Origin of the sequence: Cryobacterium ruanii, assembly GCF_004404055.1 — a bacterium.
Lineage (GTDB): Bacteria > Actinomycetota > Actinomycetes > Actinomycetales > Microbacteriaceae > Cryobacterium > Cryobacterium ruanii.
Genome location: NZ_SOHK01000009.1, coordinates 1 through 229,874, shown reverse-complemented (window position 1 = coordinate 229,874; position 229,874 = coordinate 1). Strand labels below are relative to the sequence as shown.

Below are 229,874 nucleotides of genomic sequence, written 5' to 3'. Positions count from 1 at the left end.
AAGCTGGGCCTTGCCATTCAGAAGCTTGCCGAAGAAGACCCCACCTTCCGTACCGAGCAGAACCAGGAAACTGGCCAGACGGTAATCAAGGGAATGGGTGAACTTCACCTGGACATCCTCGTCGACCGCATGAAGCGTGAATTCAACGTTGAGGCGAACGTCGGCAAGCCCCAGGTGGCGTACCGCGAAACGATCCGCAAGGCCGTTGAGCGTCACGACTACACGCACAAGAAGCAGACCGGTGGATCTGGCCAGTTCGCGAAGATTCAGATCGCGATCGAGCCGATGGAAATCACTGCTGAGAAGTCGTACGAGTTTCTCAATAAGGTCACCGGTGGCCGCATCCCGCGTGAATACATCCCCTCGGTGGATGCTGGAATTCAGGATGCGCTGCGCGTTGGCGTCCTGGCCGGCTACCCGATGGTGGGCGTTCGAGCCAGCCTGCTTGACGGTGCTGCGCACGACGTTGACTCCTCGGAGATGGCCTTCAAGATTGCCGGCTCGATGGGCTTCAAGGAAGCCGTTCGTAAGGCGAACCCCGTTCTGCTCGAGCCGCTGATGGCGGTCGAAGTTCGTACCCCTGAGGAATACATGGGTGACGTAATCGGAGACCTCAACTCGCGTCGTGGGCAGATCCAGACCATGGAGGATGCGCAGGGCGTGAAGGTAATTCGCGCCCACGTTCCACTGTCGGAGATGTTCGGATACATCGGTGACCTGCGGTCGAAGACCTCAGGCCGTGCGGTGTACTCGATGACGTTCGAGAGCTATGCGGAGGTCCCGAAGGCAGTTGCCGACGAGATCATCAACAAGAACAAGGGCGAATAGTCCTCTATTCTGGCCTTCGGGCCGAATCGCTTCGGCCACCTGGCCCGAGTACCATAAATAGACACATCCAGCGCATACCGGCCGCTCATAACGGCGGCCGTGCATTTGCAAGCGAGTCCTGAGGAGGACCCACAGTGGCCAAGGCCAAGTTCGAGCGGACAAAGCCGCACGTAAACATCGGAACGATCGGTCACGTTGACCACGGAAAGACCACGCTGACTGCAGCGATCTCCAAGGTTCTTGCCGATAAGTTCCCGTCCAAGATCAACGTTCAGCGCGACTTCGCGTCGATTGACTCGGCTCCGGAAGAACGCCAGCGCGGCATTACGATCAACATTTCGCATGTTGAGTACGAGACCGACAAGCGTCACTATGCGCACGTCGATGCTCCGGGCCACGCTGACTACATCAAGAACATGATCACCGGTGCTGCTCAGATGGACGGTGCAATCCTCGTGGTTGCCGCTACTGACGGCCCGATGGCTCAGACCCGTGAGCACGTTCTTCTCGCCAAGCAGGTCGGCGTTCCGACCCTGCTCGTCGCGCTGAACAAGGCCGACATGGTTGACGATGAAGAGATCATGGAGCTCGTTGAGCTCGAAGTTCGTGAACTTCTCTCCAGCCAGGGCTTCGATGGCGACAACGCCCCCGTCGTTCCGGTTTCTGCACTCAAGGCGCTCGAGGGCGACGAGAAGTGGACCGCCAACATCCTGACTCTCATGCAGGCCGTTGACGACTTCATCCCGGACCCGATCCGCGACAAGGACAAGCCGTTCTTGATGCCGATCGAGGACGTCTTCACGATCACCGGTCGTGGCACCGTTGTCACGGGCCGCGCCGAGCGTGGAACCCTCAAGATCAACTCCGAGATCGAGATCGTCGGCATCCGCCCGACGCAGAAGACCACGGTTACCGGTATTGAGATGTTCCACAAGCAGCTCGACGAGGCGTGGGCCGGCGAGAACTGTGGACTTCTTCTTCGTGGCACCAAGCGCGAAGACGTTGAGCGCGGCCAGGTCGTCGTCAAGCCGGGTTCGGTCACGCCGCACACCGACTTCGAGGGCACCGCGTACATCCTCAGCAAGAACGAGGGTGGCCGTCACAACCCGTTCTACGCGAACTACCGCCCGCAGTTCTACTTCCGCACCACGGACGTCACTGGCGTCATCACGTTGCCCGAGGGCACCGAGATGGTCATGCCTGGCGACACCACCGACCTGACTGTCGCGCTGATCCAGCCGATCGCCATGGAAGAGGGCCTCGGCTTCGCTATCCGTGAAGGTGGCCGCACCGTTGGCGCCGGCACGGTGACCAAGATCATCAAGTAGTCTTCTTGACCTACTGATCTCCTGAAAGGGGGTCGGGCCTTCGGGCTCGGCCCCCTTTTTTTTTACACCGCGGCCTGCCCGAGATTTCAAGCGAATGTCGATTGCTCGCCTCCCGGGGCGAGAATCGCAATATCCGGTTATGGTCTGCGCATGCAGATATCGAAACTGGAATTGCGCATCCTGATGGTGATCGCGGTCGTTGTGGTTGGCATCCTCGCCTTGGTGATCGTGCCGCGCCTGACCGGGTCCGCTCCCGCTGCCCAAACCGCCCCCACCAGCGTGAATGCGACCCCGACCCCGTTACCAGCCGTCACTCCCACACCGGCGTCGTCGCCCACCGCCCAGTCCGAGCAGCAGATTCTCGACAGCATCGTGGCCAGCACCGTGAGTGTCTACAGCGTGCTGGTCTGCGACAGCCTGATGGAATACGCCACCCTGTCGATTCCAGAGATCATCACCAAGGTGCTCGCCGAATACCCGACCACCGGCCTGTCCGATCAATCCCGCCAGATCATGGCCCACCGCGTCCTGACGGAATCCACCGCGAAGAGCTGCCCCGACCAGAGCCCCCGGGTCGCGGCCGGTATCACCCAGGGCTAGCCGCGCCAGCACCAGGAAAGTGGATGCCCGCGGCCCGTCGGCTGCGGGCATCCGTCTAAAAACCCGCGACACGTACTGGCCGATCGGGTGCGTGCGACACGCCCGGGTTGCATGTAGTGGCAAGTGTATGGCAGACTCTTCTAGTTCAACATTTTCGGCATGCGCTTGCGCAGTCGGAATCACTGCCAGGCAGTGCATAGTCGCGTCACACTCTACGAGGAACACTCGTCGCAAGAGTGCAGATCGCAGGCTAGGCCGCAGGGAGCAGAGCGCAGCGTAAATCAACGATCTGTTGGCGTGGGTAAAACCACGCCGTCCCCAGGTTCTGCTTCTGGGAGTCGACGTTGACGACGAGCGTCGGTTATTCGGCGTGAAATCGAAATTGACATATGAACAGTGGTGCTAACAGCAGCAGTGCTACTACGGCGTCCAATGCAACCTCGGCAAATCCTGCCGTTGTCTGTAAGACGCCTCGACAGAGAGAGAGTTCGACATGGCGGGACAGAAGATCCGCATTCGACTTAAGTCGTATGACCACGAGGTCATCGACATTTCGGCGCGCAAGATCGTCGACACAGTGACCCGTGCGGGCGCTACAGTCGTCGGCCCGGTGCCGCTTCCGACCGAGAAGAACGTGGTGTGTGTCATCCGTTCCCCTCACAAGTACAAGGACAGCCGGGAGCACTTTGAAATGCGCACCCACAAGCGTCTGATCGACATCATTGACCCGACCCCGAAGGCCGTCGACTCGCTCATGCGCCTCGACCTTCCGGCCGACGTCAACATCGAGATCAAGCTCTAGGGCCCGCGATGTCTTACTCCGATACCAAGACCACCAAGGGTCTCCTCGGCAAGAAGCTCGGCATGACCCAGGTGTGGGACGAGAACAACAAGCTTGTTCCCGTTACCGTCATCGAGATCGCGCCGAACGTTGTCACGCAGATCCGCACGAAGGCCGTCGACGGCTACAACGGTGTTCAGATCGCCGCTGGCCCCATCGACCCGCGCAAGGTCAACAAGCCCCTTGCCGGTCACTTCGACAAGGCCGGCGTTACGCCGCGTCGCCACATCACCGAGCTCCGCACCGCGGATGCCGCTGATTACAGCCTGGGCCAGGAGCTCACCGTTGACGGTGTCTTCGCTGCCGGCACCAAGGTTGACGTCATGGGCACCAGCAAGGGTAAGGGTTTCGCCGGTGTTATGAAGCGTCACAACTTCAAGGGTGTCTCCTCCTCTCACGGTTCGCACCGCAACCACCGCAAGCCCGGTTCCATCGGTGCTTCCTCGACCCCGAGCCGTGTCTTCAAGGGCATGCGCATGGCCGGTCGTATGGGTGGCGAGCGCGTGACCGTGCTGAACCTTAAGGTGCACGCCATTGACGCCGACAAGGGCCTCATGCTCGTCAAGGGTGCCGTTCCCGGTGCCCGTGGCCGCCTCGTATTCGTTCGCAACGCAGTGAAGGGAGCGTAGTCCTGATGGCTACAGCACTCGACATCATTGACGCCAAGGGCAAGAAGGCAGGCTCTGCCGAGCTTCCCGACGACCTCTTCGACGTTCCAGCCAACATTCCCCTCATCCACCAGGTCGTTGTCGCGCAGCTTGCTGCCGCACGCCAGGGAACGAGCAAGGTCAAGCGCCGTGGAGAAGTTTCCGGTGCCGGCCGCAAGCCGTTCAAGCAGAAAGGAACCGGTCGCGCTCGTCAGGGCTCTATCCGCGCTCCCCAGATGACCGGTGGTGGAATCGTCCACGGACCGACCCCGCGCAGCTATGACCAGCGCACCCCGAAAAAGATGATCGCCGCAGCCCTCAAGGGTGCACTGAGCGACCGCGCCCGCGGTGGCCGCCTGCACATCGTCGAGGCACTGTTCACGGCTGAGACCCCTAACACGAAGATTGCCCTGGAACTGCTCACGCAGATCGCCACAAGCAAGCACGTGCTGGTTGTTCTCGAGCGTACCGACGAGACCACGTTGCGCAGCATTCGCAACATCCCGACGGTGCACATCCTCTCGTGGGATCAGCTCAACGCCTATGACGTGCTCGTCAGCGACGACATCGTCTTCACCACCGGCGCGTTCAACGCGTTCGTGGAGAGCAAGACCAAGAAGGAAGAGGTGGCCGCATAATGACTATCGCGACCAACAAGGACCCCCGCGACATCATCATCTCTCCGGTTGTCTCTGAGAAGAGCTACGGCCTGATCGACGAGGGTAAGTACACCTTCATCGTTGACCCCCGCTCGAACAAGACGGAGATCAAGCTCGCGATCGAAAAGATCTTCAAGGTGCAGGTCGCTTCGATCAACACCCTGAACCGCGTGGGCAAGACTCGCCGCACCAAGTTCGGCATGGGCAAGCGCAAGGACACCAAGCGTGCCATTGTCACGCTCAAGTCTGGCTCCATCGACATCTTCACGGCCGTCGGCTAAGCGACAGGCAGAGGGATAACTAATGGCTATTCGTAAGTACAAGCCCACGACCCCGGGTCGACGCGGTTCATCCGTTGCTGACTTCGCGGAGATCACACGTTCCACTCCGGAGAAGTCGCTTCTGCGCCCGCTCCACAAGACCGGTGGACGTAACAACCAGGGCCGCATCACGACGCGTCACATCGGTGGTGGCCACAAGCGCCAGTACCGCGTGATCGACTTCAAGCGCAACGACAAGGACGGCGTCAACGCCCGCGTCGCTGAAATTGAATACGACCCGAACCGCACGGCGCGCATCGCGCTCCTTCACTTCATTGACGGCACGAAGCGTTACATCATCGCGCCGAACAAGCTGGCACAGGGCGACATCATCGAGTCGGGAGCCGGGGCTGACATCAAGCCCGGCAACAACCTGCCGTTGAAGAACATCCCCACCGGTACCATCATTCACGCGATCGAGCTGCGTCCGGGTGGTGGCGCCAAGATGGCCCGCTCCGCCGGTTCGTCGGTTCGCCTCGTTGCGAAGGAGGGCGTCTACGCCCAGCTTCGTCTGCCGTCTGGTGAAATCCGCAACGTGGATGCTCGCTGCCGCGCGACGATCGGCGAGGTCGGCAATGCCGAGCAGTCGAACATCAACTGGGGTAAGGCCGGGCGTATGCGCTGGAAAGGCGTTCGCCCGACCGTTCGTGGTGTTGCCATGAACCCGGTCGATCACCCGCACGGTGGTGGTGAGGGAAAGACGTCCGGTGGACGTCACCCCGTCAGCCCCTGGGGCCAGAAGGAAGGGCGCACCCGCCACCCGAATAAGGAAAGCGACAAGCTCATTGTTCGTCGCCGCACCGTCGGCAAGAAGCGTAAGTAGGAGTAGACGATGCCAAGAAGTCTTAAGAAAGGCCCTTTCGTTGACGACCACCTGCTTCGCAAGGTGTTCGCGGCGAACGAAGCCAAGAGCAAGAACGTAATCAAGACCTGGTCGCGCCGCTCGATGATCATCCCCGACATGCTCGGACACACCATCGCAGTGCACGACGGACGCAAGCACATCCCGGTGTTCGTCACCGAGAGCATGGTCGGCCACAAGCTCGGCGAGTTTGCGCCCACCCGCACCTTCCGTGGACACGTGAAGGACGACAAGAAGGGCCGTCGCCGCTAACGCGGGGACGTGAAGGAGGAGAAGAAATGGTGGAGTCGATCGCACGCGTGCGTCACATCCGCGTCACCCCCCAGAAGGCTCGTCGCGTTGTCAACATGATCCGCGGCAAGCAGGCGCACGAAGCGCTGGGAATTCTGAAGTTCGCGCCCCAGGGCGCGAGCGATCCGGTATACAAGCTGGTGGCCTCGGCCATCGCCAACGCCCGGGTCAAGGCAGATGCAGCCAACACGTATCTGGACGAGCAGGACCTGTTCATCAGCCGGGCATTCGTTGACGAGGGTACGACCCTCAAGCGTTTCCAGGCTCGTGCCCAGGGTCGCGCATTCGAAATCAAGAAGCGCACCAGCCACATCACGGTTGTGCTCACCACTCCTGAGGAGGGTACGAAGTAATGGGTCAGAAAGTAAATCCCTATGGCTTTCGTCTGGGAATCACCACCGATCACGTATCGCGTTGGTTCTCTGACTCGACCAAGCCGGGTCAGCGTTACGCTGACTTCGTCGCAGAAGACGTCAAGATCCGTCGCCTGCTGAGCACCAGCCTCGACCGTGCCGGCGTCAGCCGCATCGAGATCGAGCGCACTCGTGACCGTGTTCGCGTTGACATTCATACCGCCCGTCCGGGCATTGTGATCGGTCGCCGCGGCGCGGAGGCCGAGCGCATCCGCTCTGACCTCGAAAAGCTCACCGCCAAGCAGATCCAGCTGAACATCCTCGAGGTCAAAAACCCCGAGCAGGATGCCCAGCTGGTCGCGCAGGGTATCGCCGAGCAGCTCTCTGCTCGTGTGGCTTTTCGCCGCGCGATGCGTAAGGGCCTGCAGGGTGCACAGCGCGCCGGCGCCAAGGGTGTTCGCATCCAGGTGTCCGGTCGTCTGGGTGGCGCCGAGATGAGCCGCAGCGAGTTCTACCGCGAAGGCCGTGTGCCCCTGCACACCCTGCGCGCGAACATCGACTACGGCTTCTACGAAGCCAAGACCACCTTCGGCCGTATCGGCGTGAAGGTCTGGATCTACAAGGGCGACATCACCAACAAGGAACTCGCTCGCGAGCAGGCCAACGCTAAGTCGTCCCGCCCCGAGCGTCGTGACGATCGACCGCGCCGTGCACCTCGTGCAGATGCTCCGGCAGCGGCACCGGTCGCAGCAGGAGTTGAGGCTAAATAATGTTGATTCCACGTAGAGTCAAGCACCGCAAGCAGCACCACCCGGGTCGCACCGGCCACGCTACCGGTGGCACCACGGTGTCCTTCGGTGAGTACGGCATTCAGGCGCTGACCCCCGCATATGTGACCAACCGTCAGATCGAGTCCGCTCGTATCGCCATGACGCGTCACATCAAGCGTGGCGGGAAGGTGTGGATCAACATCTACCCCGACCGCCCGCTGACCAAGAAGCCTGCCGAAACCCGCATGGGTTCCGGTAAGGGTTCGGTCGAGTGGTGGGTTGCCAACGTCAAGCCGGGTCGCGTTCTGTTCGAGCTCAGCGGTGTCACCGACGCCGTTGCGAAAGAGGCGCTGACCCGAGCTATTCACAAGCTGCCCCTCAAGGCACGCATCATCAAGCGCGAGGAGGGCGACGCATAATGGCGATCGGAACCAAGGAGCTCGCCCCAGTCGAGCTCGATACTTTTGACAATGAAAAGCTGTTCGAAGAGCTGAAGAAGGCCAAGGAAGAGCTGTTCAACCTGCGCTTCCAGTCGGCCACCGGTCAGCTTGAGAGCCATGGTCGCCTCCGCGCGGTCAAGCGCGACATTGCTCGCATCTACACGGTCCTCCGTGAGCGCGAGCTGGGCATTCGTGCCACCCCGGTTGCAGTGGAGGCCCCGGCCAAGGCTGAGAAGGCCGAAAAGAAGACCAAGAAGGCCAAGGCCGTAGTGGAGTCCAACGACGATGCTGCAGCTGAGACCGTCGAGACGAAGGAGGCCTAGTCATGGCGAAGACTGACGAAACGGTCGTCGCGGGCGAAGCCACCGAGCTCGTACGCGGTTACCGCAAGACGCTGCGTGGTTACGTGACCAGCGACAAGATGAACAAAACCATCATTGTCGTGGTCGAAGACCGCGTGAAGCACCCGTTGTACGGCAAGGTCATCCGCCGTACATCCAAGCTGAAGGCGCACGACGAGGCGAACTCCGCCGGCATCGGCGACCTCGTCCTGATCAGTGAGACCCGTCCGCTCAGCGCTTCCAAGCGCTGGCGCCTGGTCGAGATTCTTGAGAAGGCCAAGTAAGCCTCGCGCTTACTTGACGTAAAGGAGTTATAAAGTGCTTCAGCAAGAATCACGAGTCAAGGTTGCCGACAACACCGGTGCCAAGGAACTCTTGACCATCCGCGTTCTCGGTGGCTCCGGCCGTCGCTACGCAGGCCTGGGCGACGTCATCGTCGCCACGGTCAAGGATGCAATCCCGGGCGGCAACGTCAAGAAGGGTGACATCGTCAAAGCTGTCATCGTTCGCACTAAGAAGGAGACCCGTCGTCCAGACGGCTCCTACATCAAGTTCGATGAGAACGCTGCAGTGATCTTGAAGGCAGACGGTGACCCCCGCGGCACCCGAATCTTCGGACCGGTCGGTCGCGAGCTTCGCGACAAGAAGTTCATGAAGATCATCTCGCTGGCACCGGAGGTTATTTAATCATGGCCAGAATCAAAAAGGGTGACCTCGTTCAGGTCATCAGCGGCCGCAGTCAGGCTCGCGGCGGAGACCGTGGCAAGCAGGGCAAGATCATCTCCGTCGACGCCCCGAAGAACCGTGTCCTCGTTGAGGGCATCAACTTCGTGACCAAGCACGTTCGCGTCGGTCAGACCCAGCGCGGTACCAAGACGGGCGGCATCGAAACCTTCGAAGCTCCCATCCACGTGTCCAACGTTGCAATCGTCGACCCGGAGACCAAGAAGCCGACCCGCGTCGGCTTCCGCCAGGAAGAGGTAACGAAGGACGGCGTCACCAAGACGGTCCGCATCCGTTACGCCAAGAAGTCAGGGAAGGACCTCTAATGACTGACACCATTACGGGCGCCGCGCCCGTCAAGGCCTTGCCGCGTCTGAAGCAGAAGTACCGCGATGAGATCAGTGCCAAGCTCTCCGAGGAACTCGGCTTCACCAACGTGCACCGCATCCCCACCCTGACGAAGATCGTCGTCAACATGGGTGTCGGCGAAGCAGCACGCGACGGCAAGGTGATGGACGGTGCGGTTTCTGACCTCACCAAGATCACCGGGCAGAAGCCGCAGGTCACCAAGGCCCGCAAGTCCATCGCGCAGTTCAAACTTCGTGAGGGACAGCCCATCGGCGCCCACGTCACACTTCGTGGCGACCGCATGTGGGAGTTCCTGGACCGGCTGCTCAGCCTGGCCCTTCCTCGTATCCGTGACTTCCGCGGTCTGTCCGACAAGCAGTTCGACGGTGCGGGCAACTACACCTTCGGTCTGACCGAGCAGGTCATGTTCCACGAGATCGACCAGGACCGCATCGACCGCGTTCGCGGCATGGACATCACGGTCGTCACGACCGCGAAAACCAACGACGAGGGTCGCGCGCTGCTCAAGGCGCTCGGCTTCCCGTTCAAGACGGACGACGCCAAGTAGCAAATTCAACTAGAGTTGGGAGCTTGCGCCTAGCAGGCTCCCAACCCAGGTTGGTCCCGCCCGACTGTCAACGCCGGGCGCACATAGATTTTCACCCCGGAAGCCGATCAACCGATCGGTTTCCTCACCACCACAGGTCGTCATTCGTGTAACGGATGGGCGAAACCAGGCGAGAAAGGCACCACAAAATGACAATGACAGATCCGGTCGCAGACATGCTGACCAGACTGCGCAACGCGAACTCGGCGTACCACGACACCGTGTCAATGCCGCATAGCAAATTGAAAGCGCACATCGCTGACATCCTCAAGGCCCAGGGTTACATCTCCGCCTGGACCGTCAAGGATGCAACCGTAGGCAAGACCCTCACCCTGGACCTCAAGTTCGGTCCGAACCGTGAGCGTTCCATCGTTGGAATCAAGCGGGTTTCTAAGCCCGGCCTTCGCGTGTACGCAAAGTCGACAGAGATCCCCACGGTTCTCGGCGGCCTCGGCGTTGCCATCCTGTCCACCTCCAGCGGTCTGCTCACCGACCGCCAGGCTGAGAAGAAGGGCGTAGGCGGAGAAGTTCTCGCCTACGTGTGGTAACTGAGAATGTCACGTATTGGAAGACTCCCCATCCCGATCCCTGCTGGGGTCACGGTTGTGGCTGACGGCCAGGCCGTCTCCGTCAAGGGCCCGAAGGGCGAGCTCGCGCTCGTCGTTTCCAACCCCATCTCGGTGTCGATCGAGGACGGTCACGTTCTCGTCACCCGTCCGAACGACGAGCGCCAGTCGCGTTCGCTGCACGGTCTGACCCGCACCCTGATCAACAACCAGATCATCGGCGTAACCGTTGGTTACACCAAGGGTCTTGAAATCGTCGGTACCGGTTACCGCGCGGCGCAGAAGGGCACCTCCGTTGAGTTCGCCCTCGGCTTCTCGCACCCGGTCGTCGTCGAGCCGCCCGTCGGCATCGTTCTGACCGTGGAGAGCGTCAACAAGCTCACGGTCAGCGGAATCGACAAGCAGGCCGTCGGCGAGGTTGCCGCCAACATCCGTAAGATTCGCAAGCCAGAGCCCTACAAGGGCAAGGGTGTGCGTTACGCCGGCGAGATTGTTCGCCGCAAGGCCGGAAAGAGCGGTAAGTAACCATGGGACTCGGAACTAGAGGCAAGAGCAAGGCCGCAGCCCGCGGACGTCGACACACACGTCTTCGCAAGAAGATCGAGGGAACGGCACTTCGCCCGCGCCTCGTTGTCACGCGCTCGGCTCGCCACGTATTCGTGCAGGTCGTCGACGACAGCAAGGGTTTCACCCTTGCGTCGGCATCCACGCTCGAAACGGATTTGCGCACCTTCGATGGTGACAAGACCGCCAAGGCCCGCAAGGTCGGTGAGCTTGTAGCTGAGCGTGCGAAAGCCGCCGGCATCGAAGCCGTTGTATTTGACCGTGGTGGCAGCAAGTACGCAGGACGCGTCGCAGCCATCGCCGAGGGAGCTCGAGAGGGTGGATTGAACCTGTGAGCACTGAAAAGATCGAAACCACAGCACCTGTTGCTGCCGTTGCCGAGGCGCCGGTTGAAACCGCTGCCTCCACGACCCCGCCGCAGAACGAGCCCCGCGAGGCTCGTCGTGGTGGCCGTGAGCGCAACCCGAACAAGGACCGCGGAAGCCGCGATGCCGACAAGAGCCAGTTCCTGGAGCGCGTCGTCACCATCAACCGGGTGTCGAAGGTCGTCAAGGGTGGTCGTCGCTTCAGCTTCACCGCCCTCGTCGTCGTCGGCGACGGTAACGGCCTCGTCGGCGTTGGATACGGTAAGGCCCGCGAGGTCCCGACCGCTATCTCCAAGGGCGTTGAAGAAGCGAAGAAGAACTTCTTCCGCGTTCCTCGCGTTGGCCTGACCATCCCGCACCCCGTGCAGGGTGAGGCCGCAGCCGGCGTCGTTCTGCTCCGTCCGGCAGCAGCAGGTACCGGCGTTATCGCCGGTGGCCCGGTGCGCGCCGTACTCGAATGTGCTGGCATCCACGACGTGCTGAGCAAGTCGCTCGGTTCGTCGAACACCATCAACATCGTGCACGCCACGGTCGAGGCCCTGCACCAGCTCGAAGAGCCGCGTGCGGTTGCGGCTCGTCGCGGCCTCGCCTATGAAGACGTGGCTCCGGCCCGTTTTCTTCGTGCCGACGCTGCTGCAGCTGCAGCGGCCGCAACCGCGAAGGCAGGTGCCTGATGGCCCAGCTGAAGATCACACAGATCAAGTCCAAAATTAGTGAGAAGCAGAACCAGCGCGACACTCTTCGCAGCCTGGGTCTGCGACGCATTGGCGCCGTCACGATCCGCGAGGACAACTCGCAGAACCGTGGCTACGTCAACACCGTCGCTCACCTCGTAAAGGTCGAGGAGATTGACTAATGGCTGACGAGAAGGAAGCTACCCAGGTAGCCGACAAGCCCGACGCGAAAAAGGCTGCCGCCCCCAAAAAGGCTGCAGCACCCAAGAAGGCTGCTGCCCCCAAAAAGGTAGCCGTTGCAGCAGAACCCACTGAGCCCCGCGAGCACGTGCTGAAGGTACACCACCTTCGCCCGGCCCCCGGAGCGAAGAAGGCCCGCCAACGCGTTGGCCGTGGTGAAGGATCCAAGGGTAAGACCGCGGGTCGAGGCACCAAGGGCACGAAGGCACGCTACAGCGTGCGCGTCGGCTTCGAAGGTGGGCAGATGCCTCTGCACATGCGCACCCCGAAACTGCGTGGGTTCAAGAACCCGTTCCGCGTCGAGTACCAGGTTGTCAACCTGGAAAAGCTCGAACTGCTTTACCCGAAGGGTGGCGATGTCACCATCGCCAGCCTGATCGCCAAGGGTGCGGTTCGTGACAACGAAAAAGTCAAGGTTCTCGGTACGGGTGAGATTACCGTTAAGCTGAACGTGACGGTCGACAAGGTCTCTGCTTCAGCAGCGCAGAAAATTGTCGCCGCGGGTGGATCTGTAAAGTAAGTCCGTAGACGCTCAATCGAGCTTGTCGAATCCGTCAACGAGTGAATCGTTTGGTGTGATTCGACAAGCTCGATCGCTTTAAGACGACCTGTGCGGGTCGATCTGCGTAAAAATCTGGAGGCCTTCTTGTTCAGCGCCATTGCGCGGATTTTCCGCACACCCGACCTTCGTAAGAAGATCGGCTTCACCCTGGGCATCATTGCTCTGTTCCGTCTGGGCTCCTTCATTCCCGCCCCGTTCGTGGACTTCGGCAATGTGCAGCTGTGTCTCGCAGCCAACCAGGGAACGAGCGGCCTCTATGAGCTCGTCAACCTTTTCAGCGGTGGCGCCCTACTGCAGTTGAGCGTGTTCGCGCTTGGCATCATGCCGTACATCACGGCCTCGATCATCGTGCAGCTGCTGCGCGTGGTCATCCCCCACTTCGACACCCTCTACAAGGAGGGTGCCGCCGGTCAGAGTACTCTGACCCAGTACACCCGCTACCTCACCATCGCGCTCGGCATCCTGCAGTCCACGACCCTGATCACGGTGGCCCGCAGCGGCGCCCTGTTCGGCACCTCCGCGAGCACCGAGTGCACGCAGTTGATCACCAACGATGCCTGGTACGCGATCATGCTCATGGTCATCACTATGACTGCCGGTACCGGCGTCATCATGTGGATGGGCGAGCTCGTCACCGAACGCGGCGTCGGCAACGGCATGTCGCTCATGATCTTCGTCTCGATCGCCGCCCTGTTCCCCGGTTCGCTCAGTGCCATCGGCCAGCAGCAGGGCTTCGACACCCTCGTCATCGTGCTGATCGTCGGGATATTGGTGGTCGCCGGCGTGGTCTTCGTTGAACAATCGCAGCGGCGAATCCCGGTGCAGTACGCCAAACGCATGGTCGGGCGGCGCACCTACGGTGGCAACAACACCTACATTCCGATCAAGGTCAACATGGCCGGCGTGATCCCCGTGATCTTCGCCTCCTCGTTGCTGTACCTGCCAGCCCTGCTCGCGCAGTTCAACCAGCCCGGTGCCGGCACGGAAGCCCCGGCCTGGGTGGTCTGGATCTCCAACAACCTCACCGGTGGCGACCAGCCGCTGTACATGGCCATGTACTTTCTGCTCATCATCGGTTTCACCTACTTCTACGTGGCCATCACGTTCAACCCCGAAGAGGTCGCCGACAACATGAAGAAGTACGGCGGGTTCATTCCCGGCATCCGTGCCGGCCGCCCGACCGCCGAGTACCTCGACTTCGTCCTGACCCGCATCACGCTCCCCGGCTCGATCTACCTGGGTCTGATCGCGCTGATCCCGCTCATCGCTTTCTCGGTCATCGGTGCTGACCAGAACTTCCCGTTCGGCGGCGCGAGCATTCTCATCGTCGTCGGTGTGGGGCTTGAGACGGTCAAGCAGATCGACTCCCAACTGCAACAGCGACACTATGAGGGGCTTCTTAAATGACGCGCTTACTACTGATCGGCCCGCCCGGTGCGGGCAAGGGTACCCAGGCGGAGCGCCTCGCGCTCGCCTTCGACGTTCCCGCCATCTCCACCGGTGACATTTTTCGTTACAACGTGACCACCAACACCCCGCTCGGGCTCGAGGTCAAGTCGTTCATGAACGCCGGCGCCTACGTGCCAGACACCCTCACCAACGCGATCGTCGCCGATCGGTTGAAAGAAGCGGATGCCGCCACCGGCTTTCTGCTCGACGGCTACCCGCGCACGACCGACCAGGTCGCTGAGCTCGACCGCCTGCTGGGCGCCGAGGGCACCCAGCTCGATGTTGTCGTTCTGATCACCGCCGACACCGACGAGGTTGTCGCCCGACTGCTCAAGCGTGCCGCCGAGCAGGGCCGCGCGGATGACACGGCCGAGGTCATCCGTCACCGACTCGACGTTTACACCGAGCAGACCGCTCCACTCATCGATGTGTACAGCGCCCGCGGCCTCGTCGTCACGATCGACGGCCTCGGTGCCGTTGAGGTCGTCACCGACCGCATTCTCGTCGCGCTGGCCGAACGCGGCCTTCGCGCCAGCACCACCACGCTCTAAACCCGCTCTACCCTCGGGCCGGGCCTTGCGGCCCGGCCCGACACCATGTGAACAATCATAAAAATATCGCTCCCCTCTACGGAGCTAGTTTGTAGGAAATCAGTGAGTCTTCGACGTTCGATCTATAAGAATCCGGCCCAGCTGCGCCTCATGGTGGCACCGGGCCTCGCCACCGCGGCATCCCTGGCAGCTGCCCGCGCGGCCATGGTCATCGGCGCGACGACCCTCGAACTCGACGCCGCTGCGGAAGCTGCCATCATCGCGCTCGGCGGTAAGCCCAATTTCAAGCTCGAAGAGGGCTACCACCACACCGTGTGCGCGTCGGTCAACGACGACGTCGTGCACGGGATTCCCTCCGCTCGCCGCCTCGGTGCCGGAGACATCGTCTCCATCGACAGCGGAGCGATCATCGAAGGCTGGAACGGCGACGCTGCGTTCAGCTACGTGATTGCCGACGCGACCCGGCCCGAGCTCGTCGCCGAACGCCAGAAACTGTCGGACGTGACCGAGCAGTCACTCTGGCACGGCATTGCCCGCCTGCACACGGCGCGCCACCTCAACGAGGTCGGCGAGGCTATTGAAGACTACGTGGAGTCGCAGGGCACCTACGGAATTCTCACCGACTATGTCGGCCACGGCATCGGTCGTTCCATGCACGAAGCCCCGCCGGTGTTCAACTATCGGGTGCGCCAGAAAGGCCCCGACGTGAAGCCGGGCTTGGTCGTCGCCATCGAGCCGATGGTCGTGCTCGGATCGATCGACACCTACACCCGCGACGACGACTGGACCGTAGCCACGAGCGACGGCAAGGCGGCCGCCCACTGGGAACACAGCATCGCCGTGCATAAGGACGGCATCTGGGTGCTCACCGCCGAAGACGGTGGAGCGGCCGGGCTCGCCCAGTTCGGCATCGTGCCCGTTCCTATTCCCTAACTACTGGTCCATCAGATGCACGAGCGCGTCGTCGAGCGCAGCCCCGATGGGTTCGCGCGGCACCGCCCGCGGGTCGTAGTAGTCCGCGCAGACCAACACCGTGCGCACGGGTTGCTCAAACCGTTGCTGCTGCACGAGGCCGCATCGCGGATCGCGGAGGTCGTCTGCGGGCTGGTGGCGGGGCATCCGCTCTTTGAAGCGGTCAACGGCGAAAGCACCGCGGCCCAGGGGGTGAGCCGCTGTGCCGGATCCTGTTGAGGCTGCTGTTGCGCGGGTGATTATAGGACTGAATTGCTAAAAGGCAATCTCATACCATAGACTTGATCCTTGGTGTCTGGTGTCGTCTTTTGTGGCGTGTCCGGCATCAACCCAGCAATGACCAGCAATCAATACAGAGCGACAGTGAGGGTATGGCCAAAAAAGACGGTGTCATCGAAATCGAGGGCGCAGTAGTCGAAGCTCTGCCCAACGCGATGTTTCGCGTTGAGCTGTCAAACGGCCACCGAGTTCTTGCCCACATCTCGGGCAAGATGCGTCAGCACTACATCCGCATCCTCCCGGAGGACCGCGTGATCGTCGAGTTGAGTCCTTACGATCTGACCCGAGGCCGGATCGTCTACCGCTACAAGTAACGGCTGCTGTAAGTAACGGCCCCCGGCATCCCGGGGGTACGAAGACAGCGAAAAACAAGGAATCACCATGAAGGTCAAGCCCAGCGTCAAAAAGATCTGTGACAAGTGCAAGGTCATCCGCCGTAACGGCAACGTGATGGTCATCTGCGAGAACCCGCGTCACAAGCAGCGCCAGGGTTAAATCTTCGTTGCGTTCAGCGCAGTGAGATTTACCTGAATAACTGAATATACATAGCAGTTCTGGGAGCCCTTCGGGGTGACACCATCGGTTGGAGGCCGGTGTACAGGAACTGTTACAGACCTCTATCACTAACAGGAGACACAATGGCACGTCTAGCCGGCGTCGACATCCCGCGCGATAAGCGCGTGGAAGTTGCATTGACTTACATTTACGGTGTTGGCCGTACGAGGGCCCTCAAGACCCTCGCCGATACTGGAATCGACGGAAACATCCGCGTCAAGGATTTGAGCGACGACCAGCTCGTCCTTCTCCGCGACTACGTCGAAGGTACCTTCAAGGTTGAGGGTGACCTCCGCCGTGAGGTTGCCGCTGACATCCGCCGCAAGGTTGAGATTGGCAGCTACGAGGGCATTCGCCACCGCAAGGGCCTGCCCGTTCGCGGTCAGCGCACCAAGACCAACGCTCGCACCCGCAAGGGCCCGAAGCGCACCGTAGCCGGCAAGAAGAAGGCGCGCTAGGCCCCCGGCCTAGCCCGCTAACGCCTTTAGGATTCAGGAGAAATTCATGGCACAACCCAAGTCGGCCGTACGGAAGCCGCGTAAGAAAGAAAAGAAGAACATTGCTGTGGGCCAGGCCCACATCAAGAGCACCTTCAACAACACGATCGTGTCGATCACCGACACGACCGGCGCCGTCATCAGCTGGGCCTCGTCTGGCCAGGTTGGTTTCAAGGGTTCGCGCAAGTCGACCCCCTTCGCCGCACAGCTGGCCGCCGAATCGGCCGCCCGCCAGGCGCAGGAACACGGCATGAAGAAGGTCGACGTCTTCGTCAAGGGACCCGGCTCAGGCCGCGAGACCGCGATCCGTTCCCTGCAGGCCGCCGGCCTCGAGGTCGGTTCGATCAACGACGTGACGCCCCAGGCTCACAACGGATGCCGTCCGCCGAAGCGCCGCCGCGTCTAAAGCACTCGCTGTCATCTTGACGGGCTCGGCGCTTGATTGGTGCCGAGCCCCGTCGGGACTCTTTTCTTTCAACTTTTCACTCTCTCGTCATTGCAAGTGTCATATAGCGGACACTTAGCCGAAAGGAATCAACAGTGCTTATTGCACAGCGTCCAACGCTCACCGAAGAGAACATCTCGGAGTTCCGTTCACGGTTCATCATCGAGCCGCTCGAACCTGGCTTCGGCTACACCCTCGGCAACTCGCTTCGCCGTACCCTGCTCTCCTCGATTCCGGGCGCTGCAGTAACCAGCATCCGTATCGACGGCGTGCTGCACGAGTTCAGCACCGTCCCCGGGGTGAAGGAAGATGTCACCGAGATCATCCTGAACATCAAGGGCCTCGTCGTTTCGAGCGAGCACGACGAGCCCATCACCGCGTACCTGCGCAAGCAGGGTGCCGGCCAGGTTACCGCCGCTGACATTTCGGCCCCGGCCGGCGTCGAGGTGCACAACCCGGAGCTGGTCATCGCAACCCTCAACGACAAGGCGAAGTTCGAACTCGAACTGACCATTGAGCGTGGCCGTGGTTACGTGTCCAGCACCCAGAACCGCAATGAGTTCTCCGAAGCCGGGCAGATTCCGGTCGACTCGATCTACTCGCCCGTGCTCAAGGTGACCTACCGTGTCGAGGCAACTCGTGCCGGTGAGCGCACCGACTTCGACCGCCTCGTCGTTGACGTGGAGACCAAGTCGGCTATCTCGCCTCGCGACGCCATCGCATCCTCTGGTCGCACTCTGACCGAGCTGTTCGGCCTGGCCCGCGAGCTCAACACCGCCGCTGAGGGCATCGAGATCGGCCCCGCGCCGGTTGACGCTGTGCTCTCGACCGAGCTTTCGATTCCGATCGAAGACCTCGACCTGTCGGTGCGCTCGTACAACTGCCTCAAGCGCGAAGGCATCAACAACGTCAGCGAACTGGTCGCCCTTTCGGAGACCCAGCTGATGAACATCCGCAACTTCGGGCAGAAGTCGGTTGACGAAGTGAAGGACAAGCTCGTTGAGCTCGGCCTGTCCCTGAAGGATTCGGTTCCCGGATTCGACGGCGCGCACTTCTACAGCGGCTACGAAGAAGAGACCATCTAAGGCTCGGCTTCCCGCTGCCTTTCGATTTTTTAATACTGGAGATTACCAATGCCAAAGCCCACGAAGGGCCCCCGTCTCGGTGGCGGCCCGGCGCACGAGCGCCTCATGCTTGCGAACCTGGCCGCGGCCCTGTTCACCCACAAGTCGATCAAGACGACCGAGACCCGTGCCAAGCGCCTGCGTCCGCTCGCCGAACGCATGGTGCAGTTCGCCAAGCGCGGCGACCTGCACGCCCGTCGTCGCGTTCTCGCGACGATCACCGACAAGACCGTCGTGCACGAGCTGTTCACGGTCATCGCCCCGCAGGTCAACGAGCGTCAGGGCGGTTACACCCGCATCACGAAGCTTGGTTTTCGCAAGGGTGACAACGCGTCCATGGTACAGATGGAGCTCGTTCTCGAGCCCCTGACCCCCAAGGTCAAGCGCTCCAAGACCGCGACCGTTGCCGCGACTCCCGTCGGGTCCGAGAACGTCGTAGTCGAAGACGTCGTCGCTGACGATGTCGTCGTCGAAGAGACCGTCGTTGCTGAAGACGTCGTTGCTGAAGATGCAGCCGTCGAAGACGCTGCAGTCGAGGCCGACAAGAAGTAGCACCACCACCATCTGAGGGGGGCCCAACGAAAGTTGGCTCCCCTTTTTTGTACCCTCCCTTACATTCCGCGAGAGCGCAAAGGTGCCCGATTGGACACCTCAAGCGGGCACTTTTTGTGCTCTCGACGAAAGATAGGGTTGATGGATGGATCAACTTGAAACTCCGTTGTCAGAACGCGTTGGGGATGCCCCGGTTCCGGTGGTTCCGGTGCACCCGGACGTCACCCAATGGCGCCCCGCCACGACCGATGACATCGACAGCATCTGGGAACTGCGCCAATCCATGGGCCAGGTCGACCACCCCAACTACCTCACGGCGCGCGGCGCGATTGCCGCCGACTTCGGCTTCTCACACTTTCACCCCGAACTCGACTCCCTCGTGGGCCTTGACGCAACCGGACGCGTCGTGGCGGTCGGCATGGTCATGTTCCCCCCGCGCCAGGTGAGTCTCGTGCGTTCGATGCCGATCGGCGGAGTGCACCCGTTGCTGCGCGGTCGCGGTATTGGGCGCCAGCTGCTGGCGTGGCAGCTGGCCCGGGCGGAGCAGCAGCTCGCTTCCTCGACCCGGGCGCTGCCCGGCTGGATCCTGGCCTACGCCGACGAACGTTCCCCGCAGAACGCGGCCCTGTTCGAGCACGCCGGGCTCAGCCTCACCCGCTACTTCCTCACCCTCGAACGACCGTTGGACGCCCCGGTGCGCGTCGTCGACGCGGCCGCCGGCATCCGCATTGCCGGGTATACCCCCGCCGTCTCGGCCCAGGTACACGCCACCCGCGACGACGCATTCATGGACCACTGGGGCAGCCAGCCGATGAGCGATGAAAACTGGAACGCCTTCGTCGGTGGAACGTGGTTTCGTGCCGACCTCTCGTTCGTGGCCTACGGTACAGACGCAACCGGCACCGAGCAGGTCGTCGGTTTTGTGCTGTCCACGGCGAACGAGAACGTCTGGGCCACTCAGGGTTTCACCGGCAGCTACATCGACCTGGTCGGCGTCTTGAGCGGATGGCGCGGCCGCCACATTGCGCAATCGCTGCTGGCGGCCCAGCTCGCCGCCGGGCAAGCACTGGGACACGAGCGGGTGACCCTCGCGGTTGACTCCGACAGCCCCACGGGAGCCCTCGGCCTCTACACCGGGATGGGTTTCGTGCCCACCCACCGCAAGATGGCCTACACCCTCGAGTTCTAGCGCTGGCCCCGTTCGGGGCTGCGCGGATAGGGTGAAGCATGACCGTCCCCACGACTCCGCTCTCGTCGCGCCTGACCGCGCCCGCGCAGCTGCCCGTTCCCGAGCATGCCGATATCGCCCGGTGGCGCCCGGCGACGGCCGACGATATCGACGCCATCTGGCAGCTCGAGAAAGCGATCGGCCGCGCCGATCACCCCAACTACGTTCTCGAACGGGAGGAAGTGGGCAAGGCGTTCGGGTTCTCCTTCGTGAACGCTGACACCGACACCCTCGTCGCCCTGGGCGCCGACGGAAGGCTGGTGGCCCACGGCATCGTGGTTCTTCAGGTCGGGCAACAGACGCTCGTGAAATGCAACCTCGGCGGTGGCGTTCTGCCGGAAATGCGTGGCCGCGGTCTCGGGCGAGCGCTGCTGAACTGGCAGGTCGCCCGTGCCCGGCAGCAACTGGCGACCTCCGACAAGCAGCTGCCCGGCTGGATCACAGCCTCCTGCGATGAGCGTGCCCCACAGAACGGCCGCCTGTACGAACGCTTCGGCCTGGTTGCCACCCGCTATTTCCTGACGTTGGACCGCATGCTCGCCGACCCTATTCGTGCGGTCGAACTGGGCGACGGCATCCGCTTGACCGGTTACACGCCTGAGCTGTCGGCCGCGGTGCACGCCGCGCGCGACGTGGCGTTCATGGATCATTGGTCGAGCCAGCCCATTCCCGACGAGAGCTGGATCGCCTACGTCACGGGCCCGACGTTCGTCGACGAGCTCTCCTTCGTGGCCTTCGCCACCGAGCCAGATGGCAGCGAGGAGGTCGTGGGCTTCATCATGTCGAGCGTCAACGAAGAAGACTGGGCCGTCGCCGGCTTCCGCAGCAGCTATATCGGCCTCGTCGGCGTGCTGAGCGGATGGCGCGGCCGCCACATCGCGCAGGCCCTGTTGGCTGCGCAGCTGGCCGCGAGCCGCGAAGCCGGGCACGAGCGCGCGACCCTCGACGTGGATTCAGCGAGCCCGACCGGCGCGCTCGACCTGTACACGGGCATGGGCTTCTTCGCCACGAACCGCGAGCTGGCCTACGTGCTCGAGTTTTGACTATCAGCGGAACGGCGTGCGGGGCGCATCGGGATCGCGCAGCAGCCAGCTGCTGTCGGGCAGCGGCGGCACCGCGGCGAGACGGTCGAGTGCCGCTCGCACTTCGTCGGCGTAGAGCTGGCCGCCGGTCGGTCCGGGGTGCACGTGATCGCCGGCCAGCAGGTCGAGTCGCCCCGCTATCGTGTCGTGCCAGTTAGCGAGTTCAACCCGGCGATTTCCCTCCGCGAACTCGGCGAGGGCGGCGTTGACGCCGGCGGTCCAATCGCGCTCGGCGTAGGCATTGACCAGTACCAGCTTCCGATCCGGCCCCAGGATGCGCAGAATCGTGGTGAGTTCCCCGGCGGTGATCGGTCCGTTGGTGCCGAGCCCGATCACCACGACGGGATGCAACTGGCCGGCAGCCTTCAGCGCCAGCAGGAGGTCGTCCGCGGAATGCATCCCGCGGGAGACCGAGGCGTCCACGGTCATGCCCGTAAAGGTGGCCTGCAATTCGGGAGCTGAGGCAAGCATGACCGAGTCGCCGACGGCCGTGATCGGGCCGTCGGCCAGGGACGTGGCTGTCGTGGCTTCGGTGGCCTGGCGGGCCGCCTCGGCGGCCGCGGCCTGCGCGGCGGCGCGCGCTGCGGCATCCATTGCCCGTTGACCGCGTTCGATGCGCAACTGCGCCGAGGTCTGCGCGGGCGCGGCAACGACGGCGGCCGTGGTGCCGCCGACCAGCAGCAGAGACAGAGCGGCCGTTGCTGCGACCAGACGACGGCGACGGGTGGGTCCGGTCCACAGTGCGCCGACCGAGCGGATGCTGCCGCGCACGCCGCCCCGTCGGATCGGCAGTTCCAGCCAACGGTACGAGACGCCGGCCAGGGCGAGCGTGATGACGGTGGCGAGCAGCCCGATGGGCAGCAAGCTGCCCGACGGCGACGAGGCCGGCCAGAGCAATTGCAGCAGCACGAGTACCGGCCAGTGCCAGAGGTAGATGCCGTAGGAGCGTTCACCGAGATAGCGCATCGGGGCCACGTCGAGCAGAAGCCCGAACCGGCCGCCGCGCACGCCCGCCCAGATGGCGACGGCGGTGGCGAGGCTCACCGCGACGAGGCCGCCGCGGTAGGTCGCGGCGCCGTCCTCGGGCAGCCAAAACGCGAACGCGACGATCGTCAGCACCGCGGCCCCGCCGAGCCAGGGGCGCAGTCGGGGCAGCTCATTGCGGTGTCCGCTCGGGCGACGCAGCAGCAGGGCTAGGGCGGCGCCGGCGAACAACCCGAAACTGTGCGTGTCGGAGCCGTAATACACCCGGGTCGGGTCGCTACCGGGCTGGTAGAGCACCCCCATCCACAGGGCCGAGGCCACGAACAGTGTGATGACGAGGGCCAGGCGCACCGGCGGGCGGCGAATCAGCAACACGGCCAGCAGTAGCAGCGGCCAGACCAGATAGAACTGCTCCTCCACGGCGAGCGACCACAGGTTGCGCAGTAATTCGGGCTCGTTGACGCTGAAATAGCTTGCGTCGCCCGCGATCGACACCCAGTTGTAGCCGAAGGTCGTGGCACCGAGCAGCTGGGCGCCGAGACCGACCAGAACATCGCCGTCAATCAGAAATGCGAGGGTGCAGCTGATCAGAATAACCGGGATCAGCGGGGGAACGAGGCGTCGGGCCCGCCGCTGCCAGAACCGGCGAAGTGAGATGCGCCCGGTGCGCGTGTGCTCTGAGACGAGCAACCCGGTGATCAGAAAGCCGCTGATCACAAAGAAGACATCGACGCCGATGAAACCACCGGGCAGTATCGCCGGGAAGAGATGGTAGAGCACGACGGCAATGACGGCGAGGGCACGCAAGCCGTCGAGGCCGGCCAGACGACCGCCACTGGGCGCAATAGCGGGGGCGTCGCGGGGCCCGAGCACGGGGGCATTTTCGGGCCCGATGGCGGCGGTCGTCGACCGAGTCCTCCCGGTGAACGGGAACGACAGGGGGGAACGAGGCATGGGGAACGAGATTTCTTTGGCACTCATCTTCGGGGTGGACCAAAGGGCGCCATCAACGATAACCCGCGCGTGCCACCTAGGCTTACCCTCGTGAATCTTTTTGTGCCCCGCGCCGCTCATGCAGCGCTCGGCTCCACACGCATCCGGCTCGACCTCGCCTACGACGGCACCGATTTCACCGGCTGGGCCCGCCAGCCGGGCTTTCGCTCCGTGCAGGCCGACATCGAAAACGGGCTCGCCGGCATCCTGCAAAGCTTTCCCCCGCACCCCACCCTGATCGTCGCCGGCCGAACGGATGCCGGGGTGCACGCCCGCGGGCAGGTCGCCCATTTCGACCTCACCGCCGAACAAGCCCACTCCCTGGTGCGCATCCAGCGCGGCACCGGAAATCGCCCCCCGGTCGATCTCGGCACCGCCATCCTGCGTCGCCTCGGCGGGATCCTCGTGACCAAGCCCGACATCGTGTTGCGCCGGGCCACGGTCGTACCCGGCGGTTTCGACGCCCGGTTCTCGGCCATGTGGCGCCGCTATGAGTACCGCATCGCTGATCCGCTCGCCCTGCGCGACCCGCAGCAGCGCCTGCGCACCACGTGGCATCCGTTCAAACTCGATCTTCCCGCGATGCAGGCGGCTGCGGCGACCCTGGTCGGCCTGCACGACTTTGCGGCCTACTGCAAGCCGCGCCCGGGCGCGACGACCATTCGCACCGTGCAGGACTTTCGCTGGCACCGCGACGACGACGGCCTTCTTATCGCCAGCATTAGAGCGGATGCCTTCTGCCACAGCATGGTGCGCGCCATGGTCGGCGCCTGCGTGGCTGTGGGGGAGGGGCGCCTCGACGGCAGCACCCTCGCCACCCTGCACTTTGACAATCACCGCATCAGCGAGTTCAAGGTGATGCAGGCGCACGGCCTCACGCTGATCGACGTGGGCTACCCCGACGACGCCGCACTGGCGCAGCGCGCCATTGATACCCGCAACCGGCGCTCACTGCCGGTCGTTGTCGCGGAGTGAACTCTGGCCCAGGTTGCGTCCGCGGTCGGGGCCGACTATCGTTGACCCTTGGTGTCTGTGCGTTGCAGCGCGGCACCCGAACGTGAGCCCTCCATCGACAGTGTTCTCCTCACGAGAACACGCCCGGAGCGGGATTCACGAACACCTCCGTTCGAAAAAGAAGAAAGCAGCACAACAGTGACGCGCACTTACACCCCCAAGGCAAGCGAACTCCAGCACGACTGGGTTGTCATCGATGCCACCGATATCGTTCTCGGACGTCTGGCCAGCCACGCGGCAATCCTGCTGCGCGGCAAGCACAAGGCCACCTTCTCCCCGCACATGGACGGTGGCGACTTCGTCATCATCGTCAATGCCGAGAAAGTTGCCCTCACCGGCAAGAAGCTCGACCTGAAGATCGCTTACCGCCACTCGGGTTACCCGGGCGGCCTCACGGCGACCAACTACTCCGAGATGCTCGAGAAGCACCCGACCCGTGCGGTTGAAAAGGCGATTCGCGGCATGCTGCCGAAGAACTCGCTCGGTCGCGCCCAGCTCACCAAGCTGAAGGTTTACGCCGGCCCTGAGCACCCGCATTCCGCTCAGCAGCCCACGCCGTACACCCTCAGCCAGGTCGCGCAGTAGCGCCGGCAACCAGACTTCTCGACTCTTAGATAAAAAGGATTCCCATCATCGTGGCGAAGATCGCAGACCAGATTGACCAGGCTCCGGAGAGCTACTCCACCGAGACTCCGGCCGAAACCGTAACCAAGGCGCCCCGCGCCGTCCTCAACGTTCCCGGCGCAGCCGTCGGCCGTCGCAAGCAGGCCATCGCCCGCGTGCGCATCGTCCCCGGCTCCGGCACGATCGTTGTCAACGGCCGCGAGTTCGCCGACTACTTCCCGAACAAGCTGCACCAGCAGCTGATCAACGACCCGTTCAAGGTTCTCGACCTGCTCGGCTCGTACGACGTCATCGCCCGCATCACCGGCGGTGGCCCGTCCGGCCAGGCCGGCGCGCTTCGCCTCGGCATTGCACGCTGCCTCAACCTGATCGACGAAGAGAACAACCGCGCCATCCTGAAGAAGAACGGCTTCCTCAGCCGCGACGCTCGCGTCAAGGAGCGTAAGAAGGCCGGACTCAAGAAGGCCCGTAAGGCACCTCAGTTCAGCAAGCGCTAACCGGATAGCCGACGACGATATGACTCGTCTGTTCGGCACGGACGGCGTTCGGGGCCTGGCCAACCGTGATCTCACGGCTGGCCTGGCCCTGAGCCTTGCCCAGGCCAGCGCCGCAGTGCTGACCCGTGGCCGTCGTGCCCAAGCACGCCTTGAAGCGGGTCGCCGGCCCGTCGCCGTGGTTGCCCGCGACCCGCGAATCTCTGGTGAATTCCTCACGGCTGCCGTCTCGGCCGGACTGGCCTCTAGCGGTGTCGATGTTCTCGATGCCGGGGTCATCCCTACGCCCGCCGCAGCCTTCCTGGTCAACGACATCGGTGCCGACTTCGGTGTGATGATTTCTGCCTCACATAACGCGGCGCCCGACAACGGCATAAAGATCTTCGCCTACGGCGGAACCAAACTTCCCGACGACGTCGAGGACCGCATTGAGTCCTACATCGGTCGCGACACGCTCATGCCGATCGCTGGGGACGTCGGACGCATCCGCCGCTTCGCAGACGCCGAAGACCGTTACGTTGTGCATCTGCTCACCACGCTGCCGCACCGTCTCGACGGCATCCACGTCGTGCTCGACTGCGCCCACGGCGCCGCCGCTGGCGTCTCGCCGCAGGTATTCACGGATGCCGGCGCTCGCCTCACCGTGATCGGCGCCGACCCCGACGGACTCAACATCAACGATGGTGTGGGGTCGACCCACCTCGACAACCTCGCCCGTGCCGTGCTCGAGCATGGTGCCGACATCGGCATCGCTCACGACGGTGACGCCGACCGGTGCCTCGCCGTGGATAAGGACGGCAAGATCGTCGACGGCGACCAGATCATGGCTATTCTCGCCGTGTCGATGGCCGAACGCGGTGTGCTCAAGGATCGCACCCTCGTCGCGACCGTCATGAGCAACCTCGGCCTGCGCAAGGCGATGGCGGATAATGACATCACCATGGTGCAGACCAAGGTCGGCGACCGGTACGTACTCGAAGAGCTCAACGCCCACGGGTATTCGCTCGGCGGCGAGCAGAGTGGCCACGTCATCATGACCAAGTTCGCCACGACCGGCGACGGCATCCTCACCGGCCTCCACCTCGTGGCCGAGATGGCGCGCACCGGTAAAACGCTCGCCGCACTCGCATCCGTGATGACGGTCTACCCGCAGATCCTCGTGAACGTGCGCGGAGTGGACCACAAGGCGCTCGGCGCCGACGCGGTCATCGCCGAGGCCGTTATCGCCGCCGAGGCCGAACTCGGCGACACGGGCCGGGTGCTGCTGCGCCCCTCCGGCACCGAGCCGATGGTGCGCGTCATGGTGGAAGCCGCCGACCAGCCCACCGCCGACCGCCTGGCGCACGCCCTGGCTGACGTCGTGCGTGCTCGACTGACCCTCTAGCCCGATCGGACGGGCCCGGGCCCCGTCCCTGTCACACCGCGCCTGTCCGCAGAGCGCGTGAGTGTGCGCGGGTCAGACCTTACGCAGCAGCACCTTGGACACGGCGTGCGTGGGGTCCTTGCGTAGAACCAGGGTGGCACGCGAACGGGTGGGGCGGATGTTCTGCAACAGATTGGGCTGGTTGATGCTGGTCCAAATGCTGCGCGCCTTGCCGCGCGCCTCATCTTCGGTGAGCGTCGCGTAGCGGTGGAAGAACGAGTTGGGGTTTGCGAATGCCCCGCGCTGCAGCTTGAGAAAACGTTCCTCGTACCAGCGGGCGATGTCCTGGGTCCGGGCATCCACGTAGATCGTAAAGTCGAACAGGTCGCTGACCGCGAGGCCGTGGCCCGGCCCGGGAGGCTGCAGCACGTTGAGACCCTCGACGATGAGAATGTCGGGCTGGCGTACGACGATCTGCGCGTCGGGCACGATGTCGTAGCTCAGGTGCGAGTAGAACGGTGACCGTACCTCGGGGGCGCCGCTCTTGACCGCGCTCACGAACCGCAGCAGGGCACGACGATCGTACGATTCCGGAAATCCCTTACGCTCCATCAGGCCACGCCGGTTCAATTCGGCGTTGGGAAACAGAAAGCCGTCGGTCGTGACGAGTTCGACCCGGGGAGTGTCGTCCCAGCGGGCGAGCATCTCGCGCAGTAACCGGGCGGTGGTCGATTTGCCGACCGCGACCGAGCCGGCCACACCGATCACGAACGGTGTGGGGCGGGCGCGTTCGCCCAGAAAACCACTGGTCGCACGGTGCAGCGTGCGGGCATTCGCCGCGTAGAGGTTGAGCAGCCGGCTGAGCGGAAGGTAAACATCCGTTACCTCGTTGATGTCGAGCGGCTCCCCAATTCCGCGCAACTGCACGATCTCTGTCTCTTTCAGCGGCAGCAGGGTCGTCGGCGCGAGCGTTGCCCAGTCGGCTCGGTCGAGCTCCACGAAAGGGGTGCCGTGACCGTTCATTGCGGAGGCCAGCACCGGATCGGACATTCCCCCAAGCTTAGTCCGACTAAAATCGACTTCCATGTGCGGAATCGTAGGTTATGTCGGAAGCAACAAAACCGTCGACGTTCTGATGGGAGGACTCCGGCGGCTCGAATATCGCGGGTATGACTCCGCGGGAATAGCCGTCATCGACTCGCGGGGCGTGCTCAACACGGCCAAGAAGGCCGGCAAGCTTTCGGCCCTGGTCGAGGAGTTGAAGGCCCGCCCGATCAACGACGGTCAAACCGGTATCGGGCATACGCGTTGGGCCACCCACGGCGCACCCACCAATGCAAATTCCCACCCGCACCTTGCTGACAATGGTCGCTTGGCATTGATTCACAACGGCATCATCGAGAACTTTGCGCCGCTCAAAGCCGAATTGATCGCCGAGGGCTTCTCTTTCGAGAGCGAAACCGATACCGAGGTGGCCGCGGTGTTGCTCGGCCGCGAATACCAGCGAGTCGGTGACCTGGCCGAAGCGTTCCGCACCATCGTCGCTCGCCTTGACGGTGCCTTCACGCTCCTCGCCGTGCACCAGGACCAGCCTGGCGTCGTGGTCGGTGCCCGTCGCAACTCCCCGCTCGTGATCGGCCTCGGCGAGGGTGAGAATTTTCTCGGTTCCGACGTGGCGGCGTTCGTCGAGTACACCCGCCGCGCTGTCGCGATCGGACAGGACCAGATCGTCACCATCACAGCGGATGCCGTCACCGTCACCGATTTCGACGGTCACTCCGTCGAGACGGAAGAGTTCGACATCGCCTGGGACGCTTCGGCCAGTGAGAAGGGCGGCTGGTCCAGCTTCATGGCCAAGGAAGTCTCCGAGCAGCCCGATGCCGTCGCCAACACCCTGCGTGGCCGTATCACCGACGGGCGGGTGGTCGTTCCCGAACTGACCGAATTCGGTGATGACGTGCTCGCGGGCATCCGTCGTATCGTCATCGTCGCCTGCGGAACCGCCGCCTACGCCGGCCAGACCGCCAAGTACGCCATTGAAAAGTGGGCGCAGGTGCCGGTGGACGTCGAGCTCAGCCACGAGTTCCGTTACCGCGACCCGGTGCTCAGCGCCGATACCCTGGTGATCTCGATCAGCCAGTCCGGCGAGACCATGGACACGCTCATGGCCGTCAAATATGCCATGTCGCTCGGCGCCAAGGCGATCTCCATCTGCAATACGCAGGGCGCGACCATTCCGCGCGAGAGTGACGCCGTGATCTACACCCACGCCGGCCCCGAGGTCGCCGTCGCGTCGACGAAGGCGTTCGTGGCGCAGATCACCGCGCTCTACCTGTTCGCCCTGCACCTCGCCCGGGTGCGTGGCAGCCTCCCCGAGGCCGAGCAGGCCGCACAGGTCGCCGAACTGCAGGCCGTCCCGGAGAAGATCGCCACCGTGCTCGGCGTCGAAGACGAGGTGCGTCAGCTGGCCCGCTGGATGAGCGACACCCGCGCGGTGCTGTTCCTCGGCCGACACGTCGGGTTTCCGATCGCGCTCGAGGGTGCCCTCAAGCTCAAGGAACTCGCCTACATCCACGCCGAAGGCTTCGCGGCCGGCGAGCTCAAGCACGGCCCGATCGCGTTGATCGAGCCCGGGCAGCCGGTGTTCGTCGTCGTGCCGAGCCCGCGCGGCTCAGCCCACCTGCACCCGAAGGTCGTCTCCAACATTCAGGAGATCCGCGCCCGCGGTGCCCGCATCATCGCCATCGCCGAGGTCGGCGATGCCGCCGTGCTGCCATTCGCCGACACCGTCATTCACATTCCGCTCGCGGCGCCTTTGTTCGAACCACTGCTGGCCGTGGTGCCGTTGCAGATGTTCGCCATGGAACTCGCCCGCGCCAAGGGCCTCGACGTCGACCAGCCGCGCAACCTGGCGAAGTCCGTCACCGTCGAATAGGACCAGATGATCAAGGGCATCGGGGTCGATGTGGTCGACCTGGCGCGGTTCACCCGCCAGGTCGAGCGCACGCCGCGCCTCGTGCCGCGGCTGTTCGCCGAAAGCGAACGCGGCCTGCCGGTGCACTCCCTTGCGGCGCGTTTCGCCGCGAAGGAGGCCCTGATCAAGGCCCTCGGCGATAGTGCAGGCGCCACCTGGCACGAGATGGAAATTGTGAACGACTCCCACGGCAACCCCGAATTCAAACTCAGCGGGGCAGCCCTGAAAGCAGCGGATGATCGCGGCATCAAGCGAATACACGTCACCATGACGCACGATGCCGGGGTGGCCTGCGCGTTCGTCGTCACCGAGGGGGAGTCATGACCGAGTTTCGCGAGGCCGTGATCGACCTCGCCGCGATCCGCCACAATATGGCCCACCTGCGCCAACTCGTAGGCACCCCGCACGCGATGGCCGTCGTCAAAGCCAACGCCTACGGTCATGGGGCCGTGCCGGTGGCGCGCGCCGCTCTCGCCAGCGGGGCCGACTGGCTCGGCGTCGCCGACATCGACGAGGCACTCGCGCTGCGTGACGCCGGCATCGACGCGCCGATCCTGGCCTGGCTGCACGACCCCGATGCCGATTTCAGCGCCGCCATCGACGATGACGTCACCGTCGGGCTCTCCTCGGCGCGGCAGCTGCAACAGGTAGCGGATGCCGCGGCGAAACTCGGCAGGGCCGCATCCGTTCACCTGAAACTTGATACCGGGCTCAGTCGCAATGGCGTGCACGAGAACGACTGGGCCGAGGTGTTCGCGCTCGCCGCCGCGCTCGAGCGGGTCGGACTGCTGCGCGTTGACGGTGTCATGAGCCACCTCGCTAACGCCTCGGCGTTCGAGGACCAGCAGGCGCTGGAGTGCTTCGAACGCGGCGTCACCGCCGCCCGCGCGGCCGGCCTGACCCCGACGCTCGTGCACCTGGCGTCGTCGGCGGCGGCTCTACGAATGCCGGCCGCCCGCTTCTCCATGGTGCGCTTCGGCATCACCGTCTACGGTCTGTCGCCGTTCGACGATGCCGCCAGCGCCGACCTCGGGCTGATTCCTGCCATGACGCTGCGCGGCCGAGTGGCCCTCGTGCGCCGGGTGAATGCGGGCGCCGGAGTATCCTACGACTACCTGTGGCGGGCGCCGCACGATTCCACCCTCGCTCTCGTGCCGCTCGGCTATGCCGACGGCATACCGCGGCAGGCGTCGGGCGCGGCGCTCGTGCACATTCACGGCGAGAACTATCCCCTGGTCGGGCGGGTGGCGATGGACCAGTTCGTCGTGAACCTCGGCGCCGATAATCCGGGCGTGGCCGTCGGCGATGAAGTCGTCTTGTTCGGCGATCCGGCCACCGGAGCGCCGAGCGCGACCGACTGGGCCAACGCAGCGGGCACGATCAACTATGAGATCGTGACCCGCATCGGGCACCGTGTGGCGCGGCGACACACCAATGGCTGAGCTCTCCCGCACGATAGCCGATGCGGCGGCGATGCACCGATTCGGTGTCGATCTCGCACGGACCCTGCAGGCCGGCGACCTGGTCGTACTCACCGGACCGCTCGGCGCCGGAAAGACCACCCTCACGCGCGGCCTCGGCGAGGGACTACAGGTGCGCGGGGCCGTTACGAGCCCGACCTTCGTGCTCGCGCGCACCCATCCGAGCCTCGTCGGGGGGCCGCCGTTCGTGCACGTCGACGCCTACCGCCTCGGCAGCGCCCTGGAGCTCGACGACCTCGACATCGATTTCGCCCGTTCCATCGTGGTGGTGGAGTGGGGCCGCGGCCTGCTCGACGGCGTGACCGAGTCCTGGCTCGACATCGAGATCGAGCGGCCGCACGGCCGGTCGCTGGCCGCAGGCGAAACGGATGCCGCGGCATCCGTTATCGATCTGGATCACGATCTCGATGAACCGCGTACCCTCACCATCAGCGGCCACGGGCCGCGCTGGTCCTGCCTGCCGCAATCGCTGCCGTCGCAACCCGCCTAGGCTGAACCCATGCCTGTTCACCGCTTCGTCGTCAGCACGCACTCGTGACGCCTGATTCGGGCGTCCGCGTGGCGAGTGTTCGGTACTGGCTCGTCCTCGCCCTGATCGGCGTGATCGGCGGGTTCCTTTCTGGCCTGTTCGGCGTCGGTGGCGGCATCGTCATGGTGCCGCTGCTCGCGGGCCTGGCCCAAATGGACCAGCGCCGCGCCGCCGCGACCTCACTCGTCGCGATCGTGCCGGCCTCAGCGGTCGGTGCCACCACCTATTTTCTCAACGGGCAAACCGACCTCGTTGCCGCCGGGTTCATCGTCATCGGTGCCGTGGTCGGTGCAGTGATCGGCACCAAACTGCTGCGGCGCATCCCGCTGGTTTGGCTGCGTTGGATGTTCATCGGCTTGCTCGTTCTGGTCGCCGCTCGTCTGTTGCTCGTCGCCCCGATTCGCGGCGAGGCCATCGACCTCACCTGGTACGTTGCCGTCGGCTACATCGTGCTCGGCCTGTTCATGGGCATCGCGTCCGGCCTGTTCGGCATCGGAGGCGGCGTGATCGCCGTGCCCGGCCTGATCGCGCTATTCGGCGCCAGCGACCTGATCGCTAAGGGCACCTCACTGCTCGTGATGCTGCCGACGGGCATTGTGGGCACCGTGTCAAACATTCGCGGCCGGCTCGTCGACGTGCGCGCCGGACTCGTGGTCGGCGTCGCGGCAACCCTCGTCTCCGCCCCGGGAGTTGCGCTCGCGCTCATTATTCCGCCGCAACTGTCGGGCATCCTCTTCGCCGGACTGCTCATCCTGGCCGCGGTGCAGCTGAGCATCAAGGCCGTGCGCGCCCAGCGCGCGCCGGGGCTCACCGCGAACTAAACCAGCAGCGAGCGCCTAGGCTGAATAAGTGCTACTCGCCATCGATACCTCCGCCGGCACGAGCGTCGCCGTCGTCGACCTGAAACGCGGGGTCATCGCCGAACGCAGCGAAGCCGACACGATGCGCCACGCCGAAATCGTCGGTCCCTTCACCGTGCAGTGCCTCCTTGAAGCGAACATCGTTCCGGCCGACCTCTCCGGCGTCGTCGGCGGCATGGGCCCCGGCCCGTTCACCGGACTGCGCGTCGGCATCGCCTCCGCCCGTGTATTCGCCCTCGGCGCCGGCACACCGCTCGTACCGGTGATCAGCCACGACGCCATCGCGTACGGCCACTATCGCCGCGGCCACGTGGGCCCGCTCGTCGTCGTCACCGACGCCCGCCGCCGCGAAATCTATTGGAGCGCCTACAGCGCTGCGGACGCCGTCGGCCTGCCCGTGCGCGTCGGCCCGCCCGGCCTCGCCAAACCCGCCGATCTCGATGATCCGAGCTGGCGACACGCGGGCTGGAGACGACTCGAAGCCGCCACGGTCTCGGCGGGCGAGCTCGGTATGGTCGCCGAATTGAGCTACGCGCACCAGCGCCCGTTCGCGGCGAATGAGCCGCTCTACCTGCGCTCGCCCGACGTGACACTCTCGAATGGTCCTAAGCGGGTCAGCCGATGACGTGGCAGCTGCGCCGCGCGCATGAAGAAGACCTCGCGGCCATCATGGCGCTGGAGACCAGCATCTTCGAGAACGATGCCTGGTCGGCGCCGATGATGGTGCGCGATCTCGGTGACCCGACCTGCTACTACCTCGTGGCCTTTCCGCCCGACGACCCCACCAACATCGAGGCCTACGCCGGGCTGCTCGCCCCGCAGGGAGCTACCGAGGGCGACATCCAGACCATCGCCGTCACCGAATCAGCCCGCGGCCGCGGCCTTGGTCGCACGATCATGCAGGCACTCATCAGCGAGGCTCGCAAACGCGGCGCCCGGCTGATCTTTCTCGAGGTACGCGCCGACAACCCAGGCGCCCAGCACCTGTACGAACGACTCGGGTTCATCGAAGTCGGGGTGCGCCGTGGCTACTACCAGCCCGACAACGTGGATGCCCTCGTTATGCGCCTGGATATTCCCGAACTGGAATCTATGCTCGTGACCGTGGAGACCCTGTGACGGCCATGAACCGCATCGCCCTGAATAGATCAGCACCCCTCGTGCTCGGCATCGAGACCTCCTGCGACGAGACCGGCATCGGCATCGTGCGGGGCACAACGCTGCTCTCCAACACCATCGCCAGCTCGATGGACGAGCACGCGCGCTACGGCGGCGTCGTGCCCGAAATTGCGGCCCGGGCCCACCTCGACGAGCTCGTGCCGGCCATCAGCGCGGCCGTCACCGAGGCCGGCATCCGCTTGACCGATCTCGACGCCATCGCCGTCACCTGCGGTCCGGGGCTCTCCGGCGCCCTCATGGTCGGGGTCGGCGCCGCGAAGGCGCTCGCCGTCGCGCTCGACAAACCGATCTACGCGGTCAACCACCTCGTCGGCCACGTCGGTGCCGACCTGCTGCACAGCGACATTGACACCCGCGACACCGCGCCGCTCGACTACCCAACGATTGCGCTGCTCGTCTCGGGCGGGCACACTTCGCTGCTGCTGGTGCGCGACCTGGTCAGCGACGTCGAACTGCTCGGCGAGACCATCGACGACGCCGCCGGCGAGGCCTTCGACAAGGTCGCCCGGCTGCTCTCGCTGCCCTATCCGGGCGGGCCGCAGATCGACAGGGTCGCTGCTTCCGGCAACCCGAAGGCCATTCGATTTCCGCGCGGGCTCAGCCAGCCCAAAGACATGGCCGCGCACCGCTACGACTTCTCGTTCTCCGGGCTGAAAACCTCGGTCGCCCGCTTCGTCGAACAGCGCCAGGATGCCGGCGAACCGGTACCGATCAGCGATGTCGCGGCCAGTTTTCGAGAGGCGGTCGTCGACATCCTTCTCACCAAAGCCCTCGCCGCGTGCGCCGACTACGACGTGCCGCGCCTGCTGCTCGGCGGCGGTGTCATCGCCAACGCCAGACTGCGTCAGGTCGCCACCGAGAGAACGGATGCCGCGGGCGTGGCCTTGCGTATCCCGCCGCTCTCCCTGTGCACCGACAACGGTGCCATGATCGCCGCCCTCGGCGCGCAACTCATCATGGCCGGGCACGAGCCATCGACGCTGGAATTCGGCGCTGATTCCACCCTGCCGGTCGGTCAGATCCAGGTCTCGGACTCAGCCCAGTCGCCCGGCGCGCCGTAACGCGATAATCTGGCCCTGCGACCACCGAACGAAATTATGAAGGAGACCGCAGATGTCTGATCCCACCCAGCCGCCCGTCGACCCCACCAGAAACGACCCGACGAACGCGAAACCCGCCGACTCCAGTGGGCCGCCGGCCTACCCGAGCTACCCGGCACCGGGCGCCCCGGTAGCATCCGATGGTCAGGATCCCGCTTATGCCCAGGCTCCGGCCTACGGCCAGCCGCCCGCCTACGGCCAGAACCCCTACGGGCAGCAGAACGCGCAGGACAAGTACAACGTTTTGGCGATCATCTCGCTCGTGAGTGTATTCTTCATCTCCCTGGTGGCCGTCATCACCGGACACATGGCGATGAGCCAGATCAAGAAAACCGGTGAGAAGGGTTACGGCCTGGCCCTATGGGGCCTGATCCTGGGCTACCTCGGCATCGTCGTCTATATCATCATCGGCATCGTCTTCGTCGCGATCCTCGTCACTGGGGCTGCCAGCACCACGAGCTTCAACTCCTAACCAGCACCCGATCCACCGCGGTCAGAAACGACCGGCCGACCTGAGCGATTGCGGCTTCAGGCCAGAGGACAGCCATGAGCACACCCCACCAGCAGGACGACGCCTCAGCGCAGCTGGGCTACACGCGTGCCCCGGCGCCGCCCGGCAGCCAGCTGGATTGGTCATCGACCGTCACCGCTCCTACCGAGTTCGTGCCGTATGCCTACACCGAGGCGGAGGTGGAGCGCATCACCGGCCGCCGTCGCCTCGCCGTCGCCTCCGTGGTCTGCGGCCTGGTCGGGCTGGCCCTCGGTGTGATCGGAGTCTTTGGACTGCCGCTCGCATTCATCGCGATCACCCTTGCGCTGATCGCGCGCACCACCGAGAACCGGGCACGTACGCTCTGGATGAATGGCCTTGTGAGCGGAATCATCGGAGTTCTGCTCGCGGCCGGCTGGATCGTTTACATCAGCCAGATCGTGCTGCCGCTGCTCTAGCCGACCAGCTAGCGCACGCGTTCCACGAGCAGTGCCACCCGATGCCCGGCGGCGCGCGTCAGAATCAGGGTCGCCGATTCCGGTCCCGTGAGCTTCAGCCGGGTGCGTAGCGTCGCCGGGTCGACGTCGACGCCGCGCTTCTTGATCTCGAGCGTTCCGATGCGACGCTCGAGCAACGCCAGCCGCAGCTTCTTCTCATCGAACGGCAGCGTCTCAAGCACCCGGAACGCGCTCGCGAACGGCGTCGACGTGAGCGTGTCGTTGGTCAGGTAGGCGATGCCGTCGCTCAGCATGCGGGCATCCAACGAGCGGGCCAGGTCGCCGATGAGGCGTGCCCGAATGACCGCGCCGTCTGGTTCGTAGACGTAATGGCCCAGCTCGCCCACGGGAGTGTCGGCGCTGTCGGCGGCAGCGGTCAGTTCCTGCACACCACCTGCGGTTAGGAGTAATGCCGACCGACGGATGCCCGGGCGCGCGAGCGCGCCAAACCACAGCCCCATCTCCACGAGCTGGCCGTCCACCGACACCCACTGGGCCTCGGCATCGACCGGTATCTGGGCGCGATCGTGACCGGGCCCCAGCTTCATACCGAGCGGCAGCCGTGTTGCGAGCAGGTAGGCGAAGTCAAGCGAGGGGGAATAGTCCTCGGAGCGGGTCAGCCGGGTCGTGTTGCTGTGGCCGCTCGTGCGGCGGGCCGGGTCGAGCCAGACAGCATCAAAATCGGTCAGATCCACGGTCTCCGCATCGGCCTGCAGCGCCGAGGCGTTGGGAAACGGCGCGAGGTTGAAACTTGCGACGGTGGCCGTGACCTCGTCGGCGTCGACGGCGACGACCGGCAGATCCATCGCCGCGAGGGCCATCGCGTCGCCGCCGATGCCGCAGCCGAGGTCGGCGACCCGCGGCGGGCGGCCGAGGGCGGCACCAAGACCGGCGAACCGGCCGGCGTGCAGGGCGGCGACCCGCAGCCGCGTCGCCTGCTCGAGGCCGGCGTCGGTGAACAGCATCCGCTCGGCGAATTCACCGAACTTGGCCGAAGCCTTCGCCCGCAGCCGGGACTGGCTGAGCACGGCCGACACGAGCCCCGGCGCGTGTCCGGCTTTGCGCAGCTCGCTCACGAGCGCCAGCACGTTGCCCTTGTTGTCATAGGGCGGCAGGGAGTCGAGTAGCCGCAAACTCGCGGGGGAAAGCAGCTCAACGAGTTCGGTTCGATCCATGCTGCAACGCTACCAAAATGACCCCCTTCTGGCACTCACGTTGCGTGAGTGCCAGAAGCCCCCTAAACTTCACTTGGCACTCTCGCTGTGAGTCTGCTAACCCAAGTCTTAGAAAGAGGTCAACCGTGTCGGTCTCCATCAAGCCGCTCGAGGATCGCATCGTCATCAAGCAGGTCGACGCGGAGCAGACCACCGCATCAGGTCTGGTCATTCCTGACACCGCGAAGGAAAAGCCCCAAGAGGGCGAAGTTGTTGCAGTCGGCCCCGGCCGTATTGACGACAACGGCAACCGCGTTCCCCTGGACATCGCCGTCGGCGACAAGGTCATCTACTCCAAGTACGGCGGAACCGAGGTCAAGTTCGGTGGCGATGACCTCCTGGTCCTCTCCGCTCGCGACGTGCTCGCCGTGGTCGTTCGCTAAGTAGGTGCTCACTACCTGGTCTTTAGACTGAAACTGGTCTTTAGACTGAAACTCCCGGATGGCTTCGCTGTCCGGGAGTTTTTGTTTGCGCATTTTCTGTTTTGCAGGAGAGAAGAATCATGACGGATGCCGAAGCACCGGCCGAGACGGCGGCTCGCAGAACCCACCGCACCGGGCTGATCTTCGGCGGCCTCGCCTACGCCCTCTGGGGTGTGCTGCCGCTCTACTTTCTGCTGCTCGCCCCCTCGGGTGCCTTTGAAATCGTGGCTTGGCGGGTGCTGTTCTCGCTCGTTTTCTGCGCCCTGATCATAACGCTCACCCGCAGCTGGACCGTGCTCGGGCGGGCGCTCAAGCAGCCGCGCCTGGTCTGGACCATGGGCCTGGCCGGGGTGTTCATCTTCATCAATTGGCAGACCTACGTGATCGCCGCGACCACCGGCCACGTCGTCGAAGCGGCCCTCGGCTATTTCATCAACCCGATCGTCACCGTGCTGCTCGGCGTCTTCGTGCTGCGCGAACACCTGCGCCGGCTGCAATGGGTAGCCATCGGCATCAGCTTTCTCGCCGTGGTCGTTCTCGCGTTCGGGTACGGCTCGCTGCCCTGGATCTCGCTGATTCTCGCGTTCTCTTTCGGGTTATACGGCCTGATCAAGAAACGCGTCGGACCGAATGTCGACGCCGTGACCGGCCTCACCCTCGAAACGGCCTGGCTCGCCCCGGTCGCCGTCGTCCAACTTTTCGTCGTGTCGGGCATTTCCGGCCTCACCTTCGGCACGGTCTCCGGCTGGCACACCGCGGGCCTGCTCGCGGCCGGTGCCATCACCGCGGTGCCGCTACTGTTGTTCGCGGCAGCCGCGCGGCGGCTGCCGCTTTCCGTGCTCGGGCTCATCCAGTTCGTCGCGCCCGTCATCCAGTTTCTCGTCGGCGTGTTCATCCTGAACGAGGCGATGCCGTTCGAACGCTGGGTGGGCTTCGGGCTGGTCTGGGTGGCCCTGATCATTTTGACGGTTGACATGATCGCCTCCGGTCGTGCTCCGCGCCGCCGTGCCTTTGAACCGGCCTGAGCATCGATACTCTAAAACCAACAGCCCGCGCACCAAAAGGAACCAGATGCCCCGTCGCCCGCTCATCGTCGCCGTACTGCTTGGTGCCCTCACCCTCACGGGCTGCACGAGCACACCGGCTGCCGCACCGAGTCCCACTCCGACGACAGCACCCACCGTCGCACATTCCGGCGACGGAACGATGGTCATTGGCACCCTGTTTCCCATGACCGGTGACAACGCCGGGAGTGGCGCTGCCCAGGTTGCCGGCACCGAACTCGCCGTGCGTGACATCCTCGCCGAACAGGCCATTCCGACCCAGCCCGTGCAGCTCATTCATCGCAACTCAGCCGGCGACCTCGCCACCGCCTACGCCGACCTGGTTGCGCGCGGAGTTGACCTCGTACTGTGGGACGCAACGACGGTGTTGCCAGCGGATGCTGAAGGCTTTGTTGGCAGCGCGGCCGTCGTCGCCCTCGGCGACTTCGCCAACGGCGGTTCGCCGCTCGCCGCCGATGAGGCATTTACCGCCCGGCTGAAGACCGCCGACCCCGGCCTGGCCAGCACCGACGGCGGCGCGGAGGCCTACGACGGAGTGATGACGGCCGCTCTCGCGGCCGTCATCACCGGCGACGATGGCGGTGCATCGCTCGAAGCGGGCTGGCCGCAGGTGATTTCCGGACGCGCCGTGTGCGCCTCCTGGGGAGAGTGTGTGTTCGCACTGAGTGAGAAGCAGATCGTTGATTATCAGGGGATCACCGGCGCCCGTTCGTAACGATTTGGTCGCTTTACACGGTTGCGACACGCACAGGTAGGTTTCGAGGCAATTGATTGCCTACTCTGACACCACGGCAGTCAATCGACTGACCAGACTTACCTCTTTATCAATCAAGGAGCAACATGAGCGTATTTGCGAAGGCCTCGGCCTCCCGCTCAGTTCGTACACTCGTTACCGGTATCGCACTGGTCGGAGTGAGCGCACTCGTGCTCACCGGCTGCAGCAACGGCGCGGCGACCGAGACTAGTGATTCTGCAGCGCCCTCGGCGGATGCCGCGGACTTCCAAACTGTGGAGGCCGGTGATCGCGATCTGTCCCTGAAGATCGGCACCATCCTTCCCCAGAGTGGTGGATTGGCCTTCCTCGGCCCGCCCGAAGAAGCCGGCGTACAGCTCGCTGTCAACGACATCAATGCCGCCGGCCTCGGTATCACCGTCGATGCCATCTTCCGGGACTCGGGCGACACCACGACCGACACCGCCACCGTCTCCGTGACCGACCTGCTCTCGCAGGACGTCACGGCCATCATCGGTGCGGCCTCCTCGGGTGTCTCCAAGACCGTGATCGACCAGATCACCGGTGCCGGCGTCGTGCAGTTCTCCCCGGCCAACACCTCGGACGCGTTCACCACCTATGCCGATAACGGTCTGTACTGGCGTACGGCCCCGTCCGACGTACTGCAGGGCGAAGTGCTCGGCACCCAGATCGCTGACGATGGCAACGCCACCCTCGGCTTGATCGTGCTGAACGACGCCTACGGAACCGGCCTGGCCAAGTACACCAGTGACGCGTTTACAGCAGCTGGCGGCGAGGTCGTTGCGACCGCGCTGTTCAATGAGGGTGACCCGAACTTCACCGCTCAGATCGCCGAAGTCACCGCAGCCGATCCCGACGCGATCGCCCTGGTCACGTTCGACCAGGCCAAGGTCATCGTTCCCGACCTCGTCGCTTCCGGCTTTCCGGGTGACAAGCTCTATTTCGTCGATGGTAACGTCTCCGACTACAGCGCCGACTTCGCACCCGGCCTCATCGAGGGCTCCAAGGGCACGCTACCCGGCCTCGACACGGCTTCGCTCGGCGACTTCACCAAACGTCTGCTCGAGATCAACCCGGATCTGACCGACTACAGCTACGCAGCGGAGTCATATGACGCCGTCATCTTGACCGCCCTGGCCGCCTATGCGGGCAACGACACATCGGGCAAATCAATCGCGAGCTACCTGCGTCAGGTCTCCGGCGGAACCGGCGATGGCAGTAAAGTCACCGACTTCGTCAAGGCTGCTGCAGCCTTGAAAGCTGGCGAGCAGATCGACTACGACGGTTTCTCCGGTCCGATCACGTTCGACGAGAACGGCGACCCGACCGGCGCCAGCATCGGGATCTACCAGTTCGGTGCCGACAACAAGTACACGCGCATCAACTAGCAATACTGCTCGGCTGAATGATTGAAGGGCCCCGGCTTCGGTCGGGGCCCTTCTGCGTACCCCCGGCGATTCACCTAGGCGGATGCGGCGAGCCGGCCGCCAGTATCCACTCAGCAAACACACACACAGAAGCGGCGCCCGAGAGAGTCTCGGACGCCGCCACGGGCTGGCAGGGGTGTTTTCGGTTGCTAATCCTGCCCGAGGGTGCCGAGGTAGAGACCGATCACCTTGGGATCGTTCAAAAGCTCACGTCCGGTGCCGGTGTAGGCGTCGCGGCCCTGGTCGAGCACATAACCGCGGTCACAGATCTGCAGGCAACGACGGGCGTTCTGCTCGACCATGATCGTGGTCACGCCGGCTTTGTTGATCTCCTTCACGCGCAAAAAGGCTTCGTCCTGGCGCACCGGGGAGAGACCGGCGCTCGGCTCATCGAGCAACAGCACGTGCGGGCCCATCATGAGCGCGCGGCTCATGGCGACCATCTGTCGTTCGCCGCCGGAGAGCGACCCCGCGCGCTGCGACATCCGCTTGCTCAGCTCAGGAAAAATCTCGGTCACGAACTCGAGCCTCTCGATGAGTCCCTTGGGTTTCTGGAAGATGCCCATCTCCAGGTTCTCGCGAATGGTCAGGGTGGGGAAAACGTTATTGTTCTGCGGCACGAAACCCACTCCCTGCGCGACGAGCTTGTTCGCTTTGAGGTTGGTGATGTTCTTGCCGCGCAATAAAATCTCGCCGTCGCGTACCTTGACCTGGCCGAAGATCGACTTGAGCAGCGTCGACTTGCCGGCACCGTTCGGGCCGATGATGCCGATCAGTTCGCCCGCGTAAGCGGTCAGCGAGCAGGAGTTGAGAATGTTTACGCCGGTGACGTAACCGGCTGTCACGTTCTTGACCTCGACGACCGCCTCTCGGGTTTCGGTCGACGCCGGCGCGGTCATGGGATTAGCGTTCGTCATCGAGCAACTCCTTAATGGCTGACACGTGCTCGGTCTCGGTGCCCAGGTCTTCCCCGATATCTTCGTCGTGATGCTGCCCCAGGTAGGCGTCGATCACGGCCGGGTTCTTCATGACCTCGTGCGGATCGCCCTCGGCGACCACCTTGCCCTCGGCCATCACGATCACCCAGTCCGCGATGTGGCGCACCATGTGCATGTCGTGCTCCACGAACAGAACGGTCATGCCCTGCGACTTGAGATTGAGAATATGGTCGAGCAGCGATTGCGTAAGGGCCGGGTTGACCCCGGCCATCGGCTCGTCGAGCATCACCAGGGTCGGGTCGCTCATGAGCGCCCGCGCCATTTCGAGCAGCTTGCGCTGCCCGCCGGACAGGCTCGCCGCGTAGTCGTCCTTCTTGGTGTCGAGCTTGAACCGGGTGAGCAGGTCGAGCGCTTTGGCCCGGTTCTCCTCCTCCTGATTGCGCCAGAGAAACGGCATCAGGGCGCGGAATATGTTCTCGCCGGTCTGGCCCTTGGCCCCGAGCAGCATGTTGTCCATCACGGTGAGCAGCCCGAGTGCCTTGGTCAGCTGGAACGTGCGAATCTGGCCCATCCGAGCCACGCGGTACGCGGGAACACCGGCGAGCGAGCGCCCGTCGAAGGTCCACTTGCCGTCGTCGGGCTTGTCGAAGCCCGTCAGCAGGTTGAACAGGGTGGTCTTGCCGGCCCCGTTCGGACCGATGAGCGCCGTGATCGCACCGCGTGGAACTTCAACGTGGGCGACATCGACGGCGGTGAGACCGCCGAAGGTACGACGCACATTATCGACGATCAGAATCGGGTCGACCTTGGCGCAGCCCGGTTCGGCTTCACCGACGTGCAAGCCGGTCGTCTTGACCGGTTTATTGGTGGGTACGGGCGGCTCCAGCGGAGCCGCAGGATCGAGAGGACCAGCGTTAGCGGACAAAGGCCAACTCCTTCTTATTGCCGAAGATGCCTTGCGGTCTGAAAATGACGATCAACATAATCGCCACTCCTACCAGGATGAAGCGCAGCTGACCGCCCTGGATGGCCGACATGAACGGCAACCAGCCCGCTTCGACGGCCCGGGCGACAAAGCCCGAGAAGAACGACAAGAGCACCCAGAAGAGCATGGACCCGATGATCGGGCCGAGGACCGTCGCGGCCCCGCCCAGCAGCAGAATGGCGTAGATGAAAAAGGTCAGCGTCGTCTGATAGTTCGATGGAACGACCGCCCGCGGCAGGGCAAAGATCATGCCGGCGATGGTACCTAAGACGCCACCGAGAATCAGCGACTGCATTTTGTACGCGTAGACGTTCTTGCCGAGCGCACGCACGGCGTCTTCGTCTTCGCGGATGCCCTTGATGACGCGACCCCAGGGGCTGCGCATGATCTGCCAGATCAGCAACGCCGCGACTATGACGATCGACCAGGCCACGATACGCAGCCAGGTGTCGTAGGCGTTGTTGGTGAACGGGCCGAAGCCGTAGGTGCCATCGGCAAGCGGGTTGAGCGCCGCGAATTCGTTCTTGTAGCCGCTGAGACCGTTGGCCGAGCCGGTGACGGAGGCGAAGGTGTTCGTCGTGAACAACAGCCTGACAATTTCGGCGGCGGCAATCGTGACGATCGCAAGATAGTCAGCGCGTAATCGCAGGGTGGGGATACCCAGGATCAACGCGAAGAGAACGGATGCACCGACGCCGACCAGAAAAGCACCCCAGACTGGAAACCCGAAGGTCAGGATCGAGATCGCGTAGCCGTAAGCCCCGAGGGCCATGAATCCGGCCTGGCCGAAGTTCAACAGGCCGGTGTAACCGAAGTGCACGGCGAGCCCGAGTGCGGCGAGTGCGTAGGCGGCCGTCGTCGGGCTGATCAGCTCGACGGCGGCATTATTGAAGATTGCTCCCCAGTCCATGTGAACCCCTAACCAATTCTCTCTTTACGACCCAGAATGCCCTGCGGTCGAAACAGCAGCACCAGGATCAAAATAACAAGGGCGCCGACGACCTTCATGTCGGACGGAAGCCAGAGCGTCGATAGCTCAACGAAAAGCCCGACGATGAGGGAACCGACGAGGGCTCCGAAGGCCGTACCGAGACCGCCGAGGGTCACCGCGGCGAAAACCAGAAGCAACATCTGAAAACCCATGTCCCAGCTGACGCCCGGGCGAAAGTACGCCCAGAGTACGCCGCTGAGTCCGGCCAGCGCAGCGCCGACCACCCAGACGATGCGAATGACGTTGTCGACGTCGATGCCGCTCGCCGAAGCCAGGCTTGGGTTGTCGGACACGGCGCGGGTGGCTTTGCCGATGCGGGTACGCAGCAGAAAATAGGCCACAGCGAGCAGCACCACGATGCTGATGCCCATACTCGCGAGGTCGATCGGGGAGAGCGAGATCGCGCCGAATTTGAGGTCGGCCATGCCGGCGCCTGGAAGCTGGCTCGTGCTGCCGCCGAAAAAGTACTGGTACAGATAACGCAGCGCGAGGGAGAGCCCGATGCTCACGATCATGAGCGGGATTACCGCCACGCCCTTGCGGCGCAGCGGTTTCCACAGCACCGCATCGAGGCTGTACCCGAGCGCGCCGCTGAGCACTATGGCAATCAAAATGGCCAGCCAGATGGGCAGGCCGAGTTGCACCGAGAAGACCAGCGTCATCAGCGCGCCAAAGGTGATCAACTCTGCGTGGGCGAAGTTGCTCAACCCGGTCGTGCCAAAAATCAGTGATACCCCGATTGCCGCCAGGGCCAGCAGCAGGCCAAAATTCAAGCCGTTGACGAAACGATTGACGAACTGGTCGAAGAAGCTCACCGTGTTGCGGGTGCCCTCGCCGAGGAAGAAGTTGACCGAGCGCCGGTCGGTCAGCCCGAACTCCGCATCGATGACATTGCCACCTTTAGCGACGACGACGCCCTTCGGTAGGGTTTCTTCGTCGAGGGTGACCTCGTAGGTGCCCTTTTCGGGTACCCCGATCGACCATTTTCCCTCGGCATCCGTCACGGTGTCGGCCTGGTAGCCGTTGCCGTCCACGGCGACGGCTACGCCATCGAGGGCCTCGCCGTTGAACTTCACGTTGCCCGAGAGGGTGAAGTCGTATTCGGTGCCCACTTCATCGGCCTGCGCACTGCTCACCGAGAAGGTCGCCATGGTAAGGGCTGTGAGAAGTGTGACGAACAGAATGGCGAGCATTCTGGGTATGTATCTCTGAGCCGTAAGAGTGGACTTCACGGGACCTCCATGTTGGTGCCGACCGGGGGGTGACCGGGCGGGCGCCGGGTAACAACTGCCAACGACATTGTTGGGAGTACCTGCCGATTATGTCCTATATGTTGCGAAACTCCGCACTGGCTCACAATTCGTGGGCGGAATGTGATGAGCCCAAACACGCTTAACATTGAAGGACCGGTAAATACACGCGTTTTGCCGGATAATTTACTGTTCTTCGCTACAGGTAAGGGGTTTCATGGATCAGCCAGATCCGTTCGGATTCACCGGGCTCACCTACGACGACGTCCTGCTCCTGCCGGGGCACACCGACGTCATTCCGAGTGAGGCGGTCACCAAATCCCGCTTGACCAGGCGCATCGACGTGTCGCTGCCGCTGCTCTCCAGCGCCATGGACACCGTCACCGAGACTCGCATGGCGATCGCTATGGCCCGCGAGGGCGGACTCGGGATTCTGCACCGCAACCTCTCGATCAATGACCAGGCCGAACAGGTGGATCTGGTCAAGCGCAGCGAATCCGGCATGATTACCAACCCGGTCACCACGTCGCCCGACGCGACCGTGGCCGAGGTCGATGCCCTCTGTGGACAGTTCCGCGTGAGTGGGCTGCCCGTCATCGACGCCGACGGCATCCTCGTGGGAATCATCACCAACCGGGACATGCGCTTTGTGCCGCACGCCAGGAAGGCGCTCACGCGGGTGAGCGAGGTCATGACCAGGTCCCCGCTGATTACCGGCAAGGTTGGCATGGCCCCCGAGGACGCGCTCGCGATTTTCGCGAAGCATAAAATTGAAAAGCTTCCCCTGATCGACGCCAACGGCAAGCTCACCGGTCTGATCACCGTGAAGGACTTCGACAAAAGCGAGGAATACCCCCTCGCCACCAAGGATGACGCCGGCCGCCTGCGCGTCGGTGCGGCCATCGGCTTCTTCGGTGATGCCTGGCAGCGCGCGAGTGCCCTGCTCGAATCGGGGGTGGACGTGCTCGTGGTCGACACCGCGAACGGCGACAGCGCCGGTGTGCTCGACATCATTCGTCGGCTGAAATCCGACAAGGCCTTCGCTGACGTTGACGTGATCGGTGGAAACGTGGCCACCCGCTCCGGCGCCCAGGCGCTCATCGACGCGGGCGCCGACGCCATCAAGGTGGGCGTAGGCCCCGGCTCGATCTGCACCACCCGCATCGTGGCCGGTGTGGGTGTTCCCCAGATCACCGCCGTCTACCAGGCTTCCCTCGCCGCCCGCGAAACCGGCATTCCGGTGATCGCCGACGGCGGACTGCAGTATTCCGGTGACATCGCCAAGGCGCTCGTAGCAGGTGCTGACACCGTCATGCTCGGCTCCCTGCTCGCCGGCTGCACCGAAAGCCCCGGCGAACTCGTGTTCGTCAATGGCAAGCAGTTCAAGACCTACCGCGGCATGGGGTCGCTCGGCGCGCTGCAGACCCGCGGCTCGAAGACGTCGTACTCGAAGGACCGCTACTTTCAGAGTGACGTTCCGAGCGACGAGAAGCTCATCCCCGAGGGCATCGAAGGCCAGGTTCCGTTCCGTGGCCCGCTCGCGGCCGTGGCTTACCAGCTTGTCGGCGGCCTGCGGCAATCGATGTTCTATGTGGGAGCGCGTACTATTGCCGAGCTCAAGCAGAAGGGCAAGTTCGTGCGCATCACGCCGGCTGGCCTGAAGGAATCACACCCGCACGACGTGCAGATCGTGGTCGAGGCCCCGAACTACCGTCGCTAAGAGCAGAGGGAGGGACCGCTGGCGATCGTGCCGGCGGTCCCTCCCTCTTTAAGGAACGGTGACCCGGGTTTAGGGAACGGTGACCCGGGCGCTCACCGTCGACGTGTTCCCGCCGTAGTCGACCACGCCCAGTTCGATGTACAGCTCGGTCCCCGATTCGAGCGCCACAAAATCGTATTGCAGGTACGGCAGATCGGCGTACAGGCCATAATCGCTCGTGGCCAGCCATTCCTCGGAACCGTCAGCGAGCACGTTGAGCACTTCGGGAACGATAATGCCCGCGGGGTCCGCCGTGAGTTCGCCGTAAGTGCCGAGGTCAGCGTTGAAGGCGTAGTAGGTCTCGGTGAGCACGTCCTGCGTCTCGGCATCCGTCGTGATGGTGAGCAGCACGTCCTGGTACGTCTCGCCGTCCAGATCCTCCGGCGAGTAATACGCCATGGGAACATTAATCGTCGTCACCCCCGCATCTTCGTCGGTGTCGAGCTGCAGGTACGCGTTCACGGTGTCTTCGTCGTCGCTGATCTGCAGGGTGGTCAGGTCGAAGAAGCCCTCGGCCACGCCGGAGCCATCGCTGCTGAAGGAGGCCTCTTCCTGCCCCAGGAAGGTGATCGAGCCATCCGCTTCGATCAGGCCATAGCGGATGCTGGCTTTCGCCAGATTCTCGGCGGAGGCGAACGGCCCCGAGATATACAGGCCGTCGTCAGCGAAGGAAACCTCACCCTCGGTGGCCGTGAATTGCGCCCGTTCACCGGCGGGGATGCTCGCGCCGGCTGCGTAATAGGAGGAGAGAAAGTCGCTCCAGCCCCCAGTGGGGTCAAGGCTCAGGTAATCCGCGGAGAAATACTCCTGCTGCGGCGGAAAGTAGATTGACAGCCCGGTGGCACCTAGGGTCGCCAGGCCATCGACCTTGTCGAGCACGGCGTCGTTGATCACGCGAACGAGGTCGTCGGCGGCATCCGAGACGTCAAGGGCTTCCACGCCGATTTCTCCGGCCAGAATGCCCAGGTCGGTCATGTGGGTGTCTTCAAGTGGGTCGGGGCTGCGCCCGAATCCCAGCGTGCCGGCCAGGCTCACGCCGACGACCGGTGCCACGGCGGCTGCGCGGTCGACCAGGGCCGCGCTGAATGTTGCGAGGGCGTCGTCGACGGCGGTCATCCGGGTCAGGTCAACGAGCGAGAGCGTGATCCCCGACTCGTTGCCCTCGTCGGCGGCCTGCGCGGCGAAGCCGGCCAACAGGGCGCTGCCGAGCGTCTGGCCGTTCACGGGGACGCTCGCCGCGTCGAGCGCGGTGTAGTCCCAGCCGTGGCCGGGTTCGAGCTCCTGCGAGGCGAGCAGCAGGTCGGCGCGCGGCGCGAGGGTGCTCGCGACCTCATAGGTGGCCATGAGGCAGGCATCGAACCCGAGCAGGTCGAGCTTGTCGACGCCGACCGCGTTGAGGCCGGTGGCCAGGGCCGTGTCGATTTCCGCGAGGCTTAGCGAGTCGTTGTCGCTCGACTCATCGCCGCCGACACCCGGCCAGGAGGCTCCGTGATCGGAGATGATCAGGGCGTAATTGTCGGCGGGGTATTCTTCGATGCCTCGCCTGACGAACTCGGCCAGAACAGCGGGATCGCCGGTGTTTACATCACCAAGATCCTCCACTTCGGTGGCGGAACCCTCGTTGATTTCGAGGAGCTTGCCGCCGGTCCAGTCATCGAGGCCCAGAACGGGGTCAGAACTGTAGTCCGCAGCGCGGTCGACGAGGGCGACGATGCTCAGGTTCTCGCTTGAACCGACCTGGCCCATCTCGTCGACGTCGACCATCATGTACGGCTCGAGATCGGTATCGGCGATGGAGTAGGTGAGCACCGTCCAGCTGCCGGCGCCTGCGGAGGAGGCGTCGGCATCCGCTTCGAAGCTGCACGCGCTCGCGCCGAGCAGAAGGACGCCGAACAGGAGCCCGGCAGCGCTACGGCGCCCGAGCGAACGGGTACTGCCGCGCTCCATCACAGCCCGACGAAGGGGATGCCGGCGGTCAGCACGCCAGCGACGAGGAAGATGGCCATTCCGGTACCCATGAGCACGAGCTGCACGCGAGCCAGGCGAACCACGGCGGCAACACCGAGGAGGAACAGGGAGATGGCCATGAGCACGGTGTTGAGGGTGAGGCGGTCGCTGAGGCTGTTGAACGTGTCACCCTCGGCGATCATGGCATCGGCCTCGGCTTTCGTATCGGACCAGCCGGAGAAGAGAAAGTCCCGATAGTCTTCGTTGTCCTGCGGGTTGTGATAGAACTCAGCGTCGGACACGTCCTCGGCCTCGCCCCAGGCGATAGCGGCACCGAACTCCTCGGAGACCGACATGAAGGTGAGTTCGTCGATTTTGTCGCTTGCGTCGAGGGCCAGGGTCTCGTTGGCACTGTTGGTCTCGATGGTCAGTTCACTCAGCCGGTTCAGAACCTGGGTGTCCTGGATGAACTGCTGGTTGCCCTCGAGGTAGAGCGACTCCGCTTCCGTGGAGAGGTTGGAGCCTTTCGTGTAGTTACCGGCCATCTGGCTGTCGTAGAGGGCGGCTTGAAAGGACGCGTACGCGGTCACGATCGACACCAAGCCGAGCAGCACCGCGATCACGAGCTCAAGGTTGCTGAATATGAGGTTGAGCCGCGGTTTCTTTGCGCTGGCGACAATATTTTCAGAAATGGTGTTCCCCCGGGTTGCCGTGTATATCCATTCGGAGCCTAGGGGGCCGGATCGCAGCGTGTCGCAATCGTCGAACACCCAGTTGTGGGGGGGAAACATTCCTGGGGAATGCTGTATCCGTGCGCGTAAAACTGCGGGTTCGGTCAGGATTACACCCATTAATTTGCCGACGAAAATTGCCCACCAGCCAGCTTTTTCGTGCGGTTACACTTCGGGCGGGGTGAACCGTGTTGGGGGCGCCCAGGAAACCTGCTAACAAGGAGCGTCACATGACCGAAACCATCTCATCACCCGGACTGGGTACCTCGCCGATCGGTGCAAACCCCGGCAAGAAGCTCGGCCTGATCGGCCTCATCCTTGCCTTTCCGTTCAACGTGATCGGCCTTATCGTCAGCATCGTCGCGCTGCGCAAATCCAAGAAAGCTGGCTTCAAGAACCCGCTGGCGGTCGGGGGTATCGTCGTCGGCCTCATCGGCACCATCGGCATCGCGATTCTCATCATCGTCTCCGTCGGTACCCTCGCCGCGACCGCATCGTTCTGTGCCGAAAACGGTGACGGCATCTTCGAGAACAACGGCATCACCATCACCTGCGGCGAGTAGTCTGCCGCCGGTGCCGTCGCATCCGCTGGCCCTGAACTGCCACAGTGCAGCGAAGCGGATGCGACGCCCCGCGCCGGTCGAGTCAATAGCTTGCGTCTAAACTGAAGCCATGGAAATCGAGATCGGCCGTTCCAAGCGCGCTCGCCGCGTGTACGCCTTCGACGACATCGCGGTGGTGCCGAGTCGGCGCACCCGCGACCCGGAGGACGTATCGGTCGGTTGGACCATCGACGCATACCAGTTCGCCATTCCGGTGCTTGCCGCGCCGATGGACTCCGTCGTATCGCCCACCACGGCCATCATGATGGGTCAGCTGGGCGGCGTCGGCGTGCTCGACCTCGAAGGGCTGTGGACCCGGCACGATAACCCGGAGCCACTGCTGGCCGAAATCCGCAGCCTGCCCGCCGATAGGGCGACCGCGCGCATGCAGGAGATGTACTCCGCCCCAATCCAGCCGGCGCTCGTCACCGCCCGCCTCGCCGAGGTTCGCGCGGGTGGCGTCACCGTGGCTGGTGCCCTCTCTCCCCAGCGCACGCAAGAACTTTACGAAACCGTCGTTGCGGCCGGCGTCGACCTGTTCGTGATTCGCGGCACGACCGTGTCGGCCGAGCACGTCTCGCAGAACCAGGAACCGCTCAACCTCAAGAAGTTCATCTACGAACTCGACGTCCCGGTCATCGTCGGCGGTGCGGCCACCTACACCGCAGCGCTGCACCTCATGCGCACCGGCGCCGCCGGCGTTCTGGTCGGTTTCGGCGGGGGCGCCGCGTCGACGACACGCGCGACCCTCGGCATCCACGCCCCGATGGCCACCGCCGTAGCGGATGTCGCCGGCGCGCGCCGCGACTATATGGATGAATCCGGCGGGCGCTACGTGCACGTCATCGCCGACGGCGGACTCGGCACCTCGGGCGACATCGTCAAGGCCGTGGCCTGCGGCGCCGACGCCGTCATGCTCGGCACGGCCCTGGCCCGGGCAACGGATGCCCCCGGTGGCGGATTCCATTGGGGCGCCGAGGCGCACCACCCCCAGCTTCCGCGCGGCAAGCGGGTCGAGGTCGGTACCGTGGCTCCGCTCGAAGAGATTCTCTACGGCCCGGCACCGGTCGCCGACGGCACCGCCAACCTCATCGGCGCGCTGCGTCGGTCGATGGCGACCACCGGTTACTCCGATCTCAAAGAATTTCAACGGGTTGAAGTGGTTGTCGCGCCGTACCGAGTGAACTAGCGTCAGAGGCAGAAGCGTTCGCGCGCTTCATCGTTGAAACTCAACCTCTTGTGCTCCCTAGATGCACACGAGTGTTTTAGATACACACGAGTCTGAACAGGAGTATTCATGGCCTCCCACAATGCGGTCACCCGATCCACGAAATTAGGGCCTGAGGAGCGGGTCTCCGCTCTCGCCAAGCTCAAAGGCAAAGAACTCGACATTCTCGTCGTCGGCGGCGGAATCGTCGGGGCCGGTGCCGCCCTCGATGCCGTCACCCGCGGACTGAGCGTGGGCATCCTCGAGGCGCGAGATTGGGCGTCGGGAACGTCGAGCCGGTCGTCCAAGCTCGTGCATGGCGGAATCCGTTATCTGGAGCAGCTCGACTTTCGCCTTGTGCGCGAAGCCCTCACCGAGCGGGGCCTGCTGTTGCAGCGCATCGCGCCGCACCTCGTAAAGCCGGTGCGATTCCTGTACCCGCTGAAGAAGCGTTTCACCGAACGGTTCTATATCGGCGCGGGCATGCTGCTCTACGACATCTTCTCCTACACCGGCGGGCGCCCGCCCGGCGTACCGCATCACCGCCACCTGTCCAAGAGCCAGGTGCAGAAGCTCATTCCGAGCCTCGCCAACGACGCCCTGATCGGCGGAATCACGTACTACGACGCTCAGGTCGATGATGCCCGCTACGTGTCGTCACTCGTGCGCACCGCCTCGTTTTACGGTGCCCACGCGGCCAGCCGGGTGCGGGTCGAAGGCTTCATCAAGGTGGGGGAGCGCGTTGTCGGCGTGCGTGCCCACGACCTGCAGACCGACGAACACTTCGACGTGCGGGCCAAGCAGGTCGTGAACGCGACCGGCGTCTGGACCGACGACACGCAGCGCATGGTCGGCGAACGCGGCACCTTCAAGGTGCGTGCCTCGAAGGGCGTGCATCTCGTGGTGCCGCGCGATCGGTTCCAGAGCGCCATGGGACTGTTACTGCGCACCGAGAAAAGCGTTCTGTTCGTGATTCCGTGGGGCCGGCACTGGCTCATCGGCACGACCGACACCGACTGGTACCTCGACAAGGCGCATCCGGCCGCGACGGCAGCCGACATCGACTACATCCTCGAACACATCAACTCCGTGCTCAGCGTGCCGCTCACCCGAGAAGATGTCGAGGGTGTCTACGCCGGGCTTCGTCCGTTGCTGGCCGGCGAGAGCGACCAGACTTCCAAGCTGTCCCGCGAACACCTCGTCGGGCACTCGGTTCCCGGCCTGGTCGTGATAGCCGGCGGCAAGTGGACCACCTACCGCATCATGGCCAAGGACGCAGTGGATGCCGCGGCCTCGGCCCTCGACGGACGCATTCCCGCGTCGACGACCCAGGACATTCCCTTGCTGGGAGCTGAGGGCTACCAGGCCGCGTGGAACAAGCGCGGCAAGATCGCCCGGGCGTTCGCGCTGCACACCGTGCGGGTCGAGCACCTGCTCAACCGCTACGGAACCCTCACCGATGAACTGCTCGACCTGATTCGAGCCAATCCGGAGCTCGCCGATCCGTTGCCCGGCGCTGACGACTACATCGGGGCCGAGGTCGTCTACGCGGCGTCGCACGAGGGTGCGCTGCACCTGGAAGACGTGCTGGCCCGCCGCACCCGCATCTCGATCGAGGCGTGGGACCGTGGGGTTTCGGCTGCCCCGGTCGCCGCCGCGCTCATGGCCGGGGTGCTCGGCTGGGATCAGGAGCGCATCGACCGTGAGGTGGGCTTCTACCTCACCAGGGTCGCCGCCGAGAGGGCGTCACAGGAAGAGCCCGATGACGAATCCGCCGACCGGGTGCGCCTCGAGGCCCCCGACACCGTCGTCACGAACTAAGCCCGCTCGCGGCGGCAAAAACGGCTCCGATAGAATAGGGGGACTGCCCCTAAACCTCAGGAGTCATGACAATGGTTGATGTTCGGCGGGTCAAACTTCCCGGCGTGGGTGTGCTGCACACCTTCATCACGGATGACGGCGGCAAGGTCGGCGTCATCGCCCACCGTTCCGGCCACAGCGACCTCATCACATTCGCCGACGATGAGGGCGGCCCCGACGCGAGCAAGGTCTCGTTGCGGCTCAACGAAGACGAGGCGCACACCCTGGCCGAACTGCTCGGCGGAACCCAGATCACCGAGTCGCTCAGCGCCCTCGACCAGATTCCCGGCCTCAGCATCGACTGGTTCACCGTGGACTATGAAGACCACATCGCCGGCCAGGCGCTCGGAAACCCCGCCGACCGCGGCATCGCCGGACTCACCGTGGTCGCCGTCGTGCGCGGCGAATCCGCCAACCCGGCCCCCGCCGCCGACTTCAAGGTCTTCCCCGGTGACACCCTCGTCGTTGCTGGCTCGCCTGAAAAGGTCGTCAAGGCCTTCGCGTTCTTTCGCACCGGTGAAGTGAAGGCGAAGACCGTCGACGCTCCACCCGGGGGGTGAACCATGCACCTGGGCGAAGACCTTCTCGTTCTCGGCACCCTGCTCGTCGTCGCCTACGTTCTCGGCCGCCTGGGCAAGCTGATCGGGCTCCCTACCATCCCGATCTACATGATCGTGGGCGTCTTGGCCAGTCCGAACACGGACTTCTTCCCCCTCGATTTTAATTCCGCTGATATCGAACTCATCGCCGTCTTCGGTCTGATTCTGCTGCTGTTCAGCCTCGGACTCGAGTTCGACCAGGAAGAATTCTTCGGCAACGCCAGGACCCTGATCGTCTCGGGCGGATCTTGGATACTCATCAATATGAGTGCCGGCTTCATCTTCGGCCTGCTCGTGGGCTGGGGTCCTCGCGAAGCTCTTGTCATCGCCGGCATGACCGGAACCTCCTCGAGCGCGATCATCACCAAACTGCTCATCGAACTGCGCCGTCTGGCCAACAAAGAGACCCCGATGATCCTCGGCGTGACCGTGGTCGGCGATATCTTCATCGCCATCTACCTCTCGATCGTCTCCGTCGTGCTCAGCGGCAAGACCGAGGTCTGGCCCATCGTGCTGCAGCTCTCGATCGCGTTCTTGTTTCTGGTGGCGATGTTCTCGCTGGCCCGTTGGGGTGGGCGGGTGGTGTCGCGTCTGATGCGCACCAAAGACGACGAACTGTTCACCATCCTGTTCTTCGGCCTCGTGGTGCTGTTCGCCGGCATCGGTGAGATCATCGGCGTCACCGATGCCATCGGCGCCTTCCTGATCGGCGTCGTGCTCGGCGCGAGCAGCTACCGCGCCAGGATCGAGCGCGTAGCCGTACCCCTGCGCGATATTTTCGCGGCGTTCTTCTTTCTCAACTTCGGCCTCGCCCTCGACGTGGCCCAGTTTGGGTCGGTGATCGGCGTGGTGCTCATCGCCATCGGGATGACCTTCGTGCTCAGTCTGCTCTCCGGCGCCCTGCTGGCCTGGCTGCACAAAATGGGGTCACGGGAAGCGCTCAACACCGCCGCGATTTTCGTCAATCGCGGCGAGTTCACGCTGATCCTCGCGACCCTGTCGGTGTCGGCCGGGCTCGATCCGCGGCTGCAACCGTTTGCGGGCCTCTACGTTCTCGTCATGGCCATCCTCGGCCCCCTGTTCGCGGCGAATTCCGAGAAGATCGGGGCGGCTCCGCGTCGCCGTGTGCCGGTATCCGTTTCTACACGAGCACTGCGCAACCCGATGCTCGACGAAGAGATCGCGCTCGTCGAAGCCGCGACGGCCGCCCAGGCCGCTGATGCCGACGAGTACGCCCGTCGTGCGGGTAAAGACAAGCCAGCGCGGATGGTTGACTCGGCCAATTCTCACCCGGCGCCCGATACGGTTGAACCACAGAAACGCTCGCATTCAGCTGATTCTGGGCTGGACTCGATGGCTGGCTTCGCTCTCGGCCAGCACTCCCCAGAACCCGACGATGATGCGGCCGACAATCCGGCAAGCAAACCCGGGCGAGAAACCCACACAGGTGACTATTCGTGATCAAAATGATGGTGCGCCCCCGCTGGGTGGCCGCACTGCTGCTGGCCCTCGGCGTGGCCGCGGCCTTCGCCCTGCTCGGGCACTGGCAGCTGGAACGCGCTATCGAGTCCGGCGTTGTCGTGGAGCGAAGCACCGAGCAGGCGCAGCCGCTCGCCGAGGTGGCGCAGCCCGACGGCGGCGTGACACAGGTTGCAACCGGCCAGATGGTCACCGCCGACGGCACCTGGGTGGCCGGTGACGAAACACTCATCACAACGCGCATCAACGGCGGCATCCAAGGTTTCTGGGTGGTCAGCCATTTTCAGACGGAGGCCTCCGCCAGCATCGCTGTGGCTCGTGGCTGGGCCCCCGACCAGGCCGCCGCCGAGGCCGTTATCGCCGCACTCCAAGACGCGCCCGAGACCGGCCCGGTCACCCTGACCGGACGCTTTCTCACCGGCGAGGCCCCGGAGCTGCCCGACCCCGACGGCGACTCAATGGAGCTGACCAAGGTGGCACCATCGGCTCTGATCAATCTGTGGGCTGATTTCACCGACGGATCAGTATATTCCGCCTATATCGTCGACGCGGCGGCCCCGGCCGGGCTTGACGTGATCGACTCCCCGGTGCCCGAAGTCGACCAGTCACTGAACTGGCTGAACATCTTCTATGCGATCGAGTGGGTCGTCTTCGCCGGGTTCGCCGTGTTCCTTTGGTACCGCCTGGTGCGCGACGCCCTCGAACGCGAGCAGGAAGACGCCGAGGCAGCGGAAGCTGTCAGTGTGCACACGTAGAATTGGTCACATGCCTCGTCAACCCAAGCCCGCCGATATCTCCAGAATTCCCGGTGCGCTCCGGCTGTACCAGGTGTCGTCGACCGTCACCGGCGTCTTCCTGCTGCTGCTCTGCATCGAAATGGTCATCAAGTACGGCTTCGGCCACGAGATCGAACTCGGCGGCGCGCAGGGGTTCCTCGCCCTCGTCCCGACCGACACGGTCGCGGCCGTCAACCTGAGCACCGGCATCCTGATCGCGCACGGCTGGTTCTACGTGTTGTACCTGTTCGCCGATTTCCGCTTGTGGAGCCTTATGCGCTGGCCGTTCTGGCGCTTCGTACTCATCGCCCTCGGCGGCGTCGTTCCCACCCTGTCGTTCATCGTCGAAGTTCCCGTTGCCCGCACGGTGAAGCGCTTCCTCACCGAGAACTCCGACAAAACTGCGGCAGTTGCCGAGAAGGCCCAGGCCCAAGCATGACCACTCCCACAACGGATGCCGCCCTCGCCGATTCCGGGCTCGGTCGCCCCGTTCTCGTCGTCGACTTCGGTGCGCAGTACGCGCAGCTGATCGCCCGGCGCGTGCGGGAGGCATCCGTTTATTCGGAGATTGTGCCGCACACGATCACCGCCGCCGAAGTGCTCGCGAAGAACCCGCGCGGAATCGTACTCAGCGGTGGCCCGTCGAGTGTTTACGCTGAGGGCGCGCCCGCGTTCGACGCGGCGATCTTTGAGCTCGGCGTACCCGTGCTCGGCATTTGCTACGGCTTCCAGGTGATGGCGACCGCCCTCGGCGGCATCGTCGCCCACACCGGCGCCCGCGAATACGGCTCGACCCCGGTCGCCGTGAGCAATGGCGACAACGTGCTGCTCGCCGACCAGCCCGACAGCCAGACCGTGTGGATGAGCCACGGCGACTCGGTCGCGACCGCTCCCGAAGGTTTCACCGTGCTCGCCTCTTCGGTCTCGACCCCGGTGGCCGCGTTCGCCAACGACGAGAAGCGGCTCTACGGCGTGCAGTGGCACCCCGAGGTCAAGCACTCCCAAAACGGCCAGCACGTGCTCGAGAACTTTCTGCACCGCGCCGCCGGCATCGCTGCCGATTGGAACAGCGGCAACGTCATCGCCGAGCAGGTCGCGAAGATTCGAGCCCAGGTCGGCAGCGGCAAGGTCATCTGCGGCCTCTCCGGCGGAGTCGACTCCGCCGTGGCCGCGGCCCTCGTGCACAAGGCCATCGGTGACCAGCTGGTCTGCGTATTCGTCGACCACGGACTGCTGCGCGAAGACGAGCGTCGGCAGGTTGAAGAGGATTACGTCAAGGCCACCGGCATTCGCTTGGTCACCGTGGATGTGCGCGAGCAGTTCCTCGATGCGCTAAAAGGTGTGAGCGACCCGGAGACCAAGCGCAAGATCATCGGCCGTGAGTTCATTCGCACCTTCGAGCAGGCCCAGGCTGAACTGATCGAAGAGGCCAAGGAAATCGACGGCGACCCGATCCGCTTCCTCGTGCAGGGCACGCTCTACCCCGACGTCGTCGAATCCGGCGGCGGTAGTGGCACCGCCAACATCAAGAGCCACCACAACGTGGGCGGACTGCCCGACGACCTCAAGTTCGAATTAGTCGAACCGCTGCGCACCCTCTTCAAAGACGAGGTGCGCGCGATCGGTGCCGAACTCGGCCTGCCGGCGGAGATCGTGCAGCGCCAGCCTTTCCCCGGCCCCGGCCTGGGCATTCGCATCGTCGGTTCGATCACCCAGGAACGTCTCGACCTGTTGCGCAAAGCGGATGCGATCGTGCGCTTCGAACTGACCGCCGCCGGCCTCGACCGCGAGATCTGGCAGTGCCCGGTCGTGCTGCTCGCCGACGTGCGGTCGGTGGGCGTGCAGGGCGACGGGCGCACCTACGGCCACCCCATCGTGCTGCGCCCGGTGTCGTCGGAAGATGCCATGACCGCCGACTGGACTCGCCTTCCCTACGACCTGCTGGCCAAAATTTCTAATCGCATCACCAACGAGGTCGACGGAGTGAACCGCGTGGTGCTCGACGTCACGTCGAAGCCGCCGGGAACCATCGAGTGGGAGTGATCCCCCGGTAGCGTGACTGAAGGGTTGGCTTTAAGAGAGCCGGTCCCGCGCTCCATCGCCCGTTACTCGTCCGGCCTGTCCGGGAGTCTCCTGGTTGGCCTCGTGGCCTTCCAACTTGCTCTGGCGTCCCGCGCTCCGTGGGGTCGCGCAGCCTATGGCGGCGCAGCAGCAGCAGCAGCAGCAGCAGCTCGCCCGCCGGCCAGGCTGCGCATGGGCAGCGCCGTCGCCTCCGTTGTGTGGGCAGTGATTTCACTCGTAATCCTGCGCCGAGGCGGCCACCCAGTTCCTCGGGTGCTGCCCGCGCGGGCCGTTCCGGTGGTCATGTGGGTGGCCGCTACGGTAACCGGCATGGCGGCTATCGAGATCGGGCGCGGGTTTTCCGTTGGGTCAGTCTTTGGGGGCCTTGAGGTAGCGGCGAATGGCGAGCACGACCACCCAAGCGAGACCGAGGAGCACGATGGCGCTTCCGATGAAGCCGAATGTGGTGTTCAAGTCGGTCGTTTCGAACGGGAGCAGCGTGCGCAGGTCAGTGGAACTCATTGTTTAAGCCAACCACAGTGTGGTGTGCCTGGGGTGCAAAAAAACTGGCGGGTTCACGAGATCAAGGACGCTCTGTGGATGCACGACCGCGCGCACGTGGAGCTTCACCCGGCACGGAGTTCATGGGGGGTGATGTGGCTTCCGTCATATCCAAATCCCAGGCACGCAGGCGCCGCAGCAGGCTGCGCTTCTTATCGGTGTGCCCTTGCATGCGCCTCAGGATTCCGGCGAGCATGGATATGGCCTCGGCGATGAACGGGCCCTTGTTGAGCATCACGCACTCGGCGCGTTCGGCCATGGCGGCGTCGGTCACTTCGGCGCGCGATGGCAACCCCGTGCGGGCGAGGGTATCGAGCACCTGCGTCGCCCAGATCACCGGCACGTGGGCGGCTTCACACAACCAGAGGATCTCTTCCTGCACTTCGGCGAGTCGCTCGAAACCAACCTCCACCGCAAGGTCGCCGCGGGCGATCATGACGCCGACATTCTGCCACCGCATGGCTTCGAGCAGAATCTGCGGGAGGGCTTCGAACGCCGCGACGGTCTCAATCTTGAGCACGATGCCGAGCTCGGGGTTGCCCTCGAGGTGCGAGAGCAGATCTCGCACGTCGTCGGCGCTTCGCACAAAAGACATGTTGACGATATCGGCGTGTGCCCGGACGAAATCGAGGTCGGCCGCATCCTGGTCGGTGAGCGCCGAGATGGAGAGCAGCGTATCGGGCAGATTGATACCCTTTTCGGCTCGCAGTTTCGTGCCGTCGATGCCGGCACGGTGCACCACAATCGTTATCTCTGTGGATGTCACGGCAATGATGACCCCGTCGATCTTGCCGTCATCGAGCATGACGCGCTCACCGGGGTGCGCTTCCTGAAAAGCGACCGGCAGGGTGCAGCCGATACGGTGTGTCCCGTCGGTCGTGGCGTTCGCAGGGCTGAGGTCCGCGGTGAGGATCAGCGTGTCGCCTCGGTGCACGAGCAGGAATTGCTCGGTGGGATTCAGGGTGCCCACGAACGCGCCCACCGCACGCTCGTCTCGCGCGCCGGCCACAGCCAACCCGGGAGCGAAGTACACGGTTTGTGGGAGTGAGACGAGGCATCCGCCAGAAAAGGTTTGCTCGACGGTGAGGGTGCGGTGGGCCCCGCGCGTATCGACGAGACGGATTTCATCGCCGACCCGGCGCCGATCCACCCAACTCAAATCGGTGATGGGAATAACGGGTGCCCCGAGCGCGACGGCGTTGTCGGGTCGGGTGCCGAGCCAGACCACCCCTCGTTTGAGAACGGTGCCGGTCGGCGATCGGAGCGGCTTGACCTTGATCACCTCGGGGCCGGCTTTGATGGGGCCAGTGCGCAGCTTCGGGCCGCCAAGATCCATCGCAACGAGGCATCGCCGGCCGGTCGACGCCTCTGCGGAGCGAATGTTGGCGATCATCGCGGCCCAGACGGTTGGCCCGTCGTGCGCGCAGTTTATGCGGGCAAGGTCCATCCCGCTCTCGAGCATGGACTGCACCATGGCCTTATCTGTTGCTGTTTCACTCGGCAGGGTCACCATGATGCGCGTTGAGCGGTGCTCGGGCCGTGAACCGAGCAACAGTGCGGAATTCCGGGTGAGGAGCACGCCACCGTCGGGTGGCTGTGAGGCCGCCGGCGAGAAAGCGTCCACTGCGCCGGGGCCCACATCGCCGACAGGAGATATCAGTAGGGTCAGCGTACGGAGCAACCCGTCGATACTCGCGAGAACATGAGATTCGGTGCGGCCCAGAGAGGTGAGACCGCGGCGGGCGAGTCGCGCCTGAAGATCGCGCAGATCGTGGGTTCGCAGCTCGACATAGTGCACGAGATTCGTCGCACTGTGGGCGTGCCGTGGCTGTACTGCAGAAATCTCGTCTGCCTGGCGCAGCTCGGCGAGGAGCAGGTCCGCCCGCAACGATTCAACGTCGGCCCGGAGAGAAATCAGGTCAGTGAGCTCGAGCGATGTCATGCCGTCCCTTCCGTGGCCAACGGACTCAGTATGGCGTGCAAGGGTGAACGGCCGGGGTCATCGCCCGCACGGTGACGCGCTTCATTCACCGAGAAAGCTGACATCGCGAAAACGCGCGCAGTTTCGGCTCCGCGGCGACGGCAGGATTGGTCCCCGCCGCTTTAGACGATCGTCGTGAATGGCTTTCCGGTCAGCCGCCACCAACGTGGATCCCCGGCCTCTGCGCCGGGTCTGGCTCACTCTCCCGCAGGATCTCCCGCACGACCGGGGCCGTATCTCCTCGCCCCAGCAAGAGGTATCGGAGGAGATGCCCGAGCGGGTTGCCTTCCGACCATTCGAAGAAGGCCTGCGGTCGCACGCCCGTGGCGTCTCGGAGGGCCAGAAGTATCGCGGCAATCGCGTTTGGCGCTGCCGGGCTCTGCGCGCGGAGCACTCGATGCCTACGTGGTCGACCAGGCTGCTCGCCGCACCCGCGCAGCCAAACGTTCTGCCGCAGAATCGGAACTCCTCGCCACCATCTCAGGTAGCGTCCTTCGGGGACAAGGCGCCTTGCAGGCGCTCATCGGACGGACCCGGGGAGCATTCAATCTCAACATGGTCGTCCTGGTGGAGGAGGGGCTCGTGCTGGTGCGCGATGGTGAACCCGCGCCGCGCGCGAAACTGACGACCGTGCCCATCGGCACCCGTGCCACTCTCGAACTCTATGGCGGCGATCTGCAGGCCTCCGAACGGCGTCTGCTGGCCGTGATTGCCGCACAGATCGACGCGGCCATGGAACACTCCGTCCTCTCCGAGACGGCGAGCGAGGTCGGACCGCTCGCCGAAACCGACCGCGTTCGGAGTGCCCTACTCTCCGCCGTCAGCCACGACCTCCGCCGCCCGCTCGCTGCTGCCGTCGCTGCCGTCAGCGGACTGCGCGCCACCGACGTGACGTGGTCCGCGGCCGATCGAGAAGAGCTCCTCGCCACCGCCGACGAGAGTCTGGAGACGCTCACCTCACTCGTCACCAACCTTCTCGACGTCAGCCGGGTACAGGCCGGCGTCCTCGGTGTGTCGCTGGGCGTCGTGGATGCTGGAGACGTCATTCTCGCCGCCTTCGATGAACTGCATCTCGGCCCGGGAGCCATCGAACTCGACCTCGACCCGGATCTGCCCCGACTCCTGGCCGATCAAGGCCTGCTCCAGCGCGTTGTTGTCAACCTACTCGCCAACGCGACCCGTTTTGCTCCATCGGGGACGCGCGTGCGCATCGCCACCAGCAGCTTCGGCGGCACCGTGGAGATTCGCGTCATCGACCACGGCCCCGGTATCGCCCTCGAACGGCGTGACGACGTCTTCGTTCCCTTCCAACGCCTCGGCGACACCGATAACCGCTCGGGTCTTGGACTTGGCCTCGCCCTGTCCAAGGGCTTCTCTGAGGGCATGGGCGGTACCCTCGACGCGGAAACCACCCCCGGCGGCGGCCTGACGATGGTCATCGCTCTGCCGGTGGCGGGACATATCGCAGCTCAGTCGGGTGCATCGTCCCAGGGGGACATCAATGCGCGTCCTTCTCGTAACCCTGCGGCACCTTTCAACCAGGAGAACCCATGAAGATCCTCATCGCTGACGATGATCCTCAGATCCTCCGAGCCCTCCGTGTCACTCTCGGAGCACGCGGATACGAGATCATCACCGCGGCCAACGGAACTGAAGCGGTGAATGCGGCCATCGACCATCGGCCCGATATTTTCATGCTCGACCTCGGAATGCCCGAACTCGACGGTATCCAGGTCATCCAGGGACTTCGCGGGTGGACTCAAGCCCCTGTCCTCGTCGTTTCCGGCCGTACCGGTGCGGCCGACAAGGTCGAGGCGCTCGATGCCGGGGCTGACGACTACGTCACCAAACCGTTCTCGATTGACGAGCTTTTGGCTCGCATTCGCGCCCTTACACGGCGTGTCCCTAACCAGGAAACGGCACCCATCACACGAATCGCGGACATCGCCATCGATCTCGCCGCTAAGAGCATAACCAGGTCAACACCGGGCGGGCCAGAACTCGTCCGGTTGACCCCGACCGAATGGCAAGTCCTCGATATCCTGGTGCGAAACGCGGGAAAACTCGTCACCCGCCAAAGTCTCCTCACCGAAATCTGGGGATCTGAACACGTCACCGACACCGGATATCTCCGCCTGTACATTGCTCAACTTCGCAAGAAAATCGAACCCGATCCCCGAAACCCGCGCTATCTGTTGACCGAATCCGGAATGGGATATCGATTCAGACCTGACATGGACCAAGGTTGAGATATTGCGCCAGGAGGAAGAACGGCAAAGCGCCCGTGTTCCTGAGAACACGGGCGCTTGTCAATACCGAATACTGTTATTCGCGAGTTAGTGCGAAGATGCGCAGCATCTCGACGTAGAGCCAGACTACGGTCATCATGATGCCGAACGCGCCGGTCCAGCCGTACTTGCGCGGCAGGCGGTTGTCGACGCCCTTCTGGATGAAGTCGAAGTCGAGCACGAGCGAGTACGCGGCCAGGAGCACCGCGAGGAGGCCGATGATGACGCCGAGCTTGATGTCGAAGCCGAGCAGGCTGATGCTCGCGCTGCGCATGCCGAAGGCTTGGTCGGTGCCACCGAAGATCATCATGCCCACGTTGATGAGAGAGAAGGCGGCATAGCCGATCATGGCGATCAGGAAGACCTTGGTGGCCTTCTTCGAGGCGCGGATCTTGCCGCTTTTGAACAGTGCCAGGGTGACGGCGACGACGACGAGCGTCGCGAGAACCGCTTGCGTCACGATCCCCGGGTAGAGCACCTCGAAGACGCTTGAGATGCCGCCGACGAACAGGCCCTGCGCCGCGCCGAAGGCGAGGATGAGGGGAGCCGACGGCTCCTTCTTGAAGGTGTTGACCAGGCCGAGCACGAAACCGACGATGGCACCCAGGATAAACAGGAACGGCAACACCGGCGTGGCAACCCAGGAGATCGCAGCGGCCACGAGCAAGAGCGCGAAGCCGAGGCCGGTCTTGGTGATGGTGTCTTCGTAGGTCATGCGTTCGGTGTCTTGCGCACCGGCCGAGGGCCGGCTGTACATCGACTGCAGATCGTTGTCAGAGAGGGCCTGCGACGACGCCACTGCGCCACGAGCGCCGAACGCTTCGTTGCGGGAGAAAGCGGGGTTGGAGGATGCCATGTGTTGCTGTACTCACAATCAGCTGGTTGAGTATGGGTGCGCGCAAGCTAGCCAGCACGCAGCGCCTGGTGCGGCACTTCCTCAACGGTACCTGAGAGCGCCTGCGAATGCGCGGGGGATCAGCGGATTTGCAGCATTTCAAGCGGGATTGCGCACAGGTTACGCTGCGAGCGTCGGCGGCCCCCAGCATCCGTTCTGGTGGCGCGGTTAGCCTGTACGCATGCAGCAGATCGTCATTGGCCACCGCGGGGCGAGCGGCCACCGGCCTGAGCATACCCGCAGCGCGTTCGAACTGGCTTTTGCGCTCGGCGCCGACGCCGTCGAACCCGACCTGGTCGCGACGCGCGACGGCGTACTCGTCATTCGCCACGAGAATGAAATCTCCGGCACAACGGATGTCGCAACTCGCGCCGAATTCGCCGGTCGCCGCACCGAGAAGCACGTTGACGGCAAGAAGGTCACCGGCTGGTTCACGGAGGACTTCACCTGGCCCGAACTGAGCACCCTGCGCGCGCGGGAACGCCTGCCCGCCCTACGGCAGAGCAACACGACCTTCGACGACCAACAACCGATTCTTCGCCTGCGCGACCTGTTCGACCTCGTTGATGCGGTTGCCGAGCGAACCGATCGCGTGCTCGGCATCGTCGCGGAGATTAAACACGCCAGCTATTTCGCCGCATTCGACCTGCCGCTGGCCGAACTGTTCGCGGACGAGGTCTCCGCGGCCGGCTGGAACACCGACCGACTCACCGTTGAGAGCTTCGAACCGAGCGTGCTCGCCCAAGTGCAAGCCCAAGGCGTACGCGGCAAGCGCATCTTTCTGCTCGAAGTTCAGGGACACCCGGCCGACCAGGTGGCGGAGTACGGTGCTCGCGCCGTACCCTACGCCGATCACCTCACGGCCGACGGGCTCGCAAACCTGGCCGCGGGTTCTGATGGGATCGACGGCATCAGCGTTTCCAAATCGCTCATTCTCGAAACGGATGCCGCGGGGGAGGTGATCGGGGCATCCGCTCTGGTCGACGAAGCTCACGCTGCGGGACTCGAGATCTACTGCTGGTCCCTGCGCCCGGAAAACAAATTTCTGGCGAAATCCTTTCGCAGCGGTGCCCGCAAGGCAGACTTTGGCCACTGGCAGTCGGAGTTTCGGGTCATTCTGGGCTCGGGCGTTGACGGAGTGTTCGCCGACCATCCGGATCTGGCCGTGCACGTGCGGGGCGCGTTCTGACCATGCTGACCGGCCTGCCTGTCAGGGGCCTCGCCTACACTGGAAACCGATATGACCACACCCCTGAACGCGGGATCCGCGCCCGCAACCGCCACTCGTTCGGCCACGCCGATCATTCTCGATTCCAACGGGCACGCGGGCACGGGCGATAACCGCCAGAGCCCCCTGCTCGACGGGCTCAACCCGCAGCAGAAAGAGGCCGTCGAATATCGCGGGCAGGCGCTGCTGATCATCGCCGGTGCCGGCTCGGGCAAGACCAGCGTGCTCACCCGTCGGGTCGCGAGCCTGCTCGAAACCCGCGATGCCTGGCCGAGTCAGATTCTCGCGATCACCTTCACCAACAAGGCCGCCGCCGAAATGCGCGAGCGGGTACACGCGATCCTCGGCCAGGCCTCCGACGGCATGTGGATCAGCACGTTCCACTCCTCCTGCGTGCGCATCCTGCGCCGGGAAGCCGAGAAGATCGGCCTGTCGAGTACGTTCAGCATCTACGACTCGGCCGACACCAAAGTCACCCTTAAACGCATCATCAAGGGGCTCGACGCCGACACCTACGGGTTCACACCAGGGTCGGCCGGCGCCAAAATCTCCAAGCTCAAGAATGAGCTCGCCGATGCCGACTCGTACGCGCGCAACGCGAATATGAGCGACCCGCAAGAGGTCATGTTCGTCGAGATTTTCCGGCAGTACTCGGCCCGGTTGCGCGCCGCGAGCGCCCTCGACTTCGATGACCTCATCGGTGAGACCGTCTATCTGTTTCGGGCGTTCCCCAAGGTTGCCGCGCTCTACCGGCGGCGGTTTCGGCACCTGCTGGTCGATGAATACCAAGACACCAACCACGCCCAGTACGCCCTCGTGCACGAGCTCACCCGGCCGGTCACGGCCGAGCTCGCCCAGGAGATGGAAAACGACGGCGTGCACGTGCGCAACCTGCGCGACGCCACCGGAGCCATTCCGGGGGCGTCGCTCACCGTGGTCGGCGACTCCGACCAGTCGATCTACGCTTTCCGCGGGGCGGACACCCGCAATATCAGCGGGTTCGAGCGGGACTATGCGGGCGCGAAGGTGATTCTGCTCGAGCAGAACTACCGGTCGACGCAGAATATCCTTTCGGCGGCGAACGCGGTGATCGGGCACAACTTCGACCGCACCGATAAGAAGCTGTGGAGTGCGGGAGGCGACGGCGAGAAAATCGTCGGTTTCACGGCGTATTCCGGCCACGACGAAGCCCAGTTCGTCTCGGACGAGATCCAGGTGCTTCACGCGGCAGGCATGGCCTACCGCGACATGGCGGTGTTCTATCGCACCAACGCGCAGACGCGAGCGTTGGAAGAGATTTTGGTGCGCTCGGCCACGCCGTACCGGGTGGTCGGCGGCACCAAGTTCTACGAGCGGGCCGAGATCAAGGATGCCCTGGCCTACCTCATCGCCGTCGCCAACCCGGTCGACGAACTCGCCCTGCGCCGCATTCTGAACACCCCCAAGCGCGGCATTGGCCCAGCCACCGAGACCGGACTGTCGAGTTTCGCCGACGACAACGAGCTCACCTTTCGCCAGGCCATGCGAAATTCCGCCGCGCTCGGCCTCGGCCCCAAAGTGACCGGCGCCATCCTCAAACTCGCCGAGCTGCTCGATGCCGCCGCACTCATGCTCGTGCCCACTTCGGTCACCGATGACGGTGTGCCGGTCGGCGGCTCGAATGTCTCTGAAGTGCTCGAGTTTCTCCTGAACGGCAGCGGGCTGCTCGCCATACTGCGAAACAGCCGCGACCCGCAAGACGAGGTACGGGCCGAGAACATTGAAGAGCTCGTCGCTCAAACCAAGGACTTCAATAAAGAGAACCCCGACGGCGGTCTCGTCGACTTTCTTACCCAGGTGTCGCTCGTGGCCGCGGCCGACGACCTCGACGACGCCTCGGGCACGGTCTCACTGATGACCCTGCACACCGCGAAAGGCCTCGAATACGAGGCCGTGTTTCTTACCGGCGTCGAAGAAGGGCTCCTACCGCACCAGATGTCGGCGAATGAGCCCGGCGGCCCGGCCGAGGAACGCCGCTTGTTCTATGTGGGCATCACCCGGGCCCGCAAACGGCTCTACCTCTCGCTCGCCATGACCCGCGCCCAGTTCGGCGACATCAACGTGGCCATGCCCAGCCGATACCTGCAGGAGATTCCGGCCGAGCTCATCGACTGGAAGCAGTCACCTGGCATGGCCAACTCCCGTGGCGGCACGCAGCCGCGCGCGCTCAACGCACGCCGCGACGGCGGCTTCGGCGGGTTCGGTAACGCGCTCGGTACGTCCAAGGATGGCTTCGGCGGTCGCAGCAGTGGCAGCAACAGCGCAAAGCAGGCCGGCCTGCCGCCGGGCAAACCGAAGACCGAGTGGGCCAATAAGATCACCGGAACGGTGCGCGACAATGGCAGCCTCGAGCTCGCTGCGGGCGACCGCATCCGTCACCACGACTTCGGCGAGGGCCGGGTGAACCAGGTCACCGGTGAGGGCACCAAGCGCATCGCGCACGTGCAGTTCGACACGGCGGGCGCCAAAAAGCTGTTGATCAAGATCGCCCCGATCGAAAAGATCTAGGGTGCTTGTTGCGGCAGCGCTCGAGGCAGTGCTCAAGGCATTGGTGACACACAGACTGTTCACAGGCTTTCGATAGCTGTTCGAGGGGCGCCCGCCCGATGCTCTACTCATGAGCCTCGACACGCGCACCACTCAAACCGGCACCGCGCTCGCGAACACCCCGCGGGTGACCTCGCCGCACCCCGCTTATAAGAAGCGGATGCGTCTCGCCGACAGCCTGCAGATTCTCTGTGTCGCCTCGGTCGCCATCGTGGTCGCCATCTTTCTCGCGGATGGGGGAGCAGCCAAGTTCGGCACCCCCGCCGACGCGTTCACGTCTCTTGGAATCGTCGCGGGTCTGGTTGGAACTGATCTGCTGCTCGTGATGCTCGTGCTGGCCGCTCGGCTTCCCCCGATCGACCGTGCCTTCGGGCACGATCAGGCTATGGCCGTGCACCAGTCGCTCGGCAAGCCGGCCCTGTACCTCATCCTCGGCCACGCTGCACTGCTCATCACCGGCTACGCGCTCGCCGAAAACGTCAACGTGGTTGCCGAGACCTGGAACATGTTCACAGGCCTGCCCGACATGCCGCTCGCCTTTCTCGGCCTCGCGCTCATGATCGGTGTCGTCATCACCTCGCTCGTGGTGGTGCGCCGTAAGTTTCGCTACGAGGCGTGGCACGCCGTGCATCTGCTCGCTTACCTCTCGGTGCTCGTCGCCATCCCGCACCAGCTGAGCGTTGGTGGTCTACTCAGTGAGGGCGCCATCGCCCGGTATTACTGGCTCGCCCTGTACGCGGCGGTCGCCGGCGCCATCATCGTGTTCCGATTCCTGCTGCCGGTCACCCGGTCGTTGCGCCACCGCCTGGTCGTGGACCGAGTGGACGCTGTCGCTCCGGGCGTCGTCTCAATCACCCTGACCGGCCGGAAGCTGGACAAACTCCGGGCGACCTCCGGACAGTTCTTCGTCTGGCGGTTCTGGACCGATGGACTTTGGTGGCAGGCGCATCCCTTCTCCCTGTCGTCAGCGCCGAGTGAGCGCGGACTGCGCATCACCGTTCGCGGCCTAGGCGATGCCTCGAAGCAGCTTCCCCAAATGAAACGCGGCACCCGGGTCAGCTTCGAAGGCCCCTATGGACTTTTCACCGAGAACGCGCGAACCTCGCCCCGGGTGGTGCTGATCGCCGCCGGCATTGGCGTTGCGCCCATTCGCTCCCTACTCGAAACGGTGTCGTTCGCGCCGGGCAACGCCACCGTGCTGATTCGCTCGCACTCTTTGGGCGATACCTATCTGGTCGACGAACTCACCGACCTGTGCCGGGTACGCGGCGTGGAGCTGCGCATTATCGCCGGTAAACGTCCAAGTGGAGTGAGCACCTGGCTTCCAGCGGACGCCGTCCGGGACGGGATTTCCCTGAGCACGATCGTGCCCGAGCTCGAAAGCTCCGACATCTACATCTGCGGCCCCCGACCCTGGACCGACGCCGTCGTGCGCGACGCCCGCTCCGGCGGGGTGCCCAAGAAGCAGATCCACTACGAAAGGTTTGACTGGTGAGAGTACGCGCGGTAGCCCTGGCCACCCTGGCCTCCGTTTCGATAGTCGGTATCGGGTGGCAGTTGGGATCCCAGGCGATTGACGCGTCGCAGAGCCTGACTGCAGCAGCCGATACCGGCGCATCCGCTGCTGCCACCGCAGCAACCGAGACCGCGGCAACCGCCTCAGCTCACTCCGGAACCTTCACCGGCTCGGTGGTGCAGACCCAATACGGCAACGTGCAGGTGTCAGTGACCGTCGCCAACGGCGCGATCACCGAGGTCACCCCGCTGCAGCTGACCAACCGTGGCGGTCGGTCGGTCGGTATCAGCAACCAGGCCGCGCCGATTCTGCGCTCCGAGGTGCTCGCCGCGCAGTCCGCGAAGGTGAAAAACGTCAGCGGTGCTACGTACACGAGCGAGGGTTACCGGCGGTCGCTGCAATCGGCGCTCGATACGGCCGGATTCTAGGGCGCCGACTGTGGGCGGGGACTGTGAGCAGATGCCGGCGCTCACCTTTGCAATGATGGGAACGGTTGTGAGTCTGCGCCTGGAAGATGCTGATGCCGTTGACCTGGTCGAGACGGTGTTTCACCGCTGGGACGAGCAGTTCAGCCTGTACCGGGAGGACTCGGAACTGAGTCGCATCGCGCGCGGGGACATCCGTTTGACTGAGGCTAGTCAGAGTCTGCGCACCTGCTACGCCCTCGCGTTGGACTGGCGGGAACGCACCCAGGGTGTGTTCACACCACATCGTACCGACGGCGTCATCGACCTCTCGGGCGTGGTCAAGGCGCTCGCTATCGCCGAAGCCGGAGCAGCCCTGACGGCGCGCGGCCCGGCCAATTGGTCGATCAACGCTGGCGGTGATGTCCTGGTCAGTGGGGATGCCGGGCACCCCGAATGGGTCGTGGGGATCGTCGATCCATCCGATCGTGGTGAGCTGATTGCGAGCGTGCCGCTGCGGCATCCGCTTCGTGCCGTGGCCACCTCGGGCAGCGCGGAACGGGGCGAACACATTTGGACCGCCCTGGACGGTGAACCGTCACCGTTTCAACAGGTGAGTGTGTTCGCGGCCGATATCGTCACTGCCGACGTACTCGCGACGGCGATCGTGGCAGGCGGAGAGACGACGCTGAACGAAATGACCGAGCGCTTCGCCATCGACGTACTCGCGGTGCGGCGTGACGGACAGTTGCTCGCGACTCCGGGACTGAAGCGGGCCGTATAGGCGATTCTGCATGGCGGTCAGCATGGCGCTCAGCGTGGCGCTCAGTCGGTCCGTGGCGTTTAGTCGTCTCGTGACGCGGCGGCACTGCGGCTGTGAATCGACCGCGCTCGCGTGCGGGACGGGCTGATCCTGAAATCAGCCCGCGGCGGGCATCCGCTGGCGGGCGGGGCGGCGCAGGAGCGCGGCGAGGGCACGCCGGCCGAGGAGAAACAGGCCGAGCACGATGGTCGTGACGATCGCAAAACTGAGTTGAACGCCTTGGCCACTGGCGAAACGCAGCAGGAGGCCACCCGCTACGGTGGCGATCCAGATGCCGACGCCGGTCCAGACGATACGGTGCGGGTGTCGCCAGGCACGCAGCAGGAGCCAGCCGATAATCAGGCCGCCGAGGAACGGCCAATAGGTCACGCCGAGCCCGGCCAGACTTTCACCGTGGCTCAACCGGCCGATCGCAGCGAAAGCCAGCACGAGGGCCGCGTCGAGAGCGCCCGCCGTACTGATCGATGATCGCGATATGGGGCCAGCTCCGATGCGCAGTGATGCCATACTTTTAGCCTATCTACCCGGTCGGTACGGACCCCGGAATTGGCTGTGAGCCCAGCTCGATCAGACGCTGCCGCCGATGAGGGCGCCGATCACATAGGTCACGGCGAGAGCGAGGATTCCACCGATGACGATGCGGGCGATAGCCTGCGGCTTGGGGCTGTTGCCGAGGTGAGCGCTGAGCCAGCCGGTGATGACGAGCGCAATCAGGACCGCGACGAACGTGGCACCGATGCGGTACTGGGCCGGCGGCAGCAGCACGGCAAGCAGGGGGAGCGCGGCACCGACGGTGAAAGCGATAGCGGATGCGTAGGCCGCATGCCAGGGGTTCGACACATCCTGCTCGGTGATGTGCAACTCAACCTCGAGGTGCGCTGCGAGGGCGTCGTGCTTGGTGAGCTCGATCGCCACCTGCTGGGCAGTCTCGCTGGAGAGCCCCTTGGCTTCATAGAACCCAGCCAGTTCGGCGAGTTCCTCGTCGGGCTCGTTCTCAAGTTCCCAGGTTTCCTTGGCGATGAGGGCCCGTTCGGAGTCGCGCTGGCTGCTCACCGACACGTACTCGCCGAGGGCCATCGAAATCGCGCCGGCGAGCAGGCTCGCGACACCGGCGATGAGGATGACGTGGGAGTCCGTCGTGGCGGCGGCAACACCGACGACGAGGGCGGCGACGGAGACGATGCCGTCGTTCGCGCCCAGAACGCCGGCGCGCAGCCAGTTCAGCCGGGAGGCGAGGCCGGCGGCGTGCGGTTCCACCGCTAGGGCAAGTTCGGTCATGTTACAAGATAAGCACTCGGCGCCAAAGTCGTCCAGCAAGGTGTGGCTAGCCTTCGGCCGGGCTGGCGGCCCGGTCAGCGCGGTCGCGGAGTGCGCCTTGCCGCTCGATTCACGCGATAGAGTTTTCCCGGGCCGGTATGTCTTGATGTCGAGCTAATTTACGGCTGGACTGCTGTTACCAACAACCTCATATATCTTCACCGGCGGTTTGATCGCCAAGACGCGGATTGGAAGAGCAGCGTGGACCTTTACGAGTACCAAGCGAGAGACCTCTTTGAGGAATATGGTGTGCCGGTTCTTCCGGGCATCATCGCGGACACCCCCGCCGACGTGCGTGCAGCGGCCGAGAAGCTCGGTGGCGTCGTCGTCGTCAAGGCGCAGGTCAAGGTCGGCGGCCGCGGCAAGGCCGGCGGCGTCAAGGTAGCCAAGACCCCGGATGACGCCGAGGCGGCCGGCCGCGACATCCTGGGCCTCGACATCAAGGGCCACACCGTGCACCGCGTCATGGTGGCCGGCGGAGCGCGCATCAAGGCGGAGTTCTACTTCTCCGTGCTGCTGGACCGGTCCAACCGGTCCTACCTGTCGCTCGCCAGCTACGAGGGCGGCGTGGAAATCGAAGTACTCGCCGTCGAGAAGCCCGAAGCGCTCGCCTACACGGCCGTCGACCCGACGGTCGGCATCGACCTCGCGGTGGCAAAGCAGATCGCGATCGACGCGAAGTTCCCCGCCGAGCTCGTCGATAAGGTCGCCCCGGTCTTCGTCAAGCTGTACAACGTGTTCAAGGGTGAAGACGCGACCCTGGTTGAGGTCAACCCGCTCGTGCTCACCGAAGAGGGCGACATCATCGCCCTCGACGGCAAGGTTACCCTCGACGAGAACGCCGACTTCCGTCACCCCAAGCACGCCCTCCTCGAGGACGCTGCCGCAGCTGATCCGCTCGAAGCCAAGGCCAAGGCTGCTGGCCTCAACTACGTCAAGCTCGACGGTGAAGTCGGCATCATCGGCAACGGCGCGGGACTCGTCATGAGCACCCTCGACGTCGTCGCGTACGCCGGAGAGAACTTCGGCAGCGTAAAGCCGGCCAACTTCCTCGACATCGGGGGCGGAGCGTCCGCCGAGGTCATGGCCGCGGGCCTCGACGTCATCCTCGGCGACCCGCAGGTCAAAAGCGTGTTCGTCAACGTCTTCGGCGGCATCACCGCCTGTGACGCCGTCGCCAAGGGCATCGTCGGAGCGCTCGCCGAGCTCGGCGCCAGCGCCAACAAGCCGCTCGTGGTGCGCCTCGACGGCAACAACGTCGAGGAGGGTCGTCGCATTCTCGCCGAGGCCAACCACCAGCTCGTAACACTGGCCGCCACCATGGACGAGGGCGCCGCCAAGGCCGCCGAGCTCGCCCACGCAGCGAAGTAAGGGACAACCACGCATGTCAATCTTCCTCAACAAAGACTCCAAGGTCATCGTTCAGGGCATCACCGGAGGTGAGGGCACCAAGCACACCGCCCTCATGCTCAAGGCCGGTACCCAGGTCGTCGGTGGCGTCAACGCCCGCAAGGCCGGCACCACCGTCGTACACGGCAGCGTCGAGCTGCCCGTGTTCAAAACGGTCGCCGAGGCCGTCGCGAAGACGGGCGCCGACGTGTCGATCATCTTCGTGCCGCCGGTGTTCACCAAGGACGCCGTCATCGAAGCGATCGACGCCGAGATTCCGCTGCTCGTCATCATCACCGAGGGTGTCCCCGTGCAGGACTCGGCCGAGTTCTGGGCCTACGCCATCGCCAAGGGCAACAAGACCCGCATCATCGGCCCGAACTGCCCCGGCATCATCACGCCCGGCGAGGCACTCGTCGGCATCACACCGGCGAACATCACCGTCAAGGGCCCCGTCGGACTCGTCTCCAAGTCAGGCACCCTGACCTACCAGATGATGTACGAACTGCGCGACCTGGGATTCTCCACCGCGATCGGTATCGGCGGCGACCCCATCATCGGCACCACGCACATCGATGCGCTCGAGGCCTTCGAGAACGACCCGGAGACCAAGGCGATCGTCATGATCGGCGAAATCGGCGGCGACGCCGAAGAGAAAGCCGCCGAATACATCAAGGCGCACGTCACGAAGCCGGTCATCGGCTACGTGGCCGGTTTCACCGCGCCCGAGGGTAAGACCATGGGGCACGCCGGCGCCATCGTCTCCGACGGAGCCGGAACCGCCCAGGGCAAGAAAGAGGCCCTCGAAGCCGCCGGAGTCAAGGTCGGCAAGACTCCGAGCGAGGCTGCGACCCTGCTGCGCGAGGCACTCGCCGCACTGTAACTCGCTCAGCGAAGGGGCCCGCCGGAATGTCGGCGGGCCCCTTCTGCGTGGGTGGGTGCGGCTGGGCGCATAACTGCGGAGAATTCGAGCGGATGCCCGGTGTGCCCCGGAACGATACGCCAGTTCGCGCTCCGCGGCCCGGAATCTCCGCAGTTTCGTACGTCGAGTTGCCAACAATGAAGGGGCTGAGCACCGAGCAGCGGCAGCTGGCGCGTGGTGGCGGGTATTGTCGGCCCGGCCAGATAGGCTCGCAACGGATGAATCGCATAACGACCGCCCTGCTCGCCGCTCTCGAGGCCCTACTTGTTGTCGCCATCGGCATCGGCATCGCCATGGTGCCGCTCACCGTACTCTGGGCCGCCCACTTCGGCCTGTCGGTGGAGTGGTTCGTCTTCTGGCGGGCCGCCGCCGATATCTGGCTGCTCGGCAACGGAGTCGACCTCACGGTGCAGCTCGGCTCCGACGTAGCCGCCGCGCTCGGCCTGGCCGGAGCGGACACCCCCTTCCTGATCTCGGTCGTGCCGCTCGGTTTCGCCATGCTCTCGGTGCTCATGGGCGTGCATACCGGCCGTCGCGCTGCGGAGACCCCACACCGCTGGACCGGCGTCGGCGTTGCCGTAGGCACCTACGCGGTCCTGGCCACGCTGGTGACCCTGTCCGCCGTGTCGGAAACGGTCCGGCCCGACCGGCTGCAGGGGCTCGTGCTGCCGACGCTCATCTATGCCGCCGGGGTTCTGGTGGGGGCGGAACTGGGTCGGCGCAAGATTGCGGGAGCCGTGGACGGCCTCGATGGGGTGAGCCGCAGCATCCGCTCGTGGTACCGGCAGATGCCGCAGACCGCTCGCGGTGTCATCGAAGGCGCGTTGCGTGGTGGAACAGCGGCTGCCGCCGGGGTGCTGATCGTGTCGGCCGTGGCCGTGGCCGTGCTCATCGCGGTCAACTACGCGACCATCATCGGGCTGTACGAGGCGGTGCAGGCCGGCGTTTTCGGCGGCGCCACCATCACCCTCGCCCAGCTTGCCCTCATTCCCAACCTCGTCATCTGGGCAGCCGCGTGGTTCGTCGGGCCGGGCATCGCGCTCGGTGTGGGAAGCACCGTCTCACCGATCGGCACCGCCGTCGGCACACTGCCCGGCCTGCCTCTGTTCGGCGCGCTACCACAGGGCACCCCTGCCTACGGCTTTGTCGGCCTGCTCGTGCCCGTGCTCGTGGGTTTTGTCTTCGCCGTCGTGACCCGGCAGTTTCTGGCGCAACCGGGAATACCCGAGCGCACCACCCTCGAACACGTCCTCACCGGCCTCGGCATGGGTGTGGTCGGCGGTGCCCTCCTCGGCCTGCTCGCCTGGTGGTCGGCCGGCGCGATGGGCCCCGGCCGACTCGTCGAGGTCGGGCCGAATCCGGTGCTGGTCGGTGCGCTCGCCGCCGCTGAAATCGGTGTCGCGGCGGTCCTCGGCATGCTGGCCGGCCGGGTGCGACTCCCGTCGGTGCGCCGCGTCAAACGGTAAGCTCAGACCGTGCTGTCTATTGTCGTGTTAATTTCCGGCGGAGGATCCAATCTGCGGGCCCTGCTGGAGGCGTCGGAAGACGCCGAGTTTCCGGCCAGAGTAGTGGCGATCGGCGCCGACCGTGATGCCGACGGGCTCGAGCTCGGGGTCGAATTCGGCATCCCCGCGTTCTCCGTGCCGTTCTCCTCGTTCGCCGACCGCGCCACCTGGGGCGACGAACTGCTCGCGCAAATTCAACAGTGGCAGCCCGACCTAGTCGTGCTCAGTGGCATGATGCGCCTGCTGCCGCCACGCGTGGTCGCCGCCCTATCGCCGAATCTGATCAACACGCATCCGGCCTACCTGCCCGAGTTTCCCGGGGCCCACGCCGTGCGTGACGCCCTCGCCGTCGGGGCCGTGCAAACCGGCGCGAGCATCATCGTGGTCGACAACGGTGTCGACGAAGGCCCCATCCTGGTGCAGGAACGCGTCGAGATTCTGCTCGATGACACCGAGACTTCCCTGCAGAATCGCATCAAGATCGTCGAACGGCGCCTGCTGATCCAGGCCGTGCTCGACATCGCCAACGGACACATGAACCTCAAGGAGTACTCCAACGCATGAGTGGACACACCAACGCACCCAGCTCGTACCGTGACCGTGACCAGGTCGTCATCGAGCGCGCACTCATCTCTGTGAGCGACAAGACCGGCCTGCTGGGGCTTGCCGCCTCGCTGAAAGCGGATGGCGTCGAGATCGTCTCCACCGGATCCACTGCGGCCACCATTCGCGCCGCCGGCTATGACGTGACCGACGTCTCGGCGGTCACCGGCTTTCCTGAATCGCTCGACGGCCGCGTCAAGACCCTGCACCCCGGCGTGCACGCCGGTATCCTCGCCGACCTGCGCCTCGAATCGCACGAAGCGCAGCTGCATGAGCTCGGTATCAAAGCGTTCCAGCTCGTCGTCGTCAACCTGTATCCCTTCGTTGAGACCGTCGAAAGTGGTGCCGAGCCGGCCGACGTGATCGAGCAGATCGACATCGGCGGACCGGCGTTGGTGCGGGCATCCGCTAAAAACCATGCCAACGTGGCCATCGTCGTCGACCCGGCCAGCTACGGCGAGATCATCGAAGCCGTCGCCGCCGGCGGCTCCACCCTCAAGCTGCGCCAGAAACTCGCCTCGCTCGCCTTCGAGCACACCGCCGACTACGACCTGAGCGTCTCGGCCTGGTTCACCGAGAACGTCTACGACCAGTGGCAGGACGACGTGGAGGCGCTCGGCGAAGACGTCACGTTCGAGGCCGCCGACGACGAGGAGGAAGATGAGTCGCCGTTCCCCGCGGGACTCGGCATCGAGGTCACCCGCGACGCGATTCTGCGCTACGGCGAGAACTCGCACCAGGCCGCCGCACTCTATGTGGGCGAGGGCGGCCGCGGCATCGCCCAGGCCCGGCAACTGCACGGCAAAGACATGTCGTACAACAACTACGTCGACGCGGACGCCGCAGTGCGCGCCGCCTTCGACTTCAGCGAACCGGCCGTCGCCATCGTCAAGCACGCCAACCCCTGCGGCATCGCCATCGCCAAGCCGAACGCGCCGGATGCCATCGCGTCCGCCCACCTGCGCGCCCACGCCTGCGACCCGATCTCCGCGTTCGGCGGTGTGATCGCCGCGAACCGCGTCGTCACGTTCGACATGGCCCAGACCATCAGCGAGATCTTCACCGAGGTGCTCGTTGCGCCCGGCTTCGAGCCGGCCGCGGTGGAACTGCTCACCAAGAAGAAGAACATTCGCCTGCTCGAGCTGCCCGCCGACTACGAGCGTTCCTCGCTCGAACTGCACCAGATCTCGGGAGGCCTGCTCGTTCAGGAGACCGACAGCTTCGAAGACTTCAGCTCGGCCGGCTGGACGCTCGTGGCGGGCCCCGAAGTGGATGACTTCATGCGCGCCGACCTCGAATTCGCGTGGAAGTCCTGCCGTTCCGTAAAGTCGAACGCCATTCTGCTCGCGCACGCCGGGGCATCCGTCGGCGTGGGCATGGGCCAGGTCAACCGGGTCGATTCCTGCCACCTCGCCGTGAGCCGCGCCGGCGAACGCGCCGAGGGTTCGGTCGCCGCGTCGGACGCGTTCTTCCCCTTCGCCGACGGCCTCGAGGTACTTCTCGAAGCCGGAATCGCGGCCGTCGTGCAGCCCGGTGGATCGGTGCGCGACCCTGAGGTCATCGCCGCGGCCACCGCGGCCGGTGTCTCGATGTACTTCACGGGAGAGCGCCACTTCTTCCACTAGCCACAAACGCAAGAAAAGCACCGTCGATGTTGAATCGAGGGTGCTTTTTGCATACCCGGTGGCTGGTCTTGCCCGCGGAATGCTCGACGAACTGTTTCTTCCGGTGCTGACTCCAGATATTCTGGTAACGGCGATGCCACACACCGGCGCCGTCGCATCCGGCCCACAATGCCCGAAACAATGGAGTCTCCATGACCCTCACCCACCCCGCTGCCGCCCTTGATTCTCTCGCGCAGAGCACCCTGTCCCATGAAAAAGTGCTGATCACGACCGGGGAACGCTCCGGTCTGATGATCACGGTGGCCGTCCACTCCACCCGCCTCGGCCAAGCCCTCGGCGGTGCCCGCCTCTGGCAATACGCGAGCTGGACCGACGCGGTCGCCGACGCCCTGCGCCTGTCGGCCGCCATGACCCTGAAGAACGCGACCGCCGGCCTGAACCGTGGCGGCGGTAAGTCGGTGATCTACCTGCCCCTCGGTACGGTGCTGACGGATGCGCAGAAGCGCCTGGCGATGCTCGACCTCGGCGACGCCATCGACAGCCTGAACGGCGCCTACATGACCGCCGAAGACGTCGGCACGAGTGCCGACCTCATGGCCATCGTCGCCGAACAAACCGGTTACGTCTGCGGACTGCCCGCCGCGAGCGGCGGCGTCGGCGAGCCGGCGGAGGCGACCGCGGCCGGCGTATACGCGAGCATCGAATCTACCCTGGAGGCCCTGTTCGGCAGCCGCGAGGTACGCGGTCGTCACCTGGTGATCTCGGGCCTCGGTCAAGTCGGCGGTCGCCTCGCCGCCACACTCGCCGCCGCCGGCGCCACCCTCACCGTCACCGACATCAACCCCGAGAAGCGCGCACTGGCCGATGCGCTCGGCGCGAGCTGGGTATCAGTCGCCGACGCACACCGGGTGCATGCCGATCTGTTCGTGCCGTGCGGGCTCGGCGGGGTGCTGACCGCGGCCGTGATTGCCCAGTTGAACGTGCTCGGCGTCTGCGGCGCAGCCAACAACCAGCTCGCGAATCCGGCCGGTGCGGCCCAGCTGGACGCACGGGGCATCCTCTGGGCACCGGATTTCGTCGTCAACGCCGGCGGTGTCGTCTACCTCGACCTGGCGAGCGAGCCGAACGCCGACCTCGAGCAGATCACCGCGCGCGTCGCTGCGATCGGTTTGGTGCTCACCCAGATTTTCACTGATGCCCGCGCGAACGAGATCACGACGCTCGCGGCCGCCGAGTTGCTCGCCGCGACCCGCCTGAACGCCGTCCGGTAGCGCAGGGCTTATTCGCGCAGGTCGGCCGGGATCGTCGGCTGAACGCGGGCGGCCGCTCGGCGGTCCCTGAGCGTCGTGCGTGCGGCCTTGGTCAGCTCGGTGAGAATCGGAATCCCGGAGAGCAAGATGATGCCGATGATAAAGAATTCGGAGTATTTGGCGACGAATTCGAACTGGCCCAGAAAGAACCCGACGAGGGTGAGGCCGACGCCCCAGGCGAAGGCGCCGATCGCGTTGTAGGCCACAAAACTGCGGTAGCGCATTTTGCCGACTCCGGCGGCGACCGGCACGAATGCCCGAAAAATCGGCAGAAAACGCGCCAGAATAATGGATTTGCCACCGTGCTTGGCGAAGAAGGCGTTGGTGCGTTCGACGTTCTTCGGGTTGAAGAACCGATTCTTCTCCCGTGAGAACACGGCAGGCCCCGCCTTTCGGCCGATGGCGTAGGCGAGCTGGTCGCCGGCGAACGCGGCGATGAACACGACCAGGCAGGTCATCCAGATTGGCAGCGGCACCACGCCGGTCGCGGTGAGCAGGCCAACGGTGAACAAAAGCGAATCACCCGGCAGGAACGACAGAACGATGAACCCGGTCTCGACGAACACGACCACGGCGACGCCCAGCAGCACGAACGATCCAAACGAGTGGATCAGCCACTCAGAGTTGAGAAAATCGATTCCGAACAGGGTGGGCAGCATGAAGAATCCTTCCAACGGGGCGAGCGCGCGGGGCATGGCCATGCCGACTAGACGCGCAGAGCCCAGACTACGTGACGCCTGCCTGTGAAAGGCCGGGACCACGACACGCGACGAACGCGGTCAGCGGGCCTGGCCTAAGCGAGCGGATGCTGCCACGCCAGAAAAACCTTGCGTTCTGCCCCAGTTTTCCCATATTCTGGAAGGCTGCGTGATCCGGGGGGCAAACGACACGTATCTTGAGGCGCCCAGGAGGCAGACATGACGAAGACAGCACCGATCACGCTCGCAACGACTGCGATCGACGGCGCTTCCTTTGGCGCGTTCACCTCGGCCATTGCAGCCAGGGGCCGTGCCACCGCCTCCCTCGCTGGCTAAACGACTCCTTCTGCCCGAGGGTCAGGCTTCGCACGCGTCCGGCGTGACCTCGCCCGTTAGTATCCGCTTGCACGCATCGACCGCCGCACCGCTGACGGTGCTCGTTCGCCAACGCGTCACGACGCATTCATGACACGTTTTCCGTCATCGGTACCGTTTGGTATCGGTGACAACAGGTACCCGCTGCACCCCGCAGGGTGCGGCCGCACCACCATCAGGACTGGACCATGACCGCCACCGATCCACCCGCACCACCCCCTTCGGACACCATCGCAGCACGCGCTAACACCTTTCGCAGCCTGCAACGGCTCTACCCCTATGCCAAACCGGCCCTGCCCCGCATCTATCTCGGTATGGTCGCCGCGCTGCTCGCCGGGCTCGTTGCCCTGGTTATCCCGCAGGTGCTCGCCTGGCTGGTCGACGGCCCGCTCAGCGGGGTGGGTGGCAGCGACAGCGCCGCCCAGATCTGGCCGGCCGTCTGGATCGTGCTCGCCCTCGGCGTGGTCGAGGCGATCATGATCGCCCTCCGCCGCTGGTTCGTGCTCACTCCCGGCACCCACATCGAGGCGCGAATGCGCAACCACCTCTACGCCCGGCTGCAGGACCTGCCGGTGAGCTTCCATGACCGGTGGCCGAGCGGACAGCTGCTCTCCCGTGCGGTAAGCGATCTCAACCTCATTCGCCGCTGGGTATCGTTCGGTCTTGTGCTGCTCGTGGTCAACTTTCTCACCATCGTGGTCGGTGTGGCCATTCTGCTGTGGATGCACTGGCTGCTCGGTGTGATCTTCGTCGTCTGCTCCATTCCGATCTGGATCTACGGCTACGTCTTCGAGGAGAAGTACTCGGTAATCGCCCGCCGCAGCCAGGACCAGGCCGGCGACCTCGCGACCGCCGTCGAGGAATCTGTGCACGGCATCCGCGTGCTCAAGGCGTTCGGCCGCGGCTCGTTCGCGCTCAAGAACTTTGCCTCGCAGGCGGAGAGCCTGCGTGGCACCGAAATCGAGAAGGCACGCGCCATCGCCGGCATCTGGCTCTGGCTGTTGCTCGTGCCTGACGTCGCGTTCGCGCTGTGCCTCGTTACCGGCGTCTGGCTCACCAACCAGGGCGACCTGAGCGGCGGCGAGTTGCTGGCGTTCTTCGCGACCGCCACCGTTCTACGGTTTCCAGTGGAGTCGATTGGGTTCCTGCTGTCGATGACCTTCGACGCGCGCACCGCCACCGACCGGTTCTTCGACATTCTCGACACCCCGAACGAGATCACCGACCCGGCAGATCCGACCACCCTGGTCGCACCGCTCGGCCGGCTCGCGTTCGACAACGTACACTTTCGCTACCCGGACTCGCCCGAGCGTTTTCCCGACCTGCTCGACGGCATCGACCTCGTACTCGAACCGGGGGAGACCATGGCGCTCGTCGGCCTCACCGGCTCGGGAAAGTCCACGCTCACTGCGCTCACCACCCGCCTCTACGACGTGACCGAGGGCGCGGTGACCCTCGATGGCGTGGATGTGCGGTCGCTCAGCCGCGAGGAACTGCGCCGGCACCTCGCGATGGCGTTCGAGGATGCGACCCTGTTCTCGGCATCCGTTCGCGACAATGTGCTGCTCGGTCGCGCCGATTTAGCCGAAGCGAGCCCCGAAGCGGATGCCGAGCTTGCGCAGGCCCTGCAGATCGCGCAGGCCGGGTTCGTGCACGACCTGCCGCTTGGGGTCGACACCCTCGTCGGTGAGGAAGGCATGAGCCTTTCCGGTGGGCAGCGGCAGCGACTCGCGCTCGCCCGCGCCGTCGCGTCGCGGCCATCCGTTTTGATTTTGGACGACCCGTTGTCGGCCCTCGACGTGAACACCGAATCGCTCGTCGAGAACGCGCTGCGTGAGGTACTCGTCGACACGACCGCCCTCATCGTGGCGCACCGCCCTTCGACGGTCATGCTCGCCGACCGGGTGGCGCTGCTTGAAAAGGGCCGCATCACCGCCGTTGGCACCCACTCTGAGCTACTGCGGACCAGCCCGCACTACACCTTCGTCATCTCCAGCCTCGAAGACGAAGAACGCCGAGAATCGAACCGAGCGGAGGAAGTACTGTGAGCGTTACCGGCGTCGAGGGCGAAGAACGCCACGACTTCACCAAGGCCGAGAGCAAGCAGATTCGGGCCCGCTCCTTGCGTCTGCTCGGGTCACTGCTGCTGCCGGTGCGCGCCAAAGTGGTGCTCACCATGATCGTGGTGGTCGTCTCGACCGCCGCACAGGTTGCCGGCCCCGCGCTCATCGCCTTCGGGATCGACCGCGGACTGCCCGCATTGCTCCGACAAGACTGGATGCCGCTCGCAGCGACCGGCGCGATCTACCTCGTCGCCGGGGTGCTCGGAGCGCTCCTTATCGCCTGGTACACCGTTTTGAGCGCCCGGGTGAGCCAGGCCGTGCTGATCGACCTGCGCAAGCGCGTGTTCCTGCACACGCAGAAGCTGAGCTTGGAGTTTCACGAGTCCTACACCTCGGGACGCATCATCTCCCGCCAGACCAGCGACCTCGATGCCATTCGCGAATTGCTCGACTCCGGCATCAACCAACTCGTGCAGGGCATGCTCTATATGTCATTCACAGCGATCGCACTCGTGCTGCTCGACGGCACGAGCGGACTCGTGCTGCTCGGCGCCCTGGTTCCGCTGGCTATTCTCACCCGCTGGTTCCAGGTGCGGTCGCAGAGCTTGTTCCGACAGTCGCGCGTGGCGTCGGCGAGCCTGATCGTGCGTTTCGTCGAAACGATGACCGGTATTCGTGCCGTGAAGGCTTTTCGCACCGAAAAGCACAACGAGACGGTGTTCGGCGCGCTCGTCGAAAGCTACCGTACGGTCAACGCGCGCGTGATCCAGCTGTTCGGCGTCTTCGACCCGGGACTCGTGCTCATCGGCAACGTCACGGTCGCAGCCGTGCTGCTGGTCGGCGGTTTTCGGGTGGCCGACGGTCAGCTCGCCATCGGCGCACTGCTCGCGACGCTGCTCTACACCCGCCGGTTCTTCGACCCGATGGAGGAGATGGCGATGTTCTACAACTCCTACCAGTCAGCAGCGGCTGCGCTTGAAAAGATCTCGGGTGTGCTCGAGGAACGCCCCGGCGTGCCCGATCCGGTCGCCCCGGTGGATCTCTGGGAGGCCCGCGGGCGGGTTCGATTCGAGAACGTGCAGTTCGCATACCAGGCCGATCGGGAGATTCTGCCGCACTTCGACCTCGACATACCGGCCGGGCAGACCATCGCGCTGGTCGGGTCGACCGGAGCGGGTAAATCGACGCTCGCCAAGCTTATGAGCCGGTTCTACGACCCGACAGAGGGCCGGGTGCGGCTTGACGATGTCGATTTGCGTGATCTGCACCCTAAGGACCTGCGGCGAGCGATCGTCATGGTCACCCAGGAGGCATACCTGTTCAGCGGCTCGGTCGCTGAGAACATCGCCATTGGTAAACCGGATGCCTCGGCCCACGAGATCCGCACCGCCGCGGTCGCCGTCGGGGCCCATGACTTCATCGAGAGCCTGCCGAACGGCTACGACACCGACGTGAACAAGCGTGGCGGGCGGGTGTCGGCCGGGCAACGCCAGCTGATCTCGTTCGCGCGCGCATTCCTCGCCAACCCGGCGGTGCTCATACTTGACGAGGCCACGTCGTCGCTCGACATTCCGAGCGAACGGCTCGTGCAGGAGGCGCTGCAGACCCTGCTTGCCGACCGCACGGCTGTGATAATTGCGCACCGCCTGTCAACGGTGGCAATCGCCGACCGGGTGCTCGTGATGGAACACGGCCGCATCGTGGAAGACGGCACCCCAAACGACCTCATCTCGGGAACCGGCCGCTTCGCGACCATGCACGCCGCCTGGCGTGACTCCCTGGTCTAGACGCGGGGGATTGCCAGTGCGTGTCCGGCCGGTACTCCAGGTTCCGCGCATCGCGAATCAGCGAAAAGCGGACTAGATAGGCAGGGGACCGAGTGGCTCAGCCGAGCTGGAGGCGAGCAAATTCGGGGCAGGCTCCTTGAGTTCCACAAAAATGGTGTGCGTGGCCGTCCCGCCAATGTTCGCCCCGGAATGCTCCTGGGCGGGGAGCCACCGCGCCTCCCCCTCGGGCAGGTCGACGTCGATGGAGTGGCCGCCGGTAGAGAGGCGCCGCTGGAAGGCGGTGAGGGTGAACATGACACTGTCGGGGTGCCGATGCGGCGTGGTTTCGTCGCCGGGCCGGTCGAGATATTCAAGAACCCGCACCCGCTCGTTTTCGAAGATCACCCGGTAGAACTGAAGGTTGGTGACGACCGGATCGCTCTGCATGCCAGTACGGTAGCACGGGCCGACACCGTGCACAGGCGCTGGCACCGGCCGGCCAGACAAGTCGCACAGGCGCTGGCACCGGCCGGCCAGACAAGTCGCACAGCCGCAGCTGGACAACTTATCGGGTCTTTGGTCACTAGTGCGATCCAAGGAGGTGCGGGATGCTTGCATCGCAACTTCGGTCCTTCGGTCTGTACCGCACCAGAAAGGCTGCTACGCGATGAGCAGTGTCACGCCACCCCGTCAGACTCCGCCCGCAACATCCCAACCCAACGTGTCACCGCCTGCACGCTCCGGAGCACGACCCGGAGCGATCATCATGCTGATTCTGGGCACCGTGCTGGGGCTGGTCGGAGCCGGCATGCTCACCGGTGGAACGGCGCTCGCTGTAGTGACGGCCGCTCAGCAGGATGATGGCTACTTCACGTCTCAGGCTGAGACCTTCGCCGTCGATTCCTATGCGATCACCTCGCCGAACTTCGATGTCGGAAGCGACTTCAAAGTACCGACCGGTGTCGGATTCGACATTGCCACGCTGCGGCTGCAGGCGACCGCGGTCGACTCCGGCCGGGACGTGTTCATCGGTATCGCGCCCCAAAGTGACGTCGATGCCTACCTCGCCGACGTCAACCACAGCGAACTGCGCGACGTGCAGACGACACCATTTCGGGTCGACTACCTGAACGTTCCTGGAAATCAAACACCGGGCGCTCCCGTCGACGAAGGTTTCTGGACCCAATCTGCCTCGGGCAGCGGCACCCAGGAGATCATCTGGAAGCCCGCTGCGGGCGACTGGTCCGTCGTCGTCATGAACGCAGACGCAAGCCCGGGAGTCGCAGTGGATCTCGCCGCCGGCGTGCACACCGACCTGCTCGGACCGATCGCGGTGGGACTTCTCGTGGGTGGCGGTATCCTCTTTCTGATCGGTGTCTTCCTGGTCGTCGTTGGTGCCATCGGCCTCGGCCGGCAGCTCGCGCCGGCGCCGCGCACGCCCGGCGACGCAGCCGCGTCACCGCAGCCGCCCGCCTTTGGCCGAGTGAATGCGACAGCCCCGATCACCCCGCCGATGGGCGCAGTGGCGGTGACCAGAGCACCGGCATCCGTTTCGATGGCTGAGTCGCTCAAGCCGATCTATCCGGCGGCGCTGACTGGCCACCTCGACCCCGTGCTCTCGCGCGGCCTGTGGCTGGTCAAGTGGCTGCTGGCCATTCCGCACTTCGTGCTGCTGGCCTGCTTGTGGTTCGCGTTCATCGTGACGACGATCGTGGCAGCGTTTGCGATCCTGTTCACCGGTCGCTACCCGCGCTCGATCTTTCACTTCAACGTGGGCGTGCTGCGCTGGAGCTGGCGGGTGTCGTTCTACGCCTACTCCGCAATCGGCACCGACCGCTACCCGCCGTTCACGCTCGCGCGCACCGACTATCCGGCCGACTTCGACGTCGTGTATCCCGAGCGCCTCTCGCGCGGCCTCGTGCTGGTAAAGTCCTGGCTCCTCGCCATCCCACACCTGCTGCTGCTCACGGCGCTTGTCGGCGGTATGTCGACCTGGGCCTACCCGTGGCGCGGAGATGACGGAGCAGGCTCGGGCGGCGACGGGGTGTCGCTGCTCGGCGTGCTCGTGGTGGTGGCCGGGGTCATCCTGCTGTTCACCGGCCGGTACCAGCGACCGCTGTTCGATTTCATCATGGGAGTCAACCGTTGGGTCTTCCGCGTCGTGACGTACACGGCGCTGATGCGCGACGAATACCCGCCGTTTCGGCTCGACCAGGGTGCGATCGAACCGGCCTCGGTCGAAGCGAACCAGGGCTGATCCGCGCAGGGTCAGGGTCAGAGCGATGAATCGGTGCCGGGCAGGTTGAGCCCGGCACCGTTACGTGGGCGGTGACCAGCGGGCGGCAGCGTAGTCGACGCGGTACGCGGCATCCGCTTTTGGGGCGACCAACGGCGTGTTCTCGGCGCGATAGTGCGGCAGTGCCTGGGCTTCATGCCCGATCGGCGGATGCCCGCCGGCGCGAATCACCCGCCACCACGCCACGTCGGAGCCGTACCGGGCTAAGACCAGCCCGACCGCGCGAGCGGCTCGGGAGCCGAGCTGCGCGGCCACGCCGCCGTAGGTCATCACCCGACCCGGTGGGATGGAATCGACCACGCGGAGCACCCGCGACACGAAATCGTCGGGCTCACTCATCGGAAAGATTACAGCTGCAGCGAGCCGATGACCTCGCCGTACTGGGTTTCGCCGACATCGACGAAACCGAGGCGGTGAAAGAAAGCCTCCGGGCCATCGGCGCCGGGCTCCCAAATGACGTTGACGTGACCGAAGCCACGGTCGCGAGCTTCAGCGGCCAGCGCCTCGGCGGCGAACTTGCCGACGCCCTGCCCCTGGGTTTCCGCGTTGACATTGATGCGCCAGATGCAGGCGCGAAATTCTTCGTGCTCGGAGTTCGGATCGAAATTACCGTGGATGAAACCCGCGACGACACCGTCGAGGAGAACCACGCGCTGCCATGAGGTGGCCGGGTTGATCACCGACGCGGCGACCGAATACGACACCGGCGCAATGAATTGCTCCTGGCCCGGTTTCAGGCTGAGGTTGTTGGCCGCAACGATGTTACGTGCGGATAATTCTTCCAGCGTCAACTCACCCATGTGTTCAGGCTAACGTGCGCCCGGGGTCGCTGGTAGTCGAGCAACGCTTCGACACTCGCAATTCACTTGAGAATTTATCTCGATGTCAAGATAGTTGTGCACCTCTAGTAGGGTTGTCGATGGTCGTGACGGCCACACGGAATATAGAGGAGAAATTTTTGTCGAAGATCAAGGTTGAGGGAACAGTCGTCGAGCTCGATGGCGACGAGATGACCCGCATCATCTGGCACGCCATCAAGGAAACCCTCATTCACCCGTACCTCGATATCGACCTCGAGTACTACGACCTCTCCATCCAGAAGCGCGACGAAACCAACGACCAGGTCACGGTCGACGCGGCCCATGCCATCCAGAAGCATGGCGTCGGCGTGAAGTGCGCGACCATCACCCCCGACGAAGCCCGGGTGGAAGAGTTCGGCCTGAAGAAGATGTGGCTCTCGCCGAACGGCACCATCCGCAACATCCTCGGCGGCACCATCTTTCGCGAGCCCATCGTCATCTCCAACATTCCGCGACTGGTCCCCGGCTGGAACAAGCCGATCATCATCAGCCGCCACGCCTACGGCGACCAGTACAAGGCCACCAATTTTCGTTTCAAGGGCAAGGGCACGCTCAGCATGACCTTCACGCCGCAGGACGGCAGCGAGCCGTCGACGTTCGAGGTGTTCGAGGCTCCCGGCGACGGAGTCGCCATGGGCATGTACAACCTGGACTCGTCGATCACCGACTTCGCCCGCGCCACCCTGGCCTACGGCCTCGAGCGCAACGTGCCGGTCTTCCTCTCGACCAAGAACACCATCCTCAAGGCTTACGACGGTCGCTTCAAGGACATCTTTCAGGACATCTTCGACGCCGAGTTCAAGACCGCCTACGAAGCGGCCGGCCTCAGCTACGAGCACCGCCTGATCGACGATATGGTCGCCTCCGCCATGAAGTGGGAGGGCGGTTATCTCTGGGCCTGCAAGAACTATGACGGCGACGTCCAGTCCGACACCGTCGCCCAGGGCTTCGGCTCGCTCGGCCTTATGACCAGCGTGCTCTCCACCCCCGACGGCAAGATCGTCGAAGCGGAGGCCGCCCACGGCACCGTAACGCGTCACTACCGCCAGCACCAGCTCGGCAAGCCCACGTCGACCAACCCGATCGCGTCGATCTACGCCTGGACCCGCGGCCTGTCGCACCGCGCGAAGCTCGACAACAACCCGGCACTGGCCGAGTTCGCGTTGACCCTCGAAGACGTCGTCATCAAGACCGTCGAAAGCGGCAAGATGACCAAGGACCTCGCGCTTTTGGTTGGCCCCGACCAGGGCTACCAGACCACCGAAGAGTTCCTCGCCTCGCTCGCCGAGAACCTGCAGACCCGCCTGGCGTAGTTTGCACTAGCCGGACCACGAAGGCCTCGACCGATCCTGGTCGGGGCCTTCGTGCGTTCACAAGCGGATGCCGGTGCGCTGCGCCCCGCACGGCTGGACTGCGCTCAGGCCGAGTAGCGGCCTGAGCGCGCAGAGGCCAGACTCAGTGCATGACCCGCATCCCGGCATTCGCCCTGAGGTATCCCATCGTGGCGGCGACGATCGCGGTTGGGCTCCTCGGCCTGGCACTCTGGGCCTTCGACGCACCGGCAGCGGTGCAGTGGCTGTTCAGCGGTTACGGGCTCGTCATCGCCCTGATCGAATTCGTCGGGATGTTGCGCCGGCTGCGTCGGGGCAGCCTGGGCATCGACCTGCTCGCGATCATCGCGATCGTCGCGACCATCCTGGTGGGCGAATACGTGGCGACCCTGCTCATCGGGCTCATGCTCACCGGCGGGGCGGCCCTCGAAGATTTCGCCGCTGGACGTGCCGCGCGGGAACTCGACGCGCTGCTGAAACGAGCCCCGCAAATAGCGCATCGACTCGACCCTGACTCGGGCGAGACCACGGATGTGTCCGCCACCGAGGTGCGGGTCGGGGATCTGCTGCTCGTGCGTCCCTCCGAGATCGTTCCCGTCGACGGTAACCTGCACAGCGCCAGCGCAGCGTTCGACGAATCGTCCCTCACGGGTGAGAGCCTTCCGGTTGAGCGAGCAGCCGGGGACGGGGTGCTCAGCGGCTCGATCAACGGGCAGACGGCGGCCCGTATCGTCGCCACGGCGACCGCCGCGAACAGCCAGTACCAGCGCATCATCGCCCTTGTGCATGAGGCGTCGACGAGCAAGGCCCCGGTGGTGCGGCTCGCCGACCGCTACGCTATACCGTTCACGGCTGGCTCGCTCGCTCTCGCGGGGCTGGCTTGGGCGCTCTCCGGTGACCCGGTGCGTTTCGCCGAGGTGCTCGTGGTGGCGACACCGTGCCCGCTGCTGCTCGCCGCACCCGTCGCGTTCATGGGCGGAATGAGCCGCGCCGCTCGCAACGGCATCATCGTGAAGGGAGCGGGAGTGCTCGAGGCGCTCTCCCGCGCCCAAACTGTCGTCTTCGACAAGACCGGAACGCTCACCTACGGCACGCCCGCGATCACCGAGGTGCGCCCCGAAGCGGGCTTCACCGCCGATGAGCTACTGACCCTCGCGGCGTCGGCCGAGCAATATTCGAGTCACGTGCTGGCGGCATCCGTTATTGCGACCGCTCACGAGCGCGGTCTCGAGTTGCACGTGGCGGAATCGGCGAGCGAGGCCGCAACCTTCGGCGTCGAGGCCCGACTCGGGGCCGGCACGGTGCGGGTCGGCAAGCTCGCCTTCATTAGCGACGGCGCCGCAGATGCCACGGCCACCCACCTCGCCGGCGGTGAGCTGGCCATATACGTATCCGTCGACGGTCGGTTTGCCGGCAGCATCGTGGCGAGCGACCGGGTGCGCGACAATGCCCGCCAGACAGTCGCTGACCTTGCCCGCCTCGGCGTGCGGGAAAACCTCATGCTCACCGGCGATGCGCGCGCCACCGCCCAGCACGTGGCAGCCCAGGTGGGTATCGTGCACGTGCGGGCGGACTGCCTGCCGAGCGACAAGGTCGAGGCGGTGCGGGCGCTCACCCGGCGGCCGGTGATCATGGTCGGCGACGGTGTGAATGACGCACCGGTGCTGGCCGTCGCCGACGTGGGCATCGCGATGGGCGCGAAGGGCTCGACGGCGGCGAGCGAATCGGCCGATGTGGTCATTCTGCTCGACGATATCTCCCGCACCGTGCGGGCCGTCCGTATCGGAAAAGACACCGTGCGGGTGGCCCTGCAGAGCATCTGGCTCGGCATCGTTCTGAGCGTGCTACTCATGGTGGTCGCGGCGTTCGGGCTGATCCCGGCGACCGCGGGCGCGATCAGCCAGGAGGCCGTCGACCTCGTGACCATCCTGAACGCGCTGCGGGCGATCGGTGGTCGACGGGACGTGGAGGCGGCGCGGCGGGTGCGAGTCGGCGCGGCACCGATCGAAACGGCAGCGGTCGAAACGGCAGCGGTCGAAACGGCAGCGGTCGAAACGTTGGGAAAGACGGACAGACCGGTACACCCAGTAGGAGACAGGCCGGTCTGATTTGAGCGGAAAGGACGCGCCAGATTGTGCACTCGCCCAGGTAACAATCGTGTTACCGGGCAATCTGCATTCTGTGCGGGGGAGGGCGTCGTGCGATACGTTCCCGATCACGTTGTGCCCCGAACTAGGGCAGAGCGGCTAGCGCACTCCGATCGGATTGGACCCGCACGTGAAATCAGACTTCAGGCGAAACACACTCATGCCCGAAAGCCCGCATTTCGCTCCTCGCTTCGCCCCCCACCAGAGGCTCACGTGGTCCGCGGTACCTACGTGGTCCGCGGTACCTACGTGGTCACCGCGCAGTACGCGGGCACCGACCTGATCGCTGGGGCGACGAGCAAGCCGCGCACACTGAACGTGCGGTAGCGGGCCGGGCACGCGCCGCAGCATCCGTTTGACACCGGATGTTGCGGCGCGTTTGCGCGTGCGCCCGACCCGGAGAATGCCCCTATCCGGGGGGCGGCGAGCGCGCTACGGTCACGAGCGAACTGTCCCGCGCATCGGAACAGCGAAACGTTCCTGCTGTGGAACGAGACCTCCTCGCACCCTTATCGAATTGGACACCCACGTGAGTTCTTTCTTCAGGCGCACGATGTCTGCGCCGAGTTCAGCGCTAAACCCGGCGCCGACATCCCGCACACGCCGCGGCGCCGTAATCGCGGCCACCGTCACCCTCGCCCTGGTAAGCGCTTCTGCACTCGTCGGCGGAACGCTTCCCGCCAGCGCTGCCCCTGCCGCTGCGACCGGACTCGCCGGCGGTATCAGCGCGCCCGGCGGCACCCGCATGGACTTCACCGCCGGTCGCTACATCGTGACGCTCAGTGACGAGGCTGTCGCACTGTACCAGGGCGGGGTCAACGGATTCTCGGCGACGATGCCGGGTGCCGGGGCCAAACTCGACGCGCAGAGCCGCGCGGCGGAGACTTACCAGGACTATCTCACCCGGGTGCAACAGGAGGTGGCAGCATCCGTTGATGCGACCGTGGGGTATTCCTATACGCTCGCGGTCAACGGGTTCGCCGCGCAGCTGACCGCAAAGCAGGCCGCGGCGCTCGCCGTGAGGAAGAACGTGGTGTCGGTCGTACCCGACGCCCTCCGGCACGTGACGGCCGAGTCGTCGACCGACTTTCTGCGACTGAGCGGGCCGACCGGACTGTGGTCCAAGCTGGGTGGATCGAGCGAGGCCGGCAAGGGCGTCGTTATCGGCGTGCTCGACACCGGTATCGCCCCAGAGAACCCCTCTTTTGCCGGCTCAGCACTCGGCACGACGCCCGGCGCCGAGCCGTGGCTCGACGGTGACACGATCACCATGAACAAGGCCGACGGAACCACCTTCACCGGAACCTGCCAGAACGGCGAACAGTTCACAGCGACGGCCTGCAGCACCAAGGTGATCGGCGCGCGCTACTACCTCGACGGATTTGGTGCCGACCAGATCGGCACGGCATCAACGGGTGAATATGTCTCCCCGCGCGACGGTGACGGTCACGGTTCGCACACCGCGAGCACCGCCGGCGGAAACGTCGACGTCGCCGCAAACGTGAACGGCGTCGACTTCGGCGTCATTTCGGGCGTGGCTCCGGCCGCCAAGATCTCTGCCTACAAGGTGTGCTGGTCGGGTCCCGACAACTCGGTCACGACCGATGACGGCTGCACGGACACCGACATTCTGCGGGCCATCGACCAGGCCATCTCCGACGGCGTCGACGTGATTAACTACTCGATCGGCGGTGGCCCGGCCCAGACCACGTTCTCGCCCACCGACCAGGCCTTCCTCGGCGCGGCGGCAGCGGGCATTTTCGTGGCCGCCTCCGCCGGAAACGACGGCCCCGCTGAGTCGACCGTGGAGAACGCCGCCCCGTGGATCACCACGGTCGCCGCGAGCACGATCCCCTCGTACGAGGCCACCGCCACCCTCGGTGACGGCTCGCAGTACGCCGGCGCCTCGATCACCGTTGACCGCACGCCCGGCGCCACCCCGCTGTCGGGCGACCTGCTGCGGGCCGACCTCGTATCGGTGGACGGCTTCGATGCGGTCGACGCGCTGTTGTGCGCGCCGGGCGCCCTCGACCCGAACAAAGTGGCCGGCGGGATCGTCTTCTGCCAACGCGGAGTGTACGACCGGGTGGCCAAGTCGGCCGAGGTGCTACGGGCGGGCGGCAGCGGCATGCTGCTGGTCAACCGCACACCGGCCGACGTCGACACCGACGAGCACTCGGTGCCGAGCATCCACCTCGACGCTCTCGCCTTCGACCCGGTCTTCGCCTACGCGGCGACGGATGCTGCAACGGTCACGTTCACGCCCGACAACACCACCGGCACGCAGACTCCGTTGCCCCAGATAGCCGGATTCTCCTCTCGCGGGCCGGTGATCGCCGACGGCGGCGACCTGCTCAAGCCCGATATCGCCGCGCCCGGCGTCAGCATCCTGGCGGACGGCCCCAACGCGGCCGGGGCCGACCCGTCGTTCGAGTTTCTGTCGGGTACCTCGATGGCCAGCCCGCACATCGCCGGTCTCGCCGCGCTCATTCTGGGCTTTAGGCCGCTCGCGACCCCATCCGAGATCAAATCCGTCATGATGACGACCGCAAAGGACACGGTCGACGCCAACGGTGACCGGGTGACCGACCCGTTCGCGCAGGGTGCAGGGCAGGTCAATCCCTCGTCCTTCGATTATCCGGGCCTGGTCTACCAGAGCGGCCCGGCCGACTGGCTGGCATACCTGCAGGGGATCGGGTTCGATGCCGGCGTGGAGCCGATCGACGCCAGCAACCTGAACCTGCCATCGATTCAGATCGGAACCCTGACGGCGCCCGAGACGATCACCCGCACGGTCACCGCCGTTCGGGAGGGCACCTACACCGCCACTCCGATCGAGATTCCCGGCATCGATGCGGTCGTTTCCCCGGCCGAAATGACGTTCAATGCCGTCGGTGAGCAGCAGAGTTACACCGTGACGTTCACCCGAACGGATGCCCCGCTCGACGTGTACGCAACCGGCTCGCTCGACTGGGGCTTCGGCAACGGTGGTTCGGGTGACCCTGGCGATTTCTTCGACGTGGTGCACAGCCCGATCGCTATTCGACCGGTCACGGTCGTCGCCCCCGCCGAGGTGGCCGGCACCGGCACGGACGGTACTGTCAACGTGACGGTGGTCCCCGGCGGCTCAGAGCCGGTGGCACTGAACCTCAGTGGCCTGGCCAACGGGGTGCACCAGAACAACGCCGAGGACCCGTTCAGCCCGCACACCGATGCGGGCACGACCGGCGATCAATTCACCTACGAAGTGGAGATCCAGGACGGTCGGCTGGCCCGGTTCGACCTGGACGCCGTCGATGATTCGACCGACCTCGACCTGTTCGTGCTGTTGCTCGACGGCGCGGGCGGCAACCCGGTTGCCGGCTGGCAGTCGGCTACCGGTTCGGCCGACGAACACGTCGACCTGGACGACCCGGAGGCCGGTTTCTACCAGGTCATCGTTGACGTGTTCTCCGGCACGACGGCGTTCGATGTGAACACCTTCTCGGTCTCGTCGGGCGAGTCCGGCAACGGGTTCACGGCGACCCCGCCGGCGGTCCTGGGGCCCCAGGGTGTTCCGATCACGTACACGCTGAGCTGGGCCGGCCTTGTGCCGAACACGCCGTACCTCGGTGTGGTCGACTACGGCGACAGCGCCGCGTCGACGATCCTCACCGTGGCGGCGAGCGAGGGCGGCGAAGCGGATGCCCCGGTGAACACGGTGGCGCCGAGCGTGTCCGGCACCCCGGAGATCGGATCGCTGTTGACGGCTGATCCCGGCCAGTGGAACACCGAGGGCCTCGCCTTCGGCTACCGGTGGCAGAGCGACGGCGTCGACATCGACGGCGCGAACTCGGCGAGCTTCACACCGACCGCAGCGCTCGCCGGAACGACGCTGACCGTGGTGGTGACCGCTTCGGTATCGGGCGGGCCGCGCGCTACCGCCACCTCGGCCGGGGTCGTCGTGAAGTATGCCGCAACGGTGGCGGTGAGCCTCAACCATCGGGTCGTCTTCTTCTCCAGCCGAGTCACCGCGTCGGTCACGGTGACCAGCAAGGGTGAGGTCGGCGACACGGCCACAGTGACGGTCGACAAGCGCCGGTTCATCGTGGCGCTTGACGCTAACGGGCACGGCAGCGTCACGCTGCCGAGGCTCGGTCGTGGCCTGTACAAGGTCGTCGGGCACTACGGTGGCACCGACACTGTCGCAGCGGCGGACAGCCCGCCGCGTTCCCTGCTGGTCGTGCGGTAGCCCGCGCCGCTGGATGGGTTCGGGCTCGGTCTCTTTCTGCACGGGCCCGGGCCCGGAACGTGGGCCTGGTTGAGAAACTGGGCCCACGTTCCTCAGGTGGGCCCGGGCGGGGCGCGGTCGGGTCGGGGCCGGGCGAAAGTGTGTTTCCGCCCGGCGCGGCAGCTTAGGCTAAAGGGATGCGAGTGGCGGGATGGATGCGGGGGCGACCCCGGGCATCCGTTGTACCTGAAGTGAACCCAGCCAACCCGAAGCCGCGGTTGAACCGCGACGTGATCGTGCTCGGCGTCATCGCCTTCTTCGTGATGGTGGGGTTCGGCGTTGTCGTTCCAGTGCTGCCGGTGTACGTGCAGAGCTTCGGGGTGGGCAACCTCGAGGTCGGGGCGGTCGTCTCGGCCTTCGCGCTCATGCGTTTTGTGTTCAGCCCGGCCTGCGGCCGCCTGATTGACTGGGCGGGGGAGCGCACCGTGCTCGCCGTCGGCATCGGCATCGTGGCGCTCTCGAGCGGACTCGTCGGCGCCGCCGATAGCTATCTGCAGTTGTTGCTGCTGCGCGGCGCGGGCGGCATCGGCTCGGCCATGTTCTCGGTGTCGGCGATGACGCTGCTGCTGCGCACGGCCGAGCCCGGCCGTCGGGCCCGCGCGATCGGCTTCTATCAGGGCGGGTTTCTGATCGGCGGCATGGCGGGCCCCGCGATCGGCAGCCTGCTCGCGACCATCTCCCTCACCGCTCCGTTCTTCTTCTACGCCGGCACCCTGACGGTGGCCGGCCTGGTCGGGCTGTTCCTGTTGCGCTCGGGTGGGCGTGGCAGCGCGCTGGCCGGCGCCGACGCATCCGCTGTGCGCACGCCGTTTCGCGCCGTGCTGCGTGACGAGCGTTTTCGCGCGGCCTGTCTGGCCAACTTCGCCCAGGGCTGGACCTCGCTCGGGGTACGCACGACGCTCATTCCGCTGTTCGTCGTCGTGGTGCTCGGCGGCACGAGTTCATGGACTGGAATCGCCCTCGCTGCGGCGGCGGTTGCGCAGGCGCTTGCACTCGCTCCGGCTGCCCGCTTTGTCGATACAGTCGGCCGCAAACCGGCCATCATCGGGGCTTTCGCTGTGGCTGGCCTGACCATTGTGGCCATCTCGTTCGCACCGAACATCTGGGTGCTCGGTGCCCTGCTCTGCGTCTACGGGGTCGCCGCCGCGTTCATGGGCACCGCGCCGGCGGCCGCGGTGGGCGATGCCGCTGGCGCACGCGGGGGGCGCCCGGTGTCGGTGTTCTCGATGTGCGCGGATGCCGGCGCGATCGTCGGCCCGCTGGTTGCCGGCCTGCTCGTTGACACCTTCTCGTTCTCGGCCGGGTTCGCCGTAGGCGGGTTTTTTTTGCTCATTGCGGGCGCCTACGCGCTGCGGATGCCGTCGGAGCGTCGCGTCTGAGAATTCGGGAATGAAATCCGATGTACATGCGTTTGCATGAATATCGAACGATCGAATTGCCGAACAATCGAATTGCCAAGGAGAAGACCCATGACCGTCCAGACCAGCGGACTGCACCACGTCACCGCGATTGCGGGCGCCCCGCAGCGCAACATTGACTTCTACGTGACCGGGTTGGGCCTGCGCCTCGTCAAGAGAACCGTCAATTTCGACGATCCGGGCACGTATCACCTCTACTATGGCGACGATTCCGGTCGCCCGGGATCACTGCTCACCTTCTTTCCGTGGACCGGCATTCGCAGCGGACGTATCGGGGCCGGCCAGTCGACCACGACCGCGTTCTCCGTTCCGGCCGGCAGCCTCGGCTGGTGGAAGGACCACTTCGCGAAGATCGGCGTGGAATCCGCGATCACGGGCCGCTCCTCGCACGAGGAACGACTCTCGCTGCGCGACCCCGACGGGCTGCAGATTGACCTCGTGGCGTCCTCAACGGTGGATTCGCGCAATCCCTGGGATTCCGCATCCGTTCCTGCCGAGTTCGCGGTGCGCGGGCAGCACTCCTCGGTGCTCTCCGTTCTCGACCCGGCGAAGACCGTGCAGGTGCTCACGGCCGACCTCGGCATGCACGTCATCAGTGAAACGGATGGTCGCATTCGAGTCGGTGCGGGCGATGGTGCAGCTGGAAACCTCGTCGACGTGCTCGCCGACCCCACCGGGGAGCCGGGACTGACCGCCGGCGGCTCTGTGCACCACGTGGCATTCCGGGTGCCCGACCGGGCCACCCAGGAAGTGTGGCGCGAGCAGCTCGTCGATCGCGGCTACGGCGTGACGGCGATTCTTGACCGCGACTACTTCACCTCGATCTATTTTCGTGAGCCCGGCGGCGTTCTGTTCGAGATTGCCACCGACACCCCCGGATTCGACATTGACGAGCCGCTCCTCGAGCTCGGCCGGTCTCTCAAGCTTCCGCCGTGGCTCGAGCCGAGCCGTGAGGCCATCGAGAATTCCGTTCTGCCCTTCAATCTGCCCGCCGAGAACAACCCGGGCGTAGCGGATGTTGCGGCGCCAGTTGCCGTCGCGGTCACCGAATGAGTGCCGCGAATGCCCAGTGGCCGCACCTGTTTCGGCCTGGTTCTGTCGACGCGCCCGTGCTGCTCATGCTGCACGGTACCGGCGGCGACGAGCAGCAGATCAGCGGCCTGGCCGGAGCGCTCGACCCCAGAGCCGCTGTGCTCGCCCCGCGCGGGCGGGCAGTGGAGAACGGCATGAACCGCTGGTTCCGACGCCTGTCGGAGGGGGTTTTCGACACTGACGATGTGGCTCGCCGGGCCGACGACCTCGCCGGGTTTCTGGTCTGGGCGCGTGAACACTATGAGTTGGGCGATCGCCCGATGATCGCCGTCGGATTCTCAAACGGCGCCAACATCGCCCTCGCGACGGCGCTATTGCACCCCGAGGTGGTGGCGCGGGTGATCGCGTTCTCCGGCATGCATCCGCTCGAGCGTGCTGCAGCGAGTGCCGGACCGGACGCGATCGGCGCACGGGTCGCTGCCAGCGACCTGGCGGCATCCGCTCTGGTGCTGTTGAACGGTGAAAGTGACCCGATGGCGCCGCTGCCGAGCGTGCAGAGGCTCATCACCGTGCTCGAACAGCGCGGTGCGAGGGTTGAGCAGGTGCTGCGGCCCGGAGGCCACGGGATCGCCGAAACGGATGTAGCCGCCGCCGTGAGGTGGTTGGCCTAGCTCGCGAGAGCGCAGAAAGTGCCCGTTTGAACGTGTCAAACGGGCACTTTTTGCGCTCTCGGGGCGTTCTAGCGGAGCTCTTTGCGCCCCGAGATGACGCCGCTCACGGTGGCGACGATGGCGAAGATTACGGTGATGATGGGAAAGCCGAGGTCCCACCAGGCGATCGCGGCCGAGCCGAAGATGGCGATCTCTATGAAGGCCTTCCCGAAGGGGTCGAGGCGAAAAACGGCCTTCGGCGACCGGAACAAGGCCCAGACCAGGATCGCGAAGGCGGGGGTGGCCAGGCCGACGAGTACACCTGGCCAGGGGAGCGGCCAGGCGACGAAACCCCAGGCGCCGAGGCTGACGAATGCGAAGAGTTCGAGCACGAACCGGAGCATGTCGTTGGGGCCGATTTTCGGCAGTTCGCGAGTATCTGTCACCCATCAATCCTAGCGATGCCCCGTGCCTGTTCGTTCCGGGTCCGAGCCCGGAACGCGGGCCCATGATACAAACTGGGCCCGCGTTTATAAGGTGGTCCCGGGAACCCGACCGGGCGCTACTTGAATATGATGGTGCGTGCTCCGTCGAGCAGCACCCGGTTCTCGGCGAACCACTTCACCGCCTGGGTGAGAGTGCGACTCTCTTCATCCTGACCGATCGAGACGAGCTCGGCCGGGGTGCGCGAGTGGTCGACCCGCACCACGTTCTGCTCGATGATCGGGCCCTCGTCGAGGTCGCCGGTCACAAAGTGCGCGGTCGCCCCGATGAGCTTCACGCCGCGTGCGTGCGCCTGGCGATAGGGGTTAGCGCCCTTGAACCCCGGCAGGAACGAGTGGTGAATGTTGATCGCCCGCCCGCTGAGCCGGGCGCACAGTTCCGGCGAGAGAATCTGCATGTAGCGGGCTAAAACGACGAGTTCGATATCGAGTTCGTCGACTGCCTCGAGCACGCGCGTTTCGAAATCGGCCTTACTCGCGGCATCCGTGATCGGCAGCGACTCGAACGGCACCCCGTAGAACCCCACGAGGTCGCGCAGCGTGCCGTGGTTGCTCAGCACGAGGGGAATTTCGACGGGAATCTGCCCGCCGCGCTGACGAAACAACAGGTCATTCACGCAGTGTCCGGCCGTGGACGCGAGCACGAGCGTGCGCAGCGGACGCCCGACGACGTCGATGACCGATGCCATCGCATACCGTTCGATCACGGGTGCGAGTGCTGCCTCGAGCTCGGGCCGGGTCGCCGGTGACTGCACCTGCAAGCGCATGAAAAAACGCCCGGTGTCATCGCTCGAGAACTGCTGGCTCTCCGAGATATTGCCCTGCGCCTGAACGATCGCGCCACTGACCGCGTGCACGATGCCCGGCTGGTCGGAACAAACGAGCGTGATTACCCAGTGATGCGGGGTCGAAGAAGTCATTGGCCCAGAATACCCGGCGCGCAAGCGGATGCCCCGGCCGCCCACCTTGCCGCGTCACCGGGTTTGGGTAGACTACGTGTTGGTCGCACTGAACAAGTCGGCCCCGGGCGCGCACGTCGGCGCGTAGTCGAGTGGCTTCGATCTCGGTGTGAATGGTCCCACCGGTCGACCCCGACTTGCCAGTGCGAATGCAACCATGACCAACACCGCCAATATCTTTCTGCCCACCGGGTCGGTCCCGGCTGTGTCCGCCGCGAAAACCGAACCCACCTCTCCGTTCCCCTGGGTGGGGCTGATCACCCTGTCCGCGGCCGTTTTTCTCTCCGTCACGAGTGAGATGCTGCCGACCGGGCTGCTCCCCGAGATGAGCCGCAGTCTGGGCGTCGGGCAGTCGCAGATCGGGCTGCTCGTTTCCTGGTTCGCGTTCACGGTCGTGCTCACGAGCGCGCCGGTCGCCATCTGGACCCGGCGCTTTCCTCGGCACGGCCTAATCATCGTCGTGCTCATCATCTTCGCGGTGAGCAACATCCTCACCGCCATCGCGCCGACCTATGAGTTCGTCGTCGCCGCACGAGTTCTTGGCGGCGTCGCGCATGGCCTGTTCTGGTCGGTTGTGGGGGCCTACGCCGGGCACCTCGTGCCGAGAGCCCAAATCGGTCGCGCCGTCTCCATCACGGTCGCGGGCGGCACGCTCGCCTTCGTGTTTGGTGTGCCGCTCGGCACCGCGGGTGGGCACCTTCTCGGCTGGCGGCTCTCCTTTGTCGTCCTCGCCGCCCTGATGCTCGTCGGCGCGGTGTTGGTATGGAAATTTCTGCCCCCGGTGGCGCGGTATTCGAGCGGCGCACCGGCATCTGCTGCCGGGGCGAAGACCAGGCAACCGCGCGACGCGACGGTGCCGGCGGTGGTGTTGATCTGCATCATCACCGGAATCACCATGATCGGTCACTATAGCTTTTACACCTACATTGCGCCGTTCCTGCTCGAAGGGCTCGGTGTTGGCCTCGGTCTCGTCGCCCCGCTGCTTTTCGCCTACGGTGTGGCCGGCGCGGTCGGACTGCTGCTCGTCGGCACGGTCTTCGGCCAGCGCCCGAGCCTCGGTTTGATTCTGGGCCTCGCCGTGAGCGCCCTCAGTGTGACGCTCCTGGCGCTGTTCACGGCGACACTTGCCATCGCGATTGTCGCGTTCATACTGTGGGGCATGGCCTTCGGCATGCTCCCCCCGCTTATGCAGACACGGATGCTGCATGCTGCTTCCCCGGGAATCCGCGACACGGCTGCCGCCTTCTACACCACCGCATTCAACGCCGGAATCGGCGGCGGCGCACTGCTCGGGGCGGTGCTGATCGAGAGGGTCGGCCTCGATTTGGTGCCGATCGTCTACGTGGGCCTGTTGGCCGTGGTGCTCGTGATCGTGATCGTCAGCGACCGACTGGCCGCTGTCGCGCTCCTGCCTGACCGGGTTAGCCGCAGCCGCCCGGACCGCTCTCGCGAGTAGGTGCGGCGGGCTAGCGGCGGGGGCGGTCGGAAAGCGGACGGTTGGCCACGACCGGCAGGTGGCCGGAAAAGCCGTCTCGGGCCGCCGCGATCTCAAGGATGCGGCCGCGGCAGGCGTACCAGCCGATCATCAGCCCGGGAACGATCAGCACGAGCGAGCTGATCGTCAGCGTGCCGACGGGCCAGTCGAATGCCATCAACACGAGCACACCGACGAGGAAAACCAGGGTGAGGTAGCCCGAGTATGGTGCCCACGGCATGCGGAACACCGGGCGCACGACGATGCCGCGCTTGGCCCAGGCCTGCAACCGTAGCTGGCACAGCACGATCATGCCCCAGGCACTCACGATGCCGATCGCAGCCATGTTGAGCACGATCTCAAAGGCCTCGTTGGGCACGATGGCGTTGAGCCCGACGCCGAGCAGCGTCACGGCCCCCGTTAGCAGAATGCCGCCGAACGGCACCCCGTTGCGGCTGATCTTGCCCGCAAAGCGCGGTGCCGAACCGGCAAGCGACATGGAACGAAGGATGCGTCCGGTGGAATAGAGGCCGGCATTCAGCGAAGACAACGCCGCGGTGAGCACGACGAGGTTCATGATCACGTCGACCCCGTCCACCCCGATCGTGCCGAAGAAGGTAACGAAGGGGCTTTCGCCGGCCGTGTATGCCGTGTACGGCAACAACAGCGAGAGCAGCAGAATCGATCCGACGTAGAACACCGCAATGCGAATGATGACCGTGTTGATCGCCTTCGGCATGACCTTTTCGGGGTTCTTCGTCTCGCCGGCGGTCGTGCCAACGAGCTCGATTGAGGCGTACGCGAACACGACGCCCTGCACCACGAGAACGGATGCGATCAGCCCGTTCGGCAGCCAGCCTCCGTTTTCACCAATCAGCGCAAACCCGGTGGTGGCCCCGTCCAGTGGCGTGCCGAAGATCACCATCCAGGTGCCGACGATCAGGAACGCCACGATCGCGAGCACCTTGATCAGCGCGAACCAGAATTCCATCTCCCCGAACACCTTGACCGAGAGCAGGTTGAGCAACATGACCAGGCCCAGCGCGGCGAGGGCGTACAACCACTGCGGTATCGAGCCGAACGGCGCCCAGTAGGTGGCGAAGAAGTTCATGTAAAGGGCAACGGCGGTCACGTCGACGATCGCCGTCATGGCCCAGTTGAGCCAGTACAGCCAGCCGGTCACGAACGCCGTCTTCTCGCCGAAGAACTCGCGCGCGTACGACACGAAGGAGCCGGAGCTCGGGCGGTGCAGCACCAGTTCGCCGAGCGCCCGCAGAATGAGAAAGGCAAAGAAACCGCAGATCGCGTAGACCAACACCAGGGCGGGACCGGCGCTGGCGAGGCGTGCTCCGGCACCGAGGAACAACCCGGTGCCGATTGCGCCGCCGATCGCGATCATCTGTACGTGGCGGGACTTGAGGCCCTTATGCAGGGCATCGTCCTCGTGCACGCTCAGCGCGTCTTCAATGTGCTCGAGCGGGGTCTCTCTTCGCGGGTTCGCGTGGTCGTGGTGCCCGTGCGTCGCGTTACCCAGTGGGGGAGTGGGAGAGGGCTGCTGGCCGTGGGTGGGACTCAAAACGGTACTCGATTTCGCTGGCCGGTCGCTCCAGAACAGCTTCTCGGTTACGAATGGCGGTACGACGCAAATAAGCGACGCGACGCCAAAGGCGGCTCGAAAGTGACGCGGGAAGTGGCCGGAAACTGCGCGCGAGCGCCCTTCTGGCGGCTCGCGGCGTTGGCCGGGGGTAGCGCAACCCTACTCCGCGGCCCTGTTCGTATGCCCAAATGAGTTGGCGCTGTGAGCCGATCGAACCAACGAGACACGCGCCCACGGGAGGGATCGACCGCCGAAACTGGAGTCGGGGGCTGCCCGTCGGCGGGTAGGCTAAACCTAGACACCCCGACCTGACAAGCCTGGAGGACGCATGGTTGCATTCCTCCTCGCATTCATCGTCTTGTCGGTGCTCACGCCGTGGCTCACCCGGTATCTGGGCACCCGCGTTTTCTACCTGATCGCGCTACTGCCGGCCGGTGCCTTCGCGTACACGCTCACCCAGACGGCGACGGTCACCGCTGGCGGGGCTGTGACCCAGTCGATCCCGTGGATTCCGCAGCTCGGCATCAGTCTTTCCTTTCGGGTCGACACCCTGGCCTGGCTGCTCGCCCTCGTCGTAACGGGTATCGGCGCCCTGGTTCTCGTCTATTGCGCCCGCTATTTCACCGACGACGAACCGAGCCTCGGCCGATTCGCGTCCCTGCTGCTCGCGTTCGCCGGCACCATGTACGGCCTGGTCACCGCCGACGACCTCGTGATCATGTTCATGTTCTGGGAGATCACGAGCGTGCTCTCGTACCTGCTGATCGGGCATTACACCCACAAACGGGAGAGCCGTGGCGCTGCCCTGCAGGCCCTGATCGTGACGACATTCGGCGGTCTGGTCATGCTCGTGGGCGTCGTGATAATCTCGGTCGCAGCCGGCACGACAAGCCTCTCCTACATCGTCGCCAACCCGGTGACCGGCCCGTTGGGCACCTGGGCGGTGCTGCTCATCCTGGTTGGGGCGCTCTCGAAGTCGGCGCTCGTGCCGTTCCACTTCTGGCTGCCCGCTGCCATGGCGGCGCCGACCCCGGTCAGTGCGTACCTGCACGCCGCCGCCATGGTCAAAGCCGGCATCTACATCGTCGCCCGTCTCGCCCCCGGTTATGCCGACAGCGACGGTTGGCTGCCGGTGCTGGTGACCCTCGGCGTCTGGACCATGATTGTCGGAGCCTGGCGGGCCTTGCGCCAGTACGACCTCAAGTTGCTGCTGGCCTACGGCACAGTCAGCCAACTCGGCTTTCTCATGATCGCGATCGGGTTCAACACCCGCGACACCGCGCTCGCCGGCGCCGCCCTGCTGCTCGCCCACGCCCTCTACAAGGCCACGCTGTTCCTCGTCGTCGGGGTCATCGACCATCGGGCAGGCACCCGAGACTGGCGCAAGCTCAGCGGCGTCGGTCGCAGCGCCCCGGCGCTCGCCGTCATCGCGCTCGTGGCGGTCGCGTCGATGGCGGGCCTGCCGCCGCTCTTCGGTTTCGTCGCCAAGGAGGCCGTGTTCACCTCACTGCTCGACGCCGGCGTCGGGGGATCCGGCTGGGGCTACGCGGCGCTCATCGGCACGGCCGTGGGATCCGTACTCACGGTGGCGTACAGCATCCGTTTTTTTTGGGGTGCATTCGGAACGCGCAAGAAACAGGCGGGCACCGTTCTGCACGCGAGCGCGTGGGACACATTGTTCGCCCCCGGTGTGCTCACCGCCCTGACCATTGGCCTCGGACTGTTCGCCTCCGTGCTCGACCCGCTGCTCGCGCCCTACGCCGATACCGTGCCGGGCGCCGGCAGTCGCACCGAAGCGCCGTATCACCTGGCGCTATGGCACGGGCTGGAGCCGGCCTTCTACCTCAGCGTGGTCGTGCTGCTGCTGGGCGCCCTCCTGTTCCGTTCCCGACGCGGGGTCTCGCGGCTGCAGGCCAAGGTGCCCGACTACATCGACGCCGGCCGCGGCTACGGCAAGGCCATTCGCGGCGTCGATCGCCTCGCAGCACGGGTCACCCACTTCGCCCAGCGTGGCGGGCTGCCGCAGTACCTCGGCACCATCCTCATCGTCTTCGTGCTCGTCCTCGGCTTCGCGGCCTTCGCCAACCGCACCTGGCCCGACACAATCGTGTTGTGGGACTACCCCGGCCAGGTGCTCATTGCACTGATCATGGCCATCTGCGCGGTCATGGCGGCGCGCGTTGCACAGCGGATGACCGCGGTCATCCTTGCCGGCGTCACCGGTTACGGACTCGTCGCCCTGTTCGCTTTTCACGGCGCGCCCGACCTTGCCCTCACCCAGGCGCTGGTCGAATCGATCACTCTCGTGATCTTTGTGCTCGTGCTGCGCCGCCTGCCCGCGAACATCGCGCACCACAACAAACCGGTGCGCCCCAAGCGACGCCTGCTGATCGGCAGCCTCGTGGGCCTGGTCATGGGAACCATCGGCTTCATCGCGCTTGGCGCCCGCCAGTTCGAGAGCATTGCCGGCGCCCTGCCCCGATTGGCGGTCGAAGACGGTCACGGCGACAACATCGTCAACGTAATGCTCGTAGATATTCGTGCCTGGGACACCATGGGCGAGGTATCCGTGCTCATCGTCGTGGCCACCGGCGTCGCAAGCCTGCTGTTCGTCTCGGGTCGCAATGCGGTCGTGCCGCGGCTGAAGGAATCTCGCAGCCTGCGCTCGGCAGCCAACCGTCGCCGCGTCGTCGCCGACCCTGAACTCTCGAGCGATGGCCACGCCGTCACCCGGCAGGCGTTCCTCCTCGCCGGGCGCAAGAACGCTCCGCGCAGCCGGTCGATTCTCATCGAAGTGCTCGTGCGGTTGCTCTTTCATCCCGCCATGATCGTGTCGATCTACCTGCTCTTCGCCGGCCACAACCTACCCGGCGGCGGTTTCGCCGGTGGACTCCTCGCCGGCCTGGCCCTCGTGGCCCGTTATCTGGCCGGCGGACGCTACGAACTCGGCGAAGCTGCCCCGATCGACCCGGGCAAGATTCTCGGACTCGGCGTGATTCTCGCCGTCGGTATGAGCGTCATCTCACTCTTCTTCGACGGGATTCCGCTCCAATCGGCGTACTTCACGGCGACGGTTCCCGTGCTCGGCAACCTATCGTTTGGCACCTCGACCATCTTCGATGTCGGCGTCTACCTCGTCGTCATCGGCCTGACCTACGACATTCTGCGCAGCCTCGGCAGCGAAATCGACCGGCAGAGCGAGGCCGCCGAGATCGGCCAACGACCAGGTCCAGCGCCCGAGGGCGCATCTACGACAACTCCCGAGGAGGTCGCCCGATGAGCGCCTCCCTCACCCTCGTCATCCTGATGGCCGTCATGTACGCGGCCGGCGTCTACGTGATGCTCGAACGCAGCCTCACCCGGGTGCTGATCGGCCTTCTGCTGGTCGGCAACGCCACCAACCTGCTCATCTTCATCATGAGCGGCCGCCCCGGCAGCTCACCGATTGTCACCGGTACGAGCGTCGAAGACATGGTCGACCCGATCCCGCAGGTACTCATGCTCACCGCGATCGTGATCAATTTCGGCATCACCGCGCTGCTGCTCGCCCTCATCTATCGGTCGTGGTGGCTCGCCCAACTCGGCGACGAGGGCGACACTCTCACCGACGAGCACGCCACCGAGAGCGCCGGCGAGGCCGATGTCACCTTCCTCTCCTCGTCCGACGATGACGACGCGATCGCGCAATCCCTCGACGAGTTCGAGCGGGGTGACGGCGCCACGAGCGACGAAGACAGCACGACTCACACCGGCACGCACTCAAAGCATTCTGCCGGCCGCGGCGCATCCGCGTCAGCCGAGGGGGACGCGCGATGACCGCCCTGGTTCCCCTCATCGTGTGCCTGCCGCTGCTCGGTGCGGCGGTCACCCTGATGCTCGGCCTGCGCCGTCGCCTGCAGGTGCTGGTGAGCGTGGCGAGCCTAACCGCAGCGACCGTGATGAGCGCGGCATTGCTGGTGCTCGTCGACCGGACTGGGCCTGCCGTGGTGCAGGTCGGCGGCTGGCAGGCCCCGTGGGGAATCGTGCTCGTCGTCGACCGGCTATCGGCAATCATGCTGCTCATCTCGGCGCTTATGCTCCTCGGAGTTCTGCTGTTCGCGGTCGGCCAAGGCATCGTCGACGGCGACACCGAAACGCCGGTGTCGATCTTTCACCCGACCTATCTCGTGCTGGCCGCCGGACTCTTCAACGCCTTCGTCGCGGGTGACCTGTTCTCGATGTATGTCGGCTTCGAGATGCTGCTCTCGGCGAGCTATGTGCTGCTCACCCTTGGCGGCACCGGCGCCCGCATTCAAGTGGGCATCACCTATATCGTCGTGAGCCTGGTGTCGTCGCTGCTGTTCCTCAGCGCAATCGCGCTCATCTACGGCGCCACCGGCACGGTGACCCTGGCCTTGATCGCCGAGCGGATACCCGATCTGCCCGCCGACATCCAGTTGATTCTCGGGCTGTTGCTGCTGATCGCCTTCGGGGTGAAAGCGGCCGTGTTCCCAATGTCGTTCTGGTTGCCGGACTCCTATCCGACCGCGCCCGCACCGGTCACCGCGGTGTTCGCCGGGCTGCTCACCAAGGTCGGCGTCTACGCGATTCTGCGCACCCAGACCCTGTTCTTTCCCGACAATCAGTTCTCGATGCCGCTCATGATCGTTGCGGCGCTGACCCTGCTCGTGGGCATTTTGGGAGCGCTCGCCCAGGCCGACATTAAACGGCTGCTCTCGTTCACCCTGGTCAGTCATATCGGGTACATGCTGTTCGGCATTGCGATCGGAACTCCACTCGCCATCGCCGCGACCGTTTTCTACGTCGTACACCACATCACCGTGCAGACGACCCTGTTTCTAGTTGCGGGGCTGATCGACCGCGTCGGTGGGACCACGTCGCTGTCGCGCCTCGGAGGGTTGCTCAAATCGTCACCGCTCGTGGCCATTCTGTTCTTTCTAGGTGCCCTCAACCTTGGAGGGATCCCGCCATTTTCCGGTTTTCTTGGCAAGATCGCACTCTTTCAGGCCGGCACGATCGTTGGCGACCCGATCATCTACGTGCTGATCGGGGTCGGTGCGCTAACCTCGCTCCTCACCCTGTACGCTTTCGCTCGGGTGTGGAGCATGGCGTTCTGGCGGCCCAAGCAACAGGTCAAGGATTACACCTCGTCGATGTCGGCCTCGCTCGTGGAAGACCCACAAGACGTTGGGCTCGTACTCAAGAAGACGATTTCACCGCTCATGGTCGGCGCGACGACCTCCATGCTCGTGTTCACCCTGTGCCTGACCGTTTTTGCCGGGCCGATCTTCGACCTGACCACCCGGGCCGCGGGCAACATCAGCTCGCCATCAACCTACATCGACGCCGTGTTTCCGAACGGTACCGGAGCGATCGAATACAGCAACGAGGGCACGAACTTCGAGGGGGGCGCCCGATGACCACGCCACGCGAGCGCCTCGCAGCCGTCGGTAACCAGATCCCACCGCTGATTGCGCTGATCGTGCTGTGGATGCTGCTGTGGGGCGAGTTTTCCTGGCTGAACCTGCTCGTCGGGTTCGTCGTGGGCATGGTGGTGACCGTGGGGTTTTATCTGGTGCCGGTGCAGTTGAGCGGGCGCGTGCATCCGCTGCGCACCGTGGTGTTCTTCGTACGGCTGATTGTTGACATTGTGTGGGCGTCGATCGACGTGGCCTGGCTGGCGGTCAAGCCGAGGCTGGTCACGAGCAACGCAATTCTGGCGATTCGCCTGCACACCCGCAGCGACCTCATTCTCACCTGGACCGCCGTGGCCACGTCGATCGTGCCCGGCTCGATCGTGGTGGACATCGACCGGGAATCGTCGATTCTGTACCTGCACGTACTCAATATGCACAGCGCCGGTGATATCGAGAGCTTCCGACGACGCGTGCAGAACACCGAGCGGCGCATCGTGCGTGGGTTCGGTTCGCGCGAAGAAGTCGAGCGGATGCGCGGGGTGCGGCCGGAGAACCGCCGCGCCGCCCGCCGCGCCAAGCGAATGAATGAAAAGGGAACCTCATGATGTTGCAGGTTGTGGCGGTGGTCGCCGGGTTCATGTTCGGGATCGGGGCGTTGCTCGCGGTGTACCGCATCGTCGTCGGACCGAGCGTGCTCGACCGGGTCATCGCCTCGGACGTGCTCGTCGCCACGGTCATCTGTGCTCTCGGCGCCGAGATGGCCCTGAACCGGCACACCGACACCCTGCCCGTGCTGCTCGTACTGGCCCTGTTCGCGGTGCTCGGATCGCTCAGCGTCGCCCGCTTTTTGCCCACCAGGGACAGCGCATGAACGCCACTATGCACGACGTGCTCACGGCGATTCTCGTGCTCGCCGGCGCCACCATGTGCCTCGCCGCCGGAATTGGGCTCATCCGCTTTCCCGACGTGTTGTCGCGCCTGCACGCCGCGACCAAGCCGCAGATTTTCGGTCTCATGGCCGTGACAGCGGATGTCGCGATCAACAATTTCTCGGTCGGCACCGTGACCCTCGTTGTCGCGATCGTCGTCTTCCAGGCTCTGACCGCGCCGATGGCCGCGCACCTCGTGGGCCGGGCCGCCTACGATACCGAGCATTTGCGCCCCGACCTGCTCATTGTGGACGAACTTCAGGAGCACCGGGCGGATCGCTAATCGACGGCATCGCTCGCAGCACTGATCAGGGATGACGGCACCCCTACCTAGGGGTGCCGGCTCCCTCAACGAGTGTCGCGGGCCCTACTCGCCGCCGGCCGGGTTGAGCTCGTCGTGGATCACGGCGGTGGTGGCATCCATCACCCGGGTGGTGGCGTCGGCGGCGATCACCAAGGACTCGTGGGTCGGGGCCTCCGGCACGTCGGCCGGACGGTTCTTCGCGAACTCGCGGCGGAGCACGGGCACGACCTGTTCGCCCAGAATGTCGAGTTGCTCGAGCACGGTCTTCAGCGGAAGGCCAGCATGATCCATCAGCCAGAGCTGGCGCTGATAGTTGCCGACGTAGTCCCGAAATCCGAGGGTACGGTCGATGACTTCCTGCGGGCTGCCCACGGTGAGCGGGGTCTGAGAGGTGAAGTCCTCCATGCTCGGTCCATTGCCGTAGACCGGGGCGTTGTCGAAGTAGGGTCGGAAGTCGCGCTTGGCATCCTGGGAGTTCTTGTTCATGAACACTTGGCCGCCGAGCCCGACGATGGCCTCTGCGGCGGTGCCGTGGCCGTAGTGCTCGAAGCGTTGGCGGTAGAACTGCACCATCTTCGCGGTGTGCGAGGCCGGCCAGAAGATGTGATTCGAAAAGAACCCGTCACCGTAGTACGCGGCCTGTTCGGCAATTTCCGGGCTGCGGATGCTTCCGTGCCAGACGAACGGCGGCACTCCGTCAAGCGGCCGCGGGGTGGACTGAAAGCCCTGCAGTGCAGTGCGGAATTGGCCCTCCCAGTCGATGACTTCTTCGCGCCAGAGCCGGCGCAGCAAGGCATAGTTTTCGAGCGCCAGCGGGATCCCCTCGCGGATGTCCTTACCGAACCACGGATAGACCGGGCCGGTGTTGCCGCGGCCCAGGGTGAGGTCCACCCGGCCGTCGGCGAGGTGTTGCAGCATCGCGAAGTCCTCGGCAATTTTCACCGGGTCGTTCGTGGTGATCAGCGTCGTTGCGGTCGAGAGGATGATCCGGGAGGTCTGCGCCGCTATATAACCGAGCATGGTGGTCGGCGACGAAGGCACGAACGGCGGGTTGTGGTGCTCGCCGGTGGCGAAAACGTCGAGGCCCACCTCCTCGACCTTCAGCGCGATGGCGACCATGGCCTTGATGCGGGTGTGCTCGGACGGCGTTTCGCCCGTGGTGGGATCGGTGGTCATATCCCCGACCGTGAAGATTCCAAACTGCATACCAGCCTCCAAATTTCAATGCGTGTGCATGTATATGCAGGGTAACGGTTGATCACCCCGGGCTATTCCCTCGCCGAATGGCTCGGTGTCGACGCGCAAACGGATGCCCGGATCGCGGCCGGCAGCATCCGCTGATATGCTGGTTAGGTCGCAACTGGCGTAGCATGAAGATGGGTCACCATCGGGGAGCGACTGACACGGTTAGTGGCCGCACGCCTGGGCCGCAACATCCATATATAAGGAGAACTCCGTGCCTGATTCCGCCACCACTGTGCAGTCTAATTACGCTGTGAAGTCGACCTTCAACGATCCGCTCTCGGTCGTTGACCCCGAGATCGCCGCCGTGCTCGAGCAGGAGCTCGGCCGCCAGCGCGACTACCTCGAAATGATCGCCAGCGAGAACTTCGTTCCACGCGCCGTGCTGCAGTCGCAGGGCTCGGTGCTCACCAACAAGTACGCCGAGGGTTACCCGGGGCGCCGTTACTACGGCGGCTGCGAGTACGTCGACGTCGCCGAGCAGCTCGCCATCGACCGCGCGAAGTCACTGTTCGGTGCCGCCTACGCGAACGTGCAGCCGCACTCCGGCGCCACCGCCAACGCTGCCGTGCTCTCCGCCATCGCCACCCCCGGCGACACCATCCTCGGCCTCGAGCTGGCCCACGGTGGCCACCTCACCCACGGCATGAAGCTCAACTTCTCGGGCAAGCTGTACAACCCGGTCGCCTACGGCGTCGATCCAGAGACGTTCCGCGTCGACATGGACGTCGTTCGCGACAAGGCCCTCGAGAGCAAGCCGAAGGTCATCATCGCCGGCTGGTCGGCCTACCCACGCCACCTCGACTTCGAAGCCTTCCGCGCCATCGCCGACGAGGTCGGTGCGCTGCTCTGGGTGGACATGGCCCATTTCGCCGGCCTCGTCGCCGCCGGCCTGCACCCCTCACCCGTGCCCTACGCCGACGTCGTGTCGAGCACCGTGCACAAGACACTCGCCGGTCCGCGCTCGGGCATCATTCTCTCGCGGGACATGGCCCTGGCCAAGAAGCTCAACAGCAACGTGTTCCCCGGCCAGCAGGGCGGACCGCTCATGCACGTGATCGCCGCTAAGGCGACCGCGTTCAAGCTCGCCGCAGAGCCCGAATTCAAGGAACGCCAGGAGCGCACCCTGCGCGGTGCCAGCATCCTCGCCGACCGCCTTACCGCCGACGACTCGCGCGCCCACGGCATCGACGTGCTCACCGGCGGAACCGACGTGCACCTCGTGCTCGCCGACCTGCGCCACTCCGAGATCAACGGCCAGCAGGCCGAAGATGCCCTGCACGAGGTGGGCATCACCGTGAACCGCAACTCGGTTCCGTTCGACCCGCGTCCGCCGATGGTCACCAGCGGCCTGCGCATCGGCACGCCCGCCCTGGCCACCCGCGGATTCGGCGACGCCGAGTTCACCGAGGTCGCCGACGTTATCGCCGAGGCCCTCAAGCCCAAAGCCGACATCGTCGCGCTCCGCGCTCGGGTCGGCGCGCTCACGCAAGCGTTCCCGCTGTATTCAGGCCTGCAGCAGTAGCTTTTTCGAAAGCGGATGCCGCTGGCCGGCCCGGCCAGCGGCATCCGTTCGTGCGTGCCTGCGCGTAAGCCGCGCATGTACCCAGTTCTCACCAGCGGACGAGGCCCGGGCCTCGTCCAAGCGAACTAGACGACAACGGTAGGGAACCATGATGACGGCAATCACACTCGACGGGGTCAAGACCGCGTCAGACATCAAGGCCGAGCTGCGGGACCGCATCGCCGCCCTGCGCTCGCACGGCGTCGTTCCCGGCCTGGCCACCCTGCTCGTGGGCAACGACCCCGGTTCGGAGACCTATGTCGCGGGCAAGCACCGCGACTGCGCCGAGGTCGGCATCGAATCGCTGCGCATCGACCTGCCCGGCTCGGCGACCAGCGCCGACGTGCGTGCGGCCATCAACGACCTCAACAACACCCGTGAGGTGACCGGGTACATCATCCAGCTGCCGCTGCCGGTCGGCCACAACGAGAACGCCATGCTCGAGCTGATCGACCCGTCGAAGGACGCCGACGGCCTGCACCCGACCAACCTTGGGCGTCTCGTGCTCGGTATCGAGGGCGAATTGCGCTCACCGCTGCCGTGCACCCCGGCCGGAATCGTCGAGCTGCTGCGCCGCTACGACGTGCCGATCGTGGGCAAGAAGGTTGTCGTGGTGGGCCGCGGCCTCACCGTCGGGCGCCCGCTCGGCCTGTTGTTCACCCGCAAGGGCCTCGATGCGACGGTCACCTTGACCCATTCGCGCACGGTCGACCTCGCCGGCGAGGTGCGCCGCGCCGACATCGTCGTGGCCGCCGTCGGCGTGCCCCACCTGATCCAGGCCGACTGGATCAAACCCGGTGCCGCCGTGCTCGACGTGGGAATCACCCGAGTGGCCGACGAGGTCACTGGAAAGGGCCGCCTGATCGGCGACGTGCACCCCGACGTTGTATCGGTCGCTGGGCACCTGTCGCCGAACCCGCGCGGCGTCGGGCCGATGACCCGCGCCATGCTGCTCTCCAACGTGGTCAAGGCTGCCGAGCGGTCCCTGCTGGCGTAGCGAGCAGATTCCGAACGGCGCGCTCGCCCCGCCAGACCAACTCAGCCGAGTCGTGAGAGCTCTGTGGTGGCTGCGTTCGCGACATACCGGGCGATCTCGAGGGCGCTTGTGGCGGCCGGTGACGGCGCGTTGAGCACATGGATTTGGCGCGGCGCCTGCTGGATGATGAAGTCGTCGGCGAGTGAGCCGTCTGGTCGGATGGCCTGTGCTCGCACTCCAGCACCGGCCCGCACGATATCGGCGCGGGTGATTTGCGGCACGAGGCGGGCCAGGCTGGCGGCAAACAACAGTTTCGAGAATGATCGGGCGACCTCCTGCGCGCCGGTCCGAACGTTACGCCGTGCGAGATTCATAAAGCCCGGGTAGGTGATCGCATCGAGGGTGTCGCGCAGATTCATTTGGCCCCAGGTATAGCCCTCACGAGCCAGGGCCAGTACGGCGTTGGGCCCGGCGTGTACGGACCCGTCGACCATTCGAGTGAGATGAACGCCCAGAAAAGGCAGCGAAGGATCGGGAACCGGGTATATCAGCCCGTTCACCAGGTGGCGTCGCGGTGCACGAAGCTCATAGTATTCCCCGCGAAACGGAATGATTCGTACCTCGGGGATCAGCCCGGCGAGCAGCGCGATGCGGTCGCTGTGTAGTCCGGCGCAATTGATCAGCAGGTCTGCCCCCACGGCGCCAGAGGGATGCTGCACAATGACGTTCCGGGCGGTGACCGTGATATCGGTAACGGGAGTGTCGAGCAGTAGCTCGGCATCGTTGGTTTGCGCCAGTCGGGCAAGAGCATTTGCGACGGCGACGTAGTCGATGATCCCGGTACCTTCGATGCGCAAGGCAGCGATGGCGCGAACATGGGGTTCATAGTCGAGCGCTTCCTCTGCCGTGATGAGGCGGGCCACGACACCGTTGGCAAGCGCCGTCTGGTGCAGGGCGTGCAGACGAGGCAGGTCGTGAGCGGTGACGGCGACGATGAGTTTTCCCGTTCGTCGGTGCGCGATGCCGTTGTCAGCGGCGAACTGCAGCATCGACCTATTTCCGGCTTGGCACATGCGCGCTTTCATCGAGCCCGGTAGGTAGTACGGGCCGGCATGCACGACGCCGGAGTTATGACCGGTCTGATGTGTCGCCCAGCGCGACTCCTTCTCAAAGAGCGTGACCTGGGCTCCTAGCCGGGCCAGCCGTTCCGCAACAGCCAAACCGACGATACCTCCACCGACGATCGCAACGCGACGGTTGAACATGATGCCTCTTTCGCGCGTCGGGCAGCGCAGCCAGGAGACCCCAGAGGAGCCGATCCGGAGGCGTCCGGATCATCGGCTGTAACTGACGAACACTTGAGTGTGTCATGTCTCGGTGAACTTCGACGCACCCCTGTTCGGGGGTATGCGCTCATGCGGGGCACTATGCCAAAGTTCATAAGTGAGTAATGTTCGACTTGTCGCCAACTGCATGCGGCGGTTGCCCACGCGTCACAGTCATGAGGTTGTTCCCGCGTAACGAAGCGACGGGGCCGCTGCTCCAACTTCCCCGCACACAACTCGACAAGGTGGCACTTATCATCGCAAAGCTTCGAATCGCCGTGATTGGCGCCGGATACTGGGGTCCGAATCTGGCCCGAAATTTCGATGCCAGCCCGGACTGGGACCTGGTCGCCGTGTGCGACCGTGATCGGGAGAGAGCCCAGCTCGTTGCGGATCGACATGGCGGTGTTCGGATCGTCACCGCGCTCCCTGAACTTCTTGCCGCCGACGATATCGATGCGGTGGCGATCGCCACACCGGCGGCTACACATCATGAGATCGCCTGTGCCGCTCTCGCGGCGGGAAAGCACGTCATGGTGGAAAAGCCGCTGGCTGACACCTCTGAACGCGGCGAAGACATGGTGCGGACGGCCGCTGCCGCGGGTCTGATTCTTATGGCTGACCACACGTACTGCTACACGCCGGCGGTGCTGAAAATGCGGGAACTCGTGAGCGAAGGCGCCCTCGGGGATATTCTCTTCGTCGACTCGGTTCGGGTGAACCTGGGGCTGATTCAGCCCGACGTCGATGTGTTCTGGGACCTCGCCCCGCATGACCTGTCGATCATGGACTTTGTGCTTCCCGGCGGGTTGCGGCCACTTTCGGTGACCGCGCACGGAGCAGATCCGCTCGGCGCGGGCAAATCCTGCGTCGGATACTTGATTCTTCCGCTCGAGGGTGGTGCGATCGCGCACGTGCACGTCAACTGGTTGAGCCCGACGAAGATTCGCCAGATGATTATCGGCGGCACGAGACGCACCCTGATCTGGGACGATCTGAATCCGCAACAGCGCATCAGCGTCTACGACCGCGGTGTCGACCTGAACCTGCAAGCCCTGCATGACGACAACCGAACGGCCTCGACGGTCTCCTACCGACTCGGTGACACCTGGTCTCCCGCCCTGCCGGAGCGCGAAGCCCTCGGGGCGATGGCGGCCGAGTTCGCTGCCTGCATCCGGGAGAGGCGGGCACCGATCACCGACGGGGAGTCCGGTTTGCGGGTGCTTGCGGTGCTTGAGGCTGCGAGTCGCAGTCTGGCCGGCTCGGCTGCCGCAGAATCTCTAGCTCCAAAGAAGCGGGAATTGATTGGAGAAGCACTGTGACCGAGCTGACCGGGGCGAATGTGCTCGTAACTGGCGGTGCCGGCACAATCGGCTCATCCATCGTCGACCAATTATTGCTTACGGAGGTAGCGCACATCGACGTGCTCGACAACCTCGTTCGCGGTCGAGCGGCGAACCTCGCGCGCGCGCTCGCATCCGGTCGGGTCACGTTGATCGAAGGGGATTTGCGGGATCGCACACTCGTACAGGAGGTTACGGCGGGAAAACGCCTGGTCTTTCACGAAGCTGCCATTCGTATCACCCAGTGCGCCGAGGAGCCGCGACTCGCGCTGGAAGTGCTCGTCGACGGAACGTTCAACGTATTGGAGGCCGCGGCAGCGTGCGGCGTGGAAAAAGTCGTCGCAGCGTCCAGCGCGTCCGTGTACGGTCTTGCCGACCAGTTCCCCACCCCGGAACTGCACCACCACGAGAATAACGACACCTTCTACGGCGCTGCCAAGTCGTTCAATGAAGGCATGCTGCGCAGCTTCAAAGCCATGAACGGGTTGGACTACGTAAGCCTGCGCTACTTCAACGTGTACGGTCCGCGGATGGACGTGCACGGGGTGTATACCGAGGTGCTCGTGCGGTGGATGGAACGGATTCAGGACGGCCGCTCGCCCCTGGTGTTCGGGGACGGCGCCCAGACCATGGACTTCATCTTTACGACGGATATCGCCCGCGCCAACCTGCTCGCGGCGACGAGCGAAATCGGTGAAGGCGTCTATAACATCGCCAGCGGAACGGAAACCAGCCTGTTGGAACTGGCTCACGGGCTGCTCACAGTCATGGGCTCGGATCAGGGTGTGGAGCACGGACCGGACCGGGCGGTCAACGGTGTGTCGCGACGACTGGCTGATGTCTCCGCTGCCCGCGCCGACTTCGGCTTTGTAGCAGAAGTCGAGCTCGCAAAGGGGCTTCGCGAGCTCGTCGACTGGTGGACGCCGTTGCGGGAAGAGATCGCCGCGAGCCGTACCCTGGTGCGATCATGAGTCGGATCAACGTCATGAAACCCTGGTTGGGCTCCGAAGAAGTGCTTGCCGTGACCGAGGTCATCGAGTCGGGATGGGTGGCGCAGGGCCCGCGGGTGGCCCGCTTTGAAATCGAGTTCGCCGCACAGATGCAGGCCGGTTTCGCCGTGGCAACTTCAAGCTGCACGAGCGCGCTGCACCTGGCTCTCATCGTCGCCGGCATCGGCGCAGGCGACGAAGTCATCGTTCCGTCCTTCTCCTTCATCGCCACCGCGAACGCTCCCACCTACGTGGGTGCCCGACCCGTCTTTGCCGATGTCGACCTGACGACCGGCAACGTGACGGCGCAGACGGTGGCGGCGGCGGTCTCCGCCCGGACCAGGGCCATCATCATCGTCGATCAGGGCGGTGTGCCGGTTGATCTCGTTCCACTGCGGGAACTGTGCGACCGGCTAAACATTGTGATGATCGAAGACGCGGCGTGCGGCGCCGGATCCACCTACCACGGGCGTTCCGTCGGTGCGGGCGCCGATATCGCCACATGGTCGTTTCACCCGCGGAAGCTGCTGACCACCGGCGAGGGCGGAATGCTCACCACGAACAATCGGGATTGGGCGGCCCGCGCGCGTCGGTTGCGGGAACACTCGATGAGCGTATCAGCGAGCGACCGCCAGGGGAGTCTGCTGGCGTCGGCGGAAGTCTATGCGGAGGTCGGTTACAACTATCGGATGACCGACCTGCAGGCGGCCGTGGGAATCGTGCAGCTAGGAAAGCTATCCGAGATAGTGCGCCGCCGCCGTGAACTCGCCGAACGGTATGCGGACGTTATCGCCGGCATCCCGGGCCTGCGCGCTGTCGCCGATCCAGAGTGGGGAACAAGTAACTTCCAGTCGTTCTGGATCGACGTCCAGCCGGATTTCGCCCTAGACAGGGAGGGGGTTCTTGTCGCGCTGGCAAACGCTGAGGTCTCGGCACGCCGGGGCATCATGGCAGCGCACCGCCAGCCGGCCTACCGTGACCGGCACGACCGCGACGTTCTGCTTCCGGTGACCGAGTACCTCACGGATCACACCCTGATCCTTCCGCTCTATCACGACCTGACCCTCGCGGATCAAGACCGGGTCATCGACACGCTCATGGTCGCGGCATCCGCTCAGAAGAGTGGCGCAGCATGAACGCGAGGTGGCATGCCTGAGCTGCTGCTCATCGGGGCCAGCGGGCTTGCCCACGAGGTTCTGAGCGTGCTGCACGAGAACGGCGACCCGCGTTCCGTGTTCGTCGTAGACGACCAGGCGGCACTCACTGGGACATCGCTCGCTGGCGCGCTCGTCGTCGGTGGTTTGGCGCAGGTTGCGCACCATCCCACTGCCCAGCTGCTGGTGTGCGTAGGAAACGGCGCGGCCCGTTCCGACCTCGTCGAACGACTGACCGGCCTGGGTATCACGCCGGATCGGTATACGACAGTCATTCACCCCAGAGCGACGGTACCCGCCTCCTGCCGGGTAGGTGTGGGTAGCATTCTGCTTGCCGGCGTCGCGCTCACCGCTGACGTGCTTGTGGGCGACCACGTCGTGGTCATGCCCAACGTCACGCTCACCCATGGAAACCGCGTGGAATCGTTCGCGACTCTGTGCGCCGGCGTCGCCGTTGGTGGCGACGTGCACATCGGCGTCGGCGCCTACATCGGCATGAACGCCAGCATCAGGGAGCGAATCAGGATTGGTGCAGCCGCCGTGATCGGTATGGGGGCTGCGGTGCTAGCAGACGTGCCTTTCCAGGAGACCTGGATTGGAGTCCCGGCACAACCGATGCTCGCGACCGCGCGGCTGGCCCGTTCGGGAGCCGGCGTACGGGGACAACGTGGCTAGCGACGCGCCGGACGATATCCATCGACGTCCGCTCAGTCACGGGGTTAGCTGGAGCTTCGGGAACACCCTAGTGACGAAGATCGCCGGGATGATGATCACCATCTTCGTAGTGCGCATCGTCTCGCCGTACGACTTCGGCGTCTTCGCTGTGGCCCTGGTCGTCTACGTCATCGTCTCCGCGCTGTGCGAACTCGGATTGTCGTCCTGTATCGCGCGGCGTGACGTGGAACTGGCAGACGCCGCATCGGTCGTGACGGCCTTGTCAATGATGAGCTCATTCACCCTGGCTACAGCGATGTTCTTTGCCTCCGCTCCGATCGCGGCAGCTCTCGGAGCTCCAGAAGCTCAGACGGCCATTCAGATTCTCGCGATACCCATTCTGCTCAGTTCGTTCACCGCGGTGTCGTCGGCAATCCTGGTGCGGGACTTCCGTCAGGGGCGGCTCTTCGCTGCGACCGCAATCGCGTTCATCCCCTCCAACGCCGTGCTGATCATCCTCGCCCTGCACGGCGACGGCGCGCTGGCCTTCGCCTGGTCCCGAGTGGTTGGTGTGGTCATTTCGGGTGCGGTGGTCATAGCCAGCACTCGTCCCTGGTACGGGCCGCGCTGGAACAGCGCGCAGGCTGCCAAGGTGCTTAAATTCGGCGTTCCGCTCGCTGGCGCAAACTTTTTGAACTATATGTTACTGAATGCGGACGCCGCCTTTATCGCTGCTTTGGCCGGGCCCGCCCTTCTCGGCATATACACCCTGGCTTTCAGCGTCGCGTCCTGGTCGACGTCGATTCTCGGCGGGACGATTAACAGTGTCGCCATGCCCGCCTTCTCGGCATTGCGACGGGATCCTGAGCAGTTGAGAGAGGCGCTGCTGCGGTGGTCGCGGGTGGTGGCCCTCGCAGCTCTTCCGGTTAGCGCCCTGACCGTGGCGCTGTCGGCTGAAATCGTTGAAGTGCTCTACGGGGCGAAGTGGTCTCCTGCGGCGCCCGTATTGGCGATTCTGGCGGTGTACGGAGGAATCTTTGTCCTGACCTTGCTGCTGTCAAATCTTTTGGTGGGGATCGGCCGGACCGGTCGTGTTTTCCTTATTCAGGCGGTGTGGCTGTTGGCCCTGCTGCCGGCCATTGCGGCGGGTGTTGCCGTGCTGGGTGTTCGGGGCGCGGCGATAGCGCACGTCGTGGTGATCGTCGTCGTCGTCATCCCCATGTATATGTGGGCGCTGGGCCCCGTGCTGGATTCCGTGCCCCGGATACTGGGCAAGGCCGTCGGTGCACCCCTGCTGGCCGCAACCCTCGCGGCCGGAACAGCATATTTAGCCATGGCCTCGTTTGAGGGACACCTGCTGCGACTAGCCGTGGGCGGAACTACTGGGCTGGCCGTCTATCTGGTTGCCGCTCTGCCGATGATGCGGAGTTACCTACCAGCAGGAATACTGGCTCGCCTCTCGCTCTATCTCGCCTTTCACAGCTGGGTGCTTCGGGGTTTACAGGGAAAGTGGGCCAAATCGTGAGCGGAATGCCAGCTTTTCGACCGGAGTCAGCTGGGGTGGCTCGCCCGCGATTGGCCTTCTTTCGGTGGACACGAGCCGGATTGCCCGCCTTTCTGCAAGCTCACGTGCAGGAGCAACGCCGCAGCCTCGAGCAGTTCTTCGAAGTGGTCGTCATCGACGCGGACTGCGACTACGACGAAGTATGCACGCGAATCCGCCCTGACCTTTGCCTGTTTGAATCCGGCGTGTACGCGGGGACTCGGGTGATTTACAACACCGCTACTCATCCGGGAATACCAAAATTAGGGTTTCTCCACGCCGACGCCTTTGATTCCTCCCGCGCGGCTTTCGTCGCGGATATGGCGCGCTGGGATGTGCACTGGTTCGTCACGACTTCCATGGCGATGGCTGAGTACACGCCCGAAATCGCCGGGCGACTGTTCGTCTGGCCCAACGCCATCGACCCAGCTGTGTTCCGTGACTACGGTTTGACCAAGAATGTTCCCGTGTTGCTCACCGGTAGCCAGGCAAGCCACTACCCTTGGCGGAATGCCGTGAGTCGTGCTCTCGTTCCCGAATTCATCACCATGAATACGCCCCACTTCGGGTGGAATTCGGAATCGGCCACGGGGCGCATGCTCATTGGTGAGGGGTATTCCCGCCTGCTCAATGCGAGCAGTTTTGCTCCGACCTGCGGCACCATAGCCCAGGACGTCGTTCGGAAACATCTGGAGATTCCGGCCTCCATGACGTGTCTGGTTACGGAACGAACAGCATCCATTGAAGCCTTCGGCTTTGCTGACATGGTGAATTGCGTCTTTGCGGACGAAAATGATGTTGTCGACAAGCTCAGTCACTTGCTGGACAATCCCCACGAGCTGGACCGGATCACCCGAGCGGGGCACCGGCTGGTGCATGATCACCACACACTGGCCCACCGCAGCCAAATCATGCAGTGGTTCGAACTCGTCCAAAGTCACGGCACGCAGATAGAGATCGCCCAGCAGTGGCCGAACGGTGCGCTGAGCCTCGCCGCCCGGCCTCGGCACTCCCCGGCGGCGAGCCGCCCCGGTCGGGACCGACAGCTGATCAGTAACGGGTGGAGCGCCCTGCAGCGTGCGGACTATGCGACGGCACAGCGTGAATTTGTGCGCTGCCTGAGCTATTTCTTTATTCCGGAAGGTGCAATCGGCCTCACCTACACGTCTCTCCTGCAAGGCGACTGGCGGGCCGCGCACGACTGGCTCTCCCGGCTGCAGATTGCGGTCCTGTCCCACCACCAGTCGGCAGAACCCGACCCGGTGCACTGGGCGTTCGAAATTCGGGTCGCCCTGTGTCGTGGCGACGTGCACTCCGCAACCGCCGCCGCCCTGATGTACCCTGCCATGCTGCATCCGGAATTGGACCGGATGCGTGCCATCGTCGCCACACTGACCGGCCAAAACCGCGAGACGGGTCCCCAGGCCGGGGCGCAGAGGCGGTACTCAATCAGTCCCGTCCCCTCGCTCTGCCTGGCCGATTGGCACGAACACCTGCTGGTCATGCTTCAGGCCTGTGGTCAGCCTGATCTGGCCACCCGGCTGGGGCTATCAGACAGCGCACGCCGGTCGCTCCCCGCCGTACGGAGGGGTGTCACCTCACCGCGAGCACATCATCGGCTTGCTGTGCGCATGTCGCGCTTAAAAAGGGGCAGCACTCTCGCGCCGGTGGAAAGATGGTTGCGCGCTCGGCTGTCTCCGTATAAGCAGCGGGTGACCGGCACCGGCTGGTCCCGCTACCTGCACGGTTTCGTGCAGGGCGAACCCGTGACGCGCGCAGCCATACTTCTCGGCAGCGATTCTTGGAGCAGGTCCAGCCGTGCCGTACAGCGCGGCTTGCTCGACAACCCTGCCGTCACCGAGGTTTCTGTACTCGACACGCCGCGGCAGAGGCCCGCCGAACTCGTTCGACAGCACAGTCAGGAGAAGCGTTTGATTTTCGTCGCGAAAAGCGCCAGCGCTCTGATCGACGACATCGGCGTGCTGGACACGGCGACAACGGTAATCCTCGAAGGAACCGATGCACCTGCTGGGTACCGAATTTTCGCAGAGCTGACCACGGCTCGAGGGTTTCGAATTGTTGACCAGCGACCGGAGTGGGGCGGCGGCATTGTTGTGCTGCGCAGCTCGCCCGAAGGATACAAAAATAGACCACAATCACCAGATCAGAACGGACCGTCACTGTGACCTACACCGACCAGATTCCTCTCCCGGTACCACTGGTAGACCTCAGCTTTCAACACGCGCTGATTAAAGACGAAGTGCAGGCAGGTTTTGATCGCGTGATGGCCAACGGAAGTTTCATTCTCGGCCCCGAGGTGGAGAGATTCGAGGCGGCCTTTGCTGCCTACTGCGGTGTCGACCACGTTCTCGGGGTTGCCAACGGCACCGATGCGCTCGAACTCGTCCTGCGTGCAGCCCAAATCGGGCTGGGCGACGAGGTCATCTTGCCCGCCAACACGTTCGTGGCCACCGCGGAGGCAGTGCTGCGAGCGGGTGCCATTGTGAAGCTGGTTGACTGTGACGAGGACTTTCTTATCGATCCTGAAGCGGTGCGATCGAACATGTCGGCGCGTACCCGGGCTGTAATCGGGGTGCACCTCTACGGACAGATGGCCCCGATGGAACTCCTGCGTCGAGCTGGAGGCCCCGACGTCTTTCTCGTTGAAGACCTGGCACAAGCGCACGGGGCAACCAGGTTCGGCGCACGCGCCGGCAGCCTGGGCGATGCCGGTGGAACCAGCTTCTACCCCGGTAAGAATCTCGGTGCCTACGGAGACGGCGGTGCGGTGCTTACAAACACCCAACGCGTTTCCGATATGGTGCGAGCCCTGCGCAACCACGGCGGAACCAACCGATACGAGCACCGGTTCCCCGGGCTGAACTCTCGATTGGATGGACTTCAGGGGGTCGTCCTGTCGGCGAAGCTTGCTCGACTGGACGGATGGAATCAACTGAGGCGGGATGCTGCGCGATACTATGACGACCTACTGCAAGCGATGCCTGAGGTTGTCGTTCCACGCGTGGTCGAGGGCAACGAACACGTCTATCACCTGTACGTGGTTCGGGTGCCAAATCGTGACCGTATTGTCAATCATCTTACGGGGCTGGGAATCAGCGCGTCCGTGCACTATCCGGTACCCGTGCACCTTCAGCCCGGGTTCTCCGACCTTGGTCTGCCCCTGGGAACTTTTCCGGTTGCGGAACGCCTGTCGAATGAGATCATGTCCCTCCCGATTTTCCCCGGCATCACGAACGAGCAGCAGGACCGCATTGTGGCTGCGCTACAGAACGCCCTGGTCCTGCATCGACAGCCGGCAGTTCTGCGCGCGGCGGGCTGAAGTGAAGACCGCAAAACTCCACGCAACGCGCCGGGTGAGGGCTCCGAGGGTGCGTCAGACACCCATCCGGATGCCACGGGTGAGCGTTGTGATCACCAATTACAACTACGAGCGGTACCTCCGACAGGCGGTAGACAGTGCGCTCAGCCAGCGCGGCGTGGCTGTCGACGTCGTCATTGTCGATGACGCATCATCGGATGGTTCGGTGCTGCTGGCCGGGAGCCTTGTCGCAGCCGATCCACGAGTCACGCTGGTCGCCCGTACACAGAACGGCGGACCAGCCAGTGCCTTCAACGATGGTCTGGCGCAAACCACCGGGGAGTTCGTCGTTAGGCTCGATGCCGATGACATGCTGACGCCGGGCTCGATTGCTCGTGCCGCTGCCCTCGCCGAACAGTTTCCCGGCGTAGGCCTGGTGTACGGGCATCCGGTGCATTTCGCGGAACCCATGGTGCTGAGGCATCGAGACCAGGCTCGGAGCTGGACCGTCTGGCCGGGACGTAGCTGGCTGGAACGTAGATGCCAGGTGGGTCATAACTGCATCACGTCACCCGAAGTCTTGATGCGTGCAAGCACCCTGCGTTCAGTCGGCGGCATGCGTTCCTTGGCGCACACTCATGACCTGGAACTGTGGTTGAGGATGGCTCGTGCCTCTGACGTGGGGTGGGTAGGCGGCGCCGATCAAGCCTGGCATCGTGAGCACTCCGGCAGTCTCTCCGCCCGGGAGGTCGATGTCAAACGTGATCTGGAGGAACGAGCCAGCGCATTCAGCACGCTGTTCACTGACGGTCTGGGTGATACTGCCCAAAACGAGCGGTTACTGCGAATCGCGCGCGCCACTCTGGCCAACGAGGCGCTTACCCGAACCACTCAGGCCTATTCGGCCGGCCGTGGGGCTTCCCCGGAAACTGACTGCTACCTGCACTATGCCCGGGGGATCCACGCCGATCTCGACAGCTTGCCGCAAGGGAGAGCACTTCGTCGGGCGCAGAGGCTGGGGCCGGTCAAAGCTCGCTACTCACCCAACCTGCTCGCCCATGCCGTCAGGCATCGTGCCGCGCTTGTCATCGGTCGGTATCGCTGGCGATCGACGGGCGTATGACAACGGGAGCAATCGTCTTCATCGCCGGCACCCGGTGGGACTCAGTGGCGGGAACCGATCGCCGACTAATGACCGCGCTGGGCATCGTTTTTCCGGTGCTGTGGGTTGATCCACCGTTCTCGGTGCTGACCCGTCGACGCGGCGGCGGAACGGAGCATAACCGCGAAGGCATGTCTCTCGTGTCACCCGGTGTCACCCGGCTTCAGACTCGAACCTGGCCGGGCGCGTCGCGGCCGGGCATTCGGCGAGCCACCACGGTCATTCTCGAGCGGCACATCCGCTTGGTGGTGCGAAAACTGCGGCTGGAGGTGACTGCCGTGATCGTGGCATCACCGCGGCAACGGTTTCCGCGCCGCATCGGCGGTACCCGTTTGCTCTACGTCACCGACGATTGGCCGTCGGGGGCGACCCTGATGGGGCTGTCTGCAGACCGGATTGAGAGCGATCTCGAACGAAACATTCACGATGCACACGTCACGGCGGCGGTGTCCCCGGACCTCGCCTCCCGACTCGCCGACACCTACGCGGTTACGGTCGAGGTGCTGGCGAATGGCTGCGATCCAACCAGCTACGAGTCGCACGGTTCTGTTCGCACACCCGTCGCGGGCCTGATCGGACAGCTAAATGAACGCCTGGATCCAGAGATACTGGAAGCGGTGCGGGCAGGGGGGACCGAGATTATCGTGGTCGGACCGCGCGCCGAGCGCACTGCCGTGACTCGTGCATTCCTCGACCGTTTTCTGGGGGCGAGCGGAGTGACCTGGCATGGCGAAGTGCCTCAAGCCGAGCTGCCGGCCCTGCTCGCACGCATGGGGGTGGGGCTCACCCCCTATACCGACACGGTCTTCAATCGCGCTAGTTTTCCACTGAAGACCCTGGAATATTTGGCAGCGGGGCTGCCGGTCGTGTCGACGGATCTGCCGGCGGTGCGGTGGCTCGATACGGATCTGATCGAGGTCGGAATGGATCCGGCCGATTTCGCGCACCGGGTGCGCAGCATGCTCTCCCAACCCGAAAATGTGGCCGAAACTGCCAGGCGCATCGCTTTCGCCCGACAACATAGTTGGAATGCTCGGGCTCGGCAGTTGCTTGATCTTCTTGTTTCGGGCGCACGGGCGTGAGGGAATGGAGTATGAGAATATATCACAATCTGTCTGCTCGCCGCCGCCGGTGGAAAGTCGTCGCGGTCTCGTCTGCGCTCGTCGTTGCTGTCGGGCTGCCCATCGTGCTGCTGGGCACGTCGAAGGCCGACACAGTCGAACCGGTGCGGTCCGACTCGGTGCAGCCGATCTCGGGAGCCTTGGCTCTGCCACGCATTCCGTGGGAGGGCGGACCCGCCTACTGGGATAATTTCGAGAAGGCGCAGGCTGCCGGTTGGAGCGACCCAAACTTTTTTCCCATCGTGTCCTGGTTCGGAAACTTTAGCTCTGATGCTGAAGTGCAATACGACAAATCGTTGGGCATAAACACCTACAGCGGCATGTGGGATGGCACCCCTTATCACCTGTTCGCCGACAACGGCGTGTTCTGGATCGGCGGCAAACTGAATGACAGTTTCACCGACGACAGTGCAAACTGGGTGGGTCGATTTCTTGACGATGAGGTCGACGGCCGGTTCACCCCGGCAGAGGGACAAGCGCACCTGCAAAGAATCGTCGATGACATTCCCAATGACGGCCGGTTCAAGTACGCAAATTTCACCCAGATGGTGGTGGCGACAGACCTCGACCAGCGCGTCGCGCAGCAGTATGTGAACGGGTATACCGATGTCGTCTCGGTCGACATGTATTGGTACACGATTCCCTATTGTGACTGGCAGCCTTATCGGGACGCCTACCTCGAACCGGTGCAGCAGTCCAACTGCCGCACGGCGTCGAGCTACGGAAAGATTGCCACCGGGCTAACACGGCAGGATGCCGCCGACGGCCACATGCAGCCCCGCTGGCAGTGGGTGGAAAACCTTAATGGCGGTCCACCCGAAGCGCCGCCAACGAACAACATCAACCCGGGCCAGCTCAAGGGCGCGGTGGTGAGCTCCATAATTAACGAGGCCCGCGGAATTGCCTATTTCAACCAGAGTCTGGGCGGGTCGTGTCAGACGGCTAATGCCTTCCGGCAATCGCAAGTCACTCCGGAATTTTGCGGAAATGCCCAGGTCGAAGCCGTAAAAGAAGTGAATGCACAAATTCACGCGCTGGCCAGCGTCATCAACACCCAGTCGTACGAGTACTCTTTCGGTGCCGAGCTGGACACTATGCTCAAGAGCCACGACGGATATGCCTACGTTTTCGCAATGATCGACGGATCATCGGTGCCGGGTGATCGCACCTTCAAGCTGCCCTCGAGTGTGCACGGGTCTTCGGCTGCTGTGGTGGGCGAGGGACGTACCCTCTCAATTGATCTTGCCGGGCGATTCCGCGATACTTTCGCCGAGGAGTACAGCTATCACGTTTACCGCGTCAAGATCGATTGAGCGGATTCCGGTACCCGGGCACTCGAGAAAAGTCGAAGTGCGGCACCGCAGAGGCCCAGAAGAAGAAACAGCATTCCCGCTGACATCGGGAAGGATAGTCCGTCAAAGAAGGCCATCATGATGGCCCCGGACAGGGTGGACGCGAGCAGGGCCAGTGCTAACTGGCGGTCGATCCGCGTGGTCGCACGCTCGCGAGCCAGACCGGCGGAGACGAGCGCGGTGGTCACAAGCGTGAGAAAAGCGAGGAGCCCCAGGATGCCGAGTTCGATGGTCAGCAGCAGGTATTCGTTGTCGAAGATGTGATAGCGGGCCAGGAGCGTGCCGAACCCCTTCCCCACAAAGGGGAACCTGCTCACCAGCTCAACTGCGGCGTCGTAGCTGCTCATGCGGGAGAGGGTACTCGGGTCCGCCGCGATTCCCGTGAAGAGCCCGCGGATTGTTCCTAGCAGGCCAGGCACCAAAACGGCGATCATGCCGGCAAGTGTCACGCCCAGAGAACCGAGAACCAGCCGAGCCCGCCCGGAGAAGCTGGGGAAGAGCACAACCAGGCCAACGACGAGTCCGACCAGTTCCGACCGAGAGACCGAGAATACCGAGGCGACGGCTATTATCGCAGCCGGAAGCCAGCGTGCGATCAGGGTACGAGTCCTGTCTTCCAGTGCCAAAACGATGGCGAGGGGAAACGTCAGGCAGAGCACCACACCGTATTCCAAGGGCTGGCTGGCGGTCGCCGTTGCTCGGGTGAAACCGCCGCGGGAGTCCAGAACTGCGAGGTCTGAACTCATTCCAGGGATGGAGATCCAATCGATCAGGGGATTTCCGGTGAGAAACTGGGCGATCCCCACGACAGCCAGAACAGCCACCGCCCAGGTGATGCGTCGCAGGAGTCGGTGCAATGCCTCGACCGTGCGTAGGCCGTCATTGGCTACAAGCAGAATTCCGGCCCACGCCGCCAGGCGCAGCATGCCGTTGTCTGCCGGATTTATTTCGTCCGCTGGAAGCCCCCGCAAGAGCGCGGTGGAGTAACTGAGTGCGCCGATGATGAGCAAACCGAAGACGGCGAGTCGAACGGGCTGCGGCCGCCAGCCCGATTGCGCGTGGCGCTGCACCTGCGACCAGCACCACCACATTCCAGCAAGCAGGGCCCACAGGGATGCTGGCCGCCCGGCCGACCCGAGCGCGGTGAAGGTTAGGTTGGACGGCACCGCCAAGAGGAGCACAAGGTAAACCGTGAGCACGGTGAGCCCGTCGAAACCTCGATTCTGACCGTCCGTTCGCTGTCGGGAGATGCGCAGGATCGCGGCAGGCGAGGCGCTCACTCGCGGAAGCTGGCGGGCAGGCCGCGTTGCCGAGACAGGAGCAACCCGTCGATGAAACCCAACCCGAGCAGCGATAGTGCTACGCCGCCGACCGCCACCAGGGCCACCACCTGGAACTGATCCTTGAGCACAAGCACGCTGGTGGGCTCGCCGGTGAGTTGCAGTGCGTTGATCTGAGCCGTGGCCGGAACACCCGCTTGATTTTGGAGCGCGGTCAAGGTCTCGGAGATGGCCGTCTGCGCCCGGTCGAGCACGGCGGTCACGGCCGCATCGCTCGGCCCCGAAACGGATACCGTCATGAGCGGGCCGCTGGTTGCTGGGTCTCGAGCCACGGAGATCTCCGCGCCTGGATGGCCGAGCAGAATATCTTGTCGCACCGAGTTCGAGTTCATTGCTGCCACCAGAATCTCACTTGCCTGGCCGAGACCGCCGAGATAGAGGTAGGGGTTTCCCCCGACGGGAATGGTCTGTGTGCCCGGCATAAGCAAGATGCTCGCCGCGCGCTCATAGCTGGGGGGTACGGCGGAATACGCGGCGAAACACAGGGTCGCGGTGAGCGCGAGTGCCCCTAGCAACAGAAGCCAGCGGCGTGCCAGACTGCGCAGAAAATTGTTGAGGTTCATTTCGGTTGTACTTTCTGCGATATTCGGTCGATCGTGACGGCCAGGAATGCCGCCACTGCCAGGCCAACGAGGATGAGTGAAACCAGTGCCCGGGCGCGGGCATCGGTGGAGCTTCCGACATAGTTCGCAGTCGTCTCATTGGGCACCTGCTCGATGTGAATTGTGTCGACGACAGGCACGCCATTGCTCTGCTGCCGCTGCGCGACCAGGGCGGTGATGTGCGTGACTAGCCCGTCAACTGTTGCCGTGGCCCACTGCGGATCCGGTCCCACGGCGCGAACCGTGAGCACCGGATCTGGAAAGCTGTATTGCCACTGTCCGCCGCGGTTGGGCATGAGCACCTGATAGCCCTGATCGACCCCCGCACCGAAGAGGGGGGCGCCTTCGGCCAACCGATTAGTGGGGCGTCCGTTGTGTATCTCACTCTCAATGGCGGAGGCGAAACTGACAAGGGTTACCCTGCGCTGGTCGTTGAAAGGCGCGAGGGCAACATCTCCCGGGGCAACGAAGACAACCTGAACCTCGCTGTAGTAGGAGCCGTGCCGCGCGAGGGTGGCATACAGGAGACCGGTCGCTATGAGAACCACCATTACGACATACCACCGTCGGGCGAGAATCTGCAGCAGGTTGCGAGTCGTCAACGGACCCACCGAACGAACCGGAGTTTGATGTCGTCCAGTCCCGCCGTGCCGAAGAGCCGTACGGCCACCCATTTGACCCCGGCGCGCAGTGCCTCTCTCACAATTCTGGTTGGCACCGAGATCAGATGGTCGACCAGCATCCGCCGATGTGCGGGCACGGTGAGCACGTTGAGCTGCGCCCCGAATAAATGGGCGTAGGGCAGCGGAGAGACGAGTCGACCGCGCACCCGATTGCTGACGTTCGAGCCGTGCACCACCTGGAGCCAGCCGGGTGCGCCGTCGATTTCGATGACGGGCATGGACTCGCCCAAGCGGGTGTGCCAGCCGGCCCAGCAGGAAACGGGGTCGTCCCAGCTTTCCCACACAGAGCAGAAGGCATTGTGTGCATCCCGCCGCAGGTAGAGACCGTTCCGACTCACTATGAGGCCGCTCGTGAGGTAGACGGCAGCACGGTGCTGGGGGGCATCCGCTTGCTGCACTCGGTCCACGAAATCTGTGGCCAGGCCGTCGTCGTTGTCTAGATTGGTGGTGATAAGTACATCGCGCTCTCGACCCACGACACTGCGAATATCGGAAATGAGTTCAGCTCGGCTCACCGAGGAACGAAACACGGCCCGAAACACGCCGTCCGCCTGAAGGGCGTTCACATGTTTCCGAAGCCAGGCTGGACTTTCGGGATCGAAATAGATGATCCAAGTGAAGTTCTGGTTGGTCTGCGAGCGAACGGACGGAACGCAGTAGCGCTCGAACAGGATGATCCGCTCAGCCAGCCAGCCCTCCTGCGCCCGAATCACCCGTTCCGGTCCCGCGGACGGCAGGTTGAATCGGGTCAACAGCACGTGCTCGATGCTGGATGCTGCGGTCGGCCCGACATGCGCGGCGCCGGTCAAAGTCGCGTGAGGCAGGCCGTGCCAACGGCTGCGACGAGCCAGCACAGTGGCTGTATGGCGTTGGGCCGGTTGGTCCAGCCGCAGGCAGGCATGGAGCATGACCGCACCGCGAATCCAGGCGGCGTGCGCTGGCGTTCCCCAGACCTGCGCATAGCGCACACGGTTGACGGCCATCAGCGCTGTCTGAGCGTCTGATCCGCCCGATCCGCCCTGCCGGTGGCGAATGATGGCCGCCGGTTCGAACCAGACGACGGCCCCAGCGTGGCGGGCGCGGCGAAAATAGTCCGTTTCCTCTGAGTATAGAAAATAGCGTTCATCCCAATCCCCGAGGCGTTCAGCCAGGCTGCCATTGATGAGAAGGGCAGCGCCGGTGGCCCACTCCACAGGTCGGGGAAGTCGATAGTGTGACGCTCTGCGGTCGATCTCCGACAACCAGCCGGGTCGACGACCGAGCTGATTTCCGAAAAGAGCATCGCCAAAAGTGCGCGTTATGGACGGTTCGCGGCGGAGCGAGGCCTGGCGCACGCCGGCTAGGTCTTGCAGGAGAGGCACGACGATCCCCGCCCCGGTCTGCGCCATTCTGCTGTGGAGGGCGGCAATGGCGCCGGGCATCACCTCGACGTCCGGGTTGAGGATCAGTATTGCCCGTGAGGTGCCAATTGCGCGGCGGGCGATATTGATCCCGGCGGCGTAGCCGAGATTGCCCCCGCTGTGCAGCACGCGTACCTGCGAGTGGGCGGCCAGCTTGGTCAGGGTGTCGTCGGTTGAATCGTTGTCGACTACGACGACACGCAGGTGCAGGGCCGGAGCCCCAGCCTTCAGGCTCTGCAGCACGGCGTCGATTTCGGTTCCATTGTTGTACGTGACGATGACAACATCCACGTCGACATCCCTTGCCACGCAGAGGCTTGCCCTCAGGGTCACAGCCACTCCCCGTTCGGACGGGGGCGCGTGCAGGACATGTTGGGCGTGTTCACGTGGTTTCCTTTGCCGGTCGAGCGATGGTCGAGAACATTTCGCCTGCTGGCGTCAGAATGCACTGAGCATTACTCATTTGATCTGATGCTCGAGGTTAGCGCTGACCGGGGGTATCGGCGACGCCCCCGAAGGGGGCGTGGTCGCCGCAGCGATGACGGCCTTTGCAGCCGCCGCTGGCACCACTACCGCTGGCACCACTACCGCTGGGACCACTACCGCTGGGACCACAACCGCTGGGACCACTACCGCTGGGACCACTACCGCTGGGACCACTACCGCTGCGACCACCACCGCTGGTACCACTACCGCTGGTGCCGATGGGATGGTTCCGCGCTGTTTGGAGCGGCTGGAGTCGTCCCGCTCCCAGAGGGGCAAAGACGTGCGCGCAGTCCAGGTATGGTTCAGGCGAGCTGCGAGCGTGAGCGCGCCGTACCAGCAAGCATCCACGGCTTCGGCCGGCCCTCGCACCGACGCGAGAATCGCCAAAACTCGTTCTTGCGTGGATCCGGCTGTGTCGAGCTCCACGACACCACGCCGCTGTCTGGTCAGCACCGCGAGCAGCCCGGCCGCGTGGCGTGGTGTCCGCACGACGGTCGGCACCGACGATAGCGTTCGCTTCTCCGATTCGGTGAACACGCTGTCGACGAACGCGTCGTCGGCGGTCAATTCTGGGAAGCGACCAAAACGGTCATGTCCAGCGGCGCTAAGCGCATACCCTCCGGCTCCCCAGAGCACAGCACTCGTATCCGGAATTCGCACGCGAGCCCGGTAGTAGCATCGAACGGGGAGCGAAGCCCCGGTCGTGTCGTAGGAAAAAGCGGGGCGTGCAGCCAGTATCGACGGCGAGCGCACTGCCTCGAACACGTCGAGCACTGCGCCGGGTGTGATCTCAATGTCAGCATCGAGATACAGACGAGGCCACGAGTGTGCGGCGTCATCGCCCACATTCATCGCGCCCGGTTTGGATGCATCGTCGATCTCGAGCACGACTACTCCGGCGAAGCGACGGGACAGCGCCGCCGTAGAGTCAGTGCATCCGTTACAGACAACGATGACCTCGACCTGGCCTTCCGCGGCCAGGCCGGCGAGCGAACCAAGGGTGCGCTCGATCACGCCAGCTTCATTGTGTGCCGGGATGATGATGGCACCGTGCCGGCTACCCGGTTCCAGGTTCCAGGGGGGGGTTGTGACCAAGGAAGGATGTGGTCCTATCCGCGACGGCAGTTTAACCCTGGAATAGACAGCGTCGGATTTGCTGGTGCGTCGAACCAGAAGGTAGGCGGCCGGACCATCGACGAGGTAGCGTGACGCGAGGCGGGTGGGCTCGATCGCCAGGCGCCAGGCCCATTCCAGACCGCGATTAACGACCCAGCGCGGAGCGCGACGAACTCGTCCGGCCAAAAAATCCACGACGGCGCCGAAGGCAAGTAGCACGGTCGCCCCCGTTTGTGGGCCGTGTTCGGCTATCCACAACTCCTGCCGTGGTTTTCCGAGCCCCACGACCAGCAAGTCGACATCGGCACTCTTGATCTCCGCAGCGAGGGCTGCCGAGCGCACCGGGTCTGATATGACCTCGCGACTTGGTGCCCAGTAACCGGCCACCCGCAATGTTGGCTGTGAGCGCGCGAACTCGGAGCGCAGACGTTGGTGGGTTTCTTCCATACCCCCGAGAAAGCCGACACGTACGCCTAAGTGCCCGGCTCGCTCCAGGATGGGTCCGATCAGGTCGCTGCCGGCGATACGTGGCCAGGGATGCCCTGTCAACCGTCGCGCGTGGGCGGCGAGCGGTGCTCCGTCGATCAGCTTGAGCCATTCGACCGGTGCTGAGCAGCTTTTGGGCGGTACACGGTCCAGGATTCCGGCCAGATGTGCACCGGTTCCGAAATGATGAACGTGATCGAGGTTGATTGAGGCCACCGCGAGTGGAGCTTCCGCTCTGTTGGTGAGGTGATTCGAAATGCGTTCCAGCGCATCCTGCATTTCCATCAGGTCGACCACCGACCCGCCCAGCACGATTCGTGAACCATTGACTGTCATCTGTAACTCCATTGGGGTCTGGCGCGCGGGGCGCACGGGGAGGGTGGATGCCCTGGGTCAGTTCACGGCCGCTTCCAAGAGCGCGCCGCCGAGTTCGAAATACCGGTCACCCGTGATTGGACAGACGAACCGGCCGTCGCCATCGTCGGTGAGCGGATTACCGCTGCGCCCCACCCAGCCGATGCGCCGAGCGGGCACTCCGGCGACCAGGGCGTAGTCGGGTACATCCCGGGTCACGACGGCGCCGGCAGCGACCATTGACCATCGCCCGATCGTCAGGGGGGCGATGCACACGGCGCGGGCACCGATCGAAGCACCCGTGCGCACGAACACGCCGACGGCATCCCAATCCTCAGCGGCTTTTCGTGTGCCGTCGACATTCACTGCCCGTGGAAATGTGTCGTTCGTGAATACCGCCGCGGGACCGACGAAGACGCCATCCTCCAAGCGGGCAGGTTCGTAGATCAAGGCATAGTTTTGTATTTTGCAGTTGTGCCCTACAACGACGCCAGGGCCGATGTACGCACCCCGCCCCACAACGCAATCTCGGCCGATAGCGGCGCGCTCGCGCACTTGGGCGAGATGCCAGATGGCCGTTCCTGATCCGATATCGGCTTGTTTGTCGACGTTGGCGGTGGCGGCGATGGTGGCGTGCGGGAACGCGGTTGCGGAGTCGGTCACGCGCTTGTCTGTTCGAAACGCGCGTTCGGTGCGAGGTTGCGGGCGGAAGGAACCAGTACTGGGGGGTAACTGGGTCCCGGGGATCGACGGTTTGACGCCTTCATGCAATCCCTGCAGTTCGGAGGAACAGGAGTTTCTGGAAGGCGCCAATCGGGCATTTTTCGGTGGATTCCCGCCGTGATACGTCCGGCTTGCGGTTAACTTGAGGTTTCCTCAAGTACCAGTGACTGCACAGTAGCGGGGTGGATGTGTGCGGCGGTACGACCCGTCCGGGGGCTGGTCGCGGTCAGCTCGATCCGCTATGATGCGCCAGCGCGTGCGCTTCGTCCCACGCCGCTTGCGGAATCGTCGACGTGCGCGCCGCTGCGACGAGCCGTTTGGGGCCAGAGAGTCGTTATGGTGGGCCGCGGCCCCACGATTGGTTACTGGGTCTGTTGGCTTCTGGGCGTGCTCGTCGTTGGCAGCGGGCTCGACGCGGCGGTCACCGGGCATCTCCCAAGGAGCCCCGCGGCCGCGGTCCGGTGATGAGCGCCATGGCGCATTCGAACGTGGTCAGGGCCGCCGAGCAGACCCCGCTGGCCTAACGGCGGCCTTGCGGCCTGAGCGGCTGGCCGTGACTGCCGTGATTTCAAACGGGTGGCGCAAAAGCAAGCTGCGGTGACCTAGCGTTTCCAGGTGGTGTCCTTGAGCTTGATTTTAGACGGCGAGGGTGAGTCCGGTGAGTCTTTCGGTCCGTGTGACGTAGCCGAAGGTTTGGTGCGGGCGTTTGGTGTTGACGTGGTGGATGTAGCTGATGACCTCAATGGTCGCTGATGAAATCGCATTATGACTATTGCGGCACGATAAGCCGCGGCGTTCAGTTGCCTGTGGCCGCCGTGGTTGGGTCGAAGTCTGCCAGCCGAAAAACTACAGCTGGGCGAGGGCGGCGCGGTGCAGCTCGGTGTGCTCGAGGTAGTTCTCCGCGTTGTGCCGGATACTTGCGATCTCGTCGTCGGTCAGCGGGCGTCGAACCTTGGCGGGAACGCCGGCTACGAGCGAGCCGGGCGGTACGACCATTCCGCCGAGCACGACGGCTCCGGCAGCGACGAGCGATCCGGTTCCAATGACGGCGCCGTTGAGGATGGTCGCGGCCATGCCGACGAGCACGTTGTCCTCGATCGTGCAGCCGTGCAGCACGGCGCCGTGCCCGACCGAGACCCCGGTGCCGAGGGTGAGCGCAAAGTCGGTGTCGACGTGGCAGGAGACGTTGTCCTGCAGATTGGAGCCGGCGCCGATGGTGATCGGCTCGAGCTCGGCACGCAGCACGGAGTTGTACCAGACGCTGGCCCGGTCGGCGAGGGTGACATTGCCGACAATGACAGCGCCGGGAGCAACGAACGCGGTCTCGGCGATTCTTGGAGCCGGCGTATTCGGCAGGGCAATGATTCGAGCGGCGCTGTCTGGAGTCATACGCGTCAGCCTACTGGCGGCATCCGTTGCCGTGCATCGACGATGGGGCGGCGCACCGTGTTTACTACAATCGAAACCACGGAAGGACAAAATATATGGGCGTGACATTGACTGTGAGCGAGCGCGAGACGGTGCGAGCAATCGAAGGGGATATTTTCGCTGCCGGCGACAACGTGGTGCATGACGTGCTCGCCGAACAGGTCAGTGCGCTTCTCGTCCTCGGCGTGTTTGACGATATCCGCGGCATTGAAGAGCTCGCCACACGCGTTGGATCAAGTTCACAGTATGCCCCGGGCGCCCTGGCACTGATTTCCGCCGACTCAGCCCTCACGTGCGAGCAGCGGGCATTCGCGGCGCTTGCCGCCGCGATCGGCTACCGCCGGGCCGGGGTACCAGACCGTAGTAATGCGCTCCTCGACGAACTGGCCAATCTGCGTGTCGGATGGCCGCACACCGAGGCGCTGGTTTTGCACTTGCAATCGATCAACCTGCTCGGGGCCAACGTTGCCGGACTGGAACGCGGAATCGCCCTAAGCCGTCGCGCCAACGCGATGATGCCGCACTCCGCCGGACTTATGCATGGACTCGCCCATCTGCTCCTGGAATACGGCATCTGGCACGATGGTGCAAGCTCGAAGCGCGATGCCACCTGGCGCGAAGCCCTTGAACTCGTCAATGGTGCCCTCGCCGAACGCGACTGGCCCAAGTTTCACTTCACGAAAGGGCGGCTGCTGCTGCGGCTCGGGGTATCCGAGCGGGAAATCTCTGCGGCCCTCGATGAACTGCGTCTGGCGGCCGATCAGGAGTCGCGCAGCGCCTTCGACTCCAATGAGCGTCGACTGCAGCACACGATTGAGCGGTCACTCGCCGAGATTCGTCGGGTTGTGCATGCCGGTGAGGTTGCGCTCGAGCGTCGCCTCGACGCCACGATCGACGAGTTCGCCGAGAAATCGGTCATGATGTCCCGGGAACTGGGAGAGAAAGTCGCGATCGAATCCCGGGCGGCGCAGAATCAGTCGATCACCGTGATCGGCTTCGTCACCGTGGGGCTGGCCATGCTGCCGCTCGCGACCGGCATGTTCGGATTCATCGAAACATCGGGTCTCTGGCAGGTTATGCTCGGCATGCTCGGATTTTCCGGCATCCTCTGGGGTGCGGTCTGGTTCGCGACCTGGAATCTGAATCGTGGCATGCATAAGGTCATCACGTCGATGCAGAATCTCGACGCTGAACGGTCAGAACGCCGATGAGTAGCTGGTCAAGCACCTGGCAGGTCGCGACAGTCGACGTGCCGCTAACCGGCAAGAACCACGATGCCTGGCAGGTGTCGAAGGCGGCGGCCTGCGTCGTCGACGGCGCGACCCCGCTCGGCGCCAACTGGCCGCAGGATCTCAAAGCCTTCGCGCAGGCGATTGCCGCATCACTCAGCCGGGCGAGTACGACGCGGGGCGACTCCGACGTGTGGCGCGAGTCCATCACGTCGTTGCGTAACCAGTTCGAACCGGCCGGCTGGCGTCGCTCGGCCGGCGCCGCCCTCGTACGGATGCGAGGTGACCAGCTGGTCTTCTCCACACTCGGCGACGTGATGTGCCTCGTGCAGACAACGGAAACAACGGTGAGGGTTTTCGACGACCGCTTGGTCGCGCTTGACCGACAGTCTGCTGAATTGGGGACCCGCGCCGCCCTCGTTAAGAACCGCGCCCGGCTGAACCAGCCTGGGGGGTATCCGATCTTTGCCGATGACCCCGCAGCCGGCGACGCCATCACTTCGCTGTCCGTCGCTGAGCACTCCGTGCGTGCCTTCGCCCTGCTCAGTGATGGCGCCTGGCGCCACCTTGATGAGAACCCGGCTGCGGCGCTGGACGACCTCTGCGCCACGTCGCTGCCCGAGGCGTTCATTCGTCAGGTGGAGCGCTCGGGCGCGCCACTAGTCGATGACGCGACTATCGTGCTGTTCACCCGCCTCCCCGTCGACGAATAGGCACTCCATGCACGCACCCACCGGAATTCAGTACGAACTGACACTCCAGACGCCGAGCGGCCCGGCCCGAGTGGTAGTGACCGAGGTGGCGGCCGGCCTCCGGGCATATTCCATGAACGGCATAGACCTGATCGAGACCTTCCACGAGTCGGTGCAACCGCCGATGGCGGCCGGAATCGTGCTCGTGCCCTGGCCTAACCGTATTCGCGACGGCCAGTGGACGCAGAACGGCGTTACCCGGCAGCTCGCTCTGACCGAGCCGGCCAAAAACAACGCGAGCCACGGGCTGCTGCGATTCACGCCATATCGCGAAGTGTCGCGAACGAGCGACGCGGTGACACTCGCCGCGACGGTGTTTCCGCAGTCCGGCTACCCCTTTCACCTCGAAACCGAGGTGACCTACGCGCTCACCGCCACCGGGCTCGACGTCACGCACCGGCTGCGCAACGTGGGAGGCGAACCGGCGCCGGTGGCCGTTGGAGCGCATCCGTTTCTGAAAATCGGGGACGTGCCAACGGGCGACCTGATGGTGCGAGTGGATGCGTCGACGCACATCGACGTCGACGACCGCCTCAACCCGACGGGGGAGACCCCGGTGACGGACACCCGGTTCGACCTACGCGACGGCGTTTCGGTCGACGACCTCAACCTCGATGACGGCTTCGGCGGGGTCGGCGATGCCGGCGAGCATTCGCTTACCGCGCCGGATGGCCGGAGGGTCACCCTCTGGGGCGACGAGAACATGCGTTACGTGCAGGTGTTCACTCCGCGATTCTTCCCCGTCACGCAGGGGTCAGCGAAGCCCGTGCGGAGCATCGCTATTGCCATCGAGCCGATGACGGCTCCCGCCAACGCGTTCAACTCCGGCGCGGGGCTCCACTGGGTGGAGCCGGGGGAGCAGTGGGTGGTGCGCTGGGGCATCCGTCACGCCGGTTTCGCCTCGCAGAGCCAATCGTAAGTTGACCGCACCACTGGTCCGCCGCGCGCTGCTGCCGCGGGGCCTCGGGCGCTACCGCGTCGACCTCGTGCTGCTGCTCGTTGCCGCGGTATGGGGCGGCAGCTACCTGAGCGCGAAGGTGCTCACCGAGCAGGCGAGCGTGTCGGCCGTGCTCGCGCTGCGTTTTCTGGTCGCCGCCGTTGCCCTGCTGATCGTGTGGATACTGCGGCGCGAACGGCTTCCGTCGCGGCGGGCGCTTGGAGTTGGCGTGCTGCTCGGAGCGACCCAGGCGAGCATCCTCTGGCTCGAGACCCAGGGAGTGGCGTTCACGTCGGCCACCAACGCCGGGCTCATCATCAGCCTCACCATCGTCGTCACTCCGGTACTCGAGTCGGTCGCGGCACGGCGATGGCTGCCGCGCCCGTTCTTCGTTGCCGCCGTGCTCGCCGTGGTCGGGGTGGCCCTGCTCGTCTCCGGCAACGGATTTGCGCAGCCCAACGTGGGCGACCTGCTCATTCTCGCGGCGGCCCTCGTGCGATCTTTGCACGTCACCATGATGGGACACCTCGTTCGCGGCCGCGGCGACAGCACCATCACCCTCACCCTGCTGCAGGCCCTCGTCGGGGCAGTCGTTTTCACCGCGTTCGACCTTCCCGGTCTCGTCTCGGCCGTCACGACCTTCGACCTCGCTGCGTGGATAGGCGTGCTCTACCTCGGCCTGGCCTGCAGCGTCTTCGCATTTCTGGCCCAGATGTGGGCGATCCGCCGCACGTCCGCGGCAAGGGCCAGCCTGCTCATGGGCACTGAACCTATCTGGGCGGTGCTCGTGGGGGTATCCCTCGGCAGCGAGACGCTCGGTCTGGTGGGTGCGGCCGGGGCCATTCTTATCATCGTCGGAACCTTCTGGGGCCAGCGCATCGAGTCGAGCCATCGCTTGAGCCCGGGGTAGGTATCCGCTCGGCGAACGACGGTGCGGCACGGTCCGCAGGCAATGCTGCATTCAAACCAAGCGGATGCCGCACCTAAGACAGCACGTCGCGCACGAGGTCGTCGTTCTCGTGGTTCTGCATCCGGGACCAGACATACCCGCCGATCAGCAGCACGAACGGGAGGGCCACGAGCACCCAACCAGTCATGCTGAGACCCCACGGGGTTGTGGTCGGGTCGACACCGTCGGCCACGGTGCCCGCGAGCAGTCCGAACCGGCTCATGAGCAGGTATTCGCCGAGCAGCAGGCCGATCGTCGCCAGCACGGGCGCGATCACGGTCTGGAAGATGTTCTCGGCTCCCTTGTTGCGGAGGAAGTAGACGATGATCGCCACGCTCACCAGTATTTCAATAAGCACGATGGCGATGACCGAGAGGCCGCTGAACCAGTAGAACAGGTTGAGCACCGGGTCGAGTTGGAACACCGCGAACACGACGACCACGACTCCGGTGATGACCGACGTGACGAGCGAGGCCGTGCTCGGAGCGCCGCGGCCGTTGACCATACTTAATGGCCTGGGCAGCGCGCCGCCGCGACCGAGTGCGAACAGGTAACGGCTGGCCGCGTTCTGAAAGGCCAGTAGTCCGGCGAACAGGCTCGACAGCACGAGAATGCTCATGACCGTCGCCATCCACGGGCCGACGTACTGCGTGGCCAGCGCGAACAGCACGGCGGCCGGGTCGGCCAGGGGAACGCCATCGACCGTCGACAGCAGGGCGGTCTTCTCGACCACGGTCGATGCTCCCATGCCGGTCACCATCGCGAACGCGGTCAGGCCGAACAGCACGGTGATGACGACGACGGCGAGGTAGGTGGCGCGCGGCACGACGGTCTTCGGGTCTTTGGACTCTTCGCCGTAGATGGCGGTGGCCTCGAAGCCGATGAAGGACGCGAAGGCGAACGCAAACGCGATGCCGGCCGAGCCGGCCAAGCCTCCGGCGATGATGGCGGAGGGATCGAACGAGGCCCAGAAATTCAAGCCCTCTGGCCCGCCGTCGATCAAAATGGCGACCGCGGTGACCACGAGCGCGGCCAGTTCGAGCAGCATGAGCACGCCGAGCACCCTGGCGCCGACATCGACGCTGAGCAGGGAAAGTAGGGTGACGACACCCCAGGAAAGGAGCGACCAGGCCCACCAGGGGAGCACGCCGACCTGGCCGGCCATGAGGGCTCCGAAGAATCCATAGATCGCGAGCTGAATGGCGAGGTAGGCGAGGATCGACACGAACGCCGAGGCGGTACCGAGGTGACGGCCCAGCCCCCGGCCGATGTAGGCGAAGAAGGCGCCCGCGTTGGTGACGCGCTGGCTCATCGCGGCGTAGCCGACGCTGAAGACGAGCAGGGTGAGGCCGACGACCACGTAGGCACCGGGGGCCGCTGCGCCGTTGCCGAGCACGATCGCCACCGGCACCGCGCCGGTCATACCGACGAGGGGGGCGGCGGCAGCGACGACGAAGAAGACGATCCCAAACACTCCGAGCCGGCCCTTGTGCAGGGCGGTCTCCGGTGCTGTCGTCGATGCGGGTTTGGTCTGAGTCATGGCTACTCCTCGTTGAGTAAGGGGTCGGGTGCGTGTGGCTGTCTCGGCGAGCGGATGCGGCAGCATCCGCTCAGCGCGTGTAATTGTTGGGTGATTCTTCAACGTGTATGTCACAGCGTGGCAAGCTCCGGGCTGATCGGTTTGCCATTTGCGGCACCGCATTTGTCGAATTGCGCAGGGCTGTGACGGCGCCGTGCGGTGCTGTGCTGTGCCGTGCCGTGCCGTGCAGTGCACTGCCGTGACCGCACGGCGACACCGGTGAACCGGATCAGGCGCGACGGTACGTGCTCGGCGTCTCGCCGAAGGCCGTGCGAAAGATGCGGCTGAAATGGGCGGCGTCGACGAAGCCCCAGCGGGCGGCGATGGTGCCGACCGAGCGATCAGTCAGTATGGGGTCGCGCAGGTCGCGACGGCAGTGTTCGAGGCGTCGGGTGCGAATCCAGCTCGCCACGGTGCTGTCGGCCTCGTGGAACACGTTGTGCAGGTGCCGGGTCGAGATGAAGTGGGCCGCCGCGATGCTCGCCGGGCACAGTTCCGGGTCGCCGAGACGCGCATCCACATACGAGCGGATGCGACCCAGCAGGTCGCCGTGCGCGCCCGCCACCGGGTCGCGGCGCAGGTTCAGCTCACTCTCGAACATGGTCGCTACGAGATCAACGGCGTTGTAGGCGAGCCGGTGTCCACTCGCGCCGGAGAGCACGTCGAGGTTCTCGGCGAGCTGCACCATGAACGGGCTGATCAGTCGGCCGAGGCCGGCGTCGCCGGGCAGCCGCACGGCGGTGAGCTGGCCGACCGACTCTGCCGGCAGGTCGAGCGCGTCGTGCGGAAACATGAGGACGAGAGTGCGAAAGTCCTGGTCGAATTCGAGCGTGTATGGCCGGTTGGTATCGTAAACGGCCAAATCGCCGGGGCGCAGCGTGGCCTCGCGGTTGTCCTGCACGAGCAGGCCGGTGCCGGACAGCTGCAGATTCAGCTTGAAATATTGCCGAGTGGATGCCGCAATCAGCGTCGGTGTGCGCAGCACCTGGTGCCCATTGGCGCTGACCTCGACGATCGAGAGCTCGTCGAGCACGCGCGAGCGCAGGGTGCCGTGAAAGGTACGAGATGCGCTGCGCACCTCGAGTGGAACGAATGATTGTGACACGAGAGTGCGCCACTGGCTGAACGAGTCGGCGACGGCGCAACGAACGCCGTCGGTCATTACGGGGGCGGCTTCCGTTGCCGAGTTCACAACCGTCATCGTCACGAGCAGCTCCTTCGCTGGTCTAGTGCGTCGACCAGATCTGACCCATGGGGTCGATCAATGATCGTCCGCAGTCAATGTAGTCCTGCGAGGCGCCGTTGTCATTCTTTTTTCGACACTCGGCGAAAATAGACGCCCACGGGGAGCGGGGCGCACTAATCTCCGGTCGACAGCAGCCGTAGGTAGCCATCCAGCTGCGCCACGAGCTGATCCGGCGCGTGTTCGCCGGGGGAGAGTGCCGCGGTGATCTGCGCCCCGAGCACGACGTTCATAAGGTGACCCACGACATCCGTGTCGGTAATAGTGGTGTGCACCTCGCTGGCGGCTCGCGCCTCGGTCAGGTGCCCGAGCAGGGCGCGCCGCCATTGCTGCATGGATTCGTCGTGCAGTTGCGCTTTGGCGGCGTCGCTGAGCGCCTTCTGCCAGAACGGAATCACGATGCGGGCCTCGCTCACCCGCGTCTCGTCGAGCGGCAGAATCTCGTGGCAGTAGGCGCGCACGGCGGCGAGCCCGGCCAGGCCGGCGGTCGAGGTCTCGATGCGCCGGTTGGTCTGACTAAACACGTGCCCGAAGGCAAAGGTGAGCAGGTCATCCTTGGTTCCAAAATAAGGCTTGAGCGCCCCGTTGGCGAATCCGGCCTCGGTGGCGATCTCGCGCAGGGTCGCGCCCTCGATGCCGTGCCGCGCGATGATGCGCCAGGTGGCATTGACCAGCTCGACGCGACGCTGATCGTGATCGACGACTTTCGGCATGGGCCCTCCTGATGGCGAATGATCAGCTTGTCAGAAAGATTCTTGAAACGCTTGCCAGCACCGGCTTAATGGCTTTATATTCTACAACCATAGGAAAAAAATCTCGGGGTCACACTGACGTATCCCGGGCCGATTCAGGAAAAGAGAAGCAATGCTCACCGCCGAGACCGCTGACACCGATACCGCGTTCGCGCTCCCCAGCGCCGAAGAATTGCAGAGAGTGCGCACGATCCTGGCCGACGCCGGCCTGTTCGGCGAGAGCATTCGCGTCGCCTACCTCGGCCTGCTCGACCCGCCGAGAAAAGCCGCCGAAACCAACCGCCGCTTCCGGGTCTTCCTGCACGACGTGTCCGGCGCCGCCCCGACCGACGTGATCGTGTCGGCCACCCACAACGCGGTCGAGTCAAGCGTCACCCTCGACACCGCGCTCACCGGTGAACTGCCCGTGCTCGAAGAAGAATTCGGCGCCGTCGAAGAACTCCTCACCACGGATGCCCGCTGGCTCACCGCCCTCTCGGTGCGCGGAATCGACGTGGCCACCGTGCGCGTCGCGCCGCTCTCGGCCGGAGTGTTTGAGTATCCGAACGAGAAGGGCCACCGTATTCTGCGCGGCCTCGCTTTCGTGCAGAACTTTCCGGAGGACAGCGCCTGGGCGCACCCGATCGACGGCCTCGTGGCCTACGTCGACATCGTCGCGAAGACCGTCGACCAGGTGCTCGACTTCGGCGCCGTGCCTATTCCGGCCGAACACGGCAACTACACCGATCCCACCCTCACCGGGCCGCTGCGGAAGACGCTTAAGCCGATCAGTATCACCCAGCCCGAGGGCGTGAGCTTCACCGTCACAGGCGGCAATCACATCGAGTGGGAGAAGTGGAGCCTCGACGTGGGTTTCGACGTGCGCGAGGGCGTCGTGCTACACAACATCGGCTTTCGCGACGGTGCCACGACACGGTCGATCATCCGTCGTGCGTCGATCGCCGAGATGGTCGTGCCCTACGGTGATCCCGCCCCGGTGCGATCCTGGCAGAACTACTTCGACACCGGCGAATACCTCGTCGGCCAGTACGCCAACTCGCTCGAACTCGGCTGCGACTGCCTCGGTGAGATCACCTACCTGAGCCCGGTCATCACCGACGGCTTCGGCAACCCCCGCGAGATTCGCAACGGCATCTGCATGCACGAAGAGGACTGGAGCATCCTCGCCAAGCACAGCGACCTCTGGAGCGGCATCGAGTACACCCGCCGCAACCGCCGCTTCGTCATCAGTTTCTTCACGACCGTCGGCAACTACGACTATGGCTTCTACTGGTACCTCTACCTCGACGGCACCATCGAATTCGAGGCCAAGGCCACCGGTGTCGTCTTCACGAGCGCCTACGCCGGCAAGGGCTACTCCTACGCCTCCGAGATCGCCCCCGGACTCGGTGCCCCCTTTCACCAGCACCTGTTCAGTGCCCGCCTCGACATGGCCATCGACGGCGACACCAACCGGGTCGAAGAAGAAGATGTCGTGCGCGTGCCCATGGGTCCCGGCAATGAGCGCGGCAACGCGTTCACGCGCCAACGCACCGTGCTCGCCACGGAATTAGCGGGCGTCAGAGAAGCGGATGCCTCCATCGGCCGCACCTGGCATGTCTCCAACCCTAATTCCCTCAACCGGCTCGGCGAACCCGTGGCCTACAAGTTGCACCCGCAGGGCCTGCCGACGCTGCTCGCCGACCCCGCGTCATCAATCGCCCAACGAGCAGCGTTCGCCACCAAGGGGCTTTGGGTTACCCGCTTCGCCGAGGACGAACGGTATCCCACCGGCGACTTCGTCAACCAGCACTCGGGCGGCGCCGGACTACCGGCGTACATAGCGGCCGACCGCTCTATTGACGGTGAGGACATCGTGCTCTGGCACACGTTCGGCCTCACCCACTTTCCCCGGGTCGAGGACTGGCCGATCATGCCGGTCGACACGGTGGGCTTCAAGCTGCGTCCCGACGGCTTCTTCGACCGCAGCCCGGTGCTCGATGTGCCGGCGAACATGCCGCCGGCATCTGGTGGTCACTGCCACTGACCCTGCGTCGCCTGGCCGTGCACGGCGGACAGGGCCCGGCTCCCGTGCGCGGGCCCCGTCTACGAACTGGGCCCGCGCACGTTGGGTGGGCCCAGCGATCGGAGGCTGCAACGCACGCGGGGGCTACCGCTCGCTCACGCTCGCCTCCGGCCGAAGGTCAAGTCGGCGCAGCAGCTGGGCGTTTAGGGCCACGACCACTGTCGACACCGACATGAGCAGCGCCCCGATCTCCATTGGCAACACAAATCCGATCGGCGCGAGCACCCCAGCGGCGAGCGGAACCGACAGCAGGTTATAGCCCGCCGCCCACCACAGGTTCTGCTTCATCTTGCGGTAGCTCGCCCGCGACAACTCGATCACCGAGAGCACCGACCGCGGGTCGTCGCTCGCGAGGATCACGCCCGCCGACGCGATCGCCACGTCGGTCCCGGCGCCGATCGCGATGCCGACATCGGCCTGGGCCAGGGCTGGAGCGTCGTTGACGCCATCGCCGACCATGGCTACGCGACGGCCCTCGTGCTGCAGCTCGGCGACCTTGCGTGCCTTGTCCTCCGGGTGCACGCCAGCGAACACCCGGTCGATTCCCAGTTCGACGGCCACCGACCGGGCCACCGATTCGGCATCCCCAGTGATCATGACCACCTCGATGCCCTGCCGGTGCAGGGTATCCACGGCTTGCCGCGATTCCTCGCGAATCTCGTCGGCGAGGCCGATCGCGCCGATGACCACGCCATCGCGCAGCACGTGCAGGATGATCGCGCCCTGGCGCTGCCACATGACGGTCTCGGCCAGCGGCCGCGCCCCGTGCTCGTCGAGCATGCTCGGCCCGCCGACTCCGAAACGGTGTCCGCCGACCAGGCCGGTCACGCCGACCGCCGCGGCCGTCTGAAACTCGCTCGCTCGCGGTACGGTCAGCTCGCGCACACGCGCTGCCGTCACAATGGCGCGGGCAAGCGGATGCTCGCTGTCGCCCTCCACAGCCGCCGCCCAGGCGAGAACCTCGTTAGCGGTGATCGGGGCCGCACCCGCAGCCGAAGCGGAAGTCCCGCCGACCTGAGCCGGACCAGCCGAAGACTGGGCGGCGCCCGCCTGATCGTCGCCTGTCTGGGCGGCGCCCGCCGCGGCATCCGCTGGGCTGCCGGAGACGCTGGCCGCGACGGCAATGTGAGTGACGGTGGGTTCGCCCTTGGTGAGCGTGCCGGTCTTGTCGAACAGCACCGAGGTGACCTGGCGCATGCTCTCGAGGGCGAGGCGATCCTTGATGAGCACGCCGCCCTTCGCCGCACGCTCGGTGGCGATCGACACCACGAGCGGAATCGCCAGCCCGAGTGCGTGCGGGCACGCGATCACGAGCACGGTGATGGTGCGCACGACGGCATCCTGCGGCTGGCCGAGCAGCGTCCAGACGATGGCGGTCACGATCCCGGAGCCGAGCGCGAACCAGAACAGCCAGCCTGCCGCCCGGTCGGCGATGCGCTGCGCCCGAGACGACGAACCCTGCGCCTCGGTGACGAGCCGCTGGATTCCGGCCAGCGCGGTGTCGTCACCGACCGCGGTCACCCGCACCCGCAGTGCGGAATCGGTTGCGACCGTGCCCGCCACGACCTGGTCGCCGGGCGAGCGCCGCACCGGCCGCGATTCGCCAGTGATCATCGACTCGTCGACATCGGCCGCGCCCTCGATGACCTGCCCGTCGGCCGGCACACGCCCGCCCGGCCGCACCACGACGAGGTCGCCGAGCGCCAGATCGCTCGGCGAGACCGACACGATGTGCTCGCGAACGCTGCCATCGCCCTCGACCCGCTCGGCCTCGTCGGGCAGCAACGCGGCGAGCGACTCCAACGCCGTGGATGTCTGCGCCAGCGACCGCATTTCAATCCAGTGGCCGAGCAGCATGATCACGATGAGCAGCGCGAGTTCCCACCAGAAATCGAGCTCGGCGTCGATGAAGCCAAGGCTCGCGCCCCAGGATGCGAGGAACGCGACCGTGATCGCGAGGGCGATCAGCAGCATCATGCCGGGCTTGCGAGCCTTCAACTCGGAGAAGGCCCCGGTGAGAAACGGCCGGCCGCCCCAGACATACATGACGGTTCCGAGCACGGGGGAGATCAACATGACGCCGACGACGTCGGGCAGGGTGTAACCGACGAGCATCGAGAACATGTGGCTGAACACCACGACGGGCACCGCGATGACGAGCATGGTCCAGAACAGGCGTCGAAACTGCCCGACGTGATCGCCGTGATTCATGCCGCCGTGGTTCATAGCGCCGTGCTCCATGGCGCCCGGCTGCGCCAAAGCATGGTTCATCGTGCCGTGATTCAGGTCAGGTTGCGTCATTTCTTCCTCGCAAATAAATGTCTGATACCCCCCAAGGGTATCTCAAATGGGCAGTTCGCGCATCCGCTCGCCGCAAAGTAGCCAACCCAACCACGCCTGCATCAGGCTGATCTCGGGTGCCTCCGCGGCCGTGCAGAGTGCTCTGCCGGGGTCTGCCCGAATGAGCCGCGGCCGGTTCGTGCTCCCCGCGGTACGACGACGAACCGGCACCGAATGCCCGTCACCTACGAGCTTCAAACCGGATGCGGCCGCGACCGCTGTCCGGCTCATGTCACCTCCGTCGATCAGCGCAGCCCGAATGAACTGTATACCCCAGGGAGTATCACAAACCTAGCGGCTCCCGCTGGACATGAACAAATGAGCAGCGCTCGGCCGCGCAATCGGGCAGGCTGTAACCATGGCGCAGCGCACATCCACGGCACCCCTTCAAGCGACTGACGCGGTCGCCCCCGTCGAATCCGCGAACGACGCCGAACGCCGCACCGCACTGAAACGCATGAAGCGGCTCGCTGCCGGGCTGCTCGCCCTCATGGCCGTCATCTTCACCGTGTCGTTCGCCCTGCAGGAGCGCTACCCTTGGCTCGAGTACGTGCGCGCCGCCGCCGAGGGCGGTATGGTCGGCGCTATCGCCGACTGGTTCGCCGTGACCGCCCTGTTTCGCTACCCGCTCGGTCTCCGCATTCCGCACACCAATATCATCGCCAACCGCAAGGACGAGATCGGTGCGAGCCTCGGCGAGTTCGTCGAGACCAACTTTCTGTCCGAGGGTGTCATCCGCGGCAAGCTCGAGTCGGTCGCTCCCGCCCGCCGCCTCGGCGCCTGGCTCACCGCGCCCGCCAACGCCGACGAAGCCAACGCCGACGAAGCCAACGCCGACGAAGCCAACGCCGACAAGGCCAACGTCGAAAGACTCACCGACGAACTCGCCGTCGCCGGCCAGGGCCTGCTCAACCTGCTCGGCGACGACGCCATCAAGAACCTCATCGAATCCGTCGCCCGCGAACACCTGGTCAAGCCTGAATGGGGTCCGAGCCTCGGTCGGGTGGGCCAGCGCCTCGTCACGAGCGGGCAGCAACACGCGGCCGTCGACCTGCTCCTCGACCGCGCCGACGGCTGGCTGCACGACCACCCCGAAGCGTTCGGCCGCGTGGTGTCGCAGCGGCTGCCGAGCTGGATGCCCGGCTTCGTCGACAAACTCGTCGACGACAGGGCCTACCGCGAGGTGCTCGCCTTTGTTGCGTCTGCGCGTCAAAACCGGCAGCATCCGGTGCGAAAAGCCCTCGACGACTACCTCGATGAGGTCATGCACGATTTGCAGTACGAACCCGCCATGATCGCCAGGGTCGAGAACCTCAAGGCCGAAGTGCTCGACAACGCCAAACTGCGCGAGTTCGCCGGCGACACCTGGGAGGCGGTCAAGGCCTCCCTCACACAGGCGCTCGGCGACCCGACGAGCGCGCTGCGGGTCGGCATCCGCTCTACCCTGCACGACGTGGGCGTGAGACTCACAACGGATGCCGCGCTCGGCTCGCGCATCGACCGCTGGCTTGCCGACACGGCCAGCTACATCGTCGCCAACTATCGTCACGAGATCGCCGGGGTCATCACCGAGACGGTCGAGCGCTGGCCCGCCGCGGAGACGGCCTCGAAGATCGAGCTGCAGGTGGGTCGCGACTTGCAGTTCATTCGCATCAACGGAACAGTGGTCGGCGCCCTCGCCGGTCTGGCTATTTTCACGCTCGCGCACGCGATAGCCGCTCTGGTGTGAACCGCAAATTTGCTGGGAATTGAGAGCGTGGCAACTGGGCTTACCCCATTCGGGGCAAACTGGTTTTTTCTGCAATTCCCGAAAGGCTCCAATGCACGACCTGACCCGGTGGGCACTTCGCCCGCTGATGCGCGTGTGGGCGGCATCGGCCGAGCGCCAAGACCGCCACCTGCCCCGCCCGAGCGACGCCCCGCAGGCCCACGCTGCCGGAATCGACAGTGACCGCGTGCTCATCCTCGGCTGCGGACCGGCCGTCGGTTGGGGCGTGCTCAGCCATCAGGTGGCCCTGCCCGGCTCGCTCGCCCGCGAATTGTCGGCGCGCACCGGTCGCGGCGCTGACATCGATCTCGTAGCGAGTCGCACGATGACCGCCGCGAACGCCCTGGTGGCGTTGAACGGCACGAGGCTCGGCCGTTTTGATGCCGTCGTGGTCATCCTCGGCGTGAACGAAGCCCTCGACCTGACCAGTGTCACAGAGTGGCACGATCGGTTGGCGGCCCTGCTCGCGGTTTTGAAGCGCGAGACCTCGCGCAGCACCGAGATCTTTGTGCTCGGCATTCCGCCCATTCGCAGCATCGAAATCTTCCGGCGCCCGTTGGTGTTCATCGCCGATTGGTCGGCGACCGACCTCAACACGGTCAGCGCCCGACTGGCCGCCCAGGCGCCGCGTACGACGTTTGTGCCTTTTTCACCGACGGCGACCGTCGAGATCGACCGGCATCGCACCGCAGCCGACTATCGCGGCTGGGCTATGCTCCTCGCCGGGGCCATGGCCGACAGCCTCGACTCGGCGCGCCTCGGAATCGCCGGCCACAGCGCGGTGCAAACGGATGTCGCCGGTTGCGAACGCACCCGGCAGGCGGCCGTCGACGACCTCGCCATCGTCGACACCCCGCGTGAGGCCCGGTTCGACCGATTGGTGCTGCTCGCACAGCGCCTGTTCGACACCGAATCGGCGCTGATCACCATCATTGATCGCGACCGGCAATGGCACAAAGCTCGCGTCGGGGTGGAGTCGACCGAATTGCCCCGCTCCGACTCGTTCTGCGCGGCCACGATCGACGACGACGGCCCGCTCATCATCGAGGATGCCCGCGGCGACGCCCGGTTCAGCGATAACCCGCTCGTGCAGGGTGACCCGCCCATCCGCTTCTACGCCGGTTTTCCCATCGAATCACCGTCGGGGGAGCGCATCGGTGCGCTGTGCGTGTTCGATCCGAAACCCCGGGCCCTCGCAGAGGTCGACCAGGTACTGTTGCGGGAACTCGCGCTGCTGGTGCAGCGGGAGCTGCGGCTTCCGCGTGAGGCGGGGTAGCTACCCCGTGGCGTCGCGGGATTTCGGCACCGACGTGCTTTTCAAGCAACGGCGCGACAGTTAGGCGGGTATGCTCGCGGCGTGACTGATTCCCTGCGTCGGCGCCTGCGTGCCCTGCCCGATTTTCCCGCCGACCTGCCCCGGTTCGATCCGGCCAAGGCTTCGGCCGATCCGGTCGACCTCTTTCTCGAGTGGCTCGATCATGCGCTCACCGCCGGCGTACCTCAACCGCACGCCTTCAGCCTTGCGACGGCCACTGAATCCGGTCAGGTTTCGTCGCGAATGCTCATCCTGAAGAATGTTGAGCAAAGCCCTGCTCCCGAGGGGGCGTTGGTCTCGCCAGCAGCTGCGGGCACGGGCAGTTTTGGCGTCTGGGAGTTCGCGAGTACGCGCGGCTCGCGCAAGGGCCGCGAACTCACCGCCAATCCGCTGGCGGCCATGAACTTCTACTGGGCGACCCTCGGGAGGCAGGTGCGCGTAGTGGGTGCCGTCGCCACATCGTCGGCCGAGGCATCCGCACGCGACTGGGAGGAACGCCCCGGGGCCGACGGTCGGACCAACCCTGACTGGCAGCTGTATGCGCTGAAGGCCACCGAGGTTGAATTCTGGCAAGCGAGCCCCGATCGTCACCACATTCGTCACCGCTACGCGCTTTAGATCCCGGCCCGCTGCCTACAGTCGCCAGTTAGGGTGAATTCGGCCTTTCGGCCGACGACTGGCAGGGGCCGTCACCGCCCCACAGGCACAGGCATTCGAATCTGCGGGACGGCGACGGCGCTATCGTGCTGCCAGATATTCCACGGCCGCAGTGCGCAATCGACCGTGAACTCCGCCGTAGGCCTGCGCGTCCTTCAACGCCCACTTGGGCAGTTTTGCCAACATCGTATAGTTGGGATCGCACACGTTGGCGGCCGGAGCAAGTCCCATCTGGCTGACCAGTTGATATGCATCGAGGGTGTCGAGACCGGTGAGATCGGATGCCCAGGTCACCAGATCTTTCTGGCTGATCCGGAAGGCGTCTTCCAAGGGGCGAGCTGACCCGGTACTCATGATGAACTCATCGTTCTCGAGTCGGGGCCACGCCGAAGCGCCGCCCTTGATCAGGTCGAGGGCGACTACCGAGTTCATGGCCGACTCGAGTCCGGTTCCACACACCTCGCCCTCGCCCTGGCGCGCGTGACCATCTCCGAGAGAAAGCATCGCCCCGGCGACATTGACCGAAAGATAGAGAGTTGTTCCGGCTCGCGCTTCGGGGGTATCCATATTGCCACCGTGGGTGGAGGGCGTCACCACTAACCTGACCTCACCACCCGCAGGAGCAACACCCACCGTTCCGTGCATCGGATCAAGCGGGAGCGCGAGCGAGTAGTCCGAGTTCTTGGCGCGAAAAGTGGCCGTCCAGGCATCCAGATCGAGATCATAGAACCACACCCGCTCCTCAAGTGGCTCGTGCAGCATCGCCGTTTCGTGCGTCGCTGAGAGAGCGCCGAAGAGCGGGAAAGTGCTCGAGATGGCATACCGGCGCGCCGGGATGATCGAAACGAAATGTACGGCCAGCAGGTCACCGGGTTCCGCGCCGATCACCTCGATCGGCCCGGAGACCGGATTCAGTTCGTTGAACGGCACAATCTGACTAGGAATATCCGCGGGGGTCTCCACCCGTCCGCCAAAGCAGTCCTCCGTGCTGACCTCCACGATATCGCCGGGGTGAACGCTCAGCATGGGCGCACGCCCCCCGAAAACATAGGAATACTCTTCGGGGAGCGGCGTGAGTTTGTGCACGGCCATATCGCTACCTCGTCTGGCTCTGTGCAGAATCGACGGGGACGGGATTGGTCATTCGACCCGTTTTGTAGAGTACGACCGCGACCACAATTCCTATGATCAGCCACGCCACGCCGAGAATCTGGGCGGATACTCGGGCGTTGTAGAGCACGAAGGCGAGAACCACGAACCCCAGGACCGGGAAAATCAGGTGCACGAACCACCGCTGGGACTTCTGCTTCACGACGAACCACCACACGACCGATACATTCAACAGCAGGAAGGCCGTCAGCGCGCCAAAGTTGACCAGGGCCGCGATAGCGCCGAGTCCATCCGGCAGAACAGTCAGAAACAGTCCCAGGATGAGGGAGATGGCCGCGACCAAGAATGTCGCGTTGACCGGCACGCTGTGCTTCTCGCTCACTTTGGCGAGGAATTTAGGCAGCTGGCGGTCGCGCGCCATCGCGTAGAGCAGGCGAGAAGTCGATGCCTGCGCGACGAGTGCATTGGCGAAACCCCAGGCGATGGCGGTCGATGCTGCGGTCAGAATATACATGAACGGTCCACCGGCGACTGCGGCCGCTTCATAGAAAGCCACTCCCGTGGGGTCGCCATTGGCGATGAGGGCTGCAGGGTCTTCCACCAGCATCGAAGCGACCCAGGTCTGGGCGACGAACAAAACACCCAGCAGGCAGAGCGCGGCGATCATGGATCGACCGAGTGATTTGCTGCTGCCGCTGTTTTCTTCGGCCAGGGTCGAGATTCCATCGAAGCCTAGAAAAGACAACACGGCAATGGACGCGGCGCCAAACAGCAGCGGGAGTGAGAACGTTTCAGAATTGTAGAAAGCATCGAAGCTGAATCCCTGGCCCTTGCCCTGCGAGACGGCGACGATGCCGACGATCAGAAAAATGGCCAATACCAGGAGTTCGAGCACCAACATGACACGTATCACCACGGCGGCAAGGTGGATGCCCAGGTAGTTGATCACCGTGTTGAGTGCGACGAAGAGAATCAGCCACAGCCAGATGGGAATTTGGCTGATGATTCCGTTCATCGCGATGGCGGCGACGAAGTACAGCAGGGTCGGGATGAGAATGTAGTCAAGCAGAATCATCCAACCGGCGATGAAGCCGACGGGGCGGTTGATCCCGCGACCGGCGTAGGTGTAGACCGACCCGGCCATCGGAAAAGCCTGGGCCATTTGCGAGTACGAATTGGCCGAGAACATCATGGCGACCAATGCGATGATGTACGCGACCGGCGGCATCCCGCCCGAATCGTGGAAGACGCCGCCGAAGATGGCGAATGGGGCGATGGGCACCATGAAGATCAGGCCGTAGATGATGAGGTCGCTGAAAGTCAGCGTTCTTTTCAGCTCCTGCTTGTAGCCAAATTGTTCAATACCGGAAGTGGCCAAGCCACCAGAATTGGTCGTGGTGCTCATGCGTGGTCCAATCGTCGTCGACAGACGTCATTGTTTCCAAGTGGAAATTTTTATCAGGCTACACCCCGCTGGGCATGCCGACAATCTCCAGATCGGTGTCATTGGCACGCGCCAAGCGCATCGGCCTGCGGGTGAGGTCGAATCCACCAAGCTCGGGACCATCCAAAGGAACGCCCGCGCTTGCGGCAAATAACTGTTCCGCCGCGTTGGCAGCTGAGTTGCTTGCGAGCAAACCACTGATGCACAGGGCGGCCAGCAGATGCACGCCGTCATAGCATCCCTCGGCATAGGAACCGGGAAGAGGTGCCGTCAGACCGAAGCGTGCGACGTAGGATTCCAGCAGCCGAAGGTGTCGATCATCACCCTGCTGCAGGAAGGTGGGCATGGCCGAATAGAGTTCGCCGCTTGAATCGCCGCCAACGGCGACCAGACAATTTTCGTCGAGGGCGGTGCACAGCCTCACGAATAGCTGGCCGGCATCCAACTCGGTCACTCCGCGGTGAAAGTCGATGCCATCGCGGCCAACCAACGAGACCAGGATCGCGTCCGCGCCAGCCCGTCTGGTTGCCGCCACGAGTTCGGCCGCATCGACGTGACCCATTGGCACGAGTCGATCCAACACGATGCGCTGCCCGAGCTCCCGCAGCACCGTGGTCGCCGCTCGATGAACTTGACGCGGCCAGACATAGTCACTGCCAATGAGCGCCCAGCGCTGTATCCGCCTATTCCGAGCCAACCATGCGATCGGCTCGCGCAGATGGTCTTTCGGGTCGCTGCCGAGAAAGACGCTCCCGGCGCGGGCGCGACTGAACTCGTGCGGCGGAGTGAAAACGTAGGGCACCCGGTCGGCCACCCGTGCCTCCACGGCCACTCGAACATTGGACGTGTGGGTTCCCACCAGACCATCAACCAGCCCGGCTCCGACCAGGAGGTCGACCTCGCGTGCGACGGTCTCGGGCAGTCCGCCGGCATCGACCAGGACGAGTTCCAAGACCGTCTCGGTGGCTAGAGAGATTTCTTCCCCGGCCAGAATCGCGCAATTGATGATTGCCGGGCCAGCCACACCGAGTAAACCCGAAAGCGGTGCGAGCAATCCCAGTCGCAGTGCGTGGGGCGAGGGGCCGCTCAGGAGAACTTCGCTCGGGAGTAATATGCTGACCGGTGGCGTCATTGGACCATTATCACGCCTGAAAATATCCAGCTCCATCACATGTACCTGCTGAGGAGTGGAATGGCGGAGGACGCGCACGGTGATTGCCCTGGATCAGGATTTGCGGCCCCGCTGGCTGAGCTGGTCTGGACGCTGTCGGACCTCGAACGGCGCTTAGCGCTCGGGTTGACGAACGCGCTTTCGGAAGAAGGTACAACGCCCGATCAGTGGCGAATTTTAGAGACTTTGGAGAGGCTGGACTCGCCGACGATGGGGGAGTTGGCCGAGGCGTCGGGTATGGCGAACGCGAGTCTGAGTCGAACGGTGGACGCGCTGGAAGACACGGCCTGTGCCTTTCGATTGCCAACCGCTACCGACCGCAGACGCATCACAGTGCACGTGTCCGACCGGGGCCGGGACAAACTCGCTCGCATTCGTCAGATTGTCGTCGCCTGGGAGCAAACGCTGCAGCAGAGGCTCGGACCGGATGTCGCGACGGCCCTGCTTGAAGCCGCCGACTTCGCCACGCGGGCGCTGGGGGGCGCAGGAGTGAACCTTGACCTGCAATCTCGGCACGTTCCGCCTTCGTAACGCGAAATGCGCACCGAATCCAGTGAATTCGATGCGCATCCGCCGCGCCACGTATGCGGATATTGTGGGCCCCGTCGGGCTCGAACCGACGACCCAAGGATTAAAAGTCCTTTGCTCTACCAACTGAGCTAGAGGCCCGCGGGTTCTAATCTACCGTGGATTCACGCCCAGCTTTTCTGGGTAGCGTGGAGGGCAACAAGAAACCCGCCGTCTGAACTCGAAGGAGAACCCGCCATGGCCGATAACTTCCACAAGCCCACCCTGTTCTCCGCGAACAAGTTCGAGGCGTTCCAGGGCGGCGACGATCCGGCCTACATCAGCCGGGTCGCGCACGAAACGGCGCAGGCCCTGCTCAACCGGGTGCGCAGTGACCCCGATCCCGACACGGTCGAGCGCCTCGTGGCCTACACCGACGAGAACGGCATCGACGCTGTCGCCGAGCTGTGGTCGAGGGCCACTCCGCGCAGCCTGCCCGGCGCGCTCTGGCGTATCTACCTCATTCGCATGCTGATTCGGCAGGACCCAGAGGGCTGTGCCTACCTCTATCAGCGGGGAACGGATGCTGCCGCTACGATCGACCCGCTCGTCGCGGGCGCCGCGGTGCCGACCGGGCCGGCCGAGATCATCGTTCTGGCCGACGAGATTCTGCGCGGGCTGTTCACGGGCGACTTCGCCGTCGCGCTAGATCGCGGCGCGGCGTACTGCCGCGTCACCGCGGTCGGGGCGGCGAGCATCGCCGACGACCTTGAGCTGACCGAGCCGCACCGCTCGTCTGAGTTGACGACGCGGGCGCTGCGGTTCTCGACGACCGCCGCTGAGTTTGCGGCCTGCGCGCGTCTCTGGCGCCGCGATTCCCTGGAATAGCTTGCGCGTACACATTCTCCGGGTTAGGCCGCTCCTGGTGTGCGAGCCGGGCCCGGAACCGGGGCCTAGTTCATGAACTAGGCCCGCGTTCATCGGGTGTGCCCAGGAGCGTCAGGCCAGGCAAAACCCAGGTTGTGCGCCGACGGCGAACATTCGACGCCGATGGCCTCGCTCGAATACACTGGAAGCTGGTCGGGCCGCAGTAATCCCGGGTTCCATTATTCGCCGCTTCGAGCGGCCTCGCGCCGAGAGGTGCTCTGCGGCCCGGCCTTCTGTATTCGTGGGGCGGGCGTGACGACCCGGGCGCGGGCATGCGTTCGGGCGGAAAATTTGGCCGAGCAACCAATCCGTTACCGACTTCGCACCGAACCCTAGTCATGGAACGGGACGAGACCTGACATGCTAGATCTCATGACTGTTGATTCCGCCGGAGATATCTCACCGGCAGCCCCTGCCACCAAGGAGGAGCTGCTCGGTCGAGTAGCCCACGGCGACCAATCGGCCTTCGGAGAACTGTATGACCAGATCGCCCCGCGGGTGCTTGGCCTGGTCAAGCGTTTGCTCGTAGATCACGCCCAGTCGGAAGAAGTGACCCAGGAGATTTTTCTGGAGGTCTGGCAGTCGGCGTCGCGCTACGAACCAACGCGTGGTGGTGCGAGCACCTGGATCCTCACCATGGCACACCGGCGAGCGGTCGACCGAATTCGGTCGTCTCAGGCCGGACGTGACCGTGATGCCAAAATCGGAATTCGTGACCTGGCCGTTGCCTACGATCACGTGGTCGAAACCGTTGAAGTACGAATCGAACATGAAAGGGTGGAGAAGGCGATGACTCGATTGACTCAGCTGCAGCGTCAGGCTGTGAGCCTCGCGTATTACGGCGGGTTCAGTCACAGCGAGGTCGCCGAGATGCTCCACATTCCCCTCGGCACGGTGAAAACCCGACTTCGCGACGGACTTATCCGGTTGCGCGACGAATTGGGCGTGGCATCATGACCGATCGCAACGATGCCCACCCGTCCGACCTCGCCGGTGCCTACGCCCTGCACGCCCTTGACGCCCAGGACACGGCCGCGTTCGAAGCGCACCTCATCGAATCCGAGCGGGCTCGCATCGAAGCCGCCGAGTTGAACGACACGGCGGTGGCACTCGGCCTCGCCGTGGCGCCGGTGCAGCCTTCGGCTTCGCTCAAGGTCAACCTCATGGCGCTGCTCGCGTCGACCCCGCAGCTTCCGCCGGTGCCTGCTCCGCGTGCCGTTGGCACAACGGATGCTCCCGGCGCGGCCCCGGCCGTTCCCCCGGTCGCTATTACAACTGCGCCGACGGCGACCGGCGGTTCCACCGCGGGCACGACGCCGGTCAACCGGTCGACCAACATGCCGGCGTCCGTCGCCGCCGCAGCTGACATCGCATCAGTGGACACCGCACCGTTTGGCACCGGCGCGAATCGGCCGGCCATGGGCATTCATGCTGCTGAGCCATCCGGCGCGGAGCGTTCGTCGGCGACCGAGCGGGCCCAGGTGCGCTGGTTCAAGCGGCCGGTACAGTTCATGCTGGCCGCCGCGGCCGCGGCTGCCCTCTTCGTGGGCGGCACCTTTCTCGGCCAGGCGCTCAACGCTGACCCTTTCGAGGCGCAACAGGCCTCCGCGCTCGCGCAGATCAACGCAGCCGATGATTCCCAGCGCGCCGCGACGACCACCGCAGACGGTCAGGAAGCCACCCTGGTCTGGTCCAACAAACTCGCAATATCCGCGGTTCTGGTGGACAACCTGCCCGTGCTGGGCGGTGACCAGGACTACCAGTTGTGGTACATCAACGCCGCGGGCGCGGTTTCGGCCGGAACCTTCGACTCGAGCGGCGACGGCACCGCCTGGCGCGTGCTCGACGGCACGATGCACGCCGGTGACCAGGTTGGCGTGACTGTTGAACCCAACGGCGGCTCCGACCAGCCCACGAGCAGCCCGATCGTCGCCTTCCAGAGCTGACTGCGGTACCCGTTGCGGGTGCCGCAATGCGGCGCTCGGTCGGGGAGGAATCATCCGCTCGCAACGGTGAGGGGATGCGCGAAGTAGGCTCAGGGCATGAGACTGCCCTTCACATTGCTGATCGACCCCGTGCCCGCCGACTCGCAGCAGCAGGACTTCAACGGCACGTTCCACGAGATGGATTCGTCGGCCCCCGCCCTGCGCGTGGGCGAGCTGAGCACCCAGCGCGGTGACGGAATCTTCGAGACCCTCGCCGTCGTCAACGGGCACCCGCAGGAGATCGAGCCGCACATCAGTCGGCTGCGCAATTCCGCGCTCATCTGCGAGTTACCGGTGCCCAACGCCGAGCAGTGGCGGGCCGCGATCGCCTACGCCGTGTCGCGCATTCCGCAGCGGGGCGAGATCGCCCTCAAGTTCGTGCTCAGCCGCGGCGTCGAGCACGGCCCGGCGCCGACCGCCTGGCTGCACGCGTCCGCGGCGGCGGACTTCACCGCGGTGCGCACGAAGGGCGTGCGCGTGGTGACCCTCGACCGCGGCTACCCGCGCGGAGTCGCCGAACGGGCGCCCTGGCTGCTGATGGGCGCGAAAACGCTCAGCTATGCCGTTAACATGGCGGCGATTCGCGAGGCCCACCGCCGCGGCGCCGACGACACCATCTTTCTCACGACCGACGATTTTGTCATGGAAGGCCCCACCTCGAGCGTTGTGCTGCGCATCGACGGCGGGTACGTGACGCCCGCGCCGAGCGGCGCCATTTTGCACGGTACCACGCAGCAGAGCATGTTCGACTACCTGCGCGCGCGGGGGTTTTCCGTTGAGTACCGCGACGTCGCCCTCGACGAGCTTCGTCGTGCGGATGCGGCCTGGCTCGTCTCGAGCGTGCGCCTCGCCGTCTCCGTGGTCGCCCTCGACGGCGACCCGTTTCCGGCCGATCAGGCGCTGACCGACGACCTGAACGCGTACCTGCTGGCGCGCACGGCCTAGGCGCGCGAGTCGGGGCATCCGCTCGTTGACCCGCTCGAATTGGGGTGACGTGCCGCGCCCAGTAGGCTCTGGGATGACCGAGAGGAATAAATGAGAATTTCTGTCATTGGATGCGGCTACCTGGGTGCCGTGCACGCATCGGCGATGGCCGAACTGGGGCACGACGTCGTCGGGATCGACGTCGACGCTGCCAAGATCGCCCAGCTGGCCGGCGGCAAGCCCCCCTTCTTCGAACCCGGACTTCCCGAGGTTCTGACCTCGGCAATGAGCAGTGGTCGCTTGCGTTTCAGCACCGACATAGCGGATGCAGCCGGCTCGCAGGTGCACTTCATCGCCGTCGGTACGCCGCAGAAACCCGGCAGTTACAGCGCCGACCTGCGCTACGTCGATGCCTCGATCGAATCGCTCATTCCGCATCTGGCCGACGGTGACCTCGTCGTGGGCAAGAGCACGGTGCCGGTGGGAACCGCCGCGCGCCTCGCCGAGCTCATCGAAGCTGGCAGCGGCGCTTCGCTGGCCTGGAACCCGGAGTTCCTGCGCGAGGGATTCGCTGTGCAGGACACCATCAGTCCCGACCGCCTCGTCTACGGGGTCGCCCCGGGTGTTAACGGCGAGCACGCCACCGAGCTGCTCAACGAGATCTACGCCACGGCGCTCGCCGCCGATACCCCCCTGGTCGTCACCGACTACGCGACCGCCGAGCTCGTCAAGGTCGCCGCGAACGCTTTTCTCGCGACCAAAATCAGCTTCATCAACGCCATGGCGGAGATCGCCGAGGTCACCGGCGCCGACGTCACGCAGCTGGCGGATGCCATCGGCTACGACGGCCGCATCGGCCGCCGTTTCCTGGGGGCCGGCGTTGGTTTCGGGGGCGGATGCCTGCCGAAGGACATTCGTGCCTTCACCGCGCGCGCCGAAGAGTTGGGACGCGGTGAGTCCGTGGCTTTTCTCAAGGAGATCGACAAGATCAACCTGCGTCGCCGCCAGCGCGTGGTTGACCTCACGGTCGGGGCGCTCGGAACCTCCGTTTACAACGCCAAGGTCGCGGTGCTCGGCCTGAGCTTCAAGCCGCACTCCGACGACGTGCGCGACTCGCCGGCGCTCGACGTGGCCGTGCAGTTGCGAGGTCTCGGCGCCGAAGTCGTGGCGACCGACCCGCAGGCCATCGACAACTCGCGGGCGCGGCATCCGCAGCTGGAGTACTCATTGTCGCTTGAAGACACTCTGCGGGAAGCGGATGCCGTCGTGCTCGTCACCGAGTGGCCGGAGTTTCGACACCTCGACCCGGTCTGGGCGGGGTCGCTCGTCAAGACGAAGACCGTGATCGATGGCCGCAATGCGCTCGATCCCGAGGTCTGGCGTGCTGCCGGTTGGACCTACCTCGGCTTGGGCCGCCCCTAGCACCCGAACTCGTCGCCCACTCGATCCCGCTTCTATACTGCGGACAGGGCCCGGGTCCGGAACGTGGCACCCCCACCTTCGTGGCCCAATTCATCAGCAGCGCCATGCTCCTGCGCTCCGTGGTGTTGCTGCCCGATATGGCCTCGGAGATCGCCGACGGTGCAGAACGCCCTGCCGGCCATGGCTTTCTTCGCCCTGGGCGTGGCGGCGGACGGATGCTGCTCCGCCAGCCACCGCGCACCCTAGCCGAAGAGGTCGCCGATCCAGCTTTCCTTTTTTTTTGGGCGGTAGCCGTCCCGATCGCGGTCCCGGTCTCGATCCCGGTCCCGATCGCGATCGTTGCGCTCGCCGTACTGCGGAGCGCGCGTGCGCGGATCGAACGGGGGAGCGACCGGAGCCGGTGCCGCAGCGGGGGCTGCGGCGGTGAACTCCTTCTCCGCGCGATCGATGATCTTGTCGAGCTCGCCGCGGTCAAGCCACACGCCACGGCATTCCGGGCAGTAGTCGATTTCTACGCCGCTGCGTTCACTCATCACGAGGGTGGCGGAGTCGGTTGGGCACTTCATAGGGGTCCTCCAGGACTGGTCGGTCCTTCACCCTAAACAGTGAACACCGGCGGTTCCTGAGAGCGCCCCCGCGGGCAGCCGACATCAGCTCGCTAAAAAATCGTGCTCACCGCGCAGAAGCCGGCCCGCACCGGGAGGTTGTGACGGTCAGGTAAACAATCGGGCCGGGTTTGCTCGAATAGCTGAGATTAAGTCATAATCGCAGGACGCGCCCGAACGTCGGGCCGAACAGGTATCAGTTCCGAAACCCGAATCGGAGGCTAGACATGTCCGTTCAGTCCGTCCTGGACCGCCACGAGCGTGCCCCCGGCCCCGCCGGAGCGACCGGGGGCAAGTCCGCCACCCGCATCTTCCGCGGCGACATCGAGGGCCTGCGTGCGGTCGCCGTGATCGTCGTCATTCTCGACCACCTGCTCGGCTGGCCGTCGGGCGGATTCATCGGCGTCGACATCTTCTTTGTTATCTCCGGCTTTCTCATCACCAGCCTGCTGCTCAAAGAGCATGCCCGCACCGGCCGCATCTCCCTCGTGGACTTCTACCGCCGGCGCATCCGGCGCATCCTGCCGGTCTCGCTGCTCGTGCTCGTTGTCACTGTAATCATCGGCTACCTGCTGCTGCCCGGCGCCCGCGCCCTCAGTACCCTGTGGGACGGCATCTACTCAGCCCTGTTCGTGGCCAACTGGCACTTCGCTGCCGTCGGCACCGACTACCTGCAGGCCACCAATGCCGTCTCCCCGCTGCAGCACTACTGGTCGCTCGCGGTCGAGGAGCAGTTCTACTTCGTCTGGCCGTTTGTGCTCATTATTATCTTCGCCCTCGCCGGCCGCCGCACGCTCAGTGCCCGCGCCCTTATCACCACGGTCGCCATCACGACCGGTATCATTACCCTGGCGTTCCTGGCCTGGAGCTTCATTGAGACCGCGACGAGCCCCGCCATCGCCTACTTTTCCACCGGCGCCCGCGCCTGGGAACTCGGCATCGGCGCCCTCCTTGCCGCCGCAGCTCCCGGCATCGCCAAACTGCCCGCCGCCGTGCGCCCCGTGCTCGCCTGGCTGGGCCTCGCCCTCATCGCCTTGAGCCTCGTGCTGATTGGCCGCGACTCGCCGTTCCCCGCGCCGTGGGGCCTGCTGCCCGTTGCGGGAAGCGCCCTCGTCATCGCCGCCGGCATCGGCCAGCCCGAGCAGCGGCTGCTGTTCCCGCTGACCAACCGCGTCAGCCGCTACATCGGCAAAATCTCCTACTCCCTCTATCTCTGGCACTTCCCGGTCGTCATTCTGCTCGCCACCGTCTTCGCCACTGACTCTCCGTTCTACCTGCCGCTGGCCGTCCTGCTCATGCTGGCCCTCTCGGTGTTCTCCTTTCACTTCGTCGAAGACCCGATCAGGCACTCGCTCTGGCTCGAAACCCCCCAGACCCGCCAGCGAGAGCGGATGCGCCGCACCACCACCCAGCACCGCTCCGGCATAAGCGCGGCCCAGGGGTGGATCGGCGCCCTCGTCGTCGTCACCCTGGTTATCGTCTCGGTCTCCTTCGTAGCGCTGAAGGGTGGCACGTCGTCGGGTCCGTCGGCGGACGCCGCTGCGATCGGCGCGGGCGCTAATCCGGGCGCAGACCTCGATGTGCAGGCACCCGCCGAACCCCCCACCCTGCTGGCCACCCGGCAGGCCGCGATCACTGCGGCTCTGGCCTTGACCGCGTGGCCCGAGACCTCTCCGGCGTTCGACGCGCTCGGCGACAACTCCGGCGCCCAGGAATGGGTCGACGACAACTGCCTCTCGGTCAGCGCGAAGAACGCTGCCGGCTGCCGCTACGGCGACCCCGCGGCGGCGAAAACCGCGGTGCTCCTCGGCGATTCGATGGCCATCAGCTACATGCCCGCCATTCGCGCGGCCCTGGAACCGCTCGGTTACAACGTGCAGTCACTCACCATGTTCTCCTGCCCGGCCGTCAACATCTCGGTCGCCCCCAAGAACGCCTCTGACGCGTCCGCCGCCACCTGTGACGACCACCACGCCTGGGTCTATGCCGAGGTTGCCCGGCTGTCACCCGACCTCGTGATCATGTCGAGCCTCGCCGGCTCCATCGTGCGCCTCGCGAGCGGCAATGAGGGAGCCGACGCCCTCACCGAGTGGCAGACCGCGACGGCCGACACGATCACCGCGTTGCAGGGGTCGACGGACCAGGTCGCGGTGCTCTCACCGCCGCCGGCCAGCACGCCGTTTGCGGAGTGCAAGACCCTCACGAGCGGCCCGGCGGACTGTACCTACAGCCCGTCGAACCTCTACCAGAAGGTCGTCGCGGCGGAGCAGTCCGCGGTTACTTCGGCCGGCGACTTCGCCCAGTACGTGAACGTCGTGCCGTGGCTGTGCGTTGACAACAACTGTCCGGCCGTCATTGACAACACCCCGGTATTCTTCGATGGCCAGCACTTCGTGCGCGAGGCGAGCGCCCAGCTCGGCCCGCTGCTCGCCGAGGCCCTGTTCCCGCCGGCTGCCTAGCGCGCGCGGCGCGGCATCCGCTTGCGAATCGTGAATTCAGTGCTCGCGCGGCCGAAAGTCGCGCGGCCATTCGCTCGCGCGAATGCGTTTGATCTCCTTGACGTCGCCGATGGTTGCCCACTCGTCGAGGCCCAGGCGTGACAGGGGGCGCAACTTCTCAATGAGCGGATGCGCCCCGTCCAGCACCGCAGACGCCACCGCCACGTGCGTCACCTCCCCGAACACGAGCGTGCAGTCGCCGAGCTCCAGCGTCGAGTGCAGGCGGCATTCGATCGCCGCGGGGGACTCGGCGACCCGCATCGATGCCACGGTGACGCTCGGCTCCCGGGTGAGCCCGGCGCGGTCGAACTCGCTCTCTGCCGGCCCAAAATCGGTGCCGGTCGCGTTGACCTCATCAAAGAGCGATTCCGGCGTGAAGTTCACCACGAAATCCCTGGTCGCGAGGATATTGCGCACGGTGTCCTTTACCCCCACCGAGGTGAACTGCACGATGGCCGGCGAAACGGAGGCGACGGTGAAGAAAGAATGCGGCGCCAGGTTGTCGACCCCCGCCGCCGACCGGCTCGACACCCACGCGATCGGCCGCGGCACCACGAGCGAATTCAAGAGGCGATAGAAATCGCGGCGGGGCAGGTCTCGGGGGTCAAAGTCAGTGCGCACCCGCTCAGGCTAACAAGTCTCCAGCGCCGATAGAGTGGCCTGATGCCTACTCTTCCCCGCCTGGTGGCCTTCGATCTAGACGATACGCTCGCGCCGTCCAAATCCGCCCTCGACCCGACCATGATCGACCTGCTCGTTAAGTTGCTCAACGTCACCGAAGTCTGTGTCATCTCCGGCGGCCAGTTCGGTCAATTCCAGGCGCAGATCATCAACAACCTGCCGGGAATCAGCGCGGAGGCCCTCGCCCGCCTGCACCTCATGCCCACCTGTGGCACCCAGTACTACCGCGCCGACGCCCAGGGCTGGGCCCAGGTCTACGCCGAGAACCTCAGCGACGACCAGAAGGCCACGGCCCTCGAGGCTGTCGAGCAGACCGCGCGCCGCCTCGGCTACTGGGAGAACGACACCTGGGGACCGATCCTTGAAGACCGCGGCTCCCAGATCACCTTCTCCGCACTCGGGCAGGCCGCCCCGGTTGCCGCCAAGATCGCCTGGGACCCGAGCGGAGAGAAGAAGAATACCCTGCGTGAGGCCGTGCAGGCACTGCTGCCCGATCTCGAGGTGCGGTCCGGCGGGTCGACATCCGTTGATATCACCCGTCAGGGCATCGACAAGGCCTACGGAATGAAGCGCCTGGCCGAGCTCACCGGTGTCGACCTCGACGACATGCTGTTCGTCGGCGATCGCCTCGACGAGAACGGCAACGACTACCCGGTCAAGGCGCTCGGGGTGGAGTGCATCGCCGTCGAGGGCTGGCCGGACACCGCAGCCCTGCTCGAAGACCTGATTCCCCGCTACGTCACCGTCTGACCGCCGCGTCCGGCATGGCTCCTGCAATTTCTGAACAGGAGATCGTTCATCCGCATGGTTCCGGGGTATTTCTCGAGCCGGGGTGAAATTGCAGGTGTTTTGCGGGATGGTGAGCGCCCAGTCCGCGACGGGTGCACTGCGGCTGGCAAAGTAGTGTTTTTACCCCCAGTACGGGGCTTACCGGGCGTCACCCTATTCCGCTGAATGGGAGACCGGCCTACGGTATGCACACCGCACCCGAAGGCGGTAGCAGGAGGCAGTACCGTGCCACATGCACTCCGACACCAGCGCCGCAGTAAAGGCTGGAGAATCGTACTCGGCAGCGTGCTCTCGCTCGTTCTTCTCAGCGCCGGAGCCGGCGGGGTCGGCGCCTACAAACTCAGTCGCTTCTTCGACGACGGGGTCGCAACCATCAGTACGGTTTTCCCTCCCGCCAGTGTGCGCCCGCCAGCGAGTGTCGGCGAGGTCGCCAAGGCCCAGAACATCCTCGTGCTCGGCTCCGACAGTCGCGGCGCGCACAACGAGTCGATCGCGGACCTCACCGGCCAGCGTTCCGACGTGATCATGGTTGTGCACATTCCGGCCAACCGGGAGGGGGTCTGGGTCATGTCAATTCTGCGCGACAGCTGGTTGGAGATTCCCGGTCACGGCCAGGCCAAGATCAACGCCGCGCTTTCCTGGGGCGGGGTACCGCTCGCTGTTGAAACCGTCGAAAGCCTGATCAAGACGCGCATCGATCATGTCGCTGTGCTTGACTTCGAGGGTTTCCAAGCCATAACGGATGCCCTCGGCGGCGTCGAAATAGACAACCCGGTCGCGTTCGCGTCCTCCAAGCTCAAGGGGCACACCTTCGCCGTCGGCAAGCAGGTCGTCACCGGCGCCGAGGCGCTCGCCTACGCGCGGGAACGCTACGCCTTCGCCGACGGCGACTTCACCAGGGTGCGCAACCAGCAGCGTTTCTTCAAGGCCATGCTGAGTACCGTCATGAGTTCCAGGACCGTGACCAATCCGGCCACCGTCGCCAATCTGATCGAGGCGGTCACCCCGTGGATCGCAGTGGACGACGGCCTCGACTTCGCCTACCTCACCGGTCTCGAACTGCAGCTGCGTGACCTGCACGGGAGCGACCTCACGTTCTTCACCCTGCCAACGAGCGGCACCGGCAGGTCCCCCAACGGGCAGTCGATCGTCACCATCGACACCGGAGCGCTGGCCCCCCTGCAGCAGGCCTTTCAGACCGACACTCTCGAGGCCTACGACCCCTAGATCGCTCCACCGAGATACCGTATTGAGATTTTCTCGTGTACATTTCGCTTGTGAATGAGATACGGGCCGAGAATCGCGAGTGGATCAACTTCGCCAAGGGCGCGGCGATCATTCTCGTCGTGCTCTACCACTCGTCGTTGTTCCTCAGCGACTTCGGGCTGGCCGGCAGTACCCCGCGGCTGCGCCTGCTGCTCAGCTACTTTCCGATGCCGGTGTTCTTCTTCATCGCCGGGCTCACCGCCCGGCGCATGCTCACCTGGAACCTGAAAGATCTCTGGCGCCGCCGCCTGCTTACCCTGCTCTACCTGTACCTTCTGTGGTCGGTCATTCGCGTCGTGTTCTACCTCGTCGTGCCGCACCTGCGCGGCACCGAACGCTCCCCGACCGACCTGTTCAACATTGTGCTGCTGCCGGTGTGGCCCACCAGCAGCTATTGGTTCATCTGGGCCCTGGCCGTGTTCACCCTGCTCGCGTGGCTGCTGCGTAAAGTGCCGGTCACCGTGCAGTTGGGCCTCGCCGGTGCGGTGGCCGTGTTGTCGACGACGCCGGGAGCACTCGACCTCGACAACGTCGGCTGGGACCGCGTCGCCGCCAACTTCATCTTCTTCATCATCGCCGTCTACTTTCCCCACACGGTGTACCGCCTGGCCGCCCGGGTACGCGCGTGGCACGCCGTCGTGCTCGTCGTCGTCTACGTCGGCCTGGCCGTGGCGCTCGTGCTCCTGCACCTGTCCCGGATTCCCGGCCTGATCCTGCTCGAAAGCGCGGTCGCCGTCGCGATGGGCGTGGCCCTGGCCACCCTTCTGGTGCGGGTGAAATGGCTGAACTTCATGAACACGCTCGGCCAATACAGTTTTCAGATCTACCTGCTGCATCTGTTTCTCGTGGCCAGCGCCCTCGCGCTGCTCGCACCGTTCTCCGAATCGTTCTGGCTGCAACGCGCCGGCAACGCCCTACCCTTTTTGCTCGCGGCCATCGTGCTCGTCGCCTCGCTGTACCTCGCCAAGCTCCTGCGCCGGTTCTCCTTTCTCTGGGTCAGCCCGTTTCGCAAACGCCAGACCAAAGCGGGCTCGCGTCGGGCTCATCAGAACGGAGACCTGTTGTGAAGAAATCCCGCCTGCTCGCGGCGTCCGCTGGGCTGCTGGCCGTTGTCCTTCTCGGTGTTGGGTTGGTGCTAAGCGGATGCTCCGCCACCCCGACAACGCCCGTCGCCGACGCTTACCGCGACACGGTCGTCATGCAGAACGACCTGCAATACGGCAATGCGAGCGGCGAGAAGCTCTACCTGAACGCCTGCCTGCCGAGAAGCAAGTCGGCGCCCGTCGCAGCGATGATCCTCATCCACGGCGGCGGATTCGACAGTGGCTCGAAAGACTTCGGTGGCATGACCGCCCTGTGCACCGAACTGGCCGATAGCGGCATTGCGGCGTTCGCCGTGGACTACAGACTCGCTCCGAAATTTGCCTATCCGGCGCAGGTGGATGACGTCACCAACGCGCTCGAATGGTTGCGCGGCCCGGCCCAGATCGAAGAGTTCGGCATCGACCCCGAACGCATCGGGCTGTTCGGCAGCTCGGCGGGCGCGATCATCGCCTCCTCGATCGGCACCAACGGCACGGGCAGCCTCACGGGCGGTGACCGGGTCGCCGCGGTCGTGGCCATGTCGCCAGCGGTTGACCTCACCGAGCGGGGACTCCTGCTCGGTGACCCGTCGAAAATGGCGATCGCCTCGATCCTGCAATACCTCGGCTGCGACGATTTTCGAGCCTGTCCGGATGCCCGCCAGGCGTCGCCGTTGTACTCCGTCGACAAAACTGACCCGCCGTTCTACATCGCCATGTCGAAAAAAGAACTTGTTCCCCTCGAACAGGGCCAGGCCATGGCGGTTGCCCTCAAAGCGGTCGGCGTGCCCGTCACGCTCGATGTGAAACCCGGTGAACGACACGCATTGGAGCTGCTCGACGAGGTCACCCGGGCGAGCATTCGTCAGTTTCTAATCGACAATTTGGTTAATTCCTCACCACGAGCTGATTAAATCCTCAATACTCGTGCTCCAAAAGTGAGGAATTTTATGCCAACATAGGTTTCTGTCGTCGTGCACCCGAAGCACGACGCGTCAAGCCTGCGGGGAGAAGCACGTATGGAACTGAAACGACTGGCCCGAATTCTGCGAAAAAGATGGATTCTCATCGTTGCGTTCGTCCTGCTCGGCCTGGTCGGTGGAGCGGCAGCTGCGCTGCTGACGCCCGTGCAGTACCAAGCCTCCACCCGGGTGTTCGTGGCCGCGCAGATTCAAAATGGGTCCACTCCCGGCGACCTCGTGCAGGGTAACAATTTCGTGGTGCAGAAGCTGCCGTATTACCTCGATGTCGCCACGTCCCCGCGCGTGCTTGACCCGGTCATTACGAGCCTGAACCTCAACGAGAGCGCCGTCGACCTAGCCCAGCGGGTCACGGCCACGACCGATCCCGGCTCGGCCGTCATCGAAATCGCCGCGCTCGCTTCCACAGCGGATGCCGCCCAGCAGCTCGCACAGGCCGTCTCGGAGAGCTTCACCGACGTCGTCGTCAACCAGTTGGAAACGCCCGCCAACGGCGGGGCGAGCCCGGTCACCGTCGGAGTGCTCGACCCCGCCGTCGCCCCCGACGACCCCGCGCTGCCCCAGCTCTACCTGAACCTCGCCGTCGGCCTGCTCATCGGCCTGCTGGTCGGTCTGGTGACCGCGCTCATCCTCGGGCTGCTCGACCGCCGCATCTACAACCGCGACGACATCGAGCGATTCACCCTCGTTCCCGTGCTCGGCGGCATACCGCTGGAAGCCCGCGCCGCGCCGATCATCTCGCCCGACGGCGCGAGCACCCCCCGCGCGGAAGCGTTCCGGGTGCTGCGCACCAACCTCGAGTTCGCCGACGCCGATACCAGCCGCCGCAGCCTCGTGGTGACCTCGTCGGTGTCCGGGGAGGGCAAGACCACGACCCTCGTGAACCTTGCGATCGTGCTGGCCGAGAGCGGCGCGACCGTTGCCGTGATCGACGCCGACCTGCGCACGCCCCGCCTGGCCGACTATCTCGGCCTCGACGCTGACCGTGGCCTGACCGACGTGCTCGTCGGTGACGTGCAGCTCAAGGAATCGTTGCAATCGTGGGGTGCGCAGCATCCGCTCACCGTGCTGCCATCGGGCAAGATCCCCAGCAACCCAAGCGAACTGCTCGGATCGACCGCCATGGGCACCGTGCTCGACGTACTCAGCAGCAGTTACGACTACGTGCTCATCGATTCCCCCCCGGTGCTCGCGGTGACCGACGCCGCCGTGCTCAGCCGCTGGACCGGCGGCACCATCCTGGTCGTCGGCGCGAATCGGGTGCGCGAACCCGAGCTTCTTGCCGCCTTCGACGCCCTCGAAGCGGTCGGCACGACTCCGCTCGGTGTCGTTCTCGCCATGGTTCCCACCCGCGGACCCGATGCGCTCGTGCGTGACGGAGGCTTCGCGGTGACGACCCGCCCGGCACCCCGTGTTACCCCAGTCGTCGAGGCCCGCCCAAGCGACCCCGGCCGTTCCACCCCGTCCGACGGCGAGTCTGCACCGGCAGATGTCCCCACCCAACAGCGCGTCACCTGGTAGCTGACCCGTTCCATCTGTGTGACGCACGTTCGAAGACGCACGTTCGAATCAGTTCTACAAGGCTTTACCCGAAGGGAGCCTCAGTGTCCGTGCACTCGTCCTACCCGATAGATCCGTCGCCCTCCACGCAGCGGAAGCTTCTGCTCGTCGCCTCGACCGGCGGGCACCTGGCCCAGCTAGTGCGGCTGGCGCCAGGCCTCGGCGCCTCACCGAGTTCGCTCTGGGTCACCTTTGATTCCATGCAGAGCCGCTCCCTTCTGGCCGGCCGACGCCGCATCCACGTGCCATACGTGCGCCCCAGGGACTACCTCGGCATGATGCGGGCGGCCGGCATCGTCCGCCGCGTGCTCAAGCACGAAACCTTTGAGGGCGCCGTGAGCACCGGCGCCGGCCTCGCCGTCGCCGCCCTCCCGCAGGCCGCGATCAGCGGCGTGCCGAGCCTGTACATCGAGAGCGTCTCCCGCGTCGAGGGCCCATCGCTCAGCGGGCGGATGCTCGCCGCCAGCCACCTGGTCAGCGTGCGCACCCAGCACCCAGCGTGGGCTTCGAACCGCTGGAGGACCCACCCGAGCGTGCTCTCCACCTACCATTCGCTGATCCGACCCGCGCCGGAGCGGCCCAGCCTCTTCGTCACCCTCGGCACCATCGAAGGCTACCGATTCGACTCCCTCGTCGACGCCGTGCTCGCGAGCGGCCTGGCCGACGAGCGCACCGAGTGGCAGCTCGGGTTCACCACCAATCGCACCGATCTTCCCGGCCAGGTGCACCAGATGATGCCGACCGCGCAGTTCATCGACGCCGCGCTGAACGCCGACGTTGTGATCACCCATGCCGGTGTGGGCACCTTCATGGGGCTGCTCGAAATGGGTATCTTCCCGGTGATCGTGACCCGCCGCAAGCACCGCGGCGAACACGTCGACGATCACCAGATGCAGATCGCCGAACTCGCCGAGTACCTTGGCGTCGCACGGGCCGTTGACGCGCCGGACCTGACGGCCGACGTCATCCGCTTCGCTGCCGGCCGCGCCATCGACACCGGAGTGCGCATTCCACTGCCCAGTGACCGATGAGGCAGCGAGCGGCGAAGCAGCGGATGCTGCGCGAGCCAATTCTGCGGGAGATCTACGTGCCGGCCCGCGGTCAGTACGACAATATCGGCGACATTCTGCTGCGCCGCCAATTGCTCGACTGGTTGCGGGCGAGCGGCCCGCTGCACGTTTACGTCGGCGAGGCACCCGACGGGTACGCCGAGGGCCTCGGCCTCACCCCGGACGACGTGCAGTACCGCTCGTTTCGCCGCTGGTATGCGGCGGCGCTCGCGAGTGCCGCGCGCGGCCGGGCCTCCTACGTGTTCAAACCGGGCGAGATCCAACTCACCCTGGTCGGCATGAAAGAGCACCTCGCCATGCTGCCGGTACTCGCTCTCGTTCGCGCCCGGCACGGCCGCGTCGCCCGCGTCGGCGTGGGCAGCCGCAATTTCGCACCATTGCCGCGGGCCCTGATGGGGCCGTCGATCGCGCTGTCCAACGTGTCGTTGTGGCGGGACGCGGCGACGGCCGGCTATCTCGGGCAGGGTGGCATCATGCCCGACCTGGCCTTTGCCAGTGTCAGCGACCTGCCGGATGGGGTGCGCGACGTGCTCGTCGTGTCGATGCGCTCCGACCTCGACTACCCGAGCCCGGCCTGGCTCGCCGGGGTGCGTGCCGTCGCGGCCGACAACGGCCTCGACATCTGGTGCGTCACCCAGGTAGTGCGCGATGACGAAAAGTGCGGCCAGCTGGCCGCCGACCTAGGCGGTCAGGCGTTGCGCTGGAACGGTACAGGGCACGACGACCAGGAACAACGCCTGCGCGCCCTGTATCGGCGGGCGGCAGTCGCCGTGAGTGATCGCCTGCACGTACTCGTGGGCGCCCTCACCGAGGGCGCGGTTCCGGCCGCACTGCTCGTCAGCGCAAATTCAGACGCGGCCAAATCCGACAAGATCGCCCGACACTTCGCTGCCGCCGGGCTGCACGACGTGAGCATTGCCAGCGGCGGCTTGACTGCCGAAGAGATCGCCGCACGGCTTCAGAACCTGCTGGGCCGCCGCGAAGCCATTCTGGCCGGACTGGCCGAGGCGCAGCAGGAATTGCAGACCGTACGCCGCCTACTCGACCAGGTGCTGACGAGCGAGAGCGTTCGGTGAGCCTCGCCGAAGCGGGAGATACGCAGCCGCTCGACGCCGTGCCGCCGAGTGTTGCACGCGGGGAAACAGTGTGCGGTGAACCAGAGCCGATCGAGTCCGGTCGGGTCGGCATCGCGCCGAGTCTCGTTCATCTTCCCGTCCCTGTGCCCCAGACCTCCGTTTCGGCCGTGGTGCCGGCCCTGTCTGCGTCGATCGTACGGCAGGCCGAACGGCTGCTGGCCGTGCATATCGGGCGCAGCGGCGAGGTCGCCGGTGGCATGAGCCAGGTCGTCAACGGTTACCTGGCGCATTCCTTCGCCGACTTCGACCTGCGCATGGTCGCGTCGCGTGACGGCAGTGGCGGGGTTCGGGCGGTCTCGCTCGCTGCATCCGCTTTCTGGAAGGTGCTGCGGCTGGCCGATCCCGAACGCACCGTCGTGATCGCGCACCTGTCGCAGGGCGGATCCTTCGCGCGCGAGGGCACGTTGCTCGCCCTCGCCCACGCCCGCGGGTTTGCGACGGTGGCCCAGCTGCACGGCAGTTCCTTCGCCGACTTCGCGCAGAAACGCCCCGGCCTGGTTGGGCGGGTCCTGCGCGCGGCTGACGTGGTGCTCACCCTCTCGGCCGAGTCGCGCGCCGCGGCTGCCGAGTTCGTGCCGGGGGAACGCGTTGTACTCGTGCCGAACGCGGTCGCCGACGGTGTGCACCGCGAGATCGAACCCCTCGTGGTGTTCGGCGGAGCGGTCAGTAAACGCAAGGGTGTCGACCTGCTCGTGGCGGCGTGGCAGCGGCTCGCGCCCGAGCATCCGCTTTGGCGACTCGTCATTGCCGGCCCCCTTGCCGACCAGCCCGCGGTACCGCTCACCCGGGGCGCATTCGTGGGTGCGCTCAGCCACGAGGCGCTGATGAAGTTGCTCGAACGGTCGTCGATCGCGGTGCTGCCTTCCCGCGACGAGGCGATGCCCATGTTCATTCTCGAAGCCATGGCCCGCCGCAACTGCGTGGTCGCGACCAGGGTGGGCGGCGTGCCGGCCGTGCTCGCCAACGGCGTGGGGGTGATCGTCGAACCCGACGACCTTGATTCGCTCGAGGAGGCCCTGCGGCACGCGATAGCGGATGCCGCCTGGCGGGCCAAAAAGGCGGATCTGGCCAGATCCGCCTTTGAGACCACCTACTCGGCAGCCGCTGTCTTTCCGCTGGTCGAGCGCAGCTGGGTGGCTGCGCTCGACCGTCGATCAGACCGGGTGGCTAAGAAACACACGCCAGGTTCGAGAAACCTGAGCCAGCAGCCGTGACGGTGTTCGAGCAGTAGACTCTGGTGCCGCTGGCGCCCTTGCTGCCCTGCTCGTGAATGAAGAAGCCGTAGCCGGCGGCGCCGACCGGAGCGGTATTGCCGTAGAACGTGTTGCGCAGGCCCCAGCCGGCGACGCTTCCGTTGACCGCGAAGCCGTGCACGGTGCTGTTCTTGCCCTCGTTGTTGTAAATGCTCCAGTCGTTCCCCTTGACCTTGACCCATTCCTCGGCGCGCGGCATGGCGGCCGTGCCGTCGATGACGTTGTCGCGGATGATTCCGGCGGAGGTGCCCTCCTTGACCTCGATCGGCTGGGCTCCGGTCAGGCTGATGTTGTTGGCCATGAGCAGCGTGCGGTCGGTGCGGTCGGGCTGGCAGCTGGTCTGGGCACACCAGTTGTTCTCGGAGGTACCGATGTAGATGCCTTCGCCGTAGAACGGGTCGCGCTTGCCGGTGTTCTTGATGGTGTTGCCGACGACCTTGCTGTCGGTGGTGAATGCACGCAGGTGGATGCCCTCATAGCCGATGTTGTCGACGAGCGTGTCGGCGATGGTGACGTTGCTGCTGCGGATCACGCTGATGCCCTTGAGGCTGTTGGTGACGGTCATGCCGGCGATCACGAGGTTGGAGGAGTTCGAGATCTGGATGCCGTGGTCGTTCTGGATGCTGCCGGCGTTGACCACGGCGCTGCGCGGTCCGCAGACCCAGATCGGGTTGGAAGCTGTTCCGTTCGCGGTCATGTCGATCTGCTCGTTGTAGGTTCCGGGAGCCATCTTGATGACGGTTCCGGGCGTGGCCTGCTGAACGGCGGCCATGAGCTCCCGAGCCGTTGTCACGGTGACAGTTGCGGCGGGGCAGTCGGCGTAGCGATGGGTGCTGATCGGTGCCGGGCTCGGCGCGGTGCTCGGTACGGCCGCCACGATGAAAGCGTCGACGATGCTGCTGGTACCGGTGGAGCGGGCATCTTTCTGGCCGGTGCGGGTCACCGTGATGGTGTGCGTGCCCGCCGACAGGCTCGTCGTGCTGAACGCCTTCTGTTTGTAGGCGGTCGTCGCTGAGTAACCGTTGACTGTGGCAACGATCTTGCCGTCGATGGACACGTTGCTCGTGCCGGAGCTGCTGGTCAGGCGGGTGATGAAGGCCACGCTCGTGCCCTGAAAGGTGAACGAGGCGTTGCTGGTTTCGGTCGAGAATCGTACGGATCCCCCGGAGTCGTTGGCCGAACCCGAGGTGCGCCAGGTACCGGCGTACTTGACCGACGCGGACTCACTGTCGAAAGTGGTCGAGCCGGTCGGAGTGTCTACCGCGGCCGTCGTGGCGACGAGGGCAGTGCTGGCGGCCGGCGCGGATGCCGGGGTTGAAGTGGTTGCGCTAGCCGGAGTCAGGGTGACGAAAGCGTCGATGATACTGCTGGTGCCGGCCGAACGGGCATCCTTCTGGCCGGTGCGGCTGACCGTGATGGTGTGCGTTCCGTTCGAGAGGTTCGAGGTGCTGAAAAGGCTCTGCTGGTATTGGGTGGTGGCTGAGTAGCCGCTTACCGTGGCCACGGTCTTGCCGTCGATCGCGATGGTGCTCGTGCCCGAGCTGCTCGTTAGACGGGCGACGTAGGCCACCGTCGACCCGGTGAAGGTGAGGGAGGCGCTTGACGTGGCCGAGGCGAACTGTACGGACGCGCCGTGGTCGGACGGCGAGCCGGTGGTACGCCACGTGCCCGAGTACTTGACCCGGGCGGAGGTACTGTCGATGACCGTCGTGCCGGCGGGCGTCGTTGCGGCGGAGGCCGATGCGACTCCGACGGGAAGGATGGCGGTGAGGGGAATCAACGCGGCGATAACGACGGCCGCGATGGTGGCACGTCGTGAAAAGCGGGGGAACAGCATTTGGGACCTTCCGGATGTTCATGGACAGCGTGGTTACGTCCGTGAACCCGAGAGGATCCCGACGCGCATGATGTTTGTGATGCCGGGCAGTTTGTTGCCGGTCTCACTTCGTCAATTAGCGTCCGAGCTGCTGCGCGTTACCCGTGTGTAAATGGGTTTGTGGGCATAATTCACGGGGGCGCGGCGGGCTCCTCGCGCGCGAGCGCGCGCAAGAGACCCGCTGATCCCGACGACCATCCCGACGAAATAAACTGAGAAGACTTCCAGATTTAGCCCTGACCAGTGCTATTGCCCATTGTGGGGTCTGCCCCGCGAGTGGGGGGTGCGGATTTTGCGTAGTCAAGAGCGGTCGCTGGCGGCGCCCTACGTCATTACTGTGAAGGTGCCTAGAGTAATTTTGAAGCTCTTGAAATGTTGTCACCCGCAGTTGTCCCGCGCAAAAGCGAGACCTCAGGCCGCTGGCGAAGCGCGCTGAGGGTCGGGAGGGCTGGGGCGGCCGCGTCGGTGCGCGGGCGCTGCGCCATTTCACCCTGCGCTGGAGATGTGCCAGTACGCGGGAGGCGCACTCCCGCGTACTGGCACAGGTCCAGCGTGTCGTGTGGCGCGTGAGTTCTGGTCAGACCGAAACTCCCGCGTACTGGCGCAACTACCGCGTGATGGAGTTGGGCTGCGCGAAGAGGGTACTACCTGGTGCAGGCGAGATTGGAGAATCCCTCGGCGGCGCGGGTGACCGAGTTCGAGCACGACACCACGGTGTCGCTGGAGCCCTTGCTGCCCTTCTCGTGGATGAAGAAGGCGTAGCCGCTGGCGTTCACGGCGCCCGAGTTGTCGGTAAAGGTATTGCGCAGGCCCCAGCCGGCGACACTCCCGTTGACCGCGAAGCCGTGCAGGGGGCTGTTAGTGCCCTGGTTGCCGTCGATATTCCAGTCGTTGCCCTTGACCTTGATCCACTCTTCGGCATTGCTCATGGCATTGGCTCCGTCGATCACATTGTCGCGAATGACGCCGTCGGAGGTGCCCTCCTTGACTTCGATGGGCTGGGCGCCGGTGCGACTGATCTGGTTGCCAAACACGAGCGTCCCGTCGGTGCGATCGGGGCCACAGTTGGTCTGCTCGCACCAGTTGTTCTCCGACGTGCCGATGTAGATGCCCTCACCATAGGATGCGTCGCGCGCTCCCGTGTTGGAGATGGTGTTGCCGACGACCGTGCTGCCGGTGGTGAACGCGCGCAGATGGATGCCCTCGTAACCGATGTTGTCGACACGGGTGTCGGCGATCGTGACGTTCGTGCTGTGGATCACACTGATGCCCTTGAGACTGTTGGTGACGGTCATGCCGGCGATCACGAGGTTCGATGAATTCTTGATCTGGATACCGTGGTTGTCCTGGATGCTCCCCACGTTGATCACCGCGTCGCGGGGGCCGCAGACCCAGATCGGGTCAGCTGCCGTGCCGTTGGCGTGCAAGTTGACCTGGCCGCGGTAGGTGCCCGGAGCCATCCTGATGACGCTGCCGGGGCCGGCCCGGCCGACGGCGGCCATGAGTTCATCGGCGGTGCGCACTGTCGTTGTCGCGGCCGGGCAGTCGGCGTAGCGGCGCACGGACGGCGACGACGCGGGAGCCGGTGCCGGTGCCGGTGCTGGTGCCGGGTAGGTCGTGGCGTTCACGACAAACGCGTCGACGATGCTGTTGGTGCCGCTCGAGCGGGCATCCTTCTTGCCGGTTCGACTGATCTTGATGGTGTGGGTTCCGCTCGACAGGCTCGTTGTGCTGAAGACGTTCTTCTTGTGTTCGGTCGACGGGGAGTAGCCGTTTACGGTGGCCACGACCTTGCCGTCGATCGAGACGGTGCTTTTTCCCGAACTCTTCGTGGTGCGCGTGATGAAGGCGACGCTCGTTCCCCTGAAAGTCATCGATGCGCTGCCGGTGCTGAACTGGAACCGCACGGATCCGCCGCGGTCGGCGGCGTTTCGCGTGCTGCGCCAGGCGCCGGTGTAGGTGATCTTCGACGAGGTGCTGTCGACGACGGTGCGGGCGGGAGCGGCGGACGCCGTTCCCGGGCTGGGCGCGATCACGGGGGCGAGAATCGCGAGGGTCAGGGCCGTGACCGCTGTGACGGCGATGAGGGCATGACGGGCGGGCGTCGTGCGGTGGCGGATGGGCGGTTTGCTGGCTGGGAGGATTCGGGCGAAGAGCTTACGACCACGGGGTGTGGGGCTCGGGAGGTGGCGGAACAGGAGCTTGCGGGGAAGGGGCACGATGGAGTCCTCCGGAGAGTCGGGTTCACGAGTTGCAGCGGGTGCGCGAATGACGCGGGCGCTGGGGGAGCCGTGTCGCAGCGCATGCGGGCGGGAGCCTGAGAGCCGGTTGGTCGACCTCGTTGATCCGGACAGGCTCTCCTTATTTCATGATCTGAAATGGCGCGTCGGTCGGTCTGACGCTGCTTTCGTGACGGACTCTGACCGGGTCGATGCGTAGCGCGGTACATATTCAGCGTTCGAGGCCGACAGCGCAGGGACTATTCGGATTGAACTGTGTCCCCGAGCATAGCGAGCACCAAAGTCGAATCCGTTTCACTTTCCTGTGAAAGTCCCCATAATGAGCGCGCGATGAAATTTGTCGGCGAGAACGGATGCTGCCGCGAGCCGGCATTCGCTTGACGTCATTTCGCTCGAGAGACTGCAGAGCCCCCTGCACCGTGCTGATCGGGCGAGAATCTCGCGGACGGTCCAGGTGGCGGTAGCGCCGCCAACGACGATGCCGATCAGAAGCACGCCAGCCGCCGCGATCAATATGCCAGCCTGGAGTCCGTGGCGGAAGGCAGCCATGATCGCCAGCGGATGCTCACGGCTCGGCGATCGAAACTCACGGTTCAATGACGACCGCAGCCTAGGCGGAACCCTGTTTGGCAACCATGCGCAGCAGGCGCCGGTGCAGTGGCACGCTGAGCTTCGCCGTACCGGCCAACGCGAGGCGCTTCCAGTCGCGGCGGCGCGCGGCGAGCAGCACGAGGCGCCAGGTCAGGCGGGAGCGCAGCTCGGCGACGATCTCGTCGCGTTCCTCGGCGTCGTAGGGGCCGGTCAGGGCGTCTTTCAGCCCGGAGAGCAGCACGTAGCGCAGCCGAAAGTAGCCGTAGGAGTTCGAACCGATGATGCGGGTGTCGAGGGTGATCGCGGCGCTCGTGACCGCCTGTTCCACGAGCAGCAGCGACTCAGCCCGGCGCGACCCGGAGCGGATGATCGACCCACCGCGCACGACATAGGAGTAGAGCACTTCGCTGATGGACGCGACCCGATCGGCCGCGGCTAGGAGCTGGGCGACCATGGCCAGGTCGGAGTGCACCCGGGCTGGGGTGAACTCGATTTCGCCGGCGAGGGAACGCCGGAACAGCTTGTTCCAGAGGTGCCCGGTGAGCTCGCCGTCGAGCAGCAGGCTGAAGGCTTCGGCACCGGTGATCGGATCGGCCAGCGTCGGCGCGGGCAGCGGGCGCCGCTGCCCGGGATGGACGTACTCGGCGCCGCAGACCACCACATCGGCACCGGTCGATCGCGCCGCCGCCACGAGCTTTTCGAGCGCCGCATCAGACCACTTGTCGTCGCAATCGACGAACCACAGGAACTCGCCCCGGCTCTCGGATACCGCGCGGGCCCTGGCACGGGCGACCCCGCCGTTCTGCTCCAGCCGAAAGTAGTGAACGGATGCGTGCGCGGCGGCCGCCCGCGCACCGATCGTGGCCGTCGCATCCGTTGACCCGTCGTCGACCACGATGATCTCGATATCGGCCAGAGTCTGGCCGAGCAGTCGCTCGATCGCTCCCTCCAGGAATTCGGCAGCGTTGTAGGCGGGCACGATGACGCTCACGACCGGCCGACCCGCCGCGTGCGCGCCGTTCATTCGGTGAGCCGTCGAATGGAGCCGGTCAGCTCGCGCAGGGAGGCGCGGGCTTCGACGACGTGGCGCAGAATCGGCTCCCGGCGGCTGATCACGTCGCGAGCCCGTCGTTCGAGCGCGGCGGGGTCGGGCAGCGTCCAGCCGATCGTTGCGCCCTTGATGCCGACCGCGTCAAGGGTACGGGCAGCTTTCGATGGGCCGGCATCGGCGATCACGAGCGGCAGCGCGCCCTCGGTGAGCCCGATCACGGCGGCGTGCAGCCGGTCGGTCACCACGAGCAGCGACCGTTGGTACACGCCCCGCAGCTTCACTTCCTGCTCGGCATGGTCTGGACCATCCCAGACCAGCGCAGTACCACCGAGCGACGCGGCGAGTTCCTCGGCGAGCGGGCCGTCGCGTTCGATCTGCGCCACGGCCACGATCTCGAGTCTGAGGGTGTCGGCCAGACCTCGCAGGGCGCCCAGCCACGCGTCGTCGGGGCGTTGCCCGTTGTATCGCACCGAGACGGCGAGCAGCGGGCGAGAAGCAGTCGACGCGAGCAGGTTGGCCTCCGCTGCCCCCGTGGCGAAAGCCCAGTCGGGAGCGATGCGACCGAGCCCCATCGTGCTGCGGCTGTACGCGTCGCGCCAGGCCACGAGGTCGCACAATCGCAAGGTCACGGCCACCGGAATGCGCCAGCCGGTTTTCTGCCGCACCCCGAACCCGGCGTGCACGGCGTGCCCGCCGCGCAGCCGATTGAGCGCGAGGTGCGGGGCAATGCGCAGATAACGCAGCGCGTAGGCGCGTTGCAGTTCCATTTCCCCGGCGTTGAAGGCATAAACGGATGCTTCCCGCAGCGTCGACCGTGAAATCTCGCGTCGCCATTCGGCGCTCGTGCGGTAGACCCGATCGTCGTCGTGCAGGCTGAGCCCGCTCAGGTAGGAATCAGCTCGCGAGCCGACGAACACCTGCAGGTCGCCGGCCTCGCGGAGGGCATCCAGAAAGGCGCGCCGCAGTACCGTGTCGCCGACATTGTCGATCTGGCCCATGGCCGAAGCGAAGATTCTCATGAGCGTTGCACGACCCGCAGCAGAATCCGTTCCAGGTCGGAGCTGCTCGCCTCCTCCGAGAAGCGGGCCAGCCACGGCTCGATGCTGTCGAGCGGCAGCTCGGCCGCCCGCAGAATCGCGTCGGCGAGGTCCACCGGATGCGCGGACAAGGCGAGTTCACCCGTGATGCCGGGCACAATCGCATCCGCCACTCCGAGCGCCCCCGAAACGGCGACCGACGGATAGCCGGCTGCGGCCGCCTCGACCAGCACGTTGCCGAAGCCTTCACGACTCGACGTGAGCAGTGCCACGGCATTGGCACCGAAGTGGTCGAACCAGTTTTCGACCCAGCCACGATGGTGGAAGACCACGTTCTCCTGCCGGGCCGCAGCCTGCACGTCGCCCAGCAGCGGGCCGCCGCCGAAGGAGACGACCTCTACGGGCACGCCTCGGCGGGAGAGCTCGGCGGCGGCCTTAATCGCGAGCAGCGGACGCTTCTGCGCCACCAGTCGACAGGCCAACACGATCTGAATGCCGTTGGCTGACCCGGGGCGGCGTTCCGATCGCGCCACAATCGTGTCAACACCGCCTGACTCGTCGCCACCAACCTGCGCGTGTGCCGCGGTCGCGCTCTGGCTGCGTGCGGTTCCGCGCAGTTTGGCCGTGGCCGGGTTGGCGATCACCGTCACGCGGTCACCGCGCACCCCGAAGGCGGCGACCATTTCGGCGGCGACCGGATGCGAAATGGCGATCACGTGGTCCGCCCACCGGTACAGGCGCTTGGCAAACCAGATCTTCACCCGGTGGGTGAGATTTGATCCGGGCAGTCCGAGCGACACGAGGTTGCGCTCGCTCACCAGCACGCGGGGGCGCAGGCGCGACGGCACCAGTCGGGCCGCGGTCAGCAGCACCAGGTTCGGGTGCGCCTGCAGGGACACCGCCGCGTCGGGCTGCCAGTCGAGCAGTCGTCGCCGCAGTGCGGCGGCCTTCCGCACGTGGCCGTGCTGGCCGGAAAGAGAGACGGCTCGCACTCCGTCCGGCAGGTATTCCGGCTTGACCTCGGCCGAAGTGAGCACGACGCTGACCTCATAGCCCTGATCGGCGAGCCAGCCCATCCAGGTGCGGGCCACAAACTCTGCTCCGCCCCCGTGCAGGGAAGGAATCACAAAGAGGATGCGGCGGAGCGCGGGATGCCCGCGCGCGTAGTCGGCCGGGGTGTATGAAGAGGGAGTCATGCGGGGCCTCGTCTGTGGGGAGTCGGGTGCTGAGCGGTCGGGTACTGAGCGGTCGGGTGCCGGGCAGGAGTACGTGACGGTGCGGAGCCTGGCAAGGCCGCGAAGTTGAGGGCTGCCAGGCGCTGCACCTCGGGAAGTCGCTCGGCCAGACGGTCGCGATAGCGCTGCCGATCGGCCAGCACCGCGAGCGCGACCGGAATCATGCGCTGGGCCAGGCCGACGCCCGGCTCAAGGCACAGTTCCTGCGTGTCGAAGAGCCGCATCATTCCGGCGACCTTGCCCTGGGTTGATAGGGCCACGGTCGGCACCTCGTGGAACATGGCCTGCACGGCGAGGTGCATGCGCCCGGTCAGTACGATTTCGGCGCCGGCGCAGAGCCCGCGCACCTCGGCCGGGGCGAGCAGCCGGTTCACCAGAACGACTCCGTCAGCCCCATCCAGGCGGTCGAACACTGCCCGGCAGGCGGCCGCGTCGTCGCCGCTCGAGCGCACGACATGGGGCAGCAGCACGACCCGGAGCCCGGCCCGCAGCAGCGCGGTGACGATGCGGGCGTACTCCGTGGGCTGGTCGAATCCTCGGCCGACCAGCGCGCTCGCGTTCACGACGGCGTATGGTGCGGGTGAGTGCCCCAGATATTCCGTGGCGGCGAGGTCGGAGCTGGTGCGTGCCGCGAATACGCAATCGGCGACGTCGATTACGTTCTCGAAGCGATCGGCGCGAGCGCGGGCGCTTGAGACCGGGTCGCGCAGCTGCAACCGGGTGCCCAGCCGGCCGGCTCGGGCGAGCGAGCGCCGTACCCCGAGGTCAGCCTCACCATTCCAGCTGAAACCGAGGATGCGCGCGTCGACGCCGACGCTGCGGGCCAGGCTGGCGACATCCGCTCGCCGTGAGGAGGCGCGCACACTGTAGGCACCGTCCATGATGTCGGCGCCGACCACGGTCAGCGATAGGGCGCCGTCGAGCACGGGGGCCAGCACGGCCATGGACTGTCGATGTACCCGTGCAGCACCGTAGACCAGGTGCGGAATGGGCACGAGTTGGGCGCGCCAGGCGTGCTGCGACGGAATTTGCAGGTCGGCCAGCCGCCGCACGAGAACCTGTACCGGACCCGGCACGTTTTCGAGAAAAGCCTCCACCATGGCCTGGTCGCCGATATTGCCCTCGCCGGGCGGGGCGACGAGTACGTGCCACCGTTCGGTGTGCGCATCGAATGGGCGCAGCCGGTCGGTGGCGCGTTTCAGCGCGGCGCGATCGAACAGATAGGGCAGAGCGGATGCCGCGGCGAGCCCCTGCAGCACCCGGTCCAGCCGGCGGATGATGCGCAGCCGGATGCGCCCCGCCTTACGGCCGGTGGGCGGTCGGGCAGGCACCAGCTGGACGGCGTCGGCGTTCGGGCCGCCGGTCTTCGACGACGTGGCGGAGCGCAGGAAGCTACGGGCCTGGGTGATCGAGCGCACGTCGCGGCGAAAGACCGGCCAGATCAGCATGACGACCCCGATGGCCACGAGGAGGGCGACACCGCCGAGGGCGACACGCGCGAGCGGCAGGTCGATGGGGATCCACTGTACGGCGGCCCAGCTGACTCCGGTCGCGAAACCGTAGCCGAGGATGGCCCGTACTCCGGCTAGGAACATCGCGCGCGCCGGGGCGTTCGTGACCCGGCTGATCCACCACAGCCCGATCGGCCAGATCAGAGCGACGCCGAGCGAGTATCCGGCGGCGACCCCGTAGACGCCCAAGAACGAGCCGAGGAGCACGAAAACGACGAGCAGCGGCCGGGTGCACAGGGCAAAATACAGGTTTTGCTTGGTGACGTCCTTCGATAGGAACACCCAGTAAGTCGCGTAGGCGGCCGCCTCGAAGAACCCGGCAATGGCGAGAATCTGAAAAATCGGGGCGGAGCCGAGCCAGTTGCTGCCAAGCGCGATGCTGATGATCGGCAAGGCCTGGGCGCAGGAGAAGGCGAGCACGATGGTGACGGCGTGCAGCATGATGATTTGCCCGAGCAGAATGAACCGGTCGTACTTTGGTGGGTCGTCCTGCAGCCGGGCCAGCACCGGCAGGGCCACCCGGGTGGATGGAGCGTTGATCTGGTTGAGCGGCAGCAGCAGCAGTTGGAACGCCCGGTTGTACAGCCCGAGCGGGCCGGCACCCAGGGTCGCACCGATCACGATCGAGTCGGTGTTTCGGCTGGCGTAGCCGAGCAGTTGGGTGCCGGCGAGGTTCGACCCGAACATGATCAAATGACGCATGGGTGCTTTGCGGTGATACCAGCCGGGAAACCAGCGGGTGATCGGAACCAAGATGATGATGGTCAGGACGCCCTGGCTGATCTGCTGACCGGCGAGGGCCCAATAGCCGAAACCGTTCAGCGCCATCGCGATGCCGATAGCGAGGCCGCCGACCTGGGCGCCGATCTCCGACCCGGCGAGGGCTTTGAAGTGAAAGTTGCGGTTCAGGTCCGCACGAAACTGGGTGGCGAGGCCGTTGAGCAGAAAAGTGGCCGCGAGCACCTGGGTGAGCAGCACGAGCCGGTCGTCGCCGTACAGGGTGGCGATGAGCGGGCTGCACAACACCGCGAGCAGCATGAGTGCGAGCCCGATCACGCTGTTGATCCAGAACAGGTTGTCCTTCTGGTGTCGGCTCAGGTCGCGCACTGCAATGGCGGCCGATGACAGCCCGAAGTTGCGCAGCACCTCGCCGACGCCGATGATCGCGGCGACCGACGCGACCAGGCCGTAGTCGCTCGGGTCGAGCAGCCGGCCGAGCACGACGATACCGCTAAGCTGCACGCCGATGCGAATGAGCTGGCCGACCAGGGTGGTCGACGCGCCGCGCCCGGCGGTGCGACCGAGGCCGGCGGTCGAGGGCGGTTTCTCGGCTTTTTCAGGTATTTTGGGTGCATCGGGCGGCAGGGTCGCGGTCAACGGATGCTCCGCCCAGTCAGCTGCAGGGCCCGCAGGTAGACTCGATAACTCTGCAGGCCCAGAGTCTTCCAGTCCCGATCGTCGAGCCGGGGGCGCGGTCGGGAGCCGACGGCGCGCATCCGTCCGAGGGTGCCCTGCAGAATCTCGGGCGTGAGCTCGCCGTCGTAGAGGTAGATCCAGTCGGGCCCCACCTCGTCGGCGAGGGCCTGGTTCGACGGCGTCGCCGGCACGAGTACCGGCCGATCGAGCGACAGCGTCACGAGCAGCACGCCCGAATTGTGCATTTCGCGGTACGGCAGTACGACCAGCTCGGCCTCGCCGACCTCGACCACCAGTTCCTCGTCGGAGACGAAGCGCAGCACCGAGCCGATGCGCGCGTCCTGCGCGGCTTCAGTGGTGACGATCACGCCGAGCCCGCTCGACGGCCGACCCACGACGTGCAGCGTCAGATCGGGGCCTGGCAGCGCCCGAAACACCTGCAGCAGGGTTTCGACGCCCTTGTACGGGCGAATAAGCCCGAAATAGAGGATGCGCCCGCTCACCGAATCGGGCCGGCGCATGCCGCTGAAGCGGTCACGATAGTGGCCGTGCAGGATGGTGACCGCGCGGGATTCGGGCTCCACCGGTGTGGTCGGGTTCAGGCGGATGACGAGGGCTGTGCGGGCGTCGAGCGCATCGAGGGCCCTGTTTTCGGCGTTGTGGCCGGCTTCGTGCGGGGTCAGGTTGTGCATGGTGCGCACGATGGGAATGTGCTGCAGCCGGGCCCGCAGCAGCAGCGCGTACAGCGCAAGGCGGCGCAGCCGGGCCTTCAATGGGCGTGGCGCGCGAATGAGCAGTTCCGGCCAGTGCACGTGAAGAACGTCGTAGCGGCCAAGCAGGGCGGTGCGCCAGGTGAAAAAGCGCATGGTCACCGCATCGGGTGCGCCATCGACCACTTGGTTGACATACCGGGTGTTGCCGTCGGGCGGGCTCAACGACTGCAACACTGTGATGTGTGTCGTGCCTGTCTTCATCATGCCCATACCCCTAACGGGCCGGTATAAGTTCGACGAAACTTGAGATTCTGTCGGTTTAGCGTAGCGTGCAGGTTGCGAAGGCGTTATAGCCGCGCATACCCCCGTTTGGGGTGCGGCTTTGCCCGGCCCTGTCGGGGCTCAATCGGGGGAATGGCATCCGCTCGCGTCGGATTCAGCGCCAGGATGAGCAGGCAGCCGAGCAGCACGTGCATCGGGCGCAGGGCGTCGATCGCGTTGAATCCGGCGATGCACACCGTGTAGGCCACCAGGGCGGCTGCCGGTCCCACCGCCCGGCGGGAGAGCGCGTGCGCTACGGCCGAACCGATCATGAGCAGGAACAACGCCAATCCGGGCAGACCGATGCTGATGAGAAGTTGCAGCAGCGAGTTCTCGATGGTCACCTCGTTGAACAGGCGTCCGGTGATGCCCGAAGTACCCGGCCCCGATCCGATCCAGCCGGTGAGGTTCGCGGCCTGTAGCGACACCCAGACGCCGAGGTCACGCGCCTGCGACGACAGCTCGGCTTCGATCGAATTGTTGCGGGCCGTGAAGGCGTCGAACTGAAACAGACCGACCACCGCGACGACCATCAGCACCGCGAGCAGGGCGAACTTCCCCCACCGTTTGTGGCCGCGCAGTACCAGTGAAACAGCGTAGGCGAAGGCGATGGCGATGGCCGCGGAGAGGATGGCTCCCCGCGAGACGGTGGCGACGAGCCCGAGCCCGCTGAACACGGCCGCAACGAGGGCAGACTGTGAATTCTCTCGCAGCCACACGCCGATGGCGAGCGCGCAGGCCACGGCAAAGAACAAGCCGGCGAAGAGCGGATGCCCGAACGATGCCGTTGCGCGATACACCGACCAGTGCTGGCTGTCGCTGAGGCCGAGCACGTAAAACAGGGAGCCCCAGATCGGATTGGCGCGAAGCGCGCCCTCGATGAGGGCATATGCCCCGAGCACTGCGCCGAGCACGAGCCAGACCCGCTGAATCCAGAAGGCCTCCCGGCTGGCTGTGACGATGGCGAGCGGGAGCAGTACCCCGGCGCTGAAGCTGATGAGCCAGCCGAGGCTCGCCTGTAGATCGGTGCTGCGCACGAGCGCGAACAGTGACCAGGCCAGGAACAGCAGGGCGAAGTAGCGGGTGGCCGACCGGAACGGGGCCGGCGCAGCGAAGGGCGCCTGGTCGGCCGTGCCGGTGAGCAGCCGCCGCACGGCCCAGACGACGATGATCATCGTGGTCAGCGGAAGGGCGCCAATGGGGCCGTCCTGCGGAAGAATGCGGGCCGGAATGAGCAGAAACATGGCCAGCGCAACGGCCGGCAGAATGTGCGCCGGAAGTAGGAACAGCGTCACCACTGCGACGAAAGCCAGCAGGGTCAGCGGAAGCACGATGATACCGAGCTCGGTGACGAAACGTGGCAGCACCAGACTGGCAACGATCACGAACAGCGCAGCAAGCGTGACGAGGATAATCGGCGTGCGGCGCTGGCGCAGCATGGTGAAATCGAACATCGGCCGCCTTCGGGGGAAGTCGCGCAGGGAATGGTGGTCGCGCAGTGGGTATACGAGATCTGGCCGCAGGGCTCTTGCTGCGATCAGGCGCAACGATAACACGTGAATTTTCCTCAGCGCCAGCATGGCGACGCGAAAACCGGTACTTTGAGCGGGTCGCTGAAAGCCTGAACCACCAATGAAGTGGAGTTTCCGGTGAAATTGTCCCGCCTGACCTACAGATTTCAACGCAGCACCCGGGGCCGGGTGTACGCCATGCGGGCCTTGGGCGTGCAAATCGGCGCTGGCTGCCGCATCCTCTCTGACATTGCCACGACGGAGCCGTGGCTCATCTCGGTCGGTGACCGGGTGACGATCAGCTCCGGTGTGACGTTCATCACCCATGACGGTTCCGGCTGGCTCTACCGGGACGAGCGCGGCCGCCGCTACCGGTTTGCACCGATTCGGGTGGGCTCGGACGTCTTCATCGGCGCCGGTGTCACCGTGCTGCCGGGCGTTCGAATCGGCGACCGGTGCGTAGTCGGAGCAGGTTCGGTGGTCACCGCGTCGGTGCCGGACGGCACCATCGTGGCCGGCGTTCCGGCCCGGCCGATCAAGCAATGGCCCGAGTTCCACGCGGCGCTCGCCGCATGGCCGGCCGAGGCCGACATGGTCGGCCAGACCTACCGGCAGCGGATCGATTCCATCGCCGAAGGGTTCCAGATCAACAAGCGGGCGTGACCCAGGCCTTGACGAAGCCTGCGCTCTGGTAGCCGAACTGGTAGGCCCATTTCAGCGGATCCATCGGCTGACGGGCGCCCATCACCGCGAGCAAACCTGCGTAGCACCGACTGATCTGCACCCGGGCCCGGCTCACGTGATAGCTCGAGGTGACCACGACCACTCGATTCCAGCCTCGCGAAGTCGCAATCGCGGCAATGGCTTCGGCTTCACCGCGAGTGGTCGTGGGCTTCGGATCGAAGCACTCAACCTCAACCGTCGTGCCCGGTACCGGCACCGGGCGGGCGCACAGGTTCGCCGGGCGGGTATCACCGCCGAACGCGTCCGAGATGAGGATGTGCCCGCTGTACCCGGCTTGGGCGAGGTCCACGGCCTTCGCCACCACGGCGGCGCTTCCGAGCCCACCGAGAACGACGATGGCGTCGGCAAAGACGGGTGGGTCTTCCCGCGGGAACATCACCGTTCTTGTGGTGACGGCCAGCAAGCCCACGGTCAGCAGCACCAGGCCGGTGAGTACCAGGAACGCACGCTGCCGGCGGCGCGATCGCCTCATTCGCTGCGCGGCAGCATCCGCTCTGCCGAATCTGCCGGCGCTGCCGACCCTGCCGATGTCAGCCTCGGCGCGTGCCCAAACCGGGTCGGCGCGGCGAACCATCTTGGAACGATGAATCCGTACCGAAGCAGCGGCAAGTCGCGCACTATGCGCCAGAATAGCAGCGAGGCGGCGACGGCCCCGCCGGCGACGAGCACGGGCAATACGGGGCCGAGGCGATCGAGCCAGGCCTCGCCGCGGGCGAGCAGCAGCACGCTGGTCAGGGCCGAGACGAACAGCACGTGCAGGACGTAGATGGGCAGGGTGTTACGACCGACGTAGGACAGCCAGCTCATCGCCCGAAAGCCCAGTAGAAACCGGGCCACGAGCAGGCCAGCGCCGAGGGCGAGCAGACTGGCCAGCACGAGTGTGCCGGTGATGAACGGCATTCGCGCGTCAACGGTGAGAATGACGCCGGCCAGTCCGAGGAAAGCCGCGGCGAACCCGAGGCCCAGCCCGAGGGCGCCGAGGCGGCTGGGCCGGTTGACGAAGGCGAGGATCCACTCGCGCAGATAGCAGCCGAGCAGAAAGAACAAGAAGTAGCGGCCGATGCCGTTCCAGGCAATGTTGCCGGTGTCGGCTCGGGCGAAGAACAGCACCGACAGCACGGCGGCGCCGCCGATCTGCATCCGCCAGTCGACGCGGTCCCTCATGAGCTTGGCGGCCACGAAGAACAGGGCGAGCGCATAGAGAAACCACAAGCCATTGCTGGGGCGCACGGGGGCGAGCAGTAGGTCGATCGGGTTGGTCTCGTCGAAGCCTGCCGGGTTGGGCAGCAGTGAGAAGTAACCGAAGCGCACGAGCGTCCAGAGCAGCAGCGCCCAGACCAGCAGGCTCAGTCGAGTACGCCAGAGTGTGGGCCACGTACGCGCGATGATCGAGGCGGCAAACAGGCCGGAGGCGAGAAAGAACAGCGGCATGCGAAACACGATGAAGACGAGGTTGATCTTGCTCCACAATTCAGGGGTGAGGCCGGAGATTACCGTCCACTGCACCGCGTGCGCGAGCGCAACGAGCAGTATGGCGATGCCTTTGGCGCCATCAACCCAATCGACCCTCGTCTGGTTCGCTACACCGACCACTGCGCAAAGGTCTTCATCATGTCCGTGTGGGCGAAGCCTGGCGTCTCGTGGGCGAGCGTGTGGTACATGACCTGGGCGTCCGCGGCGACCGGCTTGATCTTATTGATCAGGGCGAGTCCGTTCTTGCTCGGAACGACCACAGTGTCGGGGTGGGCGTCATCGGAGACGAGTACCTTCACCCGGCTGTTGCTCCACGGCGTCGCGCTGATGCGCGCCGGGTTGGTGCCCTTGATCAAGGTGAGGTCGTTGCCGTAGGCATCACCGACACGCGCCTGGTTCTGGGTGTCGTAGGCGTAGAGCCACTCGTTGTCGTAGAGGGCATTGACCATGTACAGGCCGCGAATATACGGGATGAGCTTCTTGCCGTAGGTGTAGCAGGCCAGCGATCCGCCGAATGACGTGGCCCGCAGAAAGTTGCGGCGCACGGTGTAGAGCGAGTTCAGGTAGGTCCAGGCGTTCTTCTGGGCATTGGTGGCGATGGAATTGGTGTACTGGGTGCCGCCGGCATTGATGCAGATGGCGATGGTGTTCTGGTCGACGACGAGCTCGCCGGGGTACTTGAAGCCGCCGTTGAGAGCGTTGTGCGAACTGGAGGCCGCGTGGTAGAACCACACAGCACCCACTGACGCCGCAGAGTTGCGCGAGATCGTCTGCGGAATGAACAGGCGGGCCCGATCACCGCCGATATCCACTTCGATGTTGTCGTAGAGCTTCTTCCCCTTCTGGGTGAGCACATTCGACAGGCGCGACACCTCTCCGGGTAGCTTCGGAGCGGTGGCAGCGAAAGCGGCGGGTGCGCCGAGCGCACCGAATCCAAGCGTGGCTGCGCCGGCAGTTGACAAAGTGAGAAACTTTCGACGATTCATTCTGCCGAAGGTAGCAGAGAGAATCCACTAGGTCCAACCCGGATTTATCGTGGCTGGTCGTGGTGCGGTAGATGGAGCCTAAACGGGCGCGGTCGCAGAACCAGCCGCAACACGACGATCGCGACACCCGCGCCGAGCAGCGCACCGAAGCTGTTCGCGACCACATCGTTGACCGTGGCAAAACGCTCGGGCAGCAAAACGAGCTGGCCAAGCTCAATCAGGGTGCTGACCAGCGCGCCGACCACCGGACCAAGCCACCAACGGTGCGGGCCGGCGAGTACGACGAGGAGCAGACCGACCGGAACGAACAGGGCGATATTTGCCGTGAATTCGATTGCCGCGTAGTTCAGCCAGGTTGGAATTCCGTGGGCGTGCAGCCAGAGCACGGCCAATGAGATCGACCCGTGCATGCCGCGATCGACCGGGGTGGGCCAGAACGCGATCAGGGCGAGCGCCACGATATAGGCGAGCGCGAACGAGAGGGCGGTCCGCCGAAACAGTCCGTACCGACGAATCGCGGTCATGACACCTCCTGGTTGCTAGCCCACTATGCCCTAGTTGCATGGTCCTGATTGCATCGGTCGAACTCCCGGTCTACGCCACTTGGGGGTGGATAGCTCCTGCGAGCGGATGTTTAATGACACCTCGTTCGTAGATTCCTGCCCCTGTCTCGAAAGAGGGCTGTCGTGGTCAGAGCAGTGCGCAATGACTTTCAGCGCCAAATTCTCGTCCTGGCGGCGATGTTCGCGCTGGTAATTCTTGCGCTATCGCCTGTTACCGCGCCGCCCAGTGCCGCGCCGCTGACTCTGGCCGGGGGTGTGCCCTCCGTCATCGCGGTGCAGAGCAGCGGGGCACCATCCGGCGCGTACTCGGAAACGGTCTGGACTGTCGGATGGCAGGATGAGATCGACGCCTGCAGCGGTGCTGTCGATATCGGTGCCTACTACGGCACGCCGGTTATCGCCGAGCACTGGTTCTGCGGGGGATCAATGTTTCCGGGGGAGGGCAGCACGATCATCCTGACCGGGGTGGTCTCCGGAACGTTTCGGGTCGGATCGATCGCCGCCGTGCTGAACGCGGCCACCGACAATGCCGGCGCCATTCCGCACGGCTTCGACTTGCTCTATCAAACCTGCGTTGACGGCTCGAGCGCCACGATGTCGTTCACCGAGCTGACTCGAATCGGTTAGGCGCCAATCGACGAATCCGGCGTGGCATCCGCTAGGCGGCGGCGGCCGAGCCGATGCTGGTAACGCGCTTCGGCAGCGCGAACACGAGAACGAGCGCGAGAACCGCGAACCCGGCGCTGACCGCCATCGCCATGGTGGCGCTGTGCGTGAATGCGATGGCGAGGGCATCCGCTCCGGGCCCGGGCACAGTCAGCGTCCCGAAGAACACGCTGCCGATCACGGCGATCCCGACGGCACTGCCGACGCGCTGCATCACGCCGACCACGCCGCTCGCGCCGCCGGCTTCGGAACGGTCGACGGTTGCGACGATGAAGGACACGTTCGGCGCGATGAAGAATCCACTGCCGAGGCCGGCGATGAACAGCGGTGGAAGCAGGTGCCAGTTGGTCAGGTCGCCCGGCGTCGTCAGGAGCATGACCAGCCAAATCCAGATCAGGCCAATCGTGACGAAGGCCACGCCGACCACGAGCACGGTGCGTCCGAGGCGCTTGGCAAGCCGGTCGCTCTGCGAGGCGCCGAGAATCGTACCGATCGCGAACGGAATGGACACGAGCCCCGACTCGAGGGCGGTGTGCCCGAGACCCGCCTGCCAGAGGATTGAGATGGTGAAGAAGATGCTGGTGAAGGCGGCGAAGTAAACCAGTGCGAGGACCACGCCGCCGGTGAACGCCGGGTGAGAGAACAAGTGGGGCGGCACGAGCGGGCTGGCGCCGCGCTTGGCAACCCGCACCTCCCAGGCACCGAAGGCAACGACGAGCAATGCCCCGGCAGCGAGGGTCAAAAAGGTCCAGAGCGGCCAGCCCTGATCCTCTCCCTCGATGAGCGGTACCAGGAGTGCGACCAGACCGGAAGAGAGAAGCACGAGTCCGAGCCAGTCGATGCCAGCCCGCGACACCTGGGCCTTCTGGGGAATCGCGGCACCGCCGGGTAGCAGAAAGACGGTGGCCACGAGGGCGAGAACGCCGATCGGCAGGTTCACCCAGAACACCAGGCGCCAGCCGTTCTCGACGCCGAAGGCTTCAATGATCAGCCCACCGACGATGGGGCCGAGGGCGGTAGAGACGCCGATGACCGAGCCCATGATCGCGTATGCTCTGCCGCGGGCCGAGGGTGGAAACATCAGCTGAATCACGGCCGTCACTGCCGGTACGAACATTCCGCCGGCCAGGCCCTGCACGACGCGGGCCACGATCAGCTGCAGGTCGTTCTGCGCAAGCCCGCAGGCGAGGCTCGCAAGCGTGAACAAGGCCAGGCCTGTGAAGAAGACCCATTTGTGGCCGACGCGGTCGCCGATCCGGCCCGCCGGAATGAGCGCGAGGCCGAAGGCGAGGGCGTACCCGGAGATGATCCACGAGAGGGTGGCCTCGCTTGCGTCGAGACTCGTTCGAATGCTGGGCAGCGCCACGTTCACGATGGTCGTATCGAGCAGCGCCATGAACATGCCGGCGAGGAGCACGATCAGGGCCTGCCAGGCTCGGCGTGGAATGACGGGTGACGGGGGGATGGCGGGCGTAGAAGTCACAGGGAATTCTACAACAAATCCCCCACTCCACTGGAGCGGGGGATTTGTTGTTTCCACTGCGGTCGGGGTAACAGGATTTGAACCTGCGACCTCGTCGTCCCGAACGACGCGCGCTACCAAGCTGCGCCATACCCCGATGGCCCGTGGGCCTCCCTTAGTATAGGCGCTCAAAGCGGCCCACGACGAATTGAGCGGGCAGTCAGGCAGCAGTCAAGGTGAGCAGGGTTGCCTCGGGCGGGCAGGCGAAGCGCACGGGCGCGTAAATCGAGGTTCCGAGGCCGGCTGAAACGTTGAGGAAAGCCGTGCGCAGGCCGTGGTTCCAGAGGCTCAAGCCCTTCACCTGGCGGCGCGGAATATCGCAATTGGTCACAAGCGCGCCGAAACCGGGCACGCAGACCTGGCCGCCGTGGGTGTGCCCGGCCAGGATCAGCTGGGCGCCGTGGTTCACGAAGGAGTTCAGCACGCGCTGGTACGGCGCGTGGGCGACTCCAACGGTGAGCGTGGATCGCGGCGCTGCGGCCTCTTCCGGGTCGGGCCAGACATCGTCGCCGAGGGGATCGTTGGCCCGCAAATCGTCGATCGCACGCGTGATCAGGTCGAGCCGGTCCCGCCCGATGTGCGGGTCGTCGACGCCGAAGAACTCCACGTGGGTGCCGTTCAGGTCGAGAGACTCGGCCGCATTGTTGATGTCGGTCCAGCCGAGATCGACGAACACACGGCGCAGGGCGTCGGTGTCCAGTTCCTCTGGGCGAATGCTGCGCCGGCTCGACGGCCCGCCGAAGTAGGTGAACGGGTTCTTGAGCTGCGGTCCGACATAGTCGTTGGAACCGTTGACGAATACGCCGGGAATTCCGCGGAACGGGGCGAGGGCGTACTCGATGCCCCTGACGCCGTCTTCGTGCCCGAGGTTGTCGCCGGTGTCCACGATGAGGTCGGGCTTCAACGCGGCGAGGCTGCGTACCCATTCCTGTTTGTTTCTCTGCCACGGCGCCATGTGCAGGTCGGAGAGATGCAGCACACGAATCGGCGGCGACCCCGGTGCGAGCACCGGAACGCTCACCTCGCGCAGCGTGAACCGGGTGCGCTCCACGAGCGCACCCCAGGCGAAGACGGCGAGGCCGAGTGCGCCCGCCGCCGCGAGTGAGGTGCCGACGAGCTGTCTGCCCTCGCCGGCGCGGCGAAGCGCGGTCACTCTTTGGGTTTCGTGTCGGCGGCGGGCGCGGTGTACTTACCAATGACAATCGTCACGGCGTCGCCGGGGCGAGTGGCCGTGCCCTCGCCGGGCTGAATGGCGACAACCTTGCCATCTTGCGCCTTGTCGGTCACCGTCTGTTCGAGCTTGGCCACGCTGAAACCGTAGGGGGCGGCGGAAAGCGTGGTGCGGGCATCCGCTTCGGTCTTGCCGATCACGGCGGGGATGACGACCCCGGTGCCGTCGCTCGAGAAGGCCGTAACCGTGGCGCCGCGAGTGGATGCCGCGCCGCCGGCCGGATCCGTGTTGGCTACGGTGCCGGCGGGCATCTCCGAGCTGGTCACGCCGCCGTCGACGAACAGGAAGCCGGCCGCCTCCAGGGTGGTCTTGGCTTCGGACATCGACTTGCCGCGCACATCGGGAACCGGAACGGCCACCGCGTTGATCACGTTCGACGAGGCTTCGGGGAAGGCGTCGCCGCCGAACTTACTGTTGGCGGCAGACATGACGATCGGCCAGATACGGTGGCGCGCCGTCGCAGCAGACTTGCCAAACAGGTTGGCGTTATAGCTGCGCTGGCTCTTCCAATTGGTACCGCCGACGTTGACTACGCCGACAACCGTGGCCACCTTGGTGCTCGCCCCGCTCATCCACGTGTCTTTGGCACCGTCTGTGGTTCCGGTCTTGCCAATCATCGGCACTCGCGGAGAGGTCGCGCCGTTCGACGCGCGCGCCGTTCCGCTCGTCATGACGCCCTCCATGGCGTACTGCATTCCCGCGGCGACTGCCGGTTCGACCGACTGGATGCAGTTCGATTTGGGAATGGGTAGCTCGGTTCCGTCGGACCCGATGATTTTCGAGATCGCGACGGCACTGCAGGTCATTCCGTTGTTGGCGATGCCGGCGAAGGCGACCGCCATGGTGAGTGGTGCGATCGTGTTGGTGCCGAGCACCGACGCGGCGTTCTGTCCGAGGTCACTGCCGTTGGCGGGGTGCACGCCGAAGTTTTCTGCTGTCTTGCGAATTCCACATAGGTCGAGCTTCTTAGCCATGCCGATAAAGCCCGTGTTTATGGAGCCGATCGTGGACTGCAAGGCGGTGTAGTTGGGATTCGATTCGCTGCTGCCGCCGTCGTTTCGGGGGTTGAATGGCGGCGTGTCGTTGTCGTAGTTTTGCGGTCCCAGACAGCTGTCCTGAAACACTCCCCAGTTCGACTTGCGGCGCGAATCGACCCGCTCAGTGAGCGCATGGCCTTCCTTGAGCCACTCGGCCAGGGTGAACACCTTGTAGGTAGATCCGGGCTGGAATCCGCCGGAGCCACCATAGGCGAAGTCGGTGTTGTAGTTGATGCTCGTGTAGTTGGCGCCGGTGGCCTGCACGTCCGGGTCCTGGCTGTAGTCCTTGTTCTGGGTCATCACCAGAACGTTGCCGGTACCCACCTGCACGCTGGACACCACGCCGCCGATATTCCAGTCATTGTAGGTCTTGGGAACGTTCGCGTTGAGGGCGGCGACTGCGGTGGCCTGCAGGTCGAGATCGAGGGTGGTGTAGACATTGAACCCACCCTGGCTGAAGTTGGCCAGGCGCTCCTCTTCGGTGGCGCCGAAGGTCACGTCGTTCTTGAGGATCTTGGTCACGTAGTCGCAGAAGAAGGCGTTGTCGCCGGCGGTCTGGCAACCGGTGCTCGGAACGGTGATGACCGGTTCGATCGGCGTGGCGATGGCCGCGTCGTAGTCGGCCTGGGCGATCTTGTCATACTTCAGCATCTCTTTGAGAATGTAGTCGCGACGAAACTTATTGTCGGCGTAGCCGTTGGCCGCGCCGTTGGTTTCGCTGTCGGGGCGGTCGAGCTGAAACTTGACCGGGTTGTTGACGATCGCCACCAGGCTCGCTGCCTGCGGCAGCGTCAGGGCTAGTGCGGTGGTATTGAAGTAATAATTGGCGGCGGCTTCAATGCCGTACACAGTTCCGCCGTAGCCGGCGATGTTGAGGTAACCGCGAAGAATGTCTCCTTTTTCGTACTTCTTCTCGAGGCCGATGGCCAGGCGCATTTCGCGCAGCTTGCGGTCGGCGGTCGTCTTGGTGGCGTCGGCGTAGCAGGTCTTGGCCTCGTCAGCGTCGGTCATGACCGCGCACTTTTGAATGAGCACGTTCTTGACATACTGCTGCGTGATCGACGAGCCACCGCGGGTTTCACCGCCGGCCAGGGTCTGCACGGCACCGTTAAAACTGGACTGGATGTCTACGCCGCCGTGCTCCATGAAGCGCGGGTCTTCACCGGCGATGGCGGCATCCTTGGCGAACTGGCTGATCGCGTCGGACGGGACGTCGACCCGGTTCTGTTCGTAGAACGAGGCGAGGAGAACCCGGGTGCCCACCGGATCTTCGGAGTTGGTGGATGCATAAATGTTGCTCTTCTGGGAAAGCCGATCAATGGAGAGATACTCGGGCAAACTGTCGAACACGTTGATGGTGTTCGTTGCGGCCATGCCGGACAGGGCGACGGCTGGGGCGACGGCGGCGGTCACGAGAATACCGACAACGGCACTCATCCCGACGAGACCCAGGAACCCCCCCAGAGCCCCGCTCACGGTTCGATTTTTGGCAGACATAGAATTGAGCTTAAGCGACAAATCTGAATGCCCGCCTCAATAGGAGTCACATGCCCGCCTGGGAATACCTCACAACGCCGTTGATGATCCACAATACGGCCGCCATTTTGAACAACTGGGGCACTGACGGGTGGGAACTCGTGCAGGTCGTACCCGGCCCCGAGGGTGGCCTCGTTGCCTATCTGAAACGCCCGCTCGCACCCAAGGAAGAGGCCTAATCGTGTCGAACATCGAAGCACGCCTAGCCGAACTGGGCCTTGAATTGCCGAGTGTCGTTCCGCCGGTCGCCGCCTACCTGCCCGCAGTGATCAGCAACGGGTTCGTCTACACCGCCGGGCAGCTGCCGATGGTGTCAGGCGCGCTGCCCGCCGCTGGCAAGGTCGGTGACGGCCACGGCCTGGTTCCCGCCGCTGACGCCCAGGAGTACGCGCGCACCTGCGCGCTCAACGGCCTCGCCGCCATCAAGAGCGTGATCGGGTCGCTTGACCGCATCACCCAGGTGGTCAAGGTCACCGGCTTCGTCGCGTCCGACCCCACCTTCACCGGTCAGCCGACCGTGATCAACGGCGCCTCCGACGTGCTCGTCGAGATCTTCGGCGACATCGGCCGGCACGCGCGTTCCGCCGTCGGTGTTGCGGTGCTGCCGCTCGACGCCCCGGTCGAGGTCGAGTTCGTCGTCGCCTTCGCGTAACACCGCTGCATAACTCCTGCAATTCCATCCGGCCGTGCCAGACATTCGCTAGCAATCAAGGCAAAGTCTGAGCCCGGCTGCGACTTGCAGGAGTTATGCAAGATCGGTGGCACGTGACTGGGGCCGCTCCCTTGCAAAGAGCGGCCCCAGCGGTTCCAGGAGTGCCGCGGAGCTATTTCTTCATCTGCGCGGTGATGGTGTTCATCACCATCGTGTCGGCGAGGGTCGTCACGTCGCCGACGTCGCGCCCCTCGGCCGCATCGCGCAGGAGGCGGCGCATGATCTTGCCGGAACGGGTCTTCGGCAGCTCGTCGACGATGTAGATGTCGCGCGGGCGGGCAATGGCACCGATCTGCTGGGCCACGTGCGCCCGCAGAATGCCCACGATGTCCTCGTGTGAGGCGATCTCGGCCTGGCTGAACTTGATCACCACGAACGCGACGACGGCCTGACCGGTCGTCTCATCGGCCGCGCCGACCACCGCGGCTTCGGCCGTGAGCGAGTGTGCCACGAGGGACGACTCGATTTCAGCGGTGGACAGGCGGTGGCCCGACACGTTCATAACGTCGTCGACGCGGCCGAGCAACCAGATGTCACCGTCGTGGTCGAGACGAGCTCCGTCACCGGCGAAGTACAGCGGGCCGTCCTTCGCACCGGAGGTGCCCTCGAACTTGTCCCAGTAGGTTTCCTTGAAGCGTTCAGGGTCGCCCCAGATGCCGCGCAGCATGGCCGGCCAGGGCTGGGTGACCACGAGGAGCCCGCCGTTGCCGTGGCCGACGTGCTGGCCGTCGTCGTCAAGCACGTCGATGGTGATGCCGGGAACCGGAACCTGAGCGGCGCCCGGCTTCGTCTCGGTGAGACCGGCGAGAGCCGAGACCATGATCGATCCGGTCTCGGTCTGCCACCAGGTGTCGACGATCGGCGTGAGATTGCTGCCGATGACCTCGCGGTACCACATCCAGGCCTCGGGGTTGATGGGCTCACCGACGGAGCCGAGCACGCGCAAGCTCGACAGGTCGAACTTCTGCGGAATCTGACGCCCCAGCTTCATGAACGTACGAATGGCCGTCGGCGCTGTATACAGAATCGAGACCTTGTACTTCTCGATGATTTCCCACCAACGACCGGTGTGCGGGGAATCAGGGGTGCCCTCGTAGAGCACCTGGGTCGCGCCGTTGGCGAGCGGACCGTAGACCACGTAGCTGTGTCCGGTGATCCAGCCGACGTCGGCGGTGCACCAGTAAACATCCGTTTCGGGCTTGAGGTCGAAAACGTTCTGGTGGGTGAACGCGTTCTGCGTGAGGTAGCCGCCGCTGGTGTGCAGGATGCCCTTGGGAGCACCGGTCGTGCCCGATGTATACAGAATGAAGAGCGGATTCTCGGCCGGGAAAGCCTTGGCTTCGTGCTCGGGTGAGGCCGTCTCCATGGCGTCAGACCACCAGATGTCGCGGTCGTTCCACTGCACGTCCTGGCCAGTGCGCTTGACCACGAGCACGTTTCTCACCGAGGAATCATTGGTCTGCAGGGCGGCATCCACGGCCGGCTTGAGGGCGCTGATCTTGCCCTTGCGGTAGCCGCCATCGGCCGTGATGACGAGCACGGCGTTGGCATCGTCGATGCGTGAGCGCAGGCTTTCCGCGCTGAACCCGCCGAAGATGACGGAGTGCACGGCGCCGATGCGGGCGACGGCGAGCATGGAGATGACGGCCTCGGGAATCATCGGCAGGTAGACAGCCACGCGGTCGCCGGCCGTGACTCCGAGCCCGAGCAATACATTTGCGGCCTTTTTGACCTCGGTGGTCAGTTCGGCGTAGGTGTAGCTGCGGGAATCGCCGGGCTCGCCCTCGAAGTAGAGCGCGACGCGGTCGCCGTTGCCGGCGAGAACGTGACGGTCGAGGCAGTTGAAGGCGACGTTGAGTTCGCCGTCTTCGAACCACTTCGCGAACGGCGGATTGGTCCAGTCGAGGGTCTTGGTGAACGGCTTGTGCCAGTGCAGGAGATTACGGGCCTGATCAGCCCAAAACGTGGCCGGGTCCTTCTGAGCGTCTGTGTACAGGTGCGGTGTGGCTGCCGTCTGTGCGGCGAATTCGGGAGTGGGCGCGAATCGACGCGATTCGTGCAGGAGGGTGTCAATTTTTACCGTCATATGTGTAATTCGCTCCTTTGCGGTACGTGCATGCAGACATTGCCAGCTCACCTGAACCCTACCGGTTCCGGGTCAATCTCTGTATACACAAACGAAATATGGAGAAACGGGCCCCCGTTTCAGGGAAATTTTGTACCCCCCGGGTGAGTGTCCTCTCTAATGAGGACATTGGACTTGCAATTTGTTCTCGGCTGCGTAAACTGATGCATGTCTGAACGAAAGTTTTGACCAGCATCGCGTACGGTTCCCCCCAATCTGCGTGGTGCTAGGCGGCACCTGTTCCCCCCAATAGGTGCCGCCCCTTCTATTTAATCCGGATACCTGTTAATCCGGGTACCTGGTTATCCGCGTGCTTGTGCGGCGCGTCCTCCCCTGCTCCATCGGCGGGCGGGCTGTCCACAGATTCCGCAGCGGCCATCGGGCGTGCGGGCGGCTCCCCCTAACGTCGAAGCATGGGCCAGCCCTTCGTCGCCGTTCCGTCCTACGCTGTTCCGCCCCAGGCCGCACCGGTCGCAGCGCAGCGAGCCGATGACTCCGCGGTGTCGTCTGCCCGTGCGGCGGCTGCGCCGCACCCCACGAACGCCGCCCGGCATCGCACGGCTACAACGGATGCCGCCCAACCGGCGGGAGTCGGCAGCGAACGCCTGAACGTGAGCGCCCTTGGTCCGCTGGCCAATTTTGCCGCACGCCCCGAAACCACGGACCTGTTCGTCAACGGGGAATCCGGTCTCTGGATCGATGCCGGGCACGGCCTCACGTTCGCGCCGTCCTGGCAGTTCGGCGAGGCCGCTGTGCGGGAGTTGGCCGTGCGGCTGATCGCGCTCGGCGGGCGGCACATCGACGAGGCGAGCCCGTGCGTCGACGTGCGCCTGGCCGACGGTATCCGGGTGCACGCTGTGCTTCCCCCGGTGTCGAGCACGGGAACGCTGCTCTCGATCAGGCTGCCGCACGCGGCAGACCGCAGCCTCGGTGCACTCGCTGAGGCCGGGTTGTTCGGCGTGGGGGAGGCGTCCGCTGCCCGGCTGAGCCGGCTGCGTGCTGCGGTGCGTGGCCGCCAAAATCTGCTCATTACCGGTGCCGCCGGAAGTGGAAAGACCACCCTCCTGGCGGCGCTGCTCGGCGAGGCGCCGGCCGACGAGCGCATTGTCGCGATCGAAGATGTGGCGGAATTGCGCATCCGGCATCCGCACGTGGTCGCCCTGGAGGCCCGGCAGGCCAACCTGGAGGGGGCTGGGCGCATCGGTCTGGAGGCGCTGTTGCGGGAGGCGTTGCGTATGCGGCCGGATCGGCTCGTGCTCGGGGAATGTCGCGGGTCGGAGATTCGTGAGTTGCTCGCGGCCCTCAACACCGGGCACGACGGGGGAGCCGGTACCCTGCACGCGAATTCGCTCGAAGACGTTCCGGCCCGGCTAGAAGCGCTCGGAGCCCTGGCCGGAATGAGCGCCGCGGCCGTGGCTCGGCAGACGGTGAGCGCGATCGGGCTGGTGCTGCACCTGGAACGTTCCGACGGGATGCGCAGGCTCGAAGCGGTCGGTCGGTTCACCCTCAACGGCCGCGACCGTTTGTCGATCGAGGCCGTCTGATGCGTGCGGGATCAGCGGGGTTGGCCCCTGTTCCTAAACAGCGTGCGACCGTGCGACGGGCTGATGCGGCACCACCGATCGAGGAGGTCGCGGCGGTCACGCAGCGGCTCGCGGTGTTGCTGTCGGCCGGCGTTTCCCCGGTGTCGGCCTGGGGATATCTGTTGCCGGCTCCGCATGGGTCGGGCGGTCCGAATACTGCGCCGCTCCCGGCCGGGCGGCCGGGCGGCTCGTTGCCGGCCAGCCGGGTTGATTCGGCGACCACCAGTATCCTGCGGGCTGCAGCCCGGGCCGCGACCCGCGGCAACAGTGTGGCCGACGCGATCGCCGGCCAGGCGCAGCGGGAAGCGGGGGTGAGTCCTTCGGTCGGCGGCGCCCGGCGCGCCGCAGTACATGCCGGGCGACGGGGTGAGGCACGCGGGCAGGCTGAGCGGGCGTGGCTTGGACTCGCTGCGGCCTGGCAGGTCGCTACCCAGGCGGGTGCGCCGCTCGCCGGATGCCTGCGTGAACTCGCCGCGTCGCTGCGCGAACTCGCCCAGGTGCAGCGTGATCTGGAGATAGCACTGGCGGCCCCGCGAGCGACGGCCCGGCTGGTTATGGTGCTGCCGGTGATCGGTGTGCTTTTCGGCAGCCTGATGGGTTTCGACTCACTGCACACCCTGTTCGCGACCGTGCCCGGGCTGGTCTGCCTTGGCGGCGGCGCTCTGTTGATGCTCGCGGCCGCGAGTTGGAGCCGCGCGCTCGTGCGCCGGGCCGCTCCCACAGACCTGACGCCCGGGCTGCGACTGGAACTCATGGCGATTGCCATGTCTGGCGGCGGGTCGGTCGACCGTTCGCGGGCCTTGCTGGAGGCAGCGGCCGTGCGCTACGGAATTGTGTCCGATGCCGACATCGACCCCATCGATCGGGTGCTCGACCTCTCGATGCGGGCGGGAGTTCCAGCAGCAGAATTGCTGCGAAGCGAGGCCGAACAACTGCGTCGCGATGCCCGCAGTGCGGGGCAGCGGCGGGCCGCGACACTCTCGGTGACGCTCATGCTGCCGCTCGGCCTCTGCGTGCTGCCCGCGTTCATGCTCGTCGGGGTGGTGCCGCTGCTGATCAGCGTGCTTTCCTCCACCCTGGTGACGCTCTGAAACTATCCACAGATAAGCGGACGCCGCGGCGCGGACGGATCGATCGGAGCAGAGTGAACCTGCTCGTGCCGCCCAACCTGCGTCGATGGACGCTGAAGGAGACGAGTCTGTGTATACAAAGATGTCTGTGCCTGGAGCAGCGCTGGTGAGAATGGCGCTGACAAACACTGCAGCACCGACGAAATCGACCGTGCCCGGCCGCGCTGCGCTGAGACGCCTGGCCGACGACGCCGGAGCGGCGACCGCGGAATATGTTGTGGCCACTATGGCTGCGGTCGGATTCGCCGGGCTGCTCATTGTCATTCTGCGCAGCGACGAGGTTCGGGGAATGCTCACCGATCTGGTGCGACGTGCGCTCAGTATCGGGTAGAGGAGGCCGTCGTGACGCACGGGGCAGCACGACGGCCGAATTCGCCACGGCTTTTCCGGCGGTCGTGCTCGTTCTGGCTTGTTGCCTCGGTGCCGTGCAGGTGGTCGGCGTGCAGGTGAGGCTGACGGATGCCGCCGCCAGTGCAGCGCGTGCGCTCGCCCGTGGCGACAGTCCGGGCCGGGCCGCAGGGCTCGTACAGAGCGCGGTATCGGGAGCGAGCCTGTCGTCGGAACGCCGCGGCGAGTTCGTCTGTGCTCGAGTCGCTGCCCAGGGTCTGCCGGGCATATTCGTGGGCCTGATCCTCGAAGCGCACTCCTGCGCCCTGGCCGGCGGATTATGAGCGCTCGAGGTGATAACTCGAAGGCCGGACCTGCCGAGTGCCGGAATGCCGAGTGTGGAGCTGGGTCAATCCTCGCTCTCGCAGTGCTGGCTGCCACCGTGCTATTGACTACCCTGATCGTGACGATCCTCGGGTTGCTCGTCGTTAGTCGGTCCGTCGCGAACGCGGCTGATGCGGCAGCGCTCGCAGCCGCTGACACCGCCTCCGGTGCAATCGCGGGCTATCCCTGCGAGGCAGCGGATGCCGCAGCGACGCTGAATGAGACGGCCGTCACGCGCTGTACTGTGTTGGGGCTGATCGCGTCCGTTTCTGTGCGGCGTCGGGTGCACGGCATTGACATCTCCGCGAGTGCCCGAGCCGGGCCGCCACCGGGTGAGCCGTCCGGGTGAGCCGACCGCATAAGCCGGGCCGGGCGCGATCAGAATCACTCGCAACTAAATTTCCCAGACCAACACGCCCGGCGCGGGAGATCGGGGGGCGTTTAATTTTGCAACGACTGACCCACGCTGCTGACGGCGCCCAGTTCCTCGTGCCACAGTGGCCACGTGTGTGGCCAATCGGGATAGAAACGAATAGGCCGAAGAAGGCCGCCGCGCTGGCGGGCCGCACGTCGAATCGCGCTTTGCGGGGTGGCGAAGGTGGGCACGTTGAGTTCGATCTGAGTGACGGGATCACGATCCGTGAATCATTCACACAGCCACCCAATGGTGCGTGTCAATCACGACGCGGCCAGAGACACTACTGGCCTTGCCCCCGCTTATGTGGGTCATATTCCTGCATGGCAGATTGAGTGCATGTCGATGGCCAGGACGGTTGGCGGCTTTTTTAGGACTCCCGACTCGAGGGAGCGTTCTTGATTTAGGCTAAATGTGTCGGGAAACCATCCGAACAGTGCACGCAGGCGGGGGAAAGAACGAGATGATAGACGTTTCTCGGAAAGAGTATTAGCGCTGTGGAGGTGTGGTTTCCGGTGGCCCTCGCAGTGCTCGGCGCCTCCTCTGGCGTGCCGCTGACCCGGGCCGCTGAGAGGATGTTGCGAGGAGGTCGCCGCTTCGGCTGGCCGGTACAGGTGGTCGTGGGAGCATCCACCGGCGCGCTCGTCGCCGGTGTGGCCTTTGTGCTTGGGCCGGTCGAGGAACTGCCCGCTTACCTGTACCTGGTTGGGATCGCCGTGGTGTTGGCCGTGGTTGACATCACCGAGAAGCGATTGCCCAACGCGATCATCTATCCGTCGCTGGTCGCGCTCCCCGCGTTACTCACCGCAGCCGCTTGGGTGACGAATCAGTGGCCGGCTCTGCTGGGAGCGGCGCTCGGGGCGGCTGCGCTTTTTGCGCTTTATCTCCTTCTCGCGCTCGTGGCGCCCGGCGGCATAGGCCTGGGCGACGTCAAGCTGGCCGCCGTCATCGGGTTCCCCCTGGGTTATCTGGGCTGGACACCCGTTTTCGTCGGCGGCTTCAGCGGCTTTCTCATCGGCTCCCTCGTGTCCCTGGCTGCGATCGCCGCCCGCCGGGCGACGTTGACGAGTTCGCTTCCTTTTGGGCCGTCGATGCTCGCGGGGGCCTTCGTGGGCGTGTTTTTCTCCTGACCGGCCACAGTCGACTCGCGTTCGTTCCCTCAACGTCCCTAGGGAGTACTTTTATCCGTACCTCTGCACGAACCAGCACCAGCGCTCACCCTCGTCATTGCTACTAGGGCCCGCGTGATTCCCCCGCGAAGCTCGATAATCATGTCGACTCCCCGCCAGCGGGGCCATATTCGTTGTGCGTTCGTGAAACTCCGGGAGTCGTAGCGGCGCAGAACCTGCCCCGAAAAATTCCCCACGCGCCGTCTCGAATCACGGTTCATGCCCGAGCTCTCCTTCGGTAGATCAACAGCCGACACACTGTTCACCCTTTATTGGGTCGCACTCCAAATGGGGCTATTGAGGAATCTTCAGGCGAAATATCTTTCGTGTACCCGATCGGCCGACTCTGAGGCCGGCCCACACAGAACGGAATTCCGAGATGAAGATCTACACCAAGTTCCAGGCTTTCGTAAACAGCATGCGCACGGACGAAGAGGGTGCCACGGCGGTGGAGTACGGACTGATGGTCTCGCTCATCGCCGTCGTCATCATCGGCACCGTTGGTGCCATCGGCATTGCGTTGAACACCAAGTTTGGCCTGGTGCAGACCAAGCTCGGCGGCTAGCCTCCCGTAATCTCTGGGCCGGCCGCTCGGTCAACCCACCGTGCATCGGCGGCGGCTTCCGTTTTGGAAGCCGCCGCTCACACTGAAAGGGAACGCGCATGATGCGAAGGCGTATCACCAAAGGCGAACGCGGCGCGGCGGCGGTCGAGTTCGCGCTCATTGTTCCGCTGCTCGTCGTTCTCGTATTCGGCATCATCGAGTTCGGCCGGGTCTTGAACGTGCAGATTTCCCTGAGCGGCGCCGCTCGCGAAGGTGCCCGGTATATGGCCATTCACAAGAACGTAGCCGACGCCAAAGAGACCGCTTGGCAGGCGGCCCCATCGGTGCCGGGACTGTCCGCCAGCAACATTGCCATCTCCCCGTCCACATGTGTGGCTGGTGCGAAGACGACCGTGACCGTCACCTACACCGTCGATTTCGTCACCGGATATTTCGGCGCCAGCATGCCACTGACCGGTAAAGGAGTCATGCAATGCGGTGGTTGAATCGTCGGTTCCGCTCCGAACGCGGCGCGAGCGCGGTGCTCGTGGGTCTTCTGATGGTGCTGCTTCTCGGGTTTCTCGCTTTCTCGATCGACGTCGGAGTGATGTACGCCGAACGTGCCCAGCTGCAAAACGGTGCTGACGCCGCGTCGCTCGCGATCGCCTATGACTGTGCCGATGGCACCTGCACCGATCCGGCCGGCCGTGCCGCGAGCTATACCAGCGACAACGCTAATGACGCAGCCGCCAATGTCGCGTACGACCTGCGAACGGACCTCAAGAAGGTCACCGTGACAGCTTCGACCCTGACCGCGAACGGCGAGAATGCCCTTCAGCACTATTTCGCCTCCTTTTTGCCCGGAGGCTTCACTGAGTCGACAGTGAGAGCCAGGGCCACCGCTGAGTGGGGCGGCCCCGGCTCGGGGACTGTCCTCGCGCTAGCGCTGTCTTTGTGTGAATTCCAGGAATCTCTGGGGGCGGAGGGTGCGCATATGACCGTCCGTACCGATACCAACAAAACGTGCAAGAAAAGTCCTTCGGAGGAGGTCATCCCCGGCGGATTTGGTTGGCTTGACAACACAACCGCCCCCTGCCAGGCGACGATCGACCTCAGCCTCAACCTCAACGCGGCCGGGGAGCTGTGGGCGGGGAGCGACGCCGGCGGCGATGTGCCGAACGACTGCAGTGCGAAACTGTCCAGCCTCAAGGGCACGAACGTACTCATACCGATCTACGACCGCGTTCGTGGCACGGGCTCCAATGCCGAATATCGCATCTTTGCCTTTGCGTCCTTCACCATCACCGGTTGGAATTTCCCGTCCACGAGTGACATCGATTCCCTGGCCCCGCTCTGCCCGCCCAGCCCCCCCGCCGATGCGAAAGATTGCAAGAAGGGCAACAATTGGCGGGGTATCCAGGGCGTCTTTATGAAAATGGTTTCAGTTGACAGCACATTCGGGCTGGGCGGTCCCACGCTCAACGCCCCCATCGTCGTATTGACCAAGTAGGAGATGTAATGAAAACTCGACTCATCGGTGCAATCCTTGCGATTGTGCTCGCCCTCACCGGCACCGTCGTTCTCACCGGCTATGTGCGCACTGCCGACGCCCGCGCCGCCGACGGCGCAGCGTTCGTGCCGGTCTACGTGGTGAAGACAGAAATCCCCCAGGGTACGGCCGCGGAGAAGATCAGTTCCTTCATCAATGAAAAGCAAATCCCGGCGATCGCGGCCGTTCCCGGACGCGTCACCACGCTCAGCGCCATCGCCGGCATGGTGGCGGAGATTTCGCTCGAGCCTGGCGAGCAGCTCATCACGTCTCGGTGGGTCGACTCCGCCGACCTCACCGTAGCCGGGACTGTTCCCCTTCCGGAGGGAATGCAGTCGCTGACCCTCGCGCTGCCCGTGGAACGTGTCGTCGGCGGAACGGTCAAGGCCGGCGATACCGTCGGTGTGGTCATCGCCGCGACTAAGAAGCCGGCCGACGGCACAGCGGACATTCCCGTCAGTAAACAGGTCTTCCACAAAGTACTCGTCACCGCCGTGCAGATGGGCGCCACCACCGCAGCAGCACAAAACTCCGACACCGCAGCCGAACCAGTCAGCGTCGTGATGGTCACCGTCGCCCGCACAACCCCGGACATCGAGAGTCTCGTGTGGGGCCAGGAGTTTGGCAGCGTCTGGCTCACCATAGAACCCACGACGGCCGACGAGACCGGTTCGAGCCTCGTCGACGGAAACATCGTGTTTCGATGAGTCGCCTCCTCCTTTTGGGACACAGCCACGAATTCGAAACCCGACTGCACGTTCTCCTCGGGCAGGCCCTGAAACTGGTCGCGCGGTGGCCTTTGGCCTTCGGCCCGTCGGCCGTCCTGGGCAGACTCGTGGCGGCGGACCGGCCCGACGCCGCACTACTGGGCGCGTTCCTCTCCCACGAGCGTGCGCGCGAAATCTCCGCCGGACTGGCCAGGCTGTATCCGGGGATCAGTATCGTGAACGCGGCGGACAGCGGGCCAACCTCGAACGGGTGGATCGCTGAGAGGACTATCCATCCAGTGCTGGATCTCAGCGCGAAACACACTGCTGTGCTACCCCAAAATCAGCAGGTGGGCCTGTTGAAACGCCCATCCCCGGTGCTCTGCAACGGTGGGTCGATAGCTGAGCTCGAACAGACACTGGAGCTTGCCCGGGACGAACCGAAGCCGGGGCAGACGCAGAATAGCGGCCCGTCGGTGCTCGGTAACCTCGCCGCACCCCCGATCGAGACGCTTCCGGCGCAATACGGCGTACGAAGCCAGATCATCGCGGTTGTGGCGCCCAAGGGCGGCCTCGGCAAGACGACCGTCGCCACGAACCTCGCCATCGGGTTGGCCCGGTTGTCGCCGCTCTCGGTCGTGCTCATCGACGCGGACACACAGTTCGGCGACGTCGCCACGGCCCTGTCGCTGAATCCCTCACACACCCTGCCGGACCTCGTCACGGGCAGTGCGCCCCATGACACGATCGTTCTGAAAACTTTTCTGACCTTACACCCGAGCGACTTCTACACCGTGTGCGGCGCAGACCTGCCCGCTGACGGCGACCGGGTCACCGGCGACCAGCTCAGTCACTTGATCCAGCAGCTCTCCGAGATCTTCCGGTACGTCATCATCGACACGGCGCCGGGCCTCGGCGACCATGCCCTCGCCGCCCTCGAACTCGCAACCGATGCCGTGTTCCTGTGTGACATGTCGGTCCCCAGCGCGCGCGGGCTCCGCAAGGAATTGGCAGTGCTCTCCAGCATCAACATGCTGCCGCCGGGCCGCCACGTGGTACTCAACCTCGCCGACCGCAAGAGCGGACTGAGCGTGCGGGACATCGAGGCCACCATCGGTGTGCCTGTGGACATCGCCATCCCACGCTCACCACTCGTGGCACTGTCGACCAACCGCGGCATCCCCATCCTGCAAGCCGGCAGAAGAAACTCCGCCTCGACCGCTCTCACCGCCCTGGTGCATCGGTTCGAGCCCAACGCTTTTCCCAAACGTGGTCACTTGCATCGAAGGGTGGTTGTCACATGAAACTAAACGAACGAGTAGATGCTGCGCGCGAGACGGAAATCCCGCTCCGCTCCGCGACGAGAATCGGGACCATCCCGGGGGCGAGAACGGCACCGCTGGTTGCCAGCCCCACCGAGGATCCGGCCGATTCGGGACTGGCCCCGACCACCCCGGAGGCCCCTGCTCTCGTCGATCCTCTCGCCGAGCTCAAAGAACGCACCGCCCAGGAACTCTTCAAGCGGATCGGTATGCGTCTGAACGATTTGAGCCTCAGCGAGGAGCAGCTGCACGCCTATGCACGGGTCGAGCTGGGCAACATCGTCTCGGCCGAACAAGTTCCCCTCAGCGCAGAGGAGCGCGCGCGGCTCATCACCGAAATCGGAGCCGACGTGCTCGGCTACGGTCCCCTCGAGGCGCTTCTCGCCGACGAAACCGTGACCGAGATCATGGTCAACGGCCACGAGCAGATCTTCCTTGAGCGGCACGGCCAACTCAGTTTGAGCGAATCCCGCTTCACGAGCGAGGCCCAACTGCGGCGGGTGATTGAGCGCATCGTATCGAAGGTCGGTCGCAGAATCGATGAATCTTCGCCCCTGGTAGATGCACGCCTGGCCGACGGATCCCGGGTGAACGCGATTATTCCGCCGCTAGCGGTGGACGGCTCATCGTTGACGATTCGTAAGTTCGCCCGCGAACCCTTCACCGTCCGCGACCTCATCAATTTCGGAACGATGACTGCAGATATGGCCCAGGTGCTCGACGCATGCGTGAAGGCCCGACTGAACATCATCGTCTCCGGCGGCACCGGAACAGGGAAGACCACCCTGCTCAACGTCTTATCCAGCTTCATCCCGCCCCAGGAACGCATCATCACCATCGAGGACGCGGTCGAGCTGCAACTTCAGCAGGAGCACGTCATTCGGCTCGAATCGCGCCCCGCGAACATCGAGGGCAAAGGTGAGATCACCATCAGGGACCTCGTGCGCAACTCCCTCCGAATGCGGCCCGACCGCATCGTGATCGGCGAGTGCCGCGGCGGGGAAAGCCTCGACATGCTCCAAGCCATGAACACCGGCCATGAAGGATCAATCTCGACGGTACACGCCAACGCGCCGCGCGATGCGATCGCTCGGTTGGAAACTCTCGTGCTGATGGCGGGGATGGAACTTCCGTTGCGCGCGATCCGCGAACAGATCTCCTCGGCGATCGACGTAATCGTGCAAATCAGCCGGCTAAAGGACGGGACCCGTCGCATCACTCACGTGACCGAGGTTCAGGGTATGGAGGGCGACATTGTCACGATGCAAGATGCCTTCGTCTTTGACCACGGCGCCGGTATCGACGAGGACGGAAAAGTACTCGGACATGCAATCGCAACCGGTGTACGACCGCGATTCGTGGACAAATTCCGCGACTTGGGCATCAACCTCTCGCCCAGCGTCTTCCACGCCGACCTCGTGACGCGGTCCGGGCGATGAACGATCTCGTTGCCGCGGCCGGAATCGCGGCAGGCTTGATCGCGCTTCTCGTACTCGTTTTTCTGGTCATCGCTCCTCCCCTGGCGAGGGTCCCACTGGAGCGCCGGCGTGCCCCGGACGCCGCGGAAGTCTCGGTACTGACCAAGGTGACCGATCGAACTGTGAAAGCGATCGATGGGGTGATTCATCGACGTGGGCGGGCGCCGTTCAGCGCCACAGAGTTGGAGCAGGCGGACATCCGCCTGGCACCGTCGGGATTTGTGCTCCTGGTCATGTCAGCTTCCATCGTGCTCGCACTGCTCGGGCTGCTCCTCAGCATCGGGACACCGTGGACAGTGCCAGTCATGCTCGTCTTCGCGGTGCTGGCCCCGATCGGAGCGAAAGTTGCTTTGAGGCTGCGCACCGATCGCCGACGTGCCAAGTTCGCCGATCAACTGGATGAGACCCTGGGACTTCTCGCCGGCGGCCTCCGGGCCGGTCACAGCCTGCTCCGCGCCGTTGACGCCGTCGCCCACGAGACGGAGTCACCAACATCAGACGAGTTTGCCCGGGTCGTGAACGAGACGAGGATCGGTCGTGAACTGGGCGACGCCTTCGACAACACCGCGACGCGCATGCGCAGCGACGACTTTCAATGGGTGGCGCAGGCAATCGCCATCAACCGAGAAATCGGAGGGAATCTTTCGGAGGTGCTCGACCAGGTCGGGCACACCATTCGCGAACGGAACCAGATCCGCAGGCAGGTCACAGCACTCGCGGCGGAAGGCAAGATCTCCGCCTACGTACTCATTGCACTGCCCATCGGCGTATTCGCCTTCCTGCTGTTGACGCAACCGAGCTACTTCAATGGGTTTTTCGGAAGCATTGTTGGAATCCTCGCGCTCGTCGTCGCGGCAATTCTGCTCGTCGTCGGGTCGATTTGGATGATGGCCGTCGTCAAGGTGAAGTTTTAGGAGAACATAATGCCCTCACTCATAGTCATTGCCGCTTCCCTGGCCGTTGCCGGCGGATTCGGGGCGCTAATCGGATTTCTCGTCAGCGGTCGTCGACCGCAAATCGTTACCGACATCGTCGACCCGGCCACAACGGTCGGGCACGGCCTGCTCGCCGCTCCACGACCGGTCACAGGACACGGCCGCGAGTTCATCCCGAAGGGGTACATCGGGATGCTCGAGCGCCGCCTCGTGCTGGCCGGTCGCCCACCGGCATGGACCATTGACAAGCTTCTCATCGCAAAACCGATTCTGGCAGCGGCCGGGCTGCTGCTGGCCACCCTGTGGATCGGCGCCGATCCGGTACCAGTGCGATTCGTGCTCGGAAGTTTCCTCGTGCTCCTATGCTTCTTCGTTCCCGACCTCCTCATTCACAGCCGGGGACAGGAACGGCAGCAGAAAATCCAGAATGCTCTGGCCGACACGCTCGACCAAATGACCATAGCCGTCGAGGCTGGCGTCGGATTCGAAGCCGCCATGGCCAAAGCTGCAACCAACGGTAAGGGGCCCCTCGCCGAGGAATTCATCCGGACCCTGCAGGACATGAGCATTGGCCAGTCACGGAAAGATGCATATCAGGCCTTCAGTGATCGCACCTCGTCACCGGACCTGAGACGCTTTACGAGGGCCGTGATCCAAGCAGACACCTACGGCATCGCGATTGCCAACGTACTGCGTGTCCAAGCCGGGGAACTGCGTATGCGACGCCGCCAACGCGCCGAGGAGAAAGCGATGAAGGTACCCGTCAAAGTTCTTTTCCCACTCGTCTTCTGCATTCTGCCGGTGCTATTCATCGTTCTTCTCACGCCTGCGGTGCTAGGAATCGCAAAATCGCTTTTCTAAGCTATCCACAGGCACACTGAACTGATCGACGCGCCAAACGTCAATCACGAAACCGCCCTAGGAGAGGAGCGCCTCGAGGTAGCGGTACTCGACCGCGCTCGGGCGACCGGGGGAGTTGGAACCCTCGAACTCCAGGCCCGCGCCTCGCGCGTAGAGATAGCGCTTGCCGGAGTCGGCCGGAATCTCGATACGGGGCTGCGGATCACCCGAATCGAGGAAGGCTGTCGTGATTGTCTTGCCCTGAAGTGGGCCGTCCGTCAACTTCGCGGTGTATGTGGCCGTCATTGTACCCATGGGACCATTCTGCACTTAGGCGGGCAAACAGCAAGGGTTTGGGATTGTTGTCGTGCGTGCTCTGAGCGAACTGGGCGATGGCTGGGAGCGCCGTGTGTACGAGTGGGACGCGCCGGAGAGCGCCTGTCGATTAGGCGGGCACTCCATTCCGGTGTGTATGGTGTGCTTTGGCCCATCATGCGGTCACTACGTATAAAGAGGAGTCTGGTGCCAGGCACTAAGAAGCTGGTCATTGTTGAATCACCGACCAAGATGAAGTCGATTGCCGCGTATCTCGGCGATGGCTATGAAGTTTTGTCTTCGGTTGGTCACATTCGCGATCTGATCGAGCCGAAGAACCTGCCGCCTGAGCTGAAGAAGGGTGCGCTCGGCCGGTTCTCGGTCGACGTCGACAACGGTTTTGAACCGTACTACGTGGTGTCCGATGCCAAGAAGAAAACCGTCAGCGAACTCAAGCGGGCCCTCAAAAATGCGAACGAACTCTTGCTCGCAACTGATGAGGACCGCGAGGGCGAGGCCATTGCCTGGCACCTTCTGCAGGTCTTGCAGCCCAAGGTTCCGGTTAAGCGCATGGTGTTCCACGAGATCACCAAAGACGCCATCCTCGCCGCCAAGGACAACACCCGCGACCTCGACACCGCCCTCGTCGATGCGCAGGAGACCCGCCGAATCCTTGACCGCATCTACGGCTACGAGATTTCCCCGGTGCTGTGGCGTAAGGTCGGCCCCGGCCTGTCCGCTGGCCGCGTGCAGAGCGCCGCGACCCGCCTCGTCGTCGACCGGGAGAAGGAGCGCCTCGCGTTCGTCTCCGCCGGCTACTGGGATCTGCTGGCGCGACTGGCGGCATCCGCTTCGGAAACCGACCAGGCGTTCGACGCGAAGCTCGTGCGCCTGAACGGTGAGCGTATTGCCACCGGTGGCGACTTCGACGACTCCGGTGCGCTGAAGCCCACCGTGAAGGCCATCACCCTCGACGCCGCTGCCGCGCACGCGCTGACCACGGCGCTGCAGAGACCGGGTGTGAAACTCGAGGTCACCAGGGTCACCTCCAAGCCGTACCGTCGCAGCCCCGCCGCGCCGTTCACGACGTCGACACTGCAGCAGGAAGCGGCGCGCAAGCTGCGGTTCACCGCCCGCCAGACCATGAGTGTTGCCCAGTCGTTGTACGAAAACGGGTACATCACCTATATGCGTACCGACTCGCCGTCGCTCGGGCAGCAGGCCCTCACCGCCGCCCGCACCCAGGCAGCGGCGCTCTATGGTGCCGAGACGATCCCGGATGCCCCGCGCGCTTACAAGGGCAAGAGCAAAAATGCGCAGGAGGCGCACGAAGCCATTCGGCCTTCTGGCGATACCTTTCGCACCCCGGCCTCTCTCGCCGCGAGTCTACGTGGCAACGATTTCAAGCTCTACGACCTGATCTGGAAGCGCACCGTCGCCTCGCAGATGAAGGATGCCACCGGCTCGACCGCGTCGGTCACGATCGCGGCCGGTCCGACCGGTACGTCGGAGCATCCGTTCGCGTCGGGCGCGCTCGCCGAATTCTCGGCCAGCGGAACCGTCATCACCTTCCGCGGTTTCATGCTCGCCTACGAGGAGTCGAAGGACGAGGAGCGCAACGCGTCGACGGACGCGACCGAGTCGAAGCTGCCCCCGCTCGAGGAGGGCCAGAAACTGGCGCTGCTCGACCTCGAAGCCAAGGGCCACGAGACGACTCCGGCTGCCCGCTACACCGAGGCCAGCCTGGTGAAGAAGCTCGAAGAGCTCGGCATCGGCCGGCCGTCGACCTTCGCCTCGATCATCTCGACCATCACCGAGCGTGGCTATGTCACGCCGCGCGGCCAGTCGCTGGTGCCCAACTGGATCGCGTTCTCGGTCGTGCGCCTGCTCGAAGAATTCTTCGGCGACCTGGTCGAATACGATTTCACCGCCGAGATGGAGGACGACCTCGACCGCATCGCCGGCGGTGAAGCCAACCGCCTGGACTGGCTCAACAGCTTCTACTTCGGCAGCGACAAGCACCGCGGCCTGCGCCAGGTCATCGACAACCTCGGTGAGATCGACCCACGCGTGATCAACTCCGTCACCATCAGCGACGACATCACCCTGCGCATCGGCAAGTACGGCCCCTACCTCGAGGTCATCGACCCCGAAGCCGCAGCGGATGCCCCGCTCCGCCGCGTCAACATCCCGCCGGAACTCGCCCCCGACGAACTGACCGCGACCAGGGCCCGGGAGCTCATCGATGCCCCGATCGTCACCGACCGCGTGATCGGCGTCAATCCGGAGAACGGTAAGGAGATCGTCGCAAAGGACGGTCGTTTTGGGCCGTACGTCACCGAGCTCGCGCCGGCACCGGCCGAACCCATCGTGCCGGTCGTCAAGGCAGCCCCGGTTGAGACGATCGACCCGGCCACCGGCGAGGTCACCGTGACCAAGCCGAAGCGCAAGCCGGCCTTGAAAAAGGTGGCGGTTGCGGACAAGCCGCGCACGGCATCCATTTTCAAGTCAATGGACCTGGCCACGGTCGACCTAGAAATGGCTTTGCGCCTGCTGGCCTTGCCGCGCGTCGTCGGACTCGACCCGGAGACCGGCACGGAGATTCTGGCTCAGAACGGCAAGTTCGGCCCGTACCTGAAGAAGGGCATCGACACCCGGTCGCTCACGAGCGAAGACCAGATCTTCGACATCGATCTGCCGGGCGCGATCGAGCTTTATGCGCAGCCCAAGTACGGTGCCCGCCGGGCGTCGAGCGCTCTGAAAGAATTCGAAGCGCCCGACCCCGAAAGCGGGAAGGCGATCAAGATCAAGGACGGCCGGTTCGGCGCGTATGTGACCGACGGGGTCACAAATGCAACGATTCCGAAGTCGGAGGACATCGAGGAGATCGACTTCGACCGGGCCGTGCAGCTGCTCGCCGACAAGCGGGCCAAGGGGCCGGCCGCGCCGCCCAAGAAAGCACCGGCCAAGAAGGCCGCCGTCAAGAAGCCGGCCGTGAAGAAGCCGGCCGTGAAGAAGCCCGCCGTGCGCAAGGTGCCGACTGCAGCAGCCAAGGCGGCCACGGCCAAAAAGGCGGCTGCTACCCGGGCCGCGAATGCGGCAGCGAAGGCCGCGTTGTCCGGCACGGCATCCGTGCCGGTAAAGAAAGCCGCGGTCAAGAAGCCCGCGGCCAAGAAGCCTGCCAGTTCGGCCGCCGAATCCGCTGCGGCAACAATGATCGCGCCGAAGGCCTCGTGACCGGTCTGTTCATTACCCTCGAGGGCGGCGACGGATCGGGCAAGACCACGCAGGCGCAGTTGCTCACCGACTGGCTCGAAGAGCGGGGGCGCACCGTCGTGCGCACCCGCGAGCCCGGTGGAACCGATGTCGGCGTTGAGATCCGCCAGATCGTGCTGCACCACCGAGGCGAGGTCGACCCGCGCGCCGAGGCGCTGCTCTACGCCGCAGACCGCGCCCAGCACGTCGGCACCAAGTTGCGGCCGGCACTCGCCCGCGGCGACGTGATCGTGCAGGACCGCTACCTGGATTCCTCCGTGGCCTACCAGGGAGCCGGACGTGTCCTTGGCGCCACCGAGGTGCGCGACCTGTCGCTCTGGGCCGCCGAAGGACTGCTGCCCGACCTGACCGTGTTGCTCGATCTCGACGAGGTCACAGCGAGGGCACGGCTCGACGCTGACGACAAGGTCTTCGATCGCCTCGAAGCCGAAAAGAACGATTTTCACGCCCGCGTACGCGCCTCGTTCCTCGAACTGGCCGCCGCCGAGCCCGACCGGTTCCTGGTAGTGGATGCTGCCGGCCCCGCCGCCGAGATCGCCGCCGTCATTCGCGCCCGGGTGGCGCCGCTCCTCTAGCGCTCCGGGCCCACCTTGCGCAACCGGCCCACCGTGCGTGGGGCCGGGCGTGGATCGGGCCCACGGCCCGCACGGTCGTGCACTCACGACGCGGCCTGTCGGCGGGGCGGGTTACCCTTGTGTCATGGCAGTGTGGGACAACCTAACGGGACAGGCCGACGCGATCGCCATTTTTCGGGCAGCGTCACAGCGGGTGCCCGGTGCCCTCGATAGCACCACCGCCGAGTCCACCTCCATGACACACGCCTGGCTCATCACCGGGCCACCCGGTTCCGGTCGCTCCAACCTCGCCTTCGCCTTCGCGGCAGCCCTGCTCAGCCCTGGCACGCCCGCCGAAGACCTCGCGGCCGCTCGGCAGGTCGACGCGCGCACTCACCCCGATCTCAGCGTGCTCACCACCGAGGGCGTCATCATCAAGATGGAATCTGTCAAGGAGGCCGTCGCCCGATCGCAATACTCGCCCTCGGTCGGTCGCTACCGGGTCATCGTCGTCGAGGACGCCGACCGCATGGTCGAGCGCACTTCCAATGTTCTGCTGAAAGCCCTCGAAGAGCCGCCCGACCGCACCGTCTGGATCCTGTGCGCACCGAGCGAGGCCGATCTGCTCCCCACTATCCGCTCACGTGTGCGCACCGTGCGCCTGCGCGTGCCAAGCGTGGCCGATGTCGCCGACTTGCTCGTGCAGCGTAATGGCGTCGACCCGGTCGTTGCCGAACTCAGCGCACGCCTCGCGCAGAGCCACATCGGCATGGCCCGGCGACTCGCGACCAATGTCGACGCGCGGGCACGACGCGAGGAGACCCTGCGCACCGCCCTGGGCATCCGCTCGGTGTCATCGGCCGTGAACGCGGCCGCCCGGCTGCTCGCCATCGCCGGTGACGACGCGAAAGCCATCACCCTGGAGCTCGATGCCGCCGAGCGCGACGGCATGCTGCGGTCACTCGGTGTCGAGGCCGGGCAGTCGGTTCCGCCGGGGCTGCGCAGTCAGATCAAAGCCCTCGAAGATGACCAGAAACGCCGGGCGGTGCGCAGCCTGCGCGACGGCATCGACCGCATCCTGGTCGACCTCGCCTCGCTCTACCGGGATGTGATGATGGTGCAGCTCGGCCGCGAACAGGCCGTGATCAACCTCGAACTGCTCGCCGAGCTGCGCACCGCAAGCCTGGCCAGCGCCCCCGCCGCGACCGTCGCCACGATGGATGCGATCGCCCTTGCCCGCCAGCGCATCCAGGGAAATGTTGCTCCGGCCCTCGCCCTCGAGGCGATGCTCGTCTCGGCGATCCGCCGCCCAAAATGACGTCACCCACCGACTCCCAGCCGCCTTGGGTAGCCTGAGGGGCAGCATCCGCTCGACGCCACGAAAGAGGAACCCGTTGAACCGCAACTTCCGTGCCCTCAGCGCCACGGCCGCAGCCGTGGCCATCACACTCGCTCTCAGCGGATGCGCCGCCCTATTCTCGACGGATGCCGGCCCCGCCGAGTCCACCCCCACTAATGAGCAGGTGTCGAATGACCTCGACCCGTTCTATAGCCAGGTTCTGCAGTGGGACGATTGCGGCGACGGCCTGCAGTGCACTGAAGCCACCGCCCCACTCGACTATGCCGACCCGGCTGCCGGCGACGTGTCGCTTGCCCTGGTTCGCCACGTTGCCACCGGCGGCGACCGGGTCGGATCGCTACTGGTGAATCCCGGCGGGCCGGGCGGTTCCGGCTATGACTTCATCAAGGATTCCCTCGACTTCGCCACCGACGCCACCCTGCAGGCGAGCTTCGATGTCGTCGGTTTCGACCCACGGGGAGTCGGCCGCTCCTCGGCGGTTTCCTGTTACGACTCGGCCGATATGGACGAATATATCTACGGACTGACATCGGCCGAACGCGGCACAGACGCCTGGATCGCCGAACTCGCAGCATCTTCCGACGCATTCGCAGCGGCCTGCGCCGAGCAGACCGGGCCGCTGCTCGGCACGGTCGACACTCAGAGCGCCGCCCGCGATCTGGACCTGCTGCGCGCCGTGCTCGGCGACACCCACCTGAACTACCTGGGCTTCTCCTACGGCACCTACCTCGGGGCTACCTACGCCAAACTCTTTCCCGAGAAGGTCGGCCGCCTCGTGCTGGATGGCGCCGTCGACCCCTCGACAAGCAACTTCGAGGTGACCAAGACCCAGGCGGTGGGCTTCGAGAATGCCCTGCGGGCCTACCTCACGGACTGCCTGGCGGGCGAGGACTGCCCGTTCCGCGGCAGCGTCGACAGTGCCATGGCCACGATCGGCGCACTGCTGGAATCGGTTGACAATAGCCCCATCACGGCCACTGATGGCCGACAGCTGGGCGGAAATGCACTGCTCACCGCGATCATCTACCCGCTGTACCAAGCGACTGCCTGGCCGCAACTGAGCACCATGCTGGACTCCGTACTGCACGGTAGCGCCGAGGCCGCTTTTCAGTTCGCCGACGCCTACAACGGTCGCGACGACGACGGCAACTACTCCGACAACTCGACCGAGTCGTTCATGGCCATCAACTGCATCGACTACGCCTACAATGCCGACCCGACCCTGATGCGTGCCCAAGCCGCGGAGCTTGAGGCTGCAGCCCCCGTGATCGGCAAATTCATGAGTTTCGGCGACATCGGCTGCGCCAATTGGCCCTATAAATTCATCGGCGAACGCAGCGAGATCCATGCTGCCGGCGCAGCACCCATCCTGGTCGTCGGTACCACGAACGACCCGGCGACCCCCTACGTCTGGGCGCAACAGCTCGCTGAACAACTCGACAGCGGTAGCCTCGTAACCTACGCCGGCGAGGGTCACACCGCCTACAATAAATCCAACTCCTGCGTCAACGATGCGGTCGACTCTTATCTCGTCGACGGAATCGTGCCGGCCTCCGACCCCCAGTGCTAGTAGTTTGCACGCTGTGAAGTAATTGCGGTATGTCGATCGAAACTGAAGCGCCCGGATTACGTGAGCGCAAACGCCTCGCCACACGACGGGCTATCCAGCATGCCGTGCTGACCCTGGCCCGCGAACGCGGTATCGACCACGTCACCGTCGAGGACGTCAGTCGGATCGCCAACATGTCGCCGCGCACCGTCTTCAACTATTTCCCGTCGTAGGACACCGCTCTGATCGGCGACGCGCCGCGACTGGCATCCGCTGAAGATATCGAAGTCTTCGTCGTCGGCGCACCGGGCAGCGATGCGCTCGTCGACCTGGCCGTGCTGCTCTCCAAGAGCCGGCAGCGCACCACGGCAGACCGCGAAATTCACCAATCGCGCCGCACGGTCATGAAAGAGAATGCCTACCAGTTCGGCATGCGCATGGCCACCCTGCGCGACTTCCAAGACGAGTTGCAGCAGATCATCGAGCGGCGCTTCAGAGCGGATGCCGCCACTCCCGCCAACGACACCGTCCTCGCCGAAGATCCCGCCGGGCTGAACCAGCGCACCCTGCTGTTCACCCTGGTGGCCGTGGCCGCCATTCGTCATGCCTGGCGGTGCTGGGCAGAGAGTGACGGTGCGAGCCCGTTATCGGGGCGAGCGAACGCCTCATTCGCCGAGGTGTACAGAACCACCCGCCGGAACGACTAGGCTTGGCTGCTGTGTCACCGAGTGCCTTATGGGGTGCTCTGGTAACGCCGCCTTAGCTCAGTTGGTAGAGCATCTCACTCGTAATGAGAAGGTCGTCAGTTCGATTCTGACAGGCGGCTCCACTAAATACCCAGGTCAAAATTTTTTCTGAAACCTTTGCAGCGGTTTGTTTCTCAGAATTCGCCATGTTTGCCCACAATGCGCGTTTCAAGTGCGCGGTTATCGAGGGCGTCTGCAACGGCGTCTAAATCGTCTTCGAAGAGGTCGCTGTAGACAACCAAAGTCATCGCGGCGGAGGCGTGTCCGAGCATTCTCTGCACCGACCGACCGACCGAACGCTCGCGCCCGACGAAATCGCGAGGGACGCCGCGGTGTGCCTCGGGGAGCGAGGGGTGATCGCCGGCAAGTGTCGCCTTGCAACAAGCGCAGGGGCTGTGGGACGAATTTGCGCTGTGGATCCTGGTCCGGGCCCCCTGCTCGGCCTCATCGTTATGCGGTCGCTCCTGAAGTGGAGAGCCGCCGGACCGTTGCGGCCCGTAACCTACCATTGGATGCGTGAGCGCCATCGCGGACGAAACCAAAAAAGCCAGTGACGACACCGCCCAGGGACCCGAATCGCTAGGCACGTTGCTGGCGTCGCTGGGTAACGGCGTGTCCACTGCCTCTCTGGCAGCACGCCTCTCCTTCATCGTTGCCGAGGGGCGCCTTGACCTGCCCACAGTGGAGGCCGTGTGCCAGCTCAACACCCGGCTAGGTGAAGCTAGCCGCCGGGAAAGCTTGCTGCGGGTCCTTTATGACACAGCCACGGACCTCACGGGCATCAGGGACGTCGAGGCCGTACTGGCGGCAATCGTCCGGCGGACCAGGGCCCTGATCGGGAGCGACATCGCCTATCTGAGCCTGAACGACTACGAGACGAACGAGTCCTACATCCGGGTCACCGACGGTGCCACCACCGCGCTGTTCCGTAACATTCGCATTCCCCTGGGCGAAGGGGTGCTGGGCGCCGTGGCTACCGGAAGTTCGCCGGCACAAAGCCCGGACTACCTGTCCGATACGTCCAAGTCGCATCTTGAATCAAGCGATACCGCAGTGGACGCCGAAGGCGTCAAAGCAATCATGGGTGTTCCGCTACGGGTCGAGGGCCAGGTCATCGGAGCGCTCATGGTGGCGGACCGCCACCCACATGTCTTTAGCCGCGATGACATCGCCCTGATGGAATCGATTGGCACCCATGCCGCCGTCGCGCTTGAAAACGCCCGTCACTTTAGCGAAATGGCTGACACCCTGGCCCGGCTGGACCGGGCCCAGAGCGAGAACCTGGAACATGTGCAGGCTCTGGAAAAGTTGTCGGCACTGGATAAAAGTATGGTGGAGACCCTTGCCTCGGCTGATAGCTTGCCCAACCTCCTGCGCGTCCTGACCGAATCCCTAGGACACGACGTTTTTGTGTTGAGCGCCACGGGCGAACCCATGACGGGACTTGCACCGCAGGGAGACTTTGGTAGCTCCGCCGCGCTTGGCGCGGCCGAAGCCTCCGCGATGGCAAAACTTCCCGTCCCCTTCAACCTTGACGACGGGCAATTCGTCGTCATGGCCGCCATCGCCGGCGACCAGCACCTCGCGTCCCTGATAGTGGCCGGAGACTTAGCTCCCGCTGGGCTTGCCGTGCTAGAGCGGAGTTCCCTGGTGCTGAGCGCGGCGCTGTTATTTGAACGTACTTTCCAGGACGCCCAATACCGCTTGCAGCTGGAATTGGTCGATGACCTGATGAATCCACGCGCCGTTGATATTGAGGTACTCAAGCGGCGGGCCGGGCGGTTTGGCCTGACCAACGACACCCAACTGGTGGTACGAATAGTGAGTGTGGGCGATGACCAGCGGCAGCGAGCATTGGCGGTATTAAAGCGGCAAACTGAGGGTAGGCCTGGTATTACGGCCCTGCACGAATCCCATCTGTGCATCATTGAACCCGCGTCCCGCCGCGGCACCAGGAACGCTGATGATGCGTCGATGGGCCCCATGGATGGCGGTGAGAAAATAGTCGATGGGCTCAAGCGGCGTCGCATCGTTGCAAACGTCGGGTCCTCGGACGCTGTGGTCGGGTTTGCGAAATTGTCCGCCGCTCACGCCGAAGCCTCCGCCGTGGTACAGGCGCTGCAGGCCCTGATGCGCAATGGTGAGGCGGCCGACCGGGTGACCTTGGGCACCACAGGAATGCTGCTCGGCGCAATGGACAGCCCGTTCGCCACCGAACTTCTTGCCGCCCAGCTCGGGCCCCTGCTGGCGTATGACGAACGCCGGAGCACCCAGCTGGCCCTGACCGCCTGGACTTTTCTGGAAAACGACTCGTCCACCGCCTCGGCGGCCGCGTCCCTCCACGTGCACGTCAATACCCTGCGCCAGCGACTCGAGCGCATCGACAACGTCATTGGCGCTACCTGGCGGCGGGGAAGCAGGTCCCTGGACATTCACGTGGCACTGAGGCTGTGGCGGCTTAAGTCCGCCGGGACCGGCGTTCTGCGGCACTGAGGCGGCCGCCGCGGACAAGAACCGCCCATCATGTCCATGACGTACATACTCATCTCATAAATATGGCATTCAACGACATGGTGGAACTTGGTTTGCCCTGAAAACATGGAACATCATGCGGCGCCCTTCACCAGCCGTTGAATTTCATCTTGAGGAGTTAGACACAATGTCGTGTGAATACGCAACGGACATCCATCCCACAGGCTATGGCGTTCTGCGACTGCCCCGAAGCATCGTCGTCGGCGCCCAACAACGCTTTGCCATCGCCAACATCGCAGCAGACCTGGGCCGGAACGTGCTCATTTGCACTGACCCCCGCCTTGCCACCTCCGAGGACCTGAAGAAATTGGTGGCCAGCTTAGAGGCCAGAAACCTCACGGTCCGCGTCTACGGGGACACCCAGGCTGAACTTCCCGTCCCGGGCATTATGGCCTGCGTGGCGCAACTGAAGGGTCAGCCGATCGACGTGATCATCGGCTTCGGTGGCGGTAGCTGCATGGACATGGCCAAGGTGGTCTCGGTTCTGCTGGCCCACGGAGGCCAGCCTAGAGACTACTACGGCGAGTTTGCGGTTCCGGGCCCCGTTATACCCGTCATTGCTCTGCCCACCACTGCCGGAACAGGCTCGGAAGCGACCGCCGTCGCCGTCGTCTCCGACCCCGAACTCGGTATGAAAATGGGCATCTCCAGCCCCCACATCATCCCTTATGCTGCCGTCTGTGACCCCGAACTGACCTACACCTGCCCGCCGTCACTCACTGCGGCCACCGGGGCGGACGCCTTCGTCCACTTGGTCGAGTCCTTCACCGCCATCACCCGCGAACCCACCAGCTCACTGGCCACCGAGCGCGTGTTCGTCGGCAAAAACGTCCTGGCCGACTCCCTTGCTCTGAACGGAATTCGGCTCGTGGGACGCAGCTTGGCCACCGCCTACAAAAACCCCGAAAATACCGGGGCCCGCGCCGACATGATGCTGGCGGCCCTATACGGCGGCATCACGCTCAGCAATGCCGGCACCGCCGCTGCACACGCCATCCAATACCCAGTGGGTAACCTGACCCACACCCCGCACGGCGTCGGCGTCGGGCTGTTGCTGCCCTACGTTGTTCGGCACAATTTCAACGCCATCATGCCCCAGCTGGCCGAGATTGCCGAGGCGTTGGGCCGCGACACGCGGGGGCTTGACGCCCGGGCGGCCGCCATGGCCGGCGTTGACGCGATTGACGAGATCCTCGCCGCCATCGATATGCCAGCCACGCTCGCGGACCTGGGCGTGGAGGAATCCCAGTTGGGCCAGATTGCCGCTCTGTCCATGAATTCCAAGCGCCTGATCGAGAACAACCCAATGCTGCTTGACCTAGATGCCGTCACCTCGATCGTGCAGGCAGCCTTTTTCGGCGACCGCACCATCGCCTGACCCGTCACCGCCACTTGATTTCACCAAAAGACCCAAGGACACTCCCATGACTCTCACCTCAACCCAGGAACCGCTCGACGTCGACGGCTTGACAGTGCCCCGTCGGCTCCTAATCGCCGGGCAGTGGCTGGACGCGGCCGGCGGGCAAACCTTCAGCGTGATCAACCCCTCCGACGCGTCTGTCATCACGAACATTGCCGACGCAGACGTCGAGGACGGCCTGACTGCCGTCGACGCCGCAGCCGCGGCCTTCCCCGCTTGGGCCGCCACGCCTCCCCGCAAGCGCGCCGAGATCCTCAGCCGCTGCTTTGAACTGATGACCGAGCGCAGCGAACAAATCGCCCACCTCATCTCCCTCGAAAACGGTAAAGCACTGCCCGATGCGCGGGGGGAAGTGGCCTACGCCGCCGAATTCTTCCGCTGGTACGCCGAGGAGGCCGTGCGCATAATTGGCGAAGTGTCCACCTCGCCCTCCGGGACCAACCGCATTTTAGTTCAACACCAGCCGATTGGCGTCTGCATCCTTATCACGCCGTGGAATTTTCCGGCAGCCATGGCCACGCGGAAATTGGCGCCCGCACTCGCCGCCGGCTGTACGGCGGTGCTCAAGCCCGCCGGCCTGACGCCCCTGACCGCACTGGCGATTGCCCAGCTAATGATGGACGCCGGAGTTCCGGCCGGTGTGGTCAATGTGATCACCACCAGCAAGACCGACGATGTCATGACACCAATGCTCGCCGACCCACGGGTGCGCAAGCTCTCCTTCACCGGGTCCACCGGTGTGGGACGGCACTTGCTGCGCCTAGCCGCGGACAATGTACTCAAATGCTCCATGGAGCTTGGCGGTAACGCCCCCTTCCTGGTGTTCAACGATGCAGACCTGGACGAGGCCATCGAGGGGGTCTTGATCGCCAAGATGCGCAACGGTGGCCAGGCCTGCACGGCCGCCAACCGGATTTACGTCCAGCGCGGCATTCAAGCCGAGTTTTCTTCCCGCCTTGCACGGCGGATGGGTGCGCTGAGAGTGGGCCCCGGCACCGAACCTGCCACCGAAGTGGGACCGCTGGTGGACGAGGCCAGTGTTAACAAGGTACACGCCCTGGTCCAGGACGCGCTGGATCAGGGGGCGCGTCTGCTCACCGGTGGCAAACTCCCCAACGGCGCTGGCTACTACTACCCGCCAACAGTGGTGACCAACGTGCCGTTCTACGCCCGCATGGTCAATGAGGAGATCTTCGGCCCGGTGGCCTCCGTGATCCTCTTTGACAACGAAGATGAAGTCATTGCCGCCGCCAACGACACCGAATACGGTCTTGCCGCCTATGTCTTCACCGAAGACCTGCGGCGCGGGCTGCGCGTCGCCGAGCGCTTGGAAAGCGGAATGGTGGCCCTGAACCGCGGGTTGGTCTCCGACCCCGCCGCCCCCTTCGGCGGTGTCAAACAAAGCGGTCTGGGCCGTGAAGGAGCCCACCAAGGCCTGCTGGACTTCACCGAAACCAAGTACATCGCCGTCGACTGGTAGTCAACCGCTCCCTTCGTTTCCATCCGAAAGAAAAGACCAATGACGATCTCCAATTCCAATACCAATACCAAAGCCAAAACGAAAGTGCACTGGCGCGTGCCGCTCGCCAGCTTAGCGGGCACCACTATCGAGTGGTATGACTATTACATCTTCGGTCTGCTCGCCGCGACAGGCGTCTTCAGCCGCCTGTACTTCCCCGAACAGGACCCGGCGACCGGCCTTCTCCTGGCCTTTGTCACCTACGCCGTCGGCTTCGCCGCACGTCCCTTTGGCGGCATGTTCGCCGGCCACTTCGGCGACAAAATCGGTCGCAAGCCCATGCTGGTGCTGTCGCTGCTCATTATGGGCTTCGCCACGCTATCCATGGGGCTGCTTCCCACCTACGCACAGATCGGAGTCTGGGCTCCCATCCTGCTGACGGTGCTGCGCCTGCTGCAGGGCTTCGGCGCCGGAGCCGAATGGGCCGGAGCAGCCGTCATCTCCATCGAACACGCGCCTCCTGGGCGCAGCGGATTCTTCGGGAGCTTCACGCAGATGGGCGTCCCGGCTGGCATGCTTCTGGCCAACTCAAGCGTCCTGATCGTAAACGCCTCCGTGCCCGCAGAAGCATTCGATGCCTGGGCATGGCGAGTGCCGTTTGTGCTCAGCGTGGTCCTGATCGTCATCGGCCTGATCGTTCGCGCCAAGCTCGAGGACTCAGACGACTTCAAGGAACTTGTTGCGACGAAACAGACCTCGAAGAAGCCTCTGGGTGAGGCCATGAGAAAGGAATCCAAGGGCATCTGGCTCGTTGTCGGCATGCGGTTGGCAGAAAACTCCGCGTTCTACCTATACACCACGTTCTCCGTGGTCTACATCATGAAGACGTTCGGTGCCGAACGGGCCAACCAAGGCACGATGTCTGTTCTCATTGCCTCGGCCATCGGCATCTTTGCCGTCCCGCTGTGGGCGATCCTCTCGGATAAGATTGGGCGTAAGCCGCTATACCTGTTCGGTTCCATCGGCGGACTCCTGTTCTTCCCACTGTATTTTGTCATGACGGACAGTGGCAGCGCCCTGCTGGCAACTCTCGCCATCATCATCGGTCTCGCGGTCTTCCACAACTCGATGTACGGCCCCCAGGCTGCGTTTTTTGCGGAACTGTTTTCCACAAAGCTGCGGTACAGTGGCGCGTCCATGGGCTACCAGTTTGGCTCGGTCCTGGCCGGTGGTATCGCGCCGTTGGTCGCTGTGGCGCTCCTCACCGCTGGCGACGGCAAGCCGGGCTGGGTAATTCTCTACTTCAGCGTGATTGGTGTCATCACGGTTGTAGCAACGTTGCTCGCACCTGAAACACTCGTAAAGTTGGACCGGCGCATCGCCGCTGCCCAAGAGTTAGACGATAAAAACGAAGGGGCTGCCCAGGAACGCGTCAGCGCTAACTGATGCTCCCTAAATAAGGCGGGCGTCGTCCGGGTCAACGGTAGACCCGGAAGACGTCCGCCCGGCCCGTTGATCCCATCATCGCCGACCTCGCCCACACCTTGCGCAGACCCAAGCTCTCGGAACTCAAGGACCCCCCGGAACGCCTCGCCCTCGCGCGCCAACACAGCATGGGCCACGCCGTGTTCCTCGAGGTTCTCCTCGTGAACGAGGTCACCCGCCGCGAGGGGCGCTCCGGGATGCTCCGCGCCGCCAAAGCTGGCCTGGACCCCATGATGCAAGAGGTGCTCTTGGCTGGCGGTTGGCTCGACACTCCGCTGTTCCGTGAACGCTCCGGTATCGGAGATCCAGCTCAGCTGCGTTCCGCGGGGGTGAAAGTCGTCGTGGATAGCCCCAACGTGGCCGTATCCAATTCTCATACCGAGGCCGAGTCAGAGTTGTTCGATTGGTTGAAGGCTCCGGTTGGGGGCGTTGGTGTAGGCGAAGGTATCGTAATTCGCTTGCCTGGCTGTCGTTTTGTCGCCCCAGACCGGGTCCTGGCACCGGACGAGGTACCCGCGGTCGAGGTCGTTTCCGGCGTCGGCAGGCTCCGCGAATACCTGCATGAGCTGACAGATGCCAAGAACACCGCTAGCCAAATCACAGACAGTTTCTTAGTCAAAGGATGGAGGCTGGCCGGCGCCACACGAATGCCGCGCATGAACCAAACGAGATCTCAGCCCTGTTGTGGACAATAAAAGACATCAGGGAAGGAGACGCGCGACGGCGGCAGCGCCTGAACCGTCGGACACGGCGTGAACGACAGTGGACATCCCATCCGAAAATTCCACAGCTCCTTACCTGCCGACTGCGGGAGTGGTTTTCTTCTCGGATGTTTCCCAGCGCCTCGCCAGCATCCGCGCTTAACCTGCGGGGCGAGCGGATCCCAACTCTCCGTTGCCGCAGAAGAGAATCAGACGATGCCGAGAACGATTTTTCCGTGGAACGCATCACGGCCGGCGTCGGTTCGTCGTCTCCAACCTCCGCGATTCCTCCAGGTCACCAAGATCGCTGTTGCCGTGGCGATTGCCTGGACGCTGTCCCCTTTCCTCCCTGGAGACGCTCAGGAATTGCGGTACTACGCGCCGCTGGGCGCACTTCTGAGCATGCATCCAACGCTTATGCGTTCGCTCCGCAGCGCTTTGCAAACCCTCGCTGGGCTGGCCGTCGGAATCGCACTCGCCGGGGCAGTGCTTCTCCTGAGCGAGCCCAGCGTTTGGACGATCTCGCTGGTCATCGGCCTCGGCTCCCTTATCGGAGGAATGCGATGGCTTGGTGTGGGCGGAGAACAAGTACCCCTGACTGCTCTTTTCGTTCTCATCATCGGCGGCCCGGAAGCCGATGATTACTCGGTCGGTTATCTTGCTCAAGTCTGTCTGGGAATGGCGGTGGGGCTTTTGGTCAACCTGCTTATTTTGCCGCCGCTCACCATCGGCACGGCTGTCGAGCGGTTGACCAGTTTTCGAGGCACCCTCGCCACGCACCTCAGCGATATCGGCGTGGCCTTGGTCGAGAGTTGGCCTCCCGAGCGTGAACTCTGGGCGACCAGGGGCAGCGCACTCACCGACGCGGCTCGAGACGTCCGGTCGGCTGTGCAACGCGCGGACGAGAGTCGTAAGGGTAACCCTCGCGCTCGTTTCAACCGCAGAAATCTTGTTGTTGACTATGAGGACCTCGCGGCCCTGGAGAACGTCACCTTTCATGTGCGCAACCTGACTGAGGTTTTTGCAAGCATGATCTGGGGTAAACCGATTCCCCTTGAGCTGCCTCCCGAACTGCGGCCGGTTCTCAGCGATGCCCTGCACGCGGTCGCAGAAATTTTGCGTGTCACGGACGACGCCCCTCGTGATAGCGCGCCCTTTGATGCCGCCGTAGCGGCAGTTGAGGCGATTCTGCACGGCATGCAAGAGTTGGGTGCCGGGGCGACATCGCTCAGCCCGGCGGCCGCGATCGTCATCGATCTGAAGCGCATTTTGGTCGCACTGCGTCCTGGGACCGAGAGGGATTCTGAGGAGTCTCCCGCGCCCGTCGTTTAGCCCGTCCCATCGCTTGTCTCCGCTGCTGAGGTTCAGCGCACAGGTACCTACTCGTTCCCGCAAGTTTTTCCTTACCCGGGTTGACCTTGGAATAGCCTTCGGTACTGTGAATGGGGTAGCAGAAACTATTTCATCCGCTGAATTCGCATCAGGAGGTCATCATGCCCAATGCCATCGAGACTGTTGACGTCAACGTTCCCGTTGCCATCGCTTACAACCAGTGGACAAAATTCGAGGAGTTTCCAAAGTTCCTCAGTTTTGTTGAATCCGTCACGCAAGTAACCGACACTCTCACCGAGTGGAAGGTAAAAATCGGCGGCGTGGAGCGCGAGTTCGAGGCTCGGATAACTGAGCAGCACCCCGACGAGCGTGTTGCCTGGAACAGCACCGGCGGCCAGGTCGACCACGCGGGAGTTGTCACGTTCCATAAGTTGGCCGCGAACGAGACGCGCGTGACGGTTCAGCTTGATTGGGAAGCGAAAGGGCTGCTTGAGAAGGCAGGGGCAGCTCTCGGTGTGGACGATCACGCCATTAAGAAAGACCTGAAGAACTTCAAGGAGTTCATCGAGGCGAAGGGAACCGACGGTGTCGGATGGCGCGGAGATGTGCAGGCCTGACGCTGCTGGAAGACCAACTTACAACCCGAGATGGTCCGGACACCACACACCGGAGTCCGGCCACTCGGGGTGACGCGCCGCTCGAAGCGTTTGGCAAGCTATCAAAAACATTCGACGGCATGGAACAAGCGGAGATTGCTATGAAATCTCATCGGCAAAGTGGGCTAGATCACGTCCCATTGAATGGTGAAGTTTTCCGGATTTGAGTGTTGCTTCGCCAACGCGAGGAGCCATCGTGGGATGGTCAGTGGGGACCGGCTAAAGCAACTCACGAAGGACACCACACGACCCTTCTATGGTTGAAGTCAAGCAGTAAGGGTCGCCAGTGAGCGATAGA

The 229,874-nt window shown here is 64.7% G+C and carries 214 protein-coding genes, 3 tRNA genes, 2 pseudogenes and 1 riboswitch (1 of these 220 running past the window's edge); of the genes and pseudogenes, 157 read left to right on the top strand and 62 right to left on the bottom strand.

Annotated elements, in window-relative coordinates; translation table 11 throughout:
- The 26 genes from fusA to map all read left to right on the top strand — a co-directional run.
- Nucleotides 1-828 carry the final stretch of an elongation factor G gene (gene fusA / locus E3T47_RS06995; protein WP_134555400.1) on the top strand. It extends 1,287 nt beyond the left edge of the window, so 828 of the gene's 2,115 nt are visible here — the last part of the coding sequence; the start codon falls outside the window, past its left edge; it ends in the stop codon at nt 826-828.
- 134 nt (nt 829-962) lie between these two features.
- The gene (gene tuf, locus E3T47_RS06990) at nt 963-2,156 is read left to right on the top strand and encodes an elongation factor Tu (RefSeq protein ID WP_104127849.1); all 1,194 of its coding nucleotides are present in this window, start codon (nt 963-965) and stop codon (nt 2,154-2,156) included.
- Between the two features lie 150 nt (nt 2,157-2,306).
- A complete protein-coding gene (locus E3T47_RS06985; RefSeq protein WP_134555399.1) occupies nt 2,307-2,756 on the top strand; it encodes a hypothetical protein in 450 nt (149 codons plus the stop codon).
- A gap of 493 nt (nt 2,757-3,249) precedes the next feature.
- On the top strand, nt 3,250-3,558 hold the full coding sequence (gene rpsJ, locus E3T47_RS06980; protein WP_035834607.1) for a 30S ribosomal protein S10: 309 nt from the start codon (nt 3,250-3,252) through the stop codon (nt 3,556-3,558).
- 8 nt (nt 3,559-3,566) lie between these two features.
- Nucleotides 3,567-4,226, top strand: a complete 660-nt coding sequence (rplC, locus tag E3T47_RS06975; protein ID WP_134555398.1) for a 50S ribosomal protein L3 — start codon at nt 3,567-3,569, stop codon at nt 4,224-4,226.
- Nucleotides 4,227-4,231: 5 nt separating this feature from the next.
- Entirely contained in the window at nt 4,232-4,882 is a 651-nt protein-coding gene (gene rplD, locus E3T47_RS06970) for a 50S ribosomal protein L4 (RefSeq protein WP_134555397.1), read from the top strand.
- Nucleotides 4,882-5,184 carry a 50S ribosomal protein L23 gene (rplW, locus tag E3T47_RS06965; protein ID WP_092107233.1) on the top strand — a complete coding sequence of 101 codons (303 nt, stop codon included), beginning with the start codon at nt 4,882-4,884 and terminating at the stop codon, nt 5,182-5,184. The genes rplD and rplW overlap by 1 nt, the downstream gene beginning before the upstream one ends.
- A 22-nt stretch (nt 5,185-5,206) precedes the next feature.
- The gene (gene rplB / locus E3T47_RS06960; RefSeq protein WP_092107235.1) at nt 5,207-6,046 is read left to right on the top strand and encodes a 50S ribosomal protein L2; all 840 of its coding nucleotides are present in this window, start codon (nt 5,207-5,209) and stop codon (nt 6,044-6,046) included.
- A 9-nt stretch (nt 6,047-6,055) separates the two neighbouring features.
- A complete protein-coding gene (rpsS, locus tag E3T47_RS06955) occupies nt 6,056-6,337 on the top strand; it encodes a 30S ribosomal protein S19 (RefSeq protein WP_092107237.1) in 282 nt (93 codons plus the stop codon).
- Between the two features lie 26 nt (nt 6,338-6,363).
- Entirely contained in the window at nt 6,364-6,729 is a 366-nt protein-coding gene (gene rplV / locus E3T47_RS06950) for a 50S ribosomal protein L22 (protein ID WP_035880249.1), read from the top strand.
- Entirely contained in the window at nt 6,729-7,499 is a 771-nt protein-coding gene (gene rpsC / locus E3T47_RS06945) for a 30S ribosomal protein S3 (RefSeq protein ID WP_092107240.1), read from the top strand. Before rplV ends, rpsC begins: the two co-directional genes overlap by 1 nt.
- Nucleotides 7,499-7,918 (top strand): 50S ribosomal protein L16, encoded by a 420-nt coding sequence (rplP, locus tag E3T47_RS06940; protein ID WP_035880247.1) that lies wholly within the window; start codon nt 7,499-7,501, stop codon nt 7,916-7,918. Before rpsC ends, rplP begins: the two co-directional genes overlap by 1 nt.
- Nucleotides 7,918-8,262 (top strand): 50S ribosomal protein L29, encoded by a 345-nt coding sequence (gene rpmC, locus E3T47_RS16540; protein ID WP_134555396.1) that lies wholly within the window; start codon nt 7,918-7,920, stop codon nt 8,260-8,262. The genes rplP and rpmC overlap by 1 nt, the downstream gene beginning before the upstream one ends.
- A gap of 2 nt (nt 8,263-8,264) precedes the next feature.
- A complete protein-coding gene (gene rpsQ / locus E3T47_RS06930) occupies nt 8,265-8,564 on the top strand; it encodes a 30S ribosomal protein S17 (RefSeq protein ID WP_035834619.1) in 300 nt (99 codons plus the stop codon).
- 34 nt (nt 8,565-8,598) lie between these two features.
- Complete coding sequence (rplN, locus tag E3T47_RS06925) at nt 8,599-8,967, top strand: 50S ribosomal protein L14 (protein ID WP_035834620.1); 369 nt, start codon at nt 8,599-8,601, stop codon at nt 8,965-8,967.
- Nucleotides 8,968-8,969: 2 nt separating this feature from the next.
- Nucleotides 8,970-9,329, top strand: a complete 360-nt coding sequence (gene rplX, locus E3T47_RS06920; RefSeq protein WP_134555395.1) for a 50S ribosomal protein L24 — start codon at nt 8,970-8,972, stop codon at nt 9,327-9,329.
- Nucleotides 9,329-9,919 carry a 50S ribosomal protein L5 gene (gene rplE / locus E3T47_RS06915; protein WP_134555394.1) on the top strand — a complete coding sequence of 197 codons (591 nt, stop codon included), beginning with the start codon at nt 9,329-9,331 and terminating at the stop codon, nt 9,917-9,919. The genes rplX and rplE overlap by 1 nt, the downstream gene beginning before the upstream one ends.
- Before the next feature lie 188 nt (nt 9,920-10,107).
- Entirely contained in the window at nt 10,108-10,506 is a 399-nt protein-coding gene (gene rpsH, locus E3T47_RS06910; protein ID WP_092107248.1) for a 30S ribosomal protein S8, read from the top strand.
- A gap of 6 nt (nt 10,507-10,512) precedes the next feature.
- Nucleotides 10,513-11,049: a 50S ribosomal protein L6 gene (rplF, locus tag E3T47_RS06905; RefSeq protein WP_092339429.1), complete on the top strand. Its 537-nt coding sequence runs from the start codon at nt 10,513-10,515 to the stop codon at nt 11,047-11,049.
- A gap of 2 nt (nt 11,050-11,051) precedes the next feature.
- Complete coding sequence (gene rplR, locus E3T47_RS06900) at nt 11,052-11,423, top strand: 50S ribosomal protein L18 (protein WP_092107252.1); 372 nt, start codon at nt 11,052-11,054, stop codon at nt 11,421-11,423.
- Entirely contained in the window at nt 11,420-12,127 is a 708-nt protein-coding gene (gene rpsE / locus E3T47_RS06895) for a 30S ribosomal protein S5 (protein ID WP_369827303.1), read from the top strand. Before rplR ends, rpsE begins: the two co-directional genes overlap by 4 nt.
- A complete protein-coding gene (gene rpmD / locus E3T47_RS06890; protein ID WP_066597599.1) occupies nt 12,127-12,309 on the top strand; it encodes a 50S ribosomal protein L30 in 183 nt (60 codons plus the stop codon). The genes rpsE and rpmD overlap by 1 nt, the downstream gene beginning before the upstream one ends.
- Complete coding sequence (gene rplO, locus E3T47_RS06885) at nt 12,309-12,887, top strand: 50S ribosomal protein L15 (protein WP_134555393.1); 579 nt, start codon at nt 12,309-12,311, stop codon at nt 12,885-12,887. The genes rpmD and rplO overlap by 1 nt, the downstream gene beginning before the upstream one ends.
- Nucleotides 12,888-13,013: 126 nt before the next feature.
- Nucleotides 13,014-14,336, top strand: coding sequence for a preprotein translocase subunit SecY (gene secY / locus E3T47_RS06880; RefSeq protein ID WP_134555392.1), 1,323 nt, complete (start codon nt 13,014-13,016; stop codon nt 14,334-14,336).
- Entirely contained in the window at nt 14,333-14,929 is a 597-nt protein-coding gene (locus E3T47_RS06875) for an adenylate kinase (protein WP_134555391.1), read from the top strand. Before secY ends, E3T47_RS06875 begins: the two co-directional genes overlap by 4 nt.
- Before the next feature lie 150 nt (nt 14,930-15,079).
- A complete protein-coding gene (gene map / locus E3T47_RS06870; RefSeq protein ID WP_134555437.1) occupies nt 15,080-15,862 on the top strand; it encodes a type I methionyl aminopeptidase in 783 nt (260 codons plus the stop codon).
- On the opposite strand, the gene E3T47_RS06865 is transcribed toward map, so the two are convergent.
- Entirely contained in the window at nt 15,863-16,048 is a 186-nt protein-coding gene (locus E3T47_RS06865) for a hypothetical protein (RefSeq protein ID WP_134555390.1), read from the bottom strand.
- 224 nt (nt 16,049-16,272) lie between these two features.
- Here E3T47_RS06865 and infA point away from each other — a divergent pair, with 224 nt between their 5' ends.
- The 8 genes from infA (at nt 16,273) to E3T47_RS06825 (ending at nt 21,624) form a co-directional block, all read left to right on the top strand.
- Nucleotides 16,273-16,494 (top strand): translation initiation factor IF-1, encoded by a 222-nt coding sequence (gene infA / locus E3T47_RS06860; protein WP_035834638.1) that lies wholly within the window; start codon nt 16,273-16,275, stop codon nt 16,492-16,494.
- Between the two features lie 67 nt (nt 16,495-16,561).
- Nucleotides 16,562-16,675 (top strand): 50S ribosomal protein L36, encoded by a 114-nt coding sequence (gene rpmJ, locus E3T47_RS06855; protein WP_035834639.1) that lies wholly within the window; start codon nt 16,562-16,564, stop codon nt 16,673-16,675.
- Between the two features lie 143 nt (nt 16,676-16,818).
- Entirely contained in the window at nt 16,819-17,193 is a 375-nt protein-coding gene (gene rpsM, locus E3T47_RS06850) for a 30S ribosomal protein S13 (protein ID WP_092449488.1), read from the top strand.
- A gap of 46 nt (nt 17,194-17,239) precedes the next feature.
- Nucleotides 17,240-17,638, top strand: coding sequence for a 30S ribosomal protein S11 (gene rpsK, locus E3T47_RS06845; RefSeq protein WP_035834641.1), 399 nt, complete (start codon nt 17,240-17,242; stop codon nt 17,636-17,638).
- Between the two features lie 134 nt (nt 17,639-17,772).
- Nucleotides 17,773-18,762 (top strand): DNA-directed RNA polymerase subunit alpha, encoded by a 990-nt coding sequence (locus E3T47_RS06840; protein ID WP_092107272.1) that lies wholly within the window; start codon nt 17,773-17,775, stop codon nt 18,760-18,762.
- A gap of 48 nt (nt 18,763-18,810) precedes the next feature.
- Nucleotides 18,811-19,353 carry a 50S ribosomal protein L17 gene (gene rplQ, locus E3T47_RS06835; RefSeq protein WP_134555389.1) on the top strand — a complete coding sequence of 181 codons (543 nt, stop codon included), beginning with the start codon at nt 18,811-18,813 and terminating at the stop codon, nt 19,351-19,353.
- Between the two features lie 145 nt (nt 19,354-19,498).
- On the top strand, nt 19,499-20,542 hold the full coding sequence (locus E3T47_RS06830) for a GNAT family N-acetyltransferase (RefSeq protein WP_134555388.1): 1,044 nt from the start codon (nt 19,499-19,501) through the stop codon (nt 20,540-20,542).
- Between the two features lie 38 nt (nt 20,543-20,580).
- Complete coding sequence (locus tag E3T47_RS06825; protein ID WP_134555387.1) at nt 20,581-21,624, top strand: GNAT family N-acetyltransferase; 1,044 nt, start codon at nt 20,581-20,583, stop codon at nt 21,622-21,624.
- 3 nt (nt 21,625-21,627) lie between these two features.
- Here the strand turns inward: E3T47_RS06825 and E3T47_RS06820 are convergent, their stop codons facing one another.
- Nucleotides 21,628-23,601, bottom strand: a complete 1,974-nt coding sequence (locus E3T47_RS06820) for an acyltransferase family protein (RefSeq protein WP_241982027.1) — start codon at nt 23,599-23,601, stop codon at nt 21,628-21,630.
- A gap of 90 nt (nt 23,602-23,691) precedes the next feature.
- On the opposite strand from E3T47_RS06820, the gene E3T47_RS06815 reads away from it, so the two are divergent.
- The 4 genes from E3T47_RS06815 to glmM all read left to right on the top strand — a co-directional run bounded on the left by E3T47_RS06815 (nt 23,692) and on the right by glmM (nt 27,156).
- Nucleotides 23,692-24,615, top strand: coding sequence for a tRNA pseudouridine synthase A (locus tag E3T47_RS06815; protein ID WP_241982025.1), 924 nt, complete (start codon nt 23,692-23,694; stop codon nt 24,613-24,615).
- Nucleotides 24,616-24,792: 177 nt separating this feature from the next.
- Nucleotides 24,793-25,239 carry a 50S ribosomal protein L13 gene (gene rplM / locus E3T47_RS06810; RefSeq protein ID WP_104083755.1) on the top strand — a complete coding sequence of 149 codons (447 nt, stop codon included), beginning with the start codon at nt 24,793-24,795 and terminating at the stop codon, nt 25,237-25,239.
- 50 nt (nt 25,240-25,289) lie between these two features.
- Nucleotides 25,290-25,775 (top strand): 30S ribosomal protein S9, encoded by a 486-nt coding sequence (gene rpsI / locus E3T47_RS06805; RefSeq protein ID WP_092107287.1) that lies wholly within the window; start codon nt 25,290-25,292, stop codon nt 25,773-25,775.
- 19 nt (nt 25,776-25,794) lie between these two features.
- The gene (glmM, locus tag E3T47_RS06800; protein ID WP_134555384.1) at nt 25,795-27,156 is read left to right on the top strand and encodes a phosphoglucosamine mutase; all 1,362 of its coding nucleotides are present in this window, start codon (nt 25,795-25,797) and stop codon (nt 27,154-27,156) included.
- A gap of 72 nt (nt 27,157-27,228) precedes the next feature.
- On the opposite strand, the gene coaA is transcribed toward glmM, so the two are convergent.
- The gene (gene coaA, locus E3T47_RS06795) at nt 27,229-28,185 is read right to left on the bottom strand and encodes a type I pantothenate kinase (protein WP_174844647.1); all 957 of its coding nucleotides are present in this window, start codon (nt 28,183-28,185) and stop codon (nt 27,229-27,231) included.
- A 34-nt stretch (nt 28,186-28,219) separates the two neighbouring features.
- Here coaA and glmS point away from each other — a divergent pair, with 34 nt between their 5' ends.
- The 10 genes from glmS (at nt 28,220) to E3T47_RS06745 (ending at nt 36,206) form a co-directional block, all read left to right on the top strand.
- Nucleotides 28,220-30,070 carry a glutamine--fructose-6-phosphate transaminase (isomerizing) gene (gene glmS / locus E3T47_RS06790; RefSeq protein WP_134555383.1) on the top strand — a complete coding sequence of 617 codons (1,851 nt, stop codon included), beginning with the start codon at nt 28,220-28,222 and terminating at the stop codon, nt 30,068-30,070.
- A 6-nt stretch (nt 30,071-30,076) separates the two neighbouring features.
- A complete protein-coding gene (locus tag E3T47_RS06785; protein ID WP_134555382.1) occupies nt 30,077-30,433 on the top strand; it encodes a holo-ACP synthase in 357 nt (118 codons plus the stop codon).
- Nucleotides 30,430-31,551: an alanine racemase gene (gene alr / locus E3T47_RS06780; RefSeq protein ID WP_134555381.1), complete on the top strand. Its 1,122-nt coding sequence runs from the start codon at nt 30,430-30,432 to the stop codon at nt 31,549-31,551. The genes E3T47_RS06785 and alr overlap by 4 nt, the downstream gene beginning before the upstream one ends.
- Nucleotides 31,544-32,080 carry a tRNA (adenosine(37)-N6)-threonylcarbamoyltransferase complex ATPase subunit type 1 TsaE gene (tsaE, locus tag E3T47_RS06775; RefSeq protein ID WP_134555380.1) on the top strand — a complete coding sequence of 179 codons (537 nt, stop codon included), beginning with the start codon at nt 31,544-31,546 and terminating at the stop codon, nt 32,078-32,080. The genes alr and tsaE overlap by 8 nt, the downstream gene beginning before the upstream one ends.
- Nucleotides 32,081-32,124: 44 nt before the next feature.
- Nucleotides 32,125-32,940, top strand: a complete 816-nt coding sequence (locus E3T47_RS06770; RefSeq protein ID WP_241982023.1) for a sulfite exporter TauE/SafE family protein — start codon at nt 32,125-32,127, stop codon at nt 32,938-32,940.
- 28 nt (nt 32,941-32,968) lie between these two features.
- Complete coding sequence (gene tsaB / locus E3T47_RS06765) at nt 32,969-33,604, top strand: tRNA (adenosine(37)-N6)-threonylcarbamoyltransferase complex dimerization subunit type 1 TsaB (protein WP_134555379.1); 636 nt, start codon at nt 32,969-32,971, stop codon at nt 33,602-33,604.
- On the top strand, nt 33,601-34,098 hold the full coding sequence (gene rimI, locus E3T47_RS06760; protein ID WP_134555378.1) for a ribosomal protein S18-alanine N-acetyltransferase: 498 nt from the start codon (nt 33,601-33,603) through the stop codon (nt 34,096-34,098). Before tsaB ends, rimI begins: the two co-directional genes overlap by 4 nt.
- A 5-nt stretch (nt 34,099-34,103) precedes the next feature.
- Nucleotides 34,104-35,219 (top strand): tRNA (adenosine(37)-N6)-threonylcarbamoyltransferase complex transferase subunit TsaD, encoded by a 1,116-nt coding sequence (gene tsaD / locus E3T47_RS06755; protein ID WP_134555435.1) that lies wholly within the window; start codon nt 34,104-34,106, stop codon nt 35,217-35,219.
- A 52-nt stretch (nt 35,220-35,271) separates the two neighbouring features.
- Complete coding sequence (locus tag E3T47_RS06750; protein ID WP_134555377.1) at nt 35,272-35,730, top strand: DUF4190 domain-containing protein; 459 nt, start codon at nt 35,272-35,274, stop codon at nt 35,728-35,730.
- A gap of 74 nt (nt 35,731-35,804) precedes the next feature.
- Complete coding sequence (locus E3T47_RS06745) at nt 35,805-36,206, top strand: DUF4190 domain-containing protein (RefSeq protein ID WP_134555376.1); 402 nt, start codon at nt 35,805-35,807, stop codon at nt 36,204-36,206.
- Nucleotides 36,207-36,214: 8 nt separating this feature from the next.
- Here E3T47_RS06745 and E3T47_RS06740 read toward each other — a convergent pair whose 3' ends face one another.
- The gene (locus E3T47_RS06740) at nt 36,215-37,420 is read right to left on the bottom strand and encodes a class I SAM-dependent methyltransferase (protein WP_134555375.1); all 1,206 of its coding nucleotides are present in this window, start codon (nt 37,418-37,420) and stop codon (nt 36,215-36,217) included.
- A gap of 125 nt (nt 37,421-37,545) precedes the next feature.
- Here E3T47_RS06740 and groES point away from each other — a divergent pair, with 125 nt between their 5' ends.
- The 4 genes from groES to E3T47_RS06720 all read left to right on the top strand — a co-directional run bounded on the left by groES (nt 37,546) and on the right by E3T47_RS06720 (nt 41,087).
- Nucleotides 37,546-37,842: a co-chaperone GroES gene (groES, locus tag E3T47_RS06735; protein ID WP_092107311.1), complete on the top strand. Its 297-nt coding sequence runs from the start codon at nt 37,546-37,548 to the stop codon at nt 37,840-37,842.
- 119 nt (nt 37,843-37,961) lie between these two features.
- Nucleotides 37,962-38,906, top strand: coding sequence for an EamA family transporter RarD (gene rarD / locus E3T47_RS06730; RefSeq protein WP_134555374.1), 945 nt, complete (start codon nt 37,962-37,964; stop codon nt 38,904-38,906).
- 46 nt (nt 38,907-38,952) lie between these two features.
- On the top strand, nt 38,953-39,660 hold the full coding sequence (locus E3T47_RS06725) for an ABC transporter substrate-binding protein (RefSeq protein ID WP_134555373.1): 708 nt from the start codon (nt 38,953-38,955) through the stop codon (nt 39,658-39,660).
- Between the two features lie 125 nt (nt 39,661-39,785).
- Complete coding sequence (locus tag E3T47_RS06720) at nt 39,786-41,087, top strand: ABC transporter substrate-binding protein (RefSeq protein WP_134555372.1); 1,302 nt, start codon at nt 39,786-39,788, stop codon at nt 41,085-41,087.
- A 188-nt stretch (nt 41,088-41,275) separates the two neighbouring features.
- Here E3T47_RS06720 and E3T47_RS06715 read toward each other — a convergent pair whose 3' ends face one another.
- Genes E3T47_RS06715 through E3T47_RS06700 form a run of 4 tightly spaced genes read right to left on the bottom strand, consistent with a single transcriptional unit; the run spans nt 41,276 to nt 45,233 of the window.
- Complete coding sequence (locus E3T47_RS06715; protein WP_134555371.1) at nt 41,276-42,043, bottom strand: ABC transporter ATP-binding protein; 768 nt, start codon at nt 42,041-42,043, stop codon at nt 41,276-41,278.
- Complete coding sequence (locus E3T47_RS06710) at nt 42,030-42,950, bottom strand: ABC transporter ATP-binding protein (protein ID WP_174844648.1); 921 nt, start codon at nt 42,948-42,950, stop codon at nt 42,030-42,032. Before E3T47_RS06710 ends, E3T47_RS06715 begins: the two co-directional genes overlap by 14 nt.
- A 28-nt stretch (nt 42,951-42,978) precedes the next feature.
- Nucleotides 42,979-43,959 carry a branched-chain amino acid ABC transporter permease gene (locus E3T47_RS06705; RefSeq protein ID WP_134555369.1) on the bottom strand — a complete coding sequence of 327 codons (981 nt, stop codon included), beginning with the start codon at nt 43,957-43,959 and terminating at the stop codon, nt 42,979-42,981.
- Between the two features lie 8 nt (nt 43,960-43,967).
- The gene (locus E3T47_RS06700; protein WP_134555368.1) at nt 43,968-45,233 is read right to left on the bottom strand and encodes a branched-chain amino acid ABC transporter permease; all 1,266 of its coding nucleotides are present in this window, start codon (nt 45,231-45,233) and stop codon (nt 43,968-43,970) included.
- Between the two features lie 274 nt (nt 45,234-45,507).
- On the opposite strand from E3T47_RS06700, the gene guaB reads away from it, so the two are divergent.
- Nucleotides 45,508-47,010, top strand: coding sequence for an IMP dehydrogenase (guaB, locus tag E3T47_RS06695; RefSeq protein ID WP_134555367.1), 1,503 nt, complete (start codon nt 45,508-45,510; stop codon nt 47,008-47,010).
- Nucleotides 47,011-47,079: 69 nt separating this feature from the next.
- Here guaB and E3T47_RS06690 read toward each other — a convergent pair whose 3' ends face one another.
- Nucleotides 47,080-48,996, bottom strand: coding sequence for a clostripain-related cysteine peptidase (locus tag E3T47_RS06690; protein WP_241982042.1), 1,917 nt, complete (start codon nt 48,994-48,996; stop codon nt 47,080-47,082).
- Nucleotides 48,996-49,619: a hypothetical protein gene (locus E3T47_RS06685; protein WP_206751332.1), complete on the bottom strand. Its 624-nt coding sequence runs from the start codon at nt 49,617-49,619 to the stop codon at nt 48,996-48,998. The genes E3T47_RS06690 and E3T47_RS06685 overlap by 1 nt, the downstream gene beginning before the upstream one ends.
- A 338-nt stretch (nt 49,620-49,957) precedes the next feature.
- Here E3T47_RS06685 and E3T47_RS06680 point away from each other — a divergent pair, with 338 nt between their 5' ends.
- The 8 genes from E3T47_RS06680 to guaA all read left to right on the top strand — a co-directional run bounded on the left by E3T47_RS06680 (nt 49,958) and on the right by guaA (nt 58,293).
- Nucleotides 49,958-50,290: a hypothetical protein gene (locus E3T47_RS06680; RefSeq protein WP_134555364.1), complete on the top strand. Its 333-nt coding sequence runs from the start codon at nt 49,958-49,960 to the stop codon at nt 50,288-50,290.
- 109 nt (nt 50,291-50,399) lie between these two features.
- Nucleotides 50,400-51,518 carry a GuaB3 family IMP dehydrogenase-related protein gene (locus tag E3T47_RS06675; protein WP_134555363.1) on the top strand — a complete coding sequence of 373 codons (1,119 nt, stop codon included), beginning with the start codon at nt 50,400-50,402 and terminating at the stop codon, nt 51,516-51,518.
- Between the two features lie 108 nt (nt 51,519-51,626).
- Nucleotides 51,627-53,357 carry a glycerol-3-phosphate dehydrogenase/oxidase gene (locus E3T47_RS06670; protein WP_134555362.1) on the top strand — a complete coding sequence of 577 codons (1,731 nt, stop codon included), beginning with the start codon at nt 51,627-51,629 and terminating at the stop codon, nt 53,355-53,357.
- A gap of 65 nt (nt 53,358-53,422) precedes the next feature.
- Nucleotides 53,423-53,956 (top strand): cation:proton antiporter regulatory subunit, encoded by a 534-nt coding sequence (locus tag E3T47_RS06665; RefSeq protein ID WP_233193339.1) that lies wholly within the window; start codon nt 53,423-53,425, stop codon nt 53,954-53,956.
- Nucleotides 53,957-53,959: 3 nt separating this feature from the next.
- Nucleotides 53,960-55,456 carry a cation:proton antiporter gene (locus tag E3T47_RS06660; RefSeq protein WP_134555361.1) on the top strand — a complete coding sequence of 499 codons (1,497 nt, stop codon included), beginning with the start codon at nt 53,960-53,962 and terminating at the stop codon, nt 55,454-55,456.
- Between the two features lie 5 nt (nt 55,457-55,461).
- Nucleotides 55,462-56,229, top strand: a complete 768-nt coding sequence (locus E3T47_RS06655) for an SURF1 family protein (RefSeq protein WP_241982041.1) — start codon at nt 55,462-55,464, stop codon at nt 56,227-56,229.
- Between the two features lie 10 nt (nt 56,230-56,239).
- Nucleotides 56,240-56,689 (top strand): DUF3817 domain-containing protein, encoded by a 450-nt coding sequence (locus E3T47_RS06650; RefSeq protein WP_134555359.1) that lies wholly within the window; start codon nt 56,240-56,242, stop codon nt 56,687-56,689.
- Entirely contained in the window at nt 56,686-58,293 is a 1,608-nt protein-coding gene (guaA, locus tag E3T47_RS06645) for a glutamine-hydrolyzing GMP synthase (RefSeq protein ID WP_134555358.1), read from the top strand. Before E3T47_RS06650 ends, guaA begins: the two co-directional genes overlap by 4 nt.
- 387 nt (nt 58,294-58,680) lie before the next feature.
- On the opposite strand, the gene E3T47_RS15835 is transcribed toward guaA, so the two are convergent.
- Nucleotides 58,681-58,833 carry a hypothetical protein gene (locus E3T47_RS15835; protein WP_166805644.1) on the bottom strand — a complete coding sequence of 51 codons (153 nt, stop codon included), beginning with the start codon at nt 58,831-58,833 and terminating at the stop codon, nt 58,681-58,683.
- Nucleotides 58,834-58,894: 61 nt separating this feature from the next.
- On the bottom strand, nt 58,895-60,814 hold the full coding sequence (locus tag E3T47_RS06640; RefSeq protein WP_134555357.1) for a pyruvate kinase: 1,920 nt from the start codon (nt 60,812-60,814) through the stop codon (nt 58,895-58,897).
- Between the two features lie 432 nt (nt 60,815-61,246).
- On the opposite strand from E3T47_RS06640, the pseudogene E3T47_RS06635 reads away from it, so the two are divergent.
- A pseudogene (locus E3T47_RS06635) lies at nt 61,247-62,407 on the top strand (sensor histidine kinase); the annotation flags it as partial.
- The gene (locus E3T47_RS06630) at nt 62,404-63,102 is read left to right on the top strand and encodes a response regulator (RefSeq protein ID WP_134555355.1); all 699 of its coding nucleotides are present in this window, start codon (nt 62,404-62,406) and stop codon (nt 63,100-63,102) included. The pseudogene E3T47_RS06635 and the gene E3T47_RS06630, both read left to right, overlap by 4 nt.
- Before the next feature lie 76 nt (nt 63,103-63,178).
- Here E3T47_RS06630 and E3T47_RS06625 read toward each other — a convergent pair whose 3' ends face one another.
- Nucleotides 63,179-63,997, bottom strand: a complete 819-nt coding sequence (locus E3T47_RS06625; RefSeq protein WP_134555354.1) for a Bax inhibitor-1/YccA family protein — start codon at nt 63,995-63,997, stop codon at nt 63,179-63,181.
- A gap of 220 nt (nt 63,998-64,217) precedes the next feature.
- Between E3T47_RS06625 and E3T47_RS06620 the strand changes: the two genes are divergently transcribed.
- The 5 genes from E3T47_RS06620 (at nt 64,218) to E3T47_RS06600 (ending at nt 70,554) form a co-directional block, all read left to right on the top strand.
- Nucleotides 64,218-65,225 (top strand): glycerophosphodiester phosphodiesterase family protein, encoded by a 1,008-nt coding sequence (locus E3T47_RS06620; RefSeq protein ID WP_134555353.1) that lies wholly within the window; start codon nt 64,218-64,220, stop codon nt 65,223-65,225.
- A 51-nt stretch (nt 65,226-65,276) separates the two neighbouring features.
- Entirely contained in the window at nt 65,277-67,811 is a 2,535-nt protein-coding gene (locus E3T47_RS06615) for an ATP-dependent helicase (RefSeq protein ID WP_134555352.1), read from the top strand.
- Nucleotides 67,812-67,920: 109 nt separating this feature from the next.
- Nucleotides 67,921-69,345, top strand: a complete 1,425-nt coding sequence (locus E3T47_RS06610; protein WP_241982021.1) for a ferredoxin reductase family protein — start codon at nt 67,921-67,923, stop codon at nt 69,343-69,345.
- Complete coding sequence (locus tag E3T47_RS06605) at nt 69,342-69,794, top strand: FMN-binding protein (RefSeq protein ID WP_134555351.1); 453 nt, start codon at nt 69,342-69,344, stop codon at nt 69,792-69,794. Before E3T47_RS06610 ends, E3T47_RS06605 begins: the two co-directional genes overlap by 4 nt.
- Before the next feature lie 67 nt (nt 69,795-69,861).
- Nucleotides 69,862-70,554, top strand: coding sequence for an FAD:protein FMN transferase (locus E3T47_RS06600; RefSeq protein ID WP_241982019.1), 693 nt, complete (start codon nt 69,862-69,864; stop codon nt 70,552-70,554).
- A 135-nt stretch (nt 70,555-70,689) separates the two neighbouring features.
- Here E3T47_RS06600 and E3T47_RS06595 read toward each other — a convergent pair whose 3' ends face one another.
- The gene (locus tag E3T47_RS06595) at nt 70,690-71,100 is read right to left on the bottom strand and encodes a DUF3054 domain-containing protein (RefSeq protein ID WP_134555350.1); all 411 of its coding nucleotides are present in this window, start codon (nt 71,098-71,100) and stop codon (nt 70,690-70,692) included.
- 60 nt (nt 71,101-71,160) lie between these two features.
- Nucleotides 71,161-71,871 (bottom strand): VIT1/CCC1 transporter family protein, encoded by a 711-nt coding sequence (locus tag E3T47_RS06590; protein WP_134555349.1) that lies wholly within the window; start codon nt 71,869-71,871, stop codon nt 71,161-71,163.
- A gap of 240 nt (nt 71,872-72,111) precedes the next feature.
- Here E3T47_RS06590 and sucC point away from each other — a divergent pair, with 240 nt between their 5' ends.
- The 6 genes from sucC to E3T47_RS06560 all read left to right on the top strand — a co-directional run bounded on the left by sucC (nt 72,112) and on the right by E3T47_RS06560 (nt 79,225).
- Nucleotides 72,112-73,281 carry an ADP-forming succinate--CoA ligase subunit beta gene (gene sucC / locus E3T47_RS06585; protein WP_134555348.1) on the top strand — a complete coding sequence of 390 codons (1,170 nt, stop codon included), beginning with the start codon at nt 72,112-72,114 and terminating at the stop codon, nt 73,279-73,281.
- A gap of 13 nt (nt 73,282-73,294) precedes the next feature.
- Entirely contained in the window at nt 73,295-74,182 is an 888-nt protein-coding gene (gene sucD, locus E3T47_RS06580; RefSeq protein WP_134555347.1) for a succinate--CoA ligase subunit alpha, read from the top strand.
- A 257-nt stretch (nt 74,183-74,439) separates the two neighbouring features.
- On the top strand, nt 74,440-75,687 hold the full coding sequence (locus E3T47_RS06575) for a cell division protein PerM (protein WP_134555346.1): 1,248 nt from the start codon (nt 74,440-74,442) through the stop codon (nt 75,685-75,687).
- A gap of 9 nt (nt 75,688-75,696) precedes the next feature.
- A complete protein-coding gene (gene purN / locus E3T47_RS06570; RefSeq protein WP_134555345.1) occupies nt 75,697-76,290 on the top strand; it encodes a phosphoribosylglycinamide formyltransferase in 594 nt (197 codons plus the stop codon).
- Nucleotides 76,287-77,954, top strand: coding sequence for a bifunctional phosphoribosylaminoimidazolecarboxamide formyltransferase/IMP cyclohydrolase (gene purH, locus E3T47_RS06565; protein ID WP_134555344.1), 1,668 nt, complete (start codon nt 76,287-76,289; stop codon nt 77,952-77,954). Before purN ends, purH begins: the two co-directional genes overlap by 4 nt.
- 191 nt (nt 77,955-78,145) lie before the next feature.
- Nucleotides 78,146-79,225 (top strand): Glu/Leu/Phe/Val dehydrogenase dimerization domain-containing protein, encoded by a 1,080-nt coding sequence (locus E3T47_RS06560; RefSeq protein WP_134555343.1) that lies wholly within the window; start codon nt 78,146-78,148, stop codon nt 79,223-79,225.
- A gap of 8 nt (nt 79,226-79,233) precedes the next feature.
- Here the strand turns inward: E3T47_RS06560 and E3T47_RS06555 are convergent, their stop codons facing one another.
- Nucleotides 79,234-79,965, bottom strand: coding sequence for a DedA family protein (locus tag E3T47_RS06555; RefSeq protein ID WP_241982018.1), 732 nt, complete (start codon nt 79,963-79,965; stop codon nt 79,234-79,236).
- A gap of 560 nt (nt 79,966-80,525) precedes the next feature.
- Here E3T47_RS06555 and E3T47_RS06550 point away from each other — a divergent pair.
- Nucleotides 80,526-82,385 (top strand): ABC transporter ATP-binding protein, encoded by a 1,860-nt coding sequence (locus E3T47_RS06550; RefSeq protein ID WP_134555342.1) that lies wholly within the window; start codon nt 80,526-80,528, stop codon nt 82,383-82,385.
- Complete coding sequence (locus E3T47_RS06545; RefSeq protein WP_134555341.1) at nt 82,382-84,187, top strand: ABC transporter ATP-binding protein; 1,806 nt, start codon at nt 82,382-82,384, stop codon at nt 84,185-84,187. Before E3T47_RS06550 ends, E3T47_RS06545 begins: the two co-directional genes overlap by 4 nt.
- 72 nt (nt 84,188-84,259) lie before the next feature.
- Here the strand turns inward: E3T47_RS06545 and E3T47_RS06540 are convergent, their stop codons facing one another.
- Nucleotides 84,260-84,613, bottom strand: a complete 354-nt coding sequence (locus E3T47_RS06540; protein WP_134555340.1) for a cupin domain-containing protein — start codon at nt 84,611-84,613, stop codon at nt 84,260-84,262.
- Between the two features lie 319 nt (nt 84,614-84,932).
- Here E3T47_RS06540 and E3T47_RS06535 point away from each other — a divergent pair, with 319 nt between their 5' ends.
- Nucleotides 84,933-86,423, top strand: coding sequence for a DUF4389 domain-containing protein (locus tag E3T47_RS06535; protein ID WP_422386476.1), 1,491 nt, complete (start codon nt 84,933-84,935; stop codon nt 86,421-86,423).
- A 60-nt stretch (nt 86,424-86,483) separates the two neighbouring features.
- Here the strand turns inward: E3T47_RS06535 and E3T47_RS06530 are convergent, their stop codons facing one another.
- The gene (locus tag E3T47_RS06530) at nt 86,484-86,801 is read right to left on the bottom strand and encodes an MGMT family protein (protein ID WP_134555339.1); all 318 of its coding nucleotides are present in this window, start codon (nt 86,799-86,801) and stop codon (nt 86,484-86,486) included.
- A gap of 8 nt (nt 86,802-86,809) precedes the next feature.
- Entirely contained in the window at nt 86,810-87,262 is a 453-nt protein-coding gene (locus tag E3T47_RS06525; protein ID WP_134555338.1) for a GNAT family N-acetyltransferase, read from the bottom strand.
- Between the two features lie 158 nt (nt 87,263-87,420).
- On the opposite strand from E3T47_RS06525, the gene E3T47_RS06520 reads away from it, so the two are divergent.
- The 6 genes from E3T47_RS06520 to E3T47_RS06495 all read left to right on the top strand — a co-directional run bounded on the left by E3T47_RS06520 (nt 87,421) and on the right by E3T47_RS06495 (nt 98,191).
- Complete coding sequence (locus E3T47_RS06520; protein WP_134555337.1) at nt 87,421-88,635, top strand: NADP-dependent isocitrate dehydrogenase; 1,215 nt, start codon at nt 87,421-87,423, stop codon at nt 88,633-88,635.
- A gap of 149 nt (nt 88,636-88,784) precedes the next feature.
- The gene (locus E3T47_RS06515) at nt 88,785-90,761 is read left to right on the top strand and encodes a heavy metal translocating P-type ATPase (RefSeq protein ID WP_134555336.1); all 1,977 of its coding nucleotides are present in this window, start codon (nt 88,785-88,787) and stop codon (nt 90,759-90,761) included.
- 568 nt (nt 90,762-91,329) lie between these two features.
- Nucleotides 91,330-95,031 (top strand): S8 family serine peptidase, encoded by a 3,702-nt coding sequence (locus E3T47_RS06510; RefSeq protein WP_241982014.1) that lies wholly within the window; start codon nt 91,330-91,332, stop codon nt 95,029-95,031.
- A 194-nt stretch (nt 95,032-95,225) separates the two neighbouring features.
- Entirely contained in the window at nt 95,226-96,449 is a 1,224-nt protein-coding gene (locus tag E3T47_RS06505) for an MFS transporter (protein WP_134555334.1), read from the top strand.
- A 90-nt stretch (nt 96,450-96,539) separates the two neighbouring features.
- Entirely contained in the window at nt 96,540-97,541 is a 1,002-nt protein-coding gene (locus tag E3T47_RS06500; RefSeq protein ID WP_134555333.1) for a ring-cleaving dioxygenase, read from the top strand.
- Nucleotides 97,538-98,191, top strand: coding sequence for an alpha/beta hydrolase (locus E3T47_RS06495; protein WP_134555332.1), 654 nt, complete (start codon nt 97,538-97,540; stop codon nt 98,189-98,191). The genes E3T47_RS06500 and E3T47_RS06495 overlap by 4 nt, the downstream gene beginning before the upstream one ends.
- A gap of 68 nt (nt 98,192-98,259) precedes the next feature.
- Here the strand turns inward: E3T47_RS06495 and E3T47_RS06490 are convergent, their stop codons facing one another.
- Nucleotides 98,260-98,616: a YrdB family protein gene (locus E3T47_RS06490; RefSeq protein WP_241982012.1), complete on the bottom strand. Its 357-nt coding sequence runs from the start codon at nt 98,614-98,616 to the stop codon at nt 98,260-98,262.
- Nucleotides 98,617-98,732: 116 nt separating this feature from the next.
- Entirely contained in the window at nt 98,733-99,593 is an 861-nt protein-coding gene (purU, locus tag E3T47_RS06485; protein ID WP_134555331.1) for a formyltetrahydrofolate deformylase, read from the bottom strand.
- 196 nt (nt 99,594-99,789) lie between these two features.
- Here purU and E3T47_RS06480 point away from each other — a divergent pair, with 196 nt between their 5' ends.
- Nucleotides 99,790-101,088: an MFS transporter gene (locus E3T47_RS06480; RefSeq protein ID WP_134555330.1), complete on the top strand. Its 1,299-nt coding sequence runs from the start codon at nt 99,790-99,792 to the stop codon at nt 101,086-101,088.
- Between the two features lie 10 nt (nt 101,089-101,098).
- On the opposite strand, the gene E3T47_RS06475 is transcribed toward E3T47_RS06480, so the two are convergent.
- Entirely contained in the window at nt 101,099-102,556 is a 1,458-nt protein-coding gene (locus tag E3T47_RS06475; protein WP_241982039.1) for an amino acid permease, read from the bottom strand.
- A gap of 475 nt (nt 102,557-103,031) precedes the next feature.
- On the opposite strand from E3T47_RS06475, the gene E3T47_RS06470 reads away from it, so the two are divergent.
- Genes E3T47_RS06470 through mnhG form a run of 6 tightly spaced genes read left to right on the top strand, consistent with a single transcriptional unit; the run spans nt 103,032 to nt 109,332 of the window.
- The gene (locus E3T47_RS06470; RefSeq protein WP_134555329.1) at nt 103,032-105,983 is read left to right on the top strand and encodes a Na+/H+ antiporter subunit A; all 2,952 of its coding nucleotides are present in this window, start codon (nt 103,032-103,034) and stop codon (nt 105,981-105,983) included.
- Complete coding sequence (locus E3T47_RS06465) at nt 105,980-106,519, top strand: sodium:proton antiporter (RefSeq protein ID WP_134555328.1); 540 nt, start codon at nt 105,980-105,982, stop codon at nt 106,517-106,519. Before E3T47_RS06470 ends, E3T47_RS06465 begins: the two co-directional genes overlap by 4 nt.
- Complete coding sequence (locus tag E3T47_RS06460) at nt 106,516-108,123, top strand: Na+/H+ antiporter subunit D (RefSeq protein ID WP_134555327.1); 1,608 nt, start codon at nt 106,516-106,518, stop codon at nt 108,121-108,123. The genes E3T47_RS06465 and E3T47_RS06460 overlap by 4 nt, the downstream gene beginning before the upstream one ends.
- On the top strand, nt 108,120-108,725 hold the full coding sequence (locus E3T47_RS06455) for a Na+/H+ antiporter subunit E (RefSeq protein WP_134555326.1): 606 nt from the start codon (nt 108,120-108,122) through the stop codon (nt 108,723-108,725). Before E3T47_RS06460 ends, E3T47_RS06455 begins: the two co-directional genes overlap by 4 nt.
- The gene (locus E3T47_RS06450) at nt 108,722-108,991 is read left to right on the top strand and encodes an MrpF/PhaF family protein (protein WP_338419380.1); all 270 of its coding nucleotides are present in this window, start codon (nt 108,722-108,724) and stop codon (nt 108,989-108,991) included. The genes E3T47_RS06455 and E3T47_RS06450 overlap by 4 nt, the downstream gene beginning before the upstream one ends.
- Nucleotides 108,988-109,332, top strand: coding sequence for a monovalent cation/H(+) antiporter subunit G (mnhG, locus tag E3T47_RS06445; protein ID WP_134555325.1), 345 nt, complete (start codon nt 108,988-108,990; stop codon nt 109,330-109,332). Before E3T47_RS06450 ends, mnhG begins: the two co-directional genes overlap by 4 nt.
- Before the next feature lie 84 nt (nt 109,333-109,416).
- Here the strand turns inward: mnhG and E3T47_RS06440 are convergent, their stop codons facing one another.
- On the bottom strand, nt 109,417-110,559 hold the full coding sequence (locus tag E3T47_RS06440; RefSeq protein WP_134555324.1) for an LLM class flavin-dependent oxidoreductase: 1,143 nt from the start codon (nt 110,557-110,559) through the stop codon (nt 109,417-109,419).
- A 140-nt stretch (nt 110,560-110,699) separates the two neighbouring features.
- Nucleotides 110,700-110,788: riboswitch (ZMP/ZTP riboswitch) on the top strand.
- Nucleotides 110,789-110,848: 60 nt separating this feature from the next.
- Here E3T47_RS06440 and glyA point away from each other — a divergent pair.
- Together glyA and E3T47_RS06430 are read left to right on the top strand one after the other, a co-directional pair.
- Nucleotides 110,849-112,120 carry a serine hydroxymethyltransferase gene (gene glyA, locus E3T47_RS06435; protein WP_134555427.1) on the top strand — a complete coding sequence of 424 codons (1,272 nt, stop codon included), beginning with the start codon at nt 110,849-110,851 and terminating at the stop codon, nt 112,118-112,120.
- A gap of 151 nt (nt 112,121-112,271) precedes the next feature.
- Nucleotides 112,272-113,156 (top strand): bifunctional methylenetetrahydrofolate dehydrogenase/methenyltetrahydrofolate cyclohydrolase, encoded by an 885-nt coding sequence (locus E3T47_RS06430; protein WP_134555323.1) that lies wholly within the window; start codon nt 112,272-112,274, stop codon nt 113,154-113,156.
- Nucleotides 113,157-113,197: 41 nt separating this feature from the next.
- Here E3T47_RS06430 and lhgO read toward each other — a convergent pair whose 3' ends face one another.
- Entirely contained in the window at nt 113,198-114,400 is a 1,203-nt protein-coding gene (gene lhgO / locus E3T47_RS06425; protein WP_134555322.1) for an L-2-hydroxyglutarate oxidase, read from the bottom strand.
- A gap of 314 nt (nt 114,401-114,714) precedes the next feature.
- Between lhgO and E3T47_RS06420 the strand changes: the two genes are divergently transcribed.
- The 10 genes from E3T47_RS06420 (at nt 114,715) to E3T47_RS06375 (ending at nt 127,058) form a co-directional block, all read left to right on the top strand.
- Nucleotides 114,715-115,782 (top strand): Gfo/Idh/MocA family protein, encoded by a 1,068-nt coding sequence (locus tag E3T47_RS06420; protein ID WP_241982037.1) that lies wholly within the window; start codon nt 114,715-114,717, stop codon nt 115,780-115,782.
- Entirely contained in the window at nt 115,779-116,774 is a 996-nt protein-coding gene (locus E3T47_RS06415) for an NAD-dependent epimerase/dehydratase family protein (protein ID WP_134555320.1), read from the top strand. The genes E3T47_RS06420 and E3T47_RS06415 overlap by 4 nt, the downstream gene beginning before the upstream one ends.
- On the top strand, nt 116,771-117,928 hold the full coding sequence (locus E3T47_RS06410) for a DegT/DnrJ/EryC1/StrS family aminotransferase (protein ID WP_134555319.1): 1,158 nt from the start codon (nt 116,771-116,773) through the stop codon (nt 117,926-117,928). The genes E3T47_RS06415 and E3T47_RS06410 overlap by 4 nt, the downstream gene beginning before the upstream one ends.
- A 12-nt stretch (nt 117,929-117,940) precedes the next feature.
- Nucleotides 117,941-118,621, top strand: coding sequence for a NeuD/PglB/VioB family sugar acetyltransferase (locus E3T47_RS06405; RefSeq protein WP_134555318.1), 681 nt, complete (start codon nt 117,941-117,943; stop codon nt 118,619-118,621).
- On the top strand, nt 118,614-120,125 hold the full coding sequence (locus E3T47_RS06400; protein WP_277871810.1) for an oligosaccharide flippase family protein: 1,512 nt from the start codon (nt 118,614-118,616) through the stop codon (nt 120,123-120,125). Before E3T47_RS06405 ends, E3T47_RS06400 begins: the two co-directional genes overlap by 8 nt.
- 80 nt (nt 120,126-120,205) lie before the next feature.
- The gene (locus tag E3T47_RS06395; RefSeq protein WP_166805642.1) at nt 120,206-122,329 is read left to right on the top strand and encodes a glycosyltransferase family protein; all 2,124 of its coding nucleotides are present in this window, start codon (nt 120,206-120,208) and stop codon (nt 122,327-122,329) included.
- A complete protein-coding gene (locus E3T47_RS06390) occupies nt 122,326-123,483 on the top strand; it encodes a DegT/DnrJ/EryC1/StrS family aminotransferase (RefSeq protein ID WP_241982010.1) in 1,158 nt (385 codons plus the stop codon). The genes E3T47_RS06395 and E3T47_RS06390 overlap by 4 nt, the downstream gene beginning before the upstream one ends.
- A gap of 49 nt (nt 123,484-123,532) precedes the next feature.
- Nucleotides 123,533-124,585 carry a glycosyltransferase family 2 protein gene (locus tag E3T47_RS06385; protein ID WP_206751331.1) on the top strand — a complete coding sequence of 351 codons (1,053 nt, stop codon included), beginning with the start codon at nt 123,533-123,535 and terminating at the stop codon, nt 124,583-124,585.
- Complete coding sequence (locus E3T47_RS06380) at nt 124,582-125,706, top strand: glycosyltransferase (RefSeq protein WP_134555314.1); 1,125 nt, start codon at nt 124,582-124,584, stop codon at nt 125,704-125,706. Before E3T47_RS06385 ends, E3T47_RS06380 begins: the two co-directional genes overlap by 4 nt.
- Nucleotides 125,703-127,058: a hypothetical protein gene (locus E3T47_RS06375; protein ID WP_166805640.1), complete on the top strand. Its 1,356-nt coding sequence runs from the start codon at nt 125,703-125,705 to the stop codon at nt 127,056-127,058. Before E3T47_RS06380 ends, E3T47_RS06375 begins: the two co-directional genes overlap by 4 nt.
- Here E3T47_RS06375 and E3T47_RS06370 read toward each other — a convergent pair.
- The 7 genes from E3T47_RS06370 to E3T47_RS06340 all read right to left on the bottom strand — a co-directional run bounded on the left by E3T47_RS06370 (nt 127,037) and on the right by E3T47_RS06340 (nt 135,676).
- Nucleotides 127,037-128,377: an O-antigen ligase family protein gene (locus tag E3T47_RS06370; RefSeq protein WP_134555312.1), complete on the bottom strand. Its 1,341-nt coding sequence runs from the start codon at nt 128,375-128,377 to the stop codon at nt 127,037-127,039. The two genes, E3T47_RS06375 and E3T47_RS06370, sit on opposite strands and share 22 nt — an antisense overlap.
- Nucleotides 128,374-129,000 carry a hypothetical protein gene (locus tag E3T47_RS06365; RefSeq protein WP_134555311.1) on the bottom strand — a complete coding sequence of 209 codons (627 nt, stop codon included), beginning with the start codon at nt 128,998-129,000 and terminating at the stop codon, nt 128,374-128,376. Before E3T47_RS06365 ends, E3T47_RS06370 begins: the two co-directional genes overlap by 4 nt.
- A complete protein-coding gene (locus E3T47_RS06360; RefSeq protein ID WP_134555310.1) occupies nt 128,997-129,641 on the bottom strand; it encodes a hypothetical protein in 645 nt (214 codons plus the stop codon). Before E3T47_RS06360 ends, E3T47_RS06365 begins: the two co-directional genes overlap by 4 nt.
- Complete coding sequence (locus E3T47_RS06355) at nt 129,638-131,413, bottom strand: glycosyltransferase (RefSeq protein ID WP_134555309.1); 1,776 nt, start codon at nt 131,411-131,413, stop codon at nt 129,638-129,640. Before E3T47_RS06355 ends, E3T47_RS06360 begins: the two co-directional genes overlap by 4 nt.
- Nucleotides 131,414-131,581: 168 nt before the next feature.
- The gene (locus E3T47_RS06350; RefSeq protein ID WP_166805639.1) at nt 131,582-133,546 is read right to left on the bottom strand and encodes a WecB/TagA/CpsF family glycosyltransferase; all 1,965 of its coding nucleotides are present in this window, start codon (nt 133,544-133,546) and stop codon (nt 131,582-131,584) included.
- A gap of 57 nt (nt 133,547-133,603) precedes the next feature.
- Nucleotides 133,604-134,227: an acyltransferase gene (locus E3T47_RS06345; protein ID WP_134555307.1), complete on the bottom strand. Its 624-nt coding sequence runs from the start codon at nt 134,225-134,227 to the stop codon at nt 133,604-133,606.
- Between the two features lie 906 nt (nt 134,228-135,133).
- On the bottom strand, nt 135,134-135,676 hold the full coding sequence (locus E3T47_RS06340; RefSeq protein WP_134555306.1) for a gamma carbonic anhydrase family protein: 543 nt from the start codon (nt 135,674-135,676) through the stop codon (nt 135,134-135,136).
- A 101-nt stretch (nt 135,677-135,777) separates the two neighbouring features.
- On the opposite strand from E3T47_RS06340, the gene E3T47_RS06335 reads away from it, so the two are divergent.
- Genes E3T47_RS06335 through E3T47_RS06320 form a run of 4 tightly spaced genes read left to right on the top strand, consistent with a single transcriptional unit; the run spans nt 135,778 to nt 139,543 of the window.
- A complete protein-coding gene (locus E3T47_RS06335; RefSeq protein ID WP_134555305.1) occupies nt 135,778-136,926 on the top strand; it encodes a hypothetical protein in 1,149 nt (382 codons plus the stop codon).
- Nucleotides 136,923-137,657: a hypothetical protein gene (locus E3T47_RS06330; protein ID WP_134555304.1), complete on the top strand. Its 735-nt coding sequence runs from the start codon at nt 136,923-136,925 to the stop codon at nt 137,655-137,657. Before E3T47_RS06335 ends, E3T47_RS06330 begins: the two co-directional genes overlap by 4 nt.
- Nucleotides 137,658-137,664: 7 nt before the next feature.
- On the top strand, nt 137,665-138,615 hold the full coding sequence (locus E3T47_RS06325; RefSeq protein ID WP_134555303.1) for an aldose 1-epimerase family protein: 951 nt from the start codon (nt 137,665-137,667) through the stop codon (nt 138,613-138,615).
- A 1-nt stretch (nt 138,616) separates the two neighbouring features.
- Complete coding sequence (locus tag E3T47_RS06320) at nt 138,617-139,543, top strand: DMT family transporter (RefSeq protein ID WP_241982008.1); 927 nt, start codon at nt 138,617-138,619, stop codon at nt 139,541-139,543.
- A gap of 73 nt (nt 139,544-139,616) precedes the next feature.
- Here the strand turns inward: E3T47_RS06320 and E3T47_RS06315 are convergent, their stop codons facing one another.
- From E3T47_RS06315 to E3T47_RS06305, 3 genes are all read right to left on the bottom strand, one after another.
- Nucleotides 139,617-141,122 (bottom strand): APC family permease, encoded by a 1,506-nt coding sequence (locus E3T47_RS06315; RefSeq protein WP_134555302.1) that lies wholly within the window; start codon nt 141,120-141,122, stop codon nt 139,617-139,619.
- 268 nt (nt 141,123-141,390) lie between these two features.
- The gene (locus E3T47_RS06310) at nt 141,391-142,362 is read right to left on the bottom strand and encodes an AraC-like ligand-binding domain-containing protein (protein ID WP_422386475.1); all 972 of its coding nucleotides are present in this window, start codon (nt 142,360-142,362) and stop codon (nt 141,391-141,393) included.
- 158 nt (nt 142,363-142,520) lie between these two features.
- Entirely contained in the window at nt 142,521-143,117 is a 597-nt protein-coding gene (locus E3T47_RS06305; RefSeq protein ID WP_134555301.1) for a TetR/AcrR family transcriptional regulator, read from the bottom strand.
- A 151-nt stretch (nt 143,118-143,268) separates the two neighbouring features.
- Between E3T47_RS06305 and E3T47_RS06300 the strand changes: the two genes are divergently transcribed.
- The gene (locus E3T47_RS06300) at nt 143,269-145,182 is read left to right on the top strand and encodes a primary-amine oxidase (RefSeq protein WP_134555300.1); all 1,914 of its coding nucleotides are present in this window, start codon (nt 143,269-143,271) and stop codon (nt 145,180-145,182) included.
- A gap of 123 nt (nt 145,183-145,305) precedes the next feature.
- Here E3T47_RS06300 and E3T47_RS06295 read toward each other — a convergent pair whose 3' ends face one another.
- On the bottom strand, nt 145,306-147,522 hold the full coding sequence (locus E3T47_RS06295) for an HAD-IC family P-type ATPase (protein ID WP_134555299.1): 2,217 nt from the start codon (nt 147,520-147,522) through the stop codon (nt 145,306-145,308).
- Nucleotides 147,523-147,564: 42 nt separating this feature from the next.
- A complete protein-coding gene (locus E3T47_RS16165) occupies nt 147,565-147,792 on the bottom strand; it encodes a hypothetical protein (protein ID WP_206751330.1) in 228 nt (75 codons plus the stop codon).
- Nucleotides 147,793-147,919: 127 nt separating this feature from the next.
- Here E3T47_RS16165 and E3T47_RS06290 point away from each other — a divergent pair, with 127 nt between their 5' ends.
- The 3 genes from E3T47_RS06290 (at nt 147,920) to E3T47_RS06280 (ending at nt 151,262) form a co-directional block, all read left to right on the top strand.
- Nucleotides 147,920-149,290 (top strand): DUF445 domain-containing protein, encoded by a 1,371-nt coding sequence (locus E3T47_RS06290; protein ID WP_134555298.1) that lies wholly within the window; start codon nt 147,920-147,922, stop codon nt 149,288-149,290.
- Nucleotides 149,291-149,381: 91 nt separating this feature from the next.
- Nucleotides 149,382-150,605 carry a GAF domain-containing protein gene (locus E3T47_RS06285; RefSeq protein ID WP_134555297.1) on the top strand — a complete coding sequence of 408 codons (1,224 nt, stop codon included), beginning with the start codon at nt 149,382-149,384 and terminating at the stop codon, nt 150,603-150,605.
- A gap of 81 nt (nt 150,606-150,686) precedes the next feature.
- Entirely contained in the window at nt 150,687-151,262 is a 576-nt protein-coding gene (locus tag E3T47_RS06280) for a pyridoxamine 5'-phosphate oxidase family protein (RefSeq protein ID WP_134555296.1), read from the top strand.
- Nucleotides 151,263-151,382: 120 nt separating this feature from the next.
- On the opposite strand, the gene E3T47_RS06275 is transcribed toward E3T47_RS06280, so the two are convergent.
- From E3T47_RS06275 to E3T47_RS06265, 3 genes are read right to left on the bottom strand one after another with little or no spacing between them, the layout of a single operon-like run.
- Complete coding sequence (locus E3T47_RS06275) at nt 151,383-152,393, bottom strand: acetamidase/formamidase family protein (protein WP_134555295.1); 1,011 nt, start codon at nt 152,391-152,393, stop codon at nt 151,383-151,385.
- Nucleotides 152,394-152,397: 4 nt separating this feature from the next.
- Nucleotides 152,398-153,816 (bottom strand): APC family permease, encoded by a 1,419-nt coding sequence (locus E3T47_RS06270; RefSeq protein ID WP_134555294.1) that lies wholly within the window; start codon nt 153,814-153,816, stop codon nt 152,398-152,400.
- Between the two features lie 58 nt (nt 153,817-153,874).
- Nucleotides 153,875-154,987: an ABC transporter substrate-binding protein gene (locus tag E3T47_RS06265; protein WP_166805638.1), complete on the bottom strand. Its 1,113-nt coding sequence runs from the start codon at nt 154,985-154,987 to the stop codon at nt 153,875-153,877.
- A 60-nt stretch (nt 154,988-155,047) separates the two neighbouring features.
- On the opposite strand from E3T47_RS06265, the gene E3T47_RS06260 reads away from it, so the two are divergent.
- On the top strand, nt 155,048-155,557 hold the full coding sequence (locus E3T47_RS06260; RefSeq protein ID WP_166805637.1) for a MarR family winged helix-turn-helix transcriptional regulator: 510 nt from the start codon (nt 155,048-155,050) through the stop codon (nt 155,555-155,557).
- A gap of 65 nt (nt 155,558-155,622) precedes the next feature.
- Here E3T47_RS06260 and E3T47_RS06255 read toward each other — a convergent pair.
- A tRNA-Lys gene (locus E3T47_RS06255) sits at nt 155,623-155,695 on the bottom strand.
- 96 nt (nt 155,696-155,791) lie between these two features.
- Between E3T47_RS06255 and E3T47_RS06250 the strand changes: the two genes are divergently transcribed.
- The 5 genes from E3T47_RS06250 (at nt 155,792) to E3T47_RS06230 (ending at nt 160,791) form a co-directional block, all read left to right on the top strand.
- Nucleotides 155,792-156,421, top strand: coding sequence for a DNA-directed RNA polymerase subunit beta (locus E3T47_RS06250; protein WP_134555291.1), 630 nt, complete (start codon nt 155,792-155,794; stop codon nt 156,419-156,421).
- A 411-nt stretch (nt 156,422-156,832) separates the two neighbouring features.
- A complete protein-coding gene (locus tag E3T47_RS06245; RefSeq protein WP_241982006.1) occupies nt 156,833-157,417 on the top strand; it encodes a sigma-70 family RNA polymerase sigma factor in 585 nt (194 codons plus the stop codon).
- Nucleotides 157,414-158,406: an anti-sigma factor gene (locus tag E3T47_RS06240; protein ID WP_134555289.1), complete on the top strand. Its 993-nt coding sequence runs from the start codon at nt 157,414-157,416 to the stop codon at nt 158,404-158,406. The genes E3T47_RS06245 and E3T47_RS06240 overlap by 4 nt, the downstream gene beginning before the upstream one ends.
- Before the next feature lie 96 nt (nt 158,407-158,502).
- On the top strand, nt 158,503-159,390 hold the full coding sequence (locus tag E3T47_RS06235) for an aminodeoxychorismate lyase (RefSeq protein WP_134555288.1): 888 nt from the start codon (nt 158,503-158,505) through the stop codon (nt 159,388-159,390).
- Between the two features lie 90 nt (nt 159,391-159,480).
- A complete protein-coding gene (locus E3T47_RS06230; RefSeq protein ID WP_134555287.1) occupies nt 159,481-160,791 on the top strand; it encodes a UDP-glucose dehydrogenase family protein in 1,311 nt (436 codons plus the stop codon).
- Between the two features lie 242 nt (nt 160,792-161,033).
- Here the strand turns inward: E3T47_RS06230 and E3T47_RS06225 are convergent, their stop codons facing one another.
- Nucleotides 161,034-161,357 carry a TFIIB-type zinc ribbon-containing protein gene (locus E3T47_RS06225; RefSeq protein ID WP_134555286.1) on the bottom strand — a complete coding sequence of 108 codons (324 nt, stop codon included), beginning with the start codon at nt 161,355-161,357 and terminating at the stop codon, nt 161,034-161,036.
- Nucleotides 161,358-161,623: 266 nt separating this feature from the next.
- Between E3T47_RS06225 and E3T47_RS06220 the strand changes: the two genes are divergently transcribed.
- Nucleotides 161,624-163,855, top strand: coding sequence for an acyltransferase family protein (locus E3T47_RS06220; RefSeq protein WP_134555285.1), 2,232 nt, complete (start codon nt 161,624-161,626; stop codon nt 163,853-163,855).
- A 36-nt stretch (nt 163,856-163,891) separates the two neighbouring features.
- Here the strand turns inward: E3T47_RS06220 and E3T47_RS06215 are convergent, their stop codons facing one another.
- Nucleotides 163,892-164,515 carry a flavin reductase family protein gene (locus E3T47_RS06215; RefSeq protein WP_134555284.1) on the bottom strand — a complete coding sequence of 208 codons (624 nt, stop codon included), beginning with the start codon at nt 164,513-164,515 and terminating at the stop codon, nt 163,892-163,894.
- A gap of 42 nt (nt 164,516-164,557) precedes the next feature.
- On the opposite strand from E3T47_RS06215, the gene E3T47_RS06210 reads away from it, so the two are divergent.
- The 8 genes from E3T47_RS06210 (at nt 164,558) to E3T47_RS06175 (ending at nt 173,672) form a co-directional block, all read left to right on the top strand.
- Entirely contained in the window at nt 164,558-165,325 is a 768-nt protein-coding gene (locus E3T47_RS06210; protein ID WP_134555283.1) for an HAD-IIB family hydrolase, read from the top strand.
- A gap of 264 nt (nt 165,326-165,589) precedes the next feature.
- Entirely contained in the window at nt 165,590-166,591 is a 1,002-nt protein-coding gene (locus E3T47_RS06205; protein WP_166805636.1) for an LCP family protein, read from the top strand.
- 50 nt (nt 166,592-166,641) lie between these two features.
- Nucleotides 166,642-167,697 (top strand): acyltransferase family protein, encoded by a 1,056-nt coding sequence (locus tag E3T47_RS06200; protein WP_166805635.1) that lies wholly within the window; start codon nt 166,642-166,644, stop codon nt 167,695-167,697.
- A complete protein-coding gene (locus E3T47_RS06195) occupies nt 167,694-168,626 on the top strand; it encodes an alpha/beta hydrolase (RefSeq protein ID WP_134555280.1) in 933 nt (310 codons plus the stop codon). Before E3T47_RS06200 ends, E3T47_RS06195 begins: the two co-directional genes overlap by 4 nt.
- Nucleotides 168,627-168,731: 105 nt before the next feature.
- A complete protein-coding gene (locus E3T47_RS06190) occupies nt 168,732-170,213 on the top strand; it encodes a tyrosine-protein kinase domain-containing protein (RefSeq protein ID WP_134555279.1) in 1,482 nt (493 codons plus the stop codon).
- Between the two features lie 83 nt (nt 170,214-170,296).
- A complete protein-coding gene (locus E3T47_RS06185; protein WP_198416599.1) occupies nt 170,297-171,283 on the top strand; it encodes a glycosyltransferase in 987 nt (328 codons plus the stop codon).
- On the top strand, nt 171,280-172,398 hold the full coding sequence (locus E3T47_RS06180; protein WP_134555278.1) for a polysaccharide pyruvyl transferase family protein: 1,119 nt from the start codon (nt 171,280-171,282) through the stop codon (nt 172,396-172,398). The genes E3T47_RS06185 and E3T47_RS06180 overlap by 4 nt, the downstream gene beginning before the upstream one ends.
- Entirely contained in the window at nt 172,395-173,672 is a 1,278-nt protein-coding gene (locus E3T47_RS06175; RefSeq protein WP_134555277.1) for a glycosyltransferase family 4 protein, read from the top strand. The genes E3T47_RS06180 and E3T47_RS06175 overlap by 4 nt, the downstream gene beginning before the upstream one ends.
- Here the strand turns inward: E3T47_RS06175 and E3T47_RS06170 are convergent.
- The 9 genes from E3T47_RS06170 to E3T47_RS06130 all read right to left on the bottom strand — a co-directional run bounded on the left by E3T47_RS06170 (nt 173,626) and on the right by E3T47_RS06130 (nt 187,156).
- The gene (locus E3T47_RS06170) at nt 173,626-175,548 is read right to left on the bottom strand and encodes a right-handed parallel beta-helix repeat-containing protein (protein ID WP_134555276.1); all 1,923 of its coding nucleotides are present in this window, start codon (nt 175,546-175,548) and stop codon (nt 173,626-173,628) included. The genes E3T47_RS06175 and E3T47_RS06170 overlap by 47 nt on opposite strands.
- 683 nt (nt 175,549-176,231) lie before the next feature.
- Complete coding sequence (locus E3T47_RS06165) at nt 176,232-177,806, bottom strand: right-handed parallel beta-helix repeat-containing protein (RefSeq protein ID WP_134555275.1); 1,575 nt, start codon at nt 177,804-177,806, stop codon at nt 176,232-176,234.
- 315 nt (nt 177,807-178,121) lie between these two features.
- On the bottom strand, nt 178,122-178,376 hold the full coding sequence (locus E3T47_RS06160) for a hypothetical protein (protein ID WP_134555274.1): 255 nt from the start codon (nt 178,374-178,376) through the stop codon (nt 178,122-178,124).
- Between the two features lie 61 nt (nt 178,377-178,437).
- The gene (locus E3T47_RS06155) at nt 178,438-179,442 is read right to left on the bottom strand and encodes a glycosyltransferase family 2 protein (RefSeq protein WP_134555273.1); all 1,005 of its coding nucleotides are present in this window, start codon (nt 179,440-179,442) and stop codon (nt 178,438-178,440) included.
- Nucleotides 179,439-180,488 carry a polysaccharide pyruvyl transferase family protein gene (locus E3T47_RS06150; protein WP_134555272.1) on the bottom strand — a complete coding sequence of 350 codons (1,050 nt, stop codon included), beginning with the start codon at nt 180,486-180,488 and terminating at the stop codon, nt 179,439-179,441. Before E3T47_RS06150 ends, E3T47_RS06155 begins: the two co-directional genes overlap by 4 nt.
- Nucleotides 180,485-181,702 carry a glycosyltransferase gene (locus E3T47_RS06145; RefSeq protein WP_134555271.1) on the bottom strand — a complete coding sequence of 406 codons (1,218 nt, stop codon included), beginning with the start codon at nt 181,700-181,702 and terminating at the stop codon, nt 180,485-180,487. Before E3T47_RS06145 ends, E3T47_RS06150 begins: the two co-directional genes overlap by 4 nt.
- Nucleotides 181,699-184,629: an oligosaccharide flippase family protein gene (locus E3T47_RS15830; RefSeq protein ID WP_166805634.1), complete on the bottom strand. Its 2,931-nt coding sequence runs from the start codon at nt 184,627-184,629 to the stop codon at nt 181,699-181,701. The genes E3T47_RS06145 and E3T47_RS15830 overlap by 4 nt, the downstream gene beginning before the upstream one ends.
- A complete protein-coding gene (locus E3T47_RS06135; protein ID WP_166805633.1) occupies nt 184,626-185,645 on the bottom strand; it encodes a glycosyltransferase family protein in 1,020 nt (339 codons plus the stop codon). Before E3T47_RS06135 ends, E3T47_RS15830 begins: the two co-directional genes overlap by 4 nt.
- An 83-nt stretch (nt 185,646-185,728) precedes the next feature.
- A complete protein-coding gene (locus E3T47_RS06130; RefSeq protein ID WP_134555269.1) occupies nt 185,729-187,156 on the bottom strand; it encodes a hypothetical protein in 1,428 nt (475 codons plus the stop codon).
- A gap of 195 nt (nt 187,157-187,351) precedes the next feature.
- Here E3T47_RS06130 and E3T47_RS16535 point away from each other — a divergent pair, with 195 nt between their 5' ends.
- On the top strand, nt 187,352-187,876 hold the full coding sequence (locus tag E3T47_RS16535) for an acyltransferase (protein ID WP_134555268.1): 525 nt from the start codon (nt 187,352-187,354) through the stop codon (nt 187,874-187,876).
- On the opposite strand, the gene E3T47_RS06120 is transcribed toward E3T47_RS16535, so the two are convergent.
- The 4 genes from E3T47_RS06120 to E3T47_RS06105 are packed head-to-tail and all read right to left on the bottom strand — an operon-like array spanning nt 187,860 to nt 190,940.
- A complete protein-coding gene (locus tag E3T47_RS06120) occupies nt 187,860-188,429 on the bottom strand; it encodes a YdcF family protein (RefSeq protein WP_166805632.1) in 570 nt (189 codons plus the stop codon). The genes E3T47_RS16535 and E3T47_RS06120 overlap by 17 nt on opposite strands.
- On the bottom strand, nt 188,426-189,550 hold the full coding sequence (locus E3T47_RS06115; RefSeq protein ID WP_134555266.1) for an acyltransferase family protein: 1,125 nt from the start codon (nt 189,548-189,550) through the stop codon (nt 188,426-188,428). The genes E3T47_RS06120 and E3T47_RS06115 overlap by 4 nt, the downstream gene beginning before the upstream one ends.
- The gene (locus E3T47_RS06110) at nt 189,538-190,416 is read right to left on the bottom strand and encodes a twin-arginine translocation signal domain-containing protein (protein WP_134555265.1); all 879 of its coding nucleotides are present in this window, start codon (nt 190,414-190,416) and stop codon (nt 189,538-189,540) included. Before E3T47_RS06110 ends, E3T47_RS06115 begins: the two co-directional genes overlap by 13 nt.
- Nucleotides 190,417-190,460: 44 nt before the next feature.
- Nucleotides 190,461-190,940: a VanZ family protein gene (locus tag E3T47_RS06105; protein ID WP_134555264.1), complete on the bottom strand. Its 480-nt coding sequence runs from the start codon at nt 190,938-190,940 to the stop codon at nt 190,461-190,463.
- A gap of 162 nt (nt 190,941-191,102) precedes the next feature.
- On the opposite strand from E3T47_RS06105, the gene E3T47_RS06100 reads away from it, so the two are divergent.
- Complete coding sequence (locus E3T47_RS06100; protein WP_134555263.1) at nt 191,103-191,606, top strand: hypothetical protein; 504 nt, start codon at nt 191,103-191,105, stop codon at nt 191,604-191,606.
- 31 nt (nt 191,607-191,637) lie between these two features.
- On the opposite strand, the gene E3T47_RS06095 is transcribed toward E3T47_RS06100, so the two are convergent.
- The 4 genes from E3T47_RS06095 to E3T47_RS06080 form a co-directional block, all read right to left on the bottom strand.
- Nucleotides 191,638-193,128: an MFS transporter gene (locus E3T47_RS06095; RefSeq protein ID WP_241982005.1), complete on the bottom strand. Its 1,491-nt coding sequence runs from the start codon at nt 193,126-193,128 to the stop codon at nt 191,638-191,640.
- Nucleotides 193,129-193,190: 62 nt separating this feature from the next.
- A tRNA-Pro gene (locus E3T47_RS06090) sits at nt 193,191-193,264 on the bottom strand.
- A gap of 63 nt (nt 193,265-193,327) precedes the next feature.
- On the bottom strand, nt 193,328-194,320 hold the full coding sequence (locus E3T47_RS06085; protein ID WP_134555262.1) for a metallophosphoesterase: 993 nt from the start codon (nt 194,318-194,320) through the stop codon (nt 193,328-193,330).
- Nucleotides 194,317-196,911, bottom strand: a complete 2,595-nt coding sequence (locus E3T47_RS06080) for a transglycosylase domain-containing protein (RefSeq protein WP_241982003.1) — start codon at nt 196,909-196,911, stop codon at nt 194,317-194,319. The genes E3T47_RS06085 and E3T47_RS06080 overlap by 4 nt, the downstream gene beginning before the upstream one ends.
- 71 nt (nt 196,912-196,982) lie before the next feature.
- Between E3T47_RS06080 and E3T47_RS15825 the strand changes: the two genes are divergently transcribed.
- Together E3T47_RS15825 and E3T47_RS06075 are read left to right on the top strand one after the other, a co-directional pair.
- Complete coding sequence (locus E3T47_RS15825) at nt 196,983-197,150, top strand: Sp36 family protein (RefSeq protein ID WP_166788150.1); 168 nt, start codon at nt 196,983-196,985, stop codon at nt 197,148-197,150.
- Between the two features lie 2 nt (nt 197,151-197,152).
- Complete coding sequence (locus E3T47_RS06075) at nt 197,153-197,623, top strand: RidA family protein (RefSeq protein ID WP_134555260.1); 471 nt, start codon at nt 197,153-197,155, stop codon at nt 197,621-197,623.
- A gap of 172 nt (nt 197,624-197,795) precedes the next feature.
- Here the strand turns inward: E3T47_RS06075 and acs are convergent, their stop codons facing one another.
- Complete coding sequence (acs, locus tag E3T47_RS06070) at nt 197,796-199,769, bottom strand: acetate--CoA ligase (protein WP_134555259.1); 1,974 nt, start codon at nt 199,767-199,769, stop codon at nt 197,796-197,798.
- A gap of 452 nt (nt 199,770-200,221) precedes the next feature.
- Between acs and E3T47_RS06065 the strand changes: the two genes are divergently transcribed.
- From E3T47_RS06065 to E3T47_RS06000, 14 genes are all read left to right on the top strand, one after another.
- Nucleotides 200,222-201,352, top strand: coding sequence for a TadA family conjugal transfer-associated ATPase (locus E3T47_RS06065; protein WP_134555258.1), 1,131 nt, complete (start codon nt 200,222-200,224; stop codon nt 201,350-201,352).
- Nucleotides 201,353-201,402: 50 nt separating this feature from the next.
- Nucleotides 201,403-202,482, top strand: a complete 1,080-nt coding sequence (locus E3T47_RS06060; protein ID WP_241982001.1) for a type II secretion system F family protein — start codon at nt 201,403-201,405, stop codon at nt 202,480-202,482.
- A gap of 151 nt (nt 202,483-202,633) precedes the next feature.
- A complete protein-coding gene (locus tag E3T47_RS06055; protein ID WP_134555257.1) occupies nt 202,634-202,852 on the top strand; it encodes a DUF4244 domain-containing protein in 219 nt (72 codons plus the stop codon).
- Nucleotides 202,833-203,192 carry a TadE family type IV pilus minor pilin gene (locus E3T47_RS06050; protein ID WP_134555256.1) on the top strand — a complete coding sequence of 120 codons (360 nt, stop codon included), beginning with the start codon at nt 202,833-202,835 and terminating at the stop codon, nt 203,190-203,192. The genes E3T47_RS06055 and E3T47_RS06050 overlap by 20 nt, the downstream gene beginning before the upstream one ends.
- Nucleotides 203,189-203,581 carry an Rv3654c family TadE-like protein gene (locus E3T47_RS06045; RefSeq protein ID WP_134555255.1) on the top strand — a complete coding sequence of 131 codons (393 nt, stop codon included), beginning with the start codon at nt 203,189-203,191 and terminating at the stop codon, nt 203,579-203,581. The genes E3T47_RS06050 and E3T47_RS06045 overlap by 4 nt, the downstream gene beginning before the upstream one ends.
- Nucleotides 203,582-204,162: 581 nt before the next feature.
- Nucleotides 204,163-204,777: a prepilin peptidase gene (locus tag E3T47_RS06040; RefSeq protein ID WP_206751329.1), complete on the top strand. Its 615-nt coding sequence runs from the start codon at nt 204,163-204,165 to the stop codon at nt 204,775-204,777.
- A gap of 418 nt (nt 204,778-205,195) precedes the next feature.
- The gene (locus E3T47_RS06035; RefSeq protein ID WP_198416597.1) at nt 205,196-205,381 is read left to right on the top strand and encodes a Flp family type IVb pilin; all 186 of its coding nucleotides are present in this window, start codon (nt 205,196-205,198) and stop codon (nt 205,379-205,381) included.
- A gap of 98 nt (nt 205,382-205,479) precedes the next feature.
- Entirely contained in the window at nt 205,480-205,866 is a 387-nt protein-coding gene (locus E3T47_RS06030; protein WP_338419378.1) for a TadE/TadG family type IV pilus assembly protein, read from the top strand.
- The gene (locus tag E3T47_RS06025) at nt 205,854-206,870 is read left to right on the top strand and encodes a pilus assembly protein TadG-related protein (RefSeq protein WP_134555253.1); all 1,017 of its coding nucleotides are present in this window, start codon (nt 205,854-205,856) and stop codon (nt 206,868-206,870) included. Before E3T47_RS06030 ends, E3T47_RS06025 begins: the two co-directional genes overlap by 13 nt.
- 8 nt (nt 206,871-206,878) lie before the next feature.
- Nucleotides 206,879-207,616 carry a Flp pilus assembly protein CpaB gene (gene cpaB / locus E3T47_RS06020; protein WP_134555252.1) on the top strand — a complete coding sequence of 246 codons (738 nt, stop codon included), beginning with the start codon at nt 206,879-206,881 and terminating at the stop codon, nt 207,614-207,616.
- The gene (locus E3T47_RS06015) at nt 207,613-208,920 is read left to right on the top strand and encodes a CpaE/TadZ family protein (protein WP_134555251.1); all 1,308 of its coding nucleotides are present in this window, start codon (nt 207,613-207,615) and stop codon (nt 208,918-208,920) included. Before cpaB ends, E3T47_RS06015 begins: the two co-directional genes overlap by 4 nt.
- Nucleotides 208,917-210,377, top strand: a complete 1,461-nt coding sequence (locus E3T47_RS06010) for a TadA family conjugal transfer-associated ATPase (RefSeq protein ID WP_134555250.1) — start codon at nt 208,917-208,919, stop codon at nt 210,375-210,377. The genes E3T47_RS06015 and E3T47_RS06010 overlap by 4 nt, the downstream gene beginning before the upstream one ends.
- Nucleotides 210,374-211,330, top strand: a complete 957-nt coding sequence (locus E3T47_RS06005) for a type II secretion system F family protein (protein WP_134555249.1) — start codon at nt 210,374-210,376, stop codon at nt 211,328-211,330. Before E3T47_RS06010 ends, E3T47_RS06005 begins: the two co-directional genes overlap by 4 nt.
- Nucleotides 211,331-211,339: 9 nt before the next feature.
- Entirely contained in the window at nt 211,340-212,212 is an 873-nt protein-coding gene (locus E3T47_RS06000; RefSeq protein WP_174844646.1) for a type II secretion system F family protein, read from the top strand.
- 57 nt (nt 212,213-212,269) lie between these two features.
- Here the strand turns inward: E3T47_RS06000 and E3T47_RS05995 are convergent, their stop codons facing one another.
- Nucleotides 212,270-212,506: a hypothetical protein gene (locus E3T47_RS05995; RefSeq protein WP_134555245.1), complete on the bottom strand. Its 237-nt coding sequence runs from the start codon at nt 212,504-212,506 to the stop codon at nt 212,270-212,272.
- A gap of 207 nt (nt 212,507-212,713) precedes the next feature.
- Between E3T47_RS05995 and topA the strand changes: the two genes are divergently transcribed.
- From topA to E3T47_RS05960, 7 genes are all read left to right on the top strand, one after another.
- Nucleotides 212,714-215,743: a type I DNA topoisomerase gene (gene topA, locus E3T47_RS05990; protein ID WP_134555243.1), complete on the top strand. Its 3,030-nt coding sequence runs from the start codon at nt 212,714-212,716 to the stop codon at nt 215,741-215,743.
- On the top strand, nt 215,740-216,357 hold the full coding sequence (gene tmk, locus E3T47_RS05985) for a dTMP kinase (protein WP_241982000.1): 618 nt from the start codon (nt 215,740-215,742) through the stop codon (nt 216,355-216,357). Before topA ends, tmk begins: the two co-directional genes overlap by 4 nt.
- A 124-nt stretch (nt 216,358-216,481) precedes the next feature.
- The gene (locus E3T47_RS05980) at nt 216,482-217,654 is read left to right on the top strand and encodes a DNA polymerase III subunit delta' (protein WP_134555239.1); all 1,173 of its coding nucleotides are present in this window, start codon (nt 216,482-216,484) and stop codon (nt 217,652-217,654) included.
- A gap of 76 nt (nt 217,655-217,730) precedes the next feature.
- Complete coding sequence (locus E3T47_RS05975; protein ID WP_241981998.1) at nt 217,731-219,266, top strand: alpha/beta hydrolase; 1,536 nt, start codon at nt 217,731-217,733, stop codon at nt 219,264-219,266.
- A 29-nt stretch (nt 219,267-219,295) separates the two neighbouring features.
- A complete protein-coding gene (locus tag E3T47_RS05970; protein WP_134555235.1) occupies nt 219,296-219,478 on the top strand; it encodes a TetR/AcrR family transcriptional regulator in 183 nt (60 codons plus the stop codon).
- Between the two features lie 102 nt (nt 219,479-219,580).
- Entirely contained in the window at nt 219,581-219,952 is a 372-nt protein-coding gene (locus tag E3T47_RS05965; protein WP_134555233.1) for a hypothetical protein, read from the top strand.
- Nucleotides 219,953-219,998: 46 nt separating this feature from the next.
- Nucleotides 219,999-220,074: transfer RNA gene (locus tag E3T47_RS05960), tRNA-Thr, on the top strand.
- Nucleotides 220,075-220,125: 51 nt separating this feature from the next.
- On the opposite strand, the pseudogene E3T47_RS16320 reads toward E3T47_RS05960, so the two are convergent.
- A pseudogene (locus E3T47_RS16320) lies at nt 220,126-220,358 on the bottom strand (site-specific integrase); the annotation flags it as partial.
- A 149-nt stretch (nt 220,359-220,507) separates the two neighbouring features.
- Here E3T47_RS16320 and E3T47_RS05950 point away from each other — a divergent pair.
- From E3T47_RS05950 to E3T47_RS05920, 7 genes are all read left to right on the top strand, one after another.
- On the top strand, nt 220,508-222,484 hold the full coding sequence (locus E3T47_RS05950) for a helix-turn-helix domain-containing protein (protein WP_134555231.1): 1,977 nt from the start codon (nt 220,508-220,510) through the stop codon (nt 222,482-222,484).
- 166 nt (nt 222,485-222,650) lie between these two features.
- Nucleotides 222,651-223,901, top strand: a complete 1,251-nt coding sequence (locus E3T47_RS05945) for an iron-containing alcohol dehydrogenase (protein WP_134555229.1) — start codon at nt 222,651-222,653, stop codon at nt 223,899-223,901.
- Between the two features lie 46 nt (nt 223,902-223,947).
- Nucleotides 223,948-225,423, top strand: a complete 1,476-nt coding sequence (locus tag E3T47_RS05940) for an NAD-dependent succinate-semialdehyde dehydrogenase (RefSeq protein ID WP_134555227.1) — start codon at nt 223,948-223,950, stop codon at nt 225,421-225,423.
- A 39-nt stretch (nt 225,424-225,462) separates the two neighbouring features.
- Nucleotides 225,463-226,848 carry an MFS transporter gene (locus E3T47_RS05935; protein ID WP_134555225.1) on the top strand — a complete coding sequence of 462 codons (1,386 nt, stop codon included), beginning with the start codon at nt 225,463-225,465 and terminating at the stop codon, nt 226,846-226,848.
- A 200-nt stretch (nt 226,849-227,048) separates the two neighbouring features.
- Nucleotides 227,049-227,582 carry a GMC family oxidoreductase N-terminal domain-containing protein gene (locus E3T47_RS16770; RefSeq protein WP_174844644.1) on the top strand — a complete coding sequence of 178 codons (534 nt, stop codon included), beginning with the start codon at nt 227,049-227,051 and terminating at the stop codon, nt 227,580-227,582.
- A 234-nt stretch (nt 227,583-227,816) separates the two neighbouring features.
- Nucleotides 227,817-228,920, top strand: a complete 1,104-nt coding sequence (locus E3T47_RS05925) for an FUSC family protein (RefSeq protein ID WP_277871812.1) — start codon at nt 227,817-227,819, stop codon at nt 228,918-228,920.
- A gap of 161 nt (nt 228,921-229,081) precedes the next feature.
- Nucleotides 229,082-229,537, top strand: coding sequence for an SRPBCC family protein (locus E3T47_RS05920; RefSeq protein WP_134555219.1), 456 nt, complete (start codon nt 229,082-229,084; stop codon nt 229,535-229,537).
- Nucleotides 229,538-229,874: the final 337 nt, after the last annotated feature.

What these genes read in the sequence shown, in the direction of transcription:
- E3T47_RS06295 (WP_134555299.1), bottom strand. Translation starts at nt 147,522, where the DNA reads ATGACGCAACCTGACCTGAATCACGGCACGATGAACCATGCTTTGGCG.
- E3T47_RS06030 (WP_338419378.1), top strand. Translation starts at nt 205,480, where the DNA reads ATGATGCGAAGGCGTATCACCAAAGGCGAACGCGGCGCGGCGGCGGTC.
- E3T47_RS06620 (WP_134555353.1), top strand. Translation starts at nt 64,218, where the DNA reads ATGCAGCAGATCGTCATTGGCCACCGCGGGGCGAGCGGCCACCGGCCT.
- rpsH (WP_092107248.1), top strand. Translation starts at nt 10,108, where the DNA reads ATGACAATGACAGATCCGGTCGCAGACATGCTGACCAGACTGCGCAAC.
- purU (WP_134555331.1), bottom strand. Translation starts at nt 99,593, where the DNA reads ATGACTTCTTCGACCCCGCATCACTGGGTAATCACGCTCGTTTGTTCC.
- E3T47_RS06145 (WP_134555271.1), bottom strand. Translation starts at nt 181,702, where the DNA reads ATGACTCCCTCTTCATACACCCCGGCCGACTACGCGCGCGGGCATCCC.
- E3T47_RS06275 (WP_134555295.1), bottom strand. Translation starts at nt 152,393, where the DNA reads ATGGCCGTGCACAAACTCACGCCGCTCCCCGAAGAGTATTCCTATGTT.
- rplW (WP_092107233.1), top strand. Translation starts at nt 4,882, where the DNA reads ATGACTATCGCGACCAACAAGGACCCCCGCGACATCATCATCTCTCCG.
- E3T47_RS06135 (WP_166805633.1), bottom strand. Translation starts at nt 185,645, where the DNA reads ATGATGAAGACAGGCACGACACACATCACAGTGTTGCAGTCGTTGAGC.
- E3T47_RS06130 (WP_134555269.1), bottom strand. Translation starts at nt 187,156, where the DNA reads ATGTTCGATTTCACCATGCTGCGCCAGCGCCGCACGCCGATTATCCTC.
- E3T47_RS06405 (WP_134555318.1), top strand. Translation starts at nt 117,941, where the DNA reads ATGCCTGAGCTGCTGCTCATCGGGGCCAGCGGGCTTGCCCACGAGGTT.
- E3T47_RS06245 (WP_241982006.1), top strand. Translation starts at nt 156,833, where the DNA reads ATGACTGTTGATTCCGCCGGAGATATCTCACCGGCAGCCCCTGCCACC.
- E3T47_RS06285 (WP_134555297.1), top strand. Translation starts at nt 149,382, where the DNA reads ATGCACGACCTGACCCGGTGGGCACTTCGCCCGCTGATGCGCGTGTGG.
- E3T47_RS06865 (WP_134555390.1), bottom strand. Translation starts at nt 16,048, where the DNA reads ATGCCCCGCCACCAGCCCGCAGACGACCTCCGCGATCCGCGATGCGGC.
- E3T47_RS06705 (WP_134555369.1), bottom strand. Translation starts at nt 43,959, where the DNA reads ATGGACTGGGGAGCAATCTTCAATAATGCCGCCGTCGAGCTGATCAGC.
- E3T47_RS06000 (WP_174844646.1), top strand. Translation starts at nt 211,340, where the DNA reads ATGCCCTCACTCATAGTCATTGCCGCTTCCCTGGCCGTTGCCGGCGGA.
- E3T47_RS06500 (WP_134555333.1), top strand. Translation starts at nt 96,540, where the DNA reads ATGACCGTCCAGACCAGCGGACTGCACCACGTCACCGCGATTGCGGGC.
- E3T47_RS06035 (WP_198416597.1), top strand. Translation starts at nt 205,196, where the DNA reads ATGAAGATCTACACCAAGTTCCAGGCTTTCGTAAACAGCATGCGCACG.
- E3T47_RS06350 (WP_166805639.1), bottom strand. Translation starts at nt 133,546, where the DNA reads ATGACAGTCAATGGTTCACGAATCGTGCTGGGCGGGTCGGTGGTCGAC.
- E3T47_RS06590 (WP_134555349.1), bottom strand. Translation starts at nt 71,871, where the DNA reads ATGACCGAACTTGCCCTAGCGGTGGAACCGCACGCCGCCGGCCTCGCC.
- E3T47_RS06535 (WP_422386476.1), top strand. Translation starts at nt 84,933, where the DNA reads ATGCTGATTCTGGGCACCGTGCTGGGGCTGGTCGGAGCCGGCATGCTC.
- rpsJ (WP_035834607.1), top strand. Translation starts at nt 3,250, where the DNA reads ATGGCGGGACAGAAGATCCGCATTCGACTTAAGTCGTATGACCACGAG.
- E3T47_RS06300 (WP_134555300.1), top strand. Translation starts at nt 143,269, where the DNA reads ATGCTCACCGCCGAGACCGCTGACACCGATACCGCGTTCGCGCTCCCC.
- E3T47_RS06315 (WP_134555302.1), bottom strand. Translation starts at nt 141,122, where the DNA reads ATGACTCAGACCAAACCCGCATCGACGACAGCACCGGAGACCGCCCTG.
- E3T47_RS06465 (WP_134555328.1), top strand. Translation starts at nt 105,980, where the DNA reads ATGAGCGCCTCCCTCACCCTCGTCATCCTGATGGCCGTCATGTACGCG.
- E3T47_RS06830 (WP_134555388.1), top strand. Translation starts at nt 19,499, where the DNA reads ATGGATCAACTTGAAACTCCGTTGTCAGAACGCGTTGGGGATGCCCCG.
- E3T47_RS06180 (WP_134555278.1), top strand. Translation starts at nt 171,280, where the DNA reads ATGAGGCAGCGAGCGGCGAAGCAGCGGATGCTGCGCGAGCCAATTCTG.
- E3T47_RS06675 (WP_134555363.1), top strand. Translation starts at nt 50,400, where the DNA reads ATGGAAATCGAGATCGGCCGTTCCAAGCGCGCTCGCCGCGTGTACGCC.
- rplE (WP_134555394.1), top strand. Translation starts at nt 9,329, where the DNA reads ATGACTGACACCATTACGGGCGCCGCGCCCGTCAAGGCCTTGCCGCGT.
- E3T47_RS06310 (WP_422386475.1), bottom strand. Translation starts at nt 142,362, where the DNA reads ATGACGGTTGTGAACTCGGCAACGGAAGCCGCCCCCGTAATGACCGAC.
- E3T47_RS06005 (WP_134555249.1), top strand. Translation starts at nt 210,374, where the DNA reads ATGAACGATCTCGTTGCCGCGGCCGGAATCGCGGCAGGCTTGATCGCG.
- E3T47_RS06340 (WP_134555306.1), bottom strand. Translation starts at nt 135,676, where the DNA reads ATGACTCCAGACAGCGCCGCTCGAATCATTGCCCTGCCGAATACGCCG.
- E3T47_RS06265 (WP_166805638.1), bottom strand. Translation starts at nt 154,987, where the DNA reads ATGACGCCACCGGTCAGCATATTACTCCCGAGCGAAGTTCTCCTGAGC.
- E3T47_RS05945 (WP_134555229.1), top strand. Translation starts at nt 222,651, where the DNA reads ATGTCGTGTGAATACGCAACGGACATCCATCCCACAGGCTATGGCGTT.
- E3T47_RS06155 (WP_134555273.1), bottom strand. Translation starts at nt 179,442, where the DNA reads ATGAACGGCGCGCACGCGGCGGGTCGGCCGGTCGTGAGCGTCATCGTG.
- E3T47_RS06055 (WP_134555257.1), top strand. Translation starts at nt 202,634, where the DNA reads ATGGCGCTGACAAACACTGCAGCACCGACGAAATCGACCGTGCCCGGC.
- E3T47_RS16165 (WP_206751330.1), bottom strand. Translation starts at nt 147,792, where the DNA reads ATGAGCCGGACAGCGGTCGCGGCCGCATCCGGTTTGAAGCTCGTAGGT.
- E3T47_RS06595 (WP_134555350.1), bottom strand. Translation starts at nt 71,100, where the DNA reads ATGGCATCACTGCGCATCGGAGCTGGCCCCATATCGCGATCATCGATC.
- E3T47_RS15835 (WP_166805644.1), bottom strand. Translation starts at nt 58,833, where the DNA reads ATGAGTTCCACTGACCTGCGCACGCTGCTCCCGTTCGAAACGACCGAC.
- map (WP_134555437.1), top strand. Translation starts at nt 15,080, where the DNA reads ATGGTGGCACCGGGCCTCGCCACCGCGGCATCCCTGGCAGCTGCCCGC.
- E3T47_RS06330 (WP_134555304.1), top strand. Translation starts at nt 136,923, where the DNA reads ATGAGTAGCTGGTCAAGCACCTGGCAGGTCGCGACAGTCGACGTGCCG.
- E3T47_RS05995 (WP_134555245.1), bottom strand. Translation starts at nt 212,506, where the DNA reads ATGGGTACAATGACGGCCACATACACCGCGAAGTTGACGGACGGCCCA.
- rpsM (WP_092449488.1), top strand. Translation starts at nt 16,819, where the DNA reads ATGGCACGTCTAGCCGGCGTCGACATCCCGCGCGATAAGCGCGTGGAA.
- E3T47_RS06240 (WP_134555289.1), top strand. Translation starts at nt 157,414, where the DNA reads ATGACCGATCGCAACGATGCCCACCCGTCCGACCTCGCCGGTGCCTAC.
- E3T47_RS06225 (WP_134555286.1), bottom strand. Translation starts at nt 161,357, where the DNA reads ATGAAGTGCCCAACCGACTCCGCCACCCTCGTGATGAGTGAACGCAGC.
- coaA (WP_174844647.1), bottom strand. Translation starts at nt 28,185, where the DNA reads ATGTCCGATCCGGTGCTGGCCTCCGCAATGAACGGTCACGGCACCCCT.
- E3T47_RS06555 (WP_241982018.1), bottom strand. Translation starts at nt 79,965, where the DNA reads ATGGCCATGCCCCGCGCGCTCGCCCCGTTGGAAGGATTCTTCATGCTG.
- E3T47_RS06120 (WP_166805632.1), bottom strand. Translation starts at nt 188,429, where the DNA reads ATGAGGCGATCGCGCCGCCGGCAGCGTGCGTTCCTGGTACTCACCGGC.
- rplP (WP_035880247.1), top strand. Translation starts at nt 7,499, where the DNA reads ATGTTGATTCCACGTAGAGTCAAGCACCGCAAGCAGCACCACCCGGGT.
- E3T47_RS05970 (WP_134555235.1), top strand. Translation starts at nt 219,296, where the DNA reads ATGTCGATCGAAACTGAAGCGCCCGGATTACGTGAGCGCAAACGCCTC.
- E3T47_RS06615 (WP_134555352.1), top strand. Translation starts at nt 65,277, where the DNA reads ATGACCACACCCCTGAACGCGGGATCCGCGCCCGCAACCGCCACTCGT.
- E3T47_RS06410 (WP_134555319.1), top strand. Translation starts at nt 116,771, where the DNA reads ATGAGTCGGATCAACGTCATGAAACCCTGGTTGGGCTCCGAAGAAGTG.
- rplF (WP_092339429.1), top strand. Translation starts at nt 10,513, where the DNA reads ATGTCACGTATTGGAAGACTCCCCATCCCGATCCCTGCTGGGGTCACG.
- E3T47_RS06610 (WP_241982021.1), top strand. Translation starts at nt 67,921, where the DNA reads ATGAGCCTCGACACGCGCACCACTCAAACCGGCACCGCGCTCGCGAAC.
- E3T47_RS06550 (WP_134555342.1), top strand. Translation starts at nt 80,526, where the DNA reads ATGACCGCCACCGATCCACCCGCACCACCCCCTTCGGACACCATCGCA.
- E3T47_RS06560 (WP_134555343.1), top strand. Translation starts at nt 78,146, where the DNA reads ATGACCCTCACCCACCCCGCTGCCGCCCTTGATTCTCTCGCGCAGAGC.
- E3T47_RS05920 (WP_134555219.1), top strand. Translation starts at nt 229,082, where the DNA reads ATGCCCAATGCCATCGAGACTGTTGACGTCAACGTTCCCGTTGCCATC.
- E3T47_RS06325 (WP_134555303.1), top strand. Translation starts at nt 137,665, where the DNA reads ATGCACGCACCCACCGGAATTCAGTACGAACTGACACTCCAGACGCCG.
- E3T47_RS06210 (WP_134555283.1), top strand. Translation starts at nt 164,558, where the DNA reads ATGCCTACTCTTCCCCGCCTGGTGGCCTTCGATCTAGACGATACGCTC.
- E3T47_RS06150 (WP_134555272.1), bottom strand. Translation starts at nt 180,488, where the DNA reads ATGAGAATCTTCGCTTCGGCCATGGGCCAGATCGACAATGTCGGCGAC.
- E3T47_RS06660 (WP_134555361.1), top strand. Translation starts at nt 53,960, where the DNA reads ATGCACCTGGGCGAAGACCTTCTCGTTCTCGGCACCCTGCTCGTCGTC.
- rplB (WP_092107235.1), top strand. Translation starts at nt 5,207, where the DNA reads ATGGCTATTCGTAAGTACAAGCCCACGACCCCGGGTCGACGCGGTTCA.
- E3T47_RS06680 (WP_134555364.1), top strand. Translation starts at nt 49,958, where the DNA reads ATGACCGAAACCATCTCATCACCCGGACTGGGTACCTCGCCGATCGGT.
- rpmD (WP_066597599.1), top strand. Translation starts at nt 12,127, where the DNA reads ATGGCCCAGCTGAAGATCACACAGATCAAGTCCAAAATTAGTGAGAAG.
- E3T47_RS06065 (WP_134555258.1), top strand. Translation starts at nt 200,222, where the DNA reads ATGGGCCAGCCCTTCGTCGCCGTTCCGTCCTACGCTGTTCCGCCCCAG.
- E3T47_RS06170 (WP_134555276.1), bottom strand. Translation starts at nt 175,548, where the DNA reads ATGCTGTTCCCCCGCTTTTCACGACGTGCCACCATCGCGGCCGTCGTT.
- E3T47_RS06820 (WP_241982027.1), bottom strand. Translation starts at nt 23,601, where the DNA reads ATGCCTCGTTCCCCCCTGTCGTTCCCGTTCACCGGGAGGACTCGGTCG.
- E3T47_RS06690 (WP_241982042.1), bottom strand. Translation starts at nt 48,996, where the DNA reads ATGGAGCGCGGCAGTACCCGTTCGCTCGGGCGCCGTAGCGCTGCCGGG.
- E3T47_RS06450 (WP_338419380.1), top strand. Translation starts at nt 108,722, where the DNA reads ATGATGTTGCAGGTTGTGGCGGTGGTCGCCGGGTTCATGTTCGGGATC.
- E3T47_RS06455 (WP_134555326.1), top strand. Translation starts at nt 108,120, where the DNA reads ATGACCACGCCACGCGAGCGCCTCGCAGCCGTCGGTAACCAGATCCCA.
- E3T47_RS06460 (WP_134555327.1), top strand. Translation starts at nt 106,516, where the DNA reads ATGACCGCCCTGGTTCCCCTCATCGTGTGCCTGCCGCTGCTCGGTGCG.
- rplO (WP_134555393.1), top strand. Translation starts at nt 12,309, where the DNA reads ATGGCTGACGAGAAGGAAGCTACCCAGGTAGCCGACAAGCCCGACGCG.
- E3T47_RS06270 (WP_134555294.1), bottom strand. Translation starts at nt 153,816, where the DNA reads ATGAGCACCACGACCAATTCTGGTGGCTTGGCCACTTCCGGTATTGAA.
- E3T47_RS06260 (WP_166805637.1), top strand. Translation starts at nt 155,048, where the DNA reads ATGGCGGAGGACGCGCACGGTGATTGCCCTGGATCAGGATTTGCGGCC.
- tsaE (WP_134555380.1), top strand. Translation starts at nt 31,544, where the DNA reads ATGGCTGAGCTCTCCCGCACGATAGCCGATGCGGCGGCGATGCACCGA.
- E3T47_RS06305 (WP_134555301.1), bottom strand. Translation starts at nt 143,117, where the DNA reads ATGCCGAAAGTCGTCGATCACGATCAGCGTCGCGTCGAGCTGGTCAAT.
- E3T47_RS05980 (WP_134555239.1), top strand. Translation starts at nt 216,482, where the DNA reads ATGGCAGTGTGGGACAACCTAACGGGACAGGCCGACGCGATCGCCATT.
- rplX (WP_134555395.1), top strand. Translation starts at nt 8,970, where the DNA reads ATGGCCAGAATCAAAAAGGGTGACCTCGTTCAGGTCATCAGCGGCCGC.
- E3T47_RS06470 (WP_134555329.1), top strand. Translation starts at nt 103,032, where the DNA reads ATGGTTGCATTCCTCCTCGCATTCATCGTCTTGTCGGTGCTCACGCCG.
- rarD (WP_134555374.1), top strand. Translation starts at nt 37,962, where the DNA reads ATGACGGATGCCGAAGCACCGGCCGAGACGGCGGCTCGCAGAACCCAC.
- E3T47_RS06235 (WP_134555288.1), top strand. Translation starts at nt 158,503, where the DNA reads ATGAGACTGCCCTTCACATTGCTGATCGACCCCGTGCCCGCCGACTCG.
- rplD (WP_134555397.1), top strand. Translation starts at nt 4,232, where the DNA reads ATGGCTACAGCACTCGACATCATTGACGCCAAGGGCAAGAAGGCAGGC.
- E3T47_RS06665 (WP_233193339.1), top strand. Translation starts at nt 53,423, where the DNA reads ATGACAATGGTTGATGTTCGGCGGGTCAAACTTCCCGGCGTGGGTGTG.
- E3T47_RS06505 (WP_134555334.1), top strand. Translation starts at nt 95,226, where the DNA reads ATGCGGGGGCGACCCCGGGCATCCGTTGTACCTGAAGTGAACCCAGCC.
- glmS (WP_134555383.1), top strand. Translation starts at nt 28,220, where the DNA reads ATGTGCGGAATCGTAGGTTATGTCGGAAGCAACAAAACCGTCGACGTT.
- rpsK (WP_035834641.1), top strand. Translation starts at nt 17,240, where the DNA reads ATGGCACAACCCAAGTCGGCCGTACGGAAGCCGCGTAAGAAAGAAAAG.
- E3T47_RS06700 (WP_134555368.1), bottom strand. Translation starts at nt 45,233, where the DNA reads ATGCTCGCCATTCTGTTCGTCACACTTCTCACAGCCCTTACCATGGCG.
- E3T47_RS06440 (WP_134555324.1), bottom strand. Translation starts at nt 110,559, where the DNA reads ATGCAGTTTGGAATCTTCACGGTCGGGGATATGACCACCGATCCCACC.
- mnhG (WP_134555325.1), top strand. Translation starts at nt 108,988, where the DNA reads ATGAACGCCACTATGCACGACGTGCTCACGGCGATTCTCGTGCTCGCC.
- E3T47_RS06985 (WP_134555399.1), top strand. Translation starts at nt 2,307, where the DNA reads ATGCAGATATCGAAACTGGAATTGCGCATCCTGATGGTGATCGCGGTC.
- E3T47_RS06650 (WP_134555359.1), top strand. Translation starts at nt 56,240, where the DNA reads ATGCCTCGTCAACCCAAGCCCGCCGATATCTCCAGAATTCCCGGTGCG.
- E3T47_RS05935 (WP_134555225.1), top strand. Translation starts at nt 225,463, where the DNA reads ATGACGATCTCCAATTCCAATACCAATACCAAAGCCAAAACGAAAGTG.
- E3T47_RS06190 (WP_134555279.1), top strand. Translation starts at nt 168,732, where the DNA reads ATGGAACTGAAACGACTGGCCCGAATTCTGCGAAAAAGATGGATTCTC.
- E3T47_RS06825 (WP_134555387.1), top strand. Translation starts at nt 20,581, where the DNA reads ATGACCGTCCCCACGACTCCGCTCTCGTCGCGCCTGACCGCGCCCGCG.
- E3T47_RS06365 (WP_134555311.1), bottom strand. Translation starts at nt 129,000, where the DNA reads ATGAACCTCAACAATTTTCTGCGCAGTCTGGCACGCCGCTGGCTTCTG.
- rplQ (WP_134555389.1), top strand. Translation starts at nt 18,811, where the DNA reads ATGCCAAAGCCCACGAAGGGCCCCCGTCTCGGTGGCGGCCCGGCGCAC.
- E3T47_RS06785 (WP_134555382.1), top strand. Translation starts at nt 30,077, where the DNA reads ATGATCAAGGGCATCGGGGTCGATGTGGTCGACCTGGCGCGGTTCACC.
- rpsC (WP_092107240.1), top strand. Translation starts at nt 6,729, where the DNA reads ATGGGTCAGAAAGTAAATCCCTATGGCTTTCGTCTGGGAATCACCACC.
- lhgO (WP_134555322.1), bottom strand. Translation starts at nt 114,400, where the DNA reads ATGTTCAACCGTCGCGTTGCGATCGTCGGTGGAGGTATCGTCGGTTTG.
- E3T47_RS06480 (WP_134555330.1), top strand. Translation starts at nt 99,790, where the DNA reads ATGACCAACACCGCCAATATCTTTCTGCCCACCGGGTCGGTCCCGGCT.
- cpaB (WP_134555252.1), top strand. Translation starts at nt 206,879, where the DNA reads ATGAAAACTCGACTCATCGGTGCAATCCTTGCGATTGTGCTCGCCCTC.
- E3T47_RS06575 (WP_134555346.1), top strand. Translation starts at nt 74,440, where the DNA reads ATGAATCGCATAACGACCGCCCTGCTCGCCGCTCTCGAGGCCCTACTT.
- E3T47_RS06290 (WP_134555298.1), top strand. Translation starts at nt 147,920, where the DNA reads ATGGCGCAGCGCACATCCACGGCACCCCTTCAAGCGACTGACGCGGTC.
- E3T47_RS06640 (WP_134555357.1), bottom strand. Translation starts at nt 60,814, where the DNA reads ATGACATCGCTCGAGCTCACTGACCTGATTTCTCTCCGGGCCGACGTT.
- tsaD (WP_134555435.1), top strand. Translation starts at nt 34,104, where the DNA reads ATGAACCGCATCGCCCTGAATAGATCAGCACCCCTCGTGCTCGGCATC.
- E3T47_RS06495 (WP_134555332.1), top strand. Translation starts at nt 97,538, where the DNA reads ATGAGTGCCGCGAATGCCCAGTGGCCGCACCTGTTTCGGCCTGGTTCT.
- E3T47_RS06625 (WP_134555354.1), bottom strand. Translation starts at nt 63,997, where the DNA reads ATGGCATCCTCCAACCCCGCTTTCTCCCGCAACGAAGCGTTCGGCGCT.
- E3T47_RS06025 (WP_134555253.1), top strand. Translation starts at nt 205,854, where the DNA reads ATGCGGTGGTTGAATCGTCGGTTCCGCTCCGAACGCGGCGCGAGCGCG.
- E3T47_RS06160 (WP_134555274.1), bottom strand. Translation starts at nt 178,376, where the DNA reads ATGGCTGCCTTCCGCCACGGACTCCAGGCTGGCATATTGATCGCGGCG.
- E3T47_RS06230 (WP_134555287.1), top strand. Translation starts at nt 159,481, where the DNA reads ATGAGAATTTCTGTCATTGGATGCGGCTACCTGGGTGCCGTGCACGCA.
- E3T47_RS06045 (WP_134555255.1), top strand. Translation starts at nt 203,189, where the DNA reads ATGAGCGCTCGAGGTGATAACTCGAAGGCCGGACCTGCCGAGTGCCGG.
- guaB (WP_134555367.1), top strand. Translation starts at nt 45,508, where the DNA reads ATGGATCAGCCAGATCCGTTCGGATTCACCGGGCTCACCTACGACGAC.
- rimI (WP_134555378.1), top strand. Translation starts at nt 33,601, where the DNA reads ATGACGTGGCAGCTGCGCCGCGCGCATGAAGAAGACCTCGCGGCCATC.
- guaA (WP_134555358.1), top strand. Translation starts at nt 56,686, where the DNA reads ATGACCACTCCCACAACGGATGCCGCCCTCGCCGATTCCGGGCTCGGT.
- E3T47_RS06725 (WP_134555373.1), top strand. Translation starts at nt 38,953, where the DNA reads ATGCCCCGTCGCCCGCTCATCGTCGCCGTACTGCTTGGTGCCCTCACC.
- alr (WP_134555381.1), top strand. Translation starts at nt 30,430, where the DNA reads ATGACCGAGTTTCGCGAGGCCGTGATCGACCTCGCCGCGATCCGCCAC.
- infA (WP_035834638.1), top strand. Translation starts at nt 16,273, where the DNA reads ATGGCCAAAAAAGACGGTGTCATCGAAATCGAGGGCGCAGTAGTCGAA.
- rpmC (WP_134555396.1), top strand. Translation starts at nt 7,918, where the DNA reads ATGGCGATCGGAACCAAGGAGCTCGCCCCAGTCGAGCTCGATACTTTT.
- E3T47_RS06540 (WP_134555340.1), bottom strand. Translation starts at nt 84,613, where the DNA reads ATGCAGAGCGATCCGGTCGTCACCAACCTTCAGTTCTACCGGGTGATC.
- rpsS (WP_092107237.1), top strand. Translation starts at nt 6,056, where the DNA reads ATGCCAAGAAGTCTTAAGAAAGGCCCTTTCGTTGACGACCACCTGCTT.
- E3T47_RS06875 (WP_134555391.1), top strand. Translation starts at nt 14,333, where the DNA reads ATGACGCGCTTACTACTGATCGGCCCGCCCGGTGCGGGCAAGGGTACC.
- E3T47_RS06110 (WP_134555265.1), bottom strand. Translation starts at nt 190,416, where the DNA reads ATGAATCGTCGAAAGTTTCTCACTTTGTCAACTGCCGGCGCAGCCACG.
- rplC (WP_134555398.1), top strand. Translation starts at nt 3,567, where the DNA reads ATGTCTTACTCCGATACCAAGACCACCAAGGGTCTCCTCGGCAAGAAG.
- E3T47_RS06670 (WP_134555362.1), top strand. Translation starts at nt 51,627, where the DNA reads ATGGCCTCCCACAATGCGGTCACCCGATCCACGAAATTAGGGCCTGAG.
- E3T47_RS06515 (WP_134555336.1), top strand. Translation starts at nt 88,785, where the DNA reads ATGACCCGCATCCCGGCATTCGCCCTGAGGTATCCCATCGTGGCGGCG.
- E3T47_RS06015 (WP_134555251.1), top strand. Translation starts at nt 207,613, where the DNA reads ATGAGTCGCCTCCTCCTTTTGGGACACAGCCACGAATTCGAAACCCGA.
- E3T47_RS06105 (WP_134555264.1), bottom strand. Translation starts at nt 190,940, where the DNA reads ATGACCGCGATTCGTCGGTACGGACTGTTTCGGCGGACCGCCCTCTCG.
- E3T47_RS06530 (WP_134555339.1), bottom strand. Translation starts at nt 86,801, where the DNA reads ATGAGTGAGCCCGACGATTTCGTGTCGCGGGTGCTCCGCGTGGTCGAT.
- E3T47_RS06430 (WP_134555323.1), top strand. Translation starts at nt 112,272, where the DNA reads ATGACGGCAATCACACTCGACGGGGTCAAGACCGCGTCAGACATCAAG.
- rpsQ (WP_035834619.1), top strand. Translation starts at nt 8,265, where the DNA reads ATGGCGAAGACTGACGAAACGGTCGTCGCGGGCGAAGCCACCGAGCTC.
- E3T47_RS06745 (WP_134555376.1), top strand. Translation starts at nt 35,805, where the DNA reads ATGAGCACACCCCACCAGCAGGACGACGCCTCAGCGCAGCTGGGCTAC.
- E3T47_RS06630 (WP_134555355.1), top strand. Translation starts at nt 62,404, where the DNA reads ATGAAGATCCTCATCGCTGACGATGATCCTCAGATCCTCCGAGCCCTC.
- rplR (WP_092107252.1), top strand. Translation starts at nt 11,052, where the DNA reads ATGGGACTCGGAACTAGAGGCAAGAGCAAGGCCGCAGCCCGCGGACGT.
- purH (WP_134555344.1), top strand. Translation starts at nt 76,287, where the DNA reads ATGAGTGGACACACCAACGCACCCAGCTCGTACCGTGACCGTGACCAG.
- E3T47_RS06720 (WP_134555372.1), top strand. Translation starts at nt 39,786, where the DNA reads ATGAGCGTATTTGCGAAGGCCTCGGCCTCCCGCTCAGTTCGTACACTC.
- E3T47_RS06380 (WP_134555314.1), top strand. Translation starts at nt 124,582, where the DNA reads ATGACAACGGGAGCAATCGTCTTCATCGCCGGCACCCGGTGGGACTCA.
- E3T47_RS06740 (WP_134555375.1), bottom strand. Translation starts at nt 37,420, where the DNA reads ATGGATCGAACCGAACTCGTTGAGCTGCTTTCCCCCGCGAGTTTGCGG.
- rpmJ (WP_035834639.1), top strand. Translation starts at nt 16,562, where the DNA reads ATGAAGGTCAAGCCCAGCGTCAAAAAGATCTGTGACAAGTGCAAGGTC.
- acs (WP_134555259.1), bottom strand. Translation starts at nt 199,769, where the DNA reads ATGACGGTAAAAATTGACACCCTCCTGCACGAATCGCGTCGATTCGCG.
- sucD (WP_134555347.1), top strand. Translation starts at nt 73,295, where the DNA reads ATGTCAATCTTCCTCAACAAAGACTCCAAGGTCATCGTTCAGGGCATC.
- E3T47_RS05940 (WP_134555227.1), top strand. Translation starts at nt 223,948, where the DNA reads ATGACTCTCACCTCAACCCAGGAACCGCTCGACGTCGACGGCTTGACA.
- E3T47_RS06250 (WP_134555291.1), top strand. Translation starts at nt 155,792, where the DNA reads ATGGCCGATAACTTCCACAAGCCCACCCTGTTCTCCGCGAACAAGTTC.
- glmM (WP_134555384.1), top strand. Translation starts at nt 25,795, where the DNA reads ATGACTCGTCTGTTCGGCACGGACGGCGTTCGGGGCCTGGCCAACCGT.
- E3T47_RS06750 (WP_134555377.1), top strand. Translation starts at nt 35,272, where the DNA reads ATGTCTGATCCCACCCAGCCGCCCGTCGACCCCACCAGAAACGACCCG.
- E3T47_RS15825 (WP_166788150.1), top strand. Translation starts at nt 196,983, where the DNA reads ATGCCCGCCTGGGAATACCTCACAACGCCGTTGATGATCCACAATACG.
- E3T47_RS06220 (WP_134555285.1), top strand. Translation starts at nt 161,624, where the DNA reads ATGTCCGTTCAGTCCGTCCTGGACCGCCACGAGCGTGCCCCCGGCCCC.
- E3T47_RS06715 (WP_134555371.1), bottom strand. Translation starts at nt 42,043, where the DNA reads ATGACGAACGCTAATCCCATGACCGCGCCGGCGTCGACCGAAACCCGA.
- E3T47_RS06655 (WP_241982041.1), top strand. Translation starts at nt 55,462, where the DNA reads ATGATGGTGCGCCCCCGCTGGGTGGCCGCACTGCTGCTGGCCCTCGGC.
- E3T47_RS06525 (WP_134555338.1), bottom strand. Translation starts at nt 87,262, where the DNA reads ATGGGTGAGTTGACGCTGGAAGAATTATCCGCACGTAACATCGTTGCG.
- rplV (WP_035880249.1), top strand. Translation starts at nt 6,364, where the DNA reads ATGGTGGAGTCGATCGCACGCGTGCGTCACATCCGCGTCACCCCCCAG.
- E3T47_RS06010 (WP_134555250.1), top strand. Translation starts at nt 208,917, where the DNA reads ATGAAACTAAACGAACGAGTAGATGCTGCGCGCGAGACGGAAATCCCG.